Consider the following 168,259-nt stretch of genomic DNA (forward strand, 5'->3'; position numbering starts at 1 on the left):
GTGCCACCCGGGCGGTGGGGCGCATCAACAGCGCGCTGGACACCGACGTCGGTGTCGCGGCGCTGTTCGACGCACCCGTGGTGTCCGATCTCGCCGTCCGGATCGACTCGGAGATGATGACGAGTTCCGTCTCTCCGGCGCTCACCGCGAGGCCGCGGCCCGAGCGGATTCCGCTGTCCCTCGCGCAGCAACGGATGTGGTTCGTCAACCAGTTCGACACCGCCTCGGCGGCCTACAACATCCCGGTCGCGCTGCAACTGGACGGGGCGCTCGATCTGGGTGCACTGCAAGCGGCACTCGGCGACGTCCTGGAGCGACACGAATCGCTGCGCACCGTGTTTCCCGGTTCCGCGGACGGACCCCGGCAGATGATCGCCGATTCCGCGCTCGTCACCCCCGACCTCGATCCGATCCCGGTTTCCGAAGGAGCGCTCCGGGACTCCCTCGCCGCGCTCTTCGGCGTGGGATTCGATGTCACCGAGGACCTTCCGCTTCGCGTCCGGCTGTTGCGAGTCGCGCCCGAGCGGCACGTCCTCGCCCTCGTCGTGCACCACATCGCGGCCGATGGCTTCTCGATGGCCCCCCTGGCGCGGGACGTGATGCTCGCCTACACGGCGCGCGCGCAGCAGCAGGCACCCGGCTGGGTGCCGCTGCCCGTGCAGTACGCCGACTACAGCCTGTGGCAGCGCGAGGCTCTGGGCACCGACAAACATCCCGATTCGATGCTGTCCGGCCTGCTCGACTACTGGACCCGGACGTTGTCGGGCATCCCGGACGTGCTGCCGCTACCACTGGACCGGCCACGACCCACGCAGCGGTCCCTGGTCGGGGCGGTCGTTCCGTTCGACATCCCACCGGACGTCCACCAGGCCCTGGCCGACCTTGCACACCGGAGCAATTCGACGCTGTTCATGGTGGTGCACGCGGCCTTGGCCGTGCTGCTGACGAGGGTGTCGGGATCGGAAGATGTGGTGGTGGGAACCCCGATCGCGGGCCGTGGCCACGCCGCACTCGACGACGTCGTGGGGATGTTCGTCAACACGCTGGTACTCCGCACCCCGGTACCCGCGGGAACGTCGTTCGCCGAGTTGCTCACCGACGTGCGGTCGGTGGACCTCGGTGCGTTCGAGCACGCAGACCTGCCCTTCGAGCGGCTGGTCGACGAACTCGCACCCGAGCGGTCCACCGCGCACTCACCGCTGTTCCAGGTGTTGCTCGAATTCCAGAACGCCACCCGCACACACCTGGAACTGCCCGGGCTGACCGCCCGGTCGCTCGACGTCGACCTGGACGTCGCGAAATTCGATCTGCAGGTGAGCCTGGTGGAGTGCGTCGACGAGCAGGGCGTGCCCGTCGGGATCAGCGCCGGTGTCCGCTACGCGACGGACGTCTTCGATCGTGCGTCGGTGGAGGGTTTCGCGGAGCGCTTCGTGCGGGTGATCGAAGCCGTGACCACCGACTCGGCCGCACCCGTCGGGGACGTCGACATCCTGGATGCGCCCGAACGCGAACTCGTGCTCACCGCCGCGTATCGGCCGGGGACCGACGTCGCACCGCTGTCGCTGGTCGATCGGTTCGACCGGGCGGTGGCGTCCGACGGCGAGGCCGTCGCGGTGCGCTGCGAAGGCTCGTCGGCGACGTACCGGGAACTCGACGAGCGGGCCAACCGGCTCGCCCGACTGCTGGTGGCGCGGGGAGCCGGCGCGGAGACACTGGTGGCGGTGGGGATGACGCGGTCGATCGACCTCGTCGTGACGCTGGTGGCGGTGGTGAAGGCGGGCGCGGGCTACCTCCCGGTGGATGTGACCTCTCCTGCCGAACGGTTGGCCTTCCTGCTCGGCGACGCCCGGCCGAAGTGTGTGCTCACCACCACCGCGGACGCCGAGACCTTCCGAGGCTCCGGGGTGCCGGTGGTCGTGGTGGACGACCCCGCGACCGTGACTGCACTGCAGCAGCTGTCGCCCCTTCCGGTGACCGACGACGACCGCCGCACTCCGCTGCATCTGGACTCCGTGGCCTACGTGATCTACACCTCCGGTTCCACCGGGCAGCCGAAGGGCGTGCAGGTCTCGCACCGCAACGTCGTCACGCTGGTGGCAAACACGCAGACGCTGTTCGGATTCGGACCGGCCGACGTGTGGACCATGTTCCATTCCGCCGCATTCGACTTCTCGGTGTGGGAGATGTGGGGGGCACTTGCCCACGGCGGCCGGCTGGTGCTGGTGGACTACTTCACGGCGCGCTCACCCGAGATGTTCCTCGAACTTCTGCGCGAAGAACATGTCACGGTCGTCAATCAAACTCCCACCGCCTTCTACCAATTGGCGGAGGCGGATCGCCTCGCCGGCGGTCCCGCGCTGTCGCTGCGGTACATGATCTTCGGCGGGGAGGCCCTCGACTTCGGGCAACTGCGGCGCTGGTACGCCCGCCGGGGAGACACCGCGCCGGTCCTGGCGAACATGTACGGCATCACGGAAACGACCGTGCACGTCACCCACCTGCCGATCGACCGGGACCTCGTCGGGGACGCGTCCGGGTCTGTGATCGGCCGGGGTGTGCCCGGACTGCACGTGTACGTGCTCGACGGACGGCTCCACCCGGTGCCGCCGGGAGTGGCGGGGGAGATGTACGTCTCCGGGGCGCAGGTCTCGCGCGGCTACCTCGGCAGGCCCGCCCTCACGTCCGGCCGATTCGTTCCCGATCCGTTCGTGCCCGGGGCCCGGATGTACCGGTCCGGCGATCTGGGCAGGTGGAACGCGCACGGACAACTCGAGTACCTCGGCCGCAACGACCTCCAGGTGCAGGTGAAGGGCTATCGGATCGAACTCGGGGAGGTGGAGTCGGCCCTGCTCGCGATCGAGGGGGTGGCGCAGGCGGCGGTGACGGCGCGCGGCGACCGGTTGGTGGGGTACGTGGTGCCGGAGGCCGGCGTCGTGATCGACGCGGCCCTGATCGTCGACGCGGTCGCGGAGCGATTGGCCTCGCACATGGTGCCGGCCGCAGTGATGGTGCTCGATGCAATGCCGCTGACGGTGAATGGCAAACTCGATCGGAAAGCGCTGCCCGAACCGGACTTCGGGCAGCGAGTGACCGCGGGTCGCGGACCGGTCACCGAGACCGAACGGATCCTTGCCGGCCTGTTCGCGGAGGTCCTGGGCCTCGACTCGGTGGGTGTCGACGACTCGTTCTTCGCCCTCGGTGTCGACGACTCGTTCTTCGCCCTCGGTGGCGACTCGATCATGTCGATCCAGCTGGTTACCCGGGCCAAGGCTGCGGGGGTACTGATCTCGCCGCGGGACGTGTTCGAGCGCAAAACCGTTGCCGGGCTTGCCGCGACGGCCGGCACGGACGACGAGGCGGTGGTTCTCGACGAATTGCCCGGGGGCGGGATCGGCGAGATCGTGCTGACGCCGATCGTGCGGTGGATGCTTGCCAGGGGCGGGGATTTCCGCCGTTACGCGCAGTCCGTGCTGTTCACGCTCCCGGCGACGATGACCGAAGGCACCCTGACGCAGGCCCTGCAGGCCGTGCTGGACAGGCACGATGTCCTGCGGGCGCGGTTGTACCGCACGTCCAGCACCCAACCGGGATGGTCGATGGAGGTACAGGGGGAAGGGTCGGTGCGGGCGGCGACCGTGCTGCGCCGGGGCCGGGCGGACGAGATCGGCGCCGAATTCGACAGCGCTCTCGATCGGCTCGACCCGGAGTCGGGCGTGATGATACAGGCGGTCTGGTTCGACGAGGCCGAACGGCCGGGGCGCGTGCTGATCGTCGCGCATCACCTGGCGATGGATGGGGTGTCCTGGCGGATCCTGATCCCCGACCTCGCTGCGGCGTGCGCGCAACTGCAGTCCGGCAGCCCACCGGCGCTGGAGCGGCAGGGGACGTCGATGCGCAGGTGGGCGCACGGGCTCGCCGACGCCGCGCGTGAGCCCCGGCGCGCCGCCGAACTCGACGTGTGGCGCGCGATGCTGGACGCACCCGACCCGTTGCTGGGGTCGCGTCCGTTGACCGCGTCGGACACCGCCGCCACCGCCGCGGACCTCGCGGTGCGTGTTCCTGCCTCGCTGACCGAGACGTTGTCGACGACCGTGCCGCGGGCTTTCCACGGCAGCGTCGCCGATGCCCTGCTGACCGCGCTGACGATGGCGCTGACGCGATGGCGGCGACACCGCGGCATCGACCTTCCCGGCGCGCTGGTCGGGCTCGAAGGCCACGGTCGTGAAGAGCAGGTGGTGCCCGGCGCCGATCTCGCGCACACCATCGGCTGGTTCACCACGATCTTCCCGGTGCGACTCGATCTCGCCGGGGTCGACCTCGACGACGCGTTCGCCGCGGGTCCGTCCGCGGGAGCCGCTCTCAAGTCCGTGAAGGAGCAACTCCGCGCCGTTCCCGACCACGGCATCGGGTTCGGGCTTCTCCGGTACCTGAACGACGAGACGGCGCAGTCTCTTTCGCCGCTGCCGACTCCCCAGATCAGCTTCAACTACCACGGCAGAATGGGCGGAACCGCCACGGAGACCGCGGAGGGGTGGGTGCCGGTCGACGAACCCCGACTGCGCGAGAACCCGGCCGTCCCGGTCGCGGCCGTCGTCGACATCAATGCAATGACCGTCGACTCGGGCGACGGCCCCCGGCTGAGTTCCACGTGGACCTACCCGCCGGAGGTCGTCACCCGCGCGGAGATCGAGGAACTCGCGCAGCTGTGGCTGCAGGCCCTCGCCGCCCTCGGAACCCACGCGGAGTCGGGCGGCACCGGGTTCACGCCGTCGGACCTCGATCTCGTCGCACTGCGACAGGACGCGATCGAGTCGCTCGAAAGCCGTTGCCCGGACCTGACGGACGTATGGCCGTTGTCGCCGCTGCAGTCCGGCATGCTCTTCCACGCCGAACTCGCCGACGACTCCCTCGACGCCTACCTGGTGCAGGTGAGCCTCCAACTCGACGGCGCCGTGGATCCGCGTCGACTGCGCCGCGCGGCCGATGCGCTGCTGGCCCGGCACGACAACCTGCGCGCCGGCTTCCTCCGCGACGCCGAGGGCAACGCCGTACACGTGATCCGGCGACGGGTGCAGGCGCCCTGGCACGAGATCGACCTGACGGCTCTGGGCGTAGACGCCGCCGAGTCCGAGATCACGAGGTTGCTGGCCGAGGACCGGGTGCGCCCGTTCGACATGACGCGCGCCCCGCTGATCCGGTTCATGCTGATCGCGACCGGGCCGAACCGGTACCGGCTGGTGTCGACGAACCATCACATCCTGCTCGACGGCTGGTCGATGCCGTTGCTGATCCGGGAGTTGCTGACGCTGTACGCCACCGACGGGGACGCGTCGCCGCTACCTCGTGTGCGCGCATACCGCGACTACCTGGCGTGGATGACCCGCCGCGATCAGGACGCCTCCCGGGAAGTCTGGGCCCGGGCCCTCGCCGGCGTGGACGGGCCGACGTTGCTGGCCCGCTCGGATCCGGGACGACGGCTGTCCACGATGTCAGACGAGTTCGTGTTCGACCTCGACGAGGAGCGCACCGCCCTGTTGCGGGACGTCGCGCGTTCGCGAGGGCTGACCGTCAACACCCTCGTCCAGGTGGCGTGGGGGATCGTGCTGGGTGCGTTGACCGCCCGCGACGACGTGCTGTTCGGTGCCACCGTGTCGGGGCGGCCGCCCGAGTTGGCGGGTATCGAGACGATGGTCGGGCTGTTCATCAACACCCTGCCCGTCCGGATCAGGCTGCGCCCCGACGACACGGTGGGTGCCCTGCTGGAGCGCGTGCAGGCCGAGCAGGCGGCGCTGCTGGATCATCACTACCTGGGCCTGTCCGAGATTCAGGGCGCGGCGGGGCCGGAGGTCGGGTTCGACACGTTGACCGTGTTCGAGTCGTACCCCGTCGACCGCGCCGGGCTCACCACCGACACCGACATCGCAGGCCTGCGCGTCACCGGGGTGGACGCGCGGGACGCCGCCCACTACCCACTCAGCCTGGTGGCGTCGGTCGACGCCCGGCTGCACCTGAAATTCGAGTACCTCCCGGACGTGTTCGACGCAGACACCGTCGCCGACGTCGCCGGGCGGGTGCTCCGGGTGCTCGATGCCTGCACCCGTCCGGACCGGCCGCTGGCCGCACTGTCGCTGCTGACGGGCCGGGAGCGCGCCGAACTGGTGCCGGTCCGCGGCCGTCCGGGCGGATCGACCCGCACACTGCCGCACATCCTCGAGGAGGGCGCCGCGCTCGACGCGCACGCGGTCGCCCTGTCCTACGAGGACGTCGACGTGACGTACGGTGAGCTGGACGAGCAGTCGAACCGTCTGGCCCGCGCCCTCATCGCACGCGGGGCGGGCCCGGAAACGTTCGTGGCCATCGGGATTCCGCGGTCCCTCGACTCGGTGCTGTCGGTGTGGGCGGTGGCGAAGACCGGTGCGGCGTTCGTGCCGATCGACCCGAACTACCCCGACGAGCGCATCACCCACATGCTCGTCGATTCCGGAGTCACGCTCGGCCTGACCACGACCGGGCACCGAGACCGGCTCCCGGGGGACGCGCAGTGGCTGCTGCTCGACGAACCCGGCTTCGCGGTCGAATGCGCCGAGCGTCCGGGGGCACCCGTGACCGACGCCGACCGGAGCGGTCCGGTCACGCTGGACACCGCCGCGTACGCCGTCTACACGTCGGGGTCCACGGGCCTGCCGAAGGGTGTGGTGGTCACCCACCGCGGTCTGGACAATTTCGCCCGCGATCAACTCGAACGTTTCCGTGCGACACCGCAATCCCGGACACTGCACTTCTCCACGCCGAGCTTCGACGGGTCGGTCTTCGAGTATCTCCAGGCGTTCGGCGCCGGCGCGACGATGGTGATCGCGCCGCCCACCGTGTTCGGCGGCGACGAACTCGCGCGGCTGCTGGCCGACCGGAACGTCACCCACGCCTTCATCACCACGGCCGCGCTGGCGTCGCTCGACCCTGCCGGGCTGACGCACCTGACGGACCTGGTGTTCGGCGGGGAGGCGTGCCCACCCGAACTCGTCGCCCGCTGGGCGCCCGGCCGCCGCCTGTACAACGCGTACGGGCCGACCGAGACCACGATCATGTCCAACATCAGCGCACCGATGGTCCCGGGGGAACCGATCACCATCGGCGGGCCGATCCGCGGCGTGACGGAACTGGTGCTCGACACCCGGCTGCAACCGGTCCCCGTCGGTGTTGCCGGCGAGTTGTACCTCGCCGGGGCGGGTCTGGCCCGCGGCTACCACCGCAGGCAGGCACTGACCGCCGAACGGTTCGTCGCCGACCCGTTCCGGCCCGGTGAGCGGATGTACCGCACCGGCGACATCGTGCGGTGGACGCCGGACCACAGCATCGAGTACGTGGGCCGCACTGACTTCCAGGTCAAGGTCCGCGGCTTCCGCATCGAACTCGGCGAGATCGACGCCACGCTGATGTCGGAGCCGAACGTCGGATTCGCGGCCACGCTCGCGCACCGCGGGCCCGCGGGCGACACTCTGCTGGTGTCCTACGTCGTACCGTCGTCGGGCGGCTCCCTCGACACCGCCGAACTCACCCGGCACGTGGCGGACCGATTGCCGCCGCACATGGTGCCCACCTCGATCACGGTGCTGGAGCGCATTCCGCTGACGGCTGTCGGCAAGCTGGACCGCTCGGCGCTGCCGGAGCCCGACCTGCTGTCCGGGGCAGGGCACTACCGGGTCCCGGCCGGCCCGATCGAGGAAACGGTGGCGGGTGTCTTCGCGGACGTGCTCGCGCTGGGGCGGGTCGGCGCCGACGCCGATTTCTTCGACCTCGGCGGCAACTCCCTGAGCGCCACCCGGGTCACGGCGCGGTTGCGCGCGCTGCTCGGCACCGACTGTGGTGTGCGGGACCTGTTCGAGGCGCCCACGGTCGCGGCGCTGGCGGCCCGGATCGAGCAGTCCGGGGCGGAGACGGCCGGCCGCCCGGTACTCGGGGCCCGCACGCGGCCCGACGACATTCCGCTGTCGTTCGCGCAGCAGCGGATGTGGTTCGTCAACCAGCTCGACACCACCTCGGCCGCCTACAACATCCCGATCGTGGTGGTACTGAGTGGGGATCTCGATGTGGGAGCGCTGAACTCGGCGCTCACCGACGTCCTCGTCCGGCACGAGTCGCTGCGCACGATGTTCCCGGTCCGCGGGGACTGGCCGGTTCAGCAGATCCTGCCCGCCGCGGGTGCGGTGCCCCCGCTGGTCCCCGCCCCCGTCGCGGAAGAGCACCTGCGGGACGAGGTGTCCCGGCTCGTCTCGGCGGGTTTCGATGTGACCGTGGAGCTTCCGCTGCGGGCCGGGCTGTATTCGCTGAGCACTACCGAGCACGCCCTCGCCGTGGTGGTGCACCACATCTCGGCGGACGGGTTCTCGATGGGGCCGCTGGTGCGCGACGTGATGGCGGCGTACGGCGCCCGCGTGTCCGGCGGCGCGCCCGACTGGACACCGCTTCCGGTGCAGTACGCCGATTACGCCCTGTGGCAGCGGGAACTGCTCGGTTCGGACGACGACCCCGAGTCGCTGCTGTCGAGGCAGCTCGACTACTGGACGACCGCGCTGGCGGGTACCCCCGACCTCCTGGAACTGCCCACCGATCGGGATCGGCCGTCGCAGCAGTCCTTCCGCGGTGCGCGCATCCACTTCTCCGTCGACACCGACCTGCATCGACGCATCCGGGAGCTGTCTCGACGCCTCGGCTCCACCGAGTTCATGACCGTGCACGCCGCCCTGGCGGTGTTGCTCAGTCGGCTCGGCGGCACCGCGGACGTCGCCGTCGGCACCCCGATCGCCGGCCGGGGAGACCCCGCCGTCGACGGTCTGATCGGCATGTTCGTGGGCACGCTCGCGCTCCGCACCCGGGTGGACGCGGCCGCGTCGTTCACTGCCCTGGCCGCGCACTGCCGCGATGTCGACCTCGGGGCGTTCGCACATGCCGACGTTCCGTTCGAGCGGGTGGTGGACGCGGTCGGGCCGACCCGCTCGACGGCGTACGCGCCGCTCGTCCAGGTCTCGCTGGAATTTCAGAACAACGAGCGACCGGTCCTGACGCTGCCGGGGCTGGACGTCCGCGGCATCGACTCCGGGCTCGCCGTCGTCAAGGTGGATCTCGAATTCCTGCTGGCGGAGGAGTTCGACGCGGACGGTGCGCCGGCGGGGATGACCGGCGCCGTCGATTTCGCCACCGACCTCTTCGACGCAGGCACCGTCCGCGGGTTCGCCGACCGGTTCGTGCGGATCCTCGACGCCGTCACGGCGAACCCCGACCGGCCGGTCGGCGACCTCCCGCTGCTCGACGAGGCGGAGCTGAAGGCAATGGCGCCTGCCCGCGGCGAGCCGGACGTGCGAGCGCAGTTGTGGCCCGACCTGCTGACGGCGGCCGCCGCATTCGACCCCGATTCGGTGGCCCTGTCCTACGAGGACCGGCGGGTCAGGTACCGCGAACTCGACGAGTGGTCCAATCGGTGGGCGCGGGTCCTGCGCGGCCGTGGGGTGGGGCCGGAGACGTTCGTGGCCGTCGGAATGCCCCGCTCGATCGAGTCGGTGGTCGCGATCTGGTCGATCACCAAGGCCGGTGCGGCGTTCGTGCCCGTCGACCCCACGTATCCGCGCGAGCGCATCGACTACATGCTCACCGATTGCCGGGCCGCACTCGGCCTCACCGTGAGAAGTCGCCGCGGCGACCTGCCGGACACCGTCCCGTGGCTGATCCTCGACGACGAGGAGGCCGCTGCGCAGGTGGCAGCGGTGTCACCCGCACCGGTCACCGACGAGGATCGGACGAGTCCGTTGCACCTCGCGCACCCGGCCTATCTCATCTACACGTCGGGGTCGACCGGACGACCGAAGGGCGTCACCGTCACCCACCGGGGGATGGCCGACTTCACCGCGGAGACGCACGAACGGTTCCAGGTCACCCACGAGTCCCGGGTGTCGCAACTGGCGTCCCCGAGTTTCGACGCCTCCGTGTTCGAACTGATGATGGCGTTCAGCGCGTCGGCGCAGGTTGTGATCGTGCCGCCCGTCGTCCTCGGGGGCAGCGAGTTGGCGGACCTGTTCCGTCGCGAGCGCGTGACCCACGCGACCATCACCCCGACCGCGCTGGCGGCGCTCGACAACGACGGACTCGATTCGCTCCGCGTCCTCGACCTGGTGGGCGAGGCGTGCCCGCCGGAGGTGGTCGCGCGGTGGGCGCCGGGCCGGAGCCTGCACAGCGGGTACGGACCCACGGAGACCACCATCCAGGCGAGTGTCAGCGCCCCGATGCGTCCCGGCGAGGGTGTGAACATCGGTTCGCCCGCAGTGGGATTCGCGTTCCTCGTTCTCGACGAGCGGCTGCAGCCCGTGCCTGCCGGGGTGCCCGGCGAGTTGTACATCGGGGGGCCGGGCATGGCGCGCGGGTACCACGACCGGCCTGCGCTCACCTCGGAACGATTCGTGGCCTGCAATTTCGGGGAGCCGGGGTGCCGGATGTACCGGACCGGCGACGTGGTGCGCTGGAGACGTGACCACACCCTGGAGTACCTGGGCCGCAGCGACTTCCAGGTCAAGGTCCGTGGCTTCCGCATCGAACTCGGGGAGATCGACGCCGTGCTCGGCAGGCACCCGGCGGTGGCGTTCGCCGCCACCGTCGGTCACACCGGCCCGTCCGGCGACACCGTGCTCGCCTCGTATGTGCGGGTTCAGGACGGACAGGAGGTCGAGCCCGCCGGACTGCGCACCTACGCGTCCGAGCGCCTGCCCGCTCACATGGTGCCGTCCGCGGTGGTCGTACTCGATCGGATACCGATGACCCCGGTGGGCAAGCTCGACCGGAAGGCGTTGCCTGCCCCCGAGTTCGGTTCGACCGGCGCCGCGTTCCGGGCCCCGGCCACGGACACCGAACGCATCGTCGTGGACGTCTTCGCGTCGGTTCTCGGGGTGGACCGGGTGGGCACCGCCGACAGCTTCTTCGATCTCGGCGGAAACTCCCTCCTCGCCACTCGGATCGTCAGCGCACTGCAGGCCGAACTGGATCGGCGGGTTCCGCTGCAATGGATGTTCCTCGACCCGACCCCGGCGGGGATCGCAGGCCGACTCGACCTTCCGCACCGGAGCGCCGGTCTGGAAGAGGCGCTCGCCGTCGTGATTCCGCTGCGGGTGCAGGGCAGCGGCAGGCCGCTGTTCTGCGTGCATCCGGGAATCGGGCTGTCCTGGGGGTACGCCGGTCTGGTGCAGTACCTCCCGCCGGACCGGCCCGCGTACGGGCTGCAACTGCCCACGATCAGCGGCGGCGGCGACTACCGGACGATCGAGCAGCTGGCGCACCGCTACATCGAGGAGATGCGGGCCATCCAGCCCACCGGCCCGTACGACCTGCTCGGCTGGTCGCTCGGTGGCGTCATCGCGCACGCCATGGCCGTCGAACTGCAGACGGCGGGCGAGGAGGTCGGCACCCTGGCCGTCATGGACAGCTACCCCGTGGGTGGCGAGGAGCCGCCGTCCGGCAGGCTGGACGTCCGGGAACTCCTGCGTGGGCTGGGACTGCAGGCCGACCCGGACGCCGAGATGACCTACGAGCACGCGGCCCGGTTGATCGACGAGTCGTTCGGCGCCGAGACCGGCGTGCGGGGACGCGACCTCGAACGGATCTCCGCCGGCTACGAGAACTCCCGGTGGCTCGCGCATCACTTCGTGCCCCGGGCCTACGACGGGGACCTGCTCGTCTTCCACGCCACCCGCGACGGGGACGGGACCGGCCCTGCGCACTCGGCGGACGAATGGCGGCCGCTCGTCACCGGCCGGATCGACGAGCAGCCCGTGGACTGCGGGCACAACGCCATGATCGAGCCGCAGTCCCTCGCCGTCATCGGGCCGGTGCTCTCGCGCGTGCTCTCCGACCGCTCGTGACCCCGGTCAGGCGATGAGGAACGGGGTGAGTCCGCGAATCGGCCACTCGCCGTTGACATCCGACGCATCGCGCCCCTGCCGGACGAGGTAGTCGGCGAAGTCGCGCTGCCGTTCCGCGTGCCAATCGGCCTGATGGGTCATGATGTCGAGGGCCCGTAGATTCGGGAACTGCTGCGCCAGCGTCCGGGCGAGATGTGCGGCGGCGAGCGCGTCGGCCTCCGCCTCGTGAGCGTCCTCCAGCGCGATGCCGTAGTGCTCGCACACCGCGCCCAGGGTGCGCCTGCCCTTCCGGTACCGATCCATCTCGCGGTCGATGACGTAGGGGTCGACCACGGTGCCGGTGACGAGTTCGGGCAGCCCGAGCCGCAGACCCTCGGTGTGCATGACGGTCAGGTCGTAGGACGCGTTGAACGCGACGACGGCGTGGTCCAGGGTCCACGCGTCGTACAGGGCGTCGCGGATCTCGCCGTACCCGGTGGCGTAGTCCTGCCCGCGGGCCCGGGCGTACTCCGTGGAGATGCCGTGCACGTCCGTCGCGCCCTGCGGGATGGGAACCTCGGGGTCGAGCAACCAGGTGCGCGACTCGAAGTGGTGAGCGTCGACGACGGCGATGCACGCGGAGACGATGCGGGCGTCGGTGGGGTCGGGCCCCGTCGTCTCCAGATCGAACGCGCAGATCGGTCTGTCCGACCAGCTGGTCATGGGGGCCTCTCGGTGGTGATTCGGTGCGCGCCCAGTATCTGCCGAGGGAGGCGCCGGATCCGGGACCGACACGGCGGGGATCCCAGGTTGTCGTGGCCGGTCGCCGGGGGTATCGTGTCCTGCGGTCTGCAGTTCGCCGAGGTCGTGAACTGTGTTATCTCGAGAGAGCGTTCTTTCGAGGGAAGAGTGCGAGAGGGTAAGGAGGTGTGGCATCCGATGAGAAGCCAACCTCCCAGTACCAACTGAAACCGTTCCACCGGTAGGTGCGCGGTTTCACGGTCCGTGTTCCTCAGCGCCGTCCCGCGCTGCCCTTTTCCCTCGAAAGCCCCGTGCCATGCCTCAGTTGCGCCCGATCCGTTCCCTCCTGCCCAGCCGCTCCGCCGGTGTGTCCGACGCGAACGCCGGTCACGCCGTCACGCGGCGCCCCGTCGAGCCGACGCCGGCGGAGGAAACGGTGGTCAACAGCGCCGTCTACCGCGACGGCCGGAAGACGGCCACTCCGGCCACGCTGTCGGAGGCGCTCGCGAGCCTGCCGGATGCGGCGTCGATGGCGTGGATCGGGATGTACCGGCCCAACGACGCCCAGTTGTATGCGGCGGCAAAGCAATTCGACCTGCACGAGCTGGCCGTCGAGGACGCCATCGTCGCCCACCAGCGGCCCAAGCTGGAGCGTTACGGCAAGACGCTGTTCGTGGTGCTCCGCGCCGCGCGGTACTGCGACGAGACCGAGCGCGTCGAATTCGGTGAGCTGCACGTCTTCTGCGGTCCGACGTTCGTGCTCACGGTCCGGCACAGCGAATCCCCCGACCTGTCGGCGGTCCGCAGGCGGATGGAGAGCAACCCGGACCTGCTCCGGCTCGGACCCGAGGCCGTGCTCTACGCCATCCTCGACGCCGTGGTCGACGGGTACGCGCCGGTGGTGGCCGGGTTGCAGAACGACATCGACGAGATCGAGACCGAGGTGTTCAGCGGGGCGCCGGGCGTGTCGCGTCGCATCTACGAACTCACCCGTGAGGTCATCGAATTCCAGAGGGCCACACGGCCGCTGCTCGGAATGCTGCGGGGGTTGTCGCAGGGTTTCGAGAAGTACAACACCGACGAGGAGTTGCAGCGTTACCTGCGTGACGTCACCGACCACGCGACGGTCGTCGTGGAGCGGGCGGACGGGTTCCGTCAGTTGCTCGGCAACATCCTCACCGTCAACGCCACCCTGGTGTCGCAGGAGCAGAACGAGGAGATGCGCAACCTGACCCAGGCCAGTTACGCGCAGAACGAGGAGATCAAGAAGGTGTCGGCGTGGGCGGCGATCCTCTTCGCGCCCACTCTGATCGGAACCGTGTACGGCATGAACTTCGACCACATGCCCGAACTGCACTGGGCCGGCGGGTATCCGTTCGCGCTGTCGCTGATGATGCTCACCTGCGCCGGGCTGTACACGATCTTCAAACGCCGGGGCTGGTTGTGAGCGAGGCCGGCCGCGGGCGGGACCCGCGGCCGGCCTGCGCCCGCCGTCAGAGTTCGTCGACGCAGACGACGAACTTGCGTTCGGAGTATTCGTAGCCGTTGGACGACGTGCTGCACGAGTCCACGGACGTGGCGCCCTGCACGATCTCCGTCACTTTCACCCCGTCGACGGCCGTCGTGTCACCGCACTCGATGCGTGCGGGGTCCTCGCCACCGACGTCCATGCAGCCGCCGATCACCCAGTCCACGTCGAGGCAGATCGCGCCCTGCTCGATGCCGCCGAGGGTTTCGTAGTAGTACGAGTCGGCGTCGCTGATGCACTGGCTGTTCTTCGCGGCCTTCGCGATCACCTTGTAGTTCGAATCGGGGCTGCCGCACACCGCCTTGTCGATCTCGGCGTCGGTGACGGTGCCGCCGAGTTTCACGCACTCACCGATCGCGACCTCGAAGTCGACGTCGCCGCCCGAGTCCTCGCCTTCCTGTCCGTCGATCACGGTGGTCGACGAGGTGGCCGCGGAGGCACCCGACTCCGGCACCGCGGTGGGCGTCGTGTCCGAACCGCACCCTGCCACCAGAACTGCCGTCGCCGACAACGCGACGACCGCGGTACACACCCGCCGAACTAACCCTGTCATGTCTGACCCCTCCGTCGGGTGACGTCCCGCCACCCGTGCCTCTGAGATGACCGTTGCCACCTCGACCGTGTCCACCGCGATTGCCGTGTCGCGCATTATTTGATTACATCGCTGTCCGATTTGCCAATTGTGATGACAGTATGGACGGGTGGACCTCCCCGTGATGCCTCCGTTACAGCCGATGCTCGCGAAGGCTGCGTCGTCCGTTCCGGCGCAACCGGAGTCCGGGCCCGTCTGGTTGTACGAACCCAAATGGGACGGGTTCCGCACCCTCGTCTTCCGGGACGGCGACGAGGTGGTGCTCGGTTCCCGCGGCGGAAAAGACTTGGCCCGGTACTTTCCCGAACTCGTCCGCGCCGTGAAGGACGAACTGCCCGAGCGGTGCGTGGTGGACGGCGAACTCGTCGTCCCGCGCAACATCGACGGCCGCACCCGCCTCGACTGGGAGTCGTTGTCGGAGCGCATTCATCCCGCGGAGAGCCGGGTGACGATGCTGGCGGAGAAGACCCCGGCCCAGTTCGTCGCGTTCGATCTGCTGGCCCTCGGCGACCGCGACCTCAGCCGGGAGGACTTCTCGGTGCGCCGCGCGCAACTCGTCGACTCCGTCGGCGGCGGGTCCTCCTGCCACGTCACCGCGGCCACCGAATCCAGTGCGACGGCCACCGAGTGGTTCGAGGCGTTCGAGGGGGCCGGCCTCGACGGGGTGGTGGCGAAGAAGCTGGTGGGCCCGTACCTGCCGAACAAGCGGGAGATGGTGAAGGTGAAGCACGCCCGCACCGCCGACTGCGTCGTCATCGGATACCGGCCGCACAAGAGTCAGCCGGGGATCGGGTCCATGCTGCTCGGACTGTACGACGGCGAGCAGATGGCGATGGTCGGTGGGGCGTCGGCGTTCACGGCCGCGCGGCGGATCGAACTGCTCGCCGAACTCGACGAACTGCGCGTCGGCGACGACGTCGTCGCGGACGGGGCACCGACGCGGTGGCAGTCGGGCAACGACCGGACCTGGGTGCCGCTGCGCCCCGAACGCGTCGTCGAGGTGGCGTACGACCAGATGGAGGGTGCCCGGTTCCGGCACGCCGCGCGGTTCCTGCGCTGGCGCCCGGACCGGACGCCCGACGAGTGCACGTTCCAACAATTGGAGGTCCCGGTGCGATACGACCTTGCCGACGTCCTGGCCGGAGGTTCCTAGATGGCGAGTCCTGCCGAAGAACTCGACGTCGACGGCGTCGCCGTGCGGCTGTCGAGTCCCGACAAGATCTACTACCCGAAACTCGGTGCCGACGGCGGCACGAAGCGGCACCTGGTGGAGTACTACCGGACGGTGGCGCTGGGCGGTGCGCTGCTGGGCGCCCTGTTCGATCGGCCGACGCACCTGCAACGGTTCSCGGACGGGGTCGAGGGCGAGGAGATCTACCAGAAGCGGGTGCCCGCGAAGCGCCCCGACCACGTCGACTCGTGCGAGGTCACGTTCCCGTCCGGCCGCAAGGCGGACGTGCTCCGGGTGCGCAGCGCCGCGAACATCGTGTGGGCGGCGAACCTCGGCAACATCACGTTCCACCCGTGGGCGGTGCGGTGCCCCGACGTCGATCACCCCGACGAACTGCGCATCGACCTGGACCCGCAGCCGGGGACCGGATTCGACGACGCCCGGGCGGTCGCGCTGGACGTGCTCCGGCCGCTGCTGGACGAACTCGGTCTGATCGGCTACCCCAAGACCTCGGGCGGACGCGGCCTGCACGTGTATCTCCACATCGAGCCGCGCTGGGATTTCATCGAGGTGCGGCGCGCGGGCATCGCCCTGGCCCGGGAGATCGAGCGGCGCAGCGGCGACCGGGCCACCACGTCCTGGTGGAAGGAGGAACGCGGCGAACGCATCTTCCTCGACTTCAACCAGAACGCCCGGGACAAGACGATCGCATCCGCCTATTCGGCCCGCAAGACGCCGATCGCGACCGTGTCGACGCCGGTCACCTGGGAGGAACTCGTCGACGTCCACCCCGACGACTTCACCATCGCGACCGTGCCCGCGCTGCTCGAGAAACGTGGCGACCCGATGGCGACCATGGGTGACGTGGCGCAATCGCTCGACGTGCTGCTGGAGATGGCGGAACGGGACACCGCGAACGGTCTCGGCGATCTCCCGTACCCACCCAATTACCCCAAAATGCCGGGGGAACCCAAGCGGGTACAACCGAGTCGGGACCGAGACCGCAAATAGCCGGCGCTCACGTAGGCTCGGGACGGTCGGGTCGGGAACAATGTGAGGTCGCCATGGAACGTAAGACGGTTCGTACTGCCGGAATCGTCCTCGGTGTCGTCGCGACGGCATTCGGGACTCTGCTGATCGCGCCGGCCACCGCGTCGGCCGTCTCCCTCTCCTGTGTGTCACCACCGGGCAGGGGTCACACGACGGTCGTCGACCGCACCGCGTGCGGGGCCAATGCCGACACCAGCAGCAATTCGGCGGCCTTCGGCACCGACGGTGTCGGTTTCGCCGACGCGGCCCACGCGGGAGCGGCGCTCGGCGCCGGACTGGGCGGCGGTGTCGGCGCGGCAGAGGCACGCCGCGGTGTCGTCGCGGCGGTCGCGGTCGGGCCCGAGAGCGTCGCAATCGGAACGGTCGACAGCGTCGGCCCGGCGCTGGTGCTGAGCGGTCCCGGTGGGCAGGCGCTCGTCGCGGATCCGGCCAAAGGCGTGGTGTGCGCGGCCGGTCCCTCGCTGGCCATCAATTTCCTTGCAGGTCAAGCATGTCTGAGCGACGGCATAACTGTGTGGCGGCTTCCCTGAACGGCACCCCGGTCCGCGTCGTATGGTGACGGTAGTCACAATGGGCTGACGCACTGCCGTAGGACTTACGGCAGCGAGATCGGAGGTGGTCGATGACGACCAGCGTTCGAGTATCCCGGCCCGCGTCCGTGCCACGGACGGAACTGCACGTCGATCCGCGGTTCCTGCCGCTCGCCGACCGGTTCTTCGCGATGTACCGGCAACCTCAGCACGGCGGCGGGGCACTCACCGCGTACTTCCGGGGCGAGAAGGTCCTCGACATCTGGGCGGGCTGGGCAGACCGCGACCGCCGCTGGGACCGCGACACCGTCGCACTGTCGTTCTCGACCGGAAAAGGCGTGGCCAGCACGGTCGTCCACCGGCTCGCCGAACGCCGGCTGATCGACTACGACGCGCCCGTGGCATGCTACTGGCCCGAATTCGGTGCGGCAGGCAAGGGCGACATCACCGTCCGCGACGTCCTCACCCACCGGGCCGGACTGCACAAGGTCCGGGGGCTGATGCGGAGCCCGCTCGATCTCCTCGAATACGACGCCGTCGTGGAGGCCCTCGCGGCGGCCCCGGCGGATCCGCGCAGGCTGCGCGGCCCCGGGTATCACGCCGTCACCTACGGGTGGCTGGTGGCCGAGCTGATCGCCCGCGTCACCGGAAAACCGTTCGTCCAGGTCGTGCAGGACGAGATCGCGGGACCGCTCGGTGTCGACGACTTCTGGTATCAGGTTCCCGGACAGCACCGTCCACGGATCGCGAAGCTGTTCCCGCACATCAACCCGGCCGGACTCAACTGGGAGCTCACCTCGAATGTGCTCTCGCTCGTCGGCCCTACCCGCGGGCTGGCCGAGGCGGCGATGCCGCAGGGATTCGACGCGCTGGTGCGGAACCCGGCGGTGCACGACGCGGTGATGCCCGGCTGGAACGGTGTGTTCAGTGCGCGGGCGCTCGCGCGGATGTACGGCGCCATCGCGAACGGGGGCAGGCTGGACGGACGCCGGTTCCTGCGCAAGTCGACCATCGCGCGGATGTCGGAGGTGCAGACCCGCGACCGCGACTACGTCCTCGGTATCCGGCCGCTGTGGTCGCTCGGCTACCACCGGCCGATCCTCGCGTCCCGGGAACAACCACGGAACGCGATCGGGCACTACGGGGTCGGCGGGTCCGGCGCCTACGCGGACCTCGACAGCGGACTGTCGCTGGGGTTCGTCACCAACCGCCTCGGCAGTTCCCTCACGGCTCTCGGTGATCTTCGTCTGGCCCGGCTCGGTGTCGAGGCACAGGCGATCGTCCGGAACGGCAAGTAACCCACGAAAGGAATCCCGATGAGTGATCACGTGTACCGAGTTGTCGAGGTCGTCGGTTCGTCGAGCGACAGCACCGATCAGGCCATCAAGAACGCGATCGCGCGGACCAACGACACCGTGCGGAACGTCGAGTGGTTCGAGGTCGTCGAGACCAGGGGCCACGTCGAGAACGGCGCCATCGCGCACTACCAGGTCACGGTGAAGGTCGGATTCCGGGTCGAGCCGGGCGACGCGGTCTGACCTCGCACACGGTTCTCGCACAAAAGTGGAACACGTTATAGTCTGGGGTCATATCTCGACTTCGGACTGCGCGTACTCAGGTAGGGGAGAACCGTGGCATATGTGATCACGCAGCCGTGCTGCAACGACGCGTCGTGCGTCGACGTCTGTCCGGTCAACTGCATCCATCCCACACCGGACGAGAAGCCGTTCGCGAGCACGGAAATGCTGTACATCGACCCGGACACCTGCATCGACTGCGGGGCCTGCGTCGAGGAGTGCCCGGTGGAGGCCATCTACGCGGAGAACGACCTCGACGAGGTCGACGAGCCGTACCTCGACATCAACGCGCAGTACTACACCAAGCACCCGATCGGCCCCGACTGGCCCGAGCCGCTCAAGCTGCCGCAGATCGACGCAGCCCTCGGCACGCTCCACGTCGCGGTCGTCGGGTCGGGTCCGGCCGCCTGCTACGCCGCGATGGAACTGACCGCGAAGCCCCGCGTCGAGATCGACATCTTCGACCGTCTGCCCACCCCGTACGGGCTGGTGCGCGCAGGCGTCGCCCCGGATCATCCGGGCACCAAGGGCGTCACGGACCAGTTCCGCTCGGTCGTCGGCAAGCGGACGGTGCACTGCCACTTCAACGTGAACGTGGGCACGGACGTGACCCACGAGGAACTGCTCGCGCACCACCACGCCGTCATCTACGCGGTCGGTGCGGCAGGCGACCGCGAACTGGGCATTCCCGGCGAGAATCTCGCCGGCAGTCACGCCGCCACCGAGTTCGTGGCCTGGTACAACGGGCACCCCGACTACGCCGACCGCACGTTCGACCTGTCGGGGGAGCGGGCCGTCATCGTCGGCAACGGCAACGTGGCACTCGACGTGGCCCGCATCCTCGTCACCGACCCGGAGATCCTGGCCACGACGGATCTCGCCGACCACGCCCTCGAGGCGCTGCGGGCGAGCAACATCCGTGAGGTCGTCATCCTCGGCCGCCGGGGCCCCGCCCAGGCCGCCTACACCAACCCCGAACTCCTGGCGCTCGGGCGCATGCCGAACGTGGACGTCGTCGTCGACCCGGAGGAAGCCGTGCTCGACCCGGCGAGCCGCGCATTCGTCGACGGCGACGAAGCGGAGCCGTGGCAGCGCCACAAGGTGCGCCAGGTCGAGGAGTTCGCCCGGCGCACCGCCGACCCGGCCAAGAAGCGGATCGTGCTGCGCTTCCTGACCTCGCCCCTGGAAATTCTGGGCACCGACGCCGTCGAATCGGTGCGCATCGCGAAGAACGAGATGGTCGCGGACGCGTCCGGCAGGCTCAGCGCCAAACCGTCCGACGACACCTCGACGCTGGACACCGGCCTGGTGCTGCGCTCGATCGGCTACCGCGGGCAGCCGGTGGCCGGTATCCCGTTCGACGACCGGCGCGGCGTCATCCCCAACGAGAACGGCCGGGTGATCGATCCGGAGACCGGCGCACCGGTCCCCGGCGTGTACGTGGCCGGCTGGATCAAGCGCGGGCCGACGGGCGTGATCGGCACCAACAAGTACTGCTCCGCGGAGACGGTCAGGATGCTGATCGACGACTTCTCCGCCGGGCGGCTCGACGCGCCCGCCGACCGTGAGGCTCTCGACCGGCTGATCGCCGAGCGCGCGCCCGACGCGGTCGACTTCCAGGGCTGGCAGCGGATCGACAAGACCGAACGTGCCGGGGGCAGGGCGGCCGGCCGGCCGCGCACCAAGTTGATCACCATCGAGAGCATGCTCGCCGCCGCCCGCGCCGAGACCTGATCGTGAGCGCTTCTTGACCACTCGGTGACACCGACCGCCCGCAGGCCGCGGAGCGGCAACGATTGCGGGCAAATTGCTCGCGGCCGGATGATGTGTGTTAATGGCAGTGCGCGATTGATAGGTCCGTCGGGGACGCGCGTTGTACACGTCGTCGAACGAGAGTGGTCATATGGGCAAGTCAGGAATCGGTTCTTCCAGGAACAAGCACTGGTCGTCACGGGTCGCTGTCGCACTGACCGGGGCCGTCGTCTCCGGAACTGCGCTGGTCGGGGCCGCACAGGCCGCGCCGCTCTTTCCCGGTGGACCGGAGATTCCGAGTCTTCCCACCCTGCCCGGTCTGCCCGGCGCGCCGCAGCTCCCGCTGCCCGAACCGGCGCCGGCGCCTGCGAACTTCTCGGCCCCGTCCCTCAACCCGGGTGCGGGCGAGGTCGTGGGTGTCGCGCAACCGGTGATCATCCGCTTCAACGAGGCCATCGGCGACCGCGCCGCCGCCGAGAAGGCCATCAAGGTCACCACCAGCCAGCCGGTCGAGGGTGGCTTCTACTGGATCAACGACAGCCAGGTGCGCTGGAAGCCCACCGAGTTCTGGCCCGCGAACACCGAGGTCACCGTGGACGCCGGCGACGCGCACTCCACGTTCACCATCGGTGACGCGTTCGTCGCGACCGCCGACGACAACACCAAGCAGATCACCGTCACCCGCAACGGCGAGGTGGTCAAGACCATGCCGACGTCGATGGGCAAGGTTGATCACGAGACGCCGAACGGCACGTACATCATCGGCGACAAGTTCCGTGACATGTACATGGACTCCTCCACGTACGGGGTCCCGGTCGACTCCGCCGAGGGCTACCGCACGTACGTCGAGTACGCCACCCGCATGTCGTACAGCGGCATCTTCGTCCACGCCGCGCCGTGGTCGGTGAACGCCCAGGGCAACACGAACGTCAGCCACGGCTGCCTCAACGTCAGCACCGAGGACGCCAAGTGGTTCTACGAGAACTCGAAGAAGGGTGACGCCGTCGTCGTGCAGAACACCGCGGGCGGCGTGCTGAACGGCTCCGACGGTCTCGGTGACTGGAACCGCTGACCCTGCTCCGACCAGTTCTTCCCGTAGCCCGCACAGTTCAATGTGCGGGCTACGGCAATTTACCGGCTATTCGTAATCGGTCGTCAGACTGCCGCAGTGAGATCGAGTCCGGAACGAACCCTGCCGTTGCCGGGAAAGCAGGGGTTCCTCGGGCGTCCGTGGCGGGACTACGCGCTGTTCGCGGCGCTGGTGGGCCCCAATCTGGTTCTGCTCGTCCTGTTCACCTACCGCCCGCTGGTCGACAACATCCGGCTGTCGTTCTTCGACTGGAACATCGCCGACCCCGCCGCCACGTTCGTCGGCCTGGGCAACTACCGCGAGTGGTGGAGCCGCCCCGACACCTGGCAGATCGTCGGCAATACCGTCGTGTTCACGACCGCGACCGTGGTGGGATCGATGGTCGCCGGTCTCGCGCTCGCCGTGCTGCTGGACCGTAAGTTGAACGGGCGCAACCTTGTTCGATCCGCCATCTTCGCGCCGTTCGTCATCTCCGGCGCCGCGATCGGGGTAGCGTTCCAGTTCGTGTTCGACCCCCGGTTCGGGCTGATCCAGGACCTCCTGCACCGCGTCGGGGTCGACTCCGTGCCCGACTTCTACCAGGATCCGCACTGGGCGCTGGTCATGGTCACGGTCACCTACATGTGGAAGAACCTCGGCTACACGTTCGTGATCTACCTTGCGGCACTGCAGGGTACGCGACGCGAACTGGCGGAGGCCGCGGAGATCGATGGGGCGAGCGGGTGGACGACGTTCCGCCGGGTCGTTCTCCCGCAGTTGCGTCCGACCACCTACTTCCTCTCGATCACGGTGATGCTGGGCTCGCTTCAGGTGTTCGACATCATCAACGTGATGACCAGGGGCGGTCCGCTCGGCACCGGCACCACCACGATGGTCTACCAGGTCTACAACGAGTCGTTCCGCAACTTCCGGGCCGGGTACGGGGCCACCGTCGCCACGATCATGTTCCTGGTGCTGCTCGGAATCACCGTCTACCAGGTGCGGATCATGGATCGCGGGGACGGCCGGTGACCGCGGGAGCCGTGCGCGAGCGGCGCAGCACGGAGGTGCCGGCGACGGCGGACGCGGCCCGCGACCACCGCCGGCGGGAAGCGCTCGTGACGGCGCTGGGCTACGCCGCGATGGTGGCCGTGCTGGTGACGGTTGCCCTGCCGCTGTACTGGATCGTGATGACGTCGTTCAAGGATCGCCCCGACATCTACACCCTTCCGGTCACGTGGTGGCCCGGGACCTTTCACCCCGAGAACTATGCGGAGGCCACCACGTCGGTGCCGTTCTGGACGTTCCTGCGCAACTCGGTGATCATCACCGGAGTGYTGTCCGCCGTGAAGTTCACACTCGGCGTCCTCAGCGCCTACGGTCTGGTGTTCCTGCGGTTCCCGGGCAAGAACTTCGTATTCCTCGGCATCATCGCCGCGTTGATGGTGCCCAACCAGATCACCGTCATCTCGAATTACGCCCTCGTCGCCGAATGGGGTTGGCGGAACAGTTTCCACGGCATCATCGTTCCGCTCGCGGGAGTTGCGTTCGGAACGTTCCTGATGCGCAACCACTTCCTGTCGATACCCACCGAGATCATCGAGGCCGCCCGGATGGACGGCGCCGGCCATGCCCGGTTGCTGTGGCGGGTGGTCCTGCCGGTGTCCGGCCCCACCATGGTGGCGTTCGCGATCATCACCGTCGTCACCGAATGGAACGAATACCTGTGGCCGTTCCTGATGGCCGACGACGCGTCCGTCGCGCCGCTGCCGATCGGGCTGACCCAGCTGCAGAACAACGACGGGCTCACCGACTGGGGTCCGGTCATGGCGGGGACGGTGCTCACGATGCTGCCGATCCTCGCGGTTTTCCTTGTGCTGCAACGGCACATGATCAAGGGCCTCACGTCGGGTGCGGTCAAGGGATAGCGGACACGAGGAGAGACATGAATCGGATGAATCGCCGGGGATTCCTCGGGCTCGCGGGCGCGGTGGCCGCCGGTGCGGCGCTCACGGCCTGCGCAGGCTCGGGTTCGGGCTCGTCGGCGGTGTCCGGGGCGGCGGGGGACCCGAACACCATCACGTTCTGGTCCAACCACCCGGGCAAGTCCCAGGACGTCGAACGTGAACTGATCAACCGTTTCCAGGCGACACACCCCGGCCTCACCGTCGACCTCGTCGACGGTGGGAAGAACTACGAGGAGGTGTCGCAGAAGTTCAACGCGGCACTGTCGGGCGGCGCACTGCCCGACGTCGTGGTGTTGTCGGACGTGTGGTGGTTCAACTACGCGCTGACCGGTGCTGTCGAACCGCTCGATGGGCTGTTCGGTGACGTGGGGGTCGACACCTCCGACTACGTCGACTCGCTGCTCGCCGACTACCTGTTCCAGGGGAAGCACTACGCCCTCCCGTACGCGCGGTCGACGCCGCTGTTCTACTACAACAAGCAGGTCTGGGCGCAGGCAGGCCTGCCCGACCGCGGTCCCGCCACCTGGCAGGAGTTCGACGAATGGGGTCCCGAACTGCAGCGGGTGATCGGCGGCGGCAAGTTGGCCCACGGCTGGGGCGACGCCAAGAACTACCTCGGCTGGACGTTCGAGGGACCGGTCTGGACGTTCGGCGGGGCGTACTCGGACCAATGGGACCTGAAGTTCGGCGACGAGAAGACCCTCGCCGCGGGGACCTTCCTGAAGAACATGATCCACACGAAGAAATACGCGGCCGTGTCGAGCGACATCGCCAACGAGTTCGGGGCGGGCATCCTCGCGTCGACGATCGCCTCGACCGGCGACCTGTCGGGGATCACCAAGTCGGCCGCGTTCGACTTCGGCACCGCCTTCCTCCCCGCGTCGGGCGCGCCGGGCTGCCCGACCGGCGGCGCGGGTCTCGCGATTCCGGCGCGAATCTCCGACGAGCGGAAGAAGAATGCGCTCACGTTCATCGACTTCGTGACCAACGGCGAGAACACCGCGTACTTCTCGCAGAACGTCGGGTACATGCCGGTCCGTAAATCCGCGGTCGAGGACCCGGCCATGAAGGCGTACCTGGACGCGAACCCCAACGCGCGCACCGCCGTCGACCAGCTCGCGAAGACCCGATCGCAGGACTACGCCCGGGTGTTCGTGCCCGGCGGCGACCAGATCATCGGCACCGGACTCGAACAGATCGCGCTGCAGAACGCGGACGTGGCGACGACCTTCGCCGGTGTCGGGGAGCAACTCCAGCAGATCGTCGACCGCCAGATCACCCCCAAACTGCCCCAGTAGGAGGAGAAGGAACATCCATGGCCAACGTGCAGTTCGCGGGTGTCACGCACCGCTATTCCGGAGCCGACCGACCCGCGGTCGATCGGCTGGACCTCGACATCGCGGACGGCGAGTTCCTCGTTCTCGTGGGTCCGTCCGGGTGCGGTAAGTCGACGAGCCTGCGGATGCTGGCCGGCCTCGAAGCCGTCGAGGCTGGCCGCATCGAGATCGGCGGCGCCGACGTCACCGCGCTGCCGCCCCGAGCGCGGGACGTGGCCATGGTGTTCCAGAGCTACGCGCTGTACCCGAACATGACCGTCGCCGACAACATGGGGTTCGCGCTCCGCAATGCAGGCGTCGGAAAGGTGGAACGCACCGCGCGGGTGCTGGAAGCGGCGCGGATGCTCGAACTCGAACCGCTGCTCGGTCGCAAACCGGCGAAACTGTCCGGCGGGCAACGCCAACGGGTCGCGATGGGCCGCGCCATCGTGCGGCACCCCAAGGTGTTTTGCATGGACGAACCGCTGAGCAACCTCGACGCCACGCTGCGGGTGAGTACCCGCTCGCAGATCGCGGGGCTGCAGCGCAGGCTCGGCACGACCACCGTGTACGTCACCCACGACCAGGTGGAGGCCATGACGATGGGCGACCGGGTGGCGGTCATGCAGGCCGGCCGCCTCCAGCAGGTCGCCCGGCCACGCGATCTGTACGACAACCCGGTCAACACGTTCGTCGCCGGGTTCATCGGCTCCCCGGGCATGAACCTCATGGACACCCCGATCCGGGACGGTGTCGCCGAACTGGGCGACCTGCGTATTCCCGTGCCGCACTCGGCGATCGGGGACGGCTCCGTGATCGTCGGAGTGCGCCCGGAGTCGTGGACGCTGGTCGGGGCGTGGCGCAAGGACTCGTACACCGTGGAGACCGACCTGCTCGAGGAACTCGGCGCCGAGTCGTTCGTGTACGCGTCCGGCACGTCCGGGAAGGTGGTGGTGCGGGTCGACCGCACCCGCACCATCGCCGCGGGGGAGAGGTTGCACCTGCAGCCGAAGCCCGGCGAGGTGTACTTCTTCTCCGCGGCGACGGGCGACCGTCTGCGGTAGCCAGCTACCAGATCTTGACGCGCTCCTCCGGATCCAGATACAGGGCGTCACCGGGCTGGACGTCGAACGCGTCGTGGAACGTGTCCAGGTTGCGGATCACGCCGTTGCAGCGGAACTCCGGCGGCGAGTGCGGGTCGACGGCGAGCCGGCGGAGCGCCTCCGCGTCCCGGGCTTTGGTGCGCCACACCTGCGCCCAGCCGAAGAACACCCGCTGGATCCCGGTCAGGCCGTCGAGGACCTCCGGCTCGGACCCGTCCGTCGCGATCCGGTACGCGGCGATGGCGATGGACAGGCCACCGAGGTCGCCGATGTTCTCCCCGATCGTGAACTCGCCGTTCACCGTGTGCCCGGGCAGCGCCTTCGGTTCGAACGCGTTGTACTGCTCGATCAGCGCCTTCGTGCGCTTGCCGAATTCGGTCCGGTCGTCGTCGGTCCACCAGTCGATCATGTTGCCGTCGCCGTCGTACTTGGCGCCCTGATCGTCGAAGCCGTGGCCGATCTCGTGACCGATGACGGCGCCGATCCCGCCGTAGTTGGCGGCGTCGTCGGCTGCGGCGTCGAAGAACGGCGGCTGCAGAATGGCTGCGGGGAACACGATTTCGTTCATGCCCGGGTTGTAGTAGGCGTTGACCGTCTGCGGTGTCATGAACCACTCGTCGCGGTCGACCGGGCCGCCGAGCTTCGCGAGATCGCGGTCGTACTCCGCCGCGTAGCCGCTGCGGTAGTTGCCGACCAGGTCGTCGCGGGAGATGGTGACGGCCGAGTAGTCGCGCCACTTGTCTGGGTACCCGATCTTCGGCGTGAACTTCTCCAGCTTGCGGAGCGCCGCCTGCCGGGTCTCCGGGCTCATCCAGTCCAGGTCGGAGATGTTGCGCCGGTACGCCTCCTGCAGATTCGCGACGAGTTCCTGCATGCGGGCCTTCGCGTCCGCCGGGAAGTGCCGCTCGACGTACAGCTTGCCGACAGCCTCGCCCAGCAGATCCTGCACCAGGGACACGCCGCGCTTCCAGCGCTCACGAATCTCCTCGGCGCCGGTCAGCGTCTTCCCGTAGAACGCGAAATTCTCCTCGACCAGCGCCTCGGTGAGATACGGGGCGCGGGAGCGGATGACGTTCCACGTCGCCCACGCCTTCCAGTCGTCGAGGTCCTCGGACGTCCACAGCCCGGTCAGGGTGGTGAGGTAGTCGGGCTGGCGGACCACGATCTCGGCGAACTGCTCCGACGTGCCCCCGAGCGCGCCGATCCACGAAGACCAGTCCAACCCGGCAGGCAGCTGGTCGAGGGTGAGCAGGTTGTAGCTCAGCTCGGCGTCGCGACGCTTCACGACGTCCCAATGGCCTGCCGCGATCTTCGTTTCCAGATCGAACACCCGCTGCGCGTCGTAGTCGACACCGGCGAGGGCGAACATCTTCGCGATGTGCTCCACGTACGCGGCGCGGATCTCCGCGTGATCGTCCTGGCGGTAATACGACTCGTCGGGCAGCCCGATGCCGGCCTGGCTGAAGTGCACGAGGTAGCGCGCGGAGTTCTTGGCGTCCGTGTCGACGTAGTGACCGACGGCGCCGCCGACCCCCGTGCGCTGCAGGCGGCCGATGACGGCGGCGAGGGCGGAGCGGTCGGCGGCCGAGGCCACGTCGGCGAGCTCCCCGGCGATCGGAGCGAGCCCCGCCGCCTCCACGACATCCGCGTCCATGAAGCTGCCGTACAGATCGCCGATGCGCTGCGCGTCGGTCCCCGGGGCCGCGCCGGAGCCCGCCGCCTCCTCGATGATGTTCTGGACGTCGACCTCGGCCTTGTCGTAGAGCGTGCGGAACGCGCCGTCGATCGCCCGGTCCGCGGGAATCTCGTAGTCGTCGATCCACTTGCCGTTCACGTGGACGAACAGGTCGTCCTGGGCGCGGGTGTCACTGTCGAGGTGGGTGAGGTCGATGCCGGAGCGCTGAGCCGTGGTCATGCGTTCCATCCTTACACCGTTCCGCGCCGACAGGTCCACCACTGCGCTCAGGGCGAAACAAAGGACCGGGGAGCGGTCAGACGTCGATGCCGAGGTTGATCGCCGCGAGGTAGCCGTCCGACTGCGTGGCGACCGTCAGCAGGCCTGCGTCGTCGTAGATGCCGTCCGTGGCGTTGGTCACGTTGTTCTCCCGTCCGGTGTGGTCGGAGTACGGCGCCGTCGCGTACACCTCGTCGAGCAGGGCCTCGTCGAAGTACAGCTGGGTGGTGAGCACCGTCTTCTTGTCGATGTGCACCTTGAGGTGGATGTGCGTGGTCCGGCCGGTGTACCAGCCGGGGAAGATTGTCGTGAACTGGGCGATGCCGTTCGCGTCCGTCGTCTGAGCGCCGCGCAGGTAGGTGCCGTCGTCCGTGGTGGTGGCCTCGCTGTCGCCGACGCTGTAGGACCCGTCGGACGTCTCACCCGAACCGCCGGACATGTCGCCGCCGGGGCCGCCGGGTCCACCGGGACCTCCGGCCGGGGGCTGGCCGCCGTCGCCGGGCCCGCCTGCCGGCGGTGCTCCGGCGGGCGCGCCGTTGCCGCCGAGGTCCGCGGCCTTCGAACCCGACTCGAAGCCGGAGTACACGCCGCCCGCGTCGCAGTGCCAGATCTCCACGACGGCGTTGCTCACCACCGCGGCGGAGCCGTCCGCGGAACAGTTCGTCAGGTCCTGTACCCGCAGTGCGAGCTGCAGGTTCGTCCCCGGCCGGTCTTCGCGGATGTCGCTGCGGATGGAGTCGACGTCGAACCAGTACGGTCCCTGCGTCTCCTCGACGGCCATCACGCACTGCGGCGCCTGGTCGAGCAGGGCCGTCACCGCGTCGCCGCTCGTCGTCGTCGCACTCGACGCGGCCGCGGTCGACGTGGCCGACGCCGACGTGCCGCTGCTCCCGTTCCCGGTGCAGGCGGCGATGAGCCCACCCAGACTCACTGTCCCCCCGACCGCAAATGCGCGGCGGCGGCTGATGCGCAGTCGGCTCTTCTCGACGTCCTTGTTCACTGTGGGTACCTCTCCATGATCGGGCTGTGCCTCGATCGTGGCGCACGAACCTGCGCGGGGCGTTCCGTCCGGCTGTGAACTTGCTGGGAACTCAGCCGCCGAGGCGGGCGTGCATCTCCCAGACGAGCACCTCGGCGCCGGAGTGGGAGGAGATCTGCTGGCCACCGGAGGCGCTCAACCGAACGGCGTCGCCCTCGTACAGGGTGCCGACACCCTCCATCTCCGCGGTGCCCCGCGCGACGAACACGTGGAGGAACGGCGCTTCGGGAAGGGGCACCGGTGCGCCGGGGAAGAGTCGCGCGACATGCAGCGCCGCGTGCTTGTTGTTGATCCGGATCGCCGAATTGTCCTTGTATTCCGGCATTCCGGACGCAACGGGCACCAGTCCGCCTTTGAGGATCTCGTCCTCGATCTCGAGTTGTTCGTAGCTTGGCGCGAGTCCGGGTTCGTCGGGTACCACCCACATCTGGACGAAATGCACCGGCTCGTGGTGCTGCTCACCGGCCAGGCGCCAGCTGTCGTTCTTCTCGGAATGCATGATGCCCTTGCCTGCGCTCATGCGTTGCGCAAGGCCGGGATAGATGATGCCGGAGTGGCCGATCGAGTCCTGGTGGACGAGCGAGCCGCGCAGCACCCAGGTGACGATCTCCATGTCCTTGTGCGGATGGGTGTCGAATCCCTGACCGGGGAGCACGGTGTCGTCGTTGTTGACGAGGAGTAGTCCGTGGTGCGTGTTGTCGGGGTCGTAGTGCTGGCCGAAGGAGAACGAGTGCTTCGAATCCAACCAGGAAATCTTGGTTTTCAGCCGATCGCCGGCGCGATGAACGTAGACGTGAGGTGTGGTGACTGCTGGCATATCGGTCCTCCTTCGGGTGGTACCCGGTCCAGAGTACGAGGTGCCGGCTGCGGGTACTCGCGAGACGGTGTCGATTGTGCATCGAATTCATCGCCTGCTCGTCGCGGTGGAGGTGCCCGAGTCGATCCCGAAATGATGTTGCGCAGTGCGGTATTGGAGGATCGACGCTCCGTAAGGTGCTGTTCGGCAACGGGTTTCGCCGACGGCCGGAAAGTGTGAAAGACGGCCGTCCAGTTTGTACCACCACGAATGCCCGCTTCCGCCGGGCCCGCGGCGTACAGTTCGAATTGTGCGTCCAGGAGTCGCAGGATTGCGGCACGTCGCACCCGGCGGAAGGAGCGTGATGAAGGCGAATCCGGATCGACACGATCAGCTCCCCGAACACCAGCGGATCGCAGACCTCGTCGACGACATGGAAGACCGGCTCGCGGCCGAACGCGAGGCGAAGGGAATCGCGGGCAACGCGTCCGAGCGCGAGCAGGCGGAGCAGGAAGAGAACCCGTGAGTACTTATTAACCGCGGGCGGTTAATAAGTACTCACAGGTGGTCTACTCGAAGAAGCGGTACACGGCCTCGACGACTACCGCGGGTCGCTCGCTGCCCTCGAGTTCGATCTGCCCCGCGACCGTCACCTGGACGCCGCCCTTGGGCAGTTCCTCGACGGACTGCAGCGTCGCGCTGAGCCGGACGCGTCCCTCGGCGGGCACGGGGTTGGTGAACCGGACCTTGTTCAGCCCGTAGTTGACGGCCATGGTCACGCTGTCGACGGTCAGGATCTCGTCCCACATGGGGATGATCAGCGACAACGTGAGGTACCCGTGGGCGATGGGTCCGCCGAACGGGCTCTCGGCCCGGGCGCGTTCGGGGTCGACGTGGATCCACTGGTGGTCGTCGGTGGCGTCGGCGAACGTGTCAATCCGCTGCTGCGGGATGTCGATCCACGAGCTGGTGCCCAGCGACGTGCCCTCGAGTGCGGCGAGGTCGGCGAGGGTGGCGACCCGGGTGGTGGTGGCGGTGGTGCTCATGTCAGGGCTCCTAGTCTTTGATACCGAGAACACGCAGGGCGTTCTGCTTGAAGATCAGCGGTGCGACCTCCGGTTTGATGTCGAGGTTCTCGAAGTCCTTGATCCAGCGGTCGACCTGGATGACGGGGAAGTCGGACCCGAACAGCACCTTGCCGCGGAGCATGCTGTTGGCGGCCTTGACCAGCTGCGGCGGGAAGTACTTCGGCGACCATCCGGACAGGTCGATGTAGACGTTGGCCTTGTGGGTGGCGATGGAGATCTGCGCGTCGACCCACGGGACGGCGGGGTGGGCCATGATCACGGTGAGGTCGGGGAAGTCGGCGGCGACGTCGTCGAGGAGCATCGGGTCGGAGTAGCGCAGTTTGATGCCGTGTCCGCCGGGCAGGCCGGCGCCGATGCCGGTCTGGCCGGTGTGGAACAGGGCGGGGACCCCGGCCTCGGTGATGGCGTCGTAGAGCGGGTAGAACCGGCGGTCGTTCGGCTCGAATCCCTGCATGCTGGGGTGGAATTTGAAGCCCTTGACGCCGAAGTCGTCGACGAGGCGGTGGACGCGGCGGACGGCGGCCTTGCCCTGCCAGGGGTCGACGGAGCCGAACGGGATGAGGACGTCGTTGTGGCGGGCGGCGCCCTCGGCGATCTCCTCGACGGAGTTCGCGGCGTGTCCGCTGGCGGAAGCCGCGTCGACCGTGAACACGACCGCCGCCATGTTGCGGGCCCGGTAGTGGTCGGCGATCGCGTCGATGGACGGGGTGCGTTCCTCGCCGGACTTGAAGTATTTCTCGGACGCGGCCATCAGTTCGTCGTCGAGGGACCGGTGTCCGCAGCCGTCGATCTCGACGTGGGTGTGGATGTCGATGGCGTCGATCGTGTCGAAGTCGATGCCGTACTCGTAGCGGCTCACTTGGCCATCAGCTCCTCGGGGAATTCCTCGCCGACGGACTGGACGGACTCGCCGAACGTGGYCGTCCACTGGGCGGCGATGTCGTCGGCCGACCAGCCGCCGTCGTGGTACTCGACCGCGGTGAGTTCGGGGTGCGACCAGAGTGCGAGGCGGTCGCCACCGACGGCGAAGGCCTGTCCGGTGATGTCGGCTGCCGCGTCGGAGGCGAGGAACGAGATGATGCCCGCGGCGTCGTCGGGGCTGMCCATGCCCACCTCGCGGCGGATGATGTCGGGCAGCGGCTCACCGTTCTTCATGCCCTCGATGTAGGGGGCGAGGAACGGGACGGTCTCGGTCATCGCGGTCGCGGCGACCGGGCAGACGGCGTTGGCGGTGATGCCGGCGCGCTGCAGTTCGAGCGCCCACGTGCGGACCATGCCGACGATGCCCGACTTGGCGCCGGAGTAGTTGGTCTGCCCGAAGTTGCCGCGCTGGCCGGCGGGGGAGCCGATGCAGATGATGCGGCCGCCGTCGCCCTGCTCGCGGAACTTCAGGACGGCCTCGCGGACGCACGTGAAGGTGCCGCGCAGGTGCACGCCCACCACGGCGTCGAAGTCGTCGTCGGTCATCTTCCACAGCACCTTGTCGCGGAGGATGCCGGCGTTGGTGACCATGACGTCGAGGCGTCCGAACGCGTCGACCGCCCCGGCGACCAGCTTCTGGGCGGTGTCGGTGCTGCCGACCGGGGCGACGACGGCGACGGCTCGGCCACCCGCCGCGGTGATCTCGGCGACGGCGGCGTCGGCGGTGGCCTGGTTGACGTCGTTGATCACGACCGCGGCGCCGTGGCGTGCCAGGTCCTTGGCGTAGGCCAGTCCCAGGCCCTGTCCGCTGCCGGTGACGACGGCGACTTTGTCGGTGAGGTCCATGTCGTGATTCTCCTAAGGTCGTGTTCGCTGAATCACACGTAATCATTGATGATTGAGAAAGTCAATCATTAAGATCTGCTACTCTAGCGACACTCATCGGAAGGGGGTCGTCGCATGGCAGAGGCGCAGGCGTTATCGGACGACATCGGGTTCCTGCTCTCGCGCGTCGGCGGAATGGTGCTGGGCTCGGTGAACAAGGCTCTCGTTCCCACCGGGCTGCGGGTGCGGTCCTACTCGGTCCTGGTGCTCGCGTGCGAACAGGCCGAGGGCGTCAACCAGCGCGGAGTGGCCGCCACCATGGGCCTCGACCCCAGCCAGATCGTGGGGCTCGTCGACGAACTCGAGGAACGTGGACTCGTCGTGCGCACCCTCGACCCCTCCGACCGCCGGAACAAACTGATCGCCGCGACCGACGAGGGCAGGCGGCTACGCGACGACGCCAAGGCCCGGGTCGACGCCGCCCACGGGCGCTATTTCGAGGGCATCCCCGAATCGGTCGTGAATCAGATGCGGGATACATTGCAGAGCATCGCCTTTCCCGCACATCCCGAGTAGGGCACGATGACCGACCTGCTCGCCCCGGCCCCGCCCGGCCTGTCGTTCCTCGCCACGTTTGTCGTGCAGGTCGCCGATCCGGTGGAGATCGGATCCACACCCGAAGGCACCCGCCGCATCATCCCCATAGTCGGGGGACGCGTCGAGGGCCCCGAACTCCGCGGCACCGTGTTGCCGGTCGGGGCGGACTTCCAGGTGCTCAGCTCGCCCACGCTCACCGAACTCGAGGCCAAGTACGCGATCGAGACCGACGACGGCGACCGGATCTACGTCACCAACTTCGGCCTTCGCTCGGGCACCCCGGAAGACATCGCCCGGCTGGTCGCGGGTGAGCCCGTGCCGCCCGAGCGTGTCTACTTCCGCTGCACGCCGCGGCTCGCCGCCGCCGAGGGCCGGTGGTCGTGGCTGCGCTCGCGGATCCTCGTCGGCACCGGCGAACGACTGCCCGGCGAGGTCCGTCTCACGGTGTTCGTGGTGGACTGACCTGCCGTGGAAATCCGCTGGATGAAGTCGTTCGTGGCGGTCGCCGAGGAACTCAACTACGGCCGGGCCGCCGAGGTGCTGCACATTGCGCAACCGGCGGTGAGCCAGCAGGTGCAGCAACTCGAGAAGCGTCTCGGTGTGAAACTGTTCGACCGCACCACGCGCTCGGTCCGGCTCACCGCGGCGGGCGAGCGATTCCTGCAACCGTGCAAGGACGCCCTCGCCGGCATCGACCGCGCCGTCGATGCCGCGGTGATCGCGGATCCGAAGGTCGAGGGCCGCGTCCGGGTCGGCTTCAGCGGGGCCTACGGGCAGACCGAATTGTCCTCTCTGGCAAGGTCGGTGCGCCGACGGTATCCCCTGATCGACCTCGTCCTCGAGGGGGCGACGGTGAGCGGGCAGATCCTCGACGAGATCGGGGAGGGGCAACTGGACCTCGGGATCGTGTCGGACGCGGTCTCGCACCCCCACGTGCTCACGCGGCAGATCTCGGTGGAGTACCTCAGTGCGCTGCTCCCGAGCGATCACCCACTCGCCGAACGGGAGTCGATCGATCTCGCGGAACTGCGCGAGGAGGCGTTCGTCGCGAATCCCGCCGCCACCGGATCCACGCTCCGCCGGGATCTGCTCGCCGCGTGCCGGGATGCCGGGTTCACCCCGAACATCGTGCAGGAGACCACCGACGGCATCGTCCTGACCGCCCTCGTCGCGGCGGGGGTCGGCGTCGCGCTCGTGCCCGGTGACGTGCAGACGTATCCCAACCGGGTGGTGCTGATCCCCCTCGACGCCGGTCGATTCGAAGTCCGGGCGGCGCTGGCCTGGTCGGACCGTCCCGTGTCGCCCGTCGTGCAGACGGTTCTCGACCTCGCCGCCGAGGTGCTGCCGACGCCGGGCGCCGTCTCCGACGAGTAATAAAGATCGGTTATCAATCACTGCCGATACTGCTCTTGGACGGTGATCGGTTTCTTTGGCAGAGTCTCCCTCGGCGGCAACGGATGTGACCTGGACAACTTCCGATCCCCGGTGTCGCCCCCACCTCGAGGCCTCTCCGAACTCCCGGAAGCCCTTCACTTTCAGGTAGGAACCACATGACTTCCACATTCGACGGCCGCGTCGCACGCGCCGACACGAGCGCCCGGTCGCCCCACGCGCGCCGGGCCGCCCTGGCCTCCTTCGTGGGCAGCGCACTCGAGTACTACGACTTCTTCATCTACGCCTCCTTCTCCGCGCTCGCGTTCAACACCCTGTTCTTCCCGGATCTCGGTTCGTTCTGGGGGACCATCGTGTCGATGGCGACCATCGGGATCGGGTACGTCGTCCGGCCGCTCGCGGCCCTCGTCTTCGGGCACTTCGGGGACACGCTCGGACGCAAGCGGATGCTGGTGGTGACGCTCGTGATGAYGGGCGTGGCCACGTCCCTCATCGGTTGCCTACCCACCTACGGGGCGATCGGCGTCGCGGCGCCGATCCTGCTGGTCCTGCTCCGGGCCGTCCAGGGCGCGTCGGCGGCCGGCGAGTCGGCGGGAGCGGCGTCCCTGGCCCTCGAACACGCACCCGCAGGCCGCCGCGCGCTCGCGGCGAGCTGGGTGAACACCGGTGCGGCCGCCGGCATGCTGCTGGCATCGCTGGTGGTCCTCGTGTTCTCCGGACTGCCCGAGGACGCCTTCCTCGACTGGGGATGGCGTATCCCGTTCCTGCTCAGCATGTTCGTCGCACTCGCCGGCCTCGTGATCCGCCGGATGCTGCCCGAGAGCGAGGTGTTCGAGGAGGCCGTGTCCACCGACGGGCCGACGGAGATGCCGGCGAAGGTGATCTTCCGCGACCACTGGCCGAGCGTGCTGCGGGTCGTGGGCTGCGGACTGTTCGCGGTGGTGTCCACCATCTTCAGCGCCTTCGCCCTCGCGTGGGGCACCCACGAGGCCGGTGTGTCCCGGACCGTCATGGTGGGAGCCACCGTCCTCACCGCCGCGCTCGCCCTCGTCGCGCAACCCGCCGCCGGGATCCTCGCCGACCGGATCGGCCGCAAACCGGTCTTCATCACCGGCAACCTCGTCTGCGCAGTCTCCATCTCCGGGTTCTTCTGGGCGATCAGCCAGCGTTCGACCGTCCTGATCCTGATCACCGCGTGCATCGTGATGGTGGTCGGCTACTCGCTCGTCAATGCCATCGGCCCCGCCCTGTACGCCGAGATGTTCGAGACGCGCATCCGGTACTCGGGCATGGCGATCTCCGGACAGCTGGCCCTGGTGGCCACCGGATTCGCCCCCACCATCGCCGCGACCCTCGTCCGGCCAGGACCGGACGGCTGGATACCGGTGGCCGCGTTCACCGCGGGCTGCTGCCTGGTCAGCGCGCTCACCACCCTCACAGTCCGCGAAACCTACCGGACCAGCACCACCGACCTCGGCAAATGACCCACCTCCCGTCGAAAGCGACCGAACCTGTGAAACACGATGTACTGATCGAGAACGATGTCGAGGCGACGATGCGGGACGGCGTCGTCCTGCGCTCGACCGTCTACCGCCCGAATACCAGCGGCAGCTTCCCGGTGCTGCTCACCCGCACCCCGTACGGCCGCGACCTGTCCGTCAACTCCGGCTACCTCAACCCCACCACGGTCGCGGCCGGCGGATTCGTGGTGATCATGCAGGACGTCCGCGGCCGGTTCGGCTCCGACGGTGAGTTCGTGCCGTCCGAGAACGAAGGCCCGGACGGCTACGACACCGTGCAGTGGGCCGCCGAACTGCCGTACTCGACCGGAGCCGTCGGCATGTGGGGAAGGTCGTACTTCGCCGAAACGCAGTGGCGCGCAGCCCAGGAGAAGCCACCCGCCCTGCGCGGCATCGCCCCGGGAATCTCGGCAGGCGGCAACGCGCGGTCCGGCGGGCTCGTGCGCGGGGGCGCGGTCGAATTCGGCGCCCGGCTCGGATGGGGGCACCTGTCGGCAGGGCCGGCCGAGATCGCGAAACTGTCCCGCACGGATCCGGCACGCGCAGAACGCGAATGGGCGTCGTGGGCGCGGATCGATCGGGCGATGTCCGAGGACGCGTACTTCGACGCCCTGCCCCTGCGCGACCTGGCTGCCGATGCCCCCGCGTTCTTCGCGTCGCCGATCGTCGAATCGCTCGGATTCCCGATCGACCACCCCAGCCGCGACCTGTGGGACAGCGCCGGCGACCGGGCCGTCGACCTCCCCACGCTGCACATCGGCGGCTGGTACGACATCTTCGTCAACAGCACCCTCGACCAGTACTTCGGCCAACTCGCCCACAGCGATTCCGGTGCGGCTCCCGCGCCGTACCTGATTCTGGGTCCGTGGAGTCACACCAACTTCTCCGGGCTGGGGGGGTCGGTGGTGTTCGGCAGTCCTGCCAACCAGGCGGTGCTCGACTCGGGTCAGGACCTGTCGTCGGTGCACGCGCAGTGGTACGCGGCGGTGCTTGGCGACGAGGAACCCGACCTGCCGCGGGTCCGGATATTCGTGATGGGGGAGAACCGGTGGCGGACGTACGACCGCTTCCCGGAGCCCACCCGCACCGCGGACCTGTTCCTCGCTCCCGGTGGAACCCTCGCCGCGGAAGCAGAGCAGATGGAAGGTCGCGTCGACTACGACTACGACCCGGCGGATCCGGTACCGACGGTCGGTGGGGCGACGATGATGCCGGGAACGTTCGCACCCGGCGCACTGGAACAGAGCCGGGTCGAATCCCGCGACGACGTCCTCGTGTTCACCGGCGAGGTCCTCACCGAGCCGTTGACCGTGATCGGCCGGGTGTCCGCGACACTGTTCGCGTCGTCGAGTGCCGTCGACACCGACTTCGTCGTCAGGCTGTGCCGCGTCACGACGGACGGGACGTCGATCACCCTCACCGACGGCATCGTGCGGGCCCGCTACCGCGACTCCTACCGAACCCCTGGGGCGTACACGTCCGCCGAGCAGAGCCTGCTCGAGCCCGGGGAGGTGTACGAGTACGCGATCGACCTGTGGTCCACGGCCGTCACGTTCCAGCCCGGTGAGCGGATCCGCGTCCAGGTGACGTCCAGCAACCATCCGCGGTGGGACCGCAACCTCAACACCGGCGAATCCGCCTACGAATCAGCGGAATTCGTGGTCGCCCACCAGCGCGTGCACACCGGGGCACGGTACCCCAGCAGGGTGTCGCTGCCGGTCGTGCGCTGACGCACCCGTGAGTACTTGTCAACCGCGGGACGTTGACAAGTACTCACGGCTCGTACTGGATGTAGCGTTGCACCTCGCGCGCCCGCTCCGCTCCGGCGAAGCGGGCGACGAGGTGCAAAGCCATGTCGATGCCCGCGGACACACCGGCCGAGGTGATCACGTCGCCGTCGTCGACGAACCGGTCGTCCGGCCGCACGACGATGCTCGGGTCGATCTCCGCCAGCAAACCCAGTGACGCCCAATGCGTCGTCGCCGGCCTGCCGTTCAGCAGGCCGGCTTTCGCGTAGACCAGGGATCCCGTGCACACGCTGGCCATCAACGGAACCTCGGCGCGCTGCCTGCGGACCCAGCCGAGATGGGCGTCGTCGAGCAGCTGCGGACGCGTGCCCTGGCCGCCCGGGTGGATCAGGACGTCGAGCGGCGGGGCGTCGGCGTAGGAATGATGCGCGCCCAGGACGAGCCCCTTGGCGCACTGCACACTCCCACCCGATGCGGACAGGCAGAACAGCGCGTAGCCGTCGTCCGGGTACATCCGCGTCCACGCGGACAGCACCTCCCACGGTCCGACGGCGTCCAATTCCTCGACGCCGTCGAACAACACGATCCCGATGCGCTTCACCCTGAAATGCTACCGCCCGTGAGTACTTGTCAACCGCGGGACGTTAACAAGTACTCACGGGCGGAGGTTCGCAGGTCGGGTTTGCGGATCTTGCCGGTCGCGGTGCGGGGGAGTTCCTCCGCGATCCGGATGAACGTGGGAATCTTGAACCCCGCGAGCTTCTCTCGCAGCCGGGCGCGCACCGTGTCCTCGTCGAGGGCGGTGCCGTCGGCGGCGACGACGAAGGCCATGCCGGTCTCGCCCCACTTCTCGTGCGGGACGCCGATCACCGCCGCCTCCCGGACGCCGTCCAGCTTCAGCAGCGCCGCCTCGACCTCGGCGGGGTAGACGTTCTCGCCGCCCGAGATGTACATGTCCTTGTAGCGGTCGCAGATGAAGAGGAAGCCGTCGTCGTCGAAGTAGCCGGCGTCGCCGGTGTGCAGCCAGCCGTTCACGATGGTGCGGTCGGTCGCCTCGGGCTGATTCAGGTAGCCGAGCATCACGTTCGGCCCCTTCGCGACGATCTCACCGATCTCGTTCGGTTCGGCGCTCGACCCGTCGGGGCGGACGACGTCGACGTCGGTGAAGAACGTTCGCTTGCCTGCCGATCCGACCTTCGCGCGGACGTCGTCCCCCGACAGCATGGTCACCGACGGCGCGGTTTCCGTCAGACCGTACGCCTGCGCGATCGCGACGCCGCGTTCCTGCCACGGCGAGATCAGCACTTCGGGCAGGGGAGCCCCGGCGACGCAGATGGCCCGCAGGCTGGACAGGTCGGCGCCCGCGAACCGGGGGTGGTGCCAGAGTTCCTGGATCATCGTGGGGACCGCGAAGAACGTGGTGATGCGTTCCTTCTCGATCGTGTCGAGAACGGCGCCGGCGTCGAACTTGCGCAGTAGCACGACGGTGCCCCCGGACAGCAGGGTCGGTGTGACGGCTCCGCCGATACCGCCGATGTGGAACAGCGGCGCCACCGACAGCGTGCGTTCCTTGGACGTCATGTCCTGGGCGAGAAGCTGGTTCATGGCGTTCCACAGCATGTTTCCGTGGCTGAGCATGACGCCCTTCGGTGCGCCGGTGGTGCCCGACGAGTACATGAGCACCGACAGGTCGTCGAGACCCACCTGCTCGTCGATGCGGGTGTCGGGCTGCCCGGCGCGCACACTCTCGTAGGTGTGGGCGGACCACGAGTCGGTCAGCCCGATCCAGGTGGTGACCGGGGACTCCGACTGCGCCAGTTCCTGCGCGACGTCGGCCTGCTGATCTCCGAAGATCACTGTGGTGCAGCGTGAATCGCCGAGAACGTAGCGCGCTTCCTCGGCGGTGAGGCGAGCGTTGAGTGGGAGATACGTGGCGCCGAGCAGCCCGGCCGCGAACATCACCTCGAGCGCCGCGGGGTCGTTGAACCCGAAGAAGCCTACGCAGTCACCCTTCCCGACGCCGAGGGCGCGCAGGCCGTGGGCGAGCCGGCGGGTCCGCAGGGCCATCTCCTCGTAGGTGACGGCTCGTCCGTCGAAGACGAGCGCCTCGTTCCCCGGCGTCATGATGATGCGGCGCTCGAGCCACGAGCCGATGCCTTCGTTGTCCATGGTGACTCCTCGTTCTCTTCGAAACTACTCTCGGGCTCGTGTCAGGCAGACGGGGTGTCTGCGCTCAGGTCGTTGTCCTTGCTTTCCTTCGTCGCGACAAGGAAGACGGCGCTGACCACGCACAGTGCGATGACGAACAGCCCGACCGGGACGATCGACTTGCCGGACGACGCAAACAGTGACGCCAGGATGACGGGGGTGAATCCCGCGCCGACGAGCGTGGCCAGCTGGTATCCGAGCGACGCCCCGGTGTAGCGCGCGCGGGTGCCGAACTGCTCGGAGATGAATGCGGCCATCGGCCCGTAGGTGGCCGAGTGGCAGAGGGTGTACCCGACGAATGCGAGCGCGATGAACGGGAACTGTCCCGTGCCCAGCAGCAGGAACAGTGGGTAGACGCTGAGGATCATCGCCGCGAGACCGGCGAGCATGACCGGTCGGCGGCCGATCCGGTCGGACAGCCGCGCCGATCCGAGAACCAGGAAGATCGCACAGAACTGGCAGAAGGAGAACGCCAGCAGCGCGTCGGACCGCGGGGCGCCGCTCGACACGGCGTACGTGATGGCGAAAGTGGTGAACGCGGTCTGCATTCCGAAGCTCGCGATGCAGCTCATCGACGCCACGACGACCGCGCGTGGCCGCTTCAGGATGGTGACGATGGGCGGGGTGGTGTCCTTCTGGGCCGATTCCTTCAGCGCCGCCGTGAACAGCGGGCTCTCCGACACCTTGGACCGGACGAACAGGCCGAGGGCCAGCATGAGCGCCGAGATGAGGAACGGAATGCGCCAGCCCCACGTCAGGAACTGCTCGTCGGGCAGTAGGGACACGGCGGCCAGGGCGAGGGTGCCGAGCAGTGCACCGGTCGGCGCACCCGCGTTGGTGAACGCCGCGGCGAAGCCGCGTTTGCCGGATTCGGCGTGCTCGAGCGACATCAGCGCTGCGCCACCCCATTCGCCGCCGACGGCGAGTCCCTGGCAGACGCGGAGGAGGACGAGAAGCACCGCCGCCCAGGATCCGATCATCTCCGGCGGGGGAATGAGCCCGATCGCGAACGAGGCGATCCCCATGACGGTCATGGAGATCAGCAGCATCGCCTTCCGGCCGACGGTGTCGCCGAAGTGGCCGAAGAGGATTCCGCCCAGCGGGCGTGCGACGTAGCCGGCGGCGAATGTCCCCATCGACGCGATGGTCGCGGCGAGCGGGTCCAGGCCGGCGAAGAACACCGGGCCGAAGACGAGGGACGCCGCGGTGGCGTAGAGCAGGAAGTCGTAGAACTCGATGGTGCTGCCCAGGTAGCTCGACAGGATCACCCTGCGAACTTCCTTCTTGCGTCGGGTGGCCGACATGGTGCCGGCGGTGGCGGTGACCGTCATCGATACTCCTTGGCCGAGCGTGGGACAACAGAGCGGAGCGCATGTGTAGCGCGGATCACAATTAAACATTAATCATTGAAGTTGTCAATGGAAGAGATTGCCAACGCTTCGGGGGTCGTGGTCGCAGACGGCCGCCGGGGCCGCGGCTCGCGTGAATCATTCACGCGGGCAATCGGACCCGTCAGGACCGTGTGAGCCTGCGCCCGATGATCTCCTTCATGATCTCGGTGGTGCCGGCGTAGATCGGCCCGCCGCGGCAGTCGAGGTAGTCCTGCGCGACGTCGTACTCGCGCATGTACCCGTAGCCGCCGTGTAGTTGGACCGCCCGCTGGACGACCCGCTGCTGCAGCTCGGTGATCCACCATTTCGCCATCGTGGCGGTCACTTCGTCGAGCGCGCCGTGCGCGGCGTCGAGGATGCAGCGGTCCGTGAAGCACTGCGCGATCTCGATCTCGGTGGCGAGTTCCGCGAGGTAGAAGCGGTTGGCCTGGAAGTCGGCCACCCTCCGGCCGAACGCCGTGCGGTCGCAGCTGTACGTCAGGGCCTGGTCGAACGTGCGGCGCATCGACGCCATGGACGTGACGGCCACGCTGAGACGCTCCTGAGGCAGATTGTGGCGCAGGTAGCCGAAGCCGGCGTTCGGTTCGCCGAGGACGTTCTCACGGGGGACGAGGACGTCGTCGAACACGAGCTCGGCGGTGTCCTGGGCGCTCAGCCCGACCTTGTGCAGCGGGCCGTTGCGGGTGAATCCGTCCATTCCGGCTTCGACCACCAGCAGGCTCATGCCCTTCTTGCCCGCGGCCGGATCCGTCTTGGCCACGACGATCACGAAGTCGGCGAGCATGCCGTTGCTGATGAAGATCTTGGTCCCGTTCAGGACCAGGTTGTCGCCGTCGACGACGGCGGTCGTGGAGATCGCGGCCAGGTCGCTACCCGCGCCCGGCTCGGTCATGGCGATCGCCCCGATCTTCTCGCCGGTGCACAGGGGTGTCAGGAATCGGTGCTTCTGCTCCTCGTTCGCGAGCGACGCGAGGTAGGGCGTGACGAGGTCGTTGATGCCGGCCAGGCCCATCACGACGGCGGGCGCCCCGACGCGGCAGAGTTCCTCGATGACGATGGCATTGAAACGGAAGTCGTCGGTTCCGCCACCGGCGAATCGCTCCTCGACATTGATCCCGAGGAGCCCGAGCTTGCCTGCCTGACGGTAGACGTCCCGATCGACCTGCCCCGCATCGGCCCATTCGCGAAGGCGTGGGGCGACGTCACGTTCGGCGAATCGGCGCACCGTGTCCCGGAACGCATCGTGATCGGCGTCGAAGATGGTCCGTTCCAGTGCAACCGGAGACATGCAAGGTTCCTTTCGTCGGCAGGCGCGCATTGCACGCCTGCATGCCCGAAAGGAACCTATCTATCAATCATTGATAATGTCAATGATTAGGGACGGTCGCCGACGTCAATACCAGTACTTCCGCCCGCCGACCGCGCGGCCCGTCGTGCCCAGCAGCAGAAGTACGAGGCCGACGACGAGGAGGATGATTCCGATCGTCGTGAGAATCGAGATCCCCGTGACGAGGCCGATGACGAGCAGGATGAGTCCGAGAACGATCACGGTCTTCCCTCTTTCGGTTGACTGCTTGGAACTACTGACTCGGTTGCGGCACTTCACAATCGATCTTCGGGTTGACACCCGCATAGTTGAGCGGCCCGGCGATCACGGTGACGGCGATCGTTCCCGCGCTGGCGCAATCGGCCTGCGCGTCCTTGAAATAGCCGCGCTGGAACACGGCGATGGCGCCGATGATCAGCCAGATGATCACGATCAGCGACAGGAGCCGTCCGATACGCATTTCCGACCTCCCGTGTGGGCACCGGCACCGGGCCGGTGAACCTGTCGTACCCGAACGCTATGTCGCCGACGTGTCGGTCGGCTTCGCGTGTGCTCCATGGGTATTCGTGGAGCTCGTGCCGTCGGTCCGGGCGTTGGCCGGTCCGACGTCGGTGGTGCGGGCGTCCGCGGCCCTGGCGTCGGTGGTGCGGGCGTCGGTGGTGCGGGCGTCGTTCGAGGCGGCACCCGTCGCCTTGACCTCGGGATCGAGCTCGTCCGCCCTCTTCCACTCCTGCTTCAGGTCGTCACGAGACGTGGTCGCCGTGTTCTGGTGAGTCTGCGCATCGACCTGTAGTCGCTTGGCCTCGGCGGCCTTCGCCTCCGCCTCCGCCTGGGCCTTCCGTGCATTGGCCGCAGTCTCCTCCGCCAGCGCTTCGCGCTTCTCGACGACGGACGTCTGCTCCTGCGCCTTCGCGCGGATGCTGTCGGCCTCCCGGTGGCGGCGCTCGTTGCGCTTGCGTGACGCCGCAATGAGCAGCGCGGCCACGGCGAGTACGACGACGATCGCGACGATGATCCAGATGATGGTCATGGTGTCCATTGGCTACTCCCAGCAGTCGTGTTGTTAAAGTACCCAGCCCGCAAACCCGGCAAACAGACCGTGAGCCAATCGCAATCAACGGGCAGGTAGGTCCAGCAGCCGGAGTACTGGAACAGCCCGGCATTCCACTACCGTGAACCGCATGAGCGAGTTGCTGGAACGCGACGGCGTGCGCGGACGTCTCCACCGCCCCGCGGGAGACGCGTCGGCCGGGCTGGTCCTGACGCACGGGGCGGGAAGTGACTGCGACACAAAGCTGTTGCGGGCCGTGACCGAGGGGTTCGTGCAGCGGGGGGTGGCGGTCCTGCGGTTCGACCTCCCGTTCCGGCAGCGCCGCGCGTCGGGTCCGCCACACCCGTCGAAGGCGGCGGAGGACCGGGAGGGCATCGCGGCCGCGGTGGCCGTGATGCGGGAGTTGGTGCCGGCGCCGGTGTGGGCGGGCGGGCACTCGTACGGCGGGCGTCAGGCGTCCATGCTCGCCTCGGAGCGTCCGGGTCTCGTCGACGCCCTGCTCTTGCTGTCGTACCCGCTGCATCCACCGGCCAAGCCGGAGAAGCTCCGCACCGAGCACCTGCCCGGCCTCCGCACCCCGGCCGTGGTGGTGCACGGGTCGAAGGACCCGTTCGCGACCCCCGACGAAATGCGGTCGGCACTCGCACTGATCCCCGCTCCGACGACGCTCGTCGAACTCGAGGGCGCCCGGCACGATCTGGCCCCGGACAGGTTCCCGGTGGTCGAACGCACGGTCGCGGCCATGCTGGACCTTCTCTAGGGCGGCCGAGAGCGTCCGCCCGTGGTCGGTATGTTCGGTGGATGAGCAACGAGCAGTCGGACGCGCCCCATTGGTTCACCACGGCAGTGGCGGCCCCGGTCGACATCGGCCGGGTGGACGTCGCCGGTGCGGAGGTCCACTACCGCGCGTGGGGCCCGACGGGCACTCCCGGGCTCGTGCTCGTCCACGGCGGTGCCGCCCACAGCCGGTGGTGGGATCATGTGGCACCCATGCTGGCCACGGGCCGCCGCGTTGTCGCACTCGACCTGACCGGGCACGGAGACAGCGACCGCCGCCAGGAGTACGGACTGGAACGGTGGGCGGAGGAAGCCCTCGCCGTCGCCAAACCGGCGGGCATCTCGGGGGCGCCCGTGCTGGTCGGGCACAGCATGGGTGGAATGGTGTCGTACGTGGCCGCGCAACTGTTCGGCGAGGACCTGGCCGGTGTCCAGCTGATCGATTCGCCCGTCCTCGCGCGCACGCCGGAAGAGGAAGAAGCGCGGAAGCAGCGGGCCTTCGGTCCGAAGAAGGTCTACCCGTCCCGGGGGGTGGCGCTGGAGCGGTTCCGGTTCGTCCCGCCGCAGGACACCGCGGTGCCCGCCGTCCTGCGCCACGTCGCGGAGACCTCGATGGAGGAGGTGGACGGCGGGTGGTCGTGGAAGTTCGATTCCTCGTTCTTCTCCCGCGAGGGCAGCGGCCATCTGGGCGCGTCCGACCCGCGCTGCCGCCTCGCCTACTTCCGCGCCGAGAACGGCATCGTCACCGACGCCATGATGGACAGCATGCGCAGCCGATTCGGGCCGACCGCGATGGTCGTCGAGATCCCCGATGCCGGACACCACGTGATGATCGATCAGCCGCTCGCGCTGGTCGTCGGTATCCGGACGGTGCTCGCATCGTGGGACGTGGAGGATTCCGTGGCCGGGATGCCGCGCTGAATCAACTGACTCATTCGCCGGACCGCACGGCGGCGACGAACTGCTCGATCAGCGCCGCATCCTTCACCCCGCGGGACGATTCGACGCCGCTCGACACGTCGACACCCCACGCGCCGGTCGCGTCGACGGCGGCCCGCACGTTGCCCGGATGAAGCCCGCCGGCGAGGATCCATTGGCCGTCGGGCCTGCTCTGGTTCGCCCAGTCCCAGGGCACGCCTGCCCCGGCGGTGGCCCCGTCGACGAGGATGCGGTCTGCTCCGAAATCGCCCGAGGTGTCACCGGCGACGACGGCACGGATCACGCCGAGGCCCGCCTCCCGCAACCGGGTGACGTCGTCGGCGGAGGTCAGGTCGTGCACCTGGACGGTGCCGAGACCTGCCGCGGCGGCGATCTCGATCACCTCCGGAACGGGACTCCCCTTGAACACGCCCACCGCGACCGTGTGACCGGTGACCCGGCGGACCAGCGGTGCGGCTTCCTCGGCGGAGATCCGGCGGACGCTGTCGGCGAACACGAAACCCACGGCGTCCACGCCGAGGCGCACGGCCAGATCGACGGAGGCCTCGTCACGCAGGCCGCACACCTTGATGAATGTCACCCCCGCAATTTTACCGGTCGCTCCGAGTCGCCGACGCGGTGCGGGTTCGCGCTCTAGGCTTCGGAACGTGGAATGGCTCAGCGACGTCAGCGTGATCTCAGGGCCTCTGCCCTGGATCCTCACGGGGATCGGCGCGCTCGGCGGCGTGTGGTTGCTCGCCGCCCGCGCCCCCTGGTACCGCACGAAAGCTGTTCCGATCTGCCTGGCCGTGTCGGTGGTCGTCACCGTCGTCCTGTACGTGATGGTCGAAAAGGTTCTCCGGCCGTTCCCCGACCCCATCGAGATGTCCATCTACGTGTGGATCGGTCTGGGGCTCTTCGCGATCATCCTGCTCGTGCCGCGGATCCGTGCGGGCCGGACAGTGACAGCCGCCGTCGGGTCGGTTCTCGCGGTCCTCGCCGTGCTTCTCGCGTCCGCGACGCAGATCAATTGGGTGTTCGACGCCTATCCCACGGTGGGCACGGCATTCGGGGCGGAGCCGTTCGACCGCGTCCAGATGAACGACCTCGGCAGCTCCACCGAGAACGTCGTGACGGGAACGCCGCTCGACGCGTCGTGGACGGCCCCGCCCGGGATGCCCAGCGAGGGACGGGTGCTGACGGCGGCCGTTCCCGGGACGGCGTCGGGGTTCGCCGCCCGCGACGCCGAGATCTACCTGCCGCCCGCCTACTTCGCCAACCCGCGCCCGCTGCTGCCCGTGCTCGTGATGCTGGCCGGCCAGCCCGGCTCGCCGGAGGACTGGTTCGCCGGAGGCAAGCTCGCCACCACGATGAACGAGTTCGCCGCGAAACACGATGGACTGGCCCCGATCGTGGTGGTGGCGGACGGCACCGGTTCGCAGATCGCGAACCCCCTGTGCACCGATTCGAAGCTGGGCAACGTGGCCACGTATCTGGCGAAGGACGTTCCGTCGTGGGTGAAGTCGAACCTGCAGGTGAACCCGGACCCCAAGGCGTGGGCCATCGGCGGCCTGTCCTACGGCGGCACCTGTTCGCTGCAGATGGCCACGAACTATCCCGACGTGTATCCGACGTTCCTCGACATCTCGGGTCAGGAGGCGCCCACGCTCGGCGACCACCAGCGCACCCTCGACGACGGCTTCGGCGGTGACGAGGCGGCGTTCAAGAGGGTCAACCCGCTCGACCTGATGGCGGCGAACAAATACCCGGACTCGGCCGGGGTCTTCGTGATCGGCAGCGACGACGATGCCTACAAGCCGGGAGCGCAGAAGGTCTATCAGGCCGCGAAGAACGCCGGAATGGACGTGCAGTACGTGGAAGTGCCTGGCGGGCACAGCTTCGCGGTGTGGTCGGCGGGACTGGAGAAGGAAATGCCCTGGCTGGCACAGCGGTTGGGGCTGATCGGTTCGTAGGCACCCGCCACGGCCGGAGAGGGGCGACATGACGGCGGCAGCGCGCGTACTGCGGGTGGGTTCGGCCCTGCCCGACCCGCCGTTCGAGTTCCGGGACGGCGAGGCGCCTGCGGGTTTCGACGTTGAGTTCACCCGGGCGCTCGCGCAGGAACTCGGCCTCGACTGGTCGCTCGTCCCGTACCGCGGCACCGACTTCAACGGCATCTTCGACGCACTGGCGGACGGCGAATTCGACTGCATAGCCTCGGGAACCACCGTGACGCCGGAGCGGCGGACGCGTGCCGATTTCTGTGCCCCGTACCTCGTGTCGGGTCAGTCCCTGGCCGTCGACACGTCCCGGCATCCGGGCGTGCGCGGGGTCGACGACCTGCGCGGCCTGACCGTCGGTGTCCAGCACGGCAACACCAGTCAGCCGATCGTCGATCGCCTGGTCGCGGAGGGCCGCGTGGGCGCGATCCGGGTGTACGCGTACGACCGGATCGGACAGGCCCTCGACGACCTGTCCTCGGGCGGGTGCGACGCCGTCATGAAACTCGCGCCGGTCCTCACCTGGCTGGTCCGGGACCGCCCGCACGTCGAGGTGGTCGAACGGGGGATCTCCCGGGAGGAGATCGCCGTCGCCGTCCGCACCGGTGATCGCGCGCTGCGTGACCGCATCGAGTCGGCGCAGCGCGCCCTGGCCGCGGACGGCACCCTCGACCGGCTGCGGTCGAAGTGGCTCGGGATCGGTGGAACGGACGGTGGCTCGTCATGACACCTGTCGAATAATAGGAACGTGTTCTATATTTGCGGCAACCCTTTGTCTCTCGGCGACTGGAGTGCCCGGCATGTATGAGTGGTCAGATACCGACCTGATGTTCCGCGACGCGATCCGCGGCTTCATCGACAAGGAGATTCGACCGCACGTCGACAAGCTGGAGACCGGCGAGCTGCCTCCGTTCGACATCATCCGCAAGCTCTTCGCCACCTTCGGCCTGGACGAGATGGCCCGGGAGGCGCTCACGAAGTCCCTGGACCGCGAACGCAGCGGCGACGCGGCAGCCGGCGCGAAGGAGGAGAAATCCGGCGGCCTCGGCGGCGCGGGCAGCATGGGCGTCATCATGAACGCCGAACTGGCGGGCGTCAGCCTCGGGCTCGTCGCCTCGCTCGGGGTGAGCCTCGGGCTGGCGGCGGGCACCATCCGCAGTCGCGGGACGCTGGCGCAGAAGGAGCGCTGGCTGCCCGGTCTGGTCACGTTCGAGAAGGTCGGAGCGTGGGCGATCACCGAGCCCGACTCCGGCTCGGACGCGTTCGGCGGCATGAAGTCCTACGTCCGCCGCGACGGCGACGACTACATCCTCAACGGGCAGAAGACGTTCATCACCAACGGTCCCTACGCCGACGTCATCGTCGTCTACGCGAAACTCGACGAGGGGGACTCGTCCGTCGACCGCCGCGACCGGAAGGTCCTCGCCTTCGTCCTCGACGCGGGCATGGAGGGGCTCACCCAGGGGGCGCCGTTCAAGAAGATGGGCATGAACTCCTCGCCCACCGGGGAACTGTTCTTCGACAACGTGCACCTCACCCGCGACCGTCTGCTCGGCGAGACGGAGGACGGCGGCAAGTCGGACGGCAAGTCCAGCGCGAAGGAGAACTTCGCGGCCGAACGGATCGGTATCGCATCGCTGTCACTCGGCATCATCAACGAGTGCCACCGACTCTGCGTCGACTACGCCAAGTCCCGCAAGCTGTGGGGCAAGGAGATCGCCCAGTTCCAGCTCGTCCAGCTCAAGCTCGCCGAGATGGAGATCGCGCGCATCAACGTGCAGAACATGGTCTTCAACGCCATCGAGCGCACGGCGGCGGGGGATCGGGTGAGTCTCGCGGAGGCGTCGGCGATGAAGCTCTACTCCTCGCGGGCCGCCACCGAGGTGGCGATGGAGGCGGTGCAGCTGTTCGGCGGCAATGGCTACATGGCCGAGTACCGGGTCGAGCAGCTCGCGCGCGATGCGAAGTCGCTGATGATCTACGCCGGCAGCAACGAGATCCAGGTGACGCACATCGCGAAGGGCCTGCTGGCGATGTGAGGTCCGCCCCGGGAACAATTGTCGTACGGCGTACGTTAGTGGGGGGTCGTCAACGAAAGGACACCACCGTGAAGGTCACCGCGAGCGCACTGTCGCTGAACGTCGCAGACCCCGTCGCGTCGGCCGAATTCGCCAAGTCCCACCTGGGCTTCGTCGAGGAGATGGCCGCCGAGGGCTTCGTGTCGCTGAAGCGTGCGGACGTCGGCTTCAATCTGGTCTTCCTGAAGACCGGACTGGAGACGTTCAAACCCGCGCGGATCGCCGGTGACGCCGGCCAGGGGCTGCTGATCGCACTCGTCGTCGACGGCATCGACGGCGAATACGAGCGACTGCAGGCGGAGGGCGTCCCGATCGTGACGCCCATCGAAACCGAGCCGTGGGGCGAACGCTACTTCCAGATGAGCGACCCGAACGGGGTGATCATCCAGTTGGTCGAATGGGTGTAGCGGTCACACCGCAGCGAGAAACGGCTCGACGGCCGCGAGCACCTCGGTGCTCGCGGCCACCGCCGTCGAATGGTCGAAACCGGGCAGGATCGTCAGCGACGCACCGGGAATCAGCGCCGCCACCCGCCGGGTGTCGCCGATCCGCTCGGCATCGTTCGAGCCGACGAACAGCAGGGTGGGGACGGCGATCCGGCGCAGGACGTCGTCGTCGACTCCCGGCTCCACACCGGAACGCCGCATGTACGCGGCGAGCGCCTTCGCGTCGTTCGCCATGAACGCCGCCCGCGTCCCGGCGTCGATCGGCCACCCGCGCCGGGCATTCCACTGCCCCAGGAACGCCTCCATACCGTCCCGCTCGAGGACGTCGATGCAGCCCGGGAAGAACAGCCGGTCGAACGCGCCTGCCTGCGGGAGGCTGCTGCCACCGCCGACGATCAGGCTCTCCAGACGTTCGGGCACGCCGACCGCCAACGCCAGCGCGACCCGGCCGCCGAGCGAATACCCCAGCACGTGCGCGCTGGGAAGCTCCAGGTGGTCGAGGACCGCCAGGACGTCGCCGCTGAGCAGATCCATCGCGTACGCGTCCTCGTCGTGCGGCTTGTCGCTGCGCCCGTGGCCCCGCAGATCGACCAGGATCAGCCGGTACCGATCACGCAGCGCGGCGACGTAACCGAATCCGCGCCAGATCGCGTGGGAGAGAGCCGTGCCGTGGACGAGGACGAGCGGTTCCCCGTCGCCGACGGTCTGGTACGCGATCCGGACGCCGTCGACGGGATTGGTAGCGTGCTGCACCCGCCCAGTCTGCAGCACGCGCGTCGCGGCCGACTCGCGGACTGCACTCGGGCGCACAGGCCGGGGGCGATACTGGTGGCATGCCGATTCCCCCGAACCCCGCGCTCGACCCCGAGGAACTGCTGGCCGTGGCGATCGCCGAGGCGGAACTCGGCAAACGTGAGGGCGGAATCCCGATCGGGGCCGCGCTGTTCGCCGGCGACGGAACCCTGCTGGGCCGCGGCCGCAACCGGCGGGTCCAGCACGGCGACCCGTCCGTCCACGGCGAGACGGACGCGTTCCGCGCCGCCGGGCGCCAGCGTGACTACCGCTCGACGATCATGGTGAGCACTCTGTCGCCGTGCTGGTACTGCAGCGGACTGGTCCGGCAGTTCAACATCGGCGCGATCGTCGTGGGGGAGAGCGTCACGTTCACCGGCGGTCACGAATGGCTCCGCGAGAACGGCGTCGACGTCACCGTCCTGCGCGATCAGCACTGCATCGACCTCATGGCCGAATTCATCGAGCGCAGGCCCGCACTGTGGCACGAAGACATCGGCGTCGCCGAATAGCTCTCGCCCGTGCGCCTTTGTGGTAGCCGGGACTACCCGAAAGGCGCACAGGGCCGGAGGCCCTCTCCCGTCATTTCCAGCCACCGGGTGACACCGATGTCGTGGAGGAACTGCCGGTCGTGGCTGACCACGATCAGTGCACCGCGGTAACTGCGCAGCGCCTGCGTGAGGTGCGCGAGGCTCGGCAGGTCGAGGTTGTTCGTCGGCTCGTCCATCAGCAGCAGTCGCGGGGCGGGTTCGGCCAGCAGGATGGTCGCGAGGGCGGCCCGCAACCGTTCCCCGCCCGACAACGCCGACGCGAGAACATCGGAATCGTTGCCCCGGAACAGGAACCGGGCCAGCTGGGCGCGGATCTGTTCCTGCGACGCGTGCGGCGCTGCCGCGGCCACGTTCTCGGCGACCGTCAGCGACTCGTCGAACACGTCGAGTCGCTGCGGCAGGGCCTTGAACGGCACCCGCGGTCCCGCTGCCACGACGGCGTCGAGCAGGGTCGTCTTCCCGACGCCGTTGCGTCCGACGAGCGCGATCCGCTCGGGGCCGACCACGTCCAGCGACACCTGCTGTCCGCTGCGCAGGCTCAGGTCCCGGACGGAGACCACCTCCTGACCCGAGTACACCTCCGTGTCGGGCAGGTCGATGCGCACCTCGCGGTCGTCCCGCAGGGCACTCTCCGCTTCCGTCAGCGAATCCCGCGCCTCGTCGACCTTCGCGATGTGATTGTTCCGCAGCTTTCCCGCCGACTCCTGCGCCTGCCGCTTCCGCAGTCCCATCACGATCTTCGGCTCGCGTTTGTTCTCGAACATCTTCTGCCCGTACCGCTTACGACGGTCGATCTTGATGCGGGCCTCGACGAGTTCCCGCTTCTGCTTCTGCACGTCGCTGCGGGCGTCGCGCACCGCGGCCCGGGCGGCCGCCTGCTCCGCCTCGACGATCTCCCGGTACGCGCTGAAGTTCCCGCCGAACATGCGGATCTCGCCGGCGCGCAGTTCCGCGATGGACGTCATGAGGTCGAGCAGGGCACGGTCGTGGCTGACCACCAGCAGCGTGCCCGGAAACTGTTGCACCACCTCGTAGAGCTTGCTGCGGGACGCGCCGTCGAGGTTGTTGGTGGGCTCGTCGAGTAGTAGCACCTCCGGTTCCCTCAGCAGTTGCGCGGTGAGACCGAGCAGCACGGTCTCGCCACCGGACWGGGTGCCGACGGTGCGGTCGAGGTCGGACGTGCTGCCGAGCACCCGCTCGAGACCGAGCCGGTGCAGGGTCGACACGGCCCGCTCCTCGATGTCCCAGCGGCCGGTCGCGGCATCGAAATCCTCGGGCGTGCCGTCGCCGGACTCGATGCGGTGCAACGCCGCCCGAAGATCGTCGATGCCGAGGATCCGGTCGATCTTCAGCGTGGGGTCGAGCGTGATGTCCTGCGGCAGGTACGCCACCTCGCCCTGTGCCGTCACCGACCCGCGGTCGGGACGCAGGCGCCCGGCGATCAGCCGGAGCAGCGTGGATTTTCCGGAACCGTTGAGACCGACCAGGCCGGTGCGTCCGGGGCCGAAGACGGCGTCGAGGCCGTCGAAGACAGGCTCGCCGTCGGGCCAGGTGAACGTGAGGTCGGACAGGGACAGATATGACTGGGCCATGGGGTACTCCCGAGGTGTGTGCGGATGAAGACTCGCGTGACTACCTCGTCAGGAGCAATGGACCGTTCCCCTCTGTCTGACGCGCCCGGTGCGCATCGGTGACGTTCACGATAGGACGCCACCGATACCCGTGCAATCGAATTAAATCTGGGGACCTTCGGCGCGGAGGTCGTCCACCTTCGCCATGGCTTCACGGAGTTCGGTGAGCCACTGTTCGCTGTGCTGGCCCGCCAGGCGCACCGTCCACATCAGGGCGTCCGACCGCGACCGCGCCACACCGGCGTCGACCAGCGTGTCGAGAACCTTGCGTTCGGGCTGGCGGAGCCGGGTCATCACCGGAACCGCGAGGTGGGTGAACAGCGTCTTGTGGCCGTCGAGGCTGACGCCCCACGCGACCTTGCGTCCGTAGCGCCGTTCGGCCTCGTCGGCGATGCGCATTCGATCGCCCCGGGTGGTTTCGCGGAACCGGGAAATGCGTCCGTCGATCGCGGCCTCCGAACCGGAGTCGGCGGACTCGACGGGCGGCAATTCGCCGACCACCACGATCTCCTCGCGGTCGACCTCGACGGTCGCGGGGCCGGTGAACCAGTCGTCGGGAAGGCGGCCGGCGAACCACTCGGCCGCGTCGCTCGCGTCGGGGACGTCCGCCTGCTGCCATCCACCGGGGCGGCCGAAGCGGCGGGAGCCCGGACCTTGTGCGTTTCTCATGGCGTCCTCCTGGGAGCCGGGTGCCACGATCACCGTGATGCAGCACTGATTACATAATTACACCGATTATTCGAAGCGCGCCACCACGTCAGGCATGATCGAGTCCGTGCGCACCTCAACCGTTCGTCACAGCCCCATCCGTCCCACCCCCACCCGGAAGGCCACCGCCGGAATCGCCGTCCTCGCGATGGTGCTCTCCGCCTGCGGACTCTTCGGACCGGACCAGCCCGACACCGTGTCGCAGCAGTTCGCCGACGCCCTGAACAGCGACGACGTGCAGGCTGCCGCCGCGCTCACCACCGACCCGGCCGCCGCCACCGCCGCGATCACGGCCATGTACGACGGGCTCGGGAACCGGGACGGCACGTACACCCGCACCGACGTGCAGGAGTCGGGCGACAACGGCGGAACGTTCAGGATGGACGTGTCCTGGCCGTTCGCCCCGGGGCAGGAATGGAAGTACAGCACCACCGGCAACGCCACCAAGGAAGGCGACGACTGGAAGATCGTCTGGGACCCGGCCGTGCTCGCACCCGGACTCACCGACGACACCACCGTCCGGTACACCACCACGACGGGAACACCGCCGAAGGTCCTCGCCGCGGATGGCGCGCCGATCCTCGAGCAACAGGTCGTCACGCTGGTCAACCTCGACCAGGGCGCCGACACGGTGGCGGTTGCGTCGTTGCTGTCGCCCATCGCACCGACCATCACCGCGGCCACGCTCCAGCAGGATCTGGCAGGCGCCCAGGGCAAGCCGGTCACGGCCATCTCGCTGCGGGCCGAGGACCTGGCGCCGATCGAACCGCAATTGCGGCAACTCGCCGGAGTCACGCTCGCCCCGCAGACCAGGTTGCTCAGCACGGACAAGGCGCTGGCCTCGCCCACCCTGGCCGGGCTCGGCGACCTGTGGCAGCAGGGGCAGGACGCGTCCGCGGGCTGGGCAGTGCAACTGGTCGGTCAGGACGGTTCGGCGAAGACCGTCGCCGGCGAGCAGGGCCCCGACGCCCCCGACATCGCGACGACCCTCGACCTCCCGATGCAGATGGCCGCCGAGCGGGCGCTCGCCGACGTGCCGCAGCAGGCCGCGATCGTCGCCCTGCGACCCTCCACGGGTGAGGTGCTCGCGGTCGCGCAGAACGCCCCCGCCGACGCGCTCGGCCCGATCGCGCTCACCGGCCTCTACCCGCCGGGATCGACGTTCAAGACGGTGACGACGTCCGCCGCGCTGCAGGCCGGTGCCGCCACCCCGGACACCGTCCTGCCCTGCCCCGGCACCGAGAACATCGAGGGCAGGCAGATCCCCAACGACGACGAATTCGACCTCGGCGCGGTCCCGTTGCACACCGCGTTCGCCCGGTCCTGCAACACCACCATGGGACGGCTGGCGGTCGGGTTGCCGCCCGACGCCCTGCAGAAGGCTGCGCTGCAGTTCGGGCTCGGCGTCGACTACGTCACGCCCGGACTGACCACCGTCACCGGCAACGTGCCGATCGCCGACAGTCCCGCCGCCCGGGTCGAGTCCGCGATCGGACAGGGGCAGGTCACTGCGTCGCCGTTCGGCATGGCTATGGTGGCCGCATCGATCGCGGACGGTTCCACGCCGGCGCCGATGATCGTGCGGGGACAACCCGGGACCGCCGACACGACGGCGCCCGCCGTGCCCGCGAACGTCACCGCCGACCTCCGGACGATGATGCGCGAAACTGTGACGGGAGGTACCGCTACTGCGCTGCAGGACATTCCGGGGCTGCTCGGAAAAACTGGCACGGCCGAGTCCGGAAGTGGTCCCGCTCACGGCTGGTTCGTCGGAATCAAGGACGACCTAGCATTTGCCGTCTTTATTGCAACAGGTGACAGTTCGGCCCCTGCTGTGCAGGCTGCGGGGCGTTTTCTTCGATAAACCCGTTCACGCGTTGCTGTTCGGGGATAAGTTGTGGCTCAACCGTAACTCCTTCGTAGGCAAATGGTGCTTGTTACGCATGTGACTGAAAGCAAGATGGTGGACATGGGGAATGGACGATCGCTTGGCCGCCGCAACAGATACGTGATCGCCCTGACGTCGGCTGTCGTTCTGGCGGTAATTCTGGCGTCGTGCGTGCTGTCGAAAGAGGAGGCGACCGCGCAGTCGGTCGTCGACGACTTCGTCAACGCACTGAACGAGGGCGATGCCGCTGCCGCTGCAGCGCAGACCTCCTATCCCAACGCCGCGGAGACGGCGATTCAGCAGATGTTCGACGGCCTCCATCCCGAGGACGCCAAGTTCGACGTGACCCAGTTCATGGATCTCGGCTCGGATTCCGGCTTCTTCACCGTCGGTGCCGCTTGGCATTTCGGTGAAGGCAAGGATTGGAGCTACCAGGTTCAGGGTGGCGTGCGGAACCTGTCCGTCGGCTGGCGCATCTCCTGGGATCCGTCGATCCTCGCGCCCGACATGGGCAACGGGCGCGTCGTCCGCTACGACCGGACGGACGCCGCACCGCCGCGCGTCTTCGACGCCGTCGGCGGGCTGCTCATGAACGAGCAGACCATCAACTCGGTCACCCTCGATCCCGCGACGATGCCCGATCCCGTCGCGACCACCCGGCGTCTGGCGGAGGTCCTCGAGCCGGTGGCTCCCCTCGTGACGGCCGACTCGATGATGGCGGAGATGGCCGAGAAGCCCGGCCAGCAGGTCACCGCCGTGCTGTTGCGCGACCAGGACTGGCAATTCCTCGAGGAGGACCTCGCGATCCCCGGCGTCGTCACCATCAAGACGCCGAAGCTCATCACGTCGGATCGGCGCATCACGACACCGTTGCTGGATCCGCTGCGCAAGGTGTGGCAGGCCAACCGGGACGCGACGGCCGGCTGGGCCGTCCACCTCGTCGACCCCGACGGCACGCTCATTCCGCAGGCCGGTTTCCAGGGCCCGCCCGGGCCGGACATCGTCGCGACGGTGGACTCCCACCTGCAACTGGCAGCAGAGGAAGCCGTGGTCAGCGTCGGAACCCCCGCGGCGATCGTCGCGATCCAGCCGTCCTCCGGCGCCGTGCTCGCCGCCGCGCAGAACAACCAGGCGATGGAGCAGGGGCCGATCGCGTTCCAGGGTCTCTACCCCGCCGGATCGAACCTCGATCTCGTGAAGAGGGCCGCTGGACTGCAGAAGGGCGTCGACCCGTCCTCGCTGTCGATCGAGGACATCGAGAAGGCGGGCAATCAGCTCGGGCTCGGCATGAACTACAACATCCCGGGCCTCGACCATCAGACCGCCGTCTTCACCGCCGACCAGTCGGGCATGAACCAGGTGATGAACCGCAAGGACAGCGACCTGCCCGCCGTCACGCCGTTCGGGATGGCCATGCTGGCCGCGTCGATCGCACGGGGCAGCGCGCCGGCGCCGATGATCGTCCAGGGACAGCCGGGCACCACCGACGTGGCCGCTCAGCCGCTTCCGGCGAACATCAACGACCAGTTGCGGGGCATGATGCGCGACAACGTGGTGCGGGGCGGTGCGTCGTACCTCAACGGCTACCCGGACCTCATGGGCATGAATGGTGCGAGCGGCGACGACCGCTGGTTCTACGGCTCACGCGGCGACCTGGCCTTCGCGGTCTTCGTCGCCGACGCCGACGGTGGCGACCGCGCGGTGAAGATGACCGACATGCTCTTCCGTGAAATGGCGAAGCCGGCGAACTGACAACGACGGGGACCGTCCGCGCTGAGGGGCGGACCGTCCGCGCTGAGGGAGTAAGTGAGCAAGGGTAAGTTTCTACCTTGTGTCCCTGCTTGATATCGGTCTTCTCGTCGTAGCGGGGTTCTTCGCGGGACTGGTCGGGTTCGTGACCGGCCTGGCGTCCATCGTGTCGTATCCCGCACTCCTCGCCGTCGGTCTGCCGCCCGTGACCGCCAACGTCACCAACACGGTCGCGATGGTGGCGGTCGGCGTCGGCGCGCTGTCCAACTCCACGCGGGAGGTCGCCGACACCGGTCCCAAGCTGTGGCGGTGGGCGCTGTACTCGGCGGCGGGCGGCCTGGTCGGCGCGGGAATCCTGCTGTTGGCGCCCGCGGGGTCGTTCGAGGCGATCGTCCCGTTCATGGTCGCGTTCGCCGCGCTGGCACTGCTGCTGCAACCCCGGCTGCGGGCGCTGGCCGGCGGGCGGGACATGCCCCGCACCTATTCGGTGTCGCTGTTCGTCGTCGCCATCTACGGCGGGTACTTCGGTGCGGGTGCCGGTGTCATCTTCCTGGCGATCGCCCTGATCCTCACCTCGGAGAAGATCTGGCGCGCGACCATTCTGAAGAGCTTTCTCCTCGGCGTCGCGAACCTCGTCGCCGCGATCGGGTTCGCGGCCTTCGGCCCCGTCCACTGGGGCGCCGCCGCCGCGATGGCGATCGGCGCCCTGGCCGGTGGATGGTGCGGCCCACCCGTGGTCAGGCGGATACCGCCGTCCGTCCTCCGCGTCGTCATCGCGATGGCGGGATTCGGTTTGGCCGTGTGGTTGTGGGTGCGCTGAGACCGTTTCTCAGCGCAGCGGGTGTTAGTGCACGCCCTTCATCAGACGCTTGATCCACGGTGCCCCGATAGCGAGGAGCACACCCACGGCGATCGAGCCGAGCCCGACCGCGGTGAAGTACGGGACCTCGTTGTTCTCGTCGTAGTACTTGGCCAGCGTGCCCGCCATCGCGGTGCCCAGGGCGACGGACAGGAAGAACAACGCCACCATCTGGGTGTGGAACGCCTCGGGTGCCAGCTTGGTCGACAGCGACAGTCCCACCGGCGACAGCAGCAGTTCCGCGAACGTGAACAGCAGCAGGATGCCGGCCAGACCCAGCAGCGGTGCGCTGTTGGCGCCGCCACCCGACATCGGGATGAACGCCAGGAACGCGAGACCCATGATGATCGTGCCTGCCGCGAACTTGATCGGCGACGACGGCTGACGGGGGCCGAGTTTCGTCCACGCGGCAGCGAAGACACCCGCGAAGATGATGATGAAGACCGGGTTGATGGACTGCACCCACGACGGCGGGAAGTCCCAGCCGAACAGGTTGCGGTCGAGTCGTTTGTCGGAGTAGACCGCAACCGTGGTGAACTGCTGCTGGAACAGCGACCAGAACACCGCGCTGGCGATGAACATCGGGATGAACGCGTAGACGCGGCTGCGCTCGACGGCCGTGATGCGGCGACTCGACAACATGATCGCGAAGTAGCCGATCGCCGCAACGATGGTGAGGCCGACCACGATGTCCGACATGTTGGCCGCGGTGATCACCCCGGTCAGGGACAGGGCCGCAATCACCACGATCGCGGCGGCGCCGATCGCGATCCACTTGGGCCGCTGGGCGCGGGGAAGGGGATTGGGCGGTTCCGCCCCGATGCCCCGGAGGCGCTTGCGGCCGAGTGTGTACTGGATCAATCCGAGCGCCATACCGATCGCGGCGAGCGCGAAGCCGGCATGGAAGCCGATGGCGTCCTGGGCCCAGCCCGTCAGCAGTGGGCCGACGAGCGCGCCGATGTTGATGCCCATGTAGAAGATGGAGAATCCCGCGTCGCGGCGCTCGTCGTGCTCGTCGTACAGATCGCCGACCAGGGAGGTGGCGTTGGCCTTGAGCCCACCGCTGCCGAACGCGACACAGACCAGACCGATGCCCACACCCCACAGGCCGGGGAACACCGCCAGGGCGATGTGGCCGAGCATGACGAGGATGGCGCTGTAGAACAGGGTTCGCTCGGAGCCGAGGAGCCGGTCGGCGATCCACGCGCCGAGAATGGTCGACAGATACACCGTGCCGCCGTAGGCGCCGACGATGCTGGTCGCGGACGATTCGGCGATTCCGAGGCCACCTTCGGAGGCCGAATAGTAGAGGTAATAGATCAGGATGCCCTGCATCCCGTAGAAGGAGAATCGCTCCCACATCTCGACGCCGAACAGGTTCGCGAGGGCGAACGGCTGGCCGAAGAAACCGCGGTCGGACCGCCGCTCGTCCCGGGCCGGATCGATGGTGTCACTCATGGGAAAACTGTCTCACCTCGAGCGGAAGTTCGTGTGCCGTCGGGGCGGATTCGCCGGTATCAGGTGGTGGCGCGGGCCTTCGTCACGATCTTCGCGACTGCGCGCCAGCCGAGGAGGAACACAGCGAGAACCGTGCCCGCCACGATGATGAAACTGAACACCGTTCCCTGGCCGCTCACCACGCGTAACAGCATGCCCACCACGAGCGTCGACAGCCACACCACGATGCCCGTCGGGACGATGAGGAACGCGTCGAACTTGTCGCGGTAGAGCGCGACGGTCGCGAGCCAGCCGACGGCCAGACCGGACAGGAATGGCCAGGCCGTGGTCGCCAGGCCCGTCAGGGCATTGGCTTCGTCGTGACTGCGGCGGCCGATGGCGCAGAACACGATGACGAGGACGACGTCCAGGGCGAGCGCGGGGAGGTACTTCTTCACACGGCCAGCCTAGAGGTGGTGTCGACGCGGCGTTCCGCCCGATCGGTTCAGCGACCCGGCCCGTGAGTGGCAAAGCGTGTCCGGGGACGCTTTCTCACTCACGTGGGGGGAGGCAGGCGCGCGCGGCGGCGAGCACGGTGGCCCCGGCCGCGTCGAGCGGCTCGGTGCTGCGGAGCGCCCGGGCGAGCACGAACGCGCCCTCCAGGCTGGTGACGAACCCCAGGATCAGGCGCCTCGCATCGGCCTCGCCGAACCCGCGGGCCCGCAGCAGCGCGCTGCCGGAGTCGATCCAGCTCGTGAACACGTCCGCCGTAGCGACGCGGAGCACCTCGTTGGTGCTCGCGACCTCGAGTGCGACCGTGGCGATGGGGCAGGCGTCCGCGTAATCGGTGGCCACCAGGGTGTCGCCCGCCAGCCGGAACCCGACCTCGATCCCCTCGAGGATGTCGGGATGCGCGTCGAGGACGGAGAACACCAGCCGCGCGTACTCCTCGCCCGACGTGCGGATGACCTCCTCGCCGAGCTGCTGCTTTCCGCCCGGGAAGAAGTGGTAGATCGACCCGAACGGGGCGCGGGCCTCCGTCGCGACCTGCTTGAGTCCGGTCCCGGTGTAGCCGTTGCGGCGGAAGAGGTCGCTGCTGGTGCCGAGGATCCGGGCCTTGGTGTCGTTCACTTTTTCTGCCTCCGACCGTTGCGCTCAGTGCGCACCCCATCGTAACCTGGTTCTCAGTAGAACGATCTATCAAATGGAGTGAGCGCCATGAAGCAGATCGAACTCTCCGCAGGCACCGTCGAGTACGACGACACCGGAGGAGACGGCCCCGTCCTCGTGTTCGTCTCCGGCCTGACGATCGACGGCACCGTGTGGCGGCACGTGGTCGAGCGACTCGTCCCGGACTTCCGCTGCATTCTCCCCACCCTCCCGCTCGGCGCGCACCGCATCCCGATGCGGGCCGACGCCGACCTCTCGTTGCGCGGTCTCGGACTGCTCATCGGCGAGTTCCTCGAGAAACTCGACCTGACGGACGTCACGCTCGTGCAGAACGACTGGGGCGGCGCGCAGGTGCTGATCGCGCTCGGCGACACCAGTCGCGTCGGGGCCCTCGTCCTCACGCCGTGCGAGGCGTTCGACAACTACCCACCGGGAATTCCCGGTCGCGCGATCGGTCTCGCGGTGGCAGTCCCCGGTGGCCTCGCCCTGACCATGCAGGCGCTGCGATTCCGGGCGATGCGCCGGGCTCCCGCGGCGTGGGGATGGATGAGCAAGCGTCCGGTGCCGAAACCGGTGATGGACGGCTGGTTCCGCCCCGCGACCACCGATCGCCGGGTACGCCGGGACCTGCGCAAGTACACGACGTCGCTGCCGCCCAAGTCGACGCTGCGCGAATGGGCGGAGGCGAACCGGCGCTTCGACCGGCCGGTCCTCGTGCTGTGGGCGGTCGAGGACAAGGTGATGCCCCGCGACCACGGTCGGCGACTGGCCGAGCTGTACCCGCACGCCCGACTGCGGGAGGTCGAGAACAGCTACACGTTGATGCCCGAGGACCGACCGGACGTGGTGGCGGAGGCGATCCGGGCCTTTGCGGCTTCGCCACCCGTGAGTACTTCTTAACCGCCGGACGTTAACAAGTACTCACGGCTGAGAGTCGGGCTCGGACTCCGTGGAGTGCTGCGTCCGGTTGGTGGTCGGGGTCGACTGCTCCCGGCGTTCGAATTCGAGGTCCATCTCCAGGTCCTCGTGCTGGTTGTGCCGGAACAGGATGAGGAACACCACCCAGCCGACCAGTGCGACGAGGATGTAGCTCACGACGCGGTAGACGAACACGGCCGCGAGGGCCTGCGACGCGGTGGCCCCCGCCGCGGTCAGTGTGGCGATCAGTGTGCCGTCGACGAACCCCAGCCCGCCCGGCGCGAGGGGGATGCTGCCCACGGCCTTGGCCGCGGCGAACGCGATCAGCAGACCCGCGAACGACGGTTCCGCGCCCACCGCCCAGCACGCGAAACCGAGGCACGCGACGTCGGCGAGCCGGTGCACCGCCGACCACCCGAATGTGATGATCGAATCCTTGCGCCTCAGCTCGACCGAATCGAGCTGGCTCAGGATCTCCCGCCACCGCTCGGCGCCGGCTTCGGGGGGATTCTTGCGGAACTTGTTGTACCGGGCGAGCACCCACAGTCCGATCGACTCGATGGAGTCGGGGTTACGTGAGATGTATCGCAGTGCGTAGAACAAGCCGAACGCGGCCACCAGCGACAGCACCAGAGTGACCGGACTCACCTTGGTGCCCACCGCGAATGCGCCCGCGGCGCCGAGAAGCGCGAGGCTGCCCGCGGCGATCACGCCCGAGATCGCCAGCTGCCAGGACGCCACAATGGGGGTGGCACCCCACTTGCGGGTCTGCTTGTAGGTGAAGGCGGTGGAGAACACCTGACCGGCCGGCAGGCTCACGGCCATTGCGGTGCTCGCGTAGATCACGGACACCGACTTCAGCTGGCTGACGACGACTCCGCCCGCCTGCAGCAGCCGCTGCTGGACTGCTCCGTACCCGCTCAGGGACACAGCCTGGGCTGCGATGCAGGCGGCGACCCACCCCCAGTGAATCTCGGTGAGCGCTTTCCACGAGTCGCTGAGTGTGGGCCACAGATAGATTCCCTCGACGGTCAGCAGGGCCAGGAGGCCGGCGCCGAGTAGCCATTTGATCCACCAGTATCGGCTTCGCTGCCGAGGAGGCTCGGCAGTGGGCGGGTCGGATCGAGGCTGTGCCACCTGGCCAGCGTAACCAACGGGTAGCGGATTACTCCGGATAGTCCTCCGGCCAAGCCAGATGGGTGTTGCGGCGACGGCCCCGCAGCTGGACCTGTTCGCCGAGTTCCCAGTGCGCCTGTTCGTCGTCGTCCGCGAAATACAGGGCACTCGTCGACGCGAGCACGCGGCTGGGGTGCAGCTTGGCGAGTTCGGTGAGCCGCGACGCCTCGTTGACGGGGTCTCCGATCACCGTGTATTCGAAGCGTTCGGCGGCGCCGATGTTGCCGGCGACGGCGAGGCCCGCGGAGACGCCGATGCCGACGTCGAGGCCGGTGATCTCGTTCAACGCGAACCGCAGCTCCCGGGCCGCGGCCAGCGCCGCCGTCGGTGCGTCGGGGCGGTCGAGTGGGGCGCCGAAGATCGCGAGCGCCGCGTCACCCATGAACTTGTTGACGAAGCCGTGGTGCCGGTCGATCACGTCGACGACGACGCGGAAGAACTCGTTGAGCAGGTTCACGACCTCGCCGGGGGGACGCTCCGCGGCGGCGCCGGTGGACCCGACCATGTCGACGAACAGCACTGCGACGAACCTCGTCTCGCCGCCGAGTTCGGTGCCGAACTGCAGCGCCCGCCGTGCCACGTCTTCACCGACGTGCTGGCCGAACAGTTCACGCAGCAGCCGCCGCTCGTCCGACTCGCGCATCATGCGGTTGAACCCGACCTGCAGTCGCCCGACCTCGCTGCCGTCGAACACTTCGACCCGGACGTCGGTGGCGCCGCGCTGGACGCGTTCGATGGCCCGTCGCAGCTGCTTGATCGGGTCGGAGATCTGGCTGGCCGTCAGCATCGACAGCGCGAACGCCTGCGCGATCGCGATGATCGACAGCAGCATGATCGCCCACGCGAGCGCGTCGGGGGAGAACACGAGGTCGGTGGTTATCTGCGTCACGCACAGCAGGATGATGCCGATGACGGGCATCAGCGTTCCGAGGCCCCACGTCATCGCCATCCGGGTGCCGACGCCGGGGGCCATGGTCCGGTCGAACTCGCCCTCGCTGAGCGCGCGGGCGGCCACCGGTCGCAGGATGCGTTCGCCGAGCATGTACGTGAAGCCGAACGTGGTGGTCGCGGCCATGCAGACGGTGACGATCACCGCGACCGCCAGTTCCGGCATCTCGGTGATGGTGAGCAGCACGAAGATGATGCCGCCGAGGATCCACAACACCAGGTGCACGATCGCCTGCCGCAGCGGCGCGTGCAGCGCCGACATCTGCTCGCTGCGCGTCGGCGGACCGCCCCGCAACTGCCAGCGGACGACCGACCGCAGCATCATCGCGGCGGCCGTGAGACTCACCACGGCGGCGAACGCGAGATAGCCGCCGAAGATCGCGACGTTGCGCACCCGGTCGGCCATGATGGCTGCCGATTCGGGGATCGGCACCCCGTACCGCACGAAGGCGAACACGAGGATGGCGCCGATGAAATTGGCGAGGAGCATCGAAATCATATAGAGCGGCCATCTGCTGCGGACCGTCGCCGCGATCGCTCTATAGGATTTCCGCACGCCGTTCAATTTAGCGGGGGGTGTACCGGGTGGCGTAGGACACGTCCCCTAAACGGCGCATATGCGTGCCCTGCGCACGTGTTTCCCGCGCGAAGCACCCGGCGCCGCCCGAACCTCGATACGCTCCGCAGGTGAACGCGAACGAGCAACGCTCGGACACTGCCGCGGTAACACAGGGCGGGGGTCACCCCTCGGCGTCGGTGCACCCGGTGGTGCGGGTGGCGGCCGAGTGGACGTGGCGGCTACTGGTCATCTTCGCCGGCCTGCTGACCCTCGGATACATCGTGACCAGGCTCGACACCGTCCTGATCCCGGTGGGTCTGGCGCTCCTGGCGTCGGCGCTGCTGGTGCCCCTCGTCGACTGGCTGCAGGGCAAGGGGGTGCCGCGGTCGGCCGCCGTCCTCGTCGTCCTCATCGGTTCGATCGGCATCGTCGCCGGGATCATGACGTTCGTCGTCGAGCAGTTCATCGAAGGTCTCCCCGGCCTCACCGAACAATTCGAGGCGAGCATCACACAGATCCAGGGGTGGCTCACGGACGGCCCGTTCCACTTCAGCGAGGATCAGATCCGGCAGGCCGGCGATTCGGTGGTCAAGTCGATCCAGGAGAACCGGCAACAGCTGACGAGTGGCGCACTGACCACCGCCACGGTCGTCGGCGAGATCTTCACCGGCGCCCTGCTGACGCTGTTCACTCTCATCTTCTTCCTCTACGGCGGCTCCCAGATCTGGGAGTTCGTCACCCGCCTCGTCCCGTCCGCGTCCCGGCGGCGGGTCCGGCTGGCGGGGAGCGAGGGGTTCGGCTCGCTGATCGGGTACGTCCGGGCCACCGTGGCGGTGGCCGCCGCGGACGCCATCGGGATCGGGGCGGGACTCGCGATCCTCGGGGTTCCGCTCGCCCTGCCGCTGGCGTCGCTCGTGTTCATCGGCGCGTTCATCCCGATCGTCGGTGCGTTCCTCACCGGGTTCCTCGCGGTGCTCGTGGCCCTGGTCACCAAAGGATTCCTCACCGCGCTGATCGTGCTCGGCATCATCATCGGGGTGATGCAACTCGAGGCCCACGTGCTGCAACCGCTGCTGCTCGGCCGCGCGGTCCGGTTGCACCCGCTCGCGGTGGTGCTGGCCATCACCACCGGCATCGTCCTCGCCGGGATCGTCGGCGGTCTGCTGGCGGTGCCGATCGTCGCGCTGCTGAACACGGCGGTGCGGTCACTGCTGTCCGCGGATCCCGAAGCCACCTACGACGCACTCGAGATCGACGACCCGTCGGTCCCGCTCTATCCGGCCGAGGCCGACACACCGCCTCACCACGACGACCTGCACTTGGAGAACCCGGCGCAGACCCATGACCGACGAGAGTGAACACCGCACCCGCCTGCACTACCGGCCGAGAGCCGCGACCGAACTCGACACCCAGCCGGATGCCCCGCTGTGGCGTGCGGCGCAGGCGTTCCGGCTCGTCACGCTCGTGTACGCGATCAGCTACCAGATCGTGTCGGTGCAGTACTACACCCATCAGCGGCTGAGCTGGTTCTTCGTCGCCCTGATGGCGGTGTGGTCGGGACTGTCGGCGGTCCTGCTGTCCCACGGAAAGGTGCCGCGCTACCAGGTCGTGATCGCCGACCAGGTGATCGCCATCGCGCTGATGGCGTCGACGCGCCTCGTCTCCGATCACGATTGGTACAGCCACCATCAGACGCTGCCGACGACGCTGTGGGTCACCAACGCGGTGATCTCCGCCGCCGTCTTCGGCGGGCCGTGGCTCGGCATGGCGTCCGGGGTGCTCATGGCGGCCGTGAGCGCGGTGGTGCGCGATCAGGTCAACCTCGACCTGTGGAAGGACGCGACGGCACCAGTCCTGGTGTCGGTGGGGTTGGCGCTCGGGCTTGCCACCACCACCGCGAGGCGCGCGCAGGCCCAGCTCGAGCAGGCGGTGCGGTTGGCCGCCGCCACCGAGGAACGGGAACGACTCGCCCGCGAGGTGCATGACGGCGTCCTGCAGGTGCTCGCGCTCGTCCGTCGCAGGGGCAACGAGATCGGCGGGCCCGCAGCCGAACTCGCGGAGCTCGCCGGCGAGCAGGAGGTGGCGCTGCGCATGCTGATCTCCGAGCAGGGCGCGGGTGTCGCGTCGGATCTGGGTGGGAGCGCGATCGACGTGCGACTGCTGCTGGGCACGCGGGCGAGCACCACGGTGTCCGTGTCGACTCCGGCGGATCCGGTGACGATCGAGCGCGGACGGGCGACCGAACTCGTCGCGATCGTCGACACGGCACTGTCCAACGTCACGTTGCACGCGGGGTCCGGCGCCAGGGCATACGTCTTGCTGGAGGATCTGGGCGCCGAGGTGATCGTCAGCGTCCGCGACGACGGCAGCGGCATCGCCCCGGGACGGCTGGCCGAAGCGGAGGCCGAGGGTCGCATGGGAGTATCGAAATCCATTCTGGGCCGCGTCGGTGCGCTCGGCGGCACCGCCGCACTCGACACCGAACCCGGCCAGGGCACCGAATGGGAGATCCGCGTGCCGAAGGGAGACGAAACGCATGAGTGACACGGAGACCGGCGAACAGATCACCGTGATGGTCGTCGACGACCACCCGATGTGGCGGGACGCCGTGGCCCGCGACCTCGACGGCGCCGGGTTCACCGTGGTCGCCACGGCGGACGGCGTCGCGGCCGCGGGATGCCGGGCGGCGGCGACCCGTCCCGCTGTCGTCCTCATGGACATGCAACTGCCGGACGGCAACGGCGCCGCGGCCACCGCCGCCGTCCTGGACGTGTCGCCGGACAGCCGGGTGCTGGTGCTGTCCGCCTCGTCGGAGCGTGACGACGTCCTCGACGCCGTCAAGGCAGGCGCGTCCGGGTACCTCGTGAAGAGCGCGTCCGTGGAGGAACTGCTGGACGCGGTGCGGGCCACCGCGGCCGGGCAGGCGGTGTTCACGCCGGGGCTCGCGGGACTCGTGCTGGGGGAGTACCGCCGAATGTCGAGTGCGCCCGCCGACGAGCAGGGCCCCGCGGTCCCCAAACTGACGGAGCGGGAGACCGAGGTGCTGCGGTTCGTCGCGAAAGGGCTCAGCGCCAAGCAGATCGCGAACAAGCTGTCGCTGAGTCACCGCACCGTGGAGAACCACGTCCAGGCCACGCTACGCAAGCTGCAGTTGGCCAACCGCGTCGAGCTGACCAGGTACGCCATCGAGCAGGGCCTCGAGTAGCCGTGAGTACTTGTTAACGTCCGGCGGTTAACAAATACTCACGGGCGCTAGCCTGGTCGGTATGGAGGCACGGGACCTACGCGTATCGGATGCGGAACGGGAACACGTCGGCGAACTGCTGCAGCGGGCGGTGGGCCAGGGGATGCTCTCGCTCGGGGAGTTCACCGAGCGGATGGACACGGCACTCGCCGCGAAGACGCGGGCGGAGCTGAACGTCGTCCTGGTGGATCTGCCGGGAATCCAGTTGATCTCCGAGTTCACGCCGCCGCCGTACCCCGACCAGCCGTACGTGTCCCGCCCGGCGCCGCCGGTTCCGCCGACCGTGCACCGGTCACCTCCACCGCCCCCGGGCGACGTCGTCCGCGGCCGGATGTCGTCGGTCAGCCGCACCGGCTCGTGGAACGTTCCCCCCGCCCTCGAGGTGAACACCCGGCTGTCGACGGTGACGCTCGACTTCACGCGGGCCGTCATGGCCACGCAGGTGGTGCACGTGACGATCGACGACTACGCGAGCACGATCTCGCTGGTCGTGCCGGAAGAGGCGACGGTCGACCTCAACGGCGTCGAAACGGTCGGTGGTTCCGCGACCAACAAGGTGCGGACCGGCCCTCCCATCGGCCCGCTGCACCTCGTCGTCCGGGGCAAGGTCAGGTTCGGGAACGTGACCGCCAAACACCCTTTCGGTACGTCGATCCGCCGCATGTTCGGGTAGCTCGACGCAGGTCTCTCGAGTAGGCCTACTCATGTGTGGGCGCCGTCGCCGCAGGACGATTGATCCATGTCCACACCTGGTATTCCTTCGGTCGACCCCCGGCTCGTCGCGCAGCTGTCCGGCGACTTCTCGGCGCTCGGTCAGCAGATGCGTCACGTGGGTGAGAACCTCGCCGTCCTGCAGGCGCAACTCGCGAGCGTCCCGCGGCCCCAGCCCCAGCCCCAACCCCAGCCCGTGCCGCAGCCCCAGCCGGTGCCGCAGCCGATGTACCGGCCACCGGTGCCGCAGACTGCCCCGGCACCTCCGCCGCCCGCACCGGCCGCCCCGTACCGGCCCGCACCACCACCCGTGCCGCGGCCCCGGGTGGTTCGCGAACCCTGGTGGCAGCGCGACGGGATGATCAGCCGCGTCCTCGCCGTCGCGGGTGTCGCCGTCACCCTGATCGGTGTGGTGATGCTGCTCGTGCTGGCGGCGCAGGCCGGGTTCTTCGGCCCGGAACTGCGGGTGGTGGCGGGCGGGCTGTTCTCGGTCGGTCTCGTCGTCGCCGGTGCCCGCGTCTTCGGACGTCCCGGCGGCCGGGTCGGCGGGATCGCGCTCGCGGCAACGGGTATCGCCGGCGCCTACCTGGACGTCGTGGCCGTGGCGGTCGTCTATCACTGGCTGCTGCCGGTGCTCGCGATGGTCGTGGCGCTCGGGATCGCGGGAGCCGGTGTCGCACTGGCGGTCAGGTGGGATTCGCAACCCCTCGCCCTGCTCGTGGTGACCGGTGCCGCCGTGCTCGCGCCCGTGCTCACCGACGGCATCACGCTCACCCTGATCGGGTTCCTGTTCGTGATCCAGGTCGCGAGCTTCCCGGCGCAACTCGGTCGCGACTGGCTGTACCTGGCGATCGCGAGGACGTGCCCGGTGGTGATCGCACTGGTGATCGCGATCGTGAATACCGGACTCTACGACCGGCCGGAACGGTTCTGGCTGCTGGCCTCCGCCGCACTGGTTGCCCTCGTCGGGCTCGTGTCGTCGATCATCCTGCTGCGCAGCAACTCTCGCGACGTCACCGCGACCGCGATGATCGTCACGACGGCCGTCCCGACGCTGGTGATCGGTCACCTCTTCGACCGGCTCGGGTCCACGCTGATCGCGCTGGCACTGGCCGCCGCGATGTTCGCCGCGTTCGCCGTGGCCCGGTCGTTGCCGAACCATGCCCGGATCGCGCTCGCCGGCGTGGGTACCCTCGCGCTGCTCGAAGCCTGCCTTCTCGGGTCGAGCGAAGACCTCGCACCGCTCGTCMTGCTCGGGGTGGCGGCACTGTTCCTCACCGTCGGCGGGCAGGCGGAGTCACGGATCGCATACGCCGTCGGTGCCGTCTTCACCGTCGTGGGCGGGCTTGCCTTCGCGATCGCCGCGCCGCCGTTCGTCCTCGTCGACGAGTACCGCGCGCTCGACGCGCTCGGGGTGACCACGGTGCTGTCGTCGCTGGTGCTCGCGGGAACGGTCTTCCTGTTCGTCTGGTACGCGCACCCACTGAAGCTGCTGAGCACCGCCGACGCCCAGCCGTGGTGGGTGCTCGCCGGCCTGGTGATCCTGTACGCCGTCACCACCGCGACGGTGTCCGCGGGGACGGCGCTCACCGGGACGTCCGCAGGCTTCATCGCCGGACACTGCGCCGCGACCATCGCGTGGATGGCGGCGGCGACGGCCGCCCTGGTGTTCGGACTGGCCCGCCGCGACTACGCCCACACCGCGCTCGGCGTCGGACTGGGGCTGACCGCCGCGGCGCTGGCCAAACTGTTCCTGTTCGACCTGGCCACCCTCGACGGGCTGTTCCGCGTCCTCGCGTTCCTGGTGGTGGGCCTGCTGCTGCTCCTCGCCGGCACCCGCTACGCGCGTGAATTCGCGGAGCGGGAGGCCGGGCGGGGAACGCCGAACGGCTCCGTCAGCGCCGGTTCTGCCGAGCGATGAGTTCGCTGACGCTGACGGCGTTGCCGTCGTCCGCGCGGTGCCTGCCGCTCGAGGCGTCGTCCGGATCGACGGGCGGCTCCTCGGCGCGGCGGCGCGAACCGTTGGCCGGGGCACCGTTGGCCGGGCTCCCGTTGGCAGGCGCGCCGTTGGTGCGCCTGCCGCCGTTCACCGGTTCCGCAGGCTCGGCGGCGCGACGCCGGGACGGGATCGGCGGCACCGGGCGGGCAGGAGACGACTGGGGGGTCTCCTGCTCGTACGGTGYCGGCACCGAGCGCGGCGACCGCGTGGGCAGTGACGGCGACGCCGCGCTCGGTCGCGGTTCGGCAGGCGAGGAGATCGGCCGCGGTTCGGCGGCCGACGTCGACCGGAGGTCGGCGAGCCAGCTCTCGATGGGACGCGACTCGGTGGCCGGACCCGGGGCGGGGGCCGCCGCCGGGCGGGGCCGGGGAGCGGGACGCGACTGCGGTGCGGGGCGCGGCGCCGGCGCGGGACGGGACTGCGTGGGGGCCGGACGCGGCGCAGCAGGCTGCGGCAGCGCGGTGGTCTGCGGTTCCGCGGGCGGCTCCTCGATCTCCACCGGCGGCCGGGCCGGGCGGCCGGTCGCCGACCGCCGGGCCTCGTCCTGTGCCCTGCGCGCCTTCGCGTCGTCCTCGGACATCTTCGCGGCCAGCGCCCGCGCAGTCACCAGCGGGATCGGCTCGGTGAGCGGTTCCGGTTTCCGGGGTGCGGGCGGCGCCGCGAGCTTGCGCTGCGGCGGAACGGCACCGATCGGAGTGAGCTCCGGGACGTCGGTGGGCATCAGCTCGTTGTCGAGGATGGGCTCACCGAGGCCCGTCTTCTCCTGGATCCGCTTCATCCACGCCGGCGCCCACCAGCAGTCGTCGCCGAGCAGCTTCATCGTGGCGGGGACGAGGAACATGCGGATGAGGGTCGCGTCGATGATGAGCGCGGCGATCATGCCGTAGGAGATGTATTTCATCATCACGAGTTCGGAGAACCCGAACGCGCCGGTGACGACGATGAGGATGAGCGCGGCCGCCGTGATGATGCGGCCCGTGTGCGCGGTGCCGATGCGGATCGACTCCGTCGTACTGGCCCCCTGCGCCCGCGCCTCCACCATGCGGGAGAGCAGGAACACCTCGTAGTCGGTGGACAGGCCGTAGACGATCGCGATGATCAGCACCAGCACCGGCGACATGATCGGTCCGGGGGTGAAGTTCAGCCACTCCGAACCGTGACCGTCGATGAAGATCCACGTCAGGATGCCCAGGGTGGACCCGAGGCCCAGCGCGCTCATCAACGCCGCCTTGATCGGCAGCACCAGCGAGCCGAACGTCAGGAACATCAGCAACGTCGTCAGGAAGAGGACGGAGATCACCATCGTGGGCAGGTGGTCGAGCAGCGCGGAGATACTGTCCTGCTCGATCGCCGGGGTGCCGCCCACCAGCACTTGCACGCCGTCCGGACTGTCCATGGCACGCAGATAGTCGATGGTCGGCTTGGACTCGTTGCGGTCGACGAGACCCGCCTTGAGGACAACCACCCCGTCCTTGGCCGCGCCCTCCGGGGTGAACCGCTCGATCAGACCCGGCGCGCCACTGGCTTCCTTGATGATCTGGCCGAGCGCCTTGTTGTCGGCGTCGGACACCACGAGCTTGACCGGTTCGGTGCGCAGGTTCGGGAAGATCTCGTCGAACTGTTCCTGCGCGGCGCGGGTCGTGCTGTCCGGGGGCAGGTAGGTCTCGTTGATGCCACCGAACTTGATGCCCGTCAGCGGCACGATCAGCAGGAGCAGGCCGACGACGATCGGAATGGTGACCTTGAGCGGGTTGCGCATCACCCAGCGGGTGAGCCGGCCCCAGATGCTCGCCTCGATCTCTTCGGTGTTCTTGGTCTGACGGAAACGGTCGAGGCTGAGGGCGTCGACGCGCTTGCCGAGGATGCYGAGGATCGCGGGCAGGATCGTGATCGACGTCAGGGCGGCGAGGCCGACGGTCGCGATGGCGCCGTAGGCGACGGATTTCAGGAAGCCCTGCGGGAACAGCAGCAGACCGCCGAGGCTGGCGACGATCATCGTCGCCGAGAAGACCACCGTGCGGCCCGAGGTCATCACCGTTCTGCGGACGGCGGCGCGGGTGTCGTATCCCTCCGCCATCTCTTCTCGGAACCGGCTGACGATGAACAACCCGTAGTCGATGGCCAGGCCCAGCCCCACGAGGGAGACCACGGGCGCGACGAACGAGTTGACCTCGGTGAAGTTGGTGATCAGACGGACGATGCCGTTGGCGCCGACCACGGTCAGGCCACCGATGATCAGCGGCAGCGCCGCCGCGATGACACCACCGAACACGAAGAACAGCAGCACACCCACGGCCGGGATCGCGAGCAGCTCCATCCGCCGGATGTCCGTGGCCATCGTGTCGTTGAGCGCACCCGACACGGGCTGGAGACCGGCGAGTTGCACGTCGACGCCGTCGATGTAGAACTCGTCCTTGACGTCGCGGAAATTGGCCGTGACCTCGGTGTCGTTGTCGCCGACGATCGCGACGCTCTCGATCGCGTGCTGCTTGTCGGCGTCCGCGGCGGACGCCAGCTGCGGTGCGGTGCCGACCTTGAAATAGCCGCCGTTGATCTTGAGGATCTTGTCCGGGTGTTCCGCGGCCAGACGCTCGAGGTTCGCGACGACCTTCGCCTGGAACTCGGGGTCCTCGATCGTCTTGCCCTCGGGCGCCGTATAGAGCGCGACGACGTCACTGTTGGTGTCGCGGCCGAAGGTGCCGTCAGCCAGCTTGGCCGCGGCGACCGACTCCGAGCCCGGATCGTCCCAGCCGCTCTGGCTGAGATGCTTCTCGAGACCCAGGCCGTACGCGGCCGAACCGAGCAACAAGGCAACCATGATGCCGATGACGGTGAATCGGGCCCGGTAGACGACGCTTCCCCAGCTCGCGAACACAGATCAACTCCTACTCGGCAGCACTCTTCCGCCCGACGAGCAGGGCGGAAAGCGGTCGGAACGGCTGCAACCAGGCACCCTCGTCGGGCAGTGTGTCGAGGCTGACCCGAGGCAGTGGCTCCCGGAACACGCCGGGGATGTCCTCGAGATCGACGAAGTCCAGAAGGTCGGACGCGACCGCCCAGCTGGCGTGCTCGCGGAACCCGAGTATCTGGACCGGAATGCCGGTCGCGGCGATGTCCTCCAACGGTTCGCGAAATGCTTGACCGTCGGCGGAGGCGACCATGACACCGGCCAGCCCCTCGCCGTGACGAAGCGCGATGTGGTCCAGCATGTCGGAGTCGACGTCGCTGTCCTCATCGATCTTCGGCTTGGCGAACACCGCGAATCCCACATTACGCAAGGCTTCGACCCACGGTCTCACGACATCGGCGCTGCCAGCCGCGATGTTGGTGAAGACCGTTGCCTCGGGTTCGAGTGTGTCGGTGCCGGACGCGGACAGTTCCGCGGTCCGGGAGAGCAACCAGCGGCCGAGTGCGTCGAATCGTGGCCGGTAGGCGGCCGTGGGCCTGCCGCCGAGGATGGCGCCGAGACCCATGTCGAGGTTGGGTGCGTCCCAGACGAGAAGGACCCGCTTCTGGTGGCGCCCGTCACGTGCACCCACCGCGGGAGATCCTGACGACACTGCGGTGCCTGCCGGGGCGGTGCCGGCTGTGTCGGTGTACTGCTCGCTGACGCTCATGACCTGATCTTCCCCCAAATCAACTCGGTGATCGCACTGCCGACCTGGTGGGCCTTGTCTTCGAACTTCGTCACCGGACGCTCGTGCGTCATGGGTGATTCCCAGTCGAGGGAGGTCAGGAGGGGTTCCGCGTTGCCTGCCTCGGCGATGGCCTCGGCGTACTCGGCGTGATCTGTTGCGACATGCAACACACCGCCGGCTTTCAACCTGCTCGCGATCAGGGCGAAAGTGGGAGCCTGCAGCAGGCGCCGCTTGTGATGGCGGGCCTTCGGCCACGGATCCGGGAAGAAGACACGGACTCCGGTGAGCGATTCCGGTTCGATCATGTTCTCCAGGACATCCATGGCGTCGCCGCGCAGGACCCGGATGTTCGGGATCTCGTCCCGTTCGATCTGTTGAATCAACTGTGCGAGCCCGGGCCGGTAGACCTCGACGGCCACGAGGTTCACGTGCGGTTCGGCCTTCGCCATCGCCGCGGTGGCGGTACCCGTGCCCGAGCCGATCTCGAGGATCAGGGGCGCGTCCCTGCCGAACCACGACGGCGCGTCCAGGCGATTGTCCGAGACGTCGGCGCCGATCACGGGCCACTGCCGGTCCCACGACTCCTGCTGGGCGGCGGTCAGGGCGCCCCTGCGCGAGCGGAAACTTGTCACCCTCGGGTGGAGACGGGACCCCTTCGAGTCCTTCGTCTGCCCCTCCTCGGGGACGGCGGGTGCATCCTGATCAGCGTGGTTCACCGGACCATTGTCACGCATGAGGGGCGTTTCTGGCATACGGGTCTGAAGTTCACCTTGAGACTTTTTCGGTAATCCGGTGCCCAGCCTGCACGGTTGCCCACGCCGATTCGGGGCGAGTCTGACAGAATCGGCGCGGGACGAAGGGGGGTGACTGCGTCATGGGCACTGCAGATGCCGGGGGCGGAATACTGACGGATCTCGCCGCAGAAGTAGCGGCACTGGACGAGGCCGGCGGCGACCGGGTGCGCGCCGCCGTCGCGGCGTTTCGGGCGCCTGTCCGGGTTCAGACCGCCGGTCGGGCGGGTGTGGGCAGGTCGACCGTGGCCGCCGCGCTGACCGCCGGTGGCATCGACGGCGCGGTCGTGGAGGAATCGGACGCCGTCGACGTGCCGGGCGCTCCCGACCCGGTGCTGGACGGCGACGTCGTGGTCTACGTCCTCGTCGAAGCGGTGCGCGACGCCGACCGGGACGCCGTGCGGAACCTGGACCCGGCGCAGGCCCTGTTCGTCCTCAACAAGGCGGACACGGTGGGCGCGTCGCGAGTGCCCGCCGACGCCTGGGCGACGGCGACCGCGCGGGCTGCCGAATGCTCGGACGAGGGCGGCCTCCCGGCTCTGCCGTTGATCGGCACGCTCGCGACCGCGGGGACGTCCTCGGAGTCCGGGATCGGTGCGGTGTCGGCCGCGGTCGCCGACCGGGTCGCACGAGTCCGGGCGCACCGCGGTGAGATCCTGCTGAACACGCTGCGGTCGCAGGCCGCGCGCAGCCTCGCGTCCCGCGACGTGCTGGAGCGGTACCTCGCCGGCGACCACGCGGTTGCTCTCGGCGCCGCCGCGGCCCGGCTCCACCTCGCCGACTGCATCGCGGACGAGCCGGAACCGCCGCGCACCGCCGCGGACGCCGGCCGGTGCGCGGACTGGTGGCGGGCGCAACTCGCCCGCCAGCCGACGGCCCGCAGGCGCCGGGCGGTCGTCGACATCCGGCGCCACTACGTTCGCGTCGGACGGCAGCTGAGCGGCAGCCCCGGAACGTGACGACACCGCAGTTGTCCGATCTGCCCGCCGAGACCGTCGACGTGGTGGCGCGATGGAACCCGGACGCCGTCGCCCGGCTGAAGTCCGGGGGACCCGCGCAGCGAGGTGTCCTCGTGGCGGGGCCGCGGCGCGCAGGCAAGACCACTCTCGTGCGCCGGCTCCGCGCGCTCGACGCGCCCGCGCTCGCATTCGTGGAGGATCCGCTCGACGCCGGGGTGGTTCTGATGGTGCTCGACGCGTCGGCACCACTCGGACGGGAAGAGCTGTCCGTTCTCGACGTCGTCGCGCGACCGGCGTGCCCCGTGGTCTTCGCGCTCACCAAGACCGATCTCCACCGGGACTGGGCGGGCGTGCGCGAACGCAACCGGACCCTGCTCGCCCGGCACGCGGCGCGTTTCGCCGACGCGGAGATCCACCCGGTCGCGGCCGGCGGATCCGGGGTGGAGGCGGTGCTCGCGGCACTCCAGAGGGCCGCCCGGGACGAGGCCCGCGACTCGCGCCCCGCCGCCGAGGCGGTGCTCGAGCAGACCCGGCGGATGATCGCGGCCACCGCCCGGTCCGTGCGGGAGACCGAGCCCGGCGCGGAACTGCGCGCCGAGCGGGTTCGCRCGCTGACGCTGCGCGACGGCGGACGCACGGAACGGGTCGCCCAGCTCCGCGGTCAAGTCCAGCTCGCGAAGGTCGAGTTGCTGCACGAGGTGGCATCCCAGGTCCGCGCGGCCGGAACGTCGGCGCGTTCCGAGATCGACCGCGCAGGCCGCGGGACCCTTGCGGACTATCCCGGCCGGCTGGCCGAGATCGTGCGAGAGAGAAGCGGTGCGGTCGACACCGCGGTGACCGGGCGCCTCGACGACCTGCGGTCGCGTGTCGGCGTCGCCGTCTCCGATCCCGAGGCCGCCGCTCCGCTGGCGGAACCGGTGGTGCCGGAAGGGCCCGAACCGCGGCACCGCGGACTGGAAGACCGGATGACGATCCTGATCGGTGCGTCCGCCGGGCTCGGTCTGGGCAGGCTGGTGGTCTCGCCGCTGTCGATGGTGCCCGCCCTCGACATCGCGACCATCCCGCTCACCCTCGCGCTGGGCGCGGTCGCGGCGTGGTGGCTGACGCGGTCGCGCGCGCACGTCGCCGAGCGTGCCCACGTGCGGCAGTGGGCGACCGAGGCGCTGGTGCACGTGCGGTCGCAGTGGGAGCAGTTCGTCCTCGCCCGGTTGCTGGCGGCGGAGACCCGGGTGAGTGAGGCGGTCATCGCCGAGAGCAGGGTCGCCGCCCGGGAGGTGGACGAGCGGGTCGCCCGGATCGACGGTGAACTCCGCCGACTGGCCGCGCGACGCAGCGGGCAGTTGTCGTCGTGCGAACGCGACCTCGCGGCGGTCGACCGGGGACTGCAGGAGGTCCGCAGGCCGGCCGGGGAACCGAATCGGCGCGGCGAACGTCTGAATACATAGGTGCCCGACCGATGTTCGCCCGTTTTTATGTGGGATCGTGTTGAATTATCTTGATATGTCTTGTTTTGGGCGGGAAACCGGTCCGAAATACGAAGGGAGACCGCGGTGGCGACGACTGAGAGTTTTCTGGTCCCGGACGTGCCGGACCTCGATCCGAACACGTTCGGCCACGATTCCGGGCCGGTCGCGCTCACCGATCCCACCCACGACATCGACGGCGACGGCGTCCTCGACACACAGACCTTCGACGCGGGCGATGCCGTCGTCATCGCCTCCGACCTCGACTCGGACGGCGACGCAGACCATCTGACGTTGATCCACGAGGACGGCGACTACGCGTCGTGGGAGTTTCACCGCGACGGCGACGGCGTCGTGCACTGGGAGCAGACCGATGGTGGGACTCTCGGTATCGGCTGACCATCCCCGAAATCCGCACTCCAGACGCGGGAAAGGCTCCTGACAGGGCTACTGAATCGTTTCTGTGACCATTCCAACCGCACCCGATTCCCCGAGACGGGACTCGCGGCGTTAACCTCTAGGGATAGGACACCCGGCGCCCGCGTCTTCCATGTGGCATGGACGGCCTGGCTGGACCCCGCCGAGAGGGGAAATCGGACCGTCTGGCACACGCTGCGAGGCTCTCTCAGCGGACGGCAGATGGTCCGGTTCCGGCTCACCCCAGGAGAGTTTGATGACCTCAGCGACCATTCCCGGTCTGAACGGAACTGACGGCACGCCCCCCACGGAGCACAGTGAGCTGCTCGCCTGGGTTCGAGAGGTTGCCGAACTCACTCAGCCCGACCGCGTCGTCTTCGCCGACGGCTCGGACGCAGAATGGGATCGACTGACCGAGCAGCTCGTCGCGGCCGGCACGTTCACGCGACTCAACGACGAGAAGAAGCCGAATTCGTTCGTCGGCAACTCGGACCCGTCGGACGTCGCACGCGTCGAGTCCCGCACCTACATCTGCTCGCGGGAGGAGATCGACGCCGGGCCCACCAACAACTGGATGGACCCGACGGAGATGCGGTCGCTCATGACCGACCTCTACCGCGGCAGCATGCGCGGACGCACCATGTACGTGGTGCCGTTCTGCATGGGTCCGCTCGGGGCTGACGACCCGAAGCTGGGTGTCGAGATCACCGACTCCGAGTACGTCGTCGTCTCCATGCGCATCATGACGCGCATGGGCACGGCCGCGATGGAGAAGCTGGGCAAGGACAAGCCGTTCGTGAAGGCGCTGCACTCGGTCGGCGCACCTCTCGCCGAGGGTCAGGCCGACGTCCCGTGGCCGTGCAACGACACCAAGTACATCACCCACTTCCCCGAGGACCGCGAGATCTGGAGCTACGGTTCCGGCTACGGCGGAAACGCTCTGCTCGGCAAGAAGTGCTACTCGCTGCGCATCGCGTCGGCGATGGCCCACGACGAGGGCTGGCTGGCCGAGCACATGCTGATCCTCAAGCTGATCTCCCCGGAGGACAAGCCGTACTACATCGCGGCCGCGTTCCCGAGCGCCTGCGGTAAGACCAACCTCGCGATGATCCAGCCCACCATCCCCGGATGGCGCGCCGAGACCCTCGGTGACGACATCGCGTGGATGCGCTTCGGTGAGGACGGCCGCCTGTACGCCGTCAACCCGGAGTATGGGTTCTTCGGCGTCGCGCCGGGCACCAACTACGGGTCGAACCCGAACGCGATGAAGACGCTCGAGGCCGGCAACTCGCTGTACACGAACGTCGCGCAGACCGACGACGGCGACGTCTGGTGGGAGGGCCTCGAGGGAGACCCGCAGCACCTCGTCGACTGGAAGGGCAACGAGTGGACGCCCGAGTCGGACGAGAAGGCCGCGCACCCGAACTCGCGTTACTGCACCCCGATGTCGCAGTGCCCGATCCTCGCCCCCGAGTGGGACGACCCGCAGGGTGTGCCGATCTCCGCGATCCTGTTCGGTGGACGCCGTAAGACCACGGTTCCGCTGGTCAGCGAGTCCTTCGACTGGCAGCACGGCACGTTCCTCGGTGCGACGCTGTCGTCCGAGCAGACCGCTGCCGCCGAGGGCGCCGTGGGCACCGTCCGCCGCGACCCGATGGCCATGATCCCGTTCATCGGCTACAACGCCGGCGACTACCTGAACCACTGGATCAACCTCGGCAAGCACGCGGATTCCGAGAAGCTGCCGAAGATCTTCTACGTCAACTGGTTCCGTCGCGGCGAAGACGGCCGCTTCCTGTGGCCCGGTTTCGGCGAGAACTCCCGCGTGCTGAAGTGGATCGTCGACCGCATCGAGCACAAGGCCGGCGCCGAGTCCACCCCGATCGGATTCGTTCCGACCGCAGCCGATCTGGAGCTCGGCGGCCTGGACGTCAACGGCAACGACGTCGACGAGGCGCTCAAGGTCGACGTCGACGAGTGGAAGCAGGAGCTGCCGCTCATCGAGGAATGGTTCGAGTTCCTCGGCGAGAAGGTGCCCTCCGGCATCCGTGACGAGTTCGAGGCCCTGAAGCAGCGCCTGGGCTAGTCCCTCCCCGGTGACCGAATGTCACAGTGGTTCAGTTCGCCTGAACCGCTGTGACATTCGTCGTTTCGGGGGAGGTCTCTGTAGTAAACGCATACCATTCGGTTTGTAAAAGCCTCGATTCTCGAAGCTCGCACGCGACGAAAGGATTGCAGATGCAGACAGGGACCAGCAGGGGCATGAAACGACTCGCCGGAGGGGCCGCACTCGCTGCCGCAGCCGCCGCCACCGTAGCCATGACCATGCCGGCGACCGCTTCCGCAGCGACGGAAGTGCAGCCTCCCACCGTGGTGACCGCGGTCGACGGAAGCACCCTCGACATCACCGTCACCAACCCCAACGTCCTGAATCTGCTGGACGCCCAGTCGTGCGGCGCCGTGGCATTCGACGCCACCAAGCTGCCCGCGGTACTCGCGGACCCGACCGTCGTTCTCGAACCGGGATTCGTCGCGTGGGCCACCAACCCGATCGAACGCGTTCTCGCGAACGCCACGGGCGACGCGGTCAAGACGTTCACCACTCCGGAACTTCCGGACGGCGCCTACGCGGTCCTCGGCGAATGCCTGTCGCTGACCACCGTCGCCAATCCCCAGACCACGATGCCGCAGATCGTCCTCGTCGGCGGCCCGCTCGGTGGGGTCCAGTTCGGCAGCTAGGCGCTTCGCGCCCGTGAGTGGTTGAGGAGTCTCTGGACTCGTCAACCACTCACGGGCGGCGGAGCCGCCTACCCCGTGTAGCCGGGCGGCATGAGGACGGACTTGGTCTCGCAGAACGCCTCGAGCCCTTCCGGTCCGTTCTCGCGGCCGATGCCGGAGGCCTTGTAGCCGCCGAACGGTGATCCCGGATCGAATGCGTACCAGTTGATGGCGTACGTGCCGGTGCGGATCTGCTTCGCGACGGCGAGTCCGTGGTCGATGTCGGTGGTGTACACCGAGCCGGCGAGTCCGTAGTCGGAGTCGTTGGCGATCTTGATCGCCTCGTCCTCGGAGTCGTAGGGGATCACGGAGAGGACGGGGCCGAAGATTTMCTCGCGGGCGATCGTCATCGAGTTGTCGACGTCCGCGAAGATGGTCGGCTCCACGTACCAGCCCTTGTCGAGGCCCTCCGGGCGGCCGCCGCCGAGCACCACGCGGGCACCCTGTTCCTTGCCCTTGGCGATGTACCCCTCGACGCGGTCGCGCTGCTTCTCGGAGATCAGCGGCCCGAGTTGCGCGGCCGGGTCGGACGGATCGCCGACGGCCATGAATCCGGCACCCGCGACGAGGGCGTCCAGCACTTCGTCGTAGCGGGACCGCGGGGCGAGGATCCGGGTCTGCGCGACGCACGCCTGCCCGGTGTTCATCAGCCCGGACATCACCAGCATCGGCATCGTGGACGCGAGGTCGGCGTCCTCGAGGATGATGGCCGCCGACTTGCCGCCCAGTTCGAGGGAGCAGCGCTTGAGGTTCTGCGCGGCGATGGCCCCGATCTTGCGGCCGACGGGACTGCTGCCGGTGAACGTGATCTTGTCGATGCCGGGATGCGAGACCAGGTATTCACCGGTCTCGGCGCCGCCGGGCAGAACGGAGATGACGCCCTCGGGGACCCCGGCCTCGGCGAAGATCTCGGCGAGAACGTGTGTGGAGAGCGGGGATTCGGGTGCCGGCTTCAGCAGCACGGTGCAGCCGGCGAGCAGCGCCGGGGACAGTTTGTTGACGGCCAGGAACAGTGGGACGTTCCAGGCGAGGACCGCGGCCACCACACCGACCGGCTCCCGCAGCACCTTCGTCTGGCCGAACACGCCGGTGCGGGTCTGCTCCCACTCGAATTCGTTCGCGAGACCGGCGTAGAAGTTCAGCGTCGCGAGCGACGGCGTCTGCTGCATCATCCCGACCATCGCGGGCGGCTGACCCATCTCCGACGAGATCAGCGCGTTGAGGGTCTCGCCGCGCTCCTCGATGAGCTTCGCCGCCTTCGCGAGGATCTCTCCGCGCTCCGCGGGAGTGGTCTGCGGCCACGGACCTTCGTCGAACGCCCGCCTGGCGACGGCGACGGCGTCGTCGATGTCGGCAGGCGACGCGACGGGACAGCTGCCGACGCGTTCCTCGGTGGCCGGGGAGAACACTTCGAGCACCTGGTCGGTGGCCGGGGCCACCCACTTGCCGCCGATGTAGAGCTTGTCGTAGTCGGTCATGAGTCCATTCCTCGTGTCGTTCCCCCGGTCAGGAGGCGGTGTCGGTGAAACTGTCGAATCCGTATCGTGCGTGTGGCCCGATCGCCGCGACCTCGAACAGCCCGGTCCCGACGACGGTCTCGCCGCCGTCCTCGAGTCGGAATCGGGTGAGATTGTCGACGGGGCAGAACATCCGGAGTCCCGGCTCGATCTCGGACGCCCGTTTGCGCAGTCCCTGCACCACGAGTTCGCCCTGCCACATGCCGTGACGCCAGTCGGCCTCGAGTCCGTAGCCGGTTCCGATACCGATGTAGTTGGGAACCAGCAGGTCGCAGGTGACGGTGACGACCTCGCCGGTCGGCCGGTGGAAACTCAGCGACGCCGACGTGACGTCGCGCGTCCCGGGCTCGAATTTCAGCTCGTGTTCGGGTCGGCCCAGCCATTCGGGTTCGTGGTCGGCGTCCGGCCAGATGCGGACGGCCTCCTCGACGATGCGCCTGCCGAGTTCGTCCTCCTGCAGGACGACGGAGACGGCGTAGTCCTCGAACTGCATCACCGAGTAGATCCAGAAGAAGTTCTGGATCCCGTCGACCGCCCGCCGTCCGGGCGGCTCGGACTCGCCGACGGGACGCACTCCCCACGACCGGTCGCGGTTGCCGCGCCAGGTGTCGGGGGTGACGGGGCGGCTCTGCCCGTCGATCGTGAGTTCGCCTGCCCAGGTACCGGTCTGGACGAAGCGGCTCGTGTCGAACGTGACCCGCTCGAGTTGCCTGCGGAAGTGGCGGGGCTCGAGCGTCGCGGGGATCGCGCCGTCGAAGGTGAGGTCGAAGGAGAGGTCGTAGTCGCCCGGTGCGAGCACCACGCGCAGGCGCTGCAGCCCCTCGAGGACCTCGACGCGGAACGGTCCGACGGTGCTCTCGGAGCGGTCGTGGCCCAGCGCCGCAGACCCGCGGACGACGATGTGGTCGTCGCCGCGGCGGAGCACCGCGAACGCGTCCGTGACCGCGAGGTTGGGGTACTGGCCGAGACCGATGATGAGGAACAGGTCGGACTCGGCCGAGGGATAGCAGTTGAAGTAGTAGCGGTCGTAGAAGTTGCGGTCGGACGTCGCGACCCGCCGGATGGGTTCGGCCACCTGATGGATGGGGTAGTCGTCCATCGGGGACAGCGGGTTTCCGGCGTAGTCGGCGGTCATCGGATCTTCTCCCAGTACGTGCCGTCGAGCATCGCCTCGAGCGAGGCGCGGTGCATGATCATGTCGTCCGGATCCTCGGGGGCGACGGCCTGACCGAAATGGATGGCGCGCTCCTGAATTCGCAGCATGATCGTGGCCTGCCGCAGGGCCGCGTAGGCGGTGTAGTACTCGAGATCGCGGGGCGCGTGGCCCGTCAGTTCCTCGTACAGGGCGGCGAGGTCGTCGAGGCGCAGGAAGCCGGGCATCCCGTCGAGTCCGGCGGCCGCGGCGATGTCCTCGAAGAACCGGTGCAGGTACGTCATCCAGCCCAGGTCGAGTTCGCGGGGCCCGAGCGTGGCCATCTCCCAGTCGAGTACGGCCACCGGCCGGAAGTCCTCGAACATCATGTTGCCGATGCGGGCGTCACCCCAGCAGAAGACGGCGGGGGAGGAGTCGTCCGGGAGGTTCTCCTCCATCCACGCGAAGCCGCGTTCGATGAGCGGGGACCGGGGGCCGGACCGGGTCGTCCATTCGTAGTAGTCACGTTGCTGCCGGATGTGCGCGGCGAGCGCCTCGGAGACGGTGGGGCCGGCGCCGGGCAGCCGCAGGAACGCGAACCGCTCCCACGGCCGGTCGATGTCGTGCAGTTGCGCAAGCACATTCACGGCACTGTGCTGCAGCAGTGCACGCTGCTCCTCGGTCGCCTCCGTCACCCACGACCCGAAGTTGTAGGGCATCACGTCCGGCGGAACCTGCCCGGAGACGCGGGCCATGACGAAGAACGGGGCGCCCAGCGGCCCGGGATCGGGCTCGGACCAGTAGACGACCGGGACCGGGACGGCGGAGTGTTCCCGGACCTGCGTCATCGCCTGGAACTGTCCGTCGAGGTCGTAGTCGGGGAAGACGGGCATCGTCGTGTCGGCGGGCGCGACGCGTGCGACCAGCGGGTGCACCTCGCCCGACCAGGTGGCGTCGAACAGGATGGTCTCGCTCGACATGCCGTTGGCGTCGGGGAGATGGACGTGGGTGACCTCGGGTGCGGCGTCGGAGGGCAATTGCGCGGCGAGCCAGCGTTGGAGCGCCTCCCGCAGCACCTCCGGATCGCGACGGGAATCACTGGGCCTGGCAACTTCGGACTGGTGATCGGAGTCGTCGGCAGATCGGGTTGCGCTCGTGCTCACGGTCACCTCCTCTCCTGAACGTGGTGTGACCCTGAACACTAGAACACGTTACAGAATTTCGGAACAGGTGAGGAGATTCCGCTGTGTCAGCCCTCGCCGGCGGCCAGGACTGCCGCCCCGACGAGCGTGCCCGAGGCGCCGAGTTCCGCGGGCACCACGCGCAGATCGGCGACGAAGGACAATCGGGCGTGACGGGCCGCGGCCCGGCGCATCGGGTCCCACAACGGCGGCCCTGCCTGCGCGAATCCGCCGCCGATCACCGCGAGATCGACGTCGAGCAGAGCCGCGGCCGACGCGATCGCCTGCCCCAGTGCGGTCCCCGCGCGGTCGAGGGCGGCCACCGCGACCTCGTCACCGTCCGCGGCGGCCCGCGCCAATTCGACGCCCGTCGTTCCGCGCCATCCGCGGGAGCGGGCCCAGCGCACGGACGACGGTCCGCTGGCGACCGTCTCCAGGCACCCGACCCCGCCGCACGTGCACGGGTCGGTCCCGCCGGGAACCACCATGTGGCCGATGTGTCCCGCGTTGCCGGTCCGGCCGGTGGCGATGCGACCGCCGAGGATCACCCCGCCGCCGATGCCGGTGGACACGACGAGGCTCAGCAGGTCGGGGGCGCCGCGACCGGCGCCGTGGTGATGCTCGCCGAGTGCGGCCGCGGCGCCGTCCATGGCCAGTCGCGCAGGGACGCCGGGGAAGAGGTCCTGCACGGCGCCGACCAGGCCGAATCCGCCCGCCCACTCCTCGATGTTGATGGGCGACACGGTGCCGGCGACTGTGTCGACCGGTCCGGCGCAGGCGATGCCGACCGACGTGATCTTCGCGCTTCCCGCGACCTCGCGCAGCAGGGCGGCGCACGCGGCCGCGACTCCGGCCGCCGGCGTGGGAGTGGTCACAGGGTGCGGCACCGCGCCGTCCGCGCCGACGATCCCGGCGGCGATCTTGGTGCCACCGATGTCGAGTGCCAGCGCGACCACGGTCAGCGCTTCCGCATCACGAGAACGAGATTGCTCACCAGGAACTCCCGCAGTCCGGGGACGCGCACCATCCACCACGCCCAGCGCGGGTGATAGCGGGGGAAGGCGGCCAGCAACTCCGCGTCCGGGGTGCACCGGGCCCACCGAAGCCCGTCGGCCGCACCCACTTTGAACAGCGACACACCGTAGCGGTTCTTGGGTTCCCGGCCGTTCCTGCGCAGGTAACGTCGGGCGGCGTACTCGCCGCCCAATGCATGCCACGGTCCGGTCTCGTGACCGCCGAACGGGCCCCACCACAACGTGTACGACAGCACCATCAGGCCGCCGGGTTTCGTCACGCGGATCATCTCCTCCGCCATTGCCCACGGTTCGCTGACGTGCTCGGCGACGTTAGACGAGAAGCAGATGTCCACCGACGACGTCCGGAACGGCAGTGCCAGCCCCGACCCACGGACGGCGCCGCCCACCGCGAGCCCCGCGGCGTGCATCTCGGACGGATCCGGTTCCACGGGAACGTACCGAGCGCCGGCCTGCTGGAACACGTCCGCGAAGTAGCCGGGGCCGCCGCCGACGTCGAGGACCGTCGTGCCGGTGAGATCCGCGTCGGTCAGACCGCCCCACAGGTCGCCGATCAGTTCGACGGAGTCGCGGGCGAGGGCGCCGTAGAACAGGTCGGGCGCGGTCTGTTCGTGCCGGAAGTCGCTGAGCAGGCCGAACGACCTCTTCAGGGTTGCCCGTCGACCGAATCGCCGGGTCACGGGAGGCGTCGTCACGAGACTGAACCTTAGCGAGTGGAGCCGCCGGGACGGCAATCCGTTCGCGGTGGCTGCAACATCGGGTGGAATACGACCGATAGGGTGTTCGGGGACTACAGCGCGGAACGTCCCGCCCCGAGACCACGAGTACCGCACCGACCACAGGAGTATATGAACGTGCGAGAGGTTCTGCTGCTCTGCTGGCGCGACACCGGTCACCCGCAGGGTGGCGGCAGTGAGCGGTACCTCGAGGAGGTCGGCGCCCAGCTCGCGGCGCGGGGAATCAAGGTCACCCTCCGCACCGCCGGTTACCGCGGCGCCGCCAAGAAGGAGACCGTCGACGGCATCGAGATCAGCCGGGCAGGCGGACGGTACAGCGTCTACCCCCGCGCCCTCGCCGCGATCGCCGCCGGCCGGCTCGGGTTCGGGCCGCTCCGCGGCATCCGGCCCGACGCCGTCATCGACACCCAGAACGGCATCCCGTTCTTCTCCCGCGTCGTCGCAGGTGCACCGGTCACGCTGCTCGTCCATCACTGCCACCGCGAGCAGTGGCCGGTGGCGGGCCGGTTGATGGGCAAGATCGGCTGGTGGGTGGAATCCCGGCTGTCGCCGCGCACCCACCGGGACGACCAGTACCTCACCGTGTCACTGCCGTCCGCCGACGAACTCGTCGAACTGGGAGTGGAGCGCGAGCGGATCGCGGTGGTGCGCAACGGCGCCGACGACATCCCCCTCGGCGTGGACATCGGCGGCGCCGACACGAGGACCGCGCACCCCAGCGTGTGCGTGCTGTCACGGCTCGTGCCGCACAAACAGATCGAGGACGCCCTCGAGGCCGTCGCCGCCCTGCGCCCCACGATCGCCGACGTGCACCTCGACGTCATCGGTGGCGGCTGGTGGGAGCAGAACCTCCGCGACCGTGCGCACGAGCTGGGCATCGGCGACGCCGTCACGTTCCACGGGCACGTCGACGAGAACCGCAAACACCAGTTGCTGTCGCAGTCCTGGGTGCACGTGATGCCCTCCCGCAAGGAGGGCTGGGGTCTCGCCGTCATCGAGGCAGCGCAGCACGGCGTCCCGACCGTCGGCTACCGCAGCTCCAAGGGCCTCACGGATTCGATCGTCGACGGCGTGACCGGCGTTCTGGTCGGCAAGGCGGAGTCGGCGACGGCCGACGTCGCCGACCTGACCGCGGCAGTCAAGACGCTCCTGGTCGAGCCCGAGACCCGCACGGTGCTCGGTGAGAAGGCACGCGTCCGGGCGGGTGAATTCTCCTGGAAGCACACCGGGAACGGCGTCCACGAGGTGCTGGCCGGCACGGCCGCGGGCCTGCGCACGTCAGGGCTGGTGTCGCCGGCGCTGGCGCGTCCGGGCCTCGAGCACGCCCGCGCCGAGTAGACCACCGGCCAACAGCATCGCCCACAGCACGTGGGCCGCGATCACGGTCGCGCGCGCCCGTCGGGTCGCCTCGTACGCCGCGACGTCGCCGTCGACGCGGTACAGCTCCAGATGCTCGTCCGAGAACTGTCGCTCCAGCCCGGACAGGGTGGTCGCGGATTCGCCGCGCGGTCCGGGCGTGTCGCGCTCGACCAGAACCCATCGGACGCCCAGCGACGCGAGATCGGCGGCGGAACCGCCGGTGAGCAGCACCCGTTCGACCTGCTGCGCCCGGGACCCCTCGCCCCCGACGCTGCCGCCGGCCACCACCAGCTCGCCGGTCTGCAGGACGTCCTCCGGCAGCATTCTCGGGGCGGGGTCCAGGACGGGAGCGGAACTGCTGTAGGGGAACTTGCGGAACATGCCGGTGGGCAGGACGGCGACGTCCCCGCTGGTCGGGTCGTCGTCCAGTTCGGCGGCCAGCTGCCGCCACGACGGCGGATAGTGGACCGGGCGCAGGGAGCCCCCGACGCCCCACGCGAGGTCGGGGAGGGCGAGCAGCACGATCAGGACGGCCGAGACCGACCAGGTGACCGGGCGCCGCAGCACGGCGGCCGCGGCGGCGAGCGCATACAGCGGGGCCGCAAGCGCCACCCACTTCTGCGCGTCCCGGAGCAACCCCGCGCCGGGGACGTGCTGCACCGACCAGCGGCCGGCGTCGAGACCCCACGCCGTCGCGCCGAGCGTCGGCAGCAGCACCGCGAGCAGTGCGAGCACGGTCAGCGCGGCGACTGCGGGATGCCGTCGACGCCGCCACAGCGCAGGGAGGCCGCACAGCACGACACCGAGCAGCAGGGCCGTTCCGACCAGGGCGAACAGGGTGGTCCGGGTCTGCGGGACGGCGGTCTCGTTCCAGACGCCGCCGAGCCCGGCGAGACTGCCGGGCGTCGCCAGACCCGGTTCGGCGCGGGCCGCGAACGCCGCGACCCCGGCGGGATCGGAACCGTCCCCGCCGCCGCCGGACAGAGCCGTGGCCACCAGCCACGGCGCGCTCGCGGCGAAGAACAGGCCCAGCGCACCTGTCAGGCGGAGCCCTCGGGCGGAGCGTCCACCCGGGCAGGCGAGGACGGCCAGCGCCGTCACCGCCGCGAGCAACACCCCGGTCGGTGTCAGACCGGCCGCGGCGAGGCAGGCCGCGAGGGCGAACCACCCCTGTCGCCGACCGCGCCGGATAGCGACGGCCGCGCACACCGTCCACGGCAGCGCTGCATACCCCGTCAGCAGACTCCAGTGACCCTGCAGCAGTCGCTCGGCGACGTACGGGTTCCACACCGTCACCGTCGCGGCCACGAGTTGCGGCCCGAGCCCGGCGGTCGGCAGGACTGTCCGGACCATGCGGGCCGCGCCCCAGCCCGCCGCCCACAGGGCGAGCAGCAGGATCGCCTTCACCACCAGTCCGCCGTCGACGAACGCACTCAGCGCGGCCAGGAGGGCGTCCTGCGGGACCGCCCGCGCGGCGGCATCGGTGAGACCGAGCGCCGAGTCCGTGCGATACGACCGGGGAGTGCTCACCGCGTCACGCAGCAGCAGATAGCCGGGACCGAGCAGCGGACCGAGGATCAGTAGCGCCAGGACGAGGCTGTAGACCGCCGCCACGAACGGTGCTCGGCGCCGGACGGTCATGGGCCGTCACGATACGTGGTGCATCGACCCGGCCCGCACGGCACGTAGTGCATCATGGGCGAATGCCACGCCAGACCCTCACCAGCTCGGCGGTCGCCGGGGTGACGATGGTGACGGCCGGCTCGATGACCGCGAATATCGCGTCCTACCTGCTTGCCTGGGCGGCGAGCGCCTGGCTCGGCCCGGCGGGTTACGGGGAGTTCGCGAGTCTGCTCGCCGCCCAACTCGTCCTCGCCGTCCCCGCGCTCGCACTGCAGACCGTCGTCGCCCGCGAGGCGGTCCGGGGCAAGGGTGCACACGCGCTCCGGCTGCTGGGGTACCGCTGTGCGCTGATCGTCGCGGTCGCGGCGACGCTGCTCACGCCCCTCGTGTCGTTCGCCCTCGACACCGGGATGCTCGCCACGTTCTCGGCGCTCGTCACAGCGCCCGTCCTCGTCCTGCTCGCCACCGAACAGGGACTGCTGCAGGGTTCGGCGCGGTTCGGCCCGCTCAGCGTCGTCCTCGCCGGAGCCGGAATCGCAAAGGTCGTTCCCGCGGTCGTGGTGCTCGCCGTCGGCGCCGGGCCGGGACTCGCCCTCGCCGCCAGCGCGGTCGGCACCGGCCTGGTGGCCCTGTGCGCCCGACTGTTCGCAGACTCCGGGATCACCGGGGAATCGAGCACCCGGATCGGCGTCGCGGCCGTGCTGAAGGCGTCGCAGGTGCAGTTGGCGCTGATCGCGCTGTCGTCGATGGACCTCGTGATCGCCCGCATCGTGCTCAGCAACGACGACGCAGGCCTGTACGCGCTGGGTGCCGTCGCCACCAAGGCCGCGTTCTGGCTGCCGCAGGCCGTCGGGGTGGTGCTGTACCCGCGGATGGCGAATCCCGCGCACTCCGCGCAAGCGATCCGCTCGGCGCTCGCCGTCCTCGTCGGACTGGGCGCAGTGCTCGTCGCGGGTGTCGCGGTGGCCGCCCCCCTCGTCCCGCTCCTCGTCGGGGACGCGTACCGCCCTGTGCAGTCGCTGCTGTGGCTGTTCGCGCTCCACGGCGCCTGCCTGGCCGTCCTGCAGGGCGCCCTGCTGTCCGCCATCGCGGGGGAGCGGACGTACCTCGCCGTCATCGCCTGGATCGGCCTCGCCGTAGAGATGACCGCCATGCTGACCCTCGCGTCCACGATCGGGCAGTTCATCGCCGTCGCCGTGACGGTCGCGTCGAGCACCGCCCTGGTCGCGAGTCTCTTCGCCGTGCGCAGCGCGCGACGTGACGCACCCGCGATCTGACATCGGCCCGGTTCGACAGGCCCCCCGACACGACAGCCCTGACACGACGAAGGGGACCTCGGTGAAGAACCGAGGTCCCCTTCGCACCGGACTACGTGGCGTCCGGTTGTCGCGCTCTACCGCTCGTCGTATCGGCGCGGATCTGCGACGGGAATCTCCTCCGTCTTGTCCGTGGTCCAGTCGTGCTGCTCCGTGGGAGCCTCCGACTTGCCCAGGTCGACGTGGCGTCCACCACCGCTCTGCGGGACGTCACCACCGTCGGCAGGTGCGGGCTGCTTGCCCTTGCCGCCGCGCAGCGCCAGGAACAGTCCTGCGATCAGGGCGATGAGACCGAGGATGCCGGCGATGATCGGCACGGTGCGACCGAACGTGCTGAGCTTGTCCATGCCGTCCTTGGCCTGCTGGACCTGGTACTCGATGGTCTGCTCGTTGAACGGCAGTTCCACCTTCAGGACGTCGATCTCCGGCTTGTCCTTGTTGCGGGCGTAGTACTGGTGCAGCTGCTCCTGGCCCTTGACGACGACACCGGTCTCGGGCTCGACCCACACGTCACGCACGTTGGTGTACCAGCGGGTCATCGTGACGGGGAGGGTGCCGCCGGGGACGCCCCACGTCTCGGCGGGCAGTGTCAGCTTGTTGGTGGGCGAGTTGACGACCTTGGACAGGTCGACCGGCGCGATCGTCTGGCTGTAGTGGTACACCTTCAGACCGTTGATCTCCGTCTCCTCGACGAAGTCGATGTCCTGGGTGGCGCGCGCGTTCAGATCGAAGTAGGGGTAGCTCTTCTTCTCCGAGTCGAACGGGAACTTGTACTGCAGTCCGTCGCGCGGAACTTCCTCGGCAGGCTGGTTGGGCTGCGTCTGGATGGTGCCCACCGGGTCGTTGGTCGGCATCGAGGTCTTGCGGTCGACGGTGTTGCGGTCGACGATCGCGGACAGCAGTCCGGTGTCGCCCTGCTTGTCGGTGCGCCGGAGTGTCTGCCCCGCCTGGAGAGTGACGACGTCCGCGTTCGCCGGGTCCTCGGTGGTGACGTAACGCTGTGACACCAGTGGAACGTTCGTGTTGACTTCGGTCTTGCCTGCGAGAAGAGCCTGCGAGTTGAGCACGCTGCCGGAACCTTCGGCGATCGTGGTCACTTCGAGGTCCAAGGGCGTCTTCGCCAATTTGCCCACCGTGTAGGTGGGAATGAGAATGGCGACGGCCAAGAGGAAGGCACCGAGGCCCACCAGAATGCAAGCAAGTATCCGGCTCGGCCCTGAGCGCTCCGCCATGCTTTCTCTCCTAACCCAATTCTGTCGATTGAGATTCCCCCACCGGCAGCACGGCTGCACGGATCGCATGGAGCCCACATCGACACCACGTGAGGCAAAACACTAACAGTCTCGAATGCGCATTTGCCCCATCGGATAGTAAACGCACCGGCCGTTCCGCAGCGAAGTGACCGGGACGGAGTTTTCCGTCACAGGGCCCGGACCAGGCACACTGTTGGTGATGAGCACCCCGGCCACGATCTCGCCCGCGCCCGCGGCGACCGCTACTCCGCGCAGTTTCATTCCCGCACTGGAGGGGATGCGCGGTCTCGCGGCGCTGGGGGTGCTCGTGACGCACGTCGCTTTCCAGACGGGCGCGACGCACGTGCCGGTCCTCGGCCGCATCTGGGGACGATTCGATCTGGCGGTGGCGGTCTTCTTCGCGCTGTCGGGATTCCTGCTGTGGCGCAGCCATGCCGGGGCTGCGCGGGGGATGGGTTCCGCCCCCGGCGTCGTCCGGTACTGGATTTCGCGGGCGACGCGCATCCTGCCCGCGTACTGGGTCGCCGTGGCCCTGGTGTTGACGTTCCTGCCCACCGCCAACGCGAGTTACCGCACGTGGTGGGCGAATCTCGGTCTCGTGCAAGTGTTCGTGCCACTCACTCTCACCGACGGTCTGACCCAGATGTGGAGTCTGTCGGTGGAGGTGGCCTTCTATCTGGTGCTTCCGCTGCTGGCCCTCGCACTGGTCCGGCTACGGGGTCCGGCTGCGCGGCTGCGTGTTCCGGCGATCCTCGCGTTGATCGCGGTGAGCCTGACGTGGGCATTCGTACCGGTCTCGACGCCGGGCGGCATCCACCACGACAACTGGCTGCCCGGATACCTGCCCTGGTTCGGAGCTGGGATGTTGCTGGCCGAACTGGCGGTGAGCCCGCCCGGGCGGATGCACCGCTGGGCGCATCACCGCGTCCGGATGTTCCTCGTCGCCGCAGTGGCATTCGCGCTCACGGCGACCGACCTCGCCGGTCCGGAGGGGCTGGTGCGTCCCGAACCCTGGCAGTACGCCGTCAAGATGGCGCTCGGCGCCGTCATCAGTTTCGCGTTGATGGCACCGCTGGTGCTGTCCGACAGGTCCACCCACCGTTACCTCGCGAGCCCGCTCGCTCTCGCGGTGGGCCGCTGGTCGTACGGCATCTTCATCTGGCACCTCGCGGTGCTGTCCATCGTCTTCCCGGTCTTCGGGCTCGTCCCGTTCTCCGGCCACTTCGTCTACATCCTGTTCCTGACGACGGTGCTGAGTGTCGCGGTCGCGTCGGCGAGTTACGCGTTGGTGGAGGAACCGGCGCGCCGCGCCGTCAAACGCTGGGAGGCGCGCGCGAGCAACGCCGAACGTCCGAGCGGCAGCACGGCCAGTCCGGTCGCGACGAGCGCGAGCAGCAGCGGGAACTGAACGAGGAACGAGTGCCCGACGTATCCGCCGGGCGCACGCCACGGCCCGGTCGAGAGCATCGCCATGCCGAGCATCGTCGACGCTCCGGCGACCCCGACCAGCACGCGCGCGGTGGTGGCGGTTCCGCGCAGCCGGATCAGGACCACGGCCAGCAGCGTCGCCACGACCGTCGTCACCGCGCCGACGGGACCGCCGATCACGGTGGCGGCGGCGAGGATTCCCAGCCACCCGGCCGTTGCGCTACCCCAGGTCCGGGGTGCCGGGCCGGGTTCGCGCTCACGGGCGCGACGCGGCCACAGCGCGGCGGCGAGCAACGGGATCAGCAGCAGCAGGCCGCCGAAGATCCCCAGCCGATACCAGTGGTCGGTGGGGAAGTCGAGGGTCACCGTCCCCTCGGTTCCCGCGGGCAGGATCCATCCCTGCTGCCAGCCGTCGACGACGACCGGCGTCAGTTCGCCGCCGTCCGGGGCGGTGGCCACCCAGCCGACGTTGGTGCTCTCGGGGACGACGACGAGGCGCTCGGTGTCAGAGCGGGGCACCGTGAGTTCCCGGTGGTTCTCCGTCCACGCGATGGTCGACACCTGCTCGGCCGGAACGGCCTGTGCCAGCGGTCCGGCGTCGAGGCGCAGACTGTCGACGAAGAACGCCGACCCCGGGTCGACCGTCACGTCCTGTGATCCCGCCGCCAGCGGGACGGGGCCGGGACCGTCGCAGAGCGTCGCGGGAACCGGGTCGCCGGAGAGCAATTGCCCGGCGGTCGCGGTGACGCTCGTGCGCACCGGCTGCCCGCCGATCGACACGACCGGCCCCTCCTCGCAGGGCACCGTGACCGGGCGGTCGCCGGCGTCGTCGACCGGACCCGAGCCGGGCAGCAGGACGCCGTCCTCGCCCAGCACCCCGACCTCGGCGAGTCCGGCGGGCTGCAGCTGGGCGAACCCGAGAGCGTTCTGGTCGAGGGTGCTTTTCCAGGACACGAGGCTGAGCACGATCCGGTCGGTCACCCGGGGGTCGACCGTGACGGTCCCGTCGTCCTCGTTCACGTCGCGCACCTGCGGTCCGTTCCCGAGGTCGACGGCGACCCGGTCGGGGGCGGCGGGCAGGGCACCCAGGCTGGGCGTCAGCTGCAGGCCGGTGACGAGCGTGGGTTCGGGAAGATCGATCGTGAGGGTCGGTTTCGCGCCCTTGCCGCTGGTGGTGTCMTGTTTCGCCGACCAGCTGGTGCGTGGATCGTTGTCGGTGGCGGCGAACGCCGAGCCGCGAAGGTCGGTGATGTTGCTGGTTCCGTGGGCGGACGGCCGATCCCGTTGCGTGAGAACATCCTCCAGCGGTGCGCCCTGCCGGGCCCGCAGTGTGAGCTGCGGCGTCACCGCGGTCGGTTCGGGCACCGACAACGTTCGCTCGAACGCGCCGACCTCCTCGGGGGGCAGGACGAAGGCGTTGCTGCACCGCACCCGGTCCGGGGCCTCCGCGCACGCGTTGCGGCCGGGGAGCTCCTGGCTGAGGTCCCAACCCGACACGGACGCGCCCTCGGGGGTGGGAGGCAGCACCGTCCGGTACCGGATCGGCACGGTGACCGGGGCGTCACGCTGGGCGAAGTCCTCGACCGATACCTCGCTGATACCGAACTGCGTTCCCGGGGAACCGTTCTCGGTGCGGGTCGCGGTGATCCGCACCCACGGGGTGACACCACCGGGAACGGACACGGCGATCGGTTTGCCCGGGGCGTCCACCTTCACGGCCGTGCTGCCGTTGGGCGTCGACACCTCCATCCAGCGGACGGGCGCGCCGATCGCGGCCGGGCTCGTCGTGATGTGCAGCAGCGAACTGGTTAGCGGGGTGTCGAAGTCGATCTGGAGCCACTGACCCAGCGCCCGCTCGATGCCGTTGCTGAACCAGCCCGTCGCCGGGTCGCCGTCGACGGTCGCGGCGGCACTGCTGGCGGGCGAGGAGCCGCCGAGTTGGGTGGCGTCGGACGCCGCACTCGACACGCTCAGCGTCGCGCCCTCCCACCGGCCCTCGACCAGCGGGGTGTCCGCCACCGGGTAGTCGGGGACGTGATTGAACGTGCGGCGCGCATCGTCCGGGGTGCGCAGCGCCGAACTGTGATTGTCGACCTGGCCGTAGTCGGTTTCGCGGTCCCGGGGCGTGTCCGTGACCGTGACGTCGTCGACGGGCAGTCCGGCGCGCTTCGCGTCCGCGGCCAGCAGGACAGGTCCGGTTCCGGGCAGGGTGCCGTTCTCCCGCAGGCGCTGCAGCGATTCCGGACCGCCCTGCACGCGGGGGATGCCGTCGACGTTCGCCGTGTAGGGGCCGCTCGTTGCGGGCGATCCGTCCGGTGTCGACACCTCGAAGATCTCGATGGCCGGATATCGCGGCCGCAGGTCGCTGTCGATGACGAGGCCCTCGACGTCGCCGGGGCCGATGTCCTCGCCGAACTCCGCGACCCGGGTGAATCCGGGAGATCCGGTGACGGCCTGGTGCGCGAGCAGTGGGCGCGTCGACCGCGACGTCTCCGGGTCGAGGTCGTTGCGGAGGACGAGGTAGTGGATGCCCTGGCCGAGCAGGGTCTGCGCCATGCCGTCCGAGGGCCGGCCGTCGGCGATCAACCGCTGGATCGAGTCCATCGCCCGGATGGTGCCGGGCGGGGTGAGCGGGACGGCGTCGCGGGACGCCCACGGCGTGGACGCCAGAGCCTGCATCGGCTCGTCGCGGGTGAGACCCCAGAGCTGGCTGCCGAACGGTGCGCCGGGCACCACGAGCGCGCGCTCCGCGTCCGAACCGTCGGGGCTGGTGCCCCCGGCGTTGTCCTCCAGCCACGACGCGGCCTGCTGCCAGTAGTCGGGGACGTCGGTGTACGTGCCCCGCGGTGCGAGCTTGCCCGTCCACGCCAGCGACGTCGCGAGGGTGAGGGCGACCAGCACCAGGCTGGTCACCGCGACCATCGGTTCACGCTCGGGATGCGCCACCGCGCTGCGCCACCGCGCGAACGGCACGGACCCGGGCAGCGGCACCTTCGCCAGGAGATGCGCCAGCCCGAGCACGAGCGGGAGCCGGACGAGCGGCTCGAGTTTGTGCACGTTCCGCAGGGGCGCCCCGGTGGAGTCGAGGAACAGTCGCACCTGCTCGGCGAACGGGGAACCCAGTTCGCCGATGTACCCGGCGGCGAGTCCGGCGACCCCGACGAACAGGATCAGGGTGAGACGACCGCGGGCCGGCATCGACCGCATGCACAGTCCCGCGAGACCGGCGGCGGCGATGAGCCCGGTCGCGGCGACCGCGGCGGGCTGGGTGACGAGGACCGCGCCTGCGATGCGTTCGGGGGAGACGAACGGTGTCCAGCTGTCGGTGCCGCGGAGGATTTCGGCGAGGGACGTCCACTGCGTCGTCACCCCGGACGATTCGATGTAGTCGAGGAACGGCGGGCTCACCTTGCCGAGCAGCAGCAGCGGCACGATCCACCACAGCGTGGCCAGCGCCAGGAACGGGAACCACCACGCGGTGAACGTCCACCACCGCCGGTTGGGGCGGTGGGAGATCCACCACAGGCCTGCGACGAGGCACGCGGCCACGGTCGCGACGGCGTTGACCGCACCCATCAGCGCGACGGCCAGCGCCGATTGGGCCGCCAGCCGTGCAGGTGAGCGCCAATGTGCGTCCCAGGACGCTTTGCCGCTCACGTGGGAGAGGGCGACGACGACGGGCAGAAGGACCCACGGCGCCAGCATCATCGGGAGGGTTTCCGACGAGATCGAACCCAGGGTGGTGAGGACGCGGGGGGAGAATGCGAACGCGATACCGGCGATGACGCGGGACGAGCGGCTACCGGCGCCGAGCGCCTCGGCGAGGCGGACGATGCCCCAGAATCCGGCGACGAGCAGCAGTGCCCACCACACCCGCTGGGTGATCCACGCCGGGACGCTCAGGACGTCGCCGAGCGCGAAGAACGCTCCGTGCGGGAAGAAGTATCCGTAGGCCTGGTTCTGCACCTGGCCCATGGGGGCCTGGCTGCTCCACTGATGGGACGCCCGTTCCAGGAATCCGATCGGATTCTGGGACAGGTCGTACTTGGTGTCGGCGGCGAGCCGGCCGGGGGTTTGGAGGAACGCGAGAAGGAACGCTACGACAGAGGCGCCGAACAGCCACCGCCGCGACAGAGGCTCCGCCGAGGGCGCCATGGCCGCCGACTCGGGGGAAGTGCGGGAAGTTGTCGAGCCGGCGCTCTCAGCGGCTGCCGTACTCAACCTGGTTCAGGAGTGAGGAATCCGCGTTGCCGCTCCGGTCGACCTCGGGACGCGTGTTGTCCTGTGCGGCTGCGGTGATGCCGAGCGTCGCCACGGTGCCGAGAGCGACACCGACCACGGCGCTGACCACACCGGGCACAAGGAACTTCCCCATCAGACATCTCCCACCGTCGTGCCATCGACGCACACGGCTACTCCCGCGTACGAATTGCTCGGGTCAAGGTATCACCCGAGGGCCGCCGAACTGCTGATTGGTGCTCGGGGACCGCCGTTTCCGCAGTTCACGGGCTCTGCTGCACACCCAGCGCCCGGAGCAGCGTGCGCAGTTTGGTGGTCGTCTCGTCGAGCTCGGACTCCGGGTCGGACTCGGCGACGATGCCCCCGCCCGCGGTCGCGAGGGCCTCGAGCCCGTCGGCGGCGATCTCGGCGCAGCGGATGGCCACCACCCAGTCGCCGTCACCGTCGCCGTCGCACCATCCGACGGCACCGCCGTAGAACCGCCGATCCTCCTCGACGTCCCGGATGGTCGCCAGCGCCGCGTCGGTGGGGGTGCCGCACACCGCGGGCGTCGGGTGCAGCAGCACCGCCAGGCTCAGGGCGCTCGTCGACTTCTCGCGCAGCACGCCTTCGATGGGAGTCGCGAGATGCCACACCTCGTGCGTGCTCGTCAGCACCGGGGAAGCCGGGACGGTCAACTCCGTGCAGAGCGGCGCCAGGACGTCCCTGATCCACGCCGTCACGAACGCGTGCTCGGCCAGGTTCTTCGTCGACTCCAGCAGGCTCCGGCCTTCTTTCTCGTCGGCCACCGGATCGGCGCGCCGCGGGGCGGTTCCGGCGAGAGGGCGGCAGGTGACGCGTCGGCCGCGCCTGCTGAGCAGGACTTCGGGGCTGGCCCCGACGAGGCTGCAGCCGCGGAAGCCGTCGCCGGCCGCGGACAGGTCGACGGCGAACCCGTTGGCGGTCGGATTCTGGTGGATCATCCGTGCGGCCAACGATTCTGCGGAGATGGGGGCGTCCGCGCGGAGGGTGACGCTGCGCGCGGCCACCACCTTGCCGAGGGCACCCTCGCGCAGTCGCTCGACGAGGGACCGGACGCGGGCCACGTGCTCGGCGGGTTCGGGGACCTGCCGAACGACGCGGACGGAGGGGAGTGCGGCGACGGTGCCGGGCCGCCACGGGCCGTCCGTGAACTCCCACGATTCCGGGGCGGTCAGCGCGGCGGGACGTTCGGGATCGAACGGCAGCGCCCCGACGATCAGCCCGGTGTCACCGTTCGTGAGGGCGGCCGCGGCAGCGGCCGCGGTGTCGTACCCGTGCCGCACCCCGGATGTGCGCAGCGTCCGATCGGCGCGGGAGAGAAGGAAGCCGTCCATGGTGCACCCGACAGTAGTCGGGCGTCCGGACTACTTTCCGGGAGGCACGATCAGCACCGGGCGGTGACTGTGCCGCAACACGTGGTCGGCGACGCTGCTCTGCAGCAGCGACCGCAGACCGGTGGTGCCCCGGGTGCCCGTGACGATGATGTCGACCGCCAGTTCGTCCGACGTCTCGACGATCGCCGTCCAGATCGTGCTGGTGCACTCGATGCACCGACCCTCGGTGGTGAGCCCGGCGGCCTCGGCGAGCAGGATGCCCTCCTCGTTGGTGACCTTGGCGTCGGAGAACGCGACGTCCTCGGTCTCCTCGTCGGGCACCCACTCGGGTTGCATCACCCCGGACAGTCCCGACATGCGCGCGGCCTGACGGACCATCGGCTCCCACACCGTCACCAGCACAGCGCGATTGGAGGCGAGAAAGCGTCCGGCGCACTCCACGGCGCGCTTCGCGTTGTCGGATCCGTCGTAGGCGATCAACATCAAACCACCGGGCACCACGACCTCCTGAGTACGGGTTTCCTCTGTGTCCAGATTACCAAGACGGGCGGCAGCGGTCGTCGATTCGGGGCCTGCTGCGGGAGCATCGGCGGTCAACTGGGCTACCGTCGAACCCATGCGGATCAAGTATGCCCTCGCGCTCGCAGCCTGTACCGGCCTCGTCGCCGGATGTTCGTCGGGTGGTGGCGAGACGGTCGCGGAGTCGTCCTCGGCGACGCCGTCCCCGTCTTCCGTCGAGCCCGCGTCGCACACCGGCACCGCCGCGCCCGCCGCAGCACCGGTGTCGTGCGAGACGCAGTTCCTGCAGTCGTTGCCGTTGCGGCGCAAGCTCGCTCAGCTGCTGAACGTGGGCGTGACCGGCACCGCGGATGCCGCCCAGGTGGTCCGGAACGAGCAGGTCGGTGGCATCTTCATCGGAAGCTGGACCGACGAGACCATGCTCGCGAACCGCGAGGTTCCCCAGGTGGCCTCGGCGTCGTCGCTGCCGCTGATGGTGACGATCGACGAGGAGGGTGGGCGGGTGTCGCGCGTCGAGAACCTGCTCGGCGCCGATCCCTCCGCCCGGCAGACCGCGGCCACGATGACGGAGGAGCAGACGTATCAGATGGCGCTCGAGCGCGGGCGCGGACTGAAGGACCTCGGGGTCACCGTCAATTTCGCGCCCGACGTCGACGTCAGCAGCCAGCCCGACGACAGCGTCATCGGCGACCGCTCCTACTCCGACGATCCCGCCGTCGTCACCCGCTACGCCGACGCCTACGCGCGCGGCATGCGGGACGCGGGAATCCTTCCGGTGATCAAGCATTTCCCCGGTCACGGATCCGCGTCCGGCGACTCCCACACCGGGGCTGTCACCACCCCACCGCTCGAGCAGTTGCAGACCAAGGACCTCGTCCCGTTCCGGAATCTGGTCTCCACCGGGGTCGGCGTCATGCTCGGCCACCTCGAGGTGCCCGGCCTGACGGCGCCCGGAATCCCCGCCAGCATCAGCCCCGACGCCGTGGCGCTGCTGCGCGGCGGCACCGGCTACGGCGCGCCGCCGTTCACCGGCCCGATCTTCACCGACGACCTCAGCGGCATGCAGGCGATCACCGACCGCTACGACATCACCGAGGCCGTCGAGACGGCACTGGAGTCCGGTGTCGACGTCGCGCTGTGGCTCACCACCGACGACGTCCCGCGGGTCCTCGACCACCTCGAAGGCGTTGTGGCCTCGGGCAAGCTGCCGCAGCAGCGGGTCGACGAGGCGGTGCTGACGGTCGCGCGGGCGAAGGGCGCTCTGGCCTGCTAGTGCGCGGTGTGGGGACGGGGTGCTGGTATTCTTCTCGTCCGCCGGTCGAGCCCGGTTTCTTACCGTAGAGTAAGATAGCGGGTTCGACGATGATGGAGGACGAATGGCCGGCGGCACCAAGCGACTGCCGCGCGCAGTGCGCGAGCAGCAGATGCTCGACGCTGCCGTCGACGTCTTCTCCGACAGAGGTTTTCACGAGACGTCGATGGACGCGATCGCGGCCAGGGCGGAAATCTCGAAGCCGATGCTGTACCTCTACTACGGCTCCAAGGACGAACTGTTCGCGGCCTGCATCCAGCGGGAGGGGCTGCGCTTCGTCGAGGCGCTCGCACCGGCCGGTGATCCCGGGCTGAGCCCGCGTGAACAGCTGCGCCGCGCGCTCGAGGGGTTCCTCGGGTTCGTGGGCAAACATCGCAAGTCGTGGATGGTGCTGTACCGCCAGGCGATGGGGCAGCAGGCGTTCGTGGGGTCGGTGCAGTCGAGCCGCGACCGGCTGATCGAACTCACCGCACACCTGCTCGAGTCCAGCACGAAGGATCCGGAGCCGGGCCAGGATTTCGAACTGATCGCCATCGCCCTGGTCGGGGCCGGTGAGGCCGTGGCCGACCGGGTCGCCGGCGGCGAGATCGAGGTCGACGCCGCCGCCGACCTGCTGGAGTCGCTGGCGTGGCGCGGCCTCGCGGGCAAGAAGAAGCCGGAGTGAACGGGACGCTCGTTCGATCAGGTCGAACGAGCGTCCCGTTCGTCCCCGTCAGCGCAGCGTCGCGGTGAGGTGCGGGTACCCCTTCTTCGGGTGCTTGATCGACAGATCCCAGCCGTCGGCGGTCCGATCGGCGTACACGTTCAGCGTGGACGGCAGCAGGATCGGCTTGCCGAAGCGCACGCTGTAGGTGACGGCGTCCGGGATCCGGCCCTCCACCGAACCCAGGACCGCGGCCGCACTCCACATGCCGTGCGCGATGGTCTTCGGGAACCCGAAAGCCTTGGCGCCCAACGTTGACACGTGAATCGGATTCCGGTCGCCGGACACCGCCGCGTACTTGCCGATCGTCTTCTGATCGACCCGCAGCGTCCGCAGCGGGCGCGGCGGCTCCTCCTCGGCCTTCGGCTCGGGGCCGGGCTGACCGGACAGCGACGTCTTCTGCTGACGCAGGAACGTCGACGTCTGCTTCCACACCAACTCGCGTCCGACCCGGATCTCGCTGATCACGTCGATGAGCAGCCCCTTGCGGTGCTCACGCAGATTCTCCGCGTGCACCGACACGTCGAGGGGTTCGACCACCGAGATCGGGCGGAACTGCTCGATGACGTTCTCCGCGTGCACGGAACCGATGGCGGGGAAGGGGAAACCCTCGGACACCATCAGCTTCATCACCACCGGGAACACCAAGGTGAACGGGTATGTGAGCGGCAGGGTGTCGCCGAAGCGCAGCCCCGTCACTCGGTCGTACGCCGCCAGGTTGTCGGGATCCACGTGCACGCCGCTCAGGACGAGCGTCGTGTCCGGGGCGCTGTGCCCGCTCGCACCGATGACCGGCAGCGCGCTGCGCACGGCGCGGGTGTAAATGTCGAGCGTGCCCGGCTTCTCCGTGAGTTGCACGACCTTGCCCGACATCAGGCCCCCAGCAGGCTCTGGCCGCAGACGCGGACGATCTGCCCGGTGACGGCGTTCGACGCGGGGCTCGCGAAGTACGCGACGGTCTCGGCGACGTCGACGGTCTCGCCGCCCTGCAGCAGCGAACTCATGCGGCGTCCGGCCTCGCGCGTCGCGAAGGGGATCGCCGCCGTCATCGCGGTCTCGATGAAGCCGGGGGCGACGGCGTTGATGGTGATCTTCTTCTTCGCGAGCACCGGCGCGGACGCCTGCACGAGTCCGATGACACCGGCCTTGGAGGTGCCGTAGTTGGTCTGGCCCCGGTTGCCCGCGATGCCGGCGATGGAGGAGACGTCGATCACGCGGCCGCCTTCCTTCAGCGCACCCTTGGCGACGAGGACGTCGGTGATGCGCTGCGGCGCAAGGAGGTTCACGCCGAGCACCATGTTCCAGCGGCCCTCGTCCATGTTGGCGAGCGTCTTGTCGCGGGTGATGCCGGCGTTGTGGACGATGATGTCTGCGCCGCCGTGCCGTTCGAGGACGAACTCGGCGAGCTTGTCGGCGGCGTCGTCCGCGGTCACGTCCAGGGCGAGGGAGGTGCCGCCGACCTTGTTGGCGGTCTCGGACAGCGCCTCACCGGCGGCCGGGATGTCTGCGCAGATGACGTGCGCGCCGTCGCGGGAGAGGACCTCGGCGATGGTCGCGCCGATGCCGCGGGCCGCACCGGTGACGACGGCGACCTTCCCGTCGAGCGGCTTGTCCCAGTCGGCGGGTGCGACGGAATCCTCGGACCCGACGCGGATGACCTGGCCGCTGACGAACGCGGACTTGGCCGACAGCAGGAAGCGCAGCGTGGATTCGAGACCCGACAGTCCGGTGGCGGCATTCGGCGAGACGTAGACGAGCTGAGCGGTGGCGCCGCGCTTGACCTCCTTGCCGACACTGCGGGTGAAGCCCTCGAGCGCACGCTGGGCGATGTGCTCGTCGACGTCGGACGTCTCCTCGGGGGTGGTTCCGATGACGACGACGCGCGCGGACGGTGCGAGGTTGCGGATGACCGGCTGGAAGAACTCGAACAGCTGCTCGAGCTCGGTGACCGAGCCGATGCCTGTGGCGTCGAACACCAGGGCGCCGTACCTGTCGTCGCCCGCGCCCGCGGCGGGGTAGTCGGACAGGAGTTCGCGCAGCGGCTCGACGAGGCGGCCCTTGCCGCCGATCAGGACCGGGCCGGCGAGCGCCGGCTCGCCGTGCTTGTATCGCCGCAGGTTCTCGGGCCGCGGCAGTCCCGCCTTCGCCGCGATGAACGCGCCGGGTGCGGATGAGAGGAACTGGGAATAGAGGTCGGGAGCTCCCTTGCTGGCTGCCACGGTCCTACCTTCTGTCGTCGTTCGGCGGTCAGTCACCGAGCACCGAGTGGAGTGCGGTGTCGACAAGTAACTTACTCCTGAGTAAGAATAGTAGCCAACAGGTAATCGCACCAGATCCTTGGAGACGTCAGTGACCAGCAAAGCTCGCACCAACTCGAACTCCGCTGCGGCCCCGAAGCCGGGCGGAAAGCAGCAGCGTCCCGTCGCGATCGTCGGCGGAAACCGCATCCCGTTCGCCCGCTCCGACCGAAAGTACGCGCAGGCGTCCAACCAGGACATGTTCACCGCCACCCTCGACGGACTGGTGAGCCGCTTCAACCTCCAGGGCGAGAAGCTGGGCCTCGTCGCGGGCGGCGCCGTCCTCAAGCACAGCCGCGACTTCAACCTGATGCGCGAATGCGTCCTCGGCAGCGCCCTCAGCCCCTACACCCCGGCCTTCGACCTGCAGCAGGCCTGCGGCACCGGACTGCAGTCGATCGTCGCGGTCGGTGACGCCATCGCGGCCGGCCGCATCGACGCCGGTGTCGGCGGCGGCGTCGACACCACGTCGGACGCCCCGATCGGCGTCAACGACGAACTCCGCGAATTCCTGCTGTCCCTGAACCGCGCGAAGAGCACCGGCGACCGCATCAAACTCCTCGGGAACGTCCGCCCGTCCATGCTCGGCATCGAGATCCCCCGCAACGGCGAACCCCGCACCGGCCTGTCCATGGGCGAGCACGCCGCCATCACCGCCAAGGAGTTCGGTGTCCGCCGCGAGGACCAGGACGCACTGGCCGCCGCCAGCCACCAGAACATGGCCGCCGCCTACGACCGCGGATTCTTCGACGACCTGGTCACCCCGTTCCTCGGCCTCACCCGCGACGACAACCTGCGTCCCGATTCCAGCGCCGAGAAGCTCGCCAAGCTGAAGCCGGTCTTCGGGGTGAAGGCGGGCGACGCCACCATGACGGCGGGCAACTCCACCCCGCTCACCGACGGTGCGTCCGCGGTCCTGCTCTCCACGGACGAATGGGCCGCCGAGCGCAAGCTTCCGGTCCTCGCGCACCTCGTCGACTCCGAGACCGCGGCCGTCGACTACATCCACGGCAAGGACGGGCTCCTCATGGCGCCCACGTACGCCATCCCGCGCCTGCTGGCCCGCAACGGCCTCACCCTGCAGGACTTCGACTTCTACGAGATCCACGAGGCGTTCGCGTCCGTCGTGCTCGCGACGCTGCAGGCATTCGAATCCGACGAGTACTGCAAGGAGCGCCTGGGGCTCGACGGCGCACTCGGCTCCATCGACCGCAGCAAGCTCAACGTCAACGGCTCGTCGCTGGCGGCGGGCCACCCGTTCGCCGCGACCGGCGGGCGCATCGTCGCCTCGCTCGCCAAGATGCTCGCGGAGAAGGGTTCGGGCCGCGGCCTGATCTCCATCTGCGCCGCCGGCGGCCAGGGTGTGACGGCAATCATAGAGGCGTGAACCGACTGGCCTTTCCGGTAGCTGGGAGACCGGAAAGGCCAGCGTGTGCGCGGTGCGAGCGGGGATCCGGCAACGAGGGGTGGCCGGATCCCCGAAAACTTTTCCGACAGGTGTAACGCTGGAGATTAGCTGGCGATATCCCTGTCAGCCCCGTGTTGCTGCCTGACCCCCGACCTGGCAGCAGCGCGGGGCTCTTGCATTTCCGGCGGCCGGTAGGCTGACGTGGGGGTCTCGACCGGGCCTCGCTCGGATCGGATCGCGCTTGAAATGCAACGAGCACCGACGGCAAGCTGAGGCCCGCACGAAGGACGACTCGGTGAGAGGGCCACGGTGAACCACGAAGACGGCGACAAGGGGAGCACTGCACCCGAACGGTCGACGCCGGACCCTTCCACGACGCCCGACAGCGTCGAACCCGAGAACGCGGCCGACGAGCCTGCTTCGGAAGCGGAGGAGGTGACGTTTCCCGACGAGACGCCGGTGACGCAGCCGAGTGCCGACGAGGCCCCGACCACGCAGCCGAGTGCCGACGAGGCTCCGACAACGCAGCCGAGTGCCGACGAGGCTCCGACAACGCAGTTGGACCTCGGTGACCTGGGGGAACGGTCCGAGGAGCAGCCTCCCGAGGCCCCGTTGTGGGTGGAGCCGCCGGCGAACGAGGACGTCACGCAGGTGATTCCCGCGATTCCGCCGGGCCCCGTTCCCGGGCCGACGCAGGCGTACACCAGGCCGGCCGACGAGCCGACCGTGGTTGCTCCGGCCGCCGCGGCTCCGGTCCCGCCGCAGCCGGAACCGGAACCTTCCGCGCCTGCCGAGCCGTCCACGGAATCGACAACCCGTGCTCCCTGGGTGAAGATCGCAGCGGTCACCGGGGGTGTGATCGCCCTGATCGGCATCGCCTACGCCGCGGACCTCGCGGTGTCCTCGGGAAACGTGCCGCGCGGGGTGACCGTGGCGGGCGTCGATGTGGGTGGCTCGACCCGCGAGGAGGCGGAGGCCACGTTGCAGGCGCAGGTCGGCCCGCGCGTCGGTCAGCCGCTGACGGTGCAGGCCGGCGACGTGTCGACGGAACTCGTTCCGTCCGCGGCCGGGCTCGGGGTCGACTGGGAAGCCACCCTCGACCGGGCCCATTCGCAGCCGCTCAACCCGTTCACCAGGGTGGCGTCGTTCTTCACCACCGACGAGATCGGGGTGGTGTCGACTCGCGACGAGGCGGCGCTGGCGTCCGCCGTCGACGGCCTTCGCAGTGAGACCGACCGCGCGTCCCGCGAGGGGACCGTCGTGTTCGAGGGCGCGACCCCCGTGCCGGTGGATCCGTCGACCGGGCAGAACCTGAACGGTGAGGGTGCCGAGGCGGCGTTGATCGAGAAGTGGGCGTTCGGCCGGACGGTGGATCTGCCCGTCGACGTCGTGCCCGTGTCGGTGACGCAGGAGGGTGTCCAGCGGGCGCTCAACGATGTTGCGGTGCCGGCGGCGTCCGCCGATCTGGTGGTCACCGGTCGTGACGGCAAGGTCGCGACCGCGCCGCGTCAGCAGATCGGCGCCATCGTCGGATTCGAACCGGACGGCAACGGCGGGTTGAAACCGACGTACAACGTCGAGGCCGCGACCGGCATCCTCGCCCCGCAGCTCGTGTCGACGGAGATCGTTCCGAAGGACGCGAAGATCACGCTCGACGGGGGATCACCGACTGTCGTCCCCGCCGTTGTCGGCGATCTGGTGCAGTGGCCCAAGACGTTGGAGACACTGCCCGAGGTGTTGCGCGGCAACGGTTCTCACACCACCGCTGCGGTGTACGGACCGATTCCGCCCGCCCTCACGACGGAGGCCGCGCAGGCGCTGGGTGTGAAGGAAGTGGTCGGCGAGTTCACGACCGGCGGTTTCTCGGCGGCGTCCGGGACGAACATCCGGCTCGCTGCCAGCGAGATCAACGGGGCACTGATCAAGCCGGGCGACACGTTCTCGCTCAACGGGTACACGGGTCCGCGCGGTACCGCTCAGGGCTATGTGGAGTCGGGCATCATCAACAACGGCCGCCCGGACACCGCCGTCGGCGGCGGTGTGAGCCAGGTGGCGACGACGCTCTACAACGCCGCGTATTTCGCCGGCATGGAGGACGTCGCGCACACCGAGCACTCGTACTACATCTCGCGGTACCCCGAGGCGCGGGAGGCCACCGTCTTCGAGGGCGCCATCGACCTGCAGTTCCGGAACACCGGAAAGACGGGTGTGATGATCCAGGCCATCGGCGGCGCCTCGGATCTGACCATCCGGTTCTGGGGTACCAAGTCGGTCGACGTCGAGTCGATCACCGGCAACCGCACCAAGCCGACGCAGCCCGACACGGTCACCCTGCCCGCCGGTGACCACTGCATCGCCTCCAGCGGCGCACCGGGGTTCACCGCCAGCGACACCCGGGTGATCTCCGATCACGCCACCGGCCAGGAGATCTCCCGGGACACCAGGACCGTCCGCTACGACCCCGTCCCGATCGTGAAGTGCGAGGAACCCGGCGCTCCCAAGCCCGACGAGCGCACCCCCGCCGCGTCGCCGGCCCCGTCCGCTCCGGCGGAGAGCCCGACCGCCACCCCGAAGCCGAAGCCGAACGACGGCGAATAGACGCACCACTTCTCTGTTCGCACACACCCTTTCGAGGAAGAAAAGCTGAGCGCGAACTGAGAAAGGGTGCGGCTACAGCGACCGCACCGTGAGCGGCTGGGCGGACGGGAGCGGCGCCTGGACAACCCATCCTCGCGGCGATTCGGCCCGGGCGATCGCGCGGCGGACCCGGTCCACCGCCTGTGAAGGCGACTCGAGGTCTTCCCAGGTCCACCGCACCACCCGGAATCCGAGGTCGCGCAGTGCATCCTCGCGTTGTTTCTCGGCGAATACTGCGTCGCCGGGTGATTGCCCCGGTTTCAGCAGCCGTCCGTACTTGACGCGTCCGTCGAACTCCCCGAGCACGATGCCGTCGAAGTGGAAGTCGACGCGCCCGACACGGCGCCCGCCGGGATCGAACACCTCACCTTGCTGGGAGGGAACGGCGAGCCCGGCCCGCGCCAACATCACCCGGCTCCGCGATTCCCCGACACTTTCGCTGTGCCCGCTCACGAAGTGAACGACCCTGCGCGCCGCGTCGATCCCGTGCCGCCGCGCGGCGAGGGCGAGTTCTGCGCCCAGTTCGTCGCGGCTGATGCCGAACGTGCGGACCGCCGCGTCACCGGCCACGACGGCCTGCTCGAACGGCAGCGTCCTCGCGAGGTCGACGACGGTCCGCGCCGGGAGGGTCAGCGCGTGTCCGTCCACCACTGCCACCCGGTCTCCGATCGGGGCGCAGTGCACCGTGACCCGTCGCTTGACCCGGCCGCCTCCCCGCCGGTTTCTGGTGACGTGAACGCGGTCGAGGGCCGTTCGCCACAGCGGCAGTCCGTACACGACGGCCGCGGACTGGTGGCTGAGTACCGCGTCGTCCGAGAGGGCGTGAAGTGTCGAATCGATCAGGAAGCGATGACGTTCCTCGTCGCCGAGCGCCGAGCACACCGCCGCGGAGAGGTACGCGCCGCGGCCGATGCGTTGCCACTCACCGCGCGTGTAGAGGCGTCGGATCTCGTCGTCGCTGTAGCCGCGGCCCAACGCCTCCTGGCGTCGCAGCATCGCCCCCGGGTCGTGTTCCATGGGAACGATTCGCGCCGGGGCGACGCCGCGAATCCGGCTCGGCGGACCGGGCTGTGGATGACCCGAGGGTTGTGGACAACTCCCGCACTCCTTCTCTGCCCGCCTCTGCCCGCGCACTGGCTGTGGGGTCAGAGAAGGTATGCGTCGACCGAGAAGGAGTGCCGGAGTCCACAAAGCCCTGTGAAGCCGATCAGAACGCTGCTTCGTCGAGCTCCATGATGTCGTTGTCGAGGTTCGCGACGATGCCGCGGGTGGCGGTCAGCTCGGGCAGCACGTTCTTCGCGAAGAAGGACGCGATGGCGACCTTGCCCTCGTAGAACGCCTTGTCCTTGTCGGAGGCACCTTCGTCGAGGGCCTTGATCGCGATCTCGGACTGGCGCAGGAGCTGCCAGCCGATGAGGAGGTCGCCGACGGACATCAGGAACCGGACGGAGCCGAGACCGACCTTGTACAGCTCGGACGGCTGCTCCTGTGCGCCCATGAGGTACCCGGTGAGGGTGGCGGCCATGGTCTGGACGTCCTCGAGGGCGGTGGCGAGCAGGGCGCGCTCGGCCTTGAGGCGACCGTTGCCGGCCTCGGTGTCGATGAACTTCTTGACCTCGCCTGCGACGTGGGCGAGTGCCACGCCGCGGTCGCGGGCGATCTTGCGGAAGAAGAAGTCCTGCGCCTGGATGGCGGTGGTGCCCTCGTACAGCGAGTCGATCTTGGCGTCGCGGATGTACTGCTCGATCGGGTAGTCCTGCAGGAAGCCGGAACCGCCGAAGGTCTGCAGGCTGTCCGTCAGGTACTGGTAGGCCCGCTCGGAGCCGACACCCTTGACGATCGGGAGCAGCAGGTCGTTGACGCGGAACGCGAGGTCCTTGTCGGCGCCGGACACCAGCTTGGCGGTGGCCTCGTCCTGGTGCGCCGCGGTGTACAGGTACACGGCGCGCAGGCCTTCGGCGTACGCCTTCTGCATGGCGAGGGCGCGACGGACGTCGGGGTGGTGCGTGATGGTGACGCGCGGGGCGGCCTTGTCCGTCATCTGCGTGAGGTCGGCGCCCTGGACGCGTTCCTTCGCGTAGTCGAGGGCGTTGAGGTAGCCGGTGGAGAGGGTGGCGATAGCCTTGGTGCCGACCATCATCCGGGCGTGCTCGATGACGTCGAACATCTGCGCGATGCCGTTGTGGACCTCGCCGACGAGCCAGCCCTGGGCGGGAATGCCGTGGCCGCCGAAGGTCACCTCGCACGTCGCGGAGACCTTCAGGCCCATCTTGTGCTCGACGTTGGTGACGAAGGCGCCGTTACGCTCGCCCAATTCGTTGGTCTCGAAGTTGAAGTGCGTCTTCGGGACGAAGAACAGCGACAGTCCCTTGGTGCCGGGGCCTGCGCCCTCGGGGCGGGCCAGGACGAGGTGGAAGATGTTCTCGAACAGGTCGTCGGAGTCGGCGGACGTGATGAACCGCTTGACGCCCTCGATGTGCCAGGAGCCGTCGTCCTGCTTGATGGCCTTGGTGCGGCCTGCGCCGACGTCGGAACCGGCATYGGGTTCGGTGAGGACCATGGTGGCACCCCAGCCGCGCTCGACGCAGGTGGCGGCCCACTTCTTCTGCTCGTCGGTGCCGTTGTGGAACAGCACGTCCGCGAACGCGGGTCCGGCCTGGTACATGTGCGCGGCCGGCTGGGCGCCGAGGATCAGCTCACCGATGGCCCACACGACGGACCGGGGGACGGGGACGCCGCCGATCTCTTCGGAGAGTCCCATGCGGTACCACTCGGCGTCCCACAGTGCGCGGAACGACTTCTTGAAGGATTCCGGCAGGGTGACGGTGTGATTCTCGGGGTCGAAGACCGGAGGGTTGCGGTCGGCGTCGGCGAAGGACTCGCCCAGCGGTCCCTCGGCGAGGCGGGCAACTTCACTGAGCATGTTGCGGACGGTGTCGGCGTCGAGATCGCCCCACACGCCGTCACTCAGCGGCTGCTCGAGACCGAGTACCTCGAAGAGGTTGAACTCCAGGTCGCGGACGTTGCTCTTGTAATGGCCCATGTCTTCTGTCTCTCCCAGTGAGATGGTGCGGTCTATCCGTTAGTACCGCCCAAGTTATTACTCGTCGGTAACATCAGCGATATTACGCGCCATTTACCGGACTGCCAAGACTCGGGCGGCGTGCGACGAGGAGTGCGTCGATCGCCGTTCCCGCGTCCGTCTCGCGGAATCGCCGTTCGGCGACGTCCACGTTCAGGCGACCGTCGAGCATGGTCACCAAATCGTCTGGTGTGTAGAGGATTTCGATGTCCTGTGGACCCCCGACTCCCTGCGACAAGTTAACGGCGTCATGCCCCAAAATCATGAGGATTCCGTCAGGTTTCAGCGCGGATATGGCGCGGTTCACAACCTCCAGACGCTCCTCGGGAGCGAGATGGAGGTAGATCATGAGCACCAGGTCGTACTCGCCGCCGAGGTCCGAACCGGTGACGTCGGCGACGCGGTACTCGAGCCGTTCCCGGACCGAGCGGGGCGCCTCGGCGGCCACCCGGCGGGCCTTGTCGAGGGCGACGGCCGAGTAGTCGAGCCCCGTCACCTCCCAGCCGCGGGTGGCGAGCCAGTGCGCGTTGCGGCCCTCCCCGCACGCGAGGTCGAGTGCGCGACCGCGGGGGAGCGCGGTGACCTGCTCGACCACGACGGCGTTGGGTGGCGCGCCCCACACCAGTTCGCTCTGTGAATACCGTTCGTCCCAGGCAGCTGCATCCATGCCCCGACGCTAGTACGACCGCTACGGAGTGAGCGTGGTGCGCATCAGGAGAACGTTGTAGTTGTTGTGCACCGTCGTGAGGAAGTAGAGGTCGCGTCCCGACGACCACGGGTGGATGTAGGCGCCGTACGCGGTGGGCAGTTCCCGGGTGTCGACGAGTACCTCGGGTGGGCCCCACGGTCCGGTCACCGACGGTGCGCGGCGCATGACCACCGAGTTGAACTGATCGGTGGTCAGCATGAGGTACTGCCCGAGGTATTCGTTGTACGCGACGGACAATTCGCCGACGCCGCCCGGCATGATCGGCTTGGCGACGTCGGGGTTGCCCTTGATCCACTTGGCGCCGTCGAAGTACTCGTACGCGCCGAGGTCCATGATCTGGGGTTCCGGGACGCGGGCGATGTGGACGAGTCCGCCGCGCCCGGCGGGTGTGCCGTACTGGTAGACGAAGCCGTCGGCCTTGACGAACGCGCTCATCTGGAAGTTGGCGTTGCCCCCGACGTTCGGGCGCTGCGTCTCGGGGGCGACGGTCCAGTTCTCGCCGTTGTCCTGCGAGTAGACGAGGCCGGAGTAGTTGGTGTCCCACGTGCCCGCCGGACCCCAGTTCTTCACCGACATCATGCTCAGCACCTGGGTGTTGCCGACGGCGACGCCCGCGGTGGGGATGCGGCTGATCTCGACGAACGGGATCTTCGGGCTGGGGACGAGCTCCTTGGACTGGCCGAAGATGTCGCGGGGTGAGCTGTCGAAGTTCATCCCGTCGGACAGGATGCCGTCCGAGCTGCGGAAGAGTGTGCTGCTGCGCCAGGCCCACAGGCTGCCCGACAGCAGGTTGGGCAGTCCGAGTCCGGCGGAGTCGCCGAACGCCGTGAGGACCTGGCCCTGGCCGTTGTCCCACATGACGCCGAGGTCGGTGCCGAGGACGTTGGCGTCCTGGGTGCGGTTGGGACTGAGCATACCGGTCTGTTGGGCGACCGCCTGGGTGCGTCCGGTGAGGTGGGGAATCCCGTTGGTGCCGTTGAGTCCGGGGATCGGATTGATGGCGTTGGGGTTCGCGGCGGCCGGGCCCGCGAATGCGATCAACGTCACGGCCGCGCCGACGAGCGAGGCTGCTGCAAGAGCTCTGGTTCGCTTCACGAAGGTCACTCCATCTCTAGCAGCAGGCGGCACTGCGTGGCCTGAAGAGACCACTCCCCCTACCGGTGATCAACTGCTGGAAATCGCGAGAAGTCTAACAAGTCTGTTCTTCCGAAAGTGTCGATTTGACCGCCCTGTTCGTTTCATCCGTGCCCCTGCAGATCCGATGTTACCCGCGAGTAACAGGAACCGGTGCTACCCGCGGGGCGGCTGCCGACGTAACGTGTGCTGGCGACAAGTCCACACTGCGCGTAACCACGCGGGACCTGATGAGGAGATCGATCGATGGGAAAGCAGATTGCCACCGTGGCTGGAGGTCGGCAGTCCGCCCTTCTCGGGCTCGGCGTGTACCGGCCCGAACGGGTCGTCACCAACGACGAGATCTGTGAACTGATCGACTCGAACGACGAGTGGATCCAGTCGCGCTCGGGCATCCGCAACCGGCGGTTCGCGGCGGAGGACGAGAACGTCGTCACGATGTCCATCGAGGCGGGGCGCAAGGCGATCGAGGCGAGCGGGATCGACCCCGAGCAGATCGGGTGCGTCATCGTCGCCACGTCGACGTACCTGCTGCTGACACCGCCTGCTGCCGCGCTGGTGGCCGACGCCCTCGGCACCAACGGGCCGGGAGCGTTCGACCTGGGCGGTGGATGTGCGGGCTTCTGCACGGCGCTGACCGTGGCGTCCGACCTGGTTCGCGGCGGATCCGTCGACTACGCCCTCGTGGTGGGTGTCGAGAAGATGAGCATCACCACCGACCCGACCGACCGCTCGACGCGCTTCATCTTCGGTGACGGCGCCGGGGCCGTGGTCGTCGGCAAGAGCGACGTCGCAGGCATCGGACCGGTGGAGTGGGGTTCGGACGGCTCCCAGGCCGACGCGATCGTGCAGGACCTGGATTGGTACGAATACATCACGACCCCGGGTGCGACGCGTCCGTACATCAAGATGGCGGGTACCGCCGTGTTCCGCTGGGCCGCCTTCGAGATGGGCAAGGTCGCGCTGCGGGCGGTCGAAAAGGCCGGCATGTCGGTCGACGATCTCGACGCGTTCGTCCCGCACCAGGCCAACTCGCGGATCACCGAGGTGATCGCGCGCAGCATGAAGCTTCCCGAGGGTGTGCCCGTGTCCGACGACATCGCCGAGAGCGGCAACACGTCGGCGGCATCGGTGCCGCTCGCCATGGAGGAGATGCTGCAGTCCGGCGCCACCAAGCCCGGCGACACCGCCCTGCTGCTCGCCTTCGGCGCCGGGCTGTCCTACGCGGCCCAGGTCGTGACGATGCCGGTACTCGCGAAGAACTGACCCGGTCCCGTCGGGGGCAGGAAAGCAGGGATCGATGGGTGTCACCCGGCAGTCGGTCGCCGTCGCGGTGCTGATGTCCTCCGCCGTGGCCCTCGCGGGCTGCGGCGGCGGGAGCACCGGTGGGGCCGGCACCTCGACGGTGTCCGGCTCTGCGGTGGAACTGAACTCGGGCGGTGACTGCGCGGGCCGCGACGTGATCGTCAACCGGGACGGTGCCGGGGTCGTCCTCGAGGGCGAGTGCGGCACCGTCACCATCGAGGCCAACGGTGTCTCGGCGACCGTCGCCACGTCGAACGCGGTCGTCGTGCGCGGTCAGGACACCAGCGTTGTCGGCGGGCAGACCGGAACGCTCACCATCTCGGGGCGCAGCAACAGTTCCACCATCGACGTCGTCGAATCGATCGAACTGCAGGGCAACGCCGTGACCGTGCTCGGCAAGCAGGCGGAGCGGATCTCGGTCACCGGAAGCGGGAACTCCCTGAACGTCGACGACGCCGGTGCGATGACGGTGAGTGGCAACGACAACTTCGTGCGCGCGGTGTCCCTCGACTCCCTCGAAGTGACCGGTTCCAACAACTCCGTCGACTGGGACTCCGGTGCGACCGCCCCGGCGGTCGACACCGGCTCCGAGAACCGGCTCACCCCGCCCGGAGCGTGATCACCGCGCGCCGCACCCGGTGAGCACCGCGGCCATCGCATCGCGTTCGGGCGGCGTCACCCAGAGTCGGTACGCCACTTTCACTTCCACCTGCCGTGCCACGTAGGTGCAGCGGTACGCCGCCAGCGGGGGCAGCCACGTCGACGCGTCGGCATCGCTCTTGCGCTGATTGGTGGGTCCGTCCACCGCCTGCAGATTGCGGGGATCGTTCGCGAGGTCGGCCCGCGTCTGCGCGTCGAGGAGCTGAGCGCCCTTCTGCCACGCGTCCGACAGCGCCACCACGTGATCGATCTGCACGGCGTCCGACGTCTTCGTGCCGCGGGTGAACGCAATGATGTTGCCCGTGTAGAGATCCCGCAACGTACCCGGCTGCACCACGCAGTCGCGGGTGCGGTCCCGCGACGTGATGTCGACGAGGTCGCGGCGCAGGATGTCGTTGCGGGTGTCGCAGCCGTTGCGTCCGAGCGCGACCGACACGTTGTCGGTCCAGCTGGGGCCGAACAGCTCCCGGTCGTACCCCGTCTTCGGTGCCCTGCCCTTCACCTCGAGGGTGGACAGCTGGGTGAAGGCCACCTGGATCTGTTGTGCGTCAGTGGCTTCCGCCGGCGCGGCCGGTCCGGTTCCGGAGGCGAGGGTGTCGTCGGGATCCGGTGAGAGCATCGTGACGAGCACGACGACGAGCAGGCCGGCGAGGATCCAGGGCCACTTGGTTCTGATGGTCGTGATGATGGAGCCGGTGTTCGGTACCGCAGAGCGGGGCATGAATCTCTCCTGAAATCAACGCTGTTCGTCATTTCTATCAGGAGTGACCCGGCAAACCGGTGAACGACCCGGGTTTACGTGGCGGCGCCCAGCAGCAGCGGAATCAGCAACTCGTCGTCGGTGAGCGCGCCGTGCTGCCCGGGCAGGGCGGACAGCCGCGACTCCGCCTTGCGCCGGACCACCGCGACACCGCCCTGCGCGATGGCGACGACGTCTCCGATGCGGCCCTGCACTTCGGACCGCACGGCGGGACCGAACAGTCCCGCGGTGACGGCCTCGTCTCTGGTGCCGATCCACATGCGGTGTCCCAGTTCGCCCCTCCACCGGGCGGCGACGTCGTGCGCGGCTCCGGCTCGCGCGTGGACGTGCCTGCACCGCGGTTCGCCTGCGAGCGCCACCACGCCGTCGGAGAGCGCGGGTGTGTCGTCGAAGTCAATTTTGTCGGCGTCGTCGACGGTGACCATGCCGTGGTCGGCGGTGACGTGGAGGGCGGCGCCCGGTTGCGCGATCGCGAGTTCCGCAGCGAGTCTCTCGACGAGCCGGTCGACGAGGTCGAGTTGGTGCAGCCACGGTGCGGATCCCGGACCGTAGATGTGCCCGAGGGTGTCGATTTCGCTGAGATAGCAGTAGGTGAGCGTCCGTTCGCCGGATCGGGCCGCGGTGACGACGTGTGCGATCAGGTCACCGTACGCGTGTATTCCGGCGAACTTCCCGCCGCGGAGGACGGCACGGGTGAGCCCGGACCCGTCGAACTTCGCCGGAACCACGGTGGTGCACGCGATACCGGCTGCCGCGGCACGCTCGAACACGGTCGGTGCGGGCTGCAGGACCTCGGGGACCAGCCGGGTGAGTTCGTCGCCCTTGTGGCCTGCGCGCCACGACAACCAGTTGATCGTGCCGCGGACCTCACGAACGTATGACTGGTAGCCCGTGATGCCGTGACCGCCGGACGGCAGTCCCGTGCCGAACGACGCGATGCTGGTGGCGGTCGTGGTGGGGAACCCCGCCCGGATCGGCCGTCCGGTCAGGCTGTCGAGAAACGGGGCGCGCTCGCGGTGACGACGCAGCAGGCTCCAGCCGAGGCCGTCGATCAGTATCACGACGGTGTGCCTGCTGTCCGGTAGGTGCAGCCGGTTCGGCTCGCCGGCGACACCCAGCGAAGCGAGGACGGACGGCATGAGGTTGGACAGCGTGGGCTGTGAATACACGTCGAGCGGGGGCGCCGTAACGGTCATGACTCCCACTATGGTGGATCGGCCGAGGCTGCACTACGGAGTCGGCTCAGTACAGGTCCACCGGCTGGCCGTCGGAGGGGAACGGCAGCGAGGTGTAGTTGAGCGGGGCGACGTAGCCGGGGCTCACCTGCCAGTCGAATCGCTGCAGCAGGTGGTGCATGACCGTCTTGATCTCGGCGCCCGCGAAGTGCATCCCCAGGCATTTGTGCACGCCGCCGCCGAACGGCTCCCACGCGAACCGGTGGACCTTGTCCTCGCGGCGTTCGGGTGCGAACCGCTCGGGGTCGAACCTCTCCGGGTCGGGCCAGTACTCGGGCATGTGGTGGGTGAAGTGCACGACCACCGACATGTACGTGCCCTTCGGGATGTAGTGGCCGAGCACCTCGGTGTCCCGGACCGCTCGCCGCGCGACCACCGGGACCGGTGGAACGAGGCGCATGCATTCCTTCATGACGAGGTCGAGGTCGGTCAGTTCTTCGAGTTCGGCGTAGCCGGGGGTGGACGTGCCGAGCGCCGCGGACTGCCGCCTGCAGCGCTCCTGCCATTCGGGATGCTGGCCGAGGTACTGCATCATCGTCGACAGCGTGATGGTGGACGTGTCGTGCGCCGCCATCAGCAGGAAGATCATGTGGTTGATGACGTCGTCGTCGCTGAACCGTTGTCCGTCTTCGGATTCGATGTGGCACAGGGCGGAGAACAGATCTTCGCCCGCACCTGCGCGACGGGCCGGCAGGTACCGGCGGAAGAACTCCTCGAGTCGGCGGCGTCCGTCGATGCCACGCTTCCACCGCGTTCCGGGCAGCGGGTACCGCACCACCGACGTGGCGGCCTGCACGCAGTCGATGAAGGCCTTGTTGACCTCGGCCATCTCCCGTGGCGTCGACCCCTCGGCGCCGCCCATGAAGATGCTCGTGGCGAGATCGAGCGTCAGTTCCTTCAGCGCCGGGTACACGGCGAAACCCGGGGTGGGCCGCCAGGTGTCGAGCCCGTTCGCGACGGCCGGATGCAGTGCCTCGGTGTAGCGCGACAGTCGGTCCCGGGTGAAAGCCTGCTGCATGATTCGCCGGTGGACGAGGTGTTCGTCGCCGTCGAGGAGCATGAGCCCCCGGTGGAAGAATGGTCCGATCAGCACGCTCCACCCGTCGCTGTTGACGAAGGCGCGGTCCTTGTTCTGCAGCACGGTCTGGCAGCCGTCGGGGCCGAGCACGGTGACCCATCTCTTGCCGGCCATGCTCAGCCAGGACACGGGGCCGTAGCGGTCCCAGCGGCTCTGGAGCAGTCCCATCGGGTCGCGGAAGTACTCCAGGGAGTGTCCGATGACGGGGAATCCGGCATTCCCCGAGATGGGACTGAGCGTGCTTTCCTGCGGCGGAGCAGCGAGAACTTTGGGCACGGGCACTCCCTCATCGGGTATGTGACAGGACGCCATGTCAGATGTCTGTAGTGTGCGTCACACCAGGTGGTCTGTCAACATCGAGTCATGAGCCAGCCGGCGCGGCAGTACCGCGGGAGAAGTTCGGAGGAGCGCGCGGCCGAACGTCGTGCGCGACTTCTCGAAGCGGGGCTGCAGGTCTTCGGGACCGTCGGCGGCGACAAGGCGACCATGACCGCCATCTGCGCCGAGGCGAAACTGACGGAACGCTATTTCTACGAGAGCTTCCGCGGCCGGGACGACCTGCTGGTGCAGGTGATCGAGGGGATCGCCGCGGAGATCGGCGAGGCTGCGAGGGTCACGCTCCGGACCGTGACGGGCGACCCGGAGGTGCGGGTGCGGGCGGCGATCGCGGCGTTCGTCGACATCCTGACGGCCGACCCGCGGAAGGGGCGGGTGTCGATCATCGAATCGGCGGGCGCCGAACCGCTGCGGACGCGAAGACGTGAACTGCTGCGGGCGTTCGCGCTGCTGGTGGCGGAGCAGGCGAGGGAACTCTACGGCGACCGGGCGTGGTCGTCGCCGCAGGACGAGATCACCGCGCTGCTGTTCGTGGGCGGGCTCGCCGAACTCATGACGGCGTGGCTGAACGGTGAGATCGAGGTGTCTCCCGAGCAGATCGTCGACGCCGCGACCTACCAGTTCACGTCCACCGCACACCGCTGAGCGGGTCCCGGCCGGAAACGTGACGACCGTCACGTGCGAAGCTGTGGGCATGGTGGATATCGCACGCCCGCAGTTGGAGGGCACGGTCGCGGTAGGCGAGGGGCGTCGGCTCGGCTTCGCGGAGTTCGGTTCGGCACAGGGCAGGGCGGTGTTCTGGTTGCACGGCACACCCGGCGCGCGGCGTCAGGTGCCGATGGAGGCCCGGGCGTTCGCCGAACGCGAGCACGTCCGGCTGATCGGGATCGACCGGCCGGGGGTCGGGTCGTCGACCCCGCACCGCTACGGCGCGGTGATCGACTTCGCGGAGGACCTGCGCACGGTCGCCGACACGCTCGGCATCGACCAGATGGCCGTGATCGGCCTGTCCGGCGGCGGTCCCTACACACTCGCCGCGGCGTACGCGATGCCCGACCGCGTGGTCGCGACCGGCATCCTCGGGGGTGTCGCGCCGACGAAGGGTCCCGACGCGATCCGCAGCGGGTTGATGGATCTCGCGGTGCTGGCCGCACCGGTGCTGTCGGCGGGCGGCGTCCCGGTCGGGCTGGCGGCGAGTTCGGTCATCAGGCTGGCGAGGCCGTTCGCGTCGCCGATCATCGACCTGTACGGGCGGATGTCCCCGGAAGGCGATCGCCGTCTCCTCGCGCGGCCGGAGTTCAAGGCGATGTTCCTCGACGATCTGCTCAACGGCGGCAGCAAACAACTCAGTGCCCCGTTCGCCGACCTCGTCCTGTTCGCGCGGRACTGGGGATTCCGGGTGAACGCGGTGAAGACCCCGGTGCGGTGGTGGCACGGCGACTGCGACCACATCATCCCGCTCCGGCACGGGCAGCACATGGTGTCGCTGCTGCCCGACGCCGAGTTCCACACGATGCACGGGGAAAGCCATCTCGGCGGCCTGGGCATGTCGGAGGAAATTCTCCGCTCGCTCCTCGACATCTGGGACGCCAAGGAGGCGCAGGCGCCGTTCGGCCCGGTGTGACGGTGGCGCGGCCCGCGCGCCACCGTCTCGAGGTCAGGACTGCAGGGTGGTGATCTGGAAGGTGGCGCCGAGGGGGTCGGCGACGGAGGCGAGCCGCCCGAACGGGGTGTCCTCCGGTTCGCGCCGGACGCTGCCGCCGAGTTCGGTCACCTTCGCGACCGCCGCATCGGTGTCGCCGACACCGATGTAGAACTGCCAGAACGAGGGGACGCCGTCGGGCAGGAACGAGTCGGCGTCCATGATGCCTGCCACGGTGCGGTCGCCGATGTTGGCCTGGGAGTACCGGAATTCGTCTGTGTCGCCGAGGGTCTGATACGTCCAGCCGAACACGTCCGCGTAGAAGGGGAGCGCGGCCGCGTAGTTGCGCGACAGCGTTTCGTGCCAGACCGGCGCGCCGGGTTCGTCGACGAGGCCGAAGCCGGTGTGCTGGTCGGCCTGCCACACGCCGATGACGGCGCCGGCGGGATCGCCGAGGATGGCGATCGTGCCCTGGTCGCCCACGGCCATCGCGGGCATCATCACCTGGCCGCCCGCCTCGGCGGCCGTCGCCGCGGTGGCCGCGGCGTCCTCGGACGCGAGGTACGTGGTCCACACGTTGCCGTACGGGTTGCCCTGCTGTTGGGGGCCAAGGCCCGCAATGGGTTTGCCGTTCATGCTGAAGATCGAGTAGCCGCCGTACTGCGGATCCTCGCTGGTGTCGGACCTCCACCCGAACAGTCCGGTGTAGAACGGAATGACCTGTTGCGGGTCGGAACTGGTGAGATCGATCCAGCAGGGAGCGCCGGTGAGGGACGGACGGTCGGGCATCGCGGTCTCCTAGGACGTCAGGGGGTTCGAGGCAGCGCACGGTGTGGTGCCGGTCACAAACCTACGCGTGCGCGCGACCCGGCGCCGGTTCGCGATGTGCTGTGGAAGACTCGGCGCATGTCTGTGAGCGAGAACCAGGACAGCCCGGGCCGGGCCCGCCAGAATCTGATCTACCGCGACGGCGTCCTCGGCCGCACCCCCTCCGTTCCCACCGACTTCGACACCCTCGAGCGGCGCGCGCGGCGGAAGATGAGCGCGAAGGGCTGGGCGTACGTTCACGGCGGCGCCGGGCTGGGCCGCACGATGCAGGCCAACCGCGACGCGTTCGACAAGTGGCAGATCGTTCCCCGGGTGCTGCGCGACGTCTCGAAGCGCGACATCGGAGTCGAACTGTTCGGGCGCCGCATTCCGGCGCCGGTGCTGCTCGCTCCGGTCGGCGCCGCCGAACTGGCCAGGCCGGAGGCCGATGTCGCCATCGCCGCTGCCGCCGCCGAACTGGGTGTGCCGTACATCTTCTCCAACCAGGGCTGCGCCCCGATGGAGGAGAGCGCGGCGGCGATGGGCGACGCGCCCCGATGGTTCCAGCTGTACTGGAGCACCGACGACGACCTCGTCGACAGCCTGCTGCAGCGGGCGGCGAACATCCGGGCGGACGCCGTCGTCGTCACCCTCGACACGACGATGCTCGGCTGGCGGCCGGAAGACCTCAACCTCGGTTCGCTGCCGTTCGCKCAGGGGCAGGGCATCGCGCAGTACACGTCCGATCCGGTATTCCGCCGGATCGTGCACGACCGGATCAAGGCGGCGGCGAAGAAGCCGGACGTCGAGGTGACGCTCGGCGCCATCCGGTCGCTGGTGTCGATGACCCGGCGCTTCCCGGGCCGCTTCCTCGACAACCTGCGGTCGCCGGAACCGCGGGCCGCTGTGGAGACGTTCCTCGACATCTACTCCCGGCCGTCGCTGAGCTGGGCCGACATCGAGACCCTCCGCAGTCGGACATCGCTGCCGATCCTCCTCAAGGGCGTGCTCCACCCGGACGACGCCCGGCGTGCGCTCGATGCCGGGGTGGACGGGATCGTCGTGTCGAATCACGGTGGGCGGCAGGTGGACGGCAGCGTGTCGTCGCTGGACGCTCTGGTGGACATCGCGCCCGTCGTCGACGGCAGGCTGACGCTGCTCCTCGACAGCGGAATCCGCACCGGAGCAGACGTCTTCAAGGCGCTCGCGCTCGGTGCCGACGCCGTGACACTCGGCAGGCCCCACCTGTACGGCCTGGCCCTCGCGGGTCAGGCCGGTGCGCGCGATGCCACCGCCAACGTGATCGCCGAGTTCGACCTCACGATGGGTCTCAGTGGTCTGACGTCGGTGGCCGAGATCGACCGGGGCGCCCTGCGCAGGGCGTAGGCCTCAGAGTTCGGCGATGGTGATGATGCCGTCCTGCAGGGCCCGCACCAGCAGTGTCGTCTTGGTGGACGCGTCACGCCCCACGAGTGCGTACTTCTCGCGGATGCGGGTCAGGTGGGTGTTGACCGTGCCGAGGGCGATGTGGAGGTCGGCGGCGACGGCGAGCTTGGAGTCGCCGCGCAGCCAGTGGCGGAGAACCTCGATCTCGCGCGCCGACAACGCCGGCTTCTCCAAGACGCGGGCGACTGGCGGTTCGTCCGTATGTGGGGGGTGCCCGAGTGCGTCGGGTGCAGTGGTCATGCCGGTCTCATCTTTCTGACATGTACAGAAATGACTACAGGTACCCGACGTCCCTGCAGGCAGTTCAGGTTAACTGGTGGTGGCGGTGCGTGTCTCGGCAGGCCCGGTTCAGCTCTCACAGCCGACACCGTCGCCGTCGCGGTCCAGGTGTGTGCCGTAGCCTGGTTCGCCGCGGTGGACCGGTGCGGCACCGGCGGCCTTGGCCGCCGAACAGTTCTTGTAATAGACGTCGCTCGGCCCCGCCGTGTCCACGAAAGGGGCGGGTGCGGGCGCCGGGGCGGGAGCGGGAACGGGGGCCGGTGCAGGCACCACGGCCGGGGCCGGGTCGGTGGTCGGGGCGGGCGCCGCGGCGGGCGTCGCCGCCCCGCAGTCCTGGAGGACCCGGGCGACCGCATCGTGCTCGGCCTGGGTCACCCACAGCCCGTACGCTGCCTTCACCGCCACCTGATCCGACACGTACGTGCACCGGTAGCTCTTGTTCGGGGGCAGCCAGGTTGCGGCGTCGCCGTCCGACTTCTGCTGGTTGGCCGGGCCGTCCACGGCCTTCAGGTTCCGCGGATCGTTCGCGAAGTTCACCCGGGTCGCGGTGTCGAGTTGCTGCGCGCCCTTCTGCCAGGCGTCGGACAGCGCGACGACGTGATCGATCTGCACGGCGCTCGACGTGCCCTCGCCGCGGATGAAGGAGATGGTGGTGCCGGTGTAGGGGTCGTGCAGGGTTCCGGTCTGCACCGCGCAGTCGCGGGTGCCCGGCTTGAACACGATCTGGACGAGGTCGCGCCCGAGGATGTCGTTGCGGGTGTCGCACCCGTTGTGGCCGCCCTCGACCGTGACGTCGTCGGTCCACGCCTGGCCGAACAGATCCCGGTCGTACCCGGTCTTCGGTGCGCGGCCCTTGATCTCGAGGCCGGCGAGCTGCTGCAGCGCGGCGGTCGCGTCGGCGCCGCCGACCACGGCGGGTGTGACCGGTGAGAGTGCCAGCGCAGACGAAACCGGCACCGGTGTCGAAGAACTCGACGTGGCAGCCGCTACCGTCGAAGCGGCGGCCGCGGGGGTCGCGGACACGGATACCGCTGTGGCCTGGGCCGATTGGTCGTCCTGTCCGGGGCTGCTGCACGCGACCGCGGCGACGGCTACGACGATCCCGCCGGTAATCCAGGGCCACTTCTTGCGAGCGGCAGATGATGTGGGCAGGGGAGACGTCATGCCGGTCCTTCAATGAACGTGGGGGGTCGGATGTTCATCGCACGGAAGGTCTCTTCCGTTACTCGGCACATCGCGGGAACTGTTAGCATGCCCCGGGACCGGAATTCGTGCGGGTGGAGGGCGGTATACGGTCGTGACACGACATGTCTTACGGGGGAAATTTCGCACAGCGGCCGTGACGGCCGTGACCGTGATGTCCCTCTGTCTCGGCGGCACTGTCGCGGCCGCCGATCCGGTCGTCGACACCGGTCGGGCGCTCGGTTCCGTGGCGGCGCCGAACGGTTCGAAGCTCGACCACGTCACCGTGATCGATCCGAGACATTTGACGCTGCACGTCTTCTCGGCGTCGATGCAACGCGTCGTGCCGGTGTACGTGCAGCGGCCCGCCGATACGAGCGCGCCGCGGCCGACGCTGTACTTCCTCGACGGCCAGATCCGCCGGGAGAAGACCGATGTCGAAGAGTTTCTGGCCGATCAGAACGTGAACGTCGTCAGCCCGTCCGGCGGCGAGAACGCGTATTGGACGGACTGGAAGAGCCCCGACCCGGTCATGGGGGTGAACAAGTGGAAGACCTTTATGACTCAGGAACTTCCGCCGGTCGTCGACGCGGCCCTCGGAACCAACGGAGTCAACGCGCTTGCCGGCATGTCCCGGGTCGGCACCGCGGCACTGCAGTTGGCGATCGCCGCCCCCGGCCTGTTCCGTGGCGCCGCCGCCTACAGCGGTTGCGCTCTGACCAGTGATCCGCTCGGTCAGCTGCTCATCAAGATCACCATGGACAACTACGGTTACGGCAACCCGGCCAACATGTACGGCGAGCCGGACGATCCGGCGTGGTCGGCGAACGACCCGTTCGTGCATGCCGCCGAATTGCGCGGCACGGAACTGTTCCTCTCCAACGGCAACGGTCTACCGGGGCGCTACGAGACCCTCGACGGCCCCGGTATCGAGGGGAACGTCGGGGTGCTCGCGCGGCAGATCTACGCGGGTGGTCCGATCGAAGCGGTGACCAACTACTGCACGCATCGATTCACGGATCGCCTGGAAGAACTGGGAATACCTGCAACCACGAGTTTCCGTAACTCGGGGACACACTCGTGGGGATACTGGCAGGACGACCTCCACGATTCCTGGCCGGTGCTGGCTCGGGCGCTGGGAGTGTGAGCGAAGTTCCTCCGGTGTTTCCCGGCGGCGAGGTCACCGACGACCTGGAGATCACCCGTTCGCTCGTCGTCCCGGCCGCCGAGTTGCAGTGGCGGTTCTCCCGCGCCGGTGGTCCCGGCGGCCAGGGAGTGAACACCACGGACTCGCGGGTGGAACTCCGGGTGAACCTGTGGACGTTGTCGACCCTGTCTCCCGCCCAGCTCGAACGCATGCAGGTTCAGCTGGGCCACAGGCTCGTTGACGGTGTGGTCAGCGTGACGGCGTCCGAAACCCGTTCGCAACTGCGCAATCGGCGCGCGGCACGGGCCCGGATGGCGGCGCTGCTGCGCGCGGCCGTCCTGGCCGAAACGCGGACCCGGCGTCCGACCAAGGCGACCAAGGGTTCACACCGGCGAAGACTCGACGCCAAGAAGCAACGCGGCCAGACCAAGAGCTTGCGCAGGAAGCCGGACATGTAGGTGGTTTCACGCACCGAGAAATGGGGAACTTCCCGGATGTGTTGCCCCCTCGTGTGTCGGAAGATGAGTACGGAAGCGCCGTCACGGATGACCGGAGACGGCGAGGTCGGGGGATCGAGGGCAGCATGAGTGTGCTTGACGAGGAATTACATTCGGCGGCGACGGCCGCCGCGGCGGGGGATCGCGAGGCCGTGCAGCGGATGACGGCGACGCTGTGGCCGCAGGTGGTGCGGTATTGCCGTACCCGCGTGGGGAATTCCACGCAGGTCACGCGGCCCGCGGACGAGGTGGCGCAGCAGGCGCTGCTCGCGGTGGCGCGGCAGCTTCCGTCCCTCGCCCGCAGTGACCATCCGGTCCGTGAGGTGTACCGCGTCGTGAGCCGGACCGTCGCGGACGCGCAGGGTGGTTCCGGAAGCCCCGACCTCCCGGCGGAAGTGGCCCGATTACTGCACGGACTCGATCCCACCGCGCGGGAGATCGTGCTGCTGCGGGTCATCGACGGACTGTCCGCGCACGACACCGCGGGCGTCCTCGGTCTCCCGGTGGGCCGGGTTCTGGTCGTGCAGCACGAGGCGCTGCGAGCCCTGCGGGCGAAGGTGGCCTGATCGCGTCAGGGCCGGCCGGAAAGTACGCAGAACTCGTTGCCCTCCGGATCGGCGAGCACCACCCAACTCTGCTCGCCCTGACCGACATCCGCGTGCCGGGCGCCAAGTGCGAGTAGCCGTTCGACCTCGGCCTGCTGATCGTCGGGCCGGAAGTCGAGGTGGAGCCGGTTCGGGATCTGCTTGCGGTCCGGAACGGCGACGAACAGGATCTCCGGGTGGCTGTCGGCCCGGGGCCGGATGTGGACGTCGCCGTCGGCGTCGGTCACGGCGCCCCAGCCCAGGGCCTCGGCCCACCAGCGTCCGAGGGCTGTCGGATCGACGGCGTTGACCACCACGGCTTCCCATTGCAGGCCCATGAGTCAACGGTACCGGGGAGCGGCGGACGGCCGTCGCCGATTCACGGCAGCGTCGGATCGATCGGTTCGACGCCGAGGCGTTCGGAGTACTGCTCGTTGAGTGCGCGCCAGCCGTAATTCATCGCGTCGGCGCCGACGATCGGTCCGATCGGGTTGCCGTCGAGCAGGGCCTCGGCGACGTCCAGGCACATGTGCCACCCGGCGGCCGTCATCGCCGCGGTGCGCTGGTCGTCGAGCGTGTGACGCAAAGTCAGTCGCGTTCCCTCGCCGGTTTCCTCGATCGTCCACAGCAGAACGTCGTCACCCCAGGCGTGTTCGAGAACGTGCGGCGCCTCGGCCAGTGTCACGGTGCCGTCGAGTTCGATGCGGTCCGGCCCGTCGACCATGGTCAGGGTGGCGGGACCGACCGTGCCGAGGTCCCGGTCCGAGGTGTACGGCGCCCACTGCGGCAGTTCGCCGGGGTCGGTGAGTGCTGTCCACAGAGCGGCAGGCGAGTGCGTGAACTCGCGGACGAAGGTCAATGCCCATCGGGTGCCGTCAGGTCGTGCTTCGGCGTGCCGGAGTGGGCCGGGGCGATAGTCGCGTCGTGCGTCCGACTCGGTCATGACGAGGTCTCCTTCGAATCGAGGTGCCGCTCGAGGGCGTCGAGGTGGTGTGTCCACAGCCGGCGGTAGGGCTGCAACCACTGTTCGAACTCGTCGAACGGTTCGCGGTGCAGGCTCTCAACTGTTACCGCAATCCCTAAAACTTCCTAGTCCTTCCTGTCACTATTGGATCATGCGCATCGGCGAGGCGGCGAGGCGGCGGCATACCTGAACATGTCGGTGGTGGGGGTCCGGAAGGCCGCGTCGGACGGCCGGTTTCCGTCTCGGCGTACAAGTTCCGATCAGCGAGTATTCGATCGGGAGGATCTCGACATCTACCTGGGTCGACCTACACCGGAGAGCGTTCGGGCCGACAGGGCGGAAGCATTGTATGGCCGGGTGTCCGGCTCTACCGGTCAGGAATCCTCGCTTGCCAATCAAGAGAAGGTGCTTCGTGAGAGTGCCACCGGCACCGTGTACAGGGCCTACAAGGATCGTGGTTCCGGTCTGCGGGAGACCCGAGCGGGACTGAATCGGATGCTCGACGACACAGCCAAGGGCCGGTTCACGGTGGTGCGAGTGGTGTGGCGAGATCGGTTGGCGCGATTCTCCGGTGGCATGGATCGAACGTTACCTGTCGGTGGTCGGCGTTAACCTCGATCTTGCATGCGTCTGACGTGTCGCTCTGATTAGTTTCGGGTTGGGTGTTTCGGGCGTGGATTCGGTGCTCGGCAACGCGCGGTCGCCCGACGCGGTCGGGTGGTCGTCGGGGTCCAGGGCCCCGAAAGTTGATTTCCTTTCGTCTCGGCAGTCGGATTGGTACTGGTCAGAGAGGGTCGGGGATTGCGTTGAGACGGGTCAATGCGGTGATCAGCAAGTCGATCCAGGGTGCGTGGGCGGACAGCCGCAGATGCACTTTTCGTGCGTGACGGGCGATGCGCCCGGCGATCGCGAACAGGCGCAGTCGTAGCCGTTTCGGCTCCCACCGACTGGCTGGGTCGTCGGTGAGCGCGAGCATCTGCATCCATGCGGTGACCTCGACGGCGAGGGCGGCGAGGGCGAGCCAGATCCGATTCTGATCGAAGCCGTGCAGCGGAAGGTTCTCGAGGCCGGTGTCTTTCAGGATGCGGATCCGGTCTTCGCAGCGTGCCCGGCGCCGGTGCCGCAGTTCCAGATCGGGCAATTGTCCACCTTCGGTGTTGGTGACGAACGCGGTCAACCGCAGCCCGTCACGGTCGGTGAAGCGCAGTTGTGCACCGGGGTGGTTGAGTCGGCCCGCAGCGCGGTACCGGTGTCGCCACCGGCCCGTTTCTGCGAGCCGCTCGCCGAACCCGGCGTGCGCGTTTCCACGCACCGGGCTCTCCACGGTCTCTGCCATCAAGCGTGGTTAGCCACTGCCCAGGGATTCGGGATCTTACTGCCGCGGTACCGATATCGTGCAGTCGGTACCCGGCCGAGATTGAACAGTTCGACCCCGTCCGCCGACGGCATCCTCCACGTCCCGTGAGGGCCGATGAGGTGCCGTCGAAGATCTGTCCAACTCCACCGATGCAGCCGTATCCACCAGCGAGCAATCCTGTGCCACACGAAGATGGCGAGGGATTGCAGGACACTCTTGGCTACCGCGTACCGAAAGTAATTGGACCAGCCGCGCATGATCCGGTTGAGCCGGATCAGCACGTCCCTGGGTGGCTGCTGCGACAGCCTGCTCGTCACGGCACGAATCTTGTCCTTCAGCGACCGGAGGGGCCGGTCGGCGATGAACACGTAGACGTACCACTTGTCCGTCCCTTTCTTGCGTTTCCACTGGAGGCGGAACCCGAGAAAGTCGAACCCCTCGCCCATGTGCACCACTCGGGTCTTGGATTCGGAGAACCGAAGCCCCAACGGCGCGATCACATCAGCGATCTCTTCGCGCAAGTCGTTCACATCGTCGCAGCTACCGAACACGAGCACGACGAAATCGTCCGCGTAGCGCACGATTCGCCAGTTCGGCAGGCCTCTCCTACGACGGAGAGCGCGACCTGTCGGGGTGCTCATAGCGCCGCCCGGTTGCCACGGCCCGTGAACGTGCTCATCGAGCACGCTCAGGGCGATGTTGGCCAACAGCGGCGACAAGATGCCCCCTTGCGGCGTGCCGGTCGGATTGTCCTCGTGATGGCCGGTTTCGCTCAGCACTCCGGCCTTGAGGAACGACTTGACCAGCAGCAACACACGCTTGTCTTTGACCCGTTCTCGCACCCGGCCCATAAGGGCCGTGTGCTCGATCGAATCGAAACACGCTTCGATGTCGGCATCCAGCACCCAGCGATAACCCTTGGTGCCGAAATACTGAATCTCCGCGACTGCGTCGTGCGCCCGCCGCCTCGGCCGAAACCCATAGGAGACCGGCAGGAAGTCGGCCTCGAAGATCGGTTCCAGCACCAGCTTCAGCGCCGCCTGAACGACCCGATCCGCAACCGTCGGAATCCCCAGCTTCCGGACTTTCCCGCTGCCGCCCGGTTTGGGAATCTTACGTTCCCGCACCGGAAGCGGACGAAACGAGCCGTCCTTCAACTGAGTCCGCAGATCGTCCAGAAATCCGGACATCCCCACACTCGCCTCCACGTCGGCGACGGTCATACCGTCGACGCCGGGAGTCTTCGCGCCGGTATTGCCCGCAACCCGTTCGAACGCCACACGCAATGTGGCCGGATCGTGCACGAAGTTGAACAGGTCATCGAACCTGCGGCCGGAATCGGCCGCCGCCCAATGGTGAAGCTTGGCCTGCATCCCCGATACCCGAGCACGTGGGCCCGGTGGGTCCGCGATGTCCGGGGCGACGATGTTCACCGCCGCGTCTTTCGGCATTACAGTCTCCTTCCCTTCTCGATACCGCTGCCGCCCTTCCCCATGTGCCGGGCTTTCCCCGGCTCGGAGTACTACGACGGCTCCGCCCCATCCCGACCTGATCGGCGGTCGGTGCGCCCAACCGTCCCCACGGACCGGATGCCCGTAGGTCGGTAAGACCGAGATGGTTCCCGTGTTCACTGTTGTTCGCTCGACGGAGGAGGAGCCCGACTCTGTCCCTGCGGCATCACCACGGCTACCCCGCAGCAATTTCACCGTGGTCTCCCGGCCAGCCGACCTATCCGACCCAGGAGTTCCCCACCGACGACTCGGTGGGTGCGCACCGCTGCCGGCCCAGATCCGCCAGATTCGAGCCGGTGCAAGATGAAGAGACGTAAACGCCGGTTCCTCTCGTACTCCTTTCCGTCCCGCTCGCCGGACCCGCACCATCTGGCAGTGCTGACACGTCCCGGCTTTGTCAGGGCTGCTTCCCGCCCTCCCCGGCACCACCCGGATCAGGCTGCCCTCAGCTCCACCGTCCTGCTGCGACAGGATCGGCGATGCAGGTCTTTCACCTCCATTCGAATCAACAGCGCCTCACGGCGCACTGGGCGTTCTTTGCGGACGATGACCCGCATCCCGTCGGGCCAACCGGGAAGCTCGAGCAGACTGGTTACCTCCGTCACCCAGGCGCCGTCGCGGGGTTGCCCGTCGGCGTTGTAGGCGGGGATCCAAGCCTGTTCGGAAAGGGCGTCGATGGCGGTGACAATGGTGTCGGTCAGACCGAATCCGATCGAGTACGACAACTTCTGTGTGGTCAGATAGTCGATGAGGGCATGGGTGCCGCCGGCCGCATCGGTGCGGATCAGTACCTTGCGGCCGATCCGTCCGCCTTTGGCGGTGAACGGCAACTGCCGCAATGCTTGCCGTATCAGTTCGATGTGGTCTGCGGCGGTGTTGGAGCCGGCGTTGCCCGGTCGCAGCATCATCGCCAACGGCTCTCCCGTACCGTCCGGTCCGTGGTCCACGAACGCGCACAGCGGGTGGAAACCGAACCCTCTCTTGTAGGTGGCGGCAGCCCTTTCCTTTTCCGAATGAGCGGTGACCAGGGTGGCGTCGAGGTCGATGATCAGCGGATGTCCGGCGTCGATCTCATGGTCGGGAGCCTGTTCACCGGCGGCGTTCCAGGCGATCCGTCGGGCTGTCGAACGCGCGGAGTTGATTGCCGCCAACGCTTTCGGAGCGTCAGCGGCCAATGCGGCAATCAGTCTCGAGACGGTGGGGTCGGACGCCACCCGGCCGAAGACTGCGGGTTCTTCACGTAGCAGCGCGATATCGGCCAGGCAGTCGCCGCCCAGGGCGAGTGCCATCGTCAGATCGGCGATGATCTTGCCCGGATCATGGGAGGTCGTCGGTTTACGCCACGGCTCGAGCGCACTCGACAACGCGGTCGTCAGACCAGTTTTCTCTGCGGTACGTAGCAACAACACCGCCCCGGCGTGCGACACGACACCAGTTCCGGCGGGGTCAACGGACAGCGACGGGTACCACGAAGTAGACTTGCCCACCAGAAAGGTGCTCCTCGAACGCAGTGAATATCGGCCCTCAGCAAGCCATATTCTCCCAGTTCAGAGCACCTTTCTTCATGATCAACACGCGGCCGGGGCATAACCAGCGTGAAAGCCCGAGGTTAAGGTCGAGGTCCTGCGTGAACATGGGGACAAGGCGCTGGTAGAGGAGCTGATGGACGACTTCATGGCATTGCTCGCCTCGTTTTCCGGCCGCTACTACCAATTGCGGTCGAAGCGGAATCAACGTCGACTTCGTCGGCGATGCGGCAGCACGGTTGGAGAGGACTAACTGATGGCCAACGCCGGATACACTGCGCTGCGGCAGTTCTCGTTCACCACCCGCCCCTACCTGGCGGTCGATGACATCACCGGTGAGCCGATCGGGCTCGACGACGTCGACACCCGGGTGGGGTGGTTGCTCGACCTGATCTCGGGCGCCGAAGCGCAGATGCTGGCGCGGCTGTGGCAACCGGCCACCTTCGATGTCCTGGCCGCCGGCGTGGACCGCCAGGGCCGCAAGCTCCCGATACAGGGTCATGTCGCTGCTGCGCGTCTGGGCTGGACCCCGCATTACCCGGACGGGGTCTACGTCCCGTCGCGTGTCACGCGGGTGGTGACTGCACAAGCGGTGGCGACGCTGCGGACCCTGGCATACCGAGACACCGCCATCGCGTCGCTGTCGGCCCGGTTCGACCCGGCCACCAGCCGCCTCGCCGCACCCACCACTGCGGCGGAGTACCTCCCGGCCGGATTCGCCCGAGGCGTGGTGCGGCAGCTCACCGCGCGCGCCCGCCGCGAGGGCGGGGCACTCGCCGGCCGGTTGCGGATCACCGACATGCAAGCACCACCGAAGACCTCGGCGATGGCTTGGCTTTCCGCAGCGGATCGACAACTCGCACACCTCACCGTCACAGACACCGTCATGACGTTGACGGTGAAACTGCCAACCACTCCCGTCCCGGAAGGGCGCGCGCAGTGGCGACGAGTCCGGTTGACCGCCGCGATCCCACCGCACCTGCACGGGCGGCCGATCAGCGAGTGGCATCTCCCGACCCTTCATCTCGACCACCGAGGTCTGCTGTTGCGGTGCGCGGCCACCGAGACGGTCCCCGCCGCTGATSTGACMTCGGGAACTTSCGCGGTGGGCGTGGACTGGTCCCCGGCCACTCTCGGCGCCGCCGCCATCACCACCGAAACCCCGGACGGGCTGGTGTCTGATTACCAGGGCTGGACCTACGACGATCGCGGCCTTGGGATCAAACTGGCGCGCCTGCAAACCGAGGGTCAACTGCTGCACCGCAAAGCTGCTAGCCTGCGCCGGCTCGCCGCGACCGCTCCCCCCGAGGTCCGAGCACAACTCGATGCGAAGATCGCCGTCCTCGATGCCCACCGCGAGGCGGTGGGCATCAAGCGGGGGAAGATCAACCGGGAAATGGCGTTTCACTTCAGCTCCCAGGTTACCGACTTCGCTGCCGCGGCGGGCGCGACGGTGATCGCGGTGGAAGACCTCACCACCCTCGAGACCCGCGGGCACGGGCGCGTCAACAACAATCGGGCCGCGCAATCGGCCCGCCGGAAAGCCGTCGACGCTCTCACGCACACCGCCGCCGGTGTCGGTGCGGTGGTGGTGTCGGTACCGGCACGCGGATCCTCCGCGTTGTGTCCGGGCTGCAACGAACCACTCTCTCGCCCCGGCGGATACCACACCGCATGGTGTTCGGGGTGCAAAATTGGCGGAAACCGTGACCATGTGGCCGCCGTGAACCTGGCCAAACGAGCATTGCTGGGACGCGGAAAAGCCGTTCGTAAGCGCGGCCGGAATCCGCAGATCCGGGTGGTCGAGCATGCGCCGGTGCGCCGATGCCGCGACAAAATGTGTCCCACTCCGAGCCGGCCGCGGCATCGCCGTGTCCGTCACAGTGCTCCCGCCGCGACACCACCGGTGGGGGTGAACCAGACAAAGACTGTTCCTGCGCCACAAGCGTCGGTGTGGGACACGGTACAACCCGTAACACCGCAGGGTATGGGTAGCCGTGAAGTACATACATCTCCCACGCCAGCCACGTCAGTGGTAGGAAGCATGAGATCTATGCAGACGCTGTAGATGCGCTGCTGGCCCCTACGCGTATATACGCGTCAAGGAATATGCACGTCCGGTTGCGGGATGAACGCGACCGACAGCAGGGACCGGACGAACCCGCGCAATGCCTGCTCGTCGGATGTGTCCACGATTCCCTCCGTGATGACGAGGGAACCGATGATCCGGAACGCCCACTCGGAGATGGCGGCGGGACTCACCCCGAACAGTTGCTCGGGCGTGAACAGGCGCTCGAAGTGGGGGGTCAGCAGTTGCGCCCCGAGTTCGATCATCGGCTTCGCCTTCACCGTGAACCAGGGGAGCACCACCTCGGGGTCGTCGCGCAATCCCTTCTGCAGCAACCGGTGTCCGCGGGCGTACTGGACGGCGAACACGACGGCGTCGACGAATCGCACCTGGAGTTGGCTCTGCCGTCCCCGCAGTATCGGGTCGAGCACGACGAAGAAGCGGGAGATCTCCCGCTGGAAGAGGGCCTCGAGGATGGCGGACTGATCGCCGACGTGCTTGTAGAGCGTGGGCCGCGACAGTCCCGCGCGCTCGGCGATGACCGCGTGAAGCCGGGTGCTGTACCCGAGTTCGATCAGGCACTGTTCGGCCGCGTCGAGGATCTTTTCCCGGAGTTCGCTCGGGGTCGGTGTCGTCGGCCGCGTCCTCACGGCCTGATTGTGCTGGTCGGGTGGGGTGGGTGCAAACCGGAAGTGCAAATGTGAACTCGAGTTACAGACAACCATTGACCTGGGTCACACCCGGGTTTACGTTTTACCTATAAACGGCAACGAGAGGGAATCGCTCTCGACGAAGGGATCAGCGATGTCTCAGCGTTCACACACGATCGACCGGGAGGAAGTCGCCGGCAGACTCCTCGCGGGTTCCGTCAAGCGCTCGTACGCTCCCGTCGTCGACATCGACTGGGACGCGCCGCTCGAGGACGGCAAGTACTTCCTGCCGCCACAGGTCCTGTCCCTGTGGGGAACGGAGATGTGGGACGCGATGAGCGAGGCGCAGCGCATCGAGCTGTCCCGGCAGGAATCGGCGAACATCCTCAGCATCGGAATCTGGTTCGAGAACATCCTCAACCAGGCGCTGCTGCGCGCGCTGCTGCACAACGATCCGAGTTCGCTGCACACCCGGTACATGCTCACCGAGATGGGCGACGAGTGCAGGCACATGACGATGTTCGGCCGCGCCATCGAGCAGATGGGCGCCAAGCCCTTCCAGCTCCGGTGGTACCAGGCCGTCGTGGTCAACGTGCTGCCCAAAACATTTCGCGGAACCATGCTCTGGGTGGCCGCGCTGATCGGCGAGGAGATCTTCGACGCCACGCAGCGGCGCGTCCTCGAAGACCCGCAGTTGCAGCCGATGATCTCCCGGCTGATGCGGATCCACGTCACCGAGGAGTCCCGGCACATCCGCTTCGCGCGCGAGGGGGTGCGTCGCCGTGTCGCGGAAGGCCACCGGATCGACCGGCTGTGGGTCGGCACGCTGCAGGGGATCGGCGGCCCGCTGTTCCAGCGGCTGTTCACCAACCCGGTCATGTACGAGCGGGCCGGACTCGATCCGAAGGAGGCGCGCCGACAGGCGCTGGCAAATCCGAACTTTCGCGAGAATCAACGCCGCGGGTTCGAATCGCTGGCAGCGTTCCTCGAGGAGAACGGCCTCATGCGAGCGACCTCCCGCGCGCTGTGGCGGCGCGGGGGATTCCTGTGACCGACAGATTCGCCGAGCCGGACGTCCTCGTCGTCGGTACCGGATTCGCCGGATTGTGCATGGCGATCAAGCTGAAGGAGGCGGGGCAGGAAAACTTCGTCGTCCTCGAGAAGGCCGATCGCGTGGGCGGAACGTGGCGGGAGAACACGTATCCGGGGTGCGGCTGTGACGTGATGTCGCTGATGTACTCGTTCTCCTTCGCGCCCAACCGGAAATGGACCCGGATGTATGCGCGGCAGCCCGAGATTCTCGACTACATCGAGCGCGTGGTCCGCGACTACGACCTGGCGCCCCACCTTCGGTTCGGTGCCGAGGTGATCGCCTACGACTTCGACGAGACCACGGACCGGTGGCGGGTCGAGACTCGCTCGGGTTCCGTGTTCCACCCGCGGATCGTCGTCGCGGGCCCGGGGCCGCTGCACAAACCCAGCGTTCCCGCGTTCGCCGGACGAGAGTCGTTTCGGGGAAAAGCATTCCATTCCGCCGAATGGGATCACTCGGTCGACCTGACGGGTAAGCGGGTCGCGGTCGTCGGCACGGGAGCCAGTGCCGTGCAGTTCGTGCCCGAGGTCGCGAAGACGGCCGCACACGTGGACGTCTTCCAGCGGACACCGCACTGGATCCTGCCGAAGCTGGACCGCCCGATCACCGCCGGCGAGAAGGCAGTGTTCAAGGCTGTTCCCGGCGCGCAGAAGACCTACCGCCACGCGATCTACTGGAGCCACGAATCGCTGATCGCCGGGTTCCTGCACCCACGACTGATGACGGTGCTGGAATCGGCCGCCCGGGGACTGTTGCGGAGGCAGGTGCACGACCCCGCCCTGCGTGCCGCCCTGACCCCCGGTTACACGATCGGATGCAAGCGAATCCTGGTGTCCAGCAACTTCTACCCGGCCCTGCAACGGGAGAACGTCGACCTCGTCACGTCGGGCATCTCGGAGGTCACCGAGCGCGGGATCCGCACCGAGGACGGGCGCATGCACGACGCAGACGTCATCGTCTACGGCACGGGATTCGCGGTCGGCGACCGATTCGAGAACGAGCACATCGTCGGTCGTCGCGGGCTCACGATCCAGCGGGCCTGGCGCGACGGCATGGAGGCGTACCTCGGTGTCGCGGTGACGGGGTTCCCGAACTTCTTCCTCATGATGGGCCCGAACTCCGGAGGCGGCAATCAGTCGATCGTCTTCGTCATCGAGGCCCAGGCGCACTACATCACCCGCTGCCTGGCGCTGATGCAGAAACGGGACGCAACGCGGATCGAGGTGCGGGCAGGCGCGCAGCGTGAATTCAACCGGGTGATCCACCGCAAACTCGAGGGCTCGGTGTGGAATTCGGGTGGTTGCGACAGCTGGTACCTCGATTCCGCCGGCCGCAACCGGGCGGCGTGGCCGGGTTCGAGCGCATCGTACTGGCGGCGCCTGCGTACCCCAGACGACCGGCACTTCGAGCTGAGTTCACTCACCGAACGCGAGGACGACACCGAGTACCGGGGGCCGGGCGTGCTCACGTCCGGCGACCTGACCGTGGCCGTCGAGGTCTTCCTGAACGGTCACCTCGAACCGCTGGACGGGCTCTACCACTGGTACGGCCGCGTCGTCGGCGACGGCGTCGACGCGGCGAAGCAGCGCAACCGCACCCCGCTGTTCCTCACCATCGGCGACGGTCGCGAGGCACCCGCCGCCCTCGCCGAGCGCGACCCGTGGGGCCACTTCCGGATCGCCGGAGTCGGGACGCCGCCATTCTCGCTGGCACCGGTCGACGTCGAGGTTCCCGTCTCCGCGGCCAAACTCGCGTCGGCGGAATAGTCTGGAAGCGAATCGGACTCGAGCGGGAAGGGTGCTGATGCGCGACGTGCTGGCAGACCTGATGGCGGTGTGGACGGCGGGCGGAACGGCGGGCGTCGGAACGGTGGTCCGCACGTTCCGCTCCGCACCGCGGCCGGCGGGGGCGTCCATGGTCGTGGCACCCGACGGCAGCGCGTCCGGTTCGGTGTCGGGCGGATGCGTCGAGGGGGCGGTCTACGAACTCGCGACCGAGGTCGCGGCGACGGGGACGCCGGTGCTGCAGCGGTACGGGATCAGCGACGAGAATGCGTTCGAGGTGGGTCTCACCTGCGGTGGAATCATCGACATCTTCGTCGAGCCCGTCTCGCGGGACAATTTTCCGGAACTCGGTGAGATCGTCCGCGACATCGAGAACCACCGGCCGGTCGCGGTCGCCACCGTCGTGGCGCATCCCGATGCCACCCGGGTGGGTCGCCGGCTGATCGTCCGGCCCGAGGACGTGAGCGGTGCCCTCGGTTCGGACCGCGCCGATTCCGCCGTCACCGACGACGCCCGGGGTCTCCTCGCGGCCGGCGGCAGCACGGTGCTGACGTACGGCACCGACGGTCAGCGTCGTGGCGAGGGAATGGAGGTGTTCGTCGCCAGCTATGCGCCGCGGCCGCGCATGCTCGTGTTCGGGGCCATCGACTTCGCCGCCGCGGTGGCGAGGCAGGGCGCCTTCATGGGATACCGGGTGACGGTCTGCGACGCCCGGCCGGTGTTCGCGACGCACGCGCGGTTCCCGACCGCGGACGAGGTGGTGGTGGACTGGCCGCACCGGTACCTGGCCGGCCAGGCCGAGGCCGGTGCCATCGACGGCCGGACCGTGATCTGCGTACTCACCCACGACCCGAAGTTCGACGTCCCTCTCCTCGAGGCGGCGCTGCGCCTCCCGGACGTCGCGTTCATTGGTGCCATGGGATCACGCAGAACCGACCTGGACCGGCGCGAACGCCTCCGCGAGGCGGGTCTGACCGACACCGAACTCGACCGGCTGTCGAGCCCCATCGGCCTGGACATCGGCGCCCGCACCCCGGAGGAGACGGCGGTGTCCATCGCCGCCGAGATCATCGCCTGCCGGTGGGGTGGCACTGGGCGCCCGCTGGCGGAGTCGAGCGGCCGCATCCACCACGAGGAACCGGTGGATTCCCTCGTCGAATAGGGCGGTTCACCGGGGTTGACGGACCACCGGTTCTTGCGGAGGCTGAAAGGATCCACATTTGTGAGGTAGGTCACAATGCAAGTACCAGGATCCTTCGAATACGAGCGTGCAACGGGCGTCGACGACGCGATCGCCCTGCTCGACCGGCTGGGCGACGAAGCCCGCCTCGTGGCAGGCGGCCACAGCCTGCTCCCCATGATGAAACTTCGTCTCGCCAATCCCGAGTACCTCATCGACATCAACGACCTCGAGGGCGAACTCGGATACATCACGACCGAGCGGTCAAGGCTGCGGATCGGTTCGATGACCCGGCATCGCCGGCTTCTCGAATCGGACGAACTCGCGGCGGCGTTTCCCCTCTTCCGCGACGCGGAGAAGGTGATCGCAGACCCGGTGGTCCGCAACCGCGGAACCATCGGCGGATCGCTGTGCCAGGCGGACCCGGCCGAGGACCTCACGACGGTCTGCGGTGTCCTCGGCGCCACGTGCGTGGTGCAGGGACCCGGCGGACGCCGCGAGATCCCCATGTCCGAGTTCATGGTCGGACCGTACGAGACGGCGCTCGCGCACAACGAGATGCTCATCGAGATCGTGATACCCGTCCACGGCCACAGCTCCAGCGCCTACGCCAAGGTCGAACGGCGAACCGGCGATTGGGCGGTCACCGCGGCAGGAGCGGCCGTCACCGTGGAGGGCGGCGAGATCGCCCGGGCCGCCGTCGGCCTGACCGCGGTCGACCCCGACCCCTCCGGGCTCGCGGACATCGCCGACTACCTGACCGGACGCCCCCCGTCCGAGGAGGCGTTCGCCCAGGCCGGGCGGATGGCCGCGCAGGTCTGCTCGCCGGTCGGCGACGCCCGCGGCACCGTCGACTACAAACGTCATCTCGCATCCGAACTCACGATCCGCACACTCCGTACAGCGGTCGACCGGGTGCTCCGCAGTGACGTGGAGCACGAGCCGACCGGAGAAGAGGCATAGCCATGCAGGTGAACATGACCGTCAACGGTGAAGCAGTGACCGCCGAGGTGGAACCGCGCATGCTGCTCGTCCACTTCCTCCGCGACCAGCTGGGCCTGACCGGGACCCACTGGGGCTGCGACACCAGCAACTGCGGCACGTGCGTCGTCACCGTCGACGGCGATCCGGTGAAGTCGTGCACGATGCTCGCCGCGATGGCCGGCGGGCACGACGTCCGCACGGTCGAGGGCCTCGAACACGACGGCGAACTCGATCCCGTCCAGCAGGGCTTCATGCAGTGTCACGGACTGCAGTGCGGGTTCTGCACGCCCGGCATGATGATGACGGCGCGGGCACTGCTCGACCGCGAGGAGAGCCCGGACGAGGCCACCATCCGGGAAGCGATTTCCGGGCAGATCTGCCGCTGCACCGGGTACACCACGATCGTGCGCTCGATCCAGTGGGCGGCGGACCACAGGGCCGGTGAAGCCGCCGAGCCCGAACCGGCAGGCGACTTCGACGCGGACGTCCAGGAGGACACGACGCGGGGCGCCGAGGGCACGCCGAAGACAGTCGAAGAGCACGTGGGAAGTGCGTCATGACCACCGTCGAATCGCGTCCGCCCTCGGGCGACGCCGTCGTGGACAACGACAAGAAACCGTGCGGCCACGGTCGCATGCTCCGCAAGGAGGACCCCCGCTTCATCCGGGGGCTCGGAAATTACGTCGACGACATCACCCTCCCCGGCATGCTGCACCTGGCGATCCTGCGGTCACCGGTCGCGCACGCGCGCATCGTGAGCATCGATACCACTGCGGCGCAGGAACATCCGAAGGTGACGGCGGTGGTGACGGGCGCCGACCTCGCCGCGAAGAACCTCGCGTGGATGCCGACGCTGTCCAACGACGTGCAGGCCGTGCTGGCCACCGACAAGGTGCGTTTCCAGGGCCAGGAGGTCGCGTTCGTCATCGCCGAGGACCGCTATTCGGCCCGGGACGCGCTGGAACTGATCGACGTCGAATACGACATGCTCGATCCCGTCGTCGACGCCCGCGCGGCGCTGTCGCCCGATGCGCCGGTGATCCGCGACGACCTCGACGGCAAGACGGACAATCACTGCTTCGACTGGGAGACAGGCGATGCCGCCGCGACCGAGGCCGTGTTCGCGAAGGCGGACGTGGTGGTGAAGCAGGAGATCGTCTATCCCCGGGTGCATCCGGCGCCGATGGAGACGTGCGGTGCGATCGCCGACATCGACCGGGTGTCCGGCAAGCTCACCCTGTACACCACCTCACAGGCCCCGCACGCGCACCGGACGGTCTACGCCCTCGTCTCGGGAATCCCGGAGCACAAGATCCGGGTGGTGTCCCCGGACATCGGCGGCGGATTCGGCAACAAGGTGCCGATCTACCCGGGATACGTGTGCGCGATCGTCGCGTCGCTCGTGACGGGCAAACCGGTGAAATGGATGGAGGATCGCAGCGAGAACCTGATGAGCACCGGGTTCGCCCGCGACTACATCATGGTCGGCGAGATCGCGGCCACCGCGGAGGGCAAGATGCTCGCGATCCGCACGAAGGTGCTGGCCGACCACGGGGCGTTCAACGGCACGGCGGCGCCCATCAAATACCCGGCCGGTTTCTTCGGCGTCTTCACCGGCAGCTACGACATCGAGGCCGCGCACTGCGCGATGACGGCGGTCTACACGAACAAGGCGCCCGGCGGCGTGGCGTACGCCTGCTCGTTCCGCATCACCGAGGCCGTGTATCTGGTCGAGCGGCTCGTCGACTGCCTGGCATTCGACCTGAAGATGGATCCGGCGGAACTGCGGCTGAAGAATCTGCTGAGGCCGGAACAGTTCCCGTACACCAGTAAGACCGGGTGGGTGTACGACTCGGGCGACTACGAGACCACCATGCGCAAGGCCATGGACATGATCGGCTACGACCATCTGCGGGAGGAGCAGAAGGAACGCCGCGACCGTGGTGAGCTGATGGGAATCGGCATGGCGTTCTTCACCGAAGCCGTCGGTGCCGGCCCCCGCAAGGACATGGACATCCTGGGTCTGGGCATGGCCGACGGGTGCGAACTGCGGGTCCATCCCACGGGGAAGGCCGTCGTCCGGTTGTCGGTGCAGACCCAGGGGCAGGGCCACGAGACGACGTTCGCGCAGATCGTGGCGGAGGAACTCGGCATCCCGCCGGACGACATCGACGTGGTGCACGGCGACACCGACAACACGCCGTTCGGGCTCGGCACGTACGGCAGCAGGTCGACGCCGGTGTCCGGGGCGGCGGCCGCGCTGGTCGCCCGCAAGGTGCGGGACAAGGCGAAGATCATCGCGTCCGGGATGCTCGAGGCCTCGGTCGCGGATCTGGAGTGGGAGAAGGGCGAATTCCATGTGAAGGGCGATCCGTCGGCGAAGGTGACCATCCAGGACATCGCGATGCGGGCACACGGCGCAGGCGACCTGCCGGAGGGCATCGAAGGCGGACTCGAGGCGCAGATCTGCTACAACCCCGAGAATCTGACGTACCCGTACGGCGCGTACTTCTGCGTCGTCGACGTCGATCCCGGCACCGCCGTGGTGAAGGTACGGCGGTTCCTCGCCGTCGACGACTGCGGCACCCGCATCAACCCGATGATCATCGAGGGGCAGGTCCACGGCGGCATCGTCGACGGCATCGGCATGGCGCTGATGGAGATCATCGAATTCGACGAGGACGGCAACTGCCTCGGCGGGTCGCTGATGGACTACCTGATCCCCACCGCGCTCGAGGTTCCGAAACTCGAGACCGGCTTCACCGTCACCCCGTCGCCGCATCACCCGATCGGCGCCAAGGGCATCGGCGAATCGGCGACGGTCGGATCGCCCGCGGCCGTGGTGAACGCGGTGGTGGACGCGCTCGCCCCGTTCGGGGTGCGGCACGCCGACATGCCGCTCACCCCGTCCCGGGTGTGGGAGGCCATGCAGGGCCGCGCGACACCCCCGATCTGAGTGTCGCCCCCGTCGGCTGCGAGGAGGCCCGATGGATCTGAAAGAGCGTGCGGCGCAACTGGTGCGCGACCGCAGGCCGTTCGTCCACGCGACGGTGGTGCGGGCACAACCGCCGACGTCGAGTCACACCGGCGACGAGGCGATCCTCCTGCAGGACGGGACGATCGAGGGTTTCGTCGGCGGGCAGTGCGCGCAGAATTCGGTGCGCACGGCCGCGCTGGGTGTGCTCGAGCGCAACGAGAGCGTGCTGTTGCGGGTCCTGCCCGACGGGGCCGTGCAGTTCCCCGAGATGCCGGGCGCGTCCGTCGTGGTGAATCCGTGCCTGTCCGGCGGCGCCATGGAGATCTTCCTGGAGCCGCAGGTGCCGCCGCCGCTCGTCAGGATCTGCGGCAGCACACCGATCGCGCAGTGTCTGGCGGGTATAGCGGAGCTGCTGGGGTTCACCGTCGAGCACGACGACGCCGGGCAGTTCTCCGGCACCACGGCCGTGGTGCTCGCCGGCCACGGCGGACCCGAAGCGGAGGTCATCCGCGCGGCGCTCGACGCCGGCGTCGGGTACGTCGGGCTCGTCGCCAGCCGGACCCGCGGGGGAGCCATCCTCGACATGCTGGACCTCACCGAGTCCGAGCGGGCGCGGGTGCACACCCCGGTCGGCCTCGACATCGGGGCGCGGACGTCGGCGGAGATCGCCGTGTCGATCGCGGCCGAGTTGGTGCAGCAGCTGCGGAGAGCGGGACTGCGGGCGCCGGAGGACGGTTCGGCCTCGCGGGCGGCGGTGGCGGAAGCGGTCGATCCGGTGTGCGGGATGCGCGTCGTGGTGGGACCGGACACCGTCCACCTCCGGCGCGACGGCCACGACTTCTGGTTCTGCGGGCCGGGGTGCCGGGCGTCGTTCGCGCAGGAGACGGGAGCGGTATGACGGAAGGGTTCGAGGATGTGGCGGACGTGGTCCGGCGGTTCGACGCCGAGGACTATCTCCTGGACCTCGGAACCGCGTCGGCGCTGTACCTCGGGGCGGTCCTGCGCCGTCCGCTGCTGCTCGAAGGCGAACCCGGAGTCGGCAAGACCACCGCGGCGAAGGCTCTGGCGACCGTTCTCGGTGCGCCGCTGATCCGGTTGCAGTGCTACGAAGGCCTCACCGCGAACGAGGCGCTCTACGACTGGAACTATCAGCGGCAGCTGCTCACCATCCGGCTGGCCGAGTCGCGAGGCGACGGCCTGACCGAGGACGATCTGTTCACCGAGGAGTTCCTGCTGGAACGTCCGATCCTGCACTGTGTGAGATATCGGGGACCGACCCCGCCCGTGCTGCTGATCGACGAGATCGACCGGGCCGACGACGAGTTCGAGGCCCTGCTCCTCGAGTTCCTGGGGGAGGCGTCGGTGACCGTTCCGGAACTGGGAACGTTCACGGCCGAACATCATCCCGTCGTCGTGCTGACGTCCAACCGCAGCCGCGACCTCCACGACGCGCTGCGCAGGCGGTGCCTCTACCACTGGATCGACTATCCGGAGCCGGCGCGGGCGGCCGCGATCGTGCGCCGCACGGTGTCCGTGGCGTCCGAACTCCTCATCGAGCACGCCACCCGATTCGTCGGCCGTGCCCGCGACCTCGATCTCGACAAGCCTCCCGGAATCGCGGAGACGATCGACTGGGTGTCCGCGCTCGCGGCGCTGGGTGTGGCCGATCTGGTTCGCGAAGACGCGATCTCGAGCCTGAGTGCACTCGCAAAGACCCCGGACGACCGCACAATGGTTCAGGACGCATTCGTCGACTACGCGCGCGGCCTGGCCACCGGATGAGAGGGTTCCGCCATGAAGATCGCCAACGAGTTCACCGTCAGCGCCCCGATCGAGCAGGCGTGGGAGGTGCTCAGCGACCTCGAGGAGGTTGCCCCCCTGCTGCCCGGCGCGCAGATGACCGGGCGGGAGGGCGACGACTACCTGGGGAAGGTGAAGGTCAAGGTCGGCCCGGTGACGAGTGAGTTCAAGGGCAAGGCCACGTTCGTCGAACGTGACGCGCAGGAGCACCGCGCCGTGATCGACGCCCGCGGCCGGGACTCGCGTGGTTCCGGCAATGCGTCCGCGACGATCACCGCCCAGTTGCACGAGGCGGGCGACGGCACCCGCGTCACCGTGGACACCGACATGAAGATCGTCGGCAAACTGGCGCAGTTCGGCAGCGGGATGATCCAGCAGGTGTCGGAGAAACTCATGGGGCAGTTCGCGGAATCGCTGGAAGCGAAACTCTCCGGAGGGCCTGCCGACCAGCCCGCGGCCGAACCCGAATCAGTGGGTTCCGCCACCGACTCCGCCGGCACCACGGCGCTGTCCGTGGCACGGCCCGCCGCCGAACCGGCGCCGCTGGACCTGCTGGCGCTGTCCGGTGCGGGTGCGTGGARACGGTACGCCCCGATCCTCGCTGCCGTCCTCGCGGGAATCGTGGTCGTCCTCGTGGTGGGCCGCCGCAGGCGATGACCGCGTCGGGCATCCTGCGGGGTGTCGATCTCGCCGCGTTCGCCGTGGCACTCGTGGCCCGGTTGCGGGCCCGCGGCGTCGTGGTCTCGGCGAGCGGCCCCGCGGTGTTCGTGCAGGCGCTGCACCTGTCGCCGCCGGGTTCACGTTCGCGGCTGTACTGGTCGGCCCGTCTGACGCTCGTCAACCGCGTCGAAGACCTCGCGTCGTTCGACGCGGTGTTCTCCGCGGTCTTCGAGGACGCGCTGCTGTCGGTGGACCCGCATGCGCGGCGCACCGCCGCCGGGCGGGAGTCGGCCCTCGCCGCCGTCCGCGACGGCCGCGACCGGCCCGGCGACCCGCAGGACGTCGAGGGCGTGCCGTGGATGACCCGACCGCTGATGACCGGCGGCGTCGACAACGCCGAGGACGGCCTTCACGACGCGCTCACCGCGGTGCCGGACACCCTGCCCAGCAGGCTCGTGGCCCGCGCCGACGAACCCTTCGCCCGATTCGACGCCCGCGATCTCCGGCTCCTCGGAGCCTGGCTGGAACAGGCCACCGCGGCGTGGCCGTCCCGCCGCACCCGGCGTCGCGAAGTGCATCGCCGCGGCAGGCGTATCGACCTGCGGGCCACCATGAACCGGTCGAGGGCGACGGGCTGGGAGCCGGTGGTGCTCGCGCGGAGCCGCGCCCGGGACCGCCCGCGCCGCATCGTCATGCTGTGTGACGTGAGCCGGTCGATGCAGCCGTACGCCGCGATCTACCTCCATCTGATGCGGGCGGCGGTGCAACGGCAGACCGCGGGCAGGCCGGAGGTGTTCGCGTTCTCCACGTCGCTGACGAGGCTGACCCCCGTGCTCGCCCACCGCAGCGCCGAGACCGCGGTCCGCAGGGCGAACGAGAAGGTGGTCGACAGATTCGGGGGCACCCACATCGCGGGCAGTGTGAGTGAACTGCTCGCGTCCCCGCACGGCAACGCGCTGCGCGGCGCACTCGTCGTCATCGCGTCCGACGGCTGGGACAGCGACGACCCGGAGCGCCTGGCGCACGCCCTCACCCGGGTGCGTCGTCGCGCCCATCGCCTGGTGTGGCTCAACCCCCGCGCCGGTGACCCCGGCTTCCGGCCGCTCGCCGGTTCGATGGCGGCCGCGCTGCCGTTCTGCGACGCGTTCCTCCCCGCGCATTCGCTGTCCGCGCTGCGCGACGTGCTGGACGTGATCGGCCGCCTCGGCTGAGCGGGTGGCCCGACTCCACCCCCAGGGTGCCTGGCAGTCGTGGCGTCCTTCCCGGATGCTCGAACGACGGTGCTGCACACCGTGCTTCAGCTCACAGGAGGAACAATGTCGACTACCAGAACTTCCGCCAGGATCGTGGCGGCCATCGGGGCGATCCTCGCGGCCCTGTCGATCTCGTTGGTGGGAACCGCCGAGTTCGCCGGCGCCAGACCCTGTCAGAACGATTGTCACGCACCCGTTCCCAAACCTCCGGTCGACGGCTGCCAACTCTGCAACCCCAACCCCCCACCGCCTCCGCCGCCACCGCCCCCGCCGCCCCGGTAGGGAMGGGTTCGGCATGCGAGACACGCGCCCCGGCCGCACGGTCGGGGCGCGTGTCTCGTTGCGGTCGCACGCCGAGTCGTTGATCCGCGGGATGGGATGACAGATGATCGATCGGGGGCCGATCGCGTGTCGTACCGACCAGAAGAGGCGAATGCCGTGGCTACGCTCAGTTCACTGAATGTCGGGTTGCCCCGGGACGTGTCCTGGCGGGGACGGACGGTCCACACCGGCGTGTGGAAGCGCCCCGTGGACGGCCCACGGACGGTCCGGAGGCTCAACATCGACGGTGACGGCCAGGGCGACCTCGGGGGACACGGTGGTGAGATCCGCGCCGTGCTCGTCTATCAGACCGAGTCCTACCGTCACTGGCGCGAATACCTCCGCCGTGACGATCTCGAACCCGGGCATTTCGGCGAGAACTTCACCGTCGACGGTCTGCCCGACGACGAGGTCTGCATCGGTGATCGCTACCGGATCGGAACCGCGGTCTTCGAGGTCACCCAGCCCCGCGTGACGTGCTACCGGGTGGGTATGCGCATGAACGAACCGCAGATGGCGGCGTTGCTCGTGTCCCACCGCAGGCCAGGCTTCTACCTCCGGGTGATCGAGGAAGGAGAGGTCGAGGCCGGGCAGGACATCGTGAAGGTCGCCGCGGGCCCGGAAGCGGTGCCCGTCGCGGAGATCGACGCGCTCCTGTACCTGCCAGGCCACCCCCGCGACGCACTCGAAAGGGCGTTGCGGATCCCGGCGTTGAGTCCCGGATGGAAGGAGTCGCTGCAGAGCATTCTGGACCGAGTCGATTCGGGTGCCGGCGGAAACGTCGGGCTGACGAAGACCGCAGGCAGCCCGCCGCCGGCGTGGCCAGGGTTCCGCTCGCTCACGGTGACCGGGATTCACGAGGAGAGCCGCCGCGTCCTGTCGTTGTCGTTGGCCGCACCCGACGGATCGGCGTTGCCGTCCTGGCAGGCGGGGCAGTCGATCACACTGCGCCTGCACCCCGACCCCAGTCGAGAACCRGTGATCCGCAGCTATTCGCTGTCGAATCGCCCCGGCGCAGCCGACTACCGGATCAGTGTGAAACGGGAACCGCACGGCGTCGCAGGCCGGTACGTCCACTCGCGTGTGCGCYTCGGTGACACCCTCGAGGTGGCGGCCCCGCGAGGGACGTTCTTCCTGGACGGCGAGGTGAGGCCGGTGGTGCTCGTGTCCGCGGGCGTGGGGGTCACACCCCTGCTGTCGATGTTGTACGCACTCGTGGAAGCGGGTTCGTCGCGGCAGGTGTGGTGGGTGCACGGTGCCCGTGACGGATCCGAGCATCCCTTCGCCGAGGAGAGCCGCGACCTCCTGGACCGGTTGCCGGGCAGTCGTTCGCACATCGCCTACAGCAGGCCTGCCGAAACCGACAGCAGGGGAGGCGACTACACCACGGCAGGCCGGCTCACGGGGGAGCTGATTGCGAGTCTCGGTCTGCCCGCGGACGCGGATGCCTATCTGTGCGGGCCCGCATCGTTCATGGCCGATCTCGGGTCCGCGCTCGCCGCCGACGGACTCGACCCCGCGCGGATTCACATCGAAACGTTCGGTGCGGAAGGAGCTCTCAATCCCGGTGTGGTTGAGGGTTCGTCGCGGGCGCCCCATCCGCCGTCCGGACCGCAGGGTGCGGGTCCGTCCGTCTCGTTCGCACGCAGCGGGCTCACCGTGCCGTGGGACGCCGGGCGGGGAACCCTCCTCGACTTCGCCGAGGCGTGTGACGTGCCGACACGCTGGTCGTGTCGCACCGGCGTCTGCCACACCTGTGAAACGGTGCTGCTGTCCGGGGCCGTCGACTACGACCCGGAACCGATCGAACCGGCCGCGGACGGGAACACCCTCATCTGCTGCACCACACCGGCGGACGACGTGGTGCTGGACCTGTAGCGCCGACTAGTCCTCCGCGCCACCGGGATCCGACTCACCCTCGGCCTCGTCGCGGTCCGCCCACTCCAGCAGCGGCTCGAGTGAGAACACGGCGTCGTCGATTCCCGCGTGCAGATCACCGAGTGTCGCGAACCGCTCGGGGACGGTGGCGATCGTGAACTCGTGCGGGTCCACGTCGTCGATCTCGTCCCACGTCACCGGGGTGGACACCGTCGCGTCGGGCACACCCCGCACCGAATACGCACTGGCGATGGTGTGGTCGCGGGCGTTCTGGTTGTAGTCGACGAACAACTTGCGCGGGTCCCGGTCCTTCCGCCACCAGGTGGTGGTCACGTCCTTCGGTGCCCTGCGCTCCACCTCGCGGGCGAAGGCCAGCGCAGCCCGACGGACGTCGCCGAATCCCCAGTCGGGCCGGATCCGGACGTAGACGTGCATGCCGCTGCCGCCGGACGTCTTCGGCCACCCCGTCGCACCCAATTCGTCGAGCACCTCGTGCACCACCCCGGCGACGCGCCGCACCGTGTCGAACCCACAGTCGGGCATCGGATCGAGGTCGATCCGCCACTCGTCGGGTCGTTCGACGTCCGCGCGGCGCGAGTTCCACGGATGGAACTCGACCGTGGACATCTGCACCGCCCAGATCACGTCCGCCGGGTGCGTGACGCACAGTTCGTCGGCGTGGCGGTTGTACCGCGGAAACGTCACGCGGACCGTCTGCACCCAGTCCGGCGCACCGTGCGGCAACCGCTTCTGGTGCACCTTCTCGCCGCTCAGACCGTCCGGGAAGCGGTGCATCATGCACGGGCGTTCGCGCAGTGCGCGCACGATCCCGTCGCCGACGCTCAGGTAGTAGTTCGCGAGGTCCAGTTTCGTGGCGCCGGTGGCGGGGAAGTAGACGCGCTCCGGGTGCGAGATCCGCACGGTCCGGTCGCCGACCTCCAGTTCGACAGCGGGTGACTTGTCCTTACCGGTCGCCATGGAGCAAACCTAACCCGCGGCAGATCGGGCCCGGGTGGTTTCGCGGCCATCCTCGTCGCGGTGTGTGCACAGCGATTTGCCGGATGCGGGCGCAATTGCGCGGGATTCCGGCACATGCCTGTGCAACTGTGGCGAGGTCAGAACCCCGGGGCCCGGCCGCCGTTCCACAGTTGTTCGGTGACGTCGTGGAAGCAGACGAGGGTCACCGGGTCGTCCTGCCGGCGGAGGATGGGCCTGCTGACGAGTGCGCGGACCCGGGATCCGTCCTGATGTGCGAGGTCGACGGGGGTGGTCGCCGACTCACGGAGGTGTTCGACCGCCGCGGCGCCCGTCGACGTCTCGTCCAGGTCGAGGAGTTCGGACACCGGACGCCCGCGCAGTGACGCGACGGGGTGCCCCAGCATCCTCTCGAACGCACTGTTCGCGTGGACGACCGTGCCGTCGTCCTCGACCGCCAGGACGGGAACCGGGAGGCGCTCGAGCAGGACGAGGGCGGGTAGCTGCTCGAGGTAGCCCAACGGGGTGTCCGGGATCGGGCGACGTCTCTCCTCATGATCTGCCTCTGCGCTCACAGCCCTATACTCTCACCGATTCCGACCGCCCGTCCCGTTGTCGCCGCAGACGGCGATTCTTCGGAGGACATTCGGATCCGTCGGAGGGCGATTCAGCGGTATGCGGACTCGATCATCGGTTCGGTCGCGAGGACCTTGCCGTCGCCGCCGACGATGGTCAGGGCGGACGGGGTGAGCCGGTACTCGGTGCCGCCGTCGCCGGTGGCGACGAAGCCGGAACCGCTGGGGCTCGGGTCGTCGACGGAGATCGCGGCGCCGTCACTGATGCGCACGCCCTGGTAGTAATAGCGTCCCACGCCCGTCTCGCAGACCACGACCAGGGACTTCGTGGTGCGACCGATGAACACCGCCGGGTTGGTGTAGTTGCATCGTGCATCGGACGGGGGCAGGAAGCCCTGCCGATCGGCGCCCGACACCTCGCCGACGATCGGCGGCGCGGGCGCCGTCGTCGTTCTCGTCGTAGTTCTCGGCGGAGTCGCGGCGGGCGGGACCGTCGCCGGAGCCGCCTTCGTGGTCGCGACGGGGACGTCTTCCGTGACGGGAAGGCGCACCTGACTGCTGCCGGCCGCGGTGACCGCGGGGTCGTCCGGATTGTTCCGGTCCAGYACGAGCCATCCGACCACCCCGGCGAGTGCCAGCAACGCGATCACCAGCACGGTCACCGTCACCGGCACGGCCACCGACCGTCGCGCAGGCGGCGGGGCGGTGTAGGGAGTGGGCGGGTAATAGGGCGGAGGTGGAGCGGGCGGACCGCTGTGGAACGCGGTCGGCGGGTAGACGGGTGGACGCCCGCGGTCGTCGACCCGGGTCGGCTCGGACCGCATGCCCGGCGACGGTTCCGGGCGGGTCGCGATGTCGGTTTCGGCCTTCCGCTCGCGAGCGGTCAACGCGGAGCGGGCTGCCGCCGCGAAGTCGCCTGCCGTCCGGTACCGATCGCGGGGATCCTTGGCCAGACCCCGGGCGATCACCTCGTCGAACGTGGCGGGCACTTCGGGCCGGATCGAGCTGGGGCTGGGCACCGGCGTGGTGAGGTGCGCGCGGATCGCGCTGCTGATGCTGTTGGACGGGAACGGAATGGACCCCGTGAGGCATTCGTAGAGGACGCACGCCAGCGAATAGACGTCCGCGCGGGCATCGACCGGTGCGTTGTCGAACCGCTCGGGCGCCATGTACGCGTAGGAGCCGACAGCGCTGCCGAGGGTGGTCAGGCGGAGATCGGAACTCGAGTGCGCGATACCGAAGTCGACGAGGTACGCGAATTCACCGGCCGTGACGAGGATGTTCTCCGGCTTGACGTCGCGGTGGATGAGACCGTCGGCGTGGGCGGCGTCGAGCGCCGCCGCGATCTGGTCGACGACCGCGACCGCATGTGCGGGGCCCATCGGGCCACGCGAGCGGAGCAGCGCCCGCAGATCCTGCCCGACGACCAGACGCATGTCGATGTAGAGCACACCGTCGATCTCGCCCCAGTCGTGGATGGGGATGACGTGCGGCTCCTGCAGCCGGGCCGCGGCATGCGATTCGCGGCGGAACCGCTGCTGGTAGGTGGGGTCTTTCGCGAGGTCGACGTCGAGGATCTTGAGTGCGACGGTGCGATCCTTGGTGGTGTCGTACGCCTCGTACACCTCACCCATTCCGCCTCGGCCGAGCAGAGCCCTGAGATGGTAATGCCCGAACTGCGAGCCGACCCGTGTGCCTGCCGTCATTCCCATCCCCTCGAAGCCGGAAACAGCACGATACACGCAGCGTCAGAACTCTGGATCGTCGAAAATCCGTTGCCCGACGCCGCCGCGGTCCGTATCGTCACGTGGCTTTGTCCACCCGTCGACAGAAGGAGTTCACTTCGTCATGGAACCCGTCACCGAACACGACATCAGGTCGTCCTTCATCAATTGCTCCAAGGGCGACGCCAAGCGCCTACCGGTCCCTCGTGACCTGGACGATCGGCCGTGGGAGGATCTCGACTTCCTCGGCTGGAGCGACCCGTCGTTTCCCGGCCGCTGTTATGTCGTCGTACCGCGGGAGGATCGTCTGGTCGGCGTCGCGCTGCGCTACGAGACGGGCGGTTACCGCCGCGCGCAGATGTGCACGGTCTGTATGACCACGCATGCCAGTGGTGGTGTCTCGCTGATGACCGCGCGTAAGTCGGGGGAGTCCGGGCGCCGGGGTAACTCGATCGGCACGTACATGTGCGCCGACCTCGCCTGCTCGCTGTACGCGCGCCGGAAGAAGTCGCCCGCGCTCGGCAGGCAGTACCGCGAGGATCTCGAACCGGAGGAGAGGATCGCGCGGGTTCGCGACAACCTCGACGCCTTCATCGCGCGCGTCTACGGCTGATCGAACCCCGACACACCAACCTGCAGCCCGGTGGCTGCCGAAGAGAATGAGAGGTAGATGCCATGCGCCGACATTCGAGAAACCACTCTCCGGCACACCCCGAGTTCGGAGACACTGCAACCGAACCCGGGGTGTGTGGGATTCCTCTCCGGTCGAGACGGCCCGGACGTGACCGGACCGCCTCGTCCGGAGAGGATCCCGCTACGCTCGCCGTCGCCGAGAACTGAAGTGGGCGAATGCCTTCGCCATGATCGGGGTGGTGATGAGCATGATGACCAGCCGCAGCACCTGAGCGGCCGCGACGAACGTGACGTTGGAGGAGGTGGAGGCCGACACGGCCAGCACCGCCGCCAGACCGCCGGGGGTGGTGGCGAGATAGGCCTCGAGGAGGCTCGCGCCGGTGAGGTGGGCGAGAAGGATGCCCAGGCCTGCGCACGYCGCCCCGACCAGGAGGGTGAGCAGCGCGGCGTACGGCAGGATCCGTCCGATCGCCCGCAGGCTCGCCCGGTCGAATGCGAGCCCGGCCTGCCAGCCGATGAGGATCAACGCGGCGGTCATCAGTATCGGCGGGACCGAGACCGCGTCGCTCCAGCCGCCGAGTTCGAATCCGGCGCTCACCGCCAGCGGCCCCAGCGTCGCGGGGGCGGGCAGTCGCAGAAGGGACGCCACAGCGGTGCCGCCCACGATGAACAGCGCCAGGAATGGCAGTGCCACATACCATTCGGCGCCGCCGTCGGTGGCCGTCGCCGTTCCCGTACCGGTATCCGCGCGGAACCCGAACGTGACGATCATCGGCATCGACACCACGACGAGCGCCACCCTCAGATATTGCACCACCGCGACGATGCGGTCGTCGCCGCCGAGTTCGCGGGCCATCGCGACGAGTCCGGTGGCGCCGCCCGCCGTCATGGCCAGGGATCCGGTCACCGCGTCCACGTCACGATGCAGCGCGAGGAGGGCGCCGGCCGCCACGCTGATCACCAGGGTCGCGGCTGCGATCGAGACCACCGGCACCCACAGCGAGCCCAGGGCGGCGATCGTCTCCCGGTGCACCATCAGCCCGACCGCACTGGCCAGCACGCCCTGGGCAAGCTTGCCCAGCGGGCGGGGCACACGCGACGGACCCCAACCGGCGACGGCCAGGGCCGCCGCGACTATCAGGGCCGCGAAAAGGCCGGCCGCCGTGAGTCCCATGCTCTCGCCGAGCGCCCAGCCGCCGGCCGAGAGTGCGATCAGTGCGGCCCATCGGAGTCCGTGGCGACGCAGTCGGGATGCGCGCGTCGGCACGGTCCGTTCGGGGGTGTGCACGTCGGTCACGATCGGGCGCCTTTTTCGGGATGCTGTTCTTCGATGGTGTGCATTAACGTATACCTTAGCCGATGCCATTGCGAACGTTAGAATGTATGCATGGCGGGCGAGAGCAAGAGCGAACAGGTATACGGGCAGCTCAGGGCGGATATCCTGAACGGGGTTCTGTCGCCGGGGCAATCGCTGAGTGCTCTCGACGTCGGCTCGCGGTACGCGGCGTCTCGTACCCCAGTCCGTCAGGCCTTCCTGCGACTCGAGGCGGAGGGGCTGGTCTCGCTCGTCGACCGGCAGGGCGCACGGGTCTCTCCCATCTCGATCAAGAGCGTCCGCGACCTCTTCGAATTACGCATCCTGCTCGAGGCGGCCGCGGCGCGTATGGTCGCCGAGACCGTCGCCCGGGACTCCGCGGCCCGGCAGCAGTTCGAAGAGGTGGCGGAAGCACTCGAGGCGATCTCCGAGGAGGGTGCGTCCGATGACCGGCGCGATCGCTACTACGAACTCACGGAAACCTACGACCAGGCGGTCATCGCGCGCACCCGGAACGCGCAGCTGGCCCGCTCGATCGCCGAACTCCGGCCGCACACCGAGCGGCTGCGCAACATTGCCCACTCCCGCCCCGGCCGCCTGGACGTCTCGCTGGCCGAGCATCTGTCGATGTGCCGTGCGATCCTCTCCGGCGACGGGGCGGCCGCTGCCGCAGCCTGCGCCGAGCACCTGGCGCAGACGCAGCGGACCATTCTCGCGGCGGTGGTCGATCCGCAGGGATCCGGTGTCTCCATCGACCTGGTCACCGCGTAGCCGGGGCGGTCAGAGCGCGAGGATGGCGGGGACGCTGAGGACCGCCACGTAGTACCCCATGAACAGGACACCGGCGTGGATCTTGAACGCCCTCGACAGCAGACCGCCGACGAGTCCGACCGTGAGGGTGACGGCGAGCCCGAGGATGCCGCCCTCCCAGACGCTGATGACGACGACCAGTCCGGTGAACGTGGCGATGATCGCTTCGTGGCTGACGAACCGGACGACCAGGGTGGCCGCGCGGTGGGCGAAGTTCATCGCGAACGGGTACGCGATGATCGCGGCGATCACCACGGCACCGAGACCGTAGAGCAGGAACTCCCAGTTGGTCAGTGCCGTGGACAGGTTGCGGATCTGCCCGGTGCCGTCGTCGGTGGTGAAGACCGGTGGCGCGTTGAACAGGGGAGCGGCCGGCCCTGCCGCGACCGGGCTGAGCGGCAGACCGAACGCGATGAGCGGAATGAGCGCTTCGGCGATGTACGTCGATTCGGTGGTCCCGTTGCGGGCGGCGATCACCGAGGTCAGCCGGTGGTAGCCGTGCTTGACCCGGGATCCGACGACCTCGCCCATGAGCACGGTCATGGCGACCGGGCTGAAGACGAACGTGGCGCTGGAGACGGTCGCGGTCGCGGCGACGTGCGCCGTCTGCTTGCGGTCGAGCATCCGGAACGGGTTCGGGAAATACCCGTTCCACCCCTTGATCTCCGGGGCGAGCCACACCGTCGCCGGTTCCTTCCGGGCCATGTCCTTCCGTCCGGACGCACCCAGCACGAGGAACAGATCCGCGATGAGGGGACCGACCGCAATGCCGAGGAAGTAGCTGATGTTCAGGGAGACGTCGTAGCTCTTCGTCAGCGATTTGAGCGCGAGGACGAGGACGACGAACGGCACGAGCGCGGCCACCCCGGACCATTTGCCCGGCGACGTGTAGGCGATCGCGACGGCGGCGACGAGGAACAACCACGGTGCCACGGACTGGACGGTGTCCGCCACCGGGGCGAGCAGGGTGGCGAACAGCACCGCCACGGGGACGGCGATGAACGCGGAGATGATCGCACCCGAGATCGCCTTGCGCAGGGCGATGTGCGGCACACCGAGGCTGCGCAGCAGCCGCGCCTCACGCATCAGCGGCACGGCCATCGTGTCGCCGGGGATGCCGAGCAACGTGGTGGGCACCGCGTGGGTCATGTGCTTGGCGACGGCGCCGGCGAGGAAGAACGTGAACACCGCCGCGGGCGGGGCGCCGAGCAGGATGACCAGCAGCGTCAGCGGGGCGATGGTGGCCGTCTCGTCGGTCCCGGACACCAGCCCGATCAGGGAGAACACGATGGCGCCGATGACGCCGAGCGCGATCGCGACGAGGACGTCGTTGGTGAACAGCACGCTCATGATCGTCCGCCCGTCCCGTGTGTCTCCGCCTCGGCGAACCGGTCGTAGAGGTCGAGATCCTTCAACTCCCGGACGGTCTGGGCGGGGAGGTCGGACACCGAGCCCAGCCCCTGACGTTCCTCCTGCAGCACCCGGATGACGTCGCCGACCTTGTCGCCCTCGGACGAGTCGACGGCGATGTTCCGCTTGGGGCGGAACAGTTTCCCGCTGACGACGCCCGCGACGAGGCATGCGGCGATGCCGACCAGAAGCGCATATGCGTCTGCCAGAGACGAATCCGTGACGAAGGAGTTGAAGAACGCGGTGGCACCGAGGAGCGCGCAGACGCTCACGACGAGACCGATGACGACGGAGACGGCGAGATCTCGCCCGGCCACCGTGTCGCCCCACACCTCGAGGTAACGAGGCCGAGGCATCTGATCGTCGGTGGGCGGGGGCGCCTGCGAGGCGGGCTGGCTTTCGATGGACATCGTCTGTACTTCCGTGTGAGGGGTGTCGTGCGCTAGGAGAGTGCGGCGGTCAGGGCCGTCGCCACCCGAGACGGGCTGGGATGGCCGATGTGCCCGGCCATCCAGCGGGAGGTGTCGGTCAGGGTATCGAGGTCGATGCCTGTGTGGATGCCGAGGCCGTGCAGCATCCACACCAGGTCCTCGGTAGCGAGATTCCCGGTGGCACCCTTCGCGTAGGGACATCTGCCGAGACCTCCTGCTGCGGTGTCGAATTCGGTAACTCCCGCGATCAGTGCGGCGTGCACGTTGGCGAGCGCCTGACCGTACGTGTCGTGGAAGTGTCCGGCGATGGAGTCGACCGGCACACCGGCGGCCACGACGGCGTCGAGCACAGCGCGAACGTGGCCGGGGGTGGCGACGCCGATGGTGTCACCGAGCGAGATCGACGAGCATCCCATGCCCGCCAGTTCCGCGGCGATGTCGGCGACACGGCCGGGATCGACCCGTCCCTCCCACGGATCGCCGAAGCACATCGAAATGTAGCCACGGGTGCCGATTCCTTCGGCGCGCGCACCCGCGACCACCGGCCGGGCGTTGTCGAGCGCGCCGGCGACGGTGGTGTTCAGGTTTTTCCGGGCGAACGTCTCGGTGGCGCTGACGAAAACGGCGATCTCCCGGGCGCCCGCGGCAAGTGCCCGACCCAGCCCCCGCTCGTTGGGGACCAGCACGACCTGGCGGACGTCGTCGGGAAGGTCGAGTTCGGCCATGAGCGACTCGGCGTCGGCGAGCTGCGGAATCCATTTCGGGGAAACGAAACTCGTCACTTCGAGCGATCTGACGCCGGCGGACACGAGCCGACGGCAGAACTCCGCCTTGACCGCGGTGGGCACGAGCGCCGACTCCGCCTGGAGCCCGTCACGCGGTCCGACTTCGTAGATGCGGACCGCGGACGGCAGCGACGGGTCGGCGAACGCGTGGGGCGCCGGACGCCACACTGGTTCGGGATTCGCGGGGGCGGTCATGTCAGTGTCCGGAACGAAGGTCGGCGAGCACCTTTTCCGCGTGCTCGACCCGGATGCGCTGGTCGTCGATGAGCCGCGTGACCACCAGATCGAGTTCGTCGCCGGTGGCGCCGGCGGAGGCGGCGATGGTGCGGGCGTGCAGACTCATGTGGCCGCGCTGGATTCCCTCGGCGGCCAGCGCCCGGCAGGCGCCCAGGTTCTGCGCGAGCCCCACCGCGACGATCACGTCCGCCAACTCCGAGGCCGTGGAGACGCCGAGCATCTTCACCGCCGCCTGCGCGACGGGGTGGACTTTGGTGGCGCCGCCGACCAGTCCGACGGCCATCGGCACCTCGAGGGTGCCGGAGAGGTGACCGTCCGCGGTCTTCTCGAAGTGCGAGAGCGCCGTGTACCGGCCGTCCGCGGCGACCGCATGCGAGTGGCAACCGGCCTCGACCGCGCGGGTGTCGTTGCCGGTGGCCAGGACGGCGGCGGTGATGCCGTTCATGATGCCCTTGTTGTGGGTCGCGGCGCGGTAGGGGTCGGATTCGGCGAGCGCGGAGGCGTGCACGATGTTGTCGACCACCTCGTCGCCACCGAGCAGATCCTTGTCGAACACGGCCCGGGCCCGGGTGATCCGCAGGTCCGCCTTGTTCGTCAGGATCCGCAGCAACGAACGCCCGCCGGAGATTTCGGCGAGCCTCGGGGCGATCGCCTCGGCCATGGTGTTGACGGCGTTGGCGCCCATGGCATCTCGCACGTCGATGTGGATGTGCACCACCACGTGCACGCCGGTGCGCGTCGGGACGAGTCGCACCGTGAGGTCGCGTGCGCCGCCGCCGAATCGGACCAGCATCGGATCCTGGGCATTGGCCAGTTCCATGATCTCCGCGCGTGCCTCGAGCACCCGCAGCCGGGACGTCTCGGGGTCGGGGCAGTCGAGGATCTGGATCTGGGCCTGCATCACCGGATCGGTGCTGGAGGTGTGGAAGCCGCCGTGCACCCGCGCCATCCGGGCGGCGTTGCTGGCGGCGGCCACCACGGACGGCTCCTCGGTAGCCATCGGGACGAGGTAGTCGCGCCCGTTGACGGTGAAATTGGTTGCGACACCCACCGGGATCGCCATGACCCCGACGACGTTCTCGATCATGTGATCGGCCTGATCGATGCCGAGACCCTGCCCGGGATCGAACACGGCGACGTCGAGTTCGGACAGGCCGGTCCTCTCGGCGATCACCGTGCGGCGCTGCTGCGCGCTGGAATCCTTGAGACCGGGGATGCGGCTGTTGACGGGCACTGTGTTCCTCCACGTACTCACGGGCGGGGGCGTGTGGTGAGCCCCGACGGCAACCCTGTTCTGTGCTTCGGTTCACACGGTAGGGGCATTCCGCCGACCTCGACATGTATCGATCACACATGTATTTCCTTCAGGAATGTGTGACTATCACTGCCCCCGGAGTTCGTCGAGGCGGACCGCAGCCGAGATTCGGAACAGGTGTTCGTCGCCCCGCCACTCGGGCCCCAGCAGCATCTCCAGTCGGTGGAGTCGCTGCAGAATCGTGTTGGTGTGGTAGTTGAGGGCCCGCGCCGTCTTCGTCGGGCTTGCCTCGTTGCGGACGAATGCACGCAACGTGGCGAGGAGGTCCGTTCCCTTGCCGTCGTCGTAGGCGCGCACCGGCCCGATCGTCTCGTCGATGAACGCGTTCAACGTCCGTGCATCGGTGTCGAACAGCAGCGCGTAGGGCAGATACGCGTCGGTGCTGACCGCGGCGTCGGTGGTGCCGAGCGCGGCGAGTAGTCGGGAGGTGCGCAGACCGGACTCGAATCGTGCGGGGAGCGCATCCGGCGACTCCGCTCGGGGGGTCGTGATCGCCAGCACCGAACCGTGCAACGTCTGGCGCAGGTGGTTGCGCAGGTCCAAGGTGAACTCGGGCGGGGCGGTAGCGGTGAGAACGGCAACGACGACGCCTGCGTGTTCCCCGACGAGGCCGTGGCGGCCGACGAATGCGGTCGCGTCACGGGCCGCGGTGGCGCGGTCCTCGGCCGGGACCGAGACCAGTACGACGGTCTCGAGGTCTGCGAGGGCGACATGCTGGGCACGCACTCGACGTTCCAGATCGCGGCGCCGCTCCGGTGCGGGGTCGAGCAGGTCCGCGACCAACTCGACGCGGGCCCGCAGGTCTGCGTCGGCCATCGCATTCTGCTGCAGCACCAGCAGTGCGCCGACCTGCGCGGCGCGTTCGATGGTGCGCTCGTCGACCGGTCCTAGTTCGAGGTCCCCGGACCCGACCAGTACCGCGCCGAAATACAACTCACCCGCGATGACAGCGGCCACGATCGGCGTCCCGGGGTCGTCGACGCGAACGCAGTGGCCGGTGGTCCGGCTCGACGTGATGGCATCCCGCACCAGCGGCGGCAACTGGGCGGACACCTGCCCGGCCGGCGTGGGGTGGGAGGCGACGGCGTGCAGATCCCGGTCGACGATCGTGACTGTGCGGCCGAGTGCGGTGGAGAGGGTGCCGGCCACCTGCTCGAATCCGCCTCCGACCAGCACTGCCTCGATGAGTTCCTGGTGCACGACCGTGGACCGGTCGCGGACCTGCAGATACTCGGTCAGCCGGTCGAGTGCCGTGCGTGCCTCGTCCTCGGACCTGCGCACCTGTTCGAGGGTGCTGGCGGTCTGCAGCACCACCGACGCGTGATCGGCGAGCGCGGACAGCACGGCGATCTCGTCCGGCGTGAAGGCGTACTCCTGGCGGGTGGCGGCGAACAGCACGCCGAGCACCTGACCGTCCGACAACATCGGCACCCCGAGAATCGACACGATCCCTTCCGCTGCGACCGCGTCGTCGATGAGTTCCTCGTGCGGCCCCTCCGCGTAGTCCTGATAACGCAGAACCCATTGCGCGGCACGAGAATCGGCGATCTGGCTGGCCAGGCCCATTCCCGGGGGAACGCGGAGGTGCTGGAACTGCGGTGTCACCGAGCCGGCGGTCTTGCGGACGTTCAGCTCCCGGGTCGCCGGATCGAACTCGGACAGGTAGGTGACGTCGGTGCCCATCATCTCGTGGGCGCGGCTCACCAACCGTCCGAGGAGGGCGTCGATGTCGCGGAGTTCGGCGAGTTCGCGGGCACTCGAGAACAACACCCCGAGTTCGCGTTCCCGTCGCCGCAAACGGGTCAGCTCGACCTGGTGCCTGCGCACCTTCTCCGCGAACGCCGCCCCGCCGGCCGGGCCGGCAGCAATCCGGTCGAGCGCCTCACGGACCGCGGCCGAGTCCACGGTCAGTTCGCCGACCATCGCGTCGGCGAGTATCCCCAGCGCGTCGCCGCTCTCCCGTGAATCCATGCCCACACTCTGCCCTGACCGGCGGAGAAGTCCCTACTGATCGAGATCAGCGCCCCGCACGAATCCCGGCACGGCGGGCAGATGCCGCGGACGGAAAATCGAGGCTGGTGCGGCTGCTCCGGTGAGCGGCGCTAGTCGATCATGAACCAGCCCCGGACCTGTGCCTCGTGGTCTACGTAGTGTGCCCCGGAGACGTCGACGACGACCTTGTCGATGGTGCCACCGGTGAACGGGAACGGTGCGGTGTAGTCGGCGGTGACCGGGGAGGCACTGTCGCGTCCGACGCAGATTCCGTCTCCGACGAGGCAGAACACTCCGGGTTGGGTGACGATTTCGCTGCTGGCCACCTGCTGCTCGTCGAGGTAGAGGTCGAGGGTGCCGGCGAACCCGGGCATGGCCGGGTCCTCGTTCTTGCCTTTCACGGTGAATTCGGCGGTGCACACGTGCCCGCCCGGGGTGATGTCGCGGTCGGCGGCCACGTCTTCGATTCGGGTGCCGAGCCAGTTGAACGTGTAGTGGAGTCGGTGGTCTTTGACGTACAGACTGTGCCCGCCCGCGACGCCGCCGTGCGCGAAGAGGACACCCTCGGCGTCGGGGGTGTCCACGTGGACGCCGGCCGCGATGGTGTAGGAGCGGCCGGTGATCGGGGCACCGGCGCTTTCGGGGACGTCCGCGCAGTTCGGGTAGTAGACGTAGCGGTCGCGGGGTTTGCCGGGGTGCGGGCGGTCTGCGAGGACCTGTTCGAGGGCGCTGCGGTCGTCGAGTGGGAGGCCGTTGAAGATGCCGGCGTAGTAGAACCAGAGTTCCTTCATCTCGGCGAGGCGGTCCGGTTCGGTGTCGGCGAGGTTGTGGAGTTGGGCTCGGTCCTCGTCGAGGTGGTAGAGCTCCCAGACGTCGTGGCCGAAGTTGCCCCACCCGGAGATCGGCGGGTGCAGCGAACACGCGAGCCATCCCTCGTGGTACAGGGAACGTTGCCCGAGCATTGCGTAGAACTGGGTCTGTTTCCCCGGGGCGGTGGGGTCGGTCAATGTGGCCGCGAAGCTCTCGCCCTCGATCGGGCTCTGTGTGTAGCCCTTGAGCACCGCGGGCGGTTCGATGTCGAGGAGTTCGTAGATGGTGGGCACGACGTCGACCGCGTGAATGTACTGGTGCAGCGGTTCGGTGCGGGGTTGCAGCCTGGCGGGCCAGGAGACCATGCACATGTCGGCGATGCCGCCCTCGTACCCGGCCCACCTCTTCCAGTACGGGAACGGGGTGTCGAACGCCCAGGCCCATCCGGTGTTGTAGTGGTTGTACGAGGCGGGGCCGCCGAGTTCGTGCAGGTGCGGCAGTGTCACCTCGGTGGTGTCGGCGACGCCGTTGAAGAACCGCCATTCGTTGAAGGAACCGTTCGGTCCGCCCTCGCCGCTGGCGCCGTTGTCGGAGATCACGATGAGCAGAGTGTTGTCGAGTTGACCTGATTCGGTGAGGAAGTCGATCACCCGGCCGAGCTGATCGTCGGCGTAGGAGATGAATCCGGCGAATACCTCGGCCATCCGGATGAACAGGCGCTGCTCGTCGGCGGTGAGCGAGCCCCACGGGCGGACGGTGTCGAGGATCGGCCAGAGTTGACCGTCCGGGCCGGTGGTGTTCGGCTCTCCGTGCGGGTTGATCGGCGACAGCTCGGTGCCCCTCGGCAACAGGCCCAGTTCCTTCTGCCGGGCCAGGATTTCGGTGCGGATGGCCTCGTAACCCTGGTCGAACGTGCCCCTGTATCTGTCGGCCCATTCCGGGGGGACGTGGTGCGGGGCGTGCCCGGCCTGCGGGGCCAGGTACATGAAGAACGGTTTGTCCGGGTCGACGGCTTTGGCGTCGCGGATGAACTCGATCGCCTTGTCGGACAGGTCCTTCGACAGGTGATAGCCGTCCTCGGGGGTTCCGGGTGCCTCGATCGGGTGGTTGTCGTAGACGAGGTCCGGGTACCAGCTGTTCGACTCGCCGCCGAGGAAGCCGTAGAAGCGTTCGAACCCGCGGCCGAGCGGCCACCGGGTCTTGACCGCCGACATGTTGCATTCCTCGCTCGGGGTCAGGTGCCATTTGCCGAGGCAGTAGGTGTTCCAGCCGCGTTCGGCCAGCACCTCGGAGATGAATCCGTTCTCGAAGGGGATGTGCGTCGAGATGCCGGGGAACCCGGAGCTCATCTCGGCGACGGTGGCCATCCCGTTGGAGGTGGCGTTGCGGCCGGTCAGCAGCGAGGCGCGGGTGGGCGAGCACAGCGCCGTGGTGTGGAAGTTCGAGTACCGCACACCCGAGTCGGCGATGCGCCGCATGGTGGGCGTCTCGATGGGACCGCCGAAGACGTCCATGCTGCCGTAACCCACATCGTCCCATGCGATGATCAGCACGTTCGGGGCGCCCTCGGGGGCCGCGGCGGGCAGGTACGGTGACCAGTCCGGAACCGAATCTCGAATATCGACGGCGATCTTGCCCTTACGGTTGGTGGCCATGGCGTCGCTCCTCCGGTCGACGGTCCGCTGCGCACTTTTCGGCATGCGGGAACCCCGCCTTTTCATCGTTGTCGGTGCGGCGACGGGGCGTCTACCCCCGGCACGCGCAAGCCGCGGCGGCGTTATTCACCCGCGGTGCAGCAGATCGGTTGCCTGCTGGTTCCCACACCCGACTTCGGCCATGATTGAACCCATGGCCGATCCGCGCAGCGAGGCCCAGTTCCATCGTCTGCGGACACCGCGTTCCGCGGCGATCGCGGGCATCGTCTTCGGTGTGCTCTTCGCCACCTGCGTTGCCCTGCTGGCCGCGGCGATGCCGGCCACCGCAAGCGCGCCCTGGGCGCGGGGTGGATCGCAGATCACCACCGCCTTGTTCCTCGCCCCGATCGCGGGCATCGCGTTCCTCTGGTTCATCGGGGTCCTGCGCGACCGGTTCGGCGACCTCGAGGACCGCTTCTTCTCGACCGTCTTCGTGGGCAGCGGGCTGCTGTTCCTCGCCATGACGTTCGTGTCGACGGCGCTCGCGGGGGCACTGCTCGCCGTCTCCCGGAACGCGAACGCCCCGGAGAACGACATCGTGTACTTCGGGCGGGAGGTGATGCTGCACGTCACCAACGTCTACGCCGTGCGGATGGCCGCGGTGTTCATGATCTCCCTGGCCACGATGTGGTGGCGGACCCGGCTGATGCCGAAGCCGCTGGTGATCACCACCTACCTGTTCGCGGTGGTGCTGCTGGTCATCGTCAGCTTCAGTCTCTGGGTGGCGCTGGTCTTCCCGGCGTGGGTGCTGGCGGTCAGCGTGTACATCCTCGCCACCGATCACCGACAATCGGTCCGGCCGCGGGAGGGAGGACCATGAGCACAGCGCCCGCCGGTGATGCCTACCGTCGTCGGCGCATCCTGTACGCCGAACTCACAATGGTGCTGTACATCCTCGTCGGGCTGGGCCTGGGGCTGACCGTCCCGAGGATCCGGCGCGGACCCGAAGTGCCGGCTCAGCAGGTGATCGGTGTCCTGACCACGATCGGACTCGGTGTGCTCGGCCTGGTCGCCGTCATCTACTCACTGGGGATTCTGGTCGTGCGGTGGGTGGCCTCGAACTACAGCCCGCGCCTGACCCAATTCCGTGACACCCCGATTCTGCGGCAGACCTTCGCGTTCGCCCTCGGCGTGGCCGTCTTCTGCATCTCCGCGGCCTTCGCCACCGGCCCCCGCGCCCGGGTCTCGATGGCCGTCCTGATCATCGCCATCGTCTTGCTGGCCGTGATGGCCGTGCTGCTGCGGACCCTCCAGGTGACAGCGGCAACCTCCATCCAACTCTCGCCCGTCCTGAACTCCATCGCTGCCCGCGGCCGCGACGTCCTCGACGCCGCGAGCCCCACAGCCGCGAGCACCGTTGGGTCACCCGCAGCCCCCCTGCCCGAGCCTCGCACCATGGTCACCTGGCCGACATCACCTGCCGTGCTGCAAAGAATTCTGGTGGACCGCCTCGTCGGCGCCGCCCAGACCGCGAACGCCGTCATCGTCCTGCGCGCAGCCCCGGGCACCACCCTGCAGTGCGGCACCACGGTCGCCGACATCCATGGGGAACTGGCACCGTCGATCGTCCTCGGCGGGCTGGTTGTCGGCAGCGAGCGGACATTCGAACAAGACCCGCTGTTGGCCTTCAGGCTCCTGACCGACATCGCGCTACGCGCGCTGCGGCCGAACGACCCCGCGACGGCGGTCCAGGCCCTCGACTACCTCGAGGACCTGCTCGCCCGGGCCGCCGCGGCACCGATCGAATCCCGGCGCGTCACCGACCGCAACAACGCTCTGCGCCTGGTGATCGCACGACCGGGCTGGGACGACTTCGTCCGGACCAGCCTCGACGACCTCATCCCCGCGGCGGCGACCACACCCAGTGTCCTCATCCGCATCCAGACATTGCTCGAACGCGTGCGGAACCGGGCCCACCCGGACCACCGCGACGTCCTCACCCAGCGGCTGACCTGGGTGAACGAACACCTCGCCACACTCCTTCCCCGTCCCGCGTGAACGGGCCGACGATCCCGCGCCCGGCCCGATGCTTCTCGTCGTGGCACCCGGACTGTTCGGGGAGGTAGCCCGGTCTAGTACTTCGGTCCGTGTCGGATACCCTGGGTGTGCCTCGTGCCCGGCGAGCGAAAGGGTCCGCACATGCGAAGCGACGACGATTCCCGGAGCGGCGGTTCCGTTCAGATGCCCCGGCAGGCCGTCACGATGCAGGACATCGCCGATCGAGTGGGTGTGTCGAAGGCATTGGTCTCCATGGTGTTTCGGCGCGTCGCCGGACCGAGCGCCGAGACGCGGAAACGCGTCCTCGAGGTCGCGGACGAGCTCGGCTACCGGCCGAACCGGACCGCCGCACTGATGTCGCTTCGACGCACCCACCTCGTCGGCGTGATGGCCGACATCCGCAACAGCTTCCACGCCGAGATGGTCGAGTACCTCGTCGCCGCCGCCGACGAGAACGGGTACGAGGTGGTGCTCGGTGCGCTCACTCCCACCCACGCCGAACAGAAGGTGGTCGACACGCTGCTCGATTTCCGCTGCGAGGCGCTGATCCTGCTCGGCACCGAACTCGACACCGACGTCCTCGACGTGCTGGGGGAGCGGCTGCCGGTGGTCGTGGTCGGCCGCCGCGTCGGTGACAGCTCGGTGGACGTCGTGCGCACTGCGGACGGCAAGGGCATCGGCACCGTCGTCGATCATCTCGTGGAACTGGGTCATCGGCAGATCACGCACCTCAGTGGCGGTGCGGGCACGATTGCGGCCGACCGGAGATCGGGCTACAGCCGCGCCATGCGTCGCCACGGCCTCGACGTCGACGTCGTCGAGGGTGACTTCACCGACAGTGCCGGGACGGTCGCGGCGCACACTCTGCTCGAGCGGTCCCAGCTGCCCACCGCGGTGATCGCGGCGAACGACCGCAGTGCCATCGGGCTGATCAGCGAACTGCGGAGCCGGGGCGTGAGGATCCCGGAGGACGTCTCCGTCGCCGGATACGACGACAGCCTCCTGGCTCAGCTCGCGCACATCGATCTGACGTCGGTCAATCAGCAACCGCGGGAGCAGGCCGCCACGGCGGTCGACGCGGTCATCGAGCGGCTGGACCGCGGCAGGACCGAATCGATCGCGACCGTTCTCCGGCCCCGGCTCGTCACGCGCCGGACCACCGGACCGGCGCCCGCGCCGGTGGAAGGATCCCGGTCCGACGTGTCCTGATCGGGAACGTGCACTGACGCAATAATTTTCATAATCCCACCCGCCGAGGCTGCAGACCGCCCGGCGGGTGTTCCTATCTGCTCCGACGCGTAGGTGCGTGTCGCTCGGCGCTGGGCTTGACACCGCGGCGTGATTCAGCTCATAGTAGTCTTACTAGACCGGTCAAATAGACCGAACTAGTCGGACAGGACACCCGCCGGTTTCTTCACCCTCTCGAAAGGCTTCACTCATGACCTCCAACTCGATCGGTGTCGCCGTCATCGGCGGCGGCATGGCCGGACGAGCACACGCCGCCGGATATCGCATGGCGTCGACCCTGTTCGGGACCGACCGGCCGGACGTGCGTCTCGTCGCGATCGCCGACATCAACGAGGCCGTCGCCGACGACACCGCGAAGCGGTACGGCTACGAGCGGGCCGAGTACAGCTGGCAGGCGATCGCCGAATCCCCGGACATCGACGCGGTGAGCGTCGTCGTCGCCAACCAGCTGCACCGGGAGATCGTCGAAGGACTCCTCGCCGCCGGGAAGCACGTACTGTGCGAGAAGCCGCTGGCCGGGTCGATCGCGGACGCCGAGTCGATGGTCGCCGCGGCGGCGGACGCCGACACGATCGCAACCGTCGGATACACCTACCGCCGCTCACCCGCGATTCAGGCGATCCGGGACGAACTCGCGACCGGGCGTCTCGGCGAGATCATCCACTTCAACGGGCACTACTGGTGCGACTACGGCCTCGACCCCGCCTCGCCGATCACCTGGCGGCACCGCGGCGGTCCCGGCACCGGCGCGCTCGCGGACGTCGGCAGCCACCTGCTCGACATGGCCGAGTTCGTGTGTGGTCCCATCGTCGAGATCAGCGGCGCGACCTTCACCACGGTGATCACGGAACGTCCCGTGCCCGCCGGAGTCACCTACGGCCACACCAAGGCCGAGACCACCGGGGAGATGGCTCCCGTCGAGAACGAGGACCTCGCGACGTTCACCGCGCGCTTCCAGAACGGCGCGGTCGGCACGTTCTCCGCTTCCCGTGTCGCGCACCAGCTTCCGGACGGACTCGGATTCGAGTTGTTCGGGACGTCCGGGTCCGCCGCCTTCGATCTGGCTCGCGCCGCGGAATTCTCGGTGTCCAGCGAGGGTATCGACCCCGCCGTCAACGGTCAGCGACGGGTGATCATCGGACCGCAGCACCCGTACATCCAGGGTGGCCTGCCGATGGACGCGGGCGGCGTCGGACACGGCAAGGCCGAGTTCTTCGCCTACCAGGCCCGCGCCTTCCTCGACCAGATCGCCGGCATCGACAGCCTGGGGCCGCTGCCGACGTTCGCCCACGCGCTGCGCGGCATGCAGATCGTCACCGCCGTCGCCGAGTCCGCCCGCTCCCACGGGGCAGCCGTCAAGATCGGCTGACCCGGCCCCCTCGCCCGACCCACACTCTTCTCACCACCAAGGACCACTCATGAAGCTCGGTGTCTACACCGCCATCCTGCACGACCGCAGCCTGCGCGAGGCCCTGGAGACCATCGCGTCCCTCGGACTCGAGGGCGCGGAGATCAACGCGGGCGGATTCCTGCCCACTCCGCACCTGCCCGTCAAGGAACTCCTCTCCGGCGAGGTGTCGCCGCAGGAGTACCTGAAGGTGTTCGACGAGACCGGTGTCGCCATCGCCGGCCTGAACTGCAATGGCAACCCCCTGCACGCCGACCCCGAGGTCGGCGTCGAGGACGCCGAGGACCTGCGCAACGCCATCCGCGTCGCCGGCCTGCTCGGTGTCGACCGAGTGGTCACGATGTCGGGGCTGCCCGCCGCGCACGCGGGCGGCCAGTGGCCGGCATGGCACGTGAACACCTGGGACAGCGGCTATCTCGACTCCCTCGACTACCAGTGGGATCAGGTCGCGATGCCGTTCTGGAAGGAGATCGACGTGCTCGCCCGCGAGAACGGGGTCAAGGTCGCGATCGAGATGCACCCGCAGAACCTGGTGTTCAACCCGCCGACGCTGAAGCGTCTGGTCGAGAAGAYCGGTGCGACGAACGTCGGTGCCGAGATGGACCCGTCGCACCTGTTCTGGCAGGGAATCGACCCGGTCGCCGCCGTCGACTGGCTCGGTGACCTCGTCTTCCACGCGGCGGCGAAGGACACCCGGATCAACGAGAACTGCAAGATCTACGGTGTCCTCGACGACCGGTTCACCCGGATTCCCGCCGACCAGAACCCCACCGGGCTCGGCGGCAAGCACGTGGTCAACAAGTGGCCCGAGGACTCGGCGTGGGACTTCGTCGCCGTCGGCCGCGGACACGACGTCGACTTCTGGTCGCGGTTCCTCGCGGCGCTGCAGCGCGTCGACCCCGACATGGCCGTCAACATCGAGCACGAGGATGTCGAACTCGGACAGCTCGAAGGGTTGCAGGTCGCTGCCCGCACGTTGAAGGACGCCGCGTCCGCCGTTGCATCACGCTAATCCGAAAATGAGGTGACCTTGCTCGTGGTGCCGGCACGCGGGTTGTCCCGGCGGAGCGCAGCGGAGCCGGGAAGGTCGTGGTGGTGTTGTTGTGCGGGTCAGGCGGCCGGGGTGAGGGTGACGGTGTAGCCGAGGGCTTCGAGTTGACGGATGTGGTTGCGTTTCTTGGTGTCCGGGTTGATATGGCGGGTGTAGTGGTCGGGGCCGAGGT

Annotated in this window: 139 protein-coding genes and 2 pseudogenes; 75 read left to right on the forward strand and 66 right to left on the reverse strand. The window is 68.6% G+C overall.

Annotated features, from left to right (window positions below):
• On the forward strand, positions 1-11,900 hold an 11,900-nt coding region (locus tag AC1DWT_RS02530), incomplete at its 5' end, for an amino acid adenylation domain-containing protein (protein ID WP_477919576.1).
• Positions 11,901-11,906: 6 nt separating this feature from the next.
• Here the strand turns inward: AC1DWT_RS02530 and AC1DWT_RS02535 are convergent.
• On the reverse strand, positions 11,907-12,602 hold the full coding sequence (locus AC1DWT_RS02535; protein WP_206014876.1) for a 3'-5' exonuclease: 696 nt from the start codon (positions 12,600-12,602) through the stop codon (positions 11,907-11,909).
• Positions 12,603-12,936: 334 nt separating this feature from the next.
• Here AC1DWT_RS02535 and AC1DWT_RS02540 point away from each other — a divergent pair, with 334 nt between their 5' ends.
• The gene (locus tag AC1DWT_RS02540; protein WP_072950396.1) at positions 12,937-14,067 is read left to right on the forward strand and encodes a magnesium and cobalt transport protein CorA; all 1,131 of its coding nucleotides are present in this window, start codon (positions 12,937-12,939) and stop codon (positions 14,065-14,067) included.
• Between the two features lie 46 nt (positions 14,068-14,113).
• Here the strand turns inward: AC1DWT_RS02540 and lppU are convergent, their stop codons facing one another.
• Positions 14,114-14,701: an LppU family putative lipoprotein gene (lppU, locus tag AC1DWT_RS02545; protein WP_072950415.1), complete on the reverse strand. Its 588-nt coding sequence runs from the start codon at positions 14,699-14,701 to the stop codon at positions 14,114-14,116.
• A 148-nt stretch (positions 14,702-14,849) separates the two neighbouring features.
• On the opposite strand from lppU, the gene AC1DWT_RS02550 reads away from it, so the two are divergent.
• The 11 genes from AC1DWT_RS02550 (at position 14,850) to AC1DWT_RS02600 (ending at position 26,236) form a co-directional block, all read left to right on the forward strand.
• Positions 14,850-15,893 (forward strand): ATP-dependent DNA ligase, encoded by a 1,044-nt coding sequence (locus AC1DWT_RS02550; RefSeq protein WP_072950399.1) that lies wholly within the window; start codon positions 14,850-14,852, stop codon positions 15,891-15,893.
• Positions 15,894-16,922 (forward strand): DNA polymerase domain-containing protein, encoded by a 1,029-nt coding sequence (locus tag AC1DWT_RS02555; RefSeq protein WP_477919577.1) that lies wholly within the window; start codon positions 15,894-15,896, stop codon positions 16,920-16,922.
• Positions 16,923-16,975: 53 nt separating this feature from the next.
• Entirely contained in the window at positions 16,976-17,491 is a 516-nt protein-coding gene (locus tag AC1DWT_RS02560; protein WP_072950403.1) for a DUF6764 family protein, read from the forward strand.
• Between the two features lie 92 nt (positions 17,492-17,583).
• The gene (locus AC1DWT_RS02565) at positions 17,584-18,789 is read left to right on the forward strand and encodes a serine hydrolase domain-containing protein (protein ID WP_477919578.1); all 1,206 of its coding nucleotides are present in this window, start codon (positions 17,584-17,586) and stop codon (positions 18,787-18,789) included.
• 18 nt (positions 18,790-18,807) lie between these two features.
• Complete coding sequence (locus AC1DWT_RS02570) at positions 18,808-19,029, forward strand: dodecin (protein ID WP_072950405.1); 222 nt, start codon at positions 18,808-18,810, stop codon at positions 19,027-19,029.
• Positions 19,030-19,122: 93 nt separating this feature from the next.
• Positions 19,123-20,802 carry an FAD-dependent oxidoreductase gene (locus tag AC1DWT_RS02575; protein ID WP_477919580.1) on the forward strand — a complete coding sequence of 560 codons (1,680 nt, stop codon included), beginning with the start codon at positions 19,123-19,125 and terminating at the stop codon, positions 20,800-20,802.
• 169 nt (positions 20,803-20,971) lie between these two features.
• Complete coding sequence (locus AC1DWT_RS02580) at positions 20,972-21,892, forward strand: L,D-transpeptidase (RefSeq protein ID WP_477919582.1); 921 nt, start codon at positions 20,972-20,974, stop codon at positions 21,890-21,892.
• A gap of 75 nt (positions 21,893-21,967) precedes the next feature.
• Positions 21,968-22,921 carry a carbohydrate ABC transporter permease gene (locus tag AC1DWT_RS02585; RefSeq protein WP_477919711.1) on the forward strand — a complete coding sequence of 318 codons (954 nt, stop codon included), beginning with the start codon at positions 21,968-21,970 and terminating at the stop codon, positions 22,919-22,921.
• Positions 22,918-23,817: a carbohydrate ABC transporter permease gene (locus AC1DWT_RS02590; protein WP_206014879.1), complete on the forward strand. Its 900-nt coding sequence runs from the start codon at positions 22,918-22,920 to the stop codon at positions 23,815-23,817. Before AC1DWT_RS02585 ends, AC1DWT_RS02590 begins: the two co-directional genes overlap by 4 nt.
• Before the next feature lie 17 nt (positions 23,818-23,834).
• On the forward strand, positions 23,835-25,154 hold the full coding sequence (locus AC1DWT_RS02595) for an ABC transporter substrate-binding protein (protein WP_477919583.1): 1,320 nt from the start codon (positions 23,835-23,837) through the stop codon (positions 25,152-25,154).
• A 17-nt stretch (positions 25,155-25,171) separates the two neighbouring features.
• The gene (locus AC1DWT_RS02600; RefSeq protein ID WP_387495090.1) at positions 25,172-26,236 is read left to right on the forward strand and encodes an ABC transporter ATP-binding protein; all 1,065 of its coding nucleotides are present in this window, start codon (positions 25,172-25,174) and stop codon (positions 26,234-26,236) included.
• A gap of 4 nt (positions 26,237-26,240) precedes the next feature.
• Here AC1DWT_RS02600 and AC1DWT_RS02605 read toward each other — a convergent pair whose 3' ends face one another.
• From AC1DWT_RS02605 to AC1DWT_RS02615, 3 genes are all read right to left on the reverse strand, one after another.
• A complete protein-coding gene (locus AC1DWT_RS02605) occupies positions 26,241-28,190 on the reverse strand; it encodes a M13 family metallopeptidase (protein ID WP_477919585.1) in 1,950 nt (649 codons plus the stop codon).
• A gap of 76 nt (positions 28,191-28,266) precedes the next feature.
• Positions 28,267-29,229, reverse strand: coding sequence for an intradiol ring-cleavage dioxygenase (locus tag AC1DWT_RS02610; protein WP_387495087.1), 963 nt, complete (start codon positions 29,227-29,229; stop codon positions 28,267-28,269).
• Between the two features lie 91 nt (positions 29,230-29,320).
• Complete coding sequence (locus AC1DWT_RS02615) at positions 29,321-30,085, reverse strand: pirin family protein (protein WP_477919587.1); 765 nt, start codon at positions 30,083-30,085, stop codon at positions 29,321-29,323.
• Positions 30,086-30,428: 343 nt separating this feature from the next.
• Between AC1DWT_RS02615 and AC1DWT_RS02620 the strand changes: the two genes are divergently transcribed.
• Positions 30,429-30,590, forward strand: a complete 162-nt coding sequence (locus AC1DWT_RS02620) for a hypothetical protein (RefSeq protein ID WP_477919589.1) — start codon at positions 30,429-30,431, stop codon at positions 30,588-30,590.
• 43 nt (positions 30,591-30,633) lie between these two features.
• On the opposite strand, the gene couM is transcribed toward AC1DWT_RS02620, so the two are convergent.
• The 3 genes from couM to couN are packed head-to-tail and all read right to left on the reverse strand — an operon-like array spanning position 30,634 to position 32,919.
• Positions 30,634-31,110: a p-hydroxycinnamoyl-CoA hydratase gene (gene couM, locus AC1DWT_RS02625; protein WP_452588819.1), complete on the reverse strand. Its 477-nt coding sequence runs from the start codon at positions 31,108-31,110 to the stop codon at positions 30,634-30,636.
• Between the two features lie 10 nt (positions 31,111-31,120).
• Positions 31,121-32,011, reverse strand: coding sequence for a 4-hydroxyphenyl-beta-ketoacyl-CoA hydrolase (couO, locus tag AC1DWT_RS02630; protein ID WP_477919591.1), 891 nt, complete (start codon positions 32,009-32,011; stop codon positions 31,121-31,123).
• Positions 32,008-32,919, reverse strand: coding sequence for a 4-hydroxyphenyl-beta-hydroxyacyl-CoA dehydrogenase (gene couN / locus AC1DWT_RS02635; protein ID WP_477919593.1), 912 nt, complete (start codon positions 32,917-32,919; stop codon positions 32,008-32,010). Before couN ends, couO begins: the two co-directional genes overlap by 4 nt.
• Before the next feature lie 114 nt (positions 32,920-33,033).
• Here couN and couR point away from each other — a divergent pair, with 114 nt between their 5' ends.
• From couR to AC1DWT_RS02660, 5 genes are all read left to right on the forward strand, one after another.
• Positions 33,034-33,474, forward strand: coding sequence for a MarR family transcriptional repressor CouR (couR, locus tag AC1DWT_RS02640; protein WP_072947582.1), 441 nt, complete (start codon positions 33,034-33,036; stop codon positions 33,472-33,474).
• Positions 33,475-33,480: 6 nt separating this feature from the next.
• Positions 33,481-33,957, forward strand: a complete 477-nt coding sequence (locus AC1DWT_RS02645) for a DUF3237 domain-containing protein (protein ID WP_072947580.1) — start codon at positions 33,481-33,483, stop codon at positions 33,955-33,957.
• 6 nt (positions 33,958-33,963) lie between these two features.
• A complete protein-coding gene (locus tag AC1DWT_RS02650) occupies positions 33,964-34,869 on the forward strand; it encodes a LysR family transcriptional regulator (RefSeq protein WP_477919594.1) in 906 nt (301 codons plus the stop codon).
• A 176-nt stretch (positions 34,870-35,045) separates the two neighbouring features.
• Positions 35,046-36,371 carry an MFS transporter gene (locus tag AC1DWT_RS02655; protein ID WP_477919596.1) on the forward strand — a complete coding sequence of 442 codons (1,326 nt, stop codon included), beginning with the start codon at positions 35,046-35,048 and terminating at the stop codon, positions 36,369-36,371.
• Complete coding sequence (locus AC1DWT_RS02660) at positions 36,368-38,137, forward strand: CocE/NonD family hydrolase (protein WP_095863445.1); 1,770 nt, start codon at positions 36,368-36,370, stop codon at positions 38,135-38,137. Before AC1DWT_RS02655 ends, AC1DWT_RS02660 begins: the two co-directional genes overlap by 4 nt.
• 43 nt (positions 38,138-38,180) lie before the next feature.
• On the opposite strand, the gene AC1DWT_RS02665 is transcribed toward AC1DWT_RS02660, so the two are convergent.
• From AC1DWT_RS02665 to AC1DWT_RS02695, 7 genes are all read right to left on the reverse strand, one after another.
• Positions 38,181-38,756, reverse strand: a complete 576-nt coding sequence (locus AC1DWT_RS02665; RefSeq protein WP_477919599.1) for a DJ-1/PfpI family protein — start codon at positions 38,754-38,756, stop codon at positions 38,181-38,183.
• A 29-nt stretch (positions 38,757-38,785) separates the two neighbouring features.
• Positions 38,786-40,324 carry a p-hydroxycinnamoyl-CoA synthetase gene (couL, locus tag AC1DWT_RS02670; protein ID WP_477919601.1) on the reverse strand — a complete coding sequence of 513 codons (1,539 nt, stop codon included), beginning with the start codon at positions 40,322-40,324 and terminating at the stop codon, positions 38,786-38,788.
• 41 nt (positions 40,325-40,365) lie between these two features.
• On the reverse strand, positions 40,366-41,694 hold the full coding sequence (gene couT, locus AC1DWT_RS02675; RefSeq protein ID WP_072947565.1) for a p-hydroxycinnamate MFS transporter: 1,329 nt from the start codon (positions 41,692-41,694) through the stop codon (positions 40,366-40,368).
• Between the two features lie 181 nt (positions 41,695-41,875).
• Positions 41,876-43,042, reverse strand: a complete 1,167-nt coding sequence (gene couH / locus AC1DWT_RS02680) for a dihydro-p-hydroxycinnamoy-CoA dehydrogenase (RefSeq protein WP_477919602.1) — start codon at positions 43,040-43,042, stop codon at positions 41,876-41,878.
• Positions 43,043-43,147: 105 nt separating this feature from the next.
• The gene (locus AC1DWT_RS02685) at positions 43,148-43,303 is read right to left on the reverse strand and encodes a DUF6131 family protein (protein ID WP_095863450.1); all 156 of its coding nucleotides are present in this window, start codon (positions 43,301-43,303) and stop codon (positions 43,148-43,150) included.
• A 31-nt stretch (positions 43,304-43,334) separates the two neighbouring features.
• Positions 43,335-43,541, reverse strand: a complete 207-nt coding sequence (locus tag AC1DWT_RS02690) for a hypothetical protein (RefSeq protein WP_072947562.1) — start codon at positions 43,539-43,541, stop codon at positions 43,335-43,337.
• A 57-nt stretch (positions 43,542-43,598) separates the two neighbouring features.
• Positions 43,599-44,120: a hypothetical protein gene (locus AC1DWT_RS02695; RefSeq protein ID WP_072947561.1), complete on the reverse strand. Its 522-nt coding sequence runs from the start codon at positions 44,118-44,120 to the stop codon at positions 43,599-43,601.
• A 142-nt stretch (positions 44,121-44,262) separates the two neighbouring features.
• Between AC1DWT_RS02695 and AC1DWT_RS02700 the strand changes: the two genes are divergently transcribed.
• Positions 44,263-44,892, forward strand: coding sequence for an alpha/beta hydrolase family protein (locus AC1DWT_RS02700; protein ID WP_373560158.1), 630 nt, complete (start codon positions 44,263-44,265; stop codon positions 44,890-44,892).
• A gap of 41 nt (positions 44,893-44,933) precedes the next feature.
• Positions 44,934-45,830 (forward strand): alpha/beta fold hydrolase, encoded by an 897-nt coding sequence (locus tag AC1DWT_RS02705; protein WP_477919605.1) that lies wholly within the window; start codon positions 44,934-44,936, stop codon positions 45,828-45,830.
• 10 nt (positions 45,831-45,840) lie between these two features.
• Here the strand turns inward: AC1DWT_RS02705 and AC1DWT_RS02710 are convergent, their stop codons facing one another.
• Positions 45,841-46,428 carry a phosphoribosylanthranilate isomerase gene (locus tag AC1DWT_RS02710; protein ID WP_477919607.1) on the reverse strand — a complete coding sequence of 196 codons (588 nt, stop codon included), beginning with the start codon at positions 46,426-46,428 and terminating at the stop codon, positions 45,841-45,843.
• A gap of 67 nt (positions 46,429-46,495) precedes the next feature.
• Here AC1DWT_RS02710 and AC1DWT_RS02715 point away from each other — a divergent pair, with 67 nt between their 5' ends.
• The 4 genes from AC1DWT_RS02715 (at position 46,496) to AC1DWT_RS02730 (ending at position 50,312) form a co-directional block, all read left to right on the forward strand.
• Entirely contained in the window at positions 46,496-47,800 is a 1,305-nt protein-coding gene (locus AC1DWT_RS02715; RefSeq protein WP_477919609.1) for an alpha/beta hydrolase, read from the forward strand.
• A 28-nt stretch (positions 47,801-47,828) separates the two neighbouring features.
• Positions 47,829-48,554, forward strand: a complete 726-nt coding sequence (locus AC1DWT_RS02720) for an ABC transporter substrate-binding protein (protein WP_095863455.1) — start codon at positions 47,829-47,831, stop codon at positions 48,552-48,554.
• 73 nt (positions 48,555-48,627) lie between these two features.
• Positions 48,628-49,866 carry an acyl-CoA dehydrogenase family protein gene (locus AC1DWT_RS02725; protein WP_072947555.1) on the forward strand — a complete coding sequence of 413 codons (1,239 nt, stop codon included), beginning with the start codon at positions 48,628-48,630 and terminating at the stop codon, positions 49,864-49,866.
• Between the two features lie 68 nt (positions 49,867-49,934).
• On the forward strand, positions 49,935-50,312 hold the full coding sequence (locus AC1DWT_RS02730) for a VOC family protein (protein ID WP_072947554.1): 378 nt from the start codon (positions 49,935-49,937) through the stop codon (positions 50,310-50,312).
• A gap of 3 nt (positions 50,313-50,315) precedes the next feature.
• On the opposite strand, the gene AC1DWT_RS02735 is transcribed toward AC1DWT_RS02730, so the two are convergent.
• Positions 50,316-51,122 (reverse strand): alpha/beta fold hydrolase, encoded by an 807-nt coding sequence (locus tag AC1DWT_RS02735; protein ID WP_074933772.1) that lies wholly within the window; start codon positions 51,120-51,122, stop codon positions 50,316-50,318.
• A gap of 62 nt (positions 51,123-51,184) precedes the next feature.
• Here AC1DWT_RS02735 and AC1DWT_RS02740 point away from each other — a divergent pair, with 62 nt between their 5' ends.
• Positions 51,185-51,655: a nucleoside deaminase gene (locus AC1DWT_RS02740; protein ID WP_477919612.1), complete on the forward strand. Its 471-nt coding sequence runs from the start codon at positions 51,185-51,187 to the stop codon at positions 51,653-51,655.
• A gap of 32 nt (positions 51,656-51,687) precedes the next feature.
• On the opposite strand, the gene AC1DWT_RS02745 is transcribed toward AC1DWT_RS02740, so the two are convergent.
• Both AC1DWT_RS02745 and AC1DWT_RS02750 read right to left on the reverse strand, forming a co-directional pair.
• A complete protein-coding gene (locus AC1DWT_RS02745; protein WP_477919614.1) occupies positions 51,688-53,286 on the reverse strand; it encodes an ABC-F family ATP-binding cassette domain-containing protein in 1,599 nt (532 codons plus the stop codon).
• A gap of 141 nt (positions 53,287-53,427) precedes the next feature.
• Positions 53,428-53,994 carry a hypothetical protein gene (locus tag AC1DWT_RS02750; protein ID WP_072947548.1) on the reverse strand — a complete coding sequence of 189 codons (567 nt, stop codon included), beginning with the start codon at positions 53,992-53,994 and terminating at the stop codon, positions 53,428-53,430.
• Between the two features lie 94 nt (positions 53,995-54,088).
• Between AC1DWT_RS02750 and AC1DWT_RS02755 the strand changes: the two genes are divergently transcribed.
• From AC1DWT_RS02755 to AC1DWT_RS02765, 3 genes are all read left to right on the forward strand, one after another.
• Positions 54,089-55,897, forward strand: coding sequence for a penicillin-binding transpeptidase domain-containing protein (locus AC1DWT_RS02755; RefSeq protein ID WP_072947547.1), 1,809 nt, complete (start codon positions 54,089-54,091; stop codon positions 55,895-55,897).
• Positions 55,898-55,993: 96 nt separating this feature from the next.
• A complete protein-coding gene (locus tag AC1DWT_RS02760; protein ID WP_083395612.1) occupies positions 55,994-57,673 on the forward strand; it encodes an NTF2-like N-terminal transpeptidase domain-containing protein in 1,680 nt (559 codons plus the stop codon).
• Positions 57,674-57,752: 79 nt separating this feature from the next.
• On the forward strand, positions 57,753-58,490 hold the full coding sequence (locus tag AC1DWT_RS02765; protein WP_072947546.1) for a sulfite exporter TauE/SafE family protein: 738 nt from the start codon (positions 57,753-57,755) through the stop codon (positions 58,488-58,490).
• A 24-nt stretch (positions 58,491-58,514) separates the two neighbouring features.
• Here the strand turns inward: AC1DWT_RS02765 and AC1DWT_RS02770 are convergent, their stop codons facing one another.
• From AC1DWT_RS02770 to AC1DWT_RS02780, 3 genes are all read right to left on the reverse strand, one after another.
• The gene (locus AC1DWT_RS02770) at positions 58,515-59,987 is read right to left on the reverse strand and encodes a peptide MFS transporter (RefSeq protein WP_072947545.1); all 1,473 of its coding nucleotides are present in this window, start codon (positions 59,985-59,987) and stop codon (positions 58,515-58,517) included.
• A 59-nt stretch (positions 59,988-60,046) separates the two neighbouring features.
• Complete coding sequence (locus tag AC1DWT_RS02775; protein ID WP_477919617.1) at positions 60,047-60,424, reverse strand: DUF3054 domain-containing protein; 378 nt, start codon at positions 60,422-60,424, stop codon at positions 60,047-60,049.
• Positions 60,425-60,518: 94 nt separating this feature from the next.
• Complete coding sequence (locus AC1DWT_RS02780) at positions 60,519-61,097, reverse strand: TetR/AcrR family transcriptional regulator (RefSeq protein ID WP_072947543.1); 579 nt, start codon at positions 61,095-61,097, stop codon at positions 60,519-60,521.
• 87 nt (positions 61,098-61,184) lie between these two features.
• Between AC1DWT_RS02780 and AC1DWT_RS02785 the strand changes: the two genes are divergently transcribed.
• Positions 61,185-62,036: an alpha/beta fold hydrolase gene (locus tag AC1DWT_RS02785; RefSeq protein WP_477919620.1), complete on the forward strand. Its 852-nt coding sequence runs from the start codon at positions 61,185-61,187 to the stop codon at positions 62,034-62,036.
• 21 nt (positions 62,037-62,057) lie between these two features.
• Here AC1DWT_RS02785 and AC1DWT_RS02790 read toward each other — a convergent pair whose 3' ends face one another.
• Together AC1DWT_RS02790 and AC1DWT_RS02795 are read right to left on the reverse strand one after the other, a co-directional pair.
• Positions 62,058-63,191 carry a lysylphosphatidylglycerol synthase transmembrane domain-containing protein gene (locus AC1DWT_RS02790; RefSeq protein ID WP_072947541.1) on the reverse strand — a complete coding sequence of 378 codons (1,134 nt, stop codon included), beginning with the start codon at positions 63,189-63,191 and terminating at the stop codon, positions 62,058-62,060.
• A gap of 28 nt (positions 63,192-63,219) precedes the next feature.
• The gene (locus AC1DWT_RS02795; RefSeq protein ID WP_072947540.1) at positions 63,220-64,677 is read right to left on the reverse strand and encodes an adenylate/guanylate cyclase domain-containing protein; all 1,458 of its coding nucleotides are present in this window, start codon (positions 64,675-64,677) and stop codon (positions 63,220-63,222) included.
• Between the two features lie 188 nt (positions 64,678-64,865).
• Here AC1DWT_RS02795 and AC1DWT_RS02800 point away from each other — a divergent pair, with 188 nt between their 5' ends.
• From AC1DWT_RS02800 to AC1DWT_RS02820, 5 genes are all read left to right on the forward strand, one after another.
• Positions 64,866-66,095, forward strand: coding sequence for an AI-2E family transporter (locus AC1DWT_RS02800; RefSeq protein ID WP_477919622.1), 1,230 nt, complete (start codon positions 64,866-64,868; stop codon positions 66,093-66,095).
• Positions 66,079-67,281 (forward strand): MacS family sensor histidine kinase, encoded by a 1,203-nt coding sequence (gene macS, locus AC1DWT_RS02805; protein ID WP_072947538.1) that lies wholly within the window; start codon positions 66,079-66,081, stop codon positions 67,279-67,281. The genes AC1DWT_RS02800 and macS overlap by 17 nt, the downstream gene beginning before the upstream one ends.
• Positions 67,274-67,942, forward strand: a complete 669-nt coding sequence (locus AC1DWT_RS02810) for a response regulator (protein ID WP_477919625.1) — start codon at positions 67,274-67,276, stop codon at positions 67,940-67,942. Before macS ends, AC1DWT_RS02810 begins: the two co-directional genes overlap by 8 nt.
• 61 nt (positions 67,943-68,003) lie before the next feature.
• Positions 68,004-68,654 carry a DUF1707 SHOCT-like domain-containing protein gene (locus AC1DWT_RS02815; protein WP_477919626.1) on the forward strand — a complete coding sequence of 217 codons (651 nt, stop codon included), beginning with the start codon at positions 68,004-68,006 and terminating at the stop codon, positions 68,652-68,654.
• Between the two features lie 66 nt (positions 68,655-68,720).
• Entirely contained in the window at positions 68,721-70,613 is a 1,893-nt protein-coding gene (locus AC1DWT_RS02820) for a DUF2339 domain-containing protein (RefSeq protein ID WP_477919628.1), read from the forward strand.
• Here the strand turns inward: AC1DWT_RS02820 and AC1DWT_RS02825 are convergent.
• From AC1DWT_RS02825 to trmB, 3 genes are read right to left on the reverse strand one after another with little or no spacing between them, the layout of a single operon-like run.
• The gene (locus AC1DWT_RS02825; RefSeq protein ID WP_477919630.1) at positions 70,588-73,566 is read right to left on the reverse strand and encodes an MMPL family transporter; all 2,979 of its coding nucleotides are present in this window, start codon (positions 73,564-73,566) and stop codon (positions 70,588-70,590) included. The genes AC1DWT_RS02820 and AC1DWT_RS02825 overlap by 26 nt on opposite strands.
• 10 nt (positions 73,567-73,576) lie before the next feature.
• Positions 73,577-74,308, reverse strand: a complete 732-nt coding sequence (locus AC1DWT_RS02830) for an NYN domain-containing protein (RefSeq protein WP_072947533.1) — start codon at positions 74,306-74,308, stop codon at positions 73,577-73,579.
• Positions 74,305-75,081: a tRNA (guanosine(46)-N7)-methyltransferase TrmB gene (trmB, locus tag AC1DWT_RS02835; RefSeq protein ID WP_174705561.1), complete on the reverse strand. Its 777-nt coding sequence runs from the start codon at positions 75,079-75,081 to the stop codon at positions 74,305-74,307. The genes AC1DWT_RS02830 and trmB overlap by 4 nt, the downstream gene beginning before the upstream one ends.
• 122 nt (positions 75,082-75,203) lie before the next feature.
• On the opposite strand from trmB, the gene AC1DWT_RS02840 reads away from it, so the two are divergent.
• The 5 genes from AC1DWT_RS02840 (at position 75,204) to AC1DWT_RS02860 (ending at position 80,698) form a co-directional block, all read left to right on the forward strand.
• Positions 75,204-76,079, forward strand: coding sequence for a hypothetical protein (locus tag AC1DWT_RS02840; protein WP_095863462.1), 876 nt, complete (start codon positions 75,204-75,206; stop codon positions 76,077-76,079).
• Positions 76,076-77,524, forward strand: a complete 1,449-nt coding sequence (locus AC1DWT_RS02845) for a hypothetical protein (protein WP_477919632.1) — start codon at positions 76,076-76,078, stop codon at positions 77,522-77,524. The genes AC1DWT_RS02840 and AC1DWT_RS02845 overlap by 4 nt, the downstream gene beginning before the upstream one ends.
• Before the next feature lie 105 nt (positions 77,525-77,629).
• Positions 77,630-77,941, forward strand: coding sequence for a DUF6802 family protein (locus AC1DWT_RS02850; protein ID WP_095863464.1), 312 nt, complete (start codon positions 77,630-77,632; stop codon positions 77,939-77,941).
• A 274-nt stretch (positions 77,942-78,215) separates the two neighbouring features.
• A complete protein-coding gene (locus tag AC1DWT_RS02855; protein WP_072947528.1) occupies positions 78,216-80,045 on the forward strand; it encodes a phosphoenolpyruvate carboxykinase (GTP) in 1,830 nt (609 codons plus the stop codon).
• 152 nt (positions 80,046-80,197) lie between these two features.
• Positions 80,198-80,698, forward strand: coding sequence for a hypothetical protein (locus AC1DWT_RS02860; RefSeq protein WP_244163633.1), 501 nt, complete (start codon positions 80,198-80,200; stop codon positions 80,696-80,698).
• Positions 80,699-80,766: 68 nt separating this feature from the next.
• On the opposite strand, the gene AC1DWT_RS02865 is transcribed toward AC1DWT_RS02860, so the two are convergent.
• The 5 genes from AC1DWT_RS02865 to AC1DWT_RS02885 form a co-directional block, all read right to left on the reverse strand.
• A complete protein-coding gene (locus AC1DWT_RS02865) occupies positions 80,767-82,215 on the reverse strand; it encodes an aldehyde dehydrogenase (protein ID WP_477919635.1) in 1,449 nt (482 codons plus the stop codon).
• A gap of 28 nt (positions 82,216-82,243) precedes the next feature.
• On the reverse strand, positions 82,244-83,389 hold the full coding sequence (locus AC1DWT_RS02870) for an Rv3169 family protein (RefSeq protein WP_477919637.1): 1,146 nt from the start codon (positions 83,387-83,389) through the stop codon (positions 82,244-82,246).
• Positions 83,386-84,555, reverse strand: a complete 1,170-nt coding sequence (locus tag AC1DWT_RS02875; protein ID WP_072947524.1) for a phosphotransferase family protein — start codon at positions 84,553-84,555, stop codon at positions 83,386-83,388. Before AC1DWT_RS02875 ends, AC1DWT_RS02870 begins: the two co-directional genes overlap by 4 nt.
• An 80-nt stretch (positions 84,556-84,635) precedes the next feature.
• Positions 84,636-85,523: an ROK family protein gene (locus AC1DWT_RS02880; protein WP_072947523.1), complete on the reverse strand. Its 888-nt coding sequence runs from the start codon at positions 85,521-85,523 to the stop codon at positions 84,636-84,638.
• A 2-nt stretch (positions 85,524-85,525) separates the two neighbouring features.
• Positions 85,526-86,281 carry a class I SAM-dependent methyltransferase gene (locus tag AC1DWT_RS02885; protein ID WP_072947522.1) on the reverse strand — a complete coding sequence of 252 codons (756 nt, stop codon included), beginning with the start codon at positions 86,279-86,281 and terminating at the stop codon, positions 85,526-85,528.
• A gap of 174 nt (positions 86,282-86,455) precedes the next feature.
• Between AC1DWT_RS02885 and AC1DWT_RS02890 the strand changes: the two genes are divergently transcribed.
• Positions 86,456-87,676, forward strand: a complete 1,221-nt coding sequence (locus AC1DWT_RS02890) for a glycosyltransferase family 4 protein (protein ID WP_477919640.1) — start codon at positions 86,456-86,458, stop codon at positions 87,674-87,676.
• Here the strand turns inward: AC1DWT_RS02890 and AC1DWT_RS02895 are convergent.
• A complete protein-coding gene (locus tag AC1DWT_RS02895) occupies positions 87,617-89,338 on the reverse strand; it encodes an MmpA family trehalose lipid delivery protein (protein ID WP_477919642.1) in 1,722 nt (573 codons plus the stop codon). The two genes, AC1DWT_RS02890 and AC1DWT_RS02895, sit on opposite strands and share 60 nt — an antisense overlap.
• A gap of 62 nt (positions 89,339-89,400) precedes the next feature.
• On the opposite strand from AC1DWT_RS02895, the gene AC1DWT_RS02900 reads away from it, so the two are divergent.
• Entirely contained in the window at positions 89,401-90,597 is a 1,197-nt protein-coding gene (locus AC1DWT_RS02900) for a polysaccharide biosynthesis protein (protein WP_072947520.1), read from the forward strand.
• Between the two features lie 116 nt (positions 90,598-90,713).
• Here the strand turns inward: AC1DWT_RS02900 and pgfA are convergent, their stop codons facing one another.
• Positions 90,714-91,868, reverse strand: coding sequence for a cell envelope lipid trafficking protein PgfA (pgfA, locus tag AC1DWT_RS02905; protein ID WP_072947519.1), 1,155 nt, complete (start codon positions 91,866-91,868; stop codon positions 90,714-90,716).
• 220 nt (positions 91,869-92,088) lie between these two features.
• Here pgfA and AC1DWT_RS02910 point away from each other — a divergent pair.
• A pseudogene (locus tag AC1DWT_RS02910) lies at positions 92,089-93,144 on the forward strand (acyltransferase family protein); the annotation flags it as partial.
• Between the two features lie 23 nt (positions 93,145-93,167).
• On the opposite strand, the gene AC1DWT_RS02915 reads toward AC1DWT_RS02910, so the two are convergent.
• From AC1DWT_RS02915 to AC1DWT_RS02930, 4 genes are all read right to left on the reverse strand, one after another.
• Positions 93,168-97,472: a DUF3367 domain-containing protein gene (locus tag AC1DWT_RS02915; protein ID WP_477919645.1), complete on the reverse strand. Its 4,305-nt coding sequence runs from the start codon at positions 97,470-97,472 to the stop codon at positions 93,168-93,170.
• A gap of 46 nt (positions 97,473-97,518) precedes the next feature.
• Positions 97,519-97,692: a DUF2613 domain-containing protein gene (locus AC1DWT_RS02920; protein WP_072947516.1), complete on the reverse strand. Its 174-nt coding sequence runs from the start codon at positions 97,690-97,692 to the stop codon at positions 97,519-97,521.
• 127 nt (positions 97,693-97,819) lie between these two features.
• Positions 97,820-98,911 (reverse strand): isochorismate synthase, encoded by a 1,092-nt coding sequence (locus tag AC1DWT_RS02925; RefSeq protein WP_477919647.1) that lies wholly within the window; start codon positions 98,909-98,911, stop codon positions 97,820-97,822.
• A gap of 30 nt (positions 98,912-98,941) precedes the next feature.
• Entirely contained in the window at positions 98,942-99,409 is a 468-nt protein-coding gene (locus tag AC1DWT_RS02930) for a universal stress protein (protein WP_072947517.1), read from the reverse strand.
• A gap of 118 nt (positions 99,410-99,527) precedes the next feature.
• Here AC1DWT_RS02930 and AC1DWT_RS02935 point away from each other — a divergent pair, with 118 nt between their 5' ends.
• Positions 99,528-100,703 (forward strand): glycoside hydrolase family 3 N-terminal domain-containing protein, encoded by a 1,176-nt coding sequence (locus tag AC1DWT_RS02935; protein WP_072947514.1) that lies wholly within the window; start codon positions 99,528-99,530, stop codon positions 100,701-100,703.
• Between the two features lie 103 nt (positions 100,704-100,806).
• A complete protein-coding gene (locus AC1DWT_RS02940) occupies positions 100,807-101,406 on the forward strand; it encodes a TetR/AcrR family transcriptional regulator (RefSeq protein WP_072947513.1) in 600 nt (199 codons plus the stop codon).
• 48 nt (positions 101,407-101,454) lie between these two features.
• Here AC1DWT_RS02940 and AC1DWT_RS02945 read toward each other — a convergent pair whose 3' ends face one another.
• Positions 101,455-102,318 (reverse strand): MaoC/PaaZ C-terminal domain-containing protein, encoded by an 864-nt coding sequence (locus AC1DWT_RS02945; protein WP_095863471.1) that lies wholly within the window; start codon positions 102,316-102,318, stop codon positions 101,455-101,457.
• A complete protein-coding gene (locus tag AC1DWT_RS02950) occupies positions 102,318-103,664 on the reverse strand; it encodes a 3-oxoacyl-ACP reductase (protein ID WP_477919649.1) in 1,347 nt (448 codons plus the stop codon). Before AC1DWT_RS02950 ends, AC1DWT_RS02945 begins: the two co-directional genes overlap by 1 nt.
• Positions 103,665-103,794: 130 nt before the next feature.
• Here AC1DWT_RS02950 and AC1DWT_RS02955 point away from each other — a divergent pair, with 130 nt between their 5' ends.
• Both AC1DWT_RS02955 and AC1DWT_RS02960 read left to right on the forward strand, forming a co-directional pair.
• Positions 103,795-105,129 (forward strand): acetyl-CoA C-acetyltransferase, encoded by a 1,335-nt coding sequence (locus AC1DWT_RS02955; RefSeq protein WP_477919651.1) that lies wholly within the window; start codon positions 103,795-103,797, stop codon positions 105,127-105,129.
• A gap of 330 nt (positions 105,130-105,459) precedes the next feature.
• On the forward strand, positions 105,460-107,748 hold the full coding sequence (locus tag AC1DWT_RS02960; protein ID WP_477919653.1) for a VanW family protein: 2,289 nt from the start codon (positions 105,460-105,462) through the stop codon (positions 107,746-107,748).
• Between the two features lie 72 nt (positions 107,749-107,820).
• Here the strand turns inward: AC1DWT_RS02960 and AC1DWT_RS02965 are convergent, their stop codons facing one another.
• The 4 genes from AC1DWT_RS02965 to AC1DWT_RS02980 form a co-directional block, all read right to left on the reverse strand.
• Positions 107,821-108,804 carry a hypothetical protein gene (locus AC1DWT_RS02965; RefSeq protein WP_477919654.1) on the reverse strand — a complete coding sequence of 328 codons (984 nt, stop codon included), beginning with the start codon at positions 108,802-108,804 and terminating at the stop codon, positions 107,821-107,823.
• 190 nt (positions 108,805-108,994) lie between these two features.
• Positions 108,995-110,830: an acyl-CoA dehydrogenase gene (locus AC1DWT_RS02970; protein WP_477919656.1), complete on the reverse strand. Its 1,836-nt coding sequence runs from the start codon at positions 110,828-110,830 to the stop codon at positions 108,995-108,997.
• Between the two features lie 82 nt (positions 110,831-110,912).
• Positions 110,913-111,536 (reverse strand): class I SAM-dependent methyltransferase, encoded by a 624-nt coding sequence (locus tag AC1DWT_RS02975; protein ID WP_072947506.1) that lies wholly within the window; start codon positions 111,534-111,536, stop codon positions 110,913-110,915.
• A 21-nt stretch (positions 111,537-111,557) separates the two neighbouring features.
• Positions 111,558-112,673: a DUF4185 domain-containing protein gene (locus tag AC1DWT_RS02980; protein WP_072947505.1), complete on the reverse strand. Its 1,116-nt coding sequence runs from the start codon at positions 112,671-112,673 to the stop codon at positions 111,558-111,560.
• Positions 112,674-112,958: 285 nt separating this feature from the next.
• On the opposite strand from AC1DWT_RS02980, the gene AC1DWT_RS02985 reads away from it, so the two are divergent.
• Both AC1DWT_RS02985 and AC1DWT_RS02990 read left to right on the forward strand, forming a co-directional pair.
• A complete protein-coding gene (locus AC1DWT_RS02985) occupies positions 112,959-113,978 on the forward strand; it encodes a beta-ketoacyl-ACP synthase III (RefSeq protein ID WP_072947504.1) in 1,020 nt (339 codons plus the stop codon).
• A gap of 34 nt (positions 113,979-114,012) precedes the next feature.
• The gene (locus AC1DWT_RS02990; protein ID WP_095863477.1) at positions 114,013-114,636 is read left to right on the forward strand and encodes a DUF3060 domain-containing protein; all 624 of its coding nucleotides are present in this window, start codon (positions 114,013-114,015) and stop codon (positions 114,634-114,636) included.
• On the opposite strand, the gene AC1DWT_RS02995 is transcribed toward AC1DWT_RS02990, so the two are convergent.
• The 3 genes from AC1DWT_RS02995 to AC1DWT_RS03005 all read right to left on the reverse strand — a co-directional run bounded on the left by AC1DWT_RS02995 (position 114,637) and on the right by AC1DWT_RS03005 (position 118,026).
• Positions 114,637-115,398 (reverse strand): HNH endonuclease family protein, encoded by a 762-nt coding sequence (locus AC1DWT_RS02995; protein WP_477919659.1) that lies wholly within the window; start codon positions 115,396-115,398, stop codon positions 114,637-114,639. It lies immediately after the preceding gene.
• Between the two features lie 74 nt (positions 115,399-115,472).
• The gene (locus AC1DWT_RS03000) at positions 115,473-116,633 is read right to left on the reverse strand and encodes an alkaline phosphatase family protein (protein ID WP_072947501.1); all 1,161 of its coding nucleotides are present in this window, start codon (positions 116,631-116,633) and stop codon (positions 115,473-115,475) included.
• A 46-nt stretch (positions 116,634-116,679) separates the two neighbouring features.
• Positions 116,680-118,026 carry a cytochrome P450 gene (locus AC1DWT_RS03005; protein WP_477919661.1) on the reverse strand — a complete coding sequence of 449 codons (1,347 nt, stop codon included), beginning with the start codon at positions 118,024-118,026 and terminating at the stop codon, positions 116,680-116,682.
• Between the two features lie 87 nt (positions 118,027-118,113).
• Between AC1DWT_RS03005 and AC1DWT_RS03010 the strand changes: the two genes are divergently transcribed.
• Positions 118,114-118,731, forward strand: a complete 618-nt coding sequence (locus AC1DWT_RS03010) for a TetR/AcrR family transcriptional regulator (RefSeq protein WP_072947499.1) — start codon at positions 118,114-118,116, stop codon at positions 118,729-118,731.
• Between the two features lie 49 nt (positions 118,732-118,780).
• Entirely contained in the window at positions 118,781-119,710 is a 930-nt protein-coding gene (locus AC1DWT_RS03015; RefSeq protein ID WP_477919663.1) for an alpha/beta fold hydrolase, read from the forward strand.
• A 33-nt stretch (positions 119,711-119,743) separates the two neighbouring features.
• On the opposite strand, the gene AC1DWT_RS03020 is transcribed toward AC1DWT_RS03015, so the two are convergent.
• Positions 119,744-120,517, reverse strand: a complete 774-nt coding sequence (locus tag AC1DWT_RS03020) for a VOC family protein (protein ID WP_072947497.1) — start codon at positions 120,515-120,517, stop codon at positions 119,744-119,746.
• A gap of 117 nt (positions 120,518-120,634) precedes the next feature.
• Between AC1DWT_RS03020 and AC1DWT_RS03025 the strand changes: the two genes are divergently transcribed.
• Entirely contained in the window at positions 120,635-121,921 is a 1,287-nt protein-coding gene (locus AC1DWT_RS03025) for an alpha-hydroxy-acid oxidizing protein (protein WP_477919665.1), read from the forward strand.
• A 3-nt stretch (positions 121,922-121,924) separates the two neighbouring features.
• Here the strand turns inward: AC1DWT_RS03025 and AC1DWT_RS03030 are convergent, their stop codons facing one another.
• Together AC1DWT_RS03030 and AC1DWT_RS03035 are read right to left on the reverse strand one after the other, a co-directional pair.
• Positions 121,925-122,221: a response regulator transcription factor gene (locus tag AC1DWT_RS03030; protein WP_072947495.1), complete on the reverse strand. Its 297-nt coding sequence runs from the start codon at positions 122,219-122,221 to the stop codon at positions 121,925-121,927.
• A 108-nt stretch (positions 122,222-122,329) separates the two neighbouring features.
• The gene (locus tag AC1DWT_RS03035; RefSeq protein WP_477919668.1) at positions 122,330-123,424 is read right to left on the reverse strand and encodes a GmrSD restriction endonuclease domain-containing protein; all 1,095 of its coding nucleotides are present in this window, start codon (positions 123,422-123,424) and stop codon (positions 122,330-122,332) included.
• A gap of 175 nt (positions 123,425-123,599) precedes the next feature.
• Here AC1DWT_RS03035 and AC1DWT_RS03040 point away from each other — a divergent pair, with 175 nt between their 5' ends.
• The 3 genes from AC1DWT_RS03040 to AC1DWT_RS03050 all read left to right on the forward strand — a co-directional run bounded on the left by AC1DWT_RS03040 (position 123,600) and on the right by AC1DWT_RS03050 (position 125,652).
• Positions 123,600-124,589 (forward strand): alpha/beta hydrolase, encoded by a 990-nt coding sequence (locus AC1DWT_RS03040; RefSeq protein ID WP_477919669.1) that lies wholly within the window; start codon positions 123,600-123,602, stop codon positions 124,587-124,589.
• Entirely contained in the window at positions 124,586-125,047 is a 462-nt protein-coding gene (gene arfB, locus AC1DWT_RS03045) for an alternative ribosome rescue aminoacyl-tRNA hydrolase ArfB (RefSeq protein WP_477919671.1), read from the forward strand. The genes AC1DWT_RS03040 and arfB overlap by 4 nt, the downstream gene beginning before the upstream one ends.
• Before the next feature lie 125 nt (positions 125,048-125,172).
• On the forward strand, positions 125,173-125,652 hold the full coding sequence (locus AC1DWT_RS03050; RefSeq protein ID WP_378672699.1) for a sigma factor-like helix-turn-helix DNA-binding protein: 480 nt from the start codon (positions 125,173-125,175) through the stop codon (positions 125,650-125,652).
• 5 nt (positions 125,653-125,657) lie between these two features.
• On the opposite strand, the gene AC1DWT_RS03055 is transcribed toward AC1DWT_RS03050, so the two are convergent.
• Complete coding sequence (locus tag AC1DWT_RS03055) at positions 125,658-126,008, reverse strand: VOC family protein (protein WP_206014922.1); 351 nt, start codon at positions 126,006-126,008, stop codon at positions 125,658-125,660.
• 41 nt (positions 126,009-126,049) lie between these two features.
• Positions 126,050-126,613: an SRPBCC family protein gene (locus AC1DWT_RS03060; RefSeq protein ID WP_477919674.1), complete on the reverse strand. Its 564-nt coding sequence runs from the start codon at positions 126,611-126,613 to the stop codon at positions 126,050-126,052.
• Positions 126,614-126,826: 213 nt separating this feature from the next.
• Here AC1DWT_RS03060 and AC1DWT_RS03065 point away from each other — a divergent pair, with 213 nt between their 5' ends.
• Complete coding sequence (locus AC1DWT_RS03065) at positions 126,827-127,246, forward strand: recombinase family protein (protein WP_477919714.1); 420 nt, start codon at positions 126,827-126,829, stop codon at positions 127,244-127,246.
• Between the two features lie 172 nt (positions 127,247-127,418).
• Here AC1DWT_RS03065 and AC1DWT_RS03070 read toward each other — a convergent pair whose 3' ends face one another.
• From AC1DWT_RS03070 to AC1DWT_RS03080, 3 genes and pseudogenes are all read right to left on the reverse strand, one after another.
• A complete protein-coding gene (locus AC1DWT_RS03070; protein ID WP_477919675.1) occupies positions 127,419-127,970 on the reverse strand; it encodes a transposase in 552 nt (183 codons plus the stop codon).
• Positions 127,970-129,442, reverse strand: coding sequence for a group II intron reverse transcriptase/maturase (gene ltrA, locus AC1DWT_RS03075; protein ID WP_477919677.1), 1,473 nt, complete (start codon positions 129,440-129,442; stop codon positions 127,970-127,972). Before ltrA ends, AC1DWT_RS03070 begins: the two co-directional genes overlap by 1 nt.
• A 587-nt stretch (positions 129,443-130,029) precedes the next feature.
• A pseudogene (locus tag AC1DWT_RS03080) lies at positions 130,030-130,989 on the reverse strand (IS1380 family transposase); the annotation flags it as partial.
• Between the two features lie 295 nt (positions 130,990-131,284).
• Here AC1DWT_RS03080 and AC1DWT_RS03085 point away from each other — a divergent pair.
• Positions 131,285-133,096 carry a zinc ribbon domain-containing protein gene (locus AC1DWT_RS03085; protein WP_477919678.1) on the forward strand — a complete coding sequence of 604 codons (1,812 nt, stop codon included), beginning with the start codon at positions 131,285-131,287 and terminating at the stop codon, positions 133,094-133,096.
• Positions 133,097-133,128: 32 nt separating this feature from the next.
• Here AC1DWT_RS03085 and AC1DWT_RS03090 read toward each other — a convergent pair whose 3' ends face one another.
• Complete coding sequence (locus tag AC1DWT_RS03090; protein WP_477919679.1) at positions 133,129-133,746, reverse strand: TetR/AcrR family transcriptional regulator; 618 nt, start codon at positions 133,744-133,746, stop codon at positions 133,129-133,131.
• 154 nt (positions 133,747-133,900) lie between these two features.
• Here AC1DWT_RS03090 and AC1DWT_RS03095 point away from each other — a divergent pair, with 154 nt between their 5' ends.
• The 11 genes from AC1DWT_RS03095 (at position 133,901) to AC1DWT_RS03145 (ending at position 147,676) form a co-directional block, all read left to right on the forward strand.
• Positions 133,901-134,797 carry an AurF N-oxygenase family protein gene (locus tag AC1DWT_RS03095; protein WP_477919681.1) on the forward strand — a complete coding sequence of 299 codons (897 nt, stop codon included), beginning with the start codon at positions 133,901-133,903 and terminating at the stop codon, positions 134,795-134,797.
• Complete coding sequence (locus AC1DWT_RS03100) at positions 134,794-136,605, forward strand: DUF4873 domain-containing protein (protein WP_477919683.1); 1,812 nt, start codon at positions 134,794-134,796, stop codon at positions 136,603-136,605. Before AC1DWT_RS03095 ends, AC1DWT_RS03100 begins: the two co-directional genes overlap by 4 nt.
• Before the next feature lie 37 nt (positions 136,606-136,642).
• Positions 136,643-137,785: an XdhC family protein gene (locus AC1DWT_RS03105; protein ID WP_276137245.1), complete on the forward strand. Its 1,143-nt coding sequence runs from the start codon at positions 136,643-136,645 to the stop codon at positions 137,783-137,785.
• 75 nt (positions 137,786-137,860) lie between these two features.
• Positions 137,861-138,766, forward strand: a complete 906-nt coding sequence (locus tag AC1DWT_RS03110) for an FAD binding domain-containing protein (protein ID WP_095863486.1) — start codon at positions 137,861-137,863, stop codon at positions 138,764-138,766.
• A gap of 2 nt (positions 138,767-138,768) precedes the next feature.
• Positions 138,769-139,347: a (2Fe-2S)-binding protein gene (locus AC1DWT_RS03115; protein ID WP_095863487.1), complete on the forward strand. Its 579-nt coding sequence runs from the start codon at positions 138,769-138,771 to the stop codon at positions 139,345-139,347.
• Positions 139,344-141,743, forward strand: coding sequence for an aerobic carbon-monoxide dehydrogenase large subunit (locus AC1DWT_RS03120; RefSeq protein ID WP_095863488.1), 2,400 nt, complete (start codon positions 139,344-139,346; stop codon positions 141,741-141,743). The genes AC1DWT_RS03115 and AC1DWT_RS03120 overlap by 4 nt, the downstream gene beginning before the upstream one ends.
• A 31-nt stretch (positions 141,744-141,774) precedes the next feature.
• Positions 141,775-142,662 (forward strand): XdhC family protein, encoded by an 888-nt coding sequence (locus AC1DWT_RS03125; protein ID WP_477919686.1) that lies wholly within the window; start codon positions 141,775-141,777, stop codon positions 142,660-142,662.
• The gene (locus AC1DWT_RS03130) at positions 142,659-143,546 is read left to right on the forward strand and encodes an AAA family ATPase (protein ID WP_072946900.1); all 888 of its coding nucleotides are present in this window, start codon (positions 142,659-142,661) and stop codon (positions 143,544-143,546) included. Before AC1DWT_RS03125 ends, AC1DWT_RS03130 begins: the two co-directional genes overlap by 4 nt.
• Before the next feature lie 12 nt (positions 143,547-143,558).
• Positions 143,559-144,221, forward strand: a complete 663-nt coding sequence (locus AC1DWT_RS03135) for an SRPBCC family protein (RefSeq protein WP_477919689.1) — start codon at positions 143,559-143,561, stop codon at positions 144,219-144,221.
• Positions 144,218-145,435 carry a vWA domain-containing protein gene (locus AC1DWT_RS03140; RefSeq protein ID WP_387491951.1) on the forward strand — a complete coding sequence of 406 codons (1,218 nt, stop codon included), beginning with the start codon at positions 144,218-144,220 and terminating at the stop codon, positions 145,433-145,435. Before AC1DWT_RS03135 ends, AC1DWT_RS03140 begins: the two co-directional genes overlap by 4 nt.
• A 480-nt stretch (positions 145,436-145,915) precedes the next feature.
• Positions 145,916-147,676: an MOSC domain-containing protein gene (locus AC1DWT_RS03145; protein WP_477919691.1), complete on the forward strand. Its 1,761-nt coding sequence runs from the start codon at positions 145,916-145,918 to the stop codon at positions 147,674-147,676.
• A 6-nt stretch (positions 147,677-147,682) separates the two neighbouring features.
• On the opposite strand, the gene ligD is transcribed toward AC1DWT_RS03145, so the two are convergent.
• From ligD to AC1DWT_RS03160, 3 genes are all read right to left on the reverse strand, one after another.
• Positions 147,683-148,654 carry a non-homologous end-joining DNA ligase gene (ligD, locus tag AC1DWT_RS03150; protein ID WP_095863492.1) on the reverse strand — a complete coding sequence of 324 codons (972 nt, stop codon included), beginning with the start codon at positions 148,652-148,654 and terminating at the stop codon, positions 147,683-147,685.
• Between the two features lie 137 nt (positions 148,655-148,791).
• Complete coding sequence (locus tag AC1DWT_RS03155; protein WP_072946891.1) at positions 148,792-149,226, reverse strand: PAS domain-containing protein; 435 nt, start codon at positions 149,224-149,226, stop codon at positions 148,792-148,794.
• A gap of 92 nt (positions 149,227-149,318) precedes the next feature.
• Entirely contained in the window at positions 149,319-150,932 is a 1,614-nt protein-coding gene (locus tag AC1DWT_RS03160) for a serine/threonine-protein kinase (protein WP_477919694.1), read from the reverse strand.
• A gap of 142 nt (positions 150,933-151,074) precedes the next feature.
• On the opposite strand from AC1DWT_RS03160, the gene AC1DWT_RS03165 reads away from it, so the two are divergent.
• Positions 151,075-151,563: an FBP domain-containing protein gene (locus AC1DWT_RS03165; protein ID WP_095863494.1), complete on the forward strand. Its 489-nt coding sequence runs from the start codon at positions 151,075-151,077 to the stop codon at positions 151,561-151,563.
• A 201-nt stretch (positions 151,564-151,764) separates the two neighbouring features.
• On the opposite strand, the gene AC1DWT_RS03170 is transcribed toward AC1DWT_RS03165, so the two are convergent.
• Positions 151,765-152,880 (reverse strand): AbrB family transcriptional regulator, encoded by a 1,116-nt coding sequence (locus tag AC1DWT_RS03170; RefSeq protein WP_477919697.1) that lies wholly within the window; start codon positions 152,878-152,880, stop codon positions 151,765-151,767.
• Between the two features lie 90 nt (positions 152,881-152,970).
• Here AC1DWT_RS03170 and AC1DWT_RS03175 point away from each other — a divergent pair, with 90 nt between their 5' ends.
• On the forward strand, positions 152,971-153,669 hold the full coding sequence (locus AC1DWT_RS03175; protein WP_095863496.1) for a GntR family transcriptional regulator: 699 nt from the start codon (positions 152,971-152,973) through the stop codon (positions 153,667-153,669).
• A 9-nt stretch (positions 153,670-153,678) separates the two neighbouring features.
• Here the strand turns inward: AC1DWT_RS03175 and AC1DWT_RS03180 are convergent, their stop codons facing one another.
• The 6 genes from AC1DWT_RS03180 to AC1DWT_RS03205 all read right to left on the reverse strand — a co-directional run bounded on the left by AC1DWT_RS03180 (position 153,679) and on the right by AC1DWT_RS03205 (position 162,343).
• Positions 153,679-155,058 carry a tripartite tricarboxylate transporter permease gene (locus AC1DWT_RS03180; RefSeq protein ID WP_072946882.1) on the reverse strand — a complete coding sequence of 460 codons (1,380 nt, stop codon included), beginning with the start codon at positions 155,056-155,058 and terminating at the stop codon, positions 153,679-153,681.
• Complete coding sequence (locus tag AC1DWT_RS03185) at positions 155,055-155,528, reverse strand: hypothetical protein (protein ID WP_072946881.1); 474 nt, start codon at positions 155,526-155,528, stop codon at positions 155,055-155,057. Before AC1DWT_RS03185 ends, AC1DWT_RS03180 begins: the two co-directional genes overlap by 4 nt.
• Positions 155,529-155,560: 32 nt before the next feature.
• Positions 155,561-156,529 carry a hydroxymethylglutaryl-CoA lyase gene (locus tag AC1DWT_RS03190; RefSeq protein ID WP_477919699.1) on the reverse strand — a complete coding sequence of 323 codons (969 nt, stop codon included), beginning with the start codon at positions 156,527-156,529 and terminating at the stop codon, positions 155,561-155,563.
• A 1-nt stretch (position 156,530) separates the two neighbouring features.
• Complete coding sequence (locus tag AC1DWT_RS03195) at positions 156,531-157,805, reverse strand: hydroxymethylglutaryl-CoA reductase, degradative (RefSeq protein WP_206014933.1); 1,275 nt, start codon at positions 157,803-157,805, stop codon at positions 156,531-156,533.
• A 147-nt stretch (positions 157,806-157,952) separates the two neighbouring features.
• A complete protein-coding gene (locus AC1DWT_RS03200; RefSeq protein WP_477919701.1) occupies positions 157,953-159,857 on the reverse strand; it encodes a helix-turn-helix domain-containing protein in 1,905 nt (634 codons plus the stop codon).
• A 131-nt stretch (positions 159,858-159,988) separates the two neighbouring features.
• Entirely contained in the window at positions 159,989-162,343 is a 2,355-nt protein-coding gene (locus tag AC1DWT_RS03205; protein WP_477919703.1) for a sulfatase-like hydrolase/transferase, read from the reverse strand.
• Positions 162,344-162,536: 193 nt separating this feature from the next.
• On the opposite strand from AC1DWT_RS03205, the gene AC1DWT_RS03210 reads away from it, so the two are divergent.
• From AC1DWT_RS03210 to AC1DWT_RS03230, 5 genes are all read left to right on the forward strand, one after another.
• Positions 162,537-163,202 carry a hypothetical protein gene (locus AC1DWT_RS03210; protein ID WP_095863501.1) on the forward strand — a complete coding sequence of 222 codons (666 nt, stop codon included), beginning with the start codon at positions 162,537-162,539 and terminating at the stop codon, positions 163,200-163,202.
• The gene (locus AC1DWT_RS03215; RefSeq protein ID WP_477919705.1) at positions 163,199-164,380 is read left to right on the forward strand and encodes a DUF2254 family protein; all 1,182 of its coding nucleotides are present in this window, start codon (positions 163,199-163,201) and stop codon (positions 164,378-164,380) included. The genes AC1DWT_RS03210 and AC1DWT_RS03215 overlap by 4 nt, the downstream gene beginning before the upstream one ends.
• Before the next feature lie 141 nt (positions 164,381-164,521).
• Positions 164,522-165,589 (forward strand): LacI family DNA-binding transcriptional regulator, encoded by a 1,068-nt coding sequence (locus AC1DWT_RS03220; RefSeq protein WP_095863503.1) that lies wholly within the window; start codon positions 164,522-164,524, stop codon positions 165,587-165,589.
• A 229-nt stretch (positions 165,590-165,818) separates the two neighbouring features.
• Complete coding sequence (locus AC1DWT_RS03225) at positions 165,819-166,997, forward strand: Gfo/Idh/MocA family protein (protein ID WP_477919708.1); 1,179 nt, start codon at positions 165,819-165,821, stop codon at positions 166,995-166,997.
• A 49-nt stretch (positions 166,998-167,046) separates the two neighbouring features.
• Positions 167,047-168,048 carry a sugar phosphate isomerase/epimerase family protein gene (locus tag AC1DWT_RS03230; protein ID WP_477919710.1) on the forward strand — a complete coding sequence of 334 codons (1,002 nt, stop codon included), beginning with the start codon at positions 167,047-167,049 and terminating at the stop codon, positions 168,046-168,048.
• Positions 168,049-168,259: the final 211 nt, after the last annotated feature.

The organism is Rhodococcus sp. P4_B6, assembly GCF_056402215.1.

Coding starts and splice junctions, on each gene's coding strand:
- AC1DWT_RS02535 (WP_206014876.1), bottom strand. CDS start 12,602: ATGACCAGCTGGTCGGACAGACCGATCTGCGCGTTCGATCTGGAGACG.
- AC1DWT_RS02540 (WP_072950396.1), top strand. CDS start 12,937: ATGCCTCAGTTGCGCCCGATCCGTTCCCTCCTGCCCAGCCGCTCCGCC.
- lppU (WP_072950415.1), bottom strand. CDS start 14,701: ATGACAGGGTTAGTTCGGCGGGTGTGTACCGCGGTCGTCGCGTTGTCG.
- AC1DWT_RS02560 (WP_072950403.1), top strand. CDS start 16,976: ATGGAACGTAAGACGGTTCGTACTGCCGGAATCGTCCTCGGTGTCGTC.
- AC1DWT_RS02565 (WP_477919578.1), top strand. CDS start 17,584: ATGACGACCAGCGTTCGAGTATCCCGGCCCGCGTCCGTGCCACGGACG.
- AC1DWT_RS02570 (WP_072950405.1), top strand. CDS start 18,808: ATGAGTGATCACGTGTACCGAGTTGTCGAGGTCGTCGGTTCGTCGAGC.
- AC1DWT_RS02580 (WP_477919582.1), top strand. CDS start 20,972: ATGGGCAAGTCAGGAATCGGTTCTTCCAGGAACAAGCACTGGTCGTCA.
- AC1DWT_RS02595 (WP_477919583.1), top strand. CDS start 23,835: ATGAATCGGATGAATCGCCGGGGATTCCTCGGGCTCGCGGGCGCGGTG.
- AC1DWT_RS02600 (WP_387495090.1), top strand. CDS start 25,172: ATGGCCAACGTGCAGTTCGCGGGTGTCACGCACCGCTATTCCGGAGCC.
- AC1DWT_RS02605 (WP_477919585.1), bottom strand. CDS start 28,190: ATGACCACGGCTCAGCGCTCCGGCATCGACCTCACCCACCTCGACAGT.
- AC1DWT_RS02615 (WP_477919587.1), bottom strand. CDS start 30,085: ATGCCAGCAGTCACCACACCTCACGTCTACGTTCATCGCGCCGGCGAT.
- AC1DWT_RS02620 (WP_477919589.1), top strand. CDS start 30,429: ATGAAGGCGAATCCGGATCGACACGATCAGCTCCCCGAACACCAGCGG.
- couM (WP_452588819.1), bottom strand. CDS start 31,110: ATGAGCACCACCGCCACCACCACCCGGGTCGCCACCCTCGCCGACCTC.
- couR (WP_072947582.1), top strand. CDS start 33,034: ATGGCAGAGGCGCAGGCGTTATCGGACGACATCGGGTTCCTGCTCTCG.
- AC1DWT_RS02645 (WP_072947580.1), top strand. CDS start 33,481: ATGACCGACCTGCTCGCCCCGGCCCCGCCCGGCCTGTCGTTCCTCGCC.
- AC1DWT_RS02660 (WP_095863445.1), top strand. CDS start 36,368: ATGACCCACCTCCCGTCGAAAGCGACCGAACCTGTGAAACACGATGTA.
- couL (WP_477919601.1), bottom strand. CDS start 40,324: ATGGACAACGAAGGCATCGGCTCGTGGCTCGAGCGCCGCATCATCATG.
- couT (WP_072947565.1), bottom strand. CDS start 41,694: ATGACGGTCACCGCCACCGCCGGCACCATGTCGGCCACCCGACGCAAG.
- couH (WP_477919602.1), bottom strand. CDS start 43,042: ATGTCTCCGGTTGCACTGGAACGGACCATCTTCGACGCCGATCACGAT.
- AC1DWT_RS02690 (WP_072947562.1), bottom strand. CDS start 43,541: ATGCGTATCGGACGGCTCCTGTCGCTGATCGTGATCATCTGGCTGATC.
- AC1DWT_RS02695 (WP_072947561.1), bottom strand. CDS start 44,120: ATGGACACCATGACCATCATCTGGATCATCGTCGCGATCGTCGTCGTA.
- AC1DWT_RS02700 (WP_373560158.1), top strand. CDS start 44,263: ATGAGCGAGTTGCTGGAACGCGACGGCGTGCGCGGACGTCTCCACCGC.
- AC1DWT_RS02705 (WP_477919605.1), top strand. CDS start 44,934: ATGAGCAACGAGCAGTCGGACGCGCCCCATTGGTTCACCACGGCAGTG.
- AC1DWT_RS02720 (WP_095863455.1), top strand. CDS start 47,829: ATGACGGCGGCAGCGCGCGTACTGCGGGTGGGTTCGGCCCTGCCCGAC.
- AC1DWT_RS02725 (WP_072947555.1), top strand. CDS start 48,628: ATGTATGAGTGGTCAGATACCGACCTGATGTTCCGCGACGCGATCCGC.
- AC1DWT_RS02740 (WP_477919612.1), top strand. CDS start 51,185: ATGCCGATTCCCCCGAACCCCGCGCTCGACCCCGAGGAACTGCTGGCC.
- AC1DWT_RS02750 (WP_072947548.1), bottom strand. CDS start 53,994: ATGAGAAACGCACAAGGTCCGGGCTCCCGCCGCTTCGGCCGCCCCGGT.
- AC1DWT_RS02755 (WP_072947547.1), top strand. CDS start 54,089: ATGATCGAGTCCGTGCGCACCTCAACCGTTCGTCACAGCCCCATCCGT.
- AC1DWT_RS02760 (WP_083395612.1), top strand. CDS start 55,994: ATGGTGGACATGGGGAATGGACGATCGCTTGGCCGCCGCAACAGATAC.
- AC1DWT_RS02770 (WP_072947545.1), bottom strand. CDS start 59,987: ATGAGTGACACCATCGATCCGGCCCGGGACGAGCGGCGGTCCGACCGC.
- AC1DWT_RS02785 (WP_477919620.1), top strand. CDS start 61,185: ATGAAGCAGATCGAACTCTCCGCAGGCACCGTCGAGTACGACGACACC.
- AC1DWT_RS02795 (WP_072947540.1), bottom strand. CDS start 64,677: ATGATTTCGATGCTCCTCGCCAATTTCATCGGCGCCATCCTCGTGTTC.
- macS (WP_072947538.1), top strand. CDS start 66,079: ATGACCGACGAGAGTGAACACCGCACCCGCCTGCACTACCGGCCGAGA.
- AC1DWT_RS02810 (WP_477919625.1), top strand. CDS start 67,274: ATGAGTGACACGGAGACCGGCGAACAGATCACCGTGATGGTCGTCGAC.
- AC1DWT_RS02815 (WP_477919626.1), top strand. CDS start 68,004: ATGGAGGCACGGGACCTACGCGTATCGGATGCGGAACGGGAACACGTC.
- AC1DWT_RS02830 (WP_072947533.1), bottom strand. CDS start 74,308: ATGAGCGTCAGCGAGCAGTACACCGACACAGCCGGCACCGCCCCGGCA.
- trmB (WP_174705561.1), bottom strand. CDS start 75,081: ATGCCAGAAACGCCCCTCATGCGTGACAATGGTCCGGTGAACCACGCT.
- AC1DWT_RS02840 (WP_095863462.1), top strand. CDS start 75,204: ATGGGCACTGCAGATGCCGGGGGCGGAATACTGACGGATCTCGCCGCA.
- AC1DWT_RS02855 (WP_072947528.1), top strand. CDS start 78,216: ATGACCTCAGCGACCATTCCCGGTCTGAACGGAACTGACGGCACGCCC.
- AC1DWT_RS02860 (WP_244163633.1), top strand. CDS start 80,198: ATGCAGACAGGGACCAGCAGGGGCATGAAACGACTCGCCGGAGGGGCC.
- AC1DWT_RS02870 (WP_477919637.1), bottom strand. CDS start 83,389: ATGACCGCCGACTACGCCGGAAACCCGCTGTCCCCGATGGACGACTAC.
- AC1DWT_RS02895 (WP_477919642.1), bottom strand. CDS start 89,338: ATGACCGTCCGGCGCCGAGCACCGTTCGTGGCGGCGGTCTACAGCCTC.
- AC1DWT_RS02900 (WP_072947520.1), top strand. CDS start 89,401: ATGCCACGCCAGACCCTCACCAGCTCGGCGGTCGCCGGGGTGACGATG.
- pgfA (WP_072947519.1), bottom strand. CDS start 91,868: ATGGCGGAGCGCTCAGGGCCGAGCCGGATACTTGCTTGCATTCTGGTG.
- AC1DWT_RS02920 (WP_072947516.1), bottom strand. CDS start 97,692: ATGGGGAAGTTCCTTGTGCCCGGTGTGGTCAGCGCCGTGGTCGGTGTC.
- AC1DWT_RS02925 (WP_477919647.1), bottom strand. CDS start 98,911: ATGGACGGCTTCCTTCTCTCCCGCGCCGATCGGACGCTGCGCACATCC.
- AC1DWT_RS02935 (WP_072947514.1), top strand. CDS start 99,528: ATGCGGATCAAGTATGCCCTCGCGCTCGCAGCCTGTACCGGCCTCGTC.
- AC1DWT_RS02940 (WP_072947513.1), top strand. CDS start 100,807: ATGGCCGGCGGCACCAAGCGACTGCCGCGCGCAGTGCGCGAGCAGCAG.
- AC1DWT_RS02945 (WP_095863471.1), bottom strand. CDS start 102,318: ATGTCGGGCAAGGTCGTGCAACTCACGGAGAAGCCGGGCACGCTCGAC.
- AC1DWT_RS02965 (WP_477919654.1), bottom strand. CDS start 108,804: ATGGAACACGACCCGGGGGCGATGCTGCGACGCCAGGAGGCGTTGGGC.
- AC1DWT_RS02975 (WP_072947506.1), bottom strand. CDS start 111,536: ATGGATGCAGCTGCCTGGGACGAACGGTATTCACAGAGCGAACTGGTG.
- AC1DWT_RS02985 (WP_072947504.1), top strand. CDS start 112,959: ATGGGAAAGCAGATTGCCACCGTGGCTGGAGGTCGGCAGTCCGCCCTT.
- AC1DWT_RS02990 (WP_095863477.1), top strand. CDS start 114,013: ATGGGTGTCACCCGGCAGTCGGTCGCCGTCGCGGTGCTGATGTCCTCC.
- AC1DWT_RS02995 (WP_477919659.1), bottom strand. CDS start 115,398: ATGCCCCGCTCTGCGGTACCGAACACCGGCTCCATCATCACGACCATC.
- AC1DWT_RS03000 (WP_072947501.1), bottom strand. CDS start 116,633: ATGACCGTTACGGCGCCCCCGCTCGACGTGTATTCACAGCCCACGCTG.
- AC1DWT_RS03010 (WP_072947499.1), top strand. CDS start 118,114: ATGAGCCAGCCGGCGCGGCAGTACCGCGGGAGAAGTTCGGAGGAGCGC.
- AC1DWT_RS03020 (WP_072947497.1), bottom strand. CDS start 120,517: ATGCCCGACCGTCCGTCCCTCACCGGCGCTCCCTGCTGGATCGATCTC.
- AC1DWT_RS03030 (WP_072947495.1), bottom strand. CDS start 122,221: ATGACCACTGCACCCGACGCACTCGGGCACCCCCCACATACGGACGAA.
- AC1DWT_RS03035 (WP_477919668.1), bottom strand. CDS start 123,424: ATGACGTCTCCCCTGCCCACATCATCTGCCGCTCGCAAGAAGTGGCCC.
- AC1DWT_RS03050 (WP_378672699.1), top strand. CDS start 125,173: ATGAGTGTGCTTGACGAGGAATTACATTCGGCGGCGACGGCCGCCGCG.
- AC1DWT_RS03055 (WP_206014922.1), bottom strand. CDS start 126,008: ATGGGCCTGCAATGGGAAGCCGTGGTGGTCAACGCCGTCGATCCGACA.
- AC1DWT_RS03060 (WP_477919674.1), bottom strand. CDS start 126,613: ATGACCGAGTCGGACGCACGACGCGACTATCGCCCCGGCCCACTCCGG.
- AC1DWT_RS03065 (WP_477919714.1), top strand. CDS start 126,827: ATGTCGGTGGTGGGGGTCCGGAAGGCCGCGTCGGACGGCCGGTTTCCG.
- AC1DWT_RS03070 (WP_477919675.1), bottom strand. CDS start 127,970: ATGGCAGAGACCGTGGAGAGCCCGGTGCGTGGAAACGCGCACGCCGGG.
- ltrA (WP_477919677.1), bottom strand. CDS start 129,442: ATGCCGAAAGACGCGGCGGTGAACATCGTCGCCCCGGACATCGCGGAC.
- AC1DWT_RS03095 (WP_477919681.1), top strand. CDS start 133,901: ATGTCTCAGCGTTCACACACGATCGACCGGGAGGAAGTCGCCGGCAGA.
- AC1DWT_RS03105 (WP_276137245.1), top strand. CDS start 136,643: ATGCGCGACGTGCTGGCAGACCTGATGGCGGTGTGGACGGCGGGCGGA.
- AC1DWT_RS03110 (WP_095863486.1), top strand. CDS start 137,861: ATGCAAGTACCAGGATCCTTCGAATACGAGCGTGCAACGGGCGTCGAC.
- AC1DWT_RS03115 (WP_095863487.1), top strand. CDS start 138,769: ATGCAGGTGAACATGACCGTCAACGGTGAAGCAGTGACCGCCGAGGTG.
- AC1DWT_RS03120 (WP_095863488.1), top strand. CDS start 139,344: ATGACCACCGTCGAATCGCGTCCGCCCTCGGGCGACGCCGTCGTGGAC.
- AC1DWT_RS03125 (WP_477919686.1), top strand. CDS start 141,775: ATGGATCTGAAAGAGCGTGCGGCGCAACTGGTGCGCGACCGCAGGCCG.
- AC1DWT_RS03130 (WP_072946900.1), top strand. CDS start 142,659: ATGACGGAAGGGTTCGAGGATGTGGCGGACGTGGTCCGGCGGTTCGAC.
- AC1DWT_RS03140 (WP_387491951.1), top strand. CDS start 144,218: ATGACCGCGTCGGGCATCCTGCGGGGTGTCGATCTCGCCGCGTTCGCC.
- ligD (WP_095863492.1), bottom strand. CDS start 148,654: ATGGCGACCGGTAAGGACAAGTCACCCGCTGTCGAACTGGAGGTCGGC.
- AC1DWT_RS03165 (WP_095863494.1), top strand. CDS start 151,075: ATGGAACCCGTCACCGAACACGACATCAGGTCGTCCTTCATCAATTGC.
- AC1DWT_RS03175 (WP_095863496.1), top strand. CDS start 152,971: ATGGCGGGCGAGAGCAAGAGCGAACAGGTATACGGGCAGCTCAGGGCG.
- AC1DWT_RS03180 (WP_072946882.1), bottom strand. CDS start 155,058: ATGAGCGTGCTGTTCACCAACGACGTCCTCGTCGCGATCGCGCTCGGC.
- AC1DWT_RS03185 (WP_072946881.1), bottom strand. CDS start 155,528: ATGTCCATCGAAAGCCAGCCCGCCTCGCAGGCGCCCCCGCCCACCGAC.
- AC1DWT_RS03190 (WP_477919699.1), bottom strand. CDS start 156,529: ATGACCGCCCCCGCGAATCCCGAACCAGTGTGGCGTCCGGCGCCCCAC.
- AC1DWT_RS03200 (WP_477919701.1), bottom strand. CDS start 159,857: ATGGATTCACGGGAGAGCGGCGACGCGCTGGGGATACTCGCCGACGCG.
- AC1DWT_RS03205 (WP_477919703.1), bottom strand. CDS start 162,343: ATGGCCACCAACCGTAAGGGCAAGATCGCCGTCGATATTCGAGATTCG.
- AC1DWT_RS03210 (WP_095863501.1), top strand. CDS start 162,537: ATGGCCGATCCGCGCAGCGAGGCCCAGTTCCATCGTCTGCGGACACCG.
- AC1DWT_RS03215 (WP_477919705.1), top strand. CDS start 163,199: ATGAGCACAGCGCCCGCCGGTGATGCCTACCGTCGTCGGCGCATCCTG.
- AC1DWT_RS03220 (WP_095863503.1), top strand. CDS start 164,522: ATGCGAAGCGACGACGATTCCCGGAGCGGCGGTTCCGTTCAGATGCCC.
- AC1DWT_RS03225 (WP_477919708.1), top strand. CDS start 165,819: ATGACCTCCAACTCGATCGGTGTCGCCGTCATCGGCGGCGGCATGGCC.